We start from the raw sequence: 228,988 nt of genomic DNA, 5'->3' as shown, positions 1-228,988 counted from the left end.
TGTAGTCCATAACGCTATGAACACGCGCGTTTTGATAGTCGATGACCGGCCAACGAACCTGAGGATTTATGCTCAGTTTGTTACGTTGATGGGGGAGAAATATTCCGCCATCACTTATGCTGACCCTGTGGAGGCGCTGCATTGGTTGCGTGACAACCAAGCGGATTTGATGGTGGTTGACTACCGTATGCCGCAAATGAACGGTGCGGAATTTATCCGGAAAGTCCGGATGATGCCCGGTGTCAGCGAAATTCCGGCCATTGTCATCACCGCTCATCAGGATCGCGAATGCCGGCTTGCTGCCCTCGATGCGGGCGCGACGGACTTTTTGCAAAGCCCCGTTTCCCATGTCGAATTCTGCAGTCGCGCCCTGTCCCTGCTGACGAAGAGCAAGAAAAGTGTTACGCTGCGTCAGCGTGCATCGGAAATTGAACGCAAGCATGCTGCTGTCGGTGAAACAACGTCAAATGACGGCCCATCGGGCAAAAGTATGCTCGAGCAGATTATCGACACGATCCCGATCATGATCAACGCGACAGATCGTTCGGGCAATTGCCTGTTCACAAATGCCTATCAAGCAGCCTTGTTCGACAAGGATCCGGATGAAATGGTTGGCGCGGATTTCGCGGCGTTTTTCGAACCAACTCTGGCCGCCAATTCCCGTCGCAGAAATGAACTTGTGCTGAAATCCGGCCTTGCCATTCCCCATTATGAAGAAAAGATCACCAGTGATGGTGTCGATCTGATTTTTCACTGCAACAAATCTCCTCTGCTCAACCACAAGGGGGAAGCGATTGGCGTTCTGACAACCGCGGTTGACATAACGGCCCGGAAATTTGCCGAGGAGCACAGGACCCACTTGGCATTGCATGACATGCTGACCGGCCTGCCCAACCGGGTACTGCTTGCCGAGAATGTGAAGTCCACCATTGATCACTGCAAAAAAGCGAATAGCGAGGCGGCATTATTGCTGCTTGATCTCGACCGTTTCAAGGTCATCAATGATACGCGCGGCCATCATAGTGGTGATGCCCTGTTGCGGGAAGTCGCAGATCGGATTTCCAAGGTCATTGGCCCCGACGATTTTGCAGCACGGATCGGCGGTGATGAATTCGCCATTATATTCAGCAAGTTCGAAAGCATTGATTCGATCAACTCACGCTGCGCCAAAATTCTCAATTCTATCAACGAACCATATGCAATCAGCGGCGTCGGCCAGGTTATCAGCGCATCTATCGGCGTAAGCCTCATCCCCGGCGACGGGGATGAATATGAAGAAGTTCTGCGCATGGCCGACCTCGCCATGTATGATGCCAAGGCCAATGGCCGGAACTGTCATCGCTTCTTCTCGGAAGATATGAACGAAATTGCGCAAGCCGATGCCGCACTCGAGAGTGAATTGCGTGACGCGCTCGTCAAGAACCAGTTTTCACTCGAATATCAACCCATCGTGGACGCCCAAACGCTCGAATATGTCGGCCTGGAAGCCCTCATCAGATGGGATCATCCCGTTCGGGGACGATTGCTTCCGATCCAGTTTATCCGCGTGGCCGATGACAGCGGCCTCATGGATCTGCTGGGCAACTGGGTGATTGGCGAAGTATGTCGCGAAATCAAGGCCCATGCGGTCCAGGGCATTGATCTGCCACGCGTCGCAATCAACGTGTCACCGAGACAATTTCAAAATAACAATCTTTGCGATGAATTGCTGGCCAGTATCAAAGCCAATGGCATTGAACCTTCCAAAATCACCATCGAAATCACCGAAGAGCTGCTGATCGACAATAATGAAGAAGTCAGGGCAACGCTTCAACGTATTCGCAGCCATGGCGTTGGAATCTCGATTGATGATTTCGGGACCGGCTATTCCTCCCTGCAATATCTGCGGGATCTGCCCGCCAATTGCCTCAAAATTGATCGCACATTTATATCGCGCATCGAACATAGTGCGGCTGACCGGGCGATTATCGGAACCATCGCCCATCTGGCCCACGCATTGGGTATGCGGGTGGTCGCGGAAGGCGTTGAAAACGATGCCCAATTGGAATTGTTGCGGGTGTCCGGCTGCGATGAGATCCAGGGGTTCCAGATTGCCCGCCCGCAACGGGCCGAAGATCTCCGCAAATTGTTTGACGGACGGAAGAGCCATCTACCGATTCGATCGGCCGAAGGCTAACCAACATGTTATCCCGAACATCGCGCGGGTCGCCGAACTCGCATAATCATCCCATAGACCCGCATTTTGGCATGGATGGCCAGGTCCGTGATCGGGAACATGAAATGATCAAGAACCGGATCATATTGGTTGTTCTGGCATGGTCGGCTTGCGCAATCTTGAGCGCACCTACCGGATTGATCATTGGTTTCGGCGTCTATTTCGCTGCCAGTGTGACGATCGCAATTGCCTATCACGTTCACCGGAAGCCTTCGAGCGTGCGGCGATTCATGGGACTCTGCACCGATTTTGGTGCAGCAGCCTTTCTATTCCAGATCGGCAGCGAGAGTGTTGCAGCCGTATACCCGCTAATGCTCTGGGTGATTCTCGGAAACGGCTTTCGTTTTGGGGTGTTTTGGTTGTTCCTCGCTTCAGCGATGGCGGCAATTGCATTCGGGTTGACCATCTATACCGTCGAATTCTGGCGCAATAGCCCATCATTATCGATCGGTCTTCTGGTCGGATTGCTGGTGATACCGGCATATTGCTCCACTTTAATCACCAAAATTTCCCAGGCCAAAGAGGAAGCTGAGGAGGCGAGCAAGGCGAAAAGCCTGTTCCTTGCCAGCATCAGTCATGAATTACGGACTCCGCTGAATGCCATCATCGGTTACGGCACCCATCTTCTGGACATGAAGCTGCCGGAAAAACAGCATCAGATGGTCGCGACCAGTGTATCTGCGGGACGACATTTGCTGCACCTGATCAATCAGTTGCTGAACTTCGCGCAATCCGATTCTCGCGATGAACTGCCCGAGCCAAAGTCATTCTCCCTTGTCGACGTGCTTTCCGAGGTTCGCGAGATCATGCAGATTGCCGCCGACGAGAAAAACCTCAAGATCGTGCTGCAAGCAGAGCCCCACAGCAATAAAATCATCAAGGGTCAACTCGATTATATTCGCAACATACTTATCAATCTGACCAGCAACGCAGTAAAATTCACCGAATCAGGGTCAATTACCATGAAATGTGGTTTCGGCCCGGAGAATGAGCCTGGGCAGATGTGGCTGTCGGTGACCGACACCGGTCCCGGCATTCCAAAGGAAGCCCATCAGAAAATTTTTGATGTTTTCCATCAGGCCGATGATACGATAGCGAGCGAGTTCGGCGGAACCGGGCTCGGATTGGCTATTTGCCATAAATTGGCCACGCAAATGGGCGGACATATTTCTGTCGAGAGCGAACTCGGCGAAGGCAGCACATTTACCCTGGTGTTTCCAGCCGAAACTCCGGAAACTGACAAGCAAAGCTCCGACGAGGATAGCGTCAGAATTCTAGCGCTAACCCGCGATGAACATGTACCGGTCATCTGCAATGCCGACCATCAGCCGATAATAATTGATCATATCCAGTGCCACGCGGCAGACGACATCACAAAAATTCTCGAAGAACTTGATAGCGGATTCTATGACATTGCCCTGCTGGATGATGCCATTGCGAGCGAACATGATGACGGATCGCCGATGTGGTCTGCGTTTCGAGAAGCCAAACTTCCGCCGGTTCTGCTCACCGAAGGCAAAAAGAAAAATCTGACAGACCTCCAATTACGGGCGGCCTTCGCGACGCTTCTCCCTGCGGGTTCAGATTTCAGCGCTATTCGCAGCGCAGTCCAGATCGGTTGTTCATTCGCCGATTCCGGGGGGCGACACCCTCCGTCGGAACCAAGTGCCGACACCAAATTTGGTCAGGGTCGACCCGTCCGGGTGCTGATAGCGGACGACAATCGGACGAACCAGATGGTACTCGAAACAATTCTGGCCAATGCGGGTCACGAAGTTACCATCGTTGCCGACGGCGAGAAAGCGCTCGAAGAGCTCGAAAAAGGGTCGTTCGAGATTGTGTTCCTGGATGTGAACATGCCCGTCATGGGCGGCATTGAATGTTGCAGGCTCTGGCGTCAGATCGAAGGACCGCGCAAGCATATTCCGATCATCGGGCTGACAGCGGATTCGACCGAGGATACGGAAAAGAAATGTCTTGATGCGGGTATGGATCTGCGAATGACAAAACCGATCGAGGCGAATGAATTGCTTGAAGTTATAGCTTCACAAACGGTCAATATTGCTGATCAGGTGCCAGACAACCCCCACTCCGATCCGTTGGAAGTGGTCACCAGTATTGACGGTCAGACAAGCAGATCCGGCGTTCCGGCCATCGATCCGGCTCAGCTGGATTATCTTCTCTCGATTGGAGACGAGGCTTTCGTCCAATCCATTATCGAAGCCTATTTGGAGGATGCCGCCGAGATCCTGATTGCATTCAGGAAATCGGTCGACGAGCAATCGGTCGATGACTTTCGTTTCCACGCCCATGCGTTCAAGAGTGGCGCCGCGAATGTCGGTGCGACCTATCTCGTCGAGTCCTGCTCAAAGCTTGAAGTGATCGGCGAACGAGATTTCAAGAATCGACGGTTTGAATATCTGGCAAAGATCGAACAGCAAGTTGCCGATATTGCTGATTGCCTGAACCGCATTTCGACAAATAGTCACAACGATCGGATTGCCGGAATCACAGCAGTCGATCCGGTTGATCGTCAGACCGCCCGCAACGACCGCTGAATCCGGCGGTCTTGCGCTGTTGCCAGACGCTCCATCTTCCTGACGTCCGCTTCTTCAAGATAAAGCGCGGTTTCGGCCCATGTATCGGTAATTTCCAGAAGCTCTTCAAGGCTCACCGGACTTGCAATTTTTCGGGCGCGATAGACAGCACGTTCAGCATGGTAGCGCCTGCGATTTTCCTTGGTATATTCGACGATCGCGGCCTCGCCCATGCCGTCCTCTGCCAATATGTCGACGACACCCATGTCATAAAGCTCGGTCGCGGTGAACAGCTTGCCCTCGAGGATGAACCGTTCGGTATCCTTGCGACCAAGCCGCTGACGCAGAAAACTGTAGGCGCCCATACCCGGGAAAAGATTGAACAATATTTCCGGAAGGCCCAATCGTGCGCTTTTTTCGGCAACCAATATGTCAAAAGCCAGCGCATGCTCGAAACCGCCACCCAGCGCATCCCCCTGCACCAGAGCCATGGTAATGATTGGCGCACCAAAGCCGGTGCTATTCTCATATTGCATATGGACGCAGGTGCGTGCGTATTTTTTCAGTGATCCGAGATCGCGGCGACGGATACAATCGGCAAAATGTTTCAAGTCGCCACCGAGATTATAGATACCCGGCGTACGGGATCCGCAGACAAAATAGCGCAACGGGTCTGATCTCTGTGATCCGTCCATCGCATAGTTGGAGTGTATCCAGTCCTGGACCTGCTGGATTTCCTCTCCCAATTCATAGGTGTAACTCGGTCGGGATGTCTGGTTCATGTAACACCAGAATATTTCGTCGGAACGATCAAAGCGCAGTTCGATTTCGTTGAACTGTTTGCTGAAAATATCTGGATTGGAAATGGATGCCGAATGGATTAGCAAATCCTCCGCCTCAACCGGCAGATTCTCTTTCGCATCATTGGCCGCGTGACTGCGAAACTCCATACTATACTCCCTGCGTGACAAAGGTGCCCGACGATACTCAGCCTAACAAAATCCCCTGCCTACGCTATCGAATTTTATGGGATGCCCCATTTCAAAGCAAGTAAAACCCAGAAGATTTCTTAACATGCTTAATTGACTCGGAAATTTTCTTATCTTTGAGTCATTTGAGTAGGAAAAAGACCGAGCAAAATAGTTAACGTCATCAAAAATGACACAGTTTTTTCACGCCATAATTATAGTTAACAATCATTTCGGGCGTTAACATCCCGATCAAAATCAATCGTCTCAACCCGCGTCTGACTCCGCCCCGGCCGATTGATTTACCAGTCCGCGAAACGCCCGCACAGCGGAACGATTACCTTTGGTAACTTCGAAAACATCCTCGGCGATCGGCATGGCGACACCATATTTCTTGGCCAGAGCAATGACCGTCGGCGCGCTTTTGACGCCTTCTGCCACCATGAGCATTTCATCGATGATTTCATCGATATGGCGCCCCTTGCCCAGCTCGACGCCAACATGACGGTTGCGGCTCAACGGACTGGTGCAGGTCGCAATCATATCGCCCATGCCGGTAAGACCGGAAAATGTTTCCGGCCTGCCGCCCATCGCCACCCCCAATCGGGTGATTTCGGCCAGCCCTCTGGTGATCAATGCGGACCGGGTATTGTCGCCGGCACCCAGACCATCGCCCATGCCGACTGCAATGGCGATGATATTCTTGAGCACACCACCCAGCTCGCAACCGAGCAGATCGGTGTTGGTATAAACGCGAAACAGGCCCGAGTGGAAAAGCTGCTGCAGCTGTTTCACGATAATCTCGTCTTCCATCGAGATCACGCTGGCGGCCGCCTGCCCCGCCATGATTTCACGGGCCAGATTGGGACCGGTCAAAACGCCAACCGGATGCCCGGGAAGGACCTCTTCAATGACCTGCGTCATTCGCTTGCTCGTTGCCAGTTCCAGTCCCTTGGTCAGGCTGATAACGGGCACCCATGGCCGGAGATATTGCTTTGCTTCTTCCAGCACGCTGCGAAAACTGCTCGAGGGTATTCCCATGACGAGCACATCGGCGCCGGACACAGCCTCGCCAATTTCCGACGTCGCGGTCACAGCCGGTGGCAATTTGACGCCCGGCAGATATTTGCTGTTGCAGTGATTGTCGTTGATATCGCTGACGGTTTCCGGATCTCGCGCCCAAAGCTTTATCGGCGCATTTCGTGAAACCAGAGACGCAACCGTCGTTCCCCACGACCCGCCACCCAGCAATCCGACTTTCAACTCCATAAACATCCCTTCGTTGGTGAATCCTCTAACGGAAATCCATCCGGACTAGACTGAAGGGATTTTCAGTGTTTTGCAAGAAACTCCAGATGATGCTTGGCGGTGCCCTTGGGATTTTCGATCATCGGGATGTGACCGACATCTTCAAAAACGACCGATTCTGAGTTGGGGATACCGTTTTCAAGTACGTCGACGCAACTGACATCGATCAACTGGTCATGCCGGCCCCATATGATGAGGGTCGGTGCCTTAACCTGATCAAGTTGATCGTTCAGCGGTTTGGCCGTGCCATCATCGACCAAAGTCCAGAAAATCTTGTCGAGCAACTCCCGATGCACGGCGAAATCTTCATAGAAAATTTTCCGGATTTGCCCGGGTAGCTTCATCGGCTTGTGCGCTACGAATGCGAGCATTCGCTTCACATCGTCGGGACTGTGGATCTCGAGCGGATTTTTGCCTTCTTGAGCCTCTTTCTGAAGCTTGCTCTCATTGGCTCCGATGACACCAGCATTGTTGAACAGGGTCATCGAGATCAGGCGTTCCGGATAATCCAGCGCAAAGCGCAGCGACACGAAACCGCCCATGCTGTTCCCGCCGATGTGACATTTCTCGATACCCATCGCATCCAGAAAGTCGCGCACGCGTGATGCTTGCGTAGCCATGTCATAATCCCGGTCAATATCCCGGATATTTTCTCCGAACCCCGGGAGGTCGGGAGCAATCAGCCGGTATTTTCCGACAATCTCGGGCGCATAAGCCGCCCAATTATCCTTGTCACCGCCAAAACCGTGCAGCAGCACCAGCGGTTCGGCGCCGGGGGAGCCGCCTTCAAGATAGGGCCAGAGCATATCGCCTACCTTGATCGACTTCACCGTCAACTTGCCCCGTCTGCGCAGGGCATCGCGGAAAAAGCCGAACAAGACACGCGGGAACAGAACATAGATGGCAATTAGCGCCACCATGATAATTCCCACGATTGTGATCAATATATTCATGGCTTGCTGTTACCCCTTGTTTGCCGACAAGCGCTTATCCAGCCAGTCGGTCATATCATTCAAGACTTCGTCTTTTTCCGGCTCGTTGAAAATCTCATGAAATAATTCCGGATAGATTTTGAGCGACTTGTCGATCGAGGCAATATGGCTATCCAGATATTTCGATCCTTCAGCCGCAGCCAGACTGTCCTTGCCACCGTGCAGCAGGAGCATCGGTAGTGAAATCTGCCATGAATTCTCCTGAATTCTGGTCATATTGCCGAGCATTTCAGCAGCCAGCCGGGCACCCATTTTGCCATTATAGACGAGCGGATCAGCGAGATAGTCGGCGACAACCTCGGGATCGCGGCTGACTCCATTCGGATCCAGTTCAAGCACACCCAGTTTGGGAAAGAAGCGGGACAATAAACCGCTTATGGCTTTCAGGAACGCGGAAGGCTCTTCCGCCGCTTTAACGGCAGGTCCGGACAGGACACAGGCGGCAAATTTGGATTGGTTCGACAGCAGATAGGTGGCGCTGATCAATCCGCCCATGCTGTGCCCCACGAGCATCACCGGTAAATCTGGAAAATCCTGCTCGGCTCTGGCCAACAGCTGGTCAACGCCGTCGTGGAATACCGAAAAGTCGGGTACAAAACCGGGAGTCCCATCGGATTTTCCATGGCCCCAATGGTCCATGGCATAGACAGCATAGCCCCTTTCGAGACAATGTTTTGCAAAATATTGGTATCGCCCCGAATGTTCTGCATAACCGTGAACAAGCAGGACCAGTGCCTTGGGTTTGCCGTCAGGCAGCCATTTCTTCCAATAAATTTGCGCACCCGCCGCCTTCGATTCCGGCGGAAGCAGGAGTTTCCCGTCTTCCTGTCTCAAGCAATTTTCCTCTTCACCACCAATTCGTGATCATGTGCCAGTTCATTTTCAAATTTGAACAAGATCCGGTCAAGCGTCTGGCTAATCTTGGTCTGGGTCCGCACCATCTCGATTTTCGGCCATGTCGTGCGCTCGCCAAGCTGGATCAATTCGGCAATATCCTCAACCGGCAGGTTGCTCAAAATTTTTGATGGCCCCCAGAACATGGTCGGGCGGATGATGTTGATATCGCCAGTATAGTCCTGGTTGATCACCGACAGCGCCATATTCGCCATGCTGTTCAGGCGCGGAAAATAGGATAGCGGTTTCTGCATCATTTCCACATTGGCGTTGAACCATGCTTTCATGGTGGCTGTCGACGCATTGCGGATCGAGGAGAGCGGGTTACGTTTCTGGCTGAAATCGGTCGCAAACGGCGTGACCAATGGATTTGCCTGACTGACAATATGGTGATTGACCCCGTAAAGCCTCGCGAGCCTTTTTACCGGCAGGTCATGCGTTACCGAACCGTCAACCCATTTGCGATTGGGCAGATAGGGAACCCGCTCGCCGCGATGGTTTTTTGCGGCCAATGTTACCGGCGGATAGATGCCCGGAACCGCGCAAGAAGCCAGAACCGCTTCGCGAATATAGACATTGGGCGATGCGATGGCGTTCAACAGGCGCGACGTCTGGTGTTTTTCAGCCGGAGCGATCGAAACGTTGAGATGGCGGCCGGTAAGCTCATAAGCCTCCTGAAATGTCAGGTCGGGTAGCAAGTCTGTCAGACGCTGCCGTATTTCATCTGCTCGCATACGACTGGGGCCGCCCAGAAAGCCGCCCTGCCCTTCGTCTTCGTGATCCGTACCGAGCGTCAGGTTTTCCGGTTTAAAAAATGGCGGTATTTCCTTGTCGGCATGCGTACTGATCAATGCGCCAACGACCGAGCCCCCGCTGGAACCGGACATGATATCGGGTAGCAATCCTTCTTCCCAAAGCGCCTTTGCAACGCCGACATGAAAATAGAGATAAGCACCCGAGCCACTCATCAGGAAAGCTGATCGTCCGTAGCAATGCTGCGCCCGGCGAAAGAAATCGAGCTTTTCTTCGAACGGGATGTCGGTCACCTTGTCACTGGCCAGATATTCCAGTGAATTTACAATCGCGTCGACATAATCCTGAATGAGCTGCTTGGTACCGAATTTTGCTTTCTGGTGGAGGCGGGCATGGCCCATTCCGTCCATATTACCGTGGATACCTTCGTTCAGGGCATACAGCAGACCTGCATTATCCTGCGCTTTCCAGAGTCGCGAGAGGCGTTTCAGACGGCGGCGGATCGACTTGTGATCAAAATGCTTACTCTCGTCAGATGACTTCCAAATGTCGATTCCAGTGGATTTATCGTGCGCTTTCGCTGCTTTCGACCATTCGGAATAGCTCTTGGCCTGTGCCATGGCTTTTTCCATCTTCAAAGTCGTGTTCAGGATCATCGTCGGTTCACTCTTCCACCAAAATTATGCATGGTATTTGCCGTCCCCCGGGAATCGGGCGTCGCGCAATCTATCCGCTCCCTATTTCACTTTCGGCTTGCCACCGCCGCTTGCTTTTGCAGCAACCGTTCTGGGTTTCCTGGCAACCCGTCGATACATTACCGAACCATCTCTGGGCGTTACCGGCTTTTTAACCGCTACCGTCGTCTTTTTGGTCTGACGAGCACCGGCATTAGGCTTGGCATCTCGCAGTTCGTTGAAGGCTCTTTGCAGGCATTCTCGGAAAAACTCAACGTCGGGCATCATTTTTCGATCCGAGATGATACTGAAAGAGATTGTTCCGTTGTAGCTCGGCGTAGCGATAAACAGGCCCATTCCGTGTGCCAGCGGCGCCAAGCCATATTGATGGGTCAGCTTCGCGCCGTTCATATATAGCTGAATCTGGGGCCCTGGGACGTTCGAAACCATCAAATTGCTCATTTTCGGAGCAAACCGTTCGTCGGTCAGAATGCGAGCCACGCCCGCCATGGTGACCCCGGGGATATGTTTGGTCAGATCGGTCATGATCCGCGCACTCAGCCCGGATTTTGCCGCCTTGGTTTCGCGCGTAGTATCCCTGATCGCTTCGAGGCGTTTGACAGGATCGGCGATATTCGACCAGATCTTGATCGTCATAGCCGATATATTATTGCCGGGATTGGTTTCATCACCCGAACGGCTGCGGGCGTTGACAGGCGCGACCGCGACAAGAGAATCTTTCGGAAGCTCCTTATGCTTGGCCAGATAATGGCGCAAGCCACCGCTGCAGATCGCCAGAACCACGTCATTTATGGTCGCATCGCTCACTTTGAGACGCATTTTTTTCAGTTCGTCGAGGTCGAAGGTGACCGCATCAAACATTTTATGGGGGGTAACCGGACCGTTGAAGCGGGTCTGCGGAACACCGGTTGCCGTTTCCTCGTTACCGCCGGTCATGGACTTTTGTGCCGATGACAGAAGTGCAGGCGCAAATTTCAGCAATGCCTGGGCCAATTTCACCGGTGACGTGACCGTACTGTTGATCGCGCGGCTCAATATCTCGGACGTTGTCGGCAGATCATTGGTTGCCGGTTCGCCTTCCGGCAACGGGATCGCAGGCGTTCCTTTCGGGTCCTTGTCCGAAACCGCCGCGAAGAAATGCGCGCCGGAGACACCGTCGATGGTGGAATGGTGGATCCGCGTCAATATGGTGTAGCTGCCCTTGGCATAGCCGGGAATATTATCGAGACCTTCCAGCACATACATGTCCCACAGTGGCCGGGTCATATCCAGAGGTTTGCTGTGATGGCGAGCGACGTGAATACAGAATTGCCGCCAGTCGCCCGGCTCCGGCAACCGGCCATGCGAAATATGCGCTTCCAGATCGAAATGTTCGTCTTTCACCCAATAAGGGTGATCGATATCCATCGGCAGCCGGTATAATTTTCGTTTGAACATCGGCGAGACATCCATGCGCTTGCGCATATGTTCGATAATGTCCTTGAACCTTACCTTCCCGCCAGGCGCAGTGGACGGATCATAGATATAGACCGCCATCACATGGGTAAGATTGGTGGCAGACTGGATATACAGGAACTGGGCGTCCTGTGCACTCAGCTGACTTATGTTGCTCTGCTCGGTCATTTATAATGTCCTTTCGGCGGCCGCGTCATTCGAATATCCTGTCGGCCAGTGTCAGCAATTCGAGCCGCGATTTTTCCATACGGCGCGAAAGCGCCCTGAACTTCCGCAACAATGCTTTTCGTTCGGCAACAATTTCGGGCGTGGTTTCGCCGGTCAGGCCGAGACCTGCAGCCATTTTAAAGCCGTTTTCAAACAGGATTTTACCAATCGAGGCCTCGCTGGTGATCCGGCGGAGCAGATAGGCCTGCCGCCCTTCTTTCAACGCCATTGCCACACAACTTTTCTTGTCTATCGCTTGGCCGGGTTCCAGCCGTGACAGGATATCCAGCACGATCGTATAAGCCTCGACGAACGGCAAGAATACCGCATGGCCGATTAGCGGCTGGAAGCGGTTGGTGAGACTGGCGAGTTTTACGCCCCCGTCCTCGAGCTTCGTCTGCCAATCCGGATCGGCCCGTTGCAATTCTGCTTTCAGATTTTCCCGATATTGTTGCTTTTCCGGGTAGAAAAACTCGAACTTGAACAAATCCCGAAGACGATCGGTCTCTTCCCAGAACACATCTGCTGCCTTTCGGTCATCAACTTCCCGCGCCTTCAAAATCGACAGCTCAATGATTGCCTTGTCGAGGAAATGGTGGATAATCGAGTTGCGATAATAGCTGGCAATCGGATGTTGATCGGGTTCGATCGCGTAAACCAGCGTTGGCCCCTTGTCATAGCGGACGAGCAACCCGTTATTGACCAATGTCTCTATAACGCGCTGGACACCTTCAAGATTCTTGTCCGTGAGATCGTCGCTCAACCGGATGTCTCGCTCGCGGGCCCAGCCGACGAGAAAGTTTATCACTGCGCGCAGTTCGACTTCGGTCATTGCTCTCGGCGCCGTGCCGAGCAGGCACAGACACATCAGCGAAGTCAGCGTCAGCGGCGTCGCCCGATTGGCCTGTACCGCGACCTCAAATGCCATTTTCGACAAGGCCAGCCGGTCATTCGGATTGGGTGCCTTTTTGATAACTACCGGTTCGCCAAAGTCGACATAGACTTTGCCCATCGGTTCCCGCAGGCTGCGAAGATAGCCGATGAACCAGCTCAAAGATTCCGGCTTCTTGATCCGGCCAGTCTGCTCGCTGGCATATTCCTCGACATCGCGGATCAGGTCGAAACTGGTGACGACGGGGATGATATGCACATTTTCGATATCGTTGCTGTGGGCGCTGTCCATTACATATTTGAGCAAACCGTAGCGTGGCGGCATCAGCTTGCCGAGCCGGGAGCGCGTGCCCTCAAAGGCCCAGGTCATCGGGAAACGTTTCTCGAGCAGATAGCTGACATAGTAGCGCAAGACGAGCTTGTAGACGGGATTATTCTCGAAGCTCCGCCGGATGAAGATAGTCCCGGCGCGGCGCAACATGAAGCCCAGACCGAAAAAATCCAGATTGATGCCGCCGAACAAATGGATGAGCGGCAAGTCGTTCTGATAGGCAAGATCGGTGGCGGTGACACCGTCGATATAGGTTTTGTGGGTAAACAGCAGCAAGGTCGGATGGTCCCGCATCGTCTGGCGCAACCGGGTCAGCTCCTTGCGATCAAAAACCACATTGTCCTCATAGCCCTGCGACAACATGAACCGGTCGAGTTTTGCCTTCATGTCGATGAACATGGGACTGGGCCGGGCGATCAGCTCCTTCATATATTTTGCGGCTTGTTCGTAGAGCTCCACTTCGCTCTTACCCAGATCAGTCGAAAGCTTTGTCATCGCGGCCCGGAAACGGGCATCGCTGCGCAAACCGTCTGCCACATGCCGGGGTACCTTGTAGCGCCGCCCCCGCAATTCGCGTTCGGAAATATCCAGCACCAGACCAGCCTGTCGCACGACAAAGGCTGACAATTCCGCATTGTCGGTCTGGTCATAATCCTTGCTGACCTCGGCAAAGCGCTGCTTGAGTTCGCCGATTGTCGCAGGTTGTCCGGTCAGGCAATGGGCGCGGCGCTTGTTACGCAAGAGAATGGACCGGGCACGAAAACTGCCCGGGTTTCGCGGATCCCCGAAAATGACATGACGCATTTTGACCGCACGGCTTTTTTCGAAATTGGGAATACGCCAGGCAATACGCACCGGGATCACCAGAGTATCCGGATTTTCCTTCAGCTTTTCACCCAAGGGTCCGAGGCGCAATTTGGCCCGTTCATCGGACAGGGGCAGCGAGACCCAGTTCAGTTTCTCGCCAGCCGCATCCTCGGCGACGGTTTTGCGGAGCCAGTCAAGCAGATAGCGCCGTTCGACACCATTGCGCGCGTCGATAACAAATAGCTTGGGACCTTTCGCCAACAAGGGCCCGGATTCTGCTATTTGCATTGTTTCTTTCATTCCGGCTCCCTGACTTCAGCTTATTCCGCCGCTTGAACTTTTTCCGGCTTTGCTGTGGTTGACTTCTTTGCCGAGATAGATCGACTTACGGGCTTTTTGGCAACGGATTTATTCGCCAGCGGCTTTTTGCTATCCGCTGGCTTCTTACCCGCAACCTTATTCTTGGCTACCGGCTTTTTTGCTACGGCATCTGGCGTCGCGGATCGCTTGGTACCGGCGGTCTTTTTTACCGGCGTCCGCTCCTCGTTGATCAGCGCTTCGAGTGCCTCCTCTTCTTCCCCCTGTCCAAGAGCCTCGAGGAACATGCCGCGCACTTCTGCAACATGTTCGCTGATCGTCCGTACCGACCAATTGCTAGTGTCTACCGCCGGCAGAACATCGACCCGGACCTTTGCCGGGCGCATCAGAAATTCGTTTTTCGGAGCAACATCGCCGGCATTGTGAATAACGATCGGAACCATCGGTACGCCGGCCTGGATCGCCATATGGAAGGCGCCCTTTTTGAACGGACCCAGTTTCGGCGAAAGGGTTCGCGTACCTTCCGGAGCGATAACGATCGATTTTCCGTCAATCTTGATCGCATCAATCAATGGCGCCATTGCCTTGATCGCGCTCCGTGCATTGGCACGGTCAATGAACACTGTTCCAGCCAGTTCCATCAGCTTGCCGATCACCGGCGTATCGCGAACCTCCTTCTTGGCCACCCCGCCCATATCCTTGCGGATCAATTTGGCGAGAATCATCACATCCGCCTTGCTCTGATGGTTGAAGACAAAAATACAGGGCCGCGACGTCCACAGATTCTCTTCGCCGGTCACTTCCAGCTCGCAGCCGGTCAATGCGGTCGCGATATCACCGAACAGGCCGGTCGAAAAATTCATCGCTTCACGCTGAGATCCCGTAAGCGCCCAGATCGGCAGCGACGCAATCGCCGAGCCGATCAGCGATCCTGTGGCATAGATAGTCCGCACATAGTCCACCGGCTTGCCCTGCCCCCGGCTCTCATATTTCTCCAGCGGCCAGTCATTTTCCCGCGCCACGTCGCGCAATTTTGCATTGGGGTTCAGCGGTCGCGGTTTGCCGACCCGTTCCAGCAATTCGATATCGTCATAGCTGTCGGAATAAAAATAGCTGTTGTCGAGATCCAGGCCATATTCCGCAGCAAGGCCTTCGGCTGCAATCACCTTGCCTTCGCCAAAGCATAGAGGCCGGATGATATTGCCGGTAAACTCGCCATTCTCGACTTCATATTGCGAGCAAAGCACATGCTCGATATCGAGATCGCGGGCGGTTGCTTCGATCTGGTAGATCGTCGCGGACGAGACGATGGCAATCGTATGGCCCTTGGCGCGATGGGCTTCAATCAGCGCCCGCGCTTCCGGATAGACTTTCCGCGCGATATATTTTGCGTAAAGCTCTTCGCCAAATTCGAAATAGCTTTCTTCGGTGACGCCCTTCATGAATTTCGCAGCGCCGGTCATCAGCCCAGAAAAGCCCATATTTCCGGTAGTATATTGTGCCATCACGTTGATCGTTTCGACGACTTCTTCGGCGGTCATTTCCCGCCGTTTGATTTTCTCCCACAGCATCGCGGTGGCCGAATAACCAGCGATGATCGTGCCATCAAAATCGAACAGGGCGGCGATATGCGCGCCTTCCGGAGCGTCCAGAACGTCTTGCAAATGGGATTGATAGTCGGCGATATTCTTCTTGGTCATTCAGATGTCCTTTGCCCGAAGTCCATCGTGGCAAAAAACGGAAGCTTTTCCCAGCGAATATTGGAGAAAACATCGTTTCATGATGCGATCGCCAACAAGGAAATGGCAACGCGATGGTGCTGGCACGGCGCAAAAAAGCGTGCCGGACAAATATCCGGCACGCTTCCTGCGCGAAATGGCTAGATGATCAGGGGTACGCGACTAGATCATCGCTACCATTTCCACGACCTGCTTATTGACTGGATTCGCTAGCCGATGCGGCATCCTGTGCTTTCGAAGCTTTTTTGACTTCACCCTTGCTCATCCCGGTGACCAGAACATCACCCGATCCGGCGAAGTTGGCGGCCGGCAATTCTGCGGTACGGTTGCCGGTTTCGACGATCACCGATTGCACGACACCCGCGCCCGATTGTTTAACCGATTGGACATAGCCGACAACCCGGCCCTTGGGATCTTCGATGGGCATGCCGGGTGCAACCGCGAACATACCGCCAGCATTTGCAGCCGAGCTGCCGGAAGCGGCCAGCTGGCCAAGATTACCCATTGCCATGCCGCTACCAGCCGCGCTGCCGGTCAGCGAACCGACACCCGATGCGCTATTGGCAGCATTTGAAGCAACGCCGCCGACAGCCGATTGTGCGCTTCCCGCTGCGTTGCGGGCGGTACCAACCACTTGCCCGGTAGTTGAGCGAACAGCGTCAGTCCCGATCAGGCTGGCGTTGGCACTGCCGTTCGCCGAGTTTGAAGCGGAGCCGCTAGCGGAACCGGTGACGGCATTGCTCGGCAAATCGGCAGCCCCGATCAGCGAACCATTCGCGCTGGAATTGCTCTGCGCATCCGTAGCGACTTGGCCCGACTGCGTATCAATCGTGCGATCAATACGGGTGGAATTTGTCACATCACCGCTACCGGCGATGGTGCCGGTCGTGCGGCCGATCGTGTCCGAACCCAGAGTGCTGCCAAGCGAACCGCCGAGGCCGCCACCCAGGCTGCCGCCCAATCCGCCGCTGCCGCCAAGCAACTGCGCCGAGGCTGGGGCTGCGGTCATCAATGCGATGGTCAATGTGCTGATAATAAGTTTCTTCATGTTCTTTCTCCTTGCAGGACGATGATATTTTCGCCGTCTGTATGGAGAACGATGCCGTTTTGCGTTTTAATCCATTAATTGCAAAAAAACTTGAAAAACTAGCGAACGCCACAGTTTCCGCAGACCAGACCATGGCCATAGATCTTGTCCGCGCCGTTTTTGCCGAGATCTTTGGCCTCGTTGATCAACCCGGTTACCGCCGACTCGATTTTGCTGATATTTGTCGCCGGATAATGCGCAAGCAGACGCGCTGCCACGAGCGGTGCCGCAAAGGAGGTTCCGCGCAGCGGCACGAGCGTACCATCAAGTGATGCCCCTTTGATCCCTGCACCGGGAGCGGCGAAATCTACAGGCGTTGCAATCCCTGCTTCAGGCAACGCACGTTCCCGTCGATCGACACCGGTGACCCCGATCACGCCCTTATAGGCTGCCGGATAACGCGCCGGGGCAGCTGGACCGTCATTGCCGACCGCGGCCACGACCAACATTCCTTTTTGCTGTGCAGCCCTGACGGCGCGACCGAGCAGAGCGTTGTCGGGTCCTACCAGACTGACGGCGACGACCGGGACGTTCCGTTGCGCCATCCAGCCCAAGGCCCGGGCAATAGCAGTCGCATTACCACCGGCAGGATCGCTGCCATATATATCAGCGGCCAGCAGACCGCGCGCATTGGCTTTGAGGCTGCTGGAGACAAGCGATGCAATCGCGGTGGCGTGACTGCTCGCAATCGGCGCGCCCCTGGCAAAGCCGCGTTGCTCGACCGGCATGGCAATCGCCCTATGACGCGCAACGCCGCCGTCTATCAGTCCCATCGCACCGGACCGGACCGCGCCACTGGCCAACGCACTGCTGGCCAGTGCCGATGCATTGACCGGAATCGCAACCGCACCGCTGGTGAAATAGATATTATCGGCGCTGACTTCCGCTTCGCGAGCAAGCTTTTGCAGCTGCTTCTGTTCCGATTTTAACGGCTTGTCCGGCCGCGTTGCAAATTTCACATAGCTGAGGTCGATGCCTTCGATTTCGGATCGCTCCAATATTTCAAAACCTTCTTTCTGCGCCCGTTCAAGAGAGGCGGGCGATATGCCAGTGACAATCAGCACGCCACGGACGGCGGGGTCGCCATTGCGGTCTGGCTCTACATAGTCATGATTCTGACGCAGGAACTGGTTAACCTGACCGATCCGTAACCGGTTCAACAATGTCCGGAGTTCCGATTTGCTCAAACGGTCCAGCACGCTGGCATCGACCATCCCGCTTACCGGATCCACCAGTGGTTCGGTTATGTTGCTCAGAGAACGGTCCGGAAGCGGCAAAACTGGCCCGACACCCGGCAGCGCAAGCTGCGGCAAGGCAGCAGCCGGCGTAAGCAGCAGCAATGTCGCGGCGATCCATTTGGCTATGGTTTTCATGTCTGCTTCCTTATGCGCCGGTTGCGGTTTGGCAATCCAAGTCGATTGCTTTTTTTTCGCATTCGTGGATTAAACGAAGCAAGTCCGTCGTTTCATCCATAGACAATGAATAAAGGATATCCGCGCTGAATGGCCTTTGAACAGGATCTGCTGGAGTTACTCCCGCGACTGCGGCGCTTTGCCCGCAGCCTGACGCGCGATATCAATGATGCAGATGACCTGTGTCAGATGGCCCTTGAGCGCGCCCTGAACAAGCGCGACCAGTGGCAGACCGGAACAAGACTGGATAGCTGGATGTACAGAATTACCCGTAATATTTGGATCGACACGGTGCGCGCGGCGGGCCGTCATAAACATGTCGCCAATGACGATAGCGCTATGGAGAATATCGCCGGCGACGATCATCAGCGGATGGAAAGCCGGATGGAGCTGAATGACGTCGACCGGGCGATGGATCGTCTGCCGATGGAACAGCGCGAGGCAGTGTCTCTCGTTCTGGTGGAAGGCTTTGCTTACAAGGAAGCCGCGGCCTTGCTCGACATCCCGATCGGGACATTAACATCTCGCTTGGTGCGCGGCCGCGAAGCCCTGCAACGCGAACTCGGAGAAGCAGCATGAGTTTTGATGAAGCAACGATCATGGCTTATGTAGATGGTGAATGCGATGAGGTGACCGTCAATCGTATCGAGAAGGCGATGGAAACCGATCCAGCGCTGGCCAGGCGGATTGAGCAGGCGCAATCACTCAGAAACAAGCTTTCCGCCCATTATGCTCCGGTAGCCGAAGAAGCGGTTCCCGATCGTCTGGCCGCGATGCTTAACGCTTCTGCGGCATCCAATATCGACAGCAGTTTCACCGCACGCAAAGCCGAACAGGAAGAAAGCAAGCAACGACGCCGCAGCATGGGCATCGCCCAATGGGGCGCAATGGCGGCGACTCTGGCCTTGGGTGTCGTGGTCGGCCAATATGGAATGGGCGGCGGCTCGGACGCTCCCTTTGCACAACAAGACGGCGCGCTGGTCGCCAGTGGTCCTCTTGAAGATGCGCTTGAGACCCAGCTTGCATCGGCGCAGCCCGACGACAGCGACTATCGCATCGGCCTGACCTTCCGCGCCAAGACCGGCAGCATCTGCCGCAGCTTCACCGGCGAGGCGGTGTCGGGCATCGGCTGCCGCGACGGGCAGCAATGGAAGATGGTCAGCACATTGCCCGGCGGCAACGAGAGCGACTATCGGCAGGCGTCGAGCAGCGCGGTCAATGCAATCGCCGCAGAGATGATGGCGGACGCGCCGGCAGATGCCGAGGCCGAACGCAAATTGCTGGAATCAGGCTGGGAATAATCCTCCCGCCGGAATCTGCCCACATAGCGGGCAAAAAAAAGGCGGGACCAAATCCCGCCTTTTTCCTTTATTAAGTTCCGACCTAGTTGCCGACGGTCACCCGGGCGACCCGATAGTTGCGATCGCGCATTTCCTCGACATAATCCTTGTCGGCGTCGACCAGTTCATGCTCATATTCTTCCCAGGCATCGCGCTTGTCTTCTTCGTCGGTTGCGCGGTTCAGATCGCTTTTCAGCTCCTTGTCGGCCTCGAGAATGTCGACGAGATAATTATACCAGAATTTATTGTAAACGCCGGCAATCGGTTCCGTCCGCACCACGGCGTGGCTTTCGTCGCCAGCATGGGCAAGAGCCGGTGCAGTTGTTGCGCCAACAAGAGCCAGACCTAAAAACATCGATGAAATACGCATTGTCACGCCTCCTTTTTTGAGTTGCTGGCAGGAGAACGACACAGCCCCGGATTTTCATCCATCCCGAAAAATTATTTGCCCCTCGATCAGGACGCTTGCATGGCGAAGGGCCACAGGACAGGATATACCTGCCCTGTGACCGCTTCGGCTCCCTATTTTGCTAAAGTCCAAGGTCCCACATCAAGTAGACCGCAAGTGCGACCAAACCCAGCACGATTGCCAGGCCAACCCAGTTTCGCGACGTGAAGCCAAGCTGCTTGCGGTTGTCATGTCTGAACGCCTTCAGTTTTTCCGCAATCGTCTCGTTGCAAGTCAGCAAGGCAGCATCAAGCGCCGACCCGTTTCCCAGAAACTCCAGTATCGCCAGATTCTCGTCGTCGGTTGTTGAAGGATATTTTGTGAGCAGCTTTTCAACATATAAGCGCCCGCTCTCTGCCGTCTGCACGACAGTGCCATTTTCGATTTCATTCATTTTATGCATTTCAATTTCAGTCACGATCAGCATTCTGCAAAGGCAGGCTGATCCATGATATTGCCGAAAGACTCCCGGGGAGCCTGGTTATTTTCTAGCCTGAAAAATGCGTAGGGGGCGCTCGGGTCGATATCGTGCGCGAACGGCTGCGAAATAATATATGCTCTGCAAAATAGCCGGCATGCGCGTTACGGGAAGCAAATCCGGCAACCGTACCGGACCCGGGAAAATGGCTCGCGACCAATATTCTGGATGCTTTGTCCGGGCCGCTGTCTTTTGCGATCTGCTTTCGGGCAAGCTGTATCGTCTGGGATGTCTTGCCCAGAATATAGGGCCCGGCCCCCGTGGAGATTGCGGTAGAAAACTGGTCGTGGCTTTGCTCGGCACCAAGGCCTTTCGACGCGGGCGGCTGCATTGCAAACGACAGGCTCGCAACGACCAGCAGGCCGCTCAGGAGCAGCCTTGTCACCCAATGGCGAGGACCTTGAAGATCAATGTCTGTGACCATCTTCGACAAAACCGGAAACTCTCACTCACACCGCCACAGGAATGGCGGTGAATTGGACCTGATCTGACGAAATTTCAAGTCAGATTCAGCAGAGCGTTGCGGAAGGATATCGAAAAAAAATGCACGAATCTCGTCTCCAATTCGAAGTTCGGACGGCGAGAGCGAAGCGCCTTGCTTTCCAAAACGAGCGAATGAAAGGACGAATATTCCCGACGTTCCGTTATGGGTTGCGGGGTCGCTCGATCATCGCTAGATGCTGCCCCGTCTATGAGGTGCGTTGGCTGAGTGGTCGAAAGCGCCGCACTCGAAATGCGGTATGCCAGCAATGGTATCTAGGGTTCGAATCCCTAACGCACCTCCACAGACAAAGCAGGCCCTGTGTCCAGCCGGACTCCGGCCTCATGGGCGTCTCGTCATCACCTGCCCCCCCATTGCCTGACGGCTGACCATATAGAGAGCTGTGACTGATCGTCGATCATTGCGCGACAATCGATTCACAGAGGTCGGCAAGTTTATCAATATCTATGCTGCGAAGCCCTTAGCTTATGCCGGGCTCACCTCGGGCTAGCAATTGCTTGTTTTCAAGCTTCGCCATGCACGATTGCAGATGCGGTGCTTGCATCTGACCCCGAAACGCCTAAATTGGGATCATGAATTCATTAGATCCATATAAGTCCGGCAATCCCTTGCCAGCCAACACGCCGGACATCCTCGCTGCCCGCTTCGCCATTGGTGATGTCGTACGCCACCGCATTTTTGATTTTCGCGGCGTGATCTATGATATCGATCCGGTGTTCGCGAATAGCGAAGAATGGTACGAAGCCATTCCGAAAGATCTGCAGCCGCCCAAAGACCAGCCTTTTTATCATCTTTTCGCGGAAAGCAATGACAGCAGCTATGTCGCTTATGTCAGCCAGCAGAATCTGTTGTCTGACGACAGTGGCGAGCCGATCGGGCATCCCGATGTCGCACGGCTGTTCCATGCGACGGAGAGCGGTCAATATAAGCTACATGGCATCCACCGGCACTAGGACCGGTGTGCGGCGGCTCAGGATTTGATTTTCCAGCCCGATTTCAACAGAAAATAGCATAATATCGTCAGCCCGATGTTGATCGCCAATAATATCAGCGCACCCGCAACGACCGGCGAATCCGCCACGCCGAGAAAGCCATAGCGGAACCCCGAGATTGCATAGAAAAACGGGTTGGCGTGACTGACGGCCTGAAACACCGGCGACAGACGGTCGATCGAATAAAATGTCCCGGACAGCAGTGCCAATGGCGCGACCACGAAATTGGTAACCGCAGCGGCATGATCGAATTTTTCCGCCCAGATCGATGTCAGTACGCCGAGAAGCGACAACATCGCTGCGCCCATCAGGCCAAACCAGATCACGGCCCACCAATGGGCAATTCCGACGGCAACGCCGGGCCAGATGAACATCGCCAGCCAGACCGCGAAGCCGACCAGAGCGGCCCGTGTCATCGAGGCAGCGACCAGCGCCGCCAGCAATTCCCCGACCGACAATGGCGGAGTCAGATAGTCGATGATCGTTCCCTGAATCTTGCCGACCAGCATCGAAAAGCTGCTGTTGGCAAAGGCATTTTGCAGCATGCCCATGCAGATCAGGCCGGGCGCGATAAAGTCCGCAAACGGAACACCCATTACGCTACGGTCGCCGCGACCCATGGCAACGGTGAATATGACCAGAAACAATAATGTGGTGATCGAAGGCGCCCAGACCGTCTGCAGCTGAACCTTGAAGAACCGCCGCACCTCTTTCCCGTAAAGGGCTGAAAATCCAGCCCAATTGACCCCGCGAATGACGGGCACGCCCGGCTCGGCAAAGCGCATGGCATTGAACGGCAGGTCTGACGGGTGATCTTTTTCGGGTTGGTCGAGCATATTCTTTCCGCCTATCGGCTCCCAGTGCCAATCACAAGCCTATATTGTGCTGCGACCCGACCATTAACGTGGTTGTATATTAACCCCGGCAACCCTATATCGCCCCCGAACTCGAGATGATTAGGACTTTGCATGGCTTGGACGGATGAGCGGATCGATTCGCTGAAGAATATGTGGGAAAAAGGCCTGACAGCTAGCCAGATCGCTGAAGAACTGGGCGGCGTCAGTCGTAACGCTGTGATCGGCAAGGCCCATCGCCTTGGCCTGAAGTCACGCCCGTCTCCGGTAAAGGCCAAGCCCAAAGCCAAAAAAGATGCAAAACCGGCGGCCAAGCCGAAAAAGCCTCCGGCAAAGGCTGGCACCGTTGCCAAGCCGAAGGAAGAGCATGTCGCGCGTCGCGCCATGCCACCACCAACACCGGCAGCCCGTACCCACGCGGCCCAGCAGGCGCGTCAGCCCAAGCATGACGGACCGAAGATCGTATCCGTCGGCCCCGGCGGCTTCTTGCGCCAGGGTCCCGGCGACCAGCAGGCACCGATTCCGCCAGCACCGCCGCGCCGTCTGGTTCCGGCCAAGCCGAGCGAAGAAATTGCCGACAAGACCAGCCTGCTCGACCTGAATGACAAAATCTGTCGCTGGCCGATCAACCATCCCGGCGAACCCGACTTCCATTTCTGCGGCGAAGAAGTGAATCCGGGCTTTCCCTATTGCGTCGAACATTGCGGTCGCGCGTTCCAGGCCCAATTGCCTCGCGGTGCCCGTCGCGCACCGCCACCGCTGCCCTTCGGCGGTCCGCGAGTTCGCTGAACAAACCACCAAATCACAAGAATTTTCAATGTACTGGCAAGAGACCCAATAAGTCTCTTGCCAGTGTGACTCCTGCGCTCTTATAGGATCGAACATGTCTGATGATCTGTTCGGTTCCAACCCGCCAACCCAATCCAAAACCGGTGACTATGATGCTTCGGCAATCGAGGTTCTCGAAGGTCTCGAGCCTGTTCGCAAGCGACCGGGCATGTACATTGGCGGCGTCGACGAACGCGCGCTCCACCATCTCGCTGCCGAAGTTATCGACAATAGTATGGACGAAGCGGTCGCCGGCCATGCCAGCCGAATAGAAATCACGCTGGATTCCGAAAACCGCCTGACCGTTACCGATAATGGCCGCGGCATTCCGGTCGATCCCCATCCGAAATTCCCGGGCAAATCGGCGCTCGAAGTGATCATGACGACGCTCCACTCGGGCGGCAAATTCTCCGACAAGGCCTATGCGACATCGGGCGGTCTGCATGGCGTCGGCGTCTCCGTCGTCAACGCCCTGTCCTCCGACACGGTCGTCGAGGTAGCGCGGAACAAGACCATCTATCGCCAGACCTTTTCACAGGGGCTCGCAACTTCCAAACTCGAGGAGGTTGGCACAGCGCCCAATCGCCGCGGCACCAGCATATCCTTCGTTCCCGATATCGAGATTTTCGGTGAGGGCAACCTGTTCAAGGCTGCGCGACTGTTCAAACTGGCGCGCTCCAAGGCCTATCTTTACGCTGGCGTAGAAATCCGCTGGAAATGCGACGAAAGTCAGGCCAGCGACGATGTCCCGGCGGAAGCAACATTCCAGTTCCCCGGTGGCCTGTCGGATCACCTGCGCGAACAATTGTCCGGACGCGAGTGCGTCACCACGGATTTCTTTGCCGGCAATCAGGATTTTCCCGACAGTCAGGGTCGCGTCGAATGGGCGATCACCTGGCCGATCTGGACCGATGGCAGCTACAGCTGGTATTGTAATACTATTCCGACGCCCAATGGCGGCACCCACGAAACCGGTCTTCGTAACGCCCTTGTCAAAGGATTGCGCGCTTTCGGTGAACTGGTGCAGATCAAGAAGGCGTCACAGCTGACCGCAGACGATATCATCTCCGGCGGTGAAATGATGCTGTCCGTGTTCATCCGCGATCCGCAGTTCCAGAGCCAGACCAAGGACCGCCTGACCTCTCCGGAAGCAGCCAAATTTGTCGAAAACGCAGTGCGCGACCATTTCGACCATTTCCTCACCGACAACATGGATCGCGGCAAGGCTTTGCTCGGCTTTGTCATGGAGCGGATGGACGAGCGTCTGAAGCGCAAGGCCGAGCGCGAAGTCAAGCGCAAGACCGCGACATCGGGCCGCAAGGTCCGTCTCCCCGGCAAGCTGACCGATTGTTCGATCGGCGATCCCGAGGGCACCGAATTGTTCATCGTCGAAGGCGACAGCGCTGGCGGTTCTGCCAAACAGGCGCGGGAACGCAAGACCCAGGCTATTCTTCCAATCCGTGGTAAAATTCTCAACGTGGCATCGGCCAATAACGCAAAGATCATGGCCAACAGCGAAATTGCCGATCTGATTCTCGCTCTCGGCTGCGGCACCCGCAAGGATTGCGAGCCAGATAATCTGCGCTACGAGCGGGTGATCATCATGACCGACGCCGATGTCGACGGTGCCCATATCGCGACTTTGCTGATGACCTTTTTCTTCCAGGAAATGCCCGAAATGGTCCGGCGCGGACATCTCTATCTCGCGCGGCCGCCGCTCTACCGGATCAGTGCAGGGAGCAAGAGCCTCTATGCTCAGGATGACGCGGCCCGGACAAAAATCGAAAATGGTCCGTTCAAGGGCAAGAAGGTCGACGTCAGCCGCTTCAAGGGTCTCGGCGAAATGAACCCGTCCCAGCTGCGCGAAACGACGATGGACCCGAAAACCCGCTCGATGTTCAAGGTGACTTTGCCGCAGGAATATGAGCAGCGCGCGAGCGTCAAGGATCTGGTCGACCGGCTGATGGGCAAGAACCCCGAGCACCGGTTCAACTTCATACAGCAAAATGCTGCCAGCCTTGATGAAGATGTGATCGACGCCTAGTGGTTGGGGCCTGACTGAATAAGGTTACGGGAGATTATCGTGCGGTTCCTATATGTTTTCGCGCTTTGCCTTCTGCCTGTTTCTTTCGCGCTCAACGCAAGCCCTGCCAAAGCGCAGACACAATCCGGTATATCCAATCAGCTTTCGGCGCGCGCCAATGATGTGCTTCGGCTGCTTCAGGGCGAAGAAATCGAAGCGGAGGTTTTCGACGAGAATTTCCGCAACGCCGTACCGCCTGCCCGGTTCCGCACGCTCACCGCGCAAGTGCGGACGCAGCAAGGACAAGCTGTCGAAATTGCCTCAATCACCCCCCGCAACGCCAATTCGGCAATCCTCAAGGTCCGCTTCGAAAAGTCGATCGGCACGGTCAACATTGATCTCGAAACAGCCGCCCCGCATCGGATTTCCGGCCTTCTTCTGACCGGGTTCGAAGCCGATGCCGGCTCGCTCGATGACGTCATTGCCGCGATTGATGCCCTGCCCGGTCGGCAGGGACTATTGATCCAGCAACTGGATACAGCCGCCCTTCCGCCTGTTGCCGCGATTGATCCCGACGGCCGCTATGCCATCGCTTCCACATTCAAACTCTATATATTGGCTGAGCTCGACCGCGCTGTGCGAGCCGGTGAACGGCAATGGTCCGATGTCGTAGAACTGGGGCCCAAATCCCATCCGTCCGGCGTCAGCCAGAACTGGCCCGATCGGTCGCCGGTCACGCTGCATACGCTGGCGACGCTGATGATCTCGATCAGCGACAATAGCGCTACCGACACGTTGATCCGGGCCATCGGACAGAAAAAACTGGCCGGGATTGTGAGAGCCGCAGGCCATCACGATCCGGACGAGTTGCGCCCGATATTGATGACGCGCCAAGCCTCTGCCCTGAAAATGCCCGTGCATGAAATTCTGAGAGACAAATATCTCGCTGCTGATCCGGCGGAACGCGAGCGCCTGCTGACCGAATATGACCGCGCATTGACGCTCGACAGCATCGATCCACGCGTCCTGACCAACAAGCCCAATTTCATCAATCAACTGGAATGGTTTGCGACTCCAGCGGATATCGTGAGGCTGCTCGCCTATCTCCACCGGAACGCGAGCGCGGATACCCGGGCTATCCTGGCGATCAACCCCGGGATCGGACAGGACGCAGCCCGGAAATGGGCCTATTTCGGCTATAAGGGCGGATCAGAACCCGGGGTCTTGTCCTATAATTTCCTGCTGGGGTCCAAAACCGGCAAAAGCTACGCCGTCACCGTCAACTGGAATGACAGCTCGCAATCGCTTCAGGAGAGCGAACTGCTGGCGCTGACGACACGGTTGGTAAATCTGCTCGCGGAGCAATAGCTAAACAGCCGGGAGACCTATGCTCCGGCCAGAGCCTCGACCAGAGCCTTCACCTTCTGCTGACGCCATTGCGGGAGCGGCGCCATCAGCCAGTAACCGCGCGACGACACGCTGTCTTCGCCGATAATCTCGACCCGGCCCGCCGCCAGATCGCGCTGGACCAGCATCTTCGGGACCCAGGCATAGCCAAAGCCGTTGACCGCAGCCTCTATGGCAAGACCGCCATCGGCAACACGCATCAATGTTTCCTCGCCTTCGGAAATGGGGCAGCCCGGCCAGTCAATCTTGTTGCCGCCCTTCTGCCCCGGAGCAGAAACTTTCACAAACACGGTATCGCCGAGCATCTTGCCTTCATGCTGGCCCGGCCCGTCGCCCAGCCAGATCGCTACGTCGAGATTGGCTTCGGTGAAATCAATTTCATCATCTGCAGCGACCAGCGCGAAACTGGTATCGGGATGGTCGGCGGAGAAACCGGCCAGTCTCTCGTTCAGCCATTTCTGGGTGAAGTCGCGCGGCGCGGCGATCGTCAGCTTGTGCGAAGACTGGCCCGACTGCATCGCCCGAACCGCTTCCTCGAATTGCAAAAAGCCGGAACGCAGCGCGTCCAGCCCGGCAGAGGCCTCATCGGTCAGTTCCAGCCCTTTGGGTGTCCGCCGGAACATCACAACGCCCAGCATATCCTCAAGCGCGCGGATTTGCTGTCCGACAGCCGCTGGCGTTACCGCCAGTTCATCGGCAGCTTTGGTAAAGCTGAGGTGCCGGGCGGCGGCATCGAGCACACGCAGCCCGTTCAATGGCAAATGGGTGCGCTTCATTGCTCGACCGTCGGTTCAGAGAGAAGGAAACGGGGAATACGGACTTCAAAAGCCGGTGGCGTGTCGCCTACCATGACAAAATGACCTTCCATCGAGCCCCTGGGAGTGCTGAGCGGACAACCCGAAACATAATCGTGGGATTTGCCCGGCTGGATGATCGGCTGCTCGCCGATTACCCCGTCGCCATCGACCATTTGCAGGCCACCGCGCTGGTCATTTATCCGCCAATGTCGAGTCAACAACTGCACCGCAGTGTCGCGATGATTCTCGATCCGCACATGATAGGCCCAGAACCAGCGTTTGCTATCGATGTCGGATTGCTCCGGCAGGAATGTCACCGAGACGCGCACGGTGACGCCTTCGGTGGTTTCAGCAAACGGGAAGAATGATTCCATGGACATGATATAGAGTTAAAGCCCCACAGACGAAAGGGCCTGATCCAGATCTTTGAGCAAATCGGCCGGATCTTCCAGCCCGACATTGATCCGGATCATGTCTTCGGTAATCCCGATCTCGAGCCTGCCCTCTTCTCCCAGCCCGTGGTGGGTGGTCGTTGACGGATGGCACATCAGCGAACGACTGTCCCCGATATTATTGGAAATATCGATCAGGTTCAACCCGTTGAGCAGGCCGTGCGCACGGGCGCGTCCGCCACCGACATAGAGCGAGAAGATCGGCCCGGCGGCCTCCATCTGGCTCATCGCCAGATTGTGCTGCGGGTGGCTGGGCAGACCGGGGTGCAAGATTTTCTCGACCCGTTGCTCCAGAAACCTGCCAACTTCGAGCGCATTATCGCTCTGCCGGCGGATGCGCAGGTCCAGCGTCTCCAATCCCTTGAGCACAACCCATGCGTTGAATGCGCTGAGCGTGGGCCCGGTGTTGCGGATGAAAGCGAGCAACGGACCTTCGATAAATTCTTCCGTGCCGCAGACGGCGCCGGCCAATACACGCCCCTGGCCGTCCATCATCTTGGTCGCGCTATAGGCGACCACATCGGCGCCGAATTCCATCGGCCGCTGCAGTACATTGGTGGCAAAAGCATTGTCGACCACACTGGTGATACCTTTGGCCCGCGCCAGAGCACAGACGCTGCGGATATCGATCACTTCCATGGTCGGATTGGCGGGCGTCTCAAAGAAGAAAACCTTGGTGTTCGGCCTGATCGCCTGCTCCCAATTTTCAATCTCGCGGCCGTCTACGACGGTCGTCTCGATCCCGAATTTGGGGAGCAAACTGTCGGTCAGCCAGCGGCAGGATCCAAATAAAGCGCGACTGGCAACGACATGATCGCCAGCTTCCAGCTGGCAGAGCAATGCTGCTGTCATGGCAGCCATGCCCGATGCCATGGTGCGGCAGGCTTCCGCTCCTTCCATCATCGCGATCCGTTCTTCCAGCATCTGCACCGTCGGATTTTGCAGACGGCTGTAGGTCATGCCGTCCTGGTCGCCGCTAAAGCGGGCAGCAGCATCCTCTGCACAATCATAAGTATATCCGGAGGTCAGGAACAGGGCTTCGGATGTCTCGCCGAATTCGCTACGCATCGTGCCGCTACGGATCGCCTTGGTCGCCGGACGCCAGTTCTTGGTGATCTCGCGGTCTTGGCCAGTGTTTCTTTTCATATTTCTCCCCTAGCCGCCCGTCAGCTGCGCGACAATAGCATCGCCGATTTCCGTGGTCGAAGCCTCGCCGCCCAGATCATGGCCGAGAACCCCTTGAGCGAGCACGGCGGCAACCGCTGCCTCGACCCGGTCCGCCTCGGCGTCCATGCCGAAACTGTGCCGCAACATCATCGCTGCGGACAATATCATCGCCGAGGGATTGGCAATGCCCTGCCCTGCGATATCCGGCGCGCTGCCGTGGATCGGTTCGTAGAGGCCCTTGGTGCCTTCGCCGAGCGATGCCGACGCCAGCAGGCCGATCGAGCCGACGCACATGCTCGCCTGGTCGGAGAGAATATCGCCGAACAGATTGCCGGTGACGACCACATCAAACTGGCCCGGGTTGCGCACCAGCTGCATCGCCGCATTATCTACATACATGTGGCTGAGCTCAACCTCCGGATATTCGGCCGACGTCTCGATCATCACGTCGCGCCACAATTGCGATGTTTCCAGCACATTGGCCTTGTCGACCGAACAAAGCCTCTTGCCCCGCACCATGGCGGTCCGGAAAGCGACATGCGCGATGCGCCGGACTTCGCTCTCGTCATAGGACATGATGTCATAGCCTTCGCGCAGGCCGTCCGCCGTCTTGCGCATGCCCTTCTCGCCAAAATAGACATCGCCGTTGAGTTCGCGGACAATCACAACATCGATGGTGCATGCGATTTCGGGCTTGAGGCCGGAAGCATCTTCCATGCCCGGGAACATTTTGGCGGGTCGCAAATTGGCAAAAGTCTGCATTTCCTTGCGCAAGCCGAGCACCGCCTGTTCGGGGCGCAGGTGGCGTTCCAGATTGTCGCAGGACGGATCACCGACCGCGCCGAACAGGACCGCATCGGCCGATTTCGCCAGCGCGACCGTTTCCGGTGGCAGTGGATGGCCATGGTTACGATAGGCTATACCGCCGACATCGGCGTGCTCGAGCCGCAGGCCCGCCAATTCCATAGCTTCCAGAACGCGCAGCGCCTCGACCATGATTTCCTGACCAATACCGTCTCCGGCAAGCACCGCAATATGCATGATTTTTCCTTCTTGTGAATGCGCCGCTTCCTGCCGAGAATCGCGCGATTAGGCAACCACCCTTTTCAGCCGGTCGACCAGAACCGAGCGCGTCGCCATCACATCCTTGCGGCGGTCGTCGAAGAAATGGCGTTTCAGGAAAAAGCCGGTGACGCGCAATCCGTCAAATATCTCGTCCCACTCAGAGGTTACCGGCTCTTTCAGAAAGGCCGGGAGCGGCAAAAGGCGGTCCTTGTAGAGCGCTCCGGCTCCCGCGCTCACCGCCATCGCGCTTTTGGGACTAATATAGACGAGATCCTCCGCAGAGCCGGTTACTGCGCATTTGTCCAGCGCCAGCCCGAAGCCCAGTTCAGAGAGCAAAAGCAGTTCATAGCGCACCAGAGCCACCGCCCAGCCCTTGGCAGACGGAGCACCGCAAATCGCGTCGAGCAAGGCGGACAAAGCGGAATGGATTTGCGGATAGCTATGCTCTTCCGGAAGCACCGCAGCGGTCAGGGCAGTCACCCAGTCGAGCGCGGCGCTGGCCAGCGGCTCGCCCAGAAACGGCCCCCGGCTCTGCTGCAATTCCGCCGTCATCGACGCCAGCTGCTCCTCGGTCCGCGCCCGATAATCAGCCTGCACAATATTGGACGGAATCAGCACAGGCCGCATCGTCCGCGAATGCGCGCCGCGGACATAGCCGGACATGAGACCGTTTTCGGGTGTTAGCGAGCGCACGACCGCACCGTGTTCGCCGTGGGAACGGACCGAGCAGATTATTGCTGTGGTGCGGAGACTAGGCAAATCATTCTACCGTTGGATAGTTCCGACTGGTGTGCAAGATCGCATCAATCAGAATATTCTCAGGTTTACCGTTAAACCCAAGACGATATACCACAATATAAGGCAGCCCGCTCACGGACAATTCGAAAGTATTTTCAATTCTGCCAATCTTTCCCAGTTGAGGGAAGTCACCAAGAACTTCGATATTTTGCCGCAGGCGGCCGACAACCCTGAAGGCTGCGGCAGGACTGTCTCTCGCGATCCAGTCAAATATATCTTTAAGGTCTCTGACTGCGCCGGACGAGAATTCAATCATCTAGGCCGAGTGCATCCCAGACTTCTTTCGCTGGATAGATTTTCGCACCCTTGTCGGTATCATTGATCGACTTTTCGACTTTTGTCCGAAACCAGTCATCATATCCAGCATCCGGCTTTTCTCCGGTGATAGTGACCTTTACAGCATCGGTTTTGCGTTGCTCGTTCATGAGCAGATAATATCACGCTATGTCATTTGTGGCAACAAACTCGCTAGGCATGAAAATAATCGTAAATCTTCTGCGCCACCGTTGCCGATACGCCGGGTGCGCCCTGCAGATCATCAAGCGAGGCATTTTTTACCGCCCGGGCGGTCCCGAAGTGCAGCAATAGCGCCTTTTTCCGGGACGGCCCTATGCCCGGAACATCATCCAGTGAACTGTGCCCCACGGATTGCGCGCGTCTGGTCCGGTGCGCGCCAATGGCGAAACGGTGGGCTTCGTCGCGCAGGCGCTGGAGATAGAAAAGCACCGGGCTGTTCATCGGCAGGTTGATCTGGCGGCCGTCGGGAAGGTGGAATGTTTCCCTCCCGGCATTGCGGTCCGGTCCCTTGGAGACACCGATCATCACGACATCCTCGACCCCGATTTCGGCGAGCGCACCGCGTGCCGCGCTCATCTGTCCCTTGCCGCCATCGATCAGCACCAGATCGGGCCATTCGCCCTTGGCACGATCAGGGTCTTCCTTTTGCGCGCGCGAGAAACGCCTTTCGAGCACTTCGCGCATCATCGCGAAATCGTCGCCCGGTACGATATCGGGATTTTTGATATTGAACTTGCGATAGGCGTTCTTGCGAAAACCCTCGGGTCCGGCAACGACCATGCCGCCGACCATATTCGTCCCCTGAATATGACTGTTGTCATAGATTTCGATACGATCCGGCACCGCGTCCAGTTCCAGCAGTTCGACCATCTCGCGCATGATCTTCGCCTGGGTGGAGGTTTCCGCCAGACGCCGGTCGAGCGCGTCTTCGGCATTTCGGCTGGCCTGGGCCAGCAGTTTCCGGCGATCCCCGCGCTGGGGCATCGACACGCTGACCTTGTATTCGGCCTTGGTGCTCAGTGCTTCCGCCAGCAGCTCCGCGTCCGGCAATTCCCGGTCGAGCAGGACCAGCTTCGGCGGTGGCATCTGTTCGTAAAATTGCATCAGGAAGCTGGAGAACACCTCTTCAATCTCGACGCTGGTGGTGTGGGCCGGGAAGAAGCTGCGATGGCCCCAGTTCTGGCCACCGCGGATGAAGAAAGCCTGGATACAGACGGTCGAGCCCTTGGCCGCCAGCGCGAAAATATCGGAATCCGGCAATCCCTGCGCGTTGATCGCCTGACTGCCCTGAATGAAGGTCAGCGATCTCAGCCGGTCACGATAAACCGCCGCCATTTCGAAATCGAGACTCTCTGAGGCTTTCTCCATCGCGCCGCCGAGCTTGTGCTGCACCTCGGTCGACTTGCCGGAGAGAAAATCACGCGCATCCTTGACCAGCTCGGCATAATCTTCCTTGCCGATCCGGTCGACGCAAGGCGCGGAGCAGCGCTTGATTTGATAGAGCAAACAAGGCCGCGAGCGGTTGTTGAAAAAGCTGTCGGTACAACTGCGCAGCAAAAACAGTTTTTGCAACGCATTGATGGTCTGGTTGACCGAACCGGCGCTGGCGAACGGCCCGAAATATTGTCCCTTGATCCGCTGAGCGCCGCGATGTTTCGTAATCCGCGGAAAATCATGGTCGTCGCGAAGCAGAATGAATGGAAAGCTCTTATCATCGCGCAGCAACACATTGTAAGCGGGCCTGAATTTCTTGATCAGCTGCGCTTCGAGCAACAAGGCCTCGGCCTCACTGCCGGTGGTTACGATCGTCATTGAGCGGGTTTGTGCCACCATCCGCATCAATCGCTGCGGCAACCGGTTGATCTGGACATAGGCGCCGACGCGGGACTTTAGCGAGCGAGCCTTGCCGACATAGAGCACGTCGCCACGCTTGTCCTGCATACGGTAGACGCCCGGCCTTGTAGGCAGTGTATTCAATACCTCGCGGATCGCCGCCATCCCGGCTTCGAGATCGGGTGTATCGCCCTCCCCGCGCACCGCATAAGTCGCTTTATCCTCGTTGAAACGGGAAGCGGCATTGGGATGATCGGGACGGTCGGCTTTGGACATGGGATTGGTTTAAGTGAGGCTTAGATGCATTGCCAGAGCAATTACATCCTCTCCCGCAGGGAGAGGCAAGTATAGCTTGTCAGCTTGCTGACTAGCGAAACTCGGTGAGGGGTTCGAAAGTCGGGAGGGCAAAACCCCTCACCGACTGCGCCTAAGGCAATAAATTGCCGAGGCTTGTTGCCTCTCCCGATGGGAGAGGGTCCTGGTTCAGTTCAGCGTTTTGCCGATATCGCCAATGGCCTTGTCGATCAAAGCCTTGTCCGCAGCAGCGTCATGACGCGCAGCAATCAGCGCTTGCGCTGCCTGGGTAGCTGCTGTCGCTGCCTTGGCGCGAACTTCCGCGATCGCGGAACGTTCCGCCGCGCCGATCTTCTCTTCCGCCATTTTCTTGCGGCGGGCGACCAGCGCCTTGGTGTCGGCTTCTGCCTGTTTGACCAGAGTAGCCGCTTCTTTTTCGGCATTTTCCATCAGCGCTTCGGCTTCTGCCTGCGCGCCAGCGGTCTTGGCTTCATATTCGGCTTTCAGAGCCTCGGCTTCCTTGCGGAGATTAGCCGCTTCGTCGAGAGTCTTCTTGATCTCGGCGATCTGCTTGTCGAGCATAGCGCCAATGATCTTCGGAACCTTGGCCCACAGCATGATGCCGAATACGATCAGCATTCCCACGGCAACCCAACCGGTCGCATTCAGTCCGAGTGCGCTTGCTTCCGCGCTTTCTGCCAAAACTGTCAATAGCATCGTCTATCTCCTTCAGCAGGCGCTCAGAAAGCGGCCTTGACCGCTTTCTTTGCATCGGCTGCCGAAACCTTGGCACCGGAAACCGTCGCCACAATCGCTTGTGCTGCTTCGGCGGCTACGGCTTCGATTTCCTTGAGAGCGGACGTCTTCGCCGCTTTCAAAGCGGCATCCGCTTCGTCAGCCTTCTTGGCAAAGGCGGTATCGGCCCGTTTGACCGCAGCCTCGTTCTTCTTGGCTGCCTTCGCCTTGGCTTCGTTGATATTGCCAAGGGCATCGGCCCGCGCATCGTTGATGCTGGTGCGATAATCGGTCTCGATCTGCTCGGCCTTGTCTTGCGCAGCCTGAGCTGCAGCAAGATCATCCGTAATCCGCTTCTGGCGGTCGTCGACCGTCTTGCTGATCTTGGGCACCATATTCCGGGCTATGCCGAAATAGATGATTCCGATCACGATCAGCAGCCAGAAAAACTGGCTACCGTAGACTTCCAAGAGCTGACTAATTTGAGGCATTATTCACCTGTAAATTCAAGACGCAAAACCGATAATCTGGCCGAGCTGCGCAAGGCCAGCGCATTCAGCAGATTATTCTGCTGGTGCAGCTGCCGGTGCTTCTACAGCAGCAGGCGCTTCAACAGCGGCTGCTTCAACTGCAACGACATCTGCTGTTGTAACAGCTGGCGGAGCATAGAGAATGATCATTGCAACAGCGAAAGCGATCAGGCCGAGCAATTCAGCAGCAGCAAAGCCGATGAACAGACGTCCCTGCTGGCCGTCAGCCGCAGATGGGTTACGCAAAGCGCCTTCAAGGAAGGAACCGAAAACATTACCAACACCGGTAGCAGCAGCGCCAACGCCGATTGCAGCCAGGCCAGCGCCGATAACTTGTGCAGAAGAGAGATCCATTTTTTTTAACTCCGTATTGTAAGACTAGATTGAAAGTGACTTAGTGAAGATTTTCCGCATCGTTGATATACAACGATGTGAGAAGAGCGAAAACATAGGCCTGAATGGCGCAAACCAGCAATTCCAGCGCGCTGACAAAGGCGATGAAGACAATGCTGAGAACCGCGATACCCCAACTGGCGCCGCCCGCGTCAATCGCCTGGATGACGAAATTTGCGAACACCTTGATCAGGATATGGCCGGCGATCATCGCAACGAACAGTCGCAGCGCGAGGCTGAACGGACGCACGAGGAAGGACAACAGCTCGACCATGAAGATCAGCGGGATCATCGGCAGCGGCGTACCATGCGGGATGAACAGGCTGAAAAACTTGAAACCATGTTTCCAGAAACCGACAACCAGGACGATCGAGAAACTGATCGCTGCCAGCAGGCCGGTGACGGTAAACTGGCTGGTGACGGTGAACGGATGGATGCCGGGGATGATACCGAATGGCATCATGCCGAGCAGGTTCGAGAACAGGATGAACATGAACAGGGTGAACACCCAGGGCGTATATTTCTTGCCATTGGGGCCGATGCTGGTGGCGATAATATTATCGACAAAGCCGACTACGCCTTCGACCATGATCTGCCAGCGACCGGGAACCAGTTCGCGCTTCATTCCGCCCATCATGAACACATAGAGAAGCCCGAGGACGAGGAACATCCAGAGCGCGCTGTTCGTGAAACTGATCTGCTGTCCGAACAAAGTGAAGCCATCAAAGATGGGCTGCACTTCAAACTGGTGCATAGGATCAATTTTGCCTTCTGTAGCCACTAATCTAACCCCTGATCGTCAATCATCATCATCTGCTAATGCCGTCCCGATGTCAGCCACCGGTTGGCTCGAAATCTTGTAAATCCTCCAGAATGCCGTTCCAATCCCGAGGAAAAAGAACGACAGAAGGAACAATGGCGAAGTTCCAAACAGATTGTCAAAAAGCCAACCCAATCCGAAACCGACGACCACACCCCCGATCAGATAACTTAGCACGCGCATCCCGAGTTGCTGATTTGCATCAGGCTCCCGGTTCAGGTGCTTAGCTTTGATCCGCTCTCTATTCTGTGCTGTTTCCAGTCGCTCTTCCAGCGATGAAACCCGCACATCCTCTTCGAGGGGATCCCGATCAGATTCGCTTACTGCCATTATCGCTCCTATAAAAGCCCCGAAGAGCGCCAAAAAGAGCCATAGATAACAGCAGGCCGACCCGCCAAGGCGCGGTCCGTTTAGGAAAGCAGCGTTCCCAAGTCAACAGCAATGCTGCAATGCGGAAACTTGGCCGTTTTCGAGGCCGGATATTCGTCCGATCAGGATCGGAAAACCAATCTACAGCGGGCGCATTAACAGCTTCATTCCGGTCGCCGCCTTCGGTCCACATCACTGAAAATCCGCTGGAATATTGCCAGGGCGCGAATCCCTTTTCATGCTCCAACCAGCTTTTTTCGCCTTTCCGGCGGCGCTATATGCTAGCGCTGGCATGATGCAGACGCCGGGGAATATATGTGACTTTTGATCTGAAGAATCTCGACCTGTTCGTGCGCGTGGCAGCGCTCGGGGCGATCGGCAAGGCCGGCGCCGAATTCAATCTGTCGCCAACCAACGCGACCCAGCGAATCCAGGCGCTCGAGAGCGATCTCGGCGTCAAGCTGCTCAACCGGACCACGCGCTCGATATCGCTGACTCCCGACGGCGAGGTCTTTGTCGACCATGCCAAACGCATTCTCGACGCTGCCGAGGAAGCCCGGCAGGTGCTGTCCCAATCGACACATTCGGCATCCGGACTGCTCCGGGTCACCGCATCGGCAACATTCGGGCGGGCGCATATCGTGCCTTTTCTATCGGAATTTCTCGAACGGCATCCCGATGTCACGCTAGATCTCAATCTGACCGACGCGGTGATTGATATTGTGGAACAGGGCTATGAACTGGCTTTCCGGATCGGCGAACTGGCCCCTTCTTCCCTGCTGGCCCAGAAAATCGATGCCAATCCTGAATGGCTGGTCGCCTCGCCCGCCTATCTGGAGCGCGCGGGAAGACCGCAAAAACCCTCAGACCTGACTGAACACGCCTGCCTGCCGCTGGGCAATTTGCGCCACTGGCAGCTGACCGGACCGGACGGCCGTATCCATGACGTGCCGGCGACCGGGCCGGCGACAGTCAACCATGGCGAAGCGATGAGCGTGCTCGTCCGCGCAGGAGTCGGCATCGGCATGGCAGCTCTCTGGCATGTCGGCCCCGACATCCGGTCGGGCCGACTGGTCCACGTCCTGCCCGACTATAAGGTCACGCGCGAAACCAACATCTGGGCCGTACGTCCACCGGGCCGGGTGATGCCGGCCCGGGTTAAAGCCTTTCTCGATTTCATGCAGCGGCGGATAATCGAGACGAACCGGCAGCGCTATGGCGGGCTGGCCTGAGCCTTTATTTTGATTTCCAAAATAATCAATTTCATATTCAGGAGATAGAACCGATAATCGGAACCGTTATGTTATGCCCAACAGCAACGGAGCAAAATATCATGACCCAATTATCAGATAGCCAGGTTTCATTTACAGACACTGGCGATCAGGTGCCGGAAGAGCAGCACATCATTCCCGCCGATGGCGACCGCAACACGGCCGGACTGAACGCCGATCGCGATATCACCTATTTCGCAAAGCACCGGCATACGGTGAAGGCCTTTGACCCGAAGCGCAATATCGCCCCGGAATATGTCGAGAAAATCCGCGATCTTTTGCGCTTCAGCCCTTCGAGCACCAACGCCCAGCCGTGGAAGTTCATTCTGGCATCGACCGAAGAAGGCAAGGACCGGATCGCCAAGGCCACCGACACGCTCTATCCGTTCAACAGCCCAAGTATCCGTAACGCGTCGCATGTCGTCGTCTTCGCCAGCCGCCTTGCGATCGAGGAGGATTTTCTGTTGAAAGTCCTCGACCAGGAAGAAAAAGACGGCCGGTTCGAAGCCGACCCCGAAACCTTCCGCGCCCAGATGCACGGTGGCCGCAGCCTGTTCGTCAATCTGCACAAACAGGATATGAAGGACGCACAGCACTGGATGGACAAGCAGGTCTATCTGAACATCGGCCAGTTTCTGCTCGGCGTTGCGACGCTCGGTATCGACGCCACCCCGATGGAGGGAATCGACACCAAGGCACTGGACGAGGAATTCGGACTGCGTGACCAAGGCTATAACAGTCTCGTCGTGGTCGCTCTGGGCTATAGCGACGAAGAGGCGGACTATAATGCCAAATTGCCGAAATCGCGCCTGCCGCTCTCGGACATACTGACCGAAGTCTGAGCCCTGCCGCATTTTTCGATAACAGAAGGATATCCCATGACAAAAACGGTGCTGATAACCGGCTCGACCGACGGAATCGGTCTCGGAACCGCCAAGATACTGAGCCAGTCAGGGCAAAATATCCTGCTGCACGGGCGCAACGCGGCGAAGCTGGCTGACGCCAAGGCCATGCTCGAAGCCATTGCGGGCCATGGCACCGTCGAGACCTATGTCGCTGATCTGTCCGATATGGCTGCCGTCGAAGCCCTGGCCGGTGCGTTCATGGCGCGGCACGACCGGATCGATGTACTGATCAACAATGCCGGGGTGTTCGCGGTCCCCGATCCGCGGACAGCTGCGGGCCTGGATATCCGCTTTGCCGTCAACACGATCGCCCCCTATCTGCTAACCCGCCGCCTTCTTCCCATATTGGACAAGTCCGCCCGCGTGGTGAACCTGTCGTCGGCGGCCCAGTCACCTGTCGACATGGATGCCCTCGTCGGGAATGCGAGCCTGTCCGACAGCGCCGCCTACGGGCAGAGCAAGCTCGCCCTGACCATGTGGTCGCGCAGCCTGGCGCAGGAGCTGGCACCCGATGGCCCGATGATTGTCGCCGTAAATCCGGGCTCGTTTCTGGGCACAAAAATGGTGAGAGAGGCCTATGGGTCAAAAGGAAATGATGTCGGGATCGGGGTCGATATTCTGGTCCGTGCAGCCTTGTCCGAAGAGTTCGCCGAAGCCTCCGGCCTCTATTTCGACAATGACAGCGGCCAGTTTGCCCGCCCTCACCCCGACGCGCTCGATCCGCAAAAATGCGAGAGACTGATGCTCCGTCTCGACGCGATATTGCAGGATCTGGCCAACGAGACAGAAACATCATGAACCGTTCCCCCAACCCGAATCAACCGAGCCAAGGAAACACCCCATGACCATTGCCGTAACCGCAGCATCCGGACAATTGGGCAGCGCCATCATCCGCGCTCTGTCTCGGATGACGGATGAACCACTTGTCGGGCTGGCCCGGTCTCCCGATAAGGCCGCCGGGCTCGGCGTCGAGATCCGCCCCGGCGACTATGCCGATCGTGAACAAATGGAAAAATCGCTCGCCGGGGTCGACACATTGCTGCTGGTTTCCGGCATGGCCGCCCCCGATGAACGGATCGGGCAACATCGCAATGTCATCGAAGCAGCGCGCGCCAATGGTGTCCGGAAAATCGTCTATACCAGCATCCAGGGGGCCGAGACCGGTACCGCCTTTTCCCCGATCGTGCAAAGCAACCGCCAGACCGAAGCGGATATTCGCGCGAGCGGTCTCGACTGGGTGATCGGCCGCAACGGCATCTATATCGAGCCGGACATCGACTATCTCGACAATTACAAGGCGAGCGGCGAGATCGCCAATTGTACCGGTGACGGCAAATGCGGCTATACCACCCGCGACGAGCTTGCCTTCGCCTATGCCAGAATGTTGACGGAACCTGTCCATCACCGCCAGACTTACCGGCTCCATGGCGAGCCGATCAGCCAGACAGAACTGGCGGGCTTTTTCAACCGCGCCTTCGGTACCGATCTACGCTATCGCGCGATGAGCGTCGCGGACTATCGGGCCGAACGGATCGCTGCGCTCGGGGAATTCATGGGCACGATCATTGCCGGCATCTATGAGGGAATCCGGCTGGGTGCGCTTGATACGGAAAGCGAATTCGCGAAAGCGGCGGGCCGACCGCATCAAGGCTGGGACGATTATTTCGCATCCCTCAAGCAATAATATGGCACTGCGCCGATCGCGCGTCCGCAAGACATGAAAAAGGGGCATACCAGCCTGGCCGGCACGCCCCTTTTTCAATGTGATATTAAAATCTATATCACGGGCAGCGCGAATCCCGGACAGGATCGCTAGCATCCCGCGTATTCCAGGTGCCAGTCGGCGTCTGGTATTTCTCGCCAGCCGATGTCCGCATGATCAGGTTGCAGCCCGAGGTAAAGGCAAATTGCTCTACCGTCGAATTGGTTTCCTGCGCCTTGCGGGTGTAAGCAGCCTTGCGTTTGATATTGATATCCTCGACCAGCGCCTTGATCGCTGGTGACGGGGACGTCACATAACCGAGATAGCCGTCCGGCTTTTCGCCAATCTTTCCCGATGACCGCGCCGCTTCATAAGCGGGATCGCGTTGCGCCATCACGGGTGCGGCGACAACCGCCGTCAAAACCAGTCCGCCGATTACAGCCAAAGCCTTGTTTTTCTTTACATAGTCAAACATCAGAAAATATCCGCTTCCTCGTTGATTAAACTTTTTGCATCGCCGTCAAGGCGATAGACCACTTCCTGCTTGATGTTGATATTGAGGTTGATGACAATCGGCTTGTCCGGTGCAGTCACCTGCACGCAGGCAGAAAGCCCGATTGATGCCCCCAATATCAGGCCGGCAGTGGTTAAACTCCTCATATTGCGTCGAATCGCACCATATGGACGATCCGTCAATTGACTTGTCTGATAAAGCATCATCGCTTTCCCCTGGCTGAATGGACTATTCATCTTCTTCTAGAACCTTCACCGCGGCTTTGGCCCGGTTCTCCTGTGCCCGCAGCAGCGCCGGCAGATTTTGCCCGACCAGTATTTCCGGCTCATAATAGGATTTGGCGCTACTCATCAACTGCATGAAGGGCGCCTGGATCCGGACGTTAAACTGGATCGGGATACGGGCGAGCTGCTTGGTGATAAAATTGCGGCTCGCATCATCGCCTTGCTGGAGCCCGTCAAATTTCACCTCGGTGATGATTTCGCCGGCGATGTCGCCATCCATACCGATGGTGAGATTGCGATATTTGATCGATTTGAGCGCGTTGAAGGCAAAATTGGCCATCGTGCCCATGTCTTCATAGGTCAGCTCTCCAACGTAGGCGAGCGTACCGCCGCCTTCCCGCGCCACCAGATAGCCCCCGACTATCCGGCCGCCGTCCTGATCGAATACCATCGGCAGCTTGCCATCAAACACACCGGTCGCGGTCATATTCTCGAAATCGAACTGGGTCAGGAACTGCGCGGCATCAACGCCTTCGACGGTGAACTGCAGTCGCCTTTCGGCTTCCTCGCTCAGATCCAATATCGTCGGCTCGAGATATAGACGGCCGCCGGCAAAAGGCCATTCACCGCCTTCAACCTGCAATTTGAAGTCGGGGAGCAAACGATAGCGGATTTGCCCGTTGAAGACCGCGACGCCGGGATTTACCTCGGACAGACTGACTAGCTGTCCCGGCGCGGTTTCCAGCGCGAGCAGATCGGAGAAATTGATTTCGCCTGACAGGCCGGTGACCGGACCAAAAGCCGCCGCCAGGTTCAGGCCATTGGTACGGAAGGTCCCGGTACTTTTAATACCATTTTCGGAAGCATCCCAGTCGATCCGCCCGACGCCGGATATTTCACCCTGGACATTGGCGATCACACCCAGAGTCAGCGGAGTCAGCTGTTCCGGTTGCAGCTTTTCATTGAATACCAGCGACTGCACGTCGATCAACGCCCTGCCTTCACTATTCTTCAAAGCATGGACAATGTCGATGGCCGCAACTGCGGTCAGCGTTTCCGGTTCACGAAGCCAGCCGGTTGCCGTCAAGTCACTGCCGTCAAAGCCCAGCTTGACGTCGTTGCTGATCAGGGGCCGGAACCGTTCAACCGGCTGCTCGTCGCGGACCAGCAAACTGGCATCGGCGAGAAACTTGCCATTTTCATAGCGCCAGTCCCCTTCGACATTTTCCATCAGCAGCGGGACATTGGCGACCTTGCCGGAGGCACCTTCGATCCGGCCTGTAAGGCTGCGGCCAAAGGCTGCGCTCAGCACGGCCATGTCGAGGCGCGTCATATTGCCCGCCGTTCCCAGCCGGACGCCGACATTTTGCGCCTTCAAACCATTGGCCAGTGAGAAACCGAGTGCGCCGCTCGAAATCGCCAGCGGCGTGCCACCGACATCGCCATTCAGCTTGAGCGATGGCGCATTGGCCGCGATATTCACGCCCGATCCATTACCCGAAACGATCGCATCTCCCTGCGGACAAAGCCGCGCGCTGGTCGGCCCTGCGTTCAGGGATGCTGTGCGCAGGCTGGCAAATTGCAGATTGATACATTGGTGGAACAGCGCAAAACTGCCGTTTCCGGAGATAGAGCCACTGACCGGCACTTGCAGGCCGGTAATCTGTCCGTCACCCAGCGGTCCGGTCAATATTATCCGGCCGTCGACATTGGTCCCGCCCTGGCGCGTCGGTGAAAAGGCGAGCGCCGGAATTTTCAGCTGTGCCGAACCGGCCTGGTAGGTTGCCATTTCAAGCCGGCCGGAGAAGCCGCGTGAGAGGCTGCCGTCGTCGAGGATAAATTTGGCGCTGGGAAAACCGCCGCCTTCCAGGCGAATATTTCCGTCAGCCAGCATCCGGACATTCTTGTCGGTGAAAGCCAGTAGCAACGGATCACTCAGATCCAGCGTAGCGCCGGAGCGCGAGCGTGCGGTCAGCGCATTGAGCGATAGTGTTGTCCGCGCAGCCGCTTTCGAAAATTTGATATCGCTGGATATATCCAGCCGGTTCCCGGCCTGCTGAACGGCTTTTGCCAGCCGCGCGGCAATCGGACCGACCGGTGTTCCCGCGGTTGATGCCGACAGGCTGCCCGCCTGCCGCAACAGATTTTGCGCCACCTGAACCCCGCGAATTTCCGGCTGACCGGCATAGCTGGCGGTCATCGACCCATCGCCATAACCCAGCACGAACGGTCCCTCGATCCGCGAGCTATCGGCGCGACCATAAGGCGATTTCAGACCGCTTGCGGTCAGATCGACATCGCCTTTGCTCTGTTTGAAATCACCGGCAAAAGTCACCGAGGCCCTGATTTCCTGACCGCTATAATCGGCATAACGAAGCGGCCCGCCGAGCAGACCGACTTTACCCGACCAGCTGGCCAGATTCTCACCCAGATCAACCGAGACCTGCGCGGCGAAATCTTCCGCGCTCAGATCAAGGTCGCTACAGGCCACAACCGGCAGCCGCAACGGCCCCTGCAAATGCGGTTTCTTGCCGCGAATCGCGATCTGGCCGAAAAAGGTCGGCTTCGTCATCGCACAACCGCCAGCATCCAGATTCTGGCTGATCGCCGCGATTTCTCCGTTGAAGCCGTCGTGCAACTCGCCCTGACCGTTCAGCGCCAGCCCGATGACACCATATTCGCTGTCGATCCGCAGCTTTGCATCGCTCAGCCCCAGCCACATATCCGGCAGCGCCAGCGGGCTGTCATCTTCGGGATCGGTGAATTTGTCGAGTTCGCCAAAGCTGAGCTTGCCATTTTCCACCCGCCCGAACAGCTTCACGCCACTCGCCCGGATCCAGTTGATACCAACGCCGCCCATGGTCAGCGAATTGCCGACTTCGACCAGATCGGCGGTCATATCCGGCCGCTCGGGATCACCGATCACCAGATTGCGAATGACCTGTTTGCGAAGACCTATATCTTCAATCTCGTAGCTGGCGGTAACATCCATCTTGTCTAGTTCTGACTGGACAATATTATCGGCCAGCGTCGTCCGGCTGATCCACAGGACGACCAGCGCGAGCAGAATCAGAACAAGCAAAATCCCGCCGAACAGTCGAAACCGGGAGCGGCGACCGACAGGGTCATTTGCGATTTCTTCATCCATTGCGGCTGAAATGCATAAGTCTTCCTTAAGTTGCAATGTACAAGTGTCTGAAGAGACGAGTTTTCACAGCTTTATTCGAATATTGGACATATTCGGCCTGTTTTCTGCTTATCGAATAAGTTCTCGGTTTGTTCTGGCTATAAGTGGCTCATGACGCCTGAACATGACATGCATCCTCCCTCTTCGCAGCACCGAAGCGGCCATCGCGCACGGCTTCGTCAGCGGATATTGACCGGTCAGGGCAACGCATTGCACGATCACGAACTGGTCGAATATCTGCTCGCGCTCGCTATCCCGCGCCGCGACACCAAGCCGCTCGCGAAGCAATTGATCGAGGAATTTGGCGGATTTCCAGGCCTTCTTGTCGCTGACGCCGATGCGTTGGGAAATTTCCCCGGCATGGGCGAGACCAGCGTCGCGGCGCTGAAAATTGTCCAGCTCGCCGCATCACGCCTGATTTCCGCACCGGTGCGGGAACAACCGATATTGGCGAGCTGGCAGGCCTTGCTCGATTATCTGCGGGCCGACATGGCCCATCTCGCCCACGAGCGGGTGCGGGTGTTGCATCTCAACAGCAAGAACCGGTTGATCCGCGATGAGCTGGTCAGCGAAGGGTCGATCGATCAGGCGGCCATCTATACCCGCGAGGTCATAAAGCGCGCGCTGGATCTGGGGTCAGCTGCCATCATCCTTGTCCATAATCATCCAAGCGGCGACAGCACCCCCAGCCGGCAAGATATCGCGATTACCAATGACATTTGCGCCGCCGGCCGCACATTGGGTATCACCGTTCATGACCATATTGTCATCGGCCGGGATGGCCACACCTCCTTCCGGTCGAAGGGACTGATTTGACGGGCGCTCAGATCACGCCCCCGTTGACGCGCACTATCTGGCCATTGATCCAGCCGCCGTCCGGCCCGACCAGCACGGAAACGGCGCGGGCAATGTCATCGACTTCACCCAGCCGACCGAGCGGAATCATCTGCTCGAGCCGCTCAATCATTGCCGGGTCCTTGCCTTCGAGAAACAGCTCGGTCGCGACTGGCCCCGGTGCCACGGAATTGACCGTAATCGACCGGGGTCCAAGCTCCTTCGCCAGAATATGCGTCAGAGCCTCCACTGCCGCCTTGGTCGCCGCATACACCCCATAAGCAGGCAGATATAGTCCGACGACGCTGGTAGAAATATTTACAATACGACCACCATCTCGCAGCCGCTTCGCAGCCTCCCGAAGCCCGTTGAACGTGCCCTTGAGATTGACCGCCATCATTTCGTCGAAATCTGTGTCATCGACTTGCGCGACCGGCGCGAGCTTCATGATGCCGGCGTTGTTCACCAGCACATCGACACCGCCAAATTCCGCCTCAGCGGTATCGAAAAGATTCCTGACAGCCAGCGGATCGGCGACATCCGCCTGCGCAGAGATCGCGCGTCCCCCTGCATTTACGATTTCGTCGACCAGTTCGGCCGCGGCTTTTTCGCTGCCGGCATAGTTTACGACAACTGCCATGCCATCGCTTGCCAAACGATGGGCTATGGAAGCGCCGATGCCGCGGGACGCGCCCGTTATAATTGCGACGCGATCGGATGAAATGCTCATCATGTTGTTCCTGTTAAAGTAAAGTCGGTCCGGGCCAGACTATCGATGATTGCGGGTCGCCGATATCAGCCATTGGACCGACACCGTCGCCGATAGATAGCGGACCCCCTCATCTATATAGGAACGCCTTCAATAAAGAAACATCGGCATGCCTTCGACCTGAATCAGATTGGCGCGATACTGGTTGGCATCATAAAGGCCCGAGACATTCACCCCCTTGCTATCCTCGAGCAACGTGCCGATCGGCACCGAACTATAATTGCCGTCGGTCAGGCAGACCATATTGGCCATCCGGTCCTGCTCGATCAGCTGCACGGCCAGCGCGCCAAAGGCGAAGCCGACCATCCGGTCCATCGCGTCCGGTTCCCCGGCGCGCATCAGATAGGCCAGCTCCTGCACGATGGTTCGCTCGTCCGATCGCGCCTCGATTTCGCGCGCCAGCTGCGTGCCGATATTCAGACCGTCGCGGTTGGTGTTGGATTTGTTGATCTCGTCGGCATAATTGGTCCCGCCGGAAAGCCGGGCACCCTCGGACACCAGACAGATGGCGTAGGATTCCGGATTTGCTTCCTTGTCCTTCAGCAACAAAGGCAGCAGCACGTCCATATCCGCCGGCACTTCGGCGATCACCGTCCGGTCCGCCTGCGAAAGAAAGCCCGAGACCAGGGCGGTCTCCCCGGACTGCCGCCCGAACAATTCGATCACCGCTATCCGTTCGTGACTCGCCGCCGTGGTTCGAAGCGAATTGATCGCCTGCACCGATCGGGTGACGGCGGTGGAGAAACCGATACAATAGTCGGTACCATAGACATCATTGTCCATCGTCTTGGGGATCGAAATCACGTTGCGGCCGAGGCTCGCCAGATGGGCCGAAAAACGCAGCGTGCCATCGCCGCCCAAGGTGATCAGCGCATCAACCTTTAGCGCATCGAGCACGTCGAGCACCTTTTGTGTCTTGTCACCCTCTTTGGTGGTGCGCGGGTCGCAGCGGGAGCTGTGCAATATTGTCCCGCCTTGCCGGTCAATGCCGCGCACCCGATCCTTGTCGAGCATCATGACGCTGTTTCCGTTTGACCAGGGATCTGCAGGGTCAATTTCCAGCACCCCTTCCCAGCCCCGACGCAAACCAACCACATCCCAGCCGCGCTGCCAGGCCGAGGTCGCAATCGACTGAATGCAGGGATTGAGGCCCGGGACATCGCCACCGCCTGTGAGTATAGCCAGACGCATTTTATTCTCCCTGTTTTCGCCGCTGCATTGCCGACTCATTTCGTAGGTGCTAGCGGGGCCACAAATCAAGGCACTTCATTGCCGTAATCATCCTCTTTGTCCAAGGACCAAAAATGATTCCACGCTATTCCCGTCCCGAAATGGTTGCCCTCTGGGAGCCTGAATCGAAATTCCAGATCTGGTTCGAAATTGAAGCGCACGCCACCGATGCTCTTGCTGAACTCGGCGTTGTGCCCAAGGAAGCGGCGAAAGCAATCTGGGCCAAGGGCAAGTTCGACGTAGCGCGGATTGACGAGATCGAACGCGAAGTGAAGCATGACGTCATCGCCTTTCTGACCAATGTTGCCGAAAATGTCGGCGAAGAATCCCGCTTCATGCATCAGGGCATGACCTCCAGCGATGTCCTCGACACCTGCCTCGCGGTGCAGCTGGCCCGCGCTTCGGACATATTGCTGGCCGATATCGACGCCCTGCTCGCCGCGATCAAAAAGCGGGCCTATGAGCATAAATTCACCCCGACCATTGGCCGTAGCCACGGCATTCACGGCGAGCCCGTTACCTTCGGTCTGAAACTGGCACAGGCCTATGCCGAATTCGAACGCAACCGCGAACGGCTGGTTGCGGCGCGCAAGGAAATCGCGACCTGTGCCATTTCCGGCGCGGTCGGAACCTTCGCCAATATCGATCCCAAGGTCGAAGAGCATGTCGCTGCGAAGCTGGGGCTTACCGTGGAACCAATCTCCACCCAGGTCATCCCGCGCGACCGTCATGCACAGTTTTTCGCCACGCTCGGCGTCATCGCCTCGTCGGTGGAACGACTCGCCGTCGAAGTCCGCCATTTGCAGCGCACCGAAGTGCTCGAAGCGGAAGAATATTTCTCGCCGGGCCAAAAGGGCTCGAGCGCAATGCCGCACAAGCGCAACCCGATCCTGACCGAAAATCTGACTGGCCTCGCCCGCATGGTCCGCAGCTATGCGCTGCCAGCGATGGAAAATGTCGCGCTGTGGCACGAACGCGATATTTCACACAGTTCGGTGGAGCGGATGATCGGACCGGATGCGACGATCACCCTCGACTTCTCGCTGGTGCGCCTGACCGGCGTGATCGACAAATTGCTGATCTATCCCGAACGGATGCAGAAGAATCTCGACCGCATGGGCGGCCTGGTCCACTCGCAGCGGGTCTTGCTGGCGCTGACGCAAGCAGGCATCAGCCGCGAAGACAGCTATCGCATCGTCCAGCGCAACGCGATGAAGGTCTGGGAATCGGACGGGCAAGTTGCCTTGCTCGACCTGCTCAAGGCCGATCCCGATGTGTCGGCCAAATTGTCGGACGAAGAGCTCGAGGAACGGTTCAACCTCGATTATCACTTCAAGCATGTCGATACTATTTTTGACCGGGTATTCGGAGCGACAGCCTAGCATCCGGCCTATATCGTCTGGTCACCTGCCTGTTTTAGGGCTAGGATAGCCTCAGCACAGAGAAAAGGTTGAGTCATGCAATTTATCAAAATCCTGTTCTGGGTTCTTCTGCTGGTGGCAACCTTCATTTTCTGGTGGACCAACGAGGCACGTTCTTCGCTGGACCTCGGCGCTGCGGTTGTCGAAGCGCGGGTCTCGACCTTTGTCGTCGGCGCGTTCCTGCTTGGCTTCGTTCCGACATGGCTGCTGCTGAGGGGCTCCAAATGGAGACTCTCCCGCCGGATCAAGACGCTGGAAGACGCCGCAAGACCGGCCGTTACCCCCACACCCAGCCCGACACCGCCTGCTAGTCGTGCACCAACACCAACCGCTACGACAGAACCCGCCCCGGCTGTGTCTTCGGTCAGCACCGACAAAGCGACCGGCTTATGACCAATCCCATTTTTGTTGCGCTCGACACGCCCGATCTCGAACAGGCGATTGCGATTGCACAATCGGTAAAAGGACATGTCGGAGGATTGAAACTCGGGCTGGAATTTTTCTGCGCCCATGGCCATCATGGTGTGCACGAAATCCAGAAGTTCAATCTGCCGATCTTTCTCGATCTCAAGCTTCACGACATTCCCAATACCGTCGCCAAGGCGATGCAGGCGATCAACATGCTGGAACCGGCGATCGTGACGGTCCACGCTTCCGGCGGCCGCGCGATGATGGAAGATGCCAAGGCTGCGGCGAACGAACATACCAAGGTGGTCGGCGTCACATTGCTGACCTCGCTGGACGAGAATGATATGGGCCGGATTGGCTATGCCGGCACAACACATGACCAGGTCGAAAGACTGGCTGGTCTCGCCCGCGAAGCCGGACTGGATGGCATCGTCTGTTCCGGCAATGAGGTGGCTGCGGCGCACAAGATCTGGAAAGACGGCTTTTTCGTCGTCCCCGGCCTGCGTCCCAAGGGCGGCGCGATGGGCGACCAGAAACGCGCGGTGACCCCGCAGCAAGCCAGAGACAATGGTGCCAGCATATTGGTGATTGGACGGCCGATTACCGGAGCAGACAATCCCAACGCAGCAGCGCGGGCGATCGAGGCGACGCTTTAAGCACTCCCGTTATCTTCGCGTCATTCTGAACTTGTTTCAGGACCCCGGCAGATTGCGCATTGGCTTGGGAGGTCCTGAAACAAGTTCAGGATGACGAGCAGGCTTTGCCGCGCTACTAGCCCTCCCATGAAAACCCAAATCAAAATCTGCGGCCTCTCCACCGAAGCCTCCATCGACGCAGCCATCAGTGCTGGTGCCGACTATATCGGCCTTGTCCATTTCCCGAAAAGCCCGCGCCATGTATCGCTGGAACGTGCAGCCGAGCTTCGGACATATGCGGCGCAACGGGTCAAGACGGTGCTGCTGCTGGTCAACGCCGACCCGAAAGCCACCGGCCAGGCAATCAGCGTGGTCAAGCCGGACGTTATCCAGTTCCACGGCAGCGAGACCCCGGACTGGCTGAAACTGGTGCAGGACAACAGCGGTCTGGAAATCTGGAAAGCGCTCGGCGTGAAGGACAAGCCGACGCTGGCAAAGTCCGACCGCTATGTCGGCGCTGCCGACCGGTTGCTGTTCGATGCACCGGCCAAGGCTTTGCCCGGCGGCACCGGCACGTCCTTCGACTGGTCCCTGCTCGCCGGTCATGAGCACCAAATCGACTGGGGCCTCGCGGGCGGGCTTGATCCCGACAATGTCATCACCGCGCTCAATGCCACCCACGCCCCGCTGGTTGACGTGTCCTCGGGTGTCGAATCCGCGCCCGGCGTCAAACAAGTGGACAGAATCGCCGCCTTTTGCCAAGCGGTTCGGGAATATGACGCGTCCAAGTAGAACCGTTCGCCCTGAGCCTGTCGAAGGGTGATTGCCGCAAGGGTTCCTGCTTCGACAAGCTCAGCACGAACGGATATGATCGCACAATGAACGACACACCCCCAAACAGCTTCCGCAACATGCCGGACGACCGCGGCCATTTTGGCGAATTTGGCGGGCGCTATGTCGCCGAAACACTGATGCCGCTGATCCTCGATCTGGAGAAACATTATCGCGCAGCGCAGGCCGATCCGGCATTCGAGGAGCAGTTCAACGATCTGCTGCAAAATTATGTCGGTCGCCCTTCCCCGCTCTATTATGCCGAAAGCCTGACCGAGGAAGTCCGCAAGGATGCACCGGAAGGAAAAGGCGCGCAAATCTGGTTCAAGCGGGATGAGCTCAACCATACCGGCGCACACAAGATCAACAATTGCGTCGGCCAGATTTTGCTCGCCATGCGCATGGGCAAGACCCGGATCATCGCCGAAACCGGCGCCGGCCAGCATGGCGTGGCAACCGCAACCGTCTGCGCGCGTTTTGGCCTGCCCTGCACCATCTTCATGGGCGCCACCGATGTCGCGCGGCAGAAACCCAATCTGTTCCGGATGAAATTGCTCGGCGCGGAAGTGGTCCCGGTGACCAGCGGCGCCGCGACGCTGAAGGACGCGATGAACGAGGCGCTGCGCGACTGGGTCGCCAATGTCCACGACACGTTCTATATCATCGGCACCGCCGCCGGTCCCCATCCCTATCCCGAACTGGTGCGCGATTTTCAAAGCGTCATCGGCAAGGAAGCCCGCGCCCAGATGCTGGATCGCGTCGGGCGTTTGCCGGATATGCTGGTCGCGGCGATTGGCGGCGGCAGTAATGCCATCGGCCTGTTCCATCCATTCCTGGACGATCCGGATGTCAAGATGCTCGGCATCGAAGCGGCGGGACACGGCCTCGACAAGCAACATGCGGCGAGCCTCGCAGGCGGCGGGCCCGGCATCCTGCACGGCAACAAAACCTATCTGCTGCAGGACGAAGACGGCCAGATAACCGAAGCCCATTCGATCAGCGCCGGCCTCGACTATCCCGGCATCGGCCCCGAGCATAGCTGGCTCAAGGAATCCGGCCGCGTCGACTATGACAGCGCTACCGACACCGAGGCGCTCGATGCCTTCCAATTGCTCTGCCGCACCGAAGGCATCATTCCGGCGCTCGAGCCAAGCCATGCAATTGCCGCCGTGGTACGCGAAGCGGTGAAGATGGACCGGGACCAGATCATCCTGGCGAACCTGTGCGGGCGTGGCGACAAGGATATTTTCACCGTGGCCGAAGCTCTGGGGACGGAGATATGAATGCGGATGAGCAAACCTTCTCCCTTGAGGGAGAAGGATACGGAGCCTTACTGAGGAACGAAGCTAGGCGCAGTTGGATGAGGGTGCTCTGCAATCGAGAGTTGGCACACCCTCACCCAGCTACAACTAGGCAGCAAGCTGCCAAGTTTGCGCAACCCTCTCCCTTGAGGGAGAGGGAAGAATTATGGGGATCGAGATATGAGGCGTAAAGTGGCTGTATTTTTTGCAGCAGTTGTAATGGGAACGCTTTTAGGCTCATTGTTTGAAGGCATTATTGCGGAGCCCCTTTTGATGGTTTTGCCAGAGCCCCGACCAGAAGCCGTTGTGCATTTGATAGGAATGTTCATGACCGCTGCGACTGCGATCATCGCGTTTGTTACATATGAAGCGCGAGTGCCTAAATCATGACGCGTCTCTCCCAATCCTTCCCGTCCGACCGGGCAGCCCTCGTCGCCTTCGTCACCGCTGGTGATCCGACCCCTGCCGACACCGGCGCCATCCTCGACGCCCTCGTCGAAGGTGGAGCCGATGTGATCGAACTCGGCATGCCGTTTACCGATCCGATGGCCGATGGTCCCTCGATCCAGGCGGCGGATATCCGCAGTCTGGCCGCTGGCACCAAGACCGCCGATATCTTCAACATGGCGAAAGAATTTCGTCAGCGTCACCCGGATACGCCTTTGGTGCTGATGGGCTATGCCAATCCGATGACGATCCGGGGCTCCGAATGGTTCGCCAACGCTTGCGTTGACGCCGGTGTCGATGCCGTGATCTGCGTCGATATCCCAGTCGAGGAGGATGAAAGCCTCGGCGACGCGCTGCGCGCCAAGGATGTCGCGGTTATCCGCCTTGCGACGCCAACCACGGATGCCGAACGTCTGCCGACCATATTGAACAACGCCAGCGGCTTTCTCTATTATGTGTCGGTCGCCGGTATCACCGGCCAGCAACAGGCGGCACAGGCCAGCATCGAAGAAGCGGTCGCCCGGCTGAAAGCGGGCACCGACCTGCCCGTCGCGGTCGGCTTTGGTGTCCGCACGCCAGCACAAGCCGCCGAGATCGCCCGCGTCGCCGATGGCGTGGTCGTCGGCTCTGCGATAGTCGAAATCGTCGCCGAACATGGCAAAGACGCAGCCCCTCATGTCAGGGACTATGTTCAATCGCTTTCCGATGCTATCAGGGCGGCAAGACAGACTTGAATTCGAACACCGTTCGTGTCGAGCGAAGTCGAGACACAGGCCGCAAAACCGGCATCTCGACTTCGCTCGATGCGAACGGAATAGAGGAATATATCTATGAGTTGGCTAAGCAATGTCCGCAACAAGATCGCGTCGATCACCAAGCGCGAGACACCGGAAAATCTCTGGCATAAATGCAAAAAATGCGAAGCGATGGTGTTCCTCAAGGAATATGAGGAAAATATGCATATCTGTCCGAAATGCGAGCATCACGGCCGCATCGGACCGATGACCCGCTTCAACCAGATCATGGACGAGAATAGCTGGAAGATGATTCCCTGGGCCCCGGTGCAGGAAGACCCGCTCAAATTCAAAGACCAGAAGAAATATGCCGACCGGCTGAAAGACGCGCGGACCAAGACCGGCGAGCAGGATGCGCTGATCAACGTCAAGGGCACGATCAAGAACATAGCCTGCGTCGTCGGCGTTCAGGATTTCGCCTTCATGGGCGGCTCGATGGGGCTGGCCGTGGGTCAGGCCTTTGTCGATGGCGCCATGCGCGCGCTGAAGGACCAATGCCCCTATATCATCTTCACCGCCGCCGGTGGAGCGCGGATGCAGGAGGGCATATTGTCGCTGATGCAAATGCCCAAGACGACGGTGGCGATCTCGATGCTGCGCGAAGCGGGTATCCCGTTCATCGTCGTGCTGACCGACCCGACAACCGGCGGCGTCACCGCCAGCTATGCGATGCTCGGCGACGTCCATATTTCAGAGCCCGGCGCGATGATCGGCTTTGCCGGCCAGAGAGTGATCGAAAATACCATCCGCGAAAAACTGCCCGAGGGTTTCCAGACCGCGGAATATCTGCTCGAGCACGGCATGGTCGACATGGTCGTGCATCGCAAGGAATTGCGCGAAAAACTGGCGCAGGTCCTTGGATATCTCATGGCATGGAAAGAAGCGGCCTAAATCCCCCTCCCGCTTGCGGGAGGGGCTAGGGGTGGGAACATCATCCATGAGCAAAACAGCTTTTTCGAACATTGAGGCCCACCCCCGGCCCCTCCCGCGCGCGGGAAGGGAGTAGATGGCAGACGGCGCGAAGTCGGATCATCCGGCGGTCCAGAAACAGCTCGACCGGCTGGAAATGCTCTCGCCCGGACGCGACGTACTCGGGCTCGAACGGATCAGCGAACTGCTCGACCGTCTCGGCAACCCGCAGGATCGACTGCCCCCCGTTTTCCACGTCGCAGGCACCAATGGTAAAGGCTCGACCTGCGCTTTCCTGCGCGCCGCGATCGAAGCCGAGGGCCTGAAAGCCCATGTTTACACCAGCCCGCATCTGGTCCGGTTCAACGAACGGATCCGGCTGGCGGGCAAGCTGATCGAGGATGAATATCTCGCCGAACTGCTCGCCCGGGTTCTCGATATCAGCGAGGATATCAACCCGAGCTTCTTCGAAGCAACGACGGCAGCCGCCTTCCTCGCCTTCGCCGAAACACCCGCCGACGCCTGCATATTGGAAGTCGGCCTCGGCGGCCGGCTCGACGCGACCAATGTCATCTCCAGCCCCGTCGCGACCGGAATTGCGGCGCTCGGCATCGACCATGAAGGTTTTCTGCTTTCCCCCGAAGAGGGCACACCGGATGATCCGATGGTCCGTATCGCCTGGGAGAAAGCCGGCATCGCCAAGAAGAACGTGCCCTTGCTCACGCAAAAATATGCTGACGAAATGCTGCACGTGATCGCCGATCATGCTGCAAATATCGGTGCGCAGCATTTTCCGCGCGGCGATGAATGGGGTGCCGCCATTTACGAAGGCCAGCTCCACTACAAGGATCATAAAGGCAGGCTCAACCTGCCCCTGCCCGCCCTTGTCGGCGCACATCAGGCCGACAATGCCGCGCTCGCCATCGCCATGCTGCGCCATCAGGACAAGCTCGCCATTTCCGACGCCGCGCTCAAGGCCGCCATGGGCTGGGCGCAATGGCCCGGCCGGATGCATTTTCTGATCGCCGGACCGGTAACCCATTTGCTGCCATCCGACGCCGAAGTCTGGGTCGACGGCGGCCATAATGTCAGCGCCGGACTGGCGCTGGCCAAATATTTCGCCGACTATGAAGCGGGCTCGATCGATCTGGTGATCGGGATGCTGTCGAACAAGAATGCCGCCGCGATCATCACGCCGCTGCACGAGAAGCTGGCCAGCGTCACGGTGATCCCTGTACCCGGCCATGAATCGCACGCTCTGGCCGACTATCCGGATGCCGACGCTCCGATGACGGAAGCAAGCGACATTAAGAGCGCGCTAGAGTCCCTGTCGCTTGGCGCGGGCAAGTCCGTACTGATCGCGGGGTCGCTCTATCTGGCGGGCGACGTTCTGAAAGCGAACGAACAGGTACCGGATTAATCCGGCGTTTCATCCGCGTGCACCGAACCAGCCGTACCCAGCGACCGGTCAACCAGACCATAGCGGATCATCAGCCAGAACATGATAACGCCCGGCAAGGCCGCCACGGTGGTCAGCAGATAGAAGTTCACATAACCCATGCCCTCGATCAGCGAACCGGCGGTCGTTCCTGTCAGGAAGCGACCCAATATGCTGGCCGCCGCAGACAGCAGCGCGAACTGGGTTCCGGTAAACTGCAGATTGCATAGCGCCGACAGATAGGCGACGACCGCGACACCGCCGACACCGCTGGCGAAATTCTCGAAGCCGATTGCCCCTGCCATGCCCCAGTTGCTGTGGCCTGCAGCCGCAAGCGCGGCAAAGGACAGATTGCTGACCGCCATCAGGATCAGACTCAGCATGACCGCCTTTTTCATGCCGAGGCGCGAATAGACCATGCCGCCGACGAAAATACCGATCAGAAAGGCAAAGAAGCCCAGACTGACGTCGTAAAATGCAATCTCGTCATTGGTGAAGCCAAGGTCTTCGAACAACAGCCGGAAGGTCAGATTAGCCAGAGTGTCGCCGATCTTGTGAACCAGAATGAACAGCAAGACGAGCAACGCACCGGAACGATTGAAAAACTCGACCAGCGGGCTGACATAGGCTTTCGCCGCTTCCAGTGGCCCTTTCAGCGCCATCGGTTCCTGGCGGCGGCTCGGTTCGCGCATGATCAGGCCGACGATTACGGCAAATAAAGCAAATAGCGAACAGACATAATAAGCGATCGACCAGTTGGTCCGCGCCGCTACCACCAGCGCCACCGCGCCGGCTGTCGCGGCACCGATGCGCCAGCCATATTGCGACATGCCGGAACCGACGCCCAGTTGCTCGGGCTCCAGCAATTCGATCCGATAGGCATCGATCACGACGTCGAATGTCGCGCCCGCTACACCGACCATGATCGCGGCAACCGCGACCGCGGCTATATCCTTGGCCGGATCGAGCGAGCCGAGATAGATGATCGCTGCCATGGCCAGAGCCGCGGTGACGATCAACCAGGACAGTCTTTGCCCGACCCGACCGATGATCGGCAATTTCACCACATCGATGATCGGCGCCCACAGCCATTTGAAATTATAGGCGAGAAAGGTCAGCGCAAAGGCGGTGACGGTCGATTTTTCGATACCGGCCTGCGCTAAACGGGTGGTCAAAGTCGCCGCTATCATCGTCAGAGGTAAAGCCGACGAGACACCCAGAAAAAGCGCTGCCAAAGGGGCCGCTTCGCTATAGGGGCGCACTCCGGCCGGAAGATAACCGCGCCATCCCGATACTGCTGCTTGCTCACTCACGCCAAATTCTCCCTCGAACCGGAGGAATCTTTAGCGCCTATTCACCTGAATGCCAGCTTGATTTTATCGTGTCTCAGATATCGAGCAGCTTTGCCGCGACAATCGGCCCCGCGCCCGGACGCTGAACCACAATCGCATATTTGTCCGCGCCGTTTGTCCGGAAATTCTCCGGCGGCACGGTAATGCTCATCGTCTTGCCGCGCCAGCTGCCGAGATTGCGTTCGGCCTTGACGACATTCACATAATGCATCGTCCGTCCGCCATTTTCGCCGCGTCCGACGCGCACCGTTTCTGAGGAACTGAGCGCGATCAGCGAAACGCCCGCCATATAGTCGGACTTGCCGCTGATTTTGACGATCATCTGTCCTCTGGCATCGGTCGCAGCAGTAATCGAAGGACCGGACCGGTCAGCCCGCCGGACCAGCGAGCGTATATCATTTTCGCGGGAACCCACTGCGCCACCGCCGCCATTGACCACCATTTGCGGGGTATAGACCCCTGATCCTTCATGGCGCTTGGCGGCATAAGCGCGCTGCAGCGCGGTATTACTCTCTTTCGCCAGCGTATCTTTCCAGCCAAGCCGGTCCCAGTAGGTCACGGGCCGCGTGATCACCAGCAGGGAGTCGTCTTTTGCCAGCCGTCTGGCCAGCAAATCTGCGGGGGGACAGGACGAGCATCCCTGACTGGTGAAAAGCTCGATGACCACCGGATTGGAGCTTCCGGCAGCATCGGCGCGACTTGCGACTTTTGTCACCGGAACCGTGCTGGCGGCAGAGGTCGGTGCCAGTTGCGCGGCGATAAAGCCGGCAAAAGCCGATCCGCCAATCAACGCACATATGACAATCTTTCTCATTTCCAGCTCCGAACGGGTGACAATAGGCATTCGCAGCCACGACACCATAGGTTACAGATTGCAGCCGACGCATTTTTCCGCCATGCGTCTCGGCCATGACCGAAGAAAAACCAGCCAAGATATATCGCGCGAAACCGACCCCCGGAGCAAAGCCCGCGGCGAAGCCGGCAGCGCCGTCGAACGAAGTTCGTGAAGGGCAACGCATTGCCAAACTTCTCGCCCGCGCCGGCGTCGCATCGCGGCGCGAAATCGAGCGGATGATCGAGGCCGGACGAATTGAATTGAACGGCAATCTCGTCGAGCATCCCTCGCTGCTGCTCAAGAATCTGACCGGGATCACCGTGGACGGCAACCCGGTTGCCGAACCGGCCCCCGCAAAACTCTACCGTTTTCACAAGCCCAATGGTTATCTGACGGCGGAACGCGACTTTTCCGGCAAGAAGACGATTTACGATGTGCTGCCTGCCGACATGGAACGGGTGATGCCAATCGGCCGGCTCGACATGAACACCGAGGGCTTGTTGTTGATGACCACCGACGGCGAGTTCAAGCGCGAGATGGAATTGCCAAAAAATGGCATCGAACGCTCTTACCGCGCCCGCACGTTCGGCGATATCAGCCAGAATCAGCTCGAGGAACTTTATCGCGGGATCACCATCGAAGGCATGCATTACGGCCCGATTACCGCCAATCTTGAACGGCGCACCGGTCGCAACCAATGGATCGAAATGACCCTGACCGAGGGCAAGAACCGCGAAGTGCGGCGGGTTCTCGAACATTTCGGCCTGGAAGTTTCACGCCTGATCCGGACCCGCTACGGACCCTTCGTGCTCGGCGATCTGGACAAGGGCGAGATCGAGGTCGTGCGGCAGCATGATCTGGTCCAGTTCCGCAAGTCGTTGAAATAGACGCAAGCTCGGGACGAATGGATTGATATGCGGATAATTGCTGGCAAATGGCGGGGCAGAAACATTGTCGCGCCCAAGGGAGAGATAACCCGCCCGACCGCTGACCGCACCCGCGAACGGCTGTTTTCGATGCTGACCAGCCGGCTCGGCGATTTCGAAGATCTGCAAATTCTCGACCTGTTCTCCGGTTCCGGCGCGCTCGGCCTCGAAGCTTTGTCCCGCGGCGCGGCGCATTGCACCTTCGTCGAACAGGACCGCGACGCGATCAGGGCACTGGAAAAGAATATCGAAACACTCGACGCCGATGCCGATGTCCGGATCGGTTCGGTTCTGCATCTCGGTCAGGCCCGAAAACCCTATGATCTGATATTGATGGACCCGCCTTATGAATCGGGCGCTGGCGCGGTTGCTCTGGACAAGCTCGGCCGCCACGGCTGGTTTGCGCCTTCAAGCTGGATCGCGGTTGAGACCAGCAGGAATGAAGAGGTTGTCGTTAAAGGATTTGATCTGGATACTGTGCGTAACAGCAGCAAGGCGCGGATTCATCTCCTGCGCCCGGAAGGCATTTAGCCGCCCATCAGGACGGTCATCGATGCTGTTTCAACATGGCCTTGCTGCGCGATGCTGTAAAAGCTCGTAGCGGCCATCAACAGGGTAGCGACAATTGCGCTTGCGGTCAGTCTCTTGCTCATTTCATACTCCGTGGGGGATGCTTTGACGTCCATTAGTTAACAAATGGTGCGTTGCAATATATTTATCAACCTGTCCCTTGGTTCAGGGGTATGAATAAGGGCGGGGGCGCATCATCGGCTCCCCCGCCGGATATTATAGGCTATTCGTCGACCGGAGCATCACCATCAGCGGCTGGCATTTCTTCCGTTGCAGGACTCTTGTCGCTGGCGGGCTTTCCAGGCCAGTAATCCAGCGCCCGATTGCCCCAGTTCAGGCCGGCCTCGCGCGGGTTGATGCAGCTATCCAGCACATCCTTTGTGCAAACAGCGACCTCTTTGCCGTCAACCGTCACGGTCGGGCCCTCCTTGGCAGCGATAGGCTCCGTGGCCGGTGCGCCGTCTTCAGGCTGATTTGCATTGGCCGCGTTGCCGATCATCAATCCGGTTGCCGCAATAGCGGTCCATATCAATCGCTTGCTCATTTCAATCTCCTTCATTCTCGGTGGATCCGGTTATGTTACAATGATCCGGATCGGGAAAAGTTCCCGAACAGGCCCTAATCCACTTGCCGCCGTCGCCGATGTTCCCTAACTGTTCACGCGTGTCCGAACCTGTCAAACATCCGCAAGAATCCGATCCGCCTTATGTGAAAGGATTGAACGCGCCGCAGCGCGAAGCCGTTCTGACGACCGAAGGTCCCGTTCTGGTGCTGGCTGGCGCGGGCACAGGCAAGACCGCCGCCCTCACTCGCCGGCTGGCGCATATCGTCTTCTCGCGCAAGGCGTGGCCGAGCGAGATTCTCGCGGTGACCTTTACCAACAAGGCCGCCCGCGAAATGAAGGAGCGGATCGGCGCAATCGTTGGCGAGAGCTTTGAAGGCATGCCATGGCTCGGCACCTTCCACAGCATCGGCGCCAAAATGCTGCGCCGCCATGCCGAACTTGTCGGCCTGCAAAGCAATTTCACCATTCTCGATACCGATGACCAGTTGCGGCTGCTCAAGCAGCTGATCCGCGCGTCAGAAATTGACGAGAAACGCTGGCCCCCGCGGATGCTCGCCGGTCTGATCGATCAATGGAAGAACCGCGGGCTCAATCCGCAGGATCTCGATGCCAGTGAAAATGAACGCTACGCCAATGGCCGCGGACAGGAATTTTACGCCGCCTATCAGGCCCGGCTCAAAATCCTCAACGCATGCGACTTCGGCGACCTGCTGCTCCATATTCTCAACCTGCTGAAGACCAACCGCGAGATTTTGAAACTCTACCAGGAGCGGTTCAAATATATTCTCGTCGACGAATATCAGGACACCAACAGCTCGCAATATCTCTGGCTGCGGCTGCTCGCCCAGAGTCACCAGAATATCTGCTGCGTCGGCGATGACGACCAGTCGATCTATTCGTGGCGCGGCGCGGAAGTGGCCAATATCCTGCGCTTCGAGAAGGATTTTCCCGAAGCCAAGGTGGTCAAGCTGGAGCAGAATTACCGCTCGACCCCGCATATTCTGGCCGCCGCGTCCGGGCTGATCAACCACAATTCGGGTCGCCTCGGCAAGACCCTGTGGACCGAGGAAACCGAGGGCGACAAGGTGCAGGTCATCGGCGTCTGGGATGGCCCCGAGGAAGCCCGGCGCACAGGTGATGAAATCGAAGCGCTGCAGCAGATCAAGCAGGCATCGCTGAACGACGTCGCGATCCTCGTCCGCGCCCAGTTCCAGACCCGCGAGTTCGAGGACCGTTTCATCTCGATCGGCATGCCGTACAAGATTGTCGGCGGCTTCCGCTTTTACGAGCGTCAGGAAATCCGCGATGCCCTCGCCTATCTGCGGGTAATCGCCCAGCCCGCCGACGATCTCGCCTTCGAGCGGATCGTGAATATGCCCAAGCGCGGCCTTGGGGATAAAACTGTGGAAAAAGTCCACCGCCTCGCCCGCGCCCAGGGCATATCAATGCCCGCCGCTGCGCTCAGCATCTGCGATACCGACGAACTGCCAACCCGCGCACGCAGCACATTACTGGAGCTGATGCGCAATTTCGGTCGCTGGCGCGAACTGGCCGGCGTCACCGATCACGCCGAACTGACCCGTATCGTGCTCGACGAATGCGGCTATACCGCGATGCTGCAGGCCGACCGCTCGACCGAAGCCGCCGGCCGGCTGGAGAATCTGACCGAGCTCGCCCGCGCGATGGAAGAATATGAAACGCTCGGCGATTTTCTCGAACATGTCTCGCTGGTCATGGACAATGACGCGCGCGACGACGAGGCCAAGGTCACCATCCTGACCATGCACGGCGCCAAGGGCCTGGAATATGAATATGTGTTCTGCGCCGGCTGGGAAGAAGGCGTATTCCCGTCGCAGCGCAGCCTCGACGAGGGCGGCATCGCCAGCCTCGAGGAGGAACGCCGCCTCGCCTATGTCGCAATCACCCGCGCCCGCAAGAAATGCACGATCTTCCACGCCGCCAACCGGCGGATCTACGGCCAGTGGAACAGCGCGATTCCCTCGCGGTTCATCGGTGAATTGCCCGAAGACCATGTCGAACAGGAAAGCAGCATGAGCGGCGGCGAAAGCCTGTGGCGCGCCAACTGGAGCGAGAATAGCGACCCCTTCTCCCATCTCGCCGCGGCCAACGCCACCAGAGCCGGCAAACGCGGCCCCGGCTGGCAGCGCGCCGCCTCGTCGAACTTCGACAAAAACCCCCGCATCATAAAAGAAGCCCGCCGCAGCGCCGTCTCGCTAGGCAACAAGGGCCGTGACGACGTCAAGGTCGGCATGCGCGTCTTTCACACAAAATTCGGCTATGGCAAAGTGAAGGTGAAGGAAGGCAATAAACTGGAAATCTCGTTCGAGAAGAGCGGCGACAAGAGGGTGCTGGACAGTTTCGTCGAGGTGGCCTGAATAATGCGCGTTCGTGCCAAGCCGTCCCGTTCGTCCTGAGCTTGTCGAAGGACACCTATCGACGCAAGGCGCGGTTCGACAGGCTCACCGCTAACGGTCCTATCCCACCGGCGCGATGCCCGTGAGGGGCTTTGTCGCGCAAGCTCGGCTTCGCCTCGCCACCACCCCAACCCCTCCTCTGAAGAGGAGGGGCTTATTCTTGTCGCCAACTATGCTATAATCTCGATCTGGAGGATTATCATTGATGGCACTTAACATGCACCCTTCGCTGGCCATCCGTTTTGAGAAACTATTTGATGTAAAGGCTGATACCTTGTGCCGGATGCAGACGTCTTTTGATCTGGCCAATGCAAGAGCACGGGAGAAGGATATCAAGGTGGACAAGCGGCAGTTGGCGGCCTGAATCCGGCCTCAATACTCCCCGCGCTTCTTCTTGTTTTTCTTCCGTATGATGATCACGACCGTACTGAGGCCGCCAACCAGCAGCGCGATCAAAGCATAAGCTATTATCAGTCGAAGCTCCATATCAGGCATCGTCCTCGAGCGCGTCGGCTTCTGTTTCCTCGGCGAATTCCCGTGCAATTTCCGCGTCGACCTTGTCGCGCGGGCTCAGGTGGCCGGCTTCGCGCTTTTCGGCCTGGATCGCTTCGAGACCCCACGCCTTCGCCGCGGCCGCCGCAACTATGCGGCGGCTTTCCAGCGGATCATTGGCGGCGAGATCAAGCTGCCGCGCTTCTTGTTCGCGACATGTTGCGGCTTTTACGCGCATGGGTGCATTCCTTTCCTTCGCGCTATCAACCGCGATTGTTTTTCATATTTTCAAGGCCCGCTACAACGCCCGGCTTGGCCGAAGGATTGGACGCATTGGTCTTTTTCTTCTCGGCTTTGGGTTTGCGGACTTCGCGATTGGATTTTTTCTGTGATTTAGCCATGATATTTCCTTCCGGGGTGATGTTCGGGCGGCAGCTGGCTGGTCATCTCAAGGAGGCGAGCAACCGGATCGACTGTCGGCGAACAAACTCAAACGATAATAATGCGAATGATATCCTGCCTCAGGAAAGCCGATCAGAATCATTTCTGAGCGTGAAGAGGCAATGCCGGTCAAGACTGCAATCCTGCAATCACGAAGGCTTGTTCTATATATAGGAAGGGATGACGGCTATTGTAAGGCCAGTACAATGTTAAACGCGATCATTGGCGAGCGGCCAGCAATCTCACAAAATGGCGTCGCCAAGACCCATCATCTTGCCATTGGTCACGATTACCCGGTCGCCGAGCGTGGCCTGCTCAAACAACAGCCGCGCAAACTCGAGTGGCACACCGATGCAGCCGCGCGTGCCCCAGCCCCATTTGACGTCGGAAGCATGGATCGCAATCCCGTCGTTGGTCAGCCGCAGCATATAGGGCATTGGCGAACCGTAGATGTTCGAGACATGGTCCTTGCTCTTCTGGCTGATCGGAAAGACACCGGTCGGAGTCGGCTTTTCGGAATCGCCAAAGGTGATCACCGCCGCCCCGATTTCATAGCCGGCACGGAAAACTGAAATGCTCTCGGCCTTGAGATCGACGGTCACGACCAGCTCGCCCGCCGGCACGCCTTCGTCGTCCCATTTATAATAGCCGTGGACGAAAGGTTCGTTGATCTCGAGGATGCGTTTGACCACAAACTTGTCGCTCAACGGCAATTTGTCCGCAATTTCGACCGGATCCGCCACAATCGACTCGGTAACGGATATAGTCTGCTCAACCGGTTCGGGAGCAGCATTTTCGGTAACCACCGTCGACGGGACGGAAGAGGAACCGGCATCGGCGCGGGTCAGGCCCATCACCAGCATGGCGACAATCGCCAGGGCTGCCAGCAGCAAGATCGATGCGCTCACCCGATATGCAATTTTCTCGACCATCACCAATGCTCCATTCGTTAAGGAAGCATTTACCATGGATTTGCGAAGAAAAATCCCCGATTTTCGGGCCGTCCCGCTGCGGTACGGCACCAGCAGGAATGTTAAGGATCAGCGTTAACGGGCAACAAAGGGACACCCGCGCTGGCAGGCGCCCCTTGTTAAGTGTGTCGCTAGAAAACCGCTTTTGCTTCGGCTTCCTTCATCATCGCCTTGCGGACCATCGGAATCGGCGGGCCGCCATAGCTGAGGAACTCGTCGTGAAAAGCCTTCCATTTGCTGCGATCGCCGCCGGTCCAGTCTTCGCGCAGCTTGCGGATCATCAGCTTGCCCATCGTGTAATTGAGATAGGCCGGATCATAGGTTCCGCGCGCCGCCTGCTGGGTCGCGTTGCCGAGATCCTGATAACATTCCTTCTGGAACATATCGAGGCTCTGCTCGACCGTCATCCCGCGCGCGTGCAGGCCGATGGCCGACAGATAGCGGCAGTTGCGCAGCAGCGCGTTGGACAATTGCCCGATTTTGGTTTCCGGATCACCATCGTGCAGCCCCGCTTCGACCATCATTTCTTCGGTATAATGGGCCCAGCCCTCGGCAAAGGCATAGCCGACGAACAATTTGCCGAAGATCGATTCCGCGCGATTGGCGTGGAGGAAATTCAGGAAATGGCCCGGCCATACTTCGTGGATCGTGGTGCCGAGCAGGTCCATCTTGCCGGGGATATAGGCGGCGCGGGTGGCCTCGTCCCACGACGGGTCCGGCGGCGAGATATAATAAACGCTCGGCAGGCCTTTTTCATAAGGTCCCGGGATGTCGATATAGGCGCTATTCTGCCGGTTATAGGGCGGCGATTCCTCGACCTGCGCGACCTCGGTGCCGGGAATGCTCACAAGATCTTTCTCGATCAGAAATTCGCGCAAGGGCGGCAATTGATCGCGGGCTTCCTGCACAGGGCCTTTCTCGGGCTTGTTCGCCGCCATTTTCGCAAAACAGTCGACAATGCTCGCGCCCGGCGCAAAGGCAGCGCAAGCCTTGGCCAAGGCTGCCTGATTGCGTTTGAGATCAGCCTGACCGATGGCTTCAAGCTCGTCGAGCGAGACATTGACGCCTTCGGTCTTGCTGACCATCGCGGCAAATTTCTCGGCGCCCAGAGCATAGCCGTCCTTGGTCGCCGGGACCGATCCGATATGACCGGCCAGATCCTTCATCGCCGCCGCGGCCGCAGCCGCAGCCACATCAAACTCGCGCTGCAGCTCGGGGTCCTTTACCTCGGCAAAGGCCGCCTTCGCGTCGCCGGTAAAATAGTCGGCGAAACCGCCAAAGCCAGCCTGACCGAATTTGAGATAGGTTTCGGGCAGCGGCAGTTTCAGATTGTCCTTGATCTGCTGGGCAGCGGCCGGAACCGCATTGGCATATTTGATAAACGCCTTCATCCGCGTGGTCGCGTCGGCATAGGGTCGGGCGATATAGACATTGGGGTCGAGCGCACCGACATAATAAGCCGGATTGGTGTGCGGGGAGTCAGCGGTTTCCAGCCAGAAAAGCTCGCCCTCCATCACATTTACCAGATATTCCCGTTCAAATTTTTCAGCCTCGCTCAGGTCTGCAGCGTCAATCGCCATCGCGCCCGCAATCGCCTTTTTGCGGATGTCTACGGCCTTTTTGAGGCCTTCCGCGCTCCAGTCAGGAAGCTGGCCGTCAAATTCATGCTTGCCCTGATAGACAGCAAAGGTCGGATTGACGGGAAAATAGCCGTCGAGGAAGCCGGAAAGATAGCTACCCCAGGCCGTATCCTGATCAATCTCCATTGCCGCGACTGGCTCGTCCTCGATCTTCTTGCATCCGGTCACGGTCAAGGCGGCCAGCGACACCGCCAGCAATAGATTGCGCATCTTCATTTTCATCTCCCCGGGGAATATTCCATTCGATTATTTTCGTGGCTGTTGATTGGCATAGTCGCCGGTCGCTTGGCCAGCCCTATTCGACGAACTGCGGCGCGCCCAAATCTTTCCACCCGGCCATGAATTGATTGCAGCAAGTTGCGGGAATCGCTAGCAGTCACCCTGTGATCAGCACCGCACCCCATCCCTTTACAATAGCCAATTATCGCTACCTCTGGTTCTCGCGACTCGCATCGATGTTCGCGCTTTACGCAATGATGCTGATCCTCGGCTGGCAAGCCTATAATCTGGCCCGCGTCGACATGGGTATCAGCGCATCGGCGGGCATATTGGGCCTGCTCGGGCTGCTCCAGTTCGTGCCGCTCTTCATCCTGACACCGCTGGTCGGCTGGGTCGCCGACCATATGGACCGGCGATGGATTGCGCGTATCGTGCTGGCGGCTCAGGCGATGATTGCGCTGGCTCTGGGACTGTTGACAGCAACCGGCGGGATTACCCTCTGGACGATATATATCATCGCGGTGCTGCTGGGCATCTGCCGGGCGTTTCTCGGACCGGCGATCACCTCGCTCGCTCCCAATCTGGTGCCGAAAGCCTCGATTCCACGCGCCATCGCTCTTTCGACCATCGCCTGGCAGGTCGGTGTCATTGCCGGTCCGGGCATGGCCGGCCCGCTGTACAAGGTCGATGCGGCCCTGCCCTATTTTGTCTGCGCCGGACTTTACGCGCTGGCGACGCTGGCGGTCTTTCTGATCGGCCCGGTCCCGCGCGCGGCAGCCGACAAGACCAAGAGCCCGCTGCAACAGGTCGGCGACGGCATGGCCTATGTCTGGACCAACAAGCTCGTGCTCGGCGCGATCACGCTCGATCTGCTGGTCATGTTCCTCGCCGGTGCAACCGCGATGATCCCGGTTTTCGCCAAGGACATATTGCACGCCGGCGAAATCGGCCTGTCGCTGCTCGCCGCCTCCCCGGCCGTCGGCGCGGTGATTGTCGCGCTTATTTTCTCCTTTGCTCCGCTCAGCAAGAATGTCGGCAACAGCATGCTGGTGGCCATGGCCGTATTCGGTCTCGGCACGATCGGCTTCGGGCTCAGTACCAACCTGTATCTCTCGATGGCCTGCCTCGGAATTTGCGGTGCTGCCGACATGTTCGGCGTCTATGTCCGCAGCTCGCTGATCCAGCTACACACCCCGGACGCCAAGCGCGGACGCGTCGGCGCGGTCAGTCAGATGACCATCAGCGCATCAAATGAACTTGGCGATGCACTATCCGGAGGCCTCGCTGTTCTGGTCGGTCCAATCGCGGCCATTGTCGCGGGCGGAGCCGGTGCTATAGTGGTGACCGGACTCTGGTCGCGCCTTTTCCCTCAATTAGGTGCTGCCAAAACATTTGACCCGCCGGAAGATCTGGAAATGGCACCGGCAGCAAGAATGACAAAATGAACAGGAGTGCAGGATAATGATTGCTAACAATATTCTCGAAACCATCGGAAATACGCCGCATATCAAGATGCAGCGCCTGTTCGGCGATGCCAATGTGTGGATCAAATCGGAACGCTCCAACCCCGGCGGATCGATCAAGGACCGTATCGGCCTTGCAATGATCGAAGATGCCGAGAAATCCGGTGCCCTGAAGCCCGGCGGCACGATCATCGAACCGACATCGGGCAATACCGGAGTCGGACTGGCGATGGTGGCCGCGGTCAAGGGCTATAATCTGATACTGGTCATGCCCGAGTCGATGTCGCTCGAACGCCGCCGTCTGATGCTCGCTTATGGCGCAAGCTTTGACCTGAGCCCGAAAGAAAAGGGCATGAAGGGCGCGATCGAACGGGCGCAAGAGCTGGTCGACCAGACACCCGGATCATGGATGCCGCAGCAATTTGAAAATCCTGCCAATTTTGAAGTGCACAAGCGCACCACGGCCATCGAGATCCTCAATGATTTCAAAGATGATCCGCTCGACGCGATTATCACCGGCGTCGGCACCGGCGGCCATATCACGGGCGTCGCGGAGGTATTGAAAGAACATTGGAGCCATTTGAAAGTCTACGCCGTCGAACCGACAAATTCGCCGGTAATCAGCGGTGGCCAGCCCGGCCCCCACCCGATCCAGGGCATTGGTGCCGGCTTCATCCCGGGCAATCTGCACACACAAAGCATCGACGGCGCGATCCAGGTCGATCCCGCTGATGCCAAGGCAATGGCGCTGCGAGCCGCCAAGGAAGAAGGCATGCTCGTCGGCATATCATCCGGCGCCACTCTCGCCGCAATTGCCCAGAAGCTGCCTGAGCTGGGCAAAGGTGCGAAAGTCCTCGGTTTCAACTATGATACCGGCGAACGCTATCTGTCCGTCCCAGAGTTTTTGCCCGAAGAATGAGCTCGATAGAGGTCCAGCAGTTCACCTATCGGCATGGTGACGTAGATTTATTAGGCTATATGGCCCAACCCAGCCGCTATCCGCGCGCGGGTATCTTGATTGTTCCGACCATCATGGGTCCGAACAAGCAGATGTTCGACCGCGCCAGATGGCTTGCCTCTTTGGGCTATAGCGCGATGGTCTGTGACCTGTATGGAAAGGGTCCCGTCGAAAATATGCGCGAAGCGCGTCTGCTGGCGAACGAGTTGCGCGCGGACGCAGAATATTATCGGGAACGGTTCCGCTGCGCGCTGGAAGAATTGCGCAGGCGATCAAAGCTGGGCAACAGCCGGATCGGCGCGATCGGCTATTGCATGGGCGGTGAAATCGTCCTCGAAATGGCACGCGGCGGTGAAGATATCGCTCTGGTGGTCAGCTTCCACGGCCTGCTCGCGACACCGCTACCGGCCAAGCGCGGGACGATAAAATCACGCATCCTGGTTTGCCATGGCCGGGCCGATCCACTGGTTCCGCCCAAGCAGATGCGCGCCTTTCTCGAAGAAATGGATATCGCTGGGGCCGATTGTCATGTGCATATCTATTCCGGCGTTCTTCACGGATTCACCGATGCCAGCAGCACATCCGGATCACTGGATGCGGTGAAATATAATGCCTCGGCCGACCGGCAAAGCAAGGCCGCGATGCTCAGCATGTTTGCCGAAGTATTTGAAACCAGAAAAACACCGGACCAGCAATAGGCCCGGTGTTTCTCGCATTATCGATAAGCTGATCTAGTCCGGCTTGCCATCGCCGTCATTGTCGAGCGCGTCCGGCTGGCCGTCACCATCGGTATCCCAGGCATCGGGCTGACCGTCGCCGCTACGATCCCAGGCATCCATGATCCCGTCACCATCTGTATCGATGGTCGGGGCCGGGATTTCGGACGGCGTCTCGTCCGAAACTTCGGGTTGTGCAGCATTGGCTGGAACGGACAGGCCTAATCCGACGGTAATCAGATAGGGTGTCATCCGGCGCAGGCCGTTTAGGGCTATGTTGGAATGCATTGCATATACTCCTTATGCAGATCATTCCCCTGTCACAGCTGTTGTGAGCCAAGCCCGGACACGGGTCCAGCAACCATCGACTATATGGGCAAAATAGGCGCTAAGCTGCTGATTTTCGTAATCTATCTGCGAATATACACAGTCTGTCGCAACCGGTCATTGGCGCTGCCTTTGACAGATTGTTGGCCACAGTTTGTCGAAAAATGGTCACATTTCTCGATATAATCCGAAAAACGGGTCCGGGGCATTTCAACAGAAAGGTTGCGAGCGATGTCCGGAAACAAGGTTGCAGAAACATCTGCAACGCTGACAAAAACAAATAGCCGACCGCTGATCATAAGGGTCGGCAAACGGCTGCGCGGCGCGATGAACAGAATATCGACCGCCCATTCGAAAATCCCCAACGAACCGGTCCTTCCGGCCACGGCTTTCCCGTGGACCGAACGATTGACCGAGCGCTGGCAGGATATCGCGCAGGAGGCCGCTGCGATCTTGCGCCACCGTGACGCGGTGCCGCCGCTCAACGATATATCCCCCGACCACCAGCGGATTGCCGGCGACGGCAATTGGCGCTCGTTCTTTCTGTTCGGCTATGGCTATGAAGTGCCGGAAAATTGTTTACGGGCGCCGGTTACAGCGGAACTGGTCCGCCGGATACCCGATCTCAATTCCGCCTTTTTCTCGATCCTCGAACCCGGCGCCACGATTCCCCGCCATCGCGGAGTGACCCGTGGTCTGGTCACTTGCCATCTCGGGCTGATCATGCCCGATCAACCCGAACGATGCACAATGCAGGTCGAGGATGAGGACTATTTCTGGGAAGCGGGGAAGTGGCTGGTTTTCGATGACAGCTGTTATCACGAAGTGCACAACCGGACAGATCAGCGTCGGGTCATCCTGCTGGTGCAGGTGAAGCGCCCGATGCGCCTGCTTGGCCGATTTGCCAATGATCTGGCGCTGTGGGGCATTCGCCGGTCACCCTTTGTGCAGGATGCCCGGCGAAATCTGGCCCGTTGGGAAGAAGCTTATCAGCAGGCGGAACGGAACGAAGCCGCCTGACCAGATCATTCAGGCGACCGCGAACATTTCCGGATCGAGCGCCATGATCGAGTCGGCACCGCCTTCAATCTTGCGGCGGAGAGAGCCCGTGTCCGGCAGGAAACGTTCAGAGAAATATTGCGCCGTCACCAGCTTGGCTTCGTAATATTTCGGATTGTCCGTGCCTGCATCGAGAGTGGCCTGGGCCGCCTTGCTCATCCGCAGCCACATCAGTCCGAGCGATACGATGCCCATGATATGCATATAATGATAAGCGCCGGCGCCGGCATTGTTCGGATTGGCCATGCCGTGCTGCATGAACCACATCGTCGCTTTCTGCAGCTCGCCATTGGCTTTTTCCAGAGCTTCGGCAAATCCGGACAATTTCTCGTGGCCCTTTGCTTCGGCAATCTCGTCGGCAACCACCTTGAAAAAGGCCTGAACCGCACGGCCACCATTCTGGCCAAGCTTGCGACCAACCAGATCCATCGCCTGGATACCGTTGGTGCCTTCATAGATCATTGCAATCCGCGCATCGCGGACGAACTGTTCCATGCCCCATTCGCGGATATAACCATGTCCGCCGTAAACCTGCTGCGATTCCGTGGCGATCTGATAGCCCATATAGGTGCCATAGCCTTTGACCACCGGGGTCAGCAGGCTGACCAGATCATTGGCCAGTTGCCGCTCTTCTTCGGTTTCGGCCTTGTCAGCCAGATCAACCTGCAATGCGCCCCAGAGAACCAGCGCGCGCATCGACTCGGTAAATGCCTTGCCGTCCATCAGCATCCGGCGAACGTCCGGATGGACGAACAATGTATCCGCTTTTTCTTCCGGATCCTGTGCTCCGGTCAGCGCCCTGCCCTGACGCCGGTCCCCGGCATAGACGACCGCATTCTGATAAGCGATTTCGCCCTGCGCCAGACCCTGCAGGCCAACGCCCAGCCGTGCCGCGTTCATCATGATGAACATCGCGCGCAGGCCCTTATTTTCTTCCCCGACCATATAGCCGGTCGCGCCGTCATAGTTCATCACGCAGGTCGCATTGCCGTGGATGCCCATTTTTTCCTCGATCGAGCCGCAGCTTACGCCATTGCGTTCGCCGAGCGAGCCGTCTTCGTTGACCAGGAATTTCGGCACGATGAAGAGCGAGATGCCTTTGGAACTGTCGGGCGCGCCCGGGGTCTTGGCCAGTACCAGGTGGATGATATTTTCCGCCATGTCGTGCTCGCCGGCAGAGATGAAAATCTTCTGGCCGGTGATCGCATAGCTGCCACCCGGCATCGGCTCGGCCTTCGTGCGGATGAGCCCAAGATCGGTACCGCAATGCGCTTCGGTCAGATTCATCGTCCCGGTCCATTTACCGGAAATCATCTGGGTGGCGTAGGTGTGTTTCTGCTCTTCGCTGCCTTCGGTGAGGATCGAGGCAATCGCGCCCTGGGTCAGGCCGGTGTACATTTCCAGCGCCTGATTGGCCGAGACCATGAATTCCATGACCGCATTGCCGACCACGCGGGGCAGGCCCTGCCCACCAAATTCTTCGGGCGACGACAAGGTCGTCCAGCCGCCGTCGGTCAATTGCTGATAGGCTTCCTTGAAACCCTTTGGCGTGGTGACCGAGCCGTCTTCATGACGGGTGCAGCCCTCTTCATCGCCGGACTGGTTGAGCGGATGCAGAACCTCGGTGGAAAATTTCCCGGCCTCGGTCAGGATCGCGTCGACCATTTCCGGTGTCGCATTTTCAAAACCGGGGAGATTCAGATAATTCTCGAGATGGAGAACTTCGTTGAGAATGAACCGGACTTCGCCGATTGGTGCGGTATAACTGGGCATGATATATACTTTCTGCTCAAATGGGGGGTGCCGGACATTACCGGCGTCTATCCTCTATTGATGCTGCGCTTTCAGTCCGCCATCGCGTTCTGCACAGTCTTTATAAAACCGGTCAGTTCCTTGATCGAGCTGTCAATGTCGGCGCGCTGTTTCTTCAGCGTATCCACCTTTTCCTGACATTTCTCGACGGTAACCTGCATCTGCGTCTTCCGGCCGTCGCCAAGATCATAGAGATCGATCATATCGCGGATTTCGGTCAGGCTGAACCCGACATTCTTAGCCCGCATTATCCAGGCAAGCCGCGCCCGGTCGCGTTTATTATAGATGCGCGACAGGCCTTTGCGATTCGGGGCAATCAACCCCTCGTCCTCGTAGAATCGCAGCGCACGTGCGGTGACGCCAAATTCTGCCGACAGGTCGGATATTGTATAGGCTTCCCGGTTTTGCAGATCGGGCGTATCAATTTCGGCGTGGTTTGGCGATTGTGACATGCAGGCCTTATAGCTTACGCTAACGTAAACGTCAATCCTCACCGCCGGGACAAAGACTTTCAAAATCATGCCCGCGGGTGGAACGGGCGACCGCATCACCCTCGCCGACCAGATAAAAGCTGACCCCGTTAAAGCCGGCGCGCGGACTGCAATAGCTCGCGCAACCTTTCGGCATAGCGCCGGGCAGACTCAGTTCGACTCCGTCAAACCGGGCGGTAAAGCTGCATTTTTCTTCGCTATTGAGGATGATACGGACATTTTCGCCATCGCGTTCGGCTTCACCCATGCCTTCGCACTTGGTGTCCGGCCCGAACATCGCGATCATCCCGACCTGATAGCCGTTTTCGTCATTGCCGACCGCGCAAAACCTGTCTGTCCCCAGATCGCTCCGTCGTTCAAAGGCACCGGAAAGCGTGACATTGCGGACGTCGGGTATGACACCAGCGTCAATCGCGGCCTGTTCCAGTGACGAAAGTTCCGTGTCCGGCTTTTCGGGACCGGATTGCTCCTGGCCACAGCCCGCCAGAACCAGAGCCAAGATCAAGGGAAGGCAGCGACTCAAACGACCGGCTCCAGCTTGCCGTCGACGATTTTCCGGTAAAAGCAGCTTCTCTGACCGGTATGACAGGCGGGACCTGCCGGCACAGCCTTGATCCAGAGCGCGTCCTGATCGCAATCAATCCGCATCTCGGTGACTGTCAATATATTACCCGATGTTTCGCCCTTCTTCCAAAGACACTGGCGGCTGCGGGAAAAGAAATGCGCGACGCCACTGTCCTGCGTCAGTTGCAACGCCTCGGCGTTCATATGGGCCAGCATCAGCAGTTCGCCCGATGAATCATCGCTGACGACCGCCGTGATCAGCCCGTTCGAATCATATTTCGGCTGCAGCATATTGCCGGACTCTCGGTCATGTTCACTTTTTGTCATAGCATGGGATTAAGGCGCGATCCGTTCCCGTGCAACGGCTAATGGCGCAATTGGCGGAGCCCCTTTCTGCCCGATCACGCAATATTATGATTTTATGACATTGGGGGCAGACAAAGCCCCCTTTCCTACCTATATGGCAGGCATCCCGCGCCCGTCCAATAACATGCCAGGTGAGATATGCTGACAACCCACCCGTTTGATGACGATAAGCTGCGGGAAGAGTGTGGCGTGTTCGGGATCGCCGGCATCGACGACGCAGCAGCCATGGTTGCGCTCGGCCTCCACGCTCTCCAGCATCGCGGACAGGAAGCAGCCGGCATCACCTGCCGCAACGGCAAGGAATTTTACAGCCACCGTGCACTGGGCCCGGTCGCCGGCAATTTCGACAGTGAAGAGATAATCAACCGTCTGCGCGGCGATTCCGCTTGCGGCCATGTCCGCTATTCGACCACCGGTGCCGGCACCTTGCGCAACGTCCAGCCGCTCGAAGCCGATCTCGCATCCGGCGGCTTTGCCATCGCCCATAATGGCAATATTTCCAATGCCCTGGCATTGCGGGACGAACTGGTTCGCCATGGCTCGATCTTCCAGTCGACTAGCGATACCGAGGTCATCATCCATCTGGTTGCGACATCCAAATATCGCACATTGCTCGACAAGTTCATCGATGCCTTGCGACAGGTCGAAGGCGCTTATTCGCTGATCTGCATGACCGCCGAAGGCATGATTGCCTGCCGCGATCCGCTCGGCATCCGCCCGCTCGTCATGGGCCGGATCGGCGAGGCCTATGTTTTCGCGTCCGAAACCGTTGCACTTGATCTGGTCGGCGCAGAATATGTCCGCAGCGTCGAACCCGGCGAACTGATCGTGGTCACCAACGGTGAACTGCGCTCGCATCGCCCTTTTCCGAACAATCAGGCCAGACCCTGCATTTTCGAACATGTCTATTTCTCGCGGCCCGATTCGATTGTCGATGGCAATTCGGTCTACAGCGTCCGCAAGGGAATCGGCGCGCAGTTGGCGATCGAAAGCCCTGTTGTAGCGGATTATGTCATTCCGGTTCCGGACAGCGGCACCCCCGCGGCGCTCGGATTCTCCGAAGAATCGGGAATCCCCTTCGAACTCGGCATCATCCGCTCGCATTATGTCGGCCGCACCTTCATCCAGCCCGGTGACGGTGTCCGCCATCTCGGCGTCAAGCTGAAGCATAATGCCAACCGTCCACTGGTCAACGGCAAGAAGATCGTATTGGTCGACGACTCGATCGTGCGCGGTACCACCAGCCTGAAAATCGTCCAGATGATGCGCGAAGCCGGTGCAGCCGAGGTCCATATGCGGATCGCCAGCCCGCCGACGATGCACAGCTGCTTCTATGGCGTGAACACGCCGAAGCGGGAAAAACTGCTCGCGGCCCGCAAATCGATCGAGGAAATGCGGGAATTCATCCAGGCCGACAGTCTGGCGTTCGTATCGATCGACGGCCTCTACCGCGCTGCGGGTGAAGAAACCCGCCATGATATCCAGCCGCAATATTGCGATGCCTGTTTCACCGGCGCCTATCCGACCGTTCTCACTGACCGCGACGGCGAGGAAGAAACGGACCAGTTGACGATGCTCAACGAGCGTTCCGATTCATCCGGCACGGCGCGAGACCATGAACCATCCGGCGACCTGCCTCGCCTCAAGCAATCAGCGAACTGACCATGAAGTTTGAAGGTCAACTGGCGCTCGTTACGGGTGCAAGCCGCGGTATCGGTGCAGCAACCGCCTTGGCACTGGCCAAGGAAGGCGCCCATGTCGTCATCACAGCGCGCAACGCCGACGGGCTCGAGAAGCTCGAGGAACAGATCCATCTGGCAGGCGGCAACGCGACCATCGCGCCGCTAGATCTGACCGACGGCGACAGTATCGGCCGTCTTGCCACCGCGATTTCCGGTCGCTGGGACGGACTGGACATTCTCGTGCTCAACGCGGCGATGCTGGGCACTCTGACCCCGGTTCCGGCCATTGATGGCAAGGAATTCAACAAGATCCTGACGCTCAACCTGATCGCGCAACAGGCCCTGATCGCCGGCTTTGATCCGATGCTGCGCAAGAGCGAAAACGCCCGCCTGCTCGCCATCACCAGCAGTGTTGGACGCAAGCCGCGGGCATTTTGGGGCGCTTATGGTGCATCAAAGGCCGCGCTTGAGACGCTTGTGCTCAGCTATGGCGAAGAAATGCGTAATCTGGGCAAGATTCGCACGGCAATTATCGATCCCGGCAAGACCCGCACCGAAATGCGCGCCAATGCCTATCCGGGCGAAGATCCGGCCAGTGTCAAACTACCATCGGTCGTCGCCGACCGGCTGGTTGAAATACTCGCCAGCGATTTCGAAACCGGCGAGCATTTCCGGATCAGCTGACCGGCGGCTCTGCAGCCACATATTTTTTCACCGCTTCAAAAAACGCGATCCGCTGGTTCTTTTGCTCGTCGGGTGACGCGCTCGGCCAGTTGCCGTTGGTCGCGATAACCAGCTTGTGCGCCGGATCGATGAAGATTCCTTGGCCGAAAATACCCTGTCCGGCGAAACTGCCGTCGTCAAAAGTCCACCATTGATAACCATAGCCGCGCCCCGGCGCCCCGATGTCAGCCTGTTTTGTACCGGCCTTGTCAAACCAGCCATCCGGGACAACAGAGGTCTCGCCGATCTTGCCGCCATTCATCGCGAACTGCCCGAACAGCGCATAGTCACGCACCGTCGCCGAGATGCAGCAGCCGCCGATTTCCTTGCCGCCCTCGTTGAGCAACCATTCGGCATCCTGCCCCATTCCATAAGGTTTCCAGACCTTTTCGGATAAATATTCAGACAAGGTCTTACCCGTTGCCTTGGCTACCAGGACACCGATCAAATTGGTCTCGCCGGTATTATATTGCCAGCGTGTCCCCGGCGTCGCCTCGTTCTTCAGCGTCTTCATATAGACGATGATAGGATCCATCCCGTCGACAGGCTTGGTATTGTTGAACAGCGCGACATCGGATTTCGGATCGCCATAATCCTCGTTCCACTTCACACCCGACGTCATGGTCAACAGCTGCAACACGGTCACCCCGTCATAGCCACTGCCCTTCAGTTCGGGGATATAGGTGGTCAAGGGATCGTCGAGCGATTTGATATGTCCGTCCTTGATCGCCGCGCCGACCAGCGTCGAGACCAGCGACTTCGCGACCGAGAAAGAGGTCCAGCGTCCATCCTTGTCGAAATCGCGGCGATATTCTTCCTTGCGGATTTTTCCGTCCTGCAAAATGACCATCCCGGCCAGTCTTTGCTGTTCCATATATTCGTCGATCGACAGCGGCTTGCCGGCAACCTCGAAGCTGTCCGGCAATGCCGTGCCGGTTGCCAAAACCTTAGGATTTTCGCCAGCCTCGATGGTGTTGGATGGCACCAATGTGTCCATCATCCGGAACGCCTTGTCCCGCTGCGCATCGGTCCAGAACAGGATATTCTTGTCGGTCGGCAGGCCAACGGCATCCGCCGCTACTTTTTGCACCTGCTCGCACGCCGTCAGGCTCAGGCAGGTTGCGCCCAGCAGCGCCAGTGTCCCCAATAATTTCATCATTCACTCCCCCGTTTTTTCATTATTTTATCAATGTTACCTGTGCGACATCGATGCCGCCACCACGAAAACCACCCTCGCAATAAGCGAGATAATAGCGCCACAGCCGGACGAAATGCTCGTCGAAACCGGTCGGCAGGTCCCCGCGGTCGACCACCTCGTCAAAGCGCTCGCCCCAGATTTTCAGTGTCTCCGCATAATCGAGCCCAAAATTCGTCTGATCGGTCCATTGCAGGCCCCGGGCTTCGGCCAGCGCGCGAAAACGGCTCTCCGACAACAACATGCCGCCGGGGAAAATATAGGTCTGGATGAAGTCGGCGCTGGCTGCATATTGTTCGAAAATATCGTCCGCGATGCAGATATATTGCAGGGCCGCCCGGCCGCCGGGCTTCAGATTGCGCGCGATGCAGTCGAGGAAATCGGGCCAATATTGCTGACCGACCGCTTCGACCATCTCGACGCTGGCAATGGCATCAAACTGCCCCTCGACATCGCGGTAATCCTGGATCAGAAATTGCGGCTCCGGGTGATGATCCCGCGCCCATGCCGTCTGTTCGTCGGACAGCGATATGCCGGTCACTTCCAGACCATGGTCGCGCGCCAGACTGCCCGACAGCGAGCCCCAGCCACAGCCGATCTCCAGCACGCTGTCGCCGGACTTGGTCGCCAATCGCTGCGCTATCGCCTCGATCTTGTTACGCTGTGCCTGCTCCAGACTATCAGCCTCATTGGCAAAAATGGCGCTGGAATAGCTCATGCTCTCGTCCAGCCAGAGCTGGTAGAAATCATTGCCGAGATCATAATGATATTGAATATTCTGCCGCGCGCGCCTTTTGTCATTGCCGCGCTTCTGGTGCCGCCGCTTTACGACCCAGTTGAAGAAACCCGAAGCACGTCCGGTGCTTTTCAGCCCCTCGCGATTGCGGGTGAACAGATCGAACACCGACACCAGATCGGGGCTGTCCCATTCGCCCAGTTCCCAGGCCCGGTACCAGCCGACCGACCCGCCGTTGATCAGCCGCAGCAACGCGTTCCAGCTGTGCAGGTTGATCTCAGCCATCGGCCCCTCGCCGCGGCCGCCCAATATCCTGGTGGTTCCGTCGGGCAGCTTTCCCTCGAACGTGCCATGGTCCATGCCGGCATCGATCCGGTCGAGAATATGGTGAAAGCCGGGCGCGAACAGGCGCGCGAAAAACCCTCCGCCCGTGGCGAAGCGTTTGCGTGCATCGAGCAGATGCTGCCCGCGTTTGGGGTTTTCGACGTTCATGGGCCCAAATATGGACCAGCGCTAAGCGCTTGGCAACGTAGAACTATCCGCTGGTTCAGTTACCCGGAGCGGCAGCAGACCCGGCGAGAATGCCGCCGTCGATATTCAGTTCAGATCCAGTGATATAGCCCGCTTCATCGGATGCCAGCAGGACAGCGATAGCCGCCACTTCGCTGGCCTTGCCGAAGCGCCGCAACGGCGTGTCGCGCACCAGAGCGGCTTCCGACTCCGCCCGCGCGGTGCCCTCCCCCAGCATCGGTTCCCACATTGGAGTCATGATCGCGGCGGGATGGATCGAATTGCAACGGATTTGCCAGCCCTGCTGCGCGCAATAAAGCGCAACCGACTTGGTATGATTGCGAATGGCCGCCTTGGAGGCAGCATAGGCCGCAGCTCCCGGAATACCGACCAGACCCGATCGCGACGAGATATTGATGATCGAGCCGTTGCCCTTGGACTTCATCGCCCGGATCGCATAGCGGCACCCGAGAAAAGTCCCGTCAAGATTGACCCGGTGCACCGCGCGCCAGTCTTCGAGCGAGGCATTTTCCGGATCATGCGGACCGATGCCCTTCTCGAAACCGGTCACACCGGCATTGTTGACGACGACATCAGCGACCGGATGCAAGGCGGCGAGCCGCTTCCAATCCGCTTCCTGCTCCACGTCGAGCAGCAATGTGTCGCAGCCGAGTTCCTCGCCAGCAGCGGCCAATGTCGCGGGATCGCTATCGGTCAGAAGAACCGTCGCGCCTTCGTCGACAAAAGCCTTGGCAATAGCCTTGCCGATGCCGCGGGCGGCGCCGGTGATGATACAAAATTTTCCTGATAGTCTGTGCATAAGAGGTCCTGAATATAGGTGTCAAAATATCCGGCCCGAAGGACCGGAATGGGTGATTTTGATATTGCCTGACGGCGACCTACTTGTTCATCGACCCGATATCCTTTGATCTGCGCGCCATTAATATCGGCTCGCTGCGCGCATTTCAATCCCCGGGTTCATTTCACCTCGGCATAGGCGTCCAGCGCCCGCTCCCGCGCTTCCTTGTGCCCGATGATCTTGGCCGGATAATCTTTGGGCTTGCAACCGTGGTCTTCCGGATCGTGAATATAGGGATCGTCAATATCGGCCAGTTCCGGGACCCATTGCCGGATATAGTCGCCCGCGTCGAATTTCTCCGACTGGGTCAGTGGCGCCATGATCCGGACGAACATGTTGCTGTCGACGCCGGTGCCGGAAACCCATTGCCAGTTGACGCTGTTGGACGCGTAATCGGCGTCGACCAGCGTGTCCCAGAACCATTGCTCGCCCTCGCGCCAGTCGATCAGCAGATGCTTGATCAGAAAGCTCGCGGCGATCATCCGGACACGATTATGCATCCAGCCGGTGGCCCAGAGTTCGCGCATCCCGGCATCGACAATCGGATAGCCGGTCTTGCCCTGACACCAGGCCTTGAAGTCGGCTTTCACCCTATCGTCACTTATGTCCCGCCACGGCAGAGCGCGCATTTTCTCGCGATAGCTCTCGCCGCCATATTGCGGGAACTGGTCGATGACATTTTGCGCATAGTCGCGCCAGACGAGCTCCTTGAGATAGGTCTCGACCTTGCTCCCCTGTCCGGCCAGCCGGTTCCAGATCCTCGTCGGGCTGATCTCGCCAAAATGGAGATGCGGCGACAGGCGCGATACAAGCTCTTCCGAAGGCAGATTGCGACCCTCGTCATATTGCGCCGCCTTATCGGCAAATTCCTCCAGATTCTCCTCCGCGCCCGCTGCGCCGGGTTGCCAGTGATCGCCAAAGGCGGCAGCCCAGTCCGGCTTGGTCGGCAATAGCCCCCAGTCACCCAGAGCATCGCTATCCGGCCAGCTGTCCGGCGTATCGAGGCTTTCAGGTGCGGGAGCGGCTTCCCCCGGCGGCATATGCTGGCGCAGCGCCTTCCAGAACGGCGTGTAGATTTTATAGGGCGTGCCAGCCCCGGTCGTCACCGTCCCGGGCGGCAGCAGATAATTGCCGTCATGGAGGATCAGCCGCGCCTCATCGCCGAGGGATTTTTCCAACATTCGTTCGGCATTGCGCCACCAAGGCTCGTAATGATGCAGCGCATGCACTTCATCCGCTCCGGTGGATTTGACAATTTCGGCCAAATGCTCTGCAGCCGGCCCCCGGCGCAGGATCAGACGTGATCCCAAAGCCTGAAAACATGCTTCCAAATCTTCCAATGACCGGTGCAGCCACCAGCGCGAAGCCCCGCCCATAGAGCGGTGTCTGGATGTTTCATCGTCGAGAATATAGACCGGAATGACCGGACCGTTCGAAGCCGCCGCTATTACGGCAGCTTGATCGGCCAGGCGAAGGTCGCGGCGGAACCAGATGATGGTTGGTTTTGTCATATCCCTCCCATGTCTCAGGGAAGCGCTTGTTCCAACCTGTCCTTGTGGACATTGGCGCGGACGGTGAACCGGTCATCGACCAGCGGGTCCATGAAGCGCTGGTCTTTGATGGTTACACGGGCACCGACCGTCTTGATGATCGGCATCCGTGACCAGAAGAGAAACGCAGCAGCATTCTTGTCCGACCTTGTCATTTCCCTTGCGAGAAACTCGCTATTTCCGGGAATTCCATGCTTCTCGCCGAGTAGCAAACCTTCAAAAAGACTATAAGATCCAGACCCGTAAGCGGATTCATTGCGCCACAATATTTCCCTTTTCCAGAACTGGAGCGGAAGCGGATTGGCTACGACCATTTCCGGCTGGTCCGCAATCGGACCGGAGTTTCCTGTTTCAGCAACATCACTATCGAGCAGCGATTTCGTTTCCGCCTCCGCCTTGCCGGTGATCATCCCATTGGCAAAAATATAGGCGCAGACTATGGCAAAGCTGATCCAGGCCGGACGCTGCCAATTGCCACCGCCCTTTTTCTCCCGCCGCCGCGAGAGCCAGACACCGGCGATCAACGCTGCCCAGATCCAGATATCGATGATGAAGATACTGTCGCCATAGAACCATTGCGACGAGAAGGGCTCGAGCAGCCGGATGCCATAGCTGTTGAGCCAGTCCAGCGCCGGGTGGCTGAGACAGCCGATATAGGCCAGCGCCAGCAGCCAGCCCTTGTGGATCGGCAAGCGGTCCGCAGGCCGTTTCCCGCGCTTCGCCTGCCAACGGTCGAACCCGATCATGATCCCGGTCAGCAACAGCGGCAAAACCAGCATCGCAATCGGCCCATGGGTGATCCCGCGCCGGATCGCCAGATGCTGCACCCCGTCCAGCAAGGTCGCCACCGCATCGATATCGGGAATATTGGCGGCGATGATCAACGTCGCCATGCCGAGACCGGTTTTCTTTTTCAGGCCCATCTGGCCGAGAACGGCACCGGCTAGGCTGTGGGTTAGATTGTCCAAATTTTTTGCTCACACGAAGACACAAAGTCACAAAGGAAGTTCCGATCTAACCATCATAATATTGATTGGCTAGTCGCTTCACACCATCTTTGAAAGTGGCTGCATCTTAGTGCCTTCGTGTCTTCGTGCGAGCCAAAAATCTTTACAGTTCCGGCCCACCCTCGGTCACGGTCCAGGTCTGACCCTTGCTCAACAAAGCCTGCAAATCCGGCGTCTTACCCGCCGCTGCCGCTTCGTTCTGAGCAACCACAGCCGCCTCAAACGTCGGCCGCGGATCGTCATAGAGGACGCCCAGCGCCATCGGGAATTCGCCGAACTGCATTTCAATCAGCATATGCGCGACCGAACGGTTGGTAACGTCGTGAACGATCACGTCAGCCGCCTGCCAGTCACCGTCGACCACATCGACGACTTCCAGCTGCAGGGTCTTGCGATTGAGCGTGATACCCTTGGTGCCCTTGCCGAACAGCATGGGTTCGCCGTTCATCAGATGCAGCTGCGTATCGGCCGCGGTTTTCTTCGCCGCAAATTCCTCGAACACATCCTTGTTATAGACGATGCAATTCTGGAAAATCTCGATGAAGGACGTGCCTTTGTGGGCATGGGCCGCCTTGAGTACGTCGGGCAGTCCTTTGTGGATATCGATCCCCCGCGCAACGAACCGCGCACCGGCACCCAGCGCAAATGCACAAGGCGATGCGGGCCGGTCGACCGAACCATAAGGCGTCGAGGGACTTTGCGTACCCTGACGGCTGGTCGGCGAATATTGGCCCTTGGTCAGTCCGTAAATTTCATTGTTGAACAGCATCACCTGGCAATCGAGATTGCGGCGCAGCAAATGCATCGTGTGATTGCCACCGATCGACAGCGCGTCGCCGTCGCCGGTGATAATCCAGACGTCGAGTTCCGGATTGGCCAGTTTCACACCGGTCGCAACCGCAGGCGCACGACCGTGGATCGTATGGAAACCATAAGTCTCCATATAATAAGGAAAGCGCGAGGAGCAGCCGATACCGCTGACAAAAACCGTCTTGGACGGATCAGCACCCAGATCGGGCATAGTCCGCTGTACGGCCTTCAGAATGGCATAATCGCCACAGCCGGGGCACCAGCGTACTTCCTGGTCGGTTTCCCAGTCTTTCAGCGTGGTCGTGATTTTGGTCATCTCGTTCATGACAAATTCTCCTCAATCGCCGTCTCGATCTCGGCGATGGTAAATGGCTGGCCGGAAACCTTGTTTACCGGCTTGGCATCGACCAGATACTGGTCGCGCAACAGGGTTTTCAGCTGTCCCATATTCATTTCCGGTACGATCACGCGGTCGTAGCCCTTCAGCAGGTCGCCGAGATTTTTCGGCATCGGCCAGATATTCCGGATATGGATATGGGCGACATCCTTGCCTGCTTCGACAGCCCGGCGGACCGCCTGATGGATCGGCCCGAAGGTCGAACCCCAGCCGACAACCGCCAGCTTGCCGCCAGCCTTGCCCAGCGCGACATCCTGATCCGGGATGCTGTCCGCAACACCCAAAACCTTGTCACGGCGGATTTCGGTCATTTTCTGGTGGTTGGCCGCGCCATAATCGATATGCCCGGTATCAATGCCTTTTTCGATGCCGCCAATACGGTGCATCAAGCCCGGCGTGCCCGGTTTGATCCATGGCCGCGCCAGCTTCTCGTCGCGGGCATAAGGCTTCAATCCGCCTTCCGGCATCGTTTCCAGGAATGTGGTCGGGAATGGTTCGATACCGCTGACATCGGGGATCTTCCACGGCTCCGCCGCATTGGCAATATAGCCGTCGGTGAGCAGCATGACCGGAGTCATATATTGTACCGCAATCCGCACCGCCTCGATCGCGCATTCAAAGGCGTCGCTGGGCGAGCGCGCTGCAATGATCGGCATCGGCGCATCGCCGTTGCGGCCATAGACAGCCTGATAGAGATCCGATTGCTCGGTCTTGGTCGGCAGTCCGGTCGAAGGTCCGCCGCGCTGCGAATTGACGATGACCAAAGGTAGCTCGGTCATGATCGCCAGCCCCATGGCCTCGCCTTTCAGCGCAATGCCGGGACCGGATGACGAGGTAATACCGAGTTTACCGGCATAGCTTGCGCCAATCGCTGCTGCGATCGCGGCGATTTCGTCTTCCGCCTGAAATGTGGTCACGCCAAATTCTTTCAGCCGCGACAAATGGTGCAGGATCGCCGAGGCCGGGGTGATCGGATAGCCGCCAAAGAACATCGGCAAGCCGGCGAGCTGCGCGCCAGCGACCAGACCGAGCGACAGCGCTTCTGCGCCAGTCACCGTGCGATATTTGCCCGGTGCCGAGGGAGCGGCACCGACTGTGCGCGACGTAAGATGGCCGCTGCCAAGACCGTCACCGGACAGTTCAGCGGTTTCGCCATAAGCATGGCCGGCGTTGAGCGCCGCGATATTGGCTTCCGCAACATCCGGCAATTTCGCGAATTTGCCTTTCAGCCAGTCGACGATCGGCTGCCGGTCGCGCTCGAACATCCAGAGCGCGAGGCCCAGCGTCCACATATTCTTGCAGCGCAGGGCTTCCTTGTTGCCAAGGCCGAACGGCTTCACCGCTTCCAGCGTCAGCGCGGAAATATCCAGCTTGAGCAATTGCCATTTCGCCAGGGATCCGTCTTCCAGCGGATTATTCTCGTATTTCGCCTTGTCGAGATTCCGTTTCCCGAACTCGCCAGCGTCAGCGATGATCAGACCGCCAGCGCGCAGCGCATCGACATTGGTCTTCAGCGCTGCCGGGTTCATCGCGATCAGCACATCGGGCTGGTCACCGGCGGTTTCGATCGCGCGACTGCCGAAGTTGATCTGGAAAGCGGACACGCCGAATAAAGTGCCCTGCGGCGCCCGGATTTCAGCGGGGAAATCGGGGAAAGTCGCAAGATCGCTCCCCGCCAGCGCCGTCGACAGAGTGAACTGCCCTCCGGTCAGCTGCATCCCGTCGCCGCTATCGCCAGCAAAACGCACGACGACATTCTCGGCGCCTTCGGGATGGGGACTATTCGGTTCTTCCTGCTTCAATGCGGTGGCCATAATGGATTTTCCGTGCCTTTATAATTATTACGCAAACCGCCCTAGAGCAGCAATGCGCCCCGCTTCAAACCACAAAAACTAATAGGGATAAAGCATTTGTTTGGGACGCCCGTCCCGATTAGCGCTTGCCTAGTGATCATAGCCTGATCTAATCGATCAGTTAAACGCTAGGAGATGATCGATGACTGACGCTTATGTACGCCCCGATGTGCAGATGATTTTGACGATGATGGCCCAATCGGACCAGCCGCTCATGTCAGACGTCGAACCCGCCGTAGCCCGCGAAATGTATAATATGATGGGCGCAATGCTGGAGGCAGACGCAGTCGATCTGGCGCGGATAGAAGATATCGCCTGCCCGGGTCCAGCGGGTGACATAGCGCTCCGCCTATATGATAGCCAGGCCGAACGAAGCGCGGAAACACCCGTTATCATGTTTTACCATGGCGGCGGTTTTGTCATTGGCGACCTGGAATCCCATCATAGTTTCTGCACTTATATCGCGCGGGAAACGGGCATCCCGGTCGTAGCGGTCGATTATCGCATGGCCCCGGAAGCCCCCTTCCCAGCGGCACCGCAAGACAGTCTTGCCGCGACGCGCTGGGTTGCCGACAATCAGGCACAGCTCAAGCTCAAGATCAGCGGCCTGATCCCCTGCGGCGATAGCGCTGGCGGCAATCTTGCATTGGTCGTTGGACAAATATTCGCAACCGAGCCAGCATCGGTTCCCGTCATCGCCCAATTCCCCATCTATCCTGCAACCCGCATGGATGCAGAGGGTGGATCGATGGACGAATTTGCCGAAGGCTTTCTGCTCACCAAAGCAAGCATGGAATATTTTGACAGCCATTATGCCCCGAACGACGATGATATTCACGTATCACCCTATCTCGGCGACCTTGCCAAATCGCCGCCAACAGTACTGATCACCGCCGGCCTCGATCCACTGCGCGATCAGGGCCGCGATTATGCCGCCGATTTGATCCGCCACGGTGTGAACACGCATTTCATCGAAATGGCAGGCAATGTTCATGGCTTCATCAATCTCCGCAAGGCAGTGCCTTCGGCGCAACAGGATGTCGACAAGATGATTACAGCCTGGAAGACATTGCTCGCATCGCTGGAATCATAGAGCGTAACGCTTGCCGGAATTTGTTAGAATATCGGTAGCGTTTCCCTATTAATTATCCCGCACGCAAATGTTTGAAGCCTGAAGCAAGAGTAGCTTGGTTAGGCAGTGATAAATGCGCTATGAACGCCTCCAAAATTCTTGTCCTGTCGCGCCCCGGGGATTCGCCTGACTTATGTCAGGGATCCCGCGCAGCAGGACATTTTTGAAAGGCAGAATAAAATCGATTATAGCAATCTCCCATATCGGCCGTGCGCCGGTATCATGCTCGCCAACCGGGAGGGCCAGGTATTTGTCGGCCAGCGACTGGACGCCGCCGACAGCCAATATCCCGACGCATGGCAAATGCCGCAAGGCGGGATCGACAAGGGCGAAAAAGCCGAAGCAGCAGCCTTGCGCGAACTGCGCGAGGAAACCGGAGTTGTCACTGACCTTGTCCAGATCATTGGCCGCAGCACCGAAGAATATCTGTACGACCTTCCCGACGAGTTGCTCGGCAAGATCTGGAAAGGCAAATATCGCGGCCAGCGGCAAAGCTGGTTTCTGATGCGTTTCACCGGCGATGACGATCATATTGATATCCAGACCGAGCATCCGGAATTTAAAAACTGGAAATGGACAGACCCCCAAGGCTTGCCAGATATCATCGTTCCCTTCAAAAGGGATCTGTATCGGGCGGTATTGAAAGAGTTTTTACCGCTGATCTAGTTCGAGTAAGCGAGATTTTCTATGTCCAGACCAGCCTCCGCAGTCGCAATCATCATTGCGGCCAGCATTTCCACGCCTGCCAGTGCCGTACTACCGGCACCGGTTAAAGCAATGATCGACGCTGCCATTGCATCCGGCAACAAACAGGATGTGCAAGCTGTCGCAAAACTGGCCAAAGCCACCAATCCGGATGATCACGCCGAAATCGATGCCATCATGTCGAGCTATAATGCGCAACTGGCTGCGAAAGCCGAAGCCGAGCTGCGCGAGAAACAAGAGGCCGGTTTCTTCGAACGTTGGAAAGGCCAGGGGGAACTTGGAGGTTTTCGTTCAACCGGGAATACCAGCAATCTGGGCCTTTCCGGCGGCGTCAAACTGGCTAAGGACGCCATAAAGTGGCGGTTGAATTTTCAGGCGCGCGCCGACTATCAACGCAGTGCCGGCGTAACGACCCGCGATCAGTTGAGCGCGACGATCGAGCCCAATTACAAGTTCGACAAAAGCCTTTACGCTTACGGTCTGGCGCAATTTGAGCGGGACCGTTTTCAGGGATATTCTGCCCGCTACACCCTGTCGGGCGGATTGGGTTACGAATTGCTTAAAACCAATGACTTGCGGCTCGCAATCAAGGCTGGCCCGGCAATCCGGATAACCGACTTCGCCGACGGAGAGAGCAAAAGCAGCCTGGCCGCATTGGTCGGACTGGACTTTGACTGGAAGATTTCCGACCATCTGAAATTTTCCCAGGATGCCGGCGGCACTTATGCTAGCGATGCACAAGGCTTCACTTCGGCCATCGCCGTCATCGATAGCGACAACACAACGATCAATGCCACCTCAGCTCTCGACGCAAAGCTTCTCGGCTCACTTTCAGCACGATTATCCTATACGATAGAACATGAAACCAACCCTGCAGCGGGCAGTATCAAAACCGATACTCTTAGTCGCGCAACATTGGTCTATGACTTCTAAACGTCTGGAAAACCACGCCCGTCAGGGTGTTTCGGTATCCGGCTCTTCATCACCGATTTTCGGCTTTGGCGTAACCGCTTCAGCCGACAGAACCGGTTTCTTGTCTGCCAGTTTGATAGCCGACGCCAGCTGGTCATTCTGTGAGCAGCTCGACCGGCACAAGGTTTCAATCCGCGAAAGATTCACCCGGGCTTTTTCCAGCGCGCCCCGCTGGATGAGAGCCTCGCCCTGTCCGGCCAGTGCATCGAGATTGTTCGGATCCAGTATGAGAGCCTCGCGATACAGACGGATCGCCTTGCCAGGCAGCTGCTGAACGCGGGCAATTTGTGCCAAAGCGATGAAGGCCGAGCCATTGCGCGGATCGACGACCAGCGATGTTTCATAAAGGTCCGCTGCGAGATCAAGCTCGCCCCGTTTCTGCGCGGCTTCGCCCAAGTGCATATATTCGACCGAGCGCGGCTTGATTTCAATATCGGCCGCCTGGCCAAAGCTGGCGCTCGAAACAGTGACAAAAACAAGGGACAAGGCGACAACGGCCGGTGAAAAACGCATAATCAGCTCCAATAGACTCTCGCGACCATAGCCAGATTCATCTGCATGCTGGCTTAACATGATTTGCTATCACAATTTTTCGAGACAGGTAAAATAAAAGCCATCCGTTCCGTCATGATGCGGTGAGAGAAGTGCGCCTTTACGATATGGGCGGCCAACCGGCAAATCAATCGATATTTCCTGCCATTGCGGATGGTTCTCGAGAAACCTGTCCGTCTGGTCACCGCCTTCTGCGTCAAGAAGCGAGCAAACGGCGTAAACCAGCCGGCCGCCGGGTTTGACCATCTCGCTGCCCAGCTCCATCAGCCGCTGTTGCAATTCTGTCGTGTGATCCAGCCGCTTAGGCGTCATCCGCCAGCGCAGCTCCGGGTTGCGCCGCCAGGTTCCTGTTCCGCTGCAAGGAGCATCGATCAACACCAGATCGCAACTGGCTTTCAGATGGCCAAGCGCTTCCATTTCATTGCCCGGTGCGAGCAAAATGGTCTCGATATTGCGGGCACTCGCCCTGCGTTTGCGGGGCTCTATCCGGCTCAGCCGCCCACGATCCGTGTCCGCCGCGATAATCTTGCTTTCCGGAGGCAGCATGGCCGCCAATGCCAGGGTCTTTCCACCAGCCCCTGCACATAGGTCCAGAACAAGCTCCGGCTTGGCAGCAGCGCCTGCCATGGCAATCGCCTGGCTGCCGAGATCCTGAATCTCGATGGCGCCTTCACGAAAAAGCGCCTTGTCTTCCAGCTGGCTTCCGGCCGGAAGCTCATAGCCATGCGGCAAGGCCAATGCGACCGCTTCGGGCCATGCCGATTTGACTTCCATGTCCGTTGAACGATGCCCGTTGACCCGGACATGCAGCGGCGCACGATCGAACAATGCTGTCCGTTCGGTTTCGTCGATCAAACTGGCGAACCTGTCCGCCAGCCAGTCCGGAACCTGCGCGCCGCTGGCGACCCGTTCTCCTTCTGCAATCGCCGCAGGGCCATAGTTGGAACCGCTGAAAAGCTCGCGCAATTCCGGCTGCTCTGCCACCAAACCGAGCAAGGCCTGCCTGCCGCTTTCCGGCCGGTCGCCCCAGCGCCGGATGGCGGAATAGACCAGTTCGCGAATGGCGCGGCGATCGCCCGACCCGGCATAGCGCCGTTCCTTGAAAAATTTCTTCGCGATATTGTCGGCTGATGCACCATTGTCACGCGCTGCGGCAATGATCCAGTCGAGCATCTCTATCGCGGCTTGCAGCCGTGCCGAAGGGGTCACTGGTCCATGCGATCGTCAGCATCGAAACAATAATATACTATCCGCGCATCCGGTCCATATTCCGTCTCGACCATCGCCTTCCGCTCGGAAGCGCCATCTTCACAGCTGTCCAACGTCGAATAGACGTCATTCGTCCAAAGCGGAGTGTTGTCCGCCTGCCCCGCAGGCCAGACAAACATCAGCAGCAATATTTTCGCCTCGATTATGAGATCCATGCAAAGGTCCTAACGCGTGGGATAATTTGGCGCTTCTCTGGTGATCGCTACATCATGGACGTGGCTTTCCTGCAATCCGGCATTGGTGATCCGGATGAACTCGGCCCGTTCGCGCAGATCTTCGAGCGTCGCCGAACCTGTATAGCCCATGGCTGCTTTCACGCCGCCGACCAGCTGATGAATGACATCGCGCGCCGGCCCCTTGAACGGCACCTGCCCTTCGATACCTTCCGGCACCAGTTTCATCTGGTCCTTGATATCCTGCTGGAAATAGCGGTCCGCCGATCCACGCGCCATAGCACCGACCGAACCCATGCCGCGATAGCTCTTGTAAGCGCGGCCTTGATAGAGAAATGTCTCGCCCGGCGCTTCTTCGGTTCCGGCAAGCAATGATCCGATCATCACGGCTGATGCACCGGCGGCCAGCGCCTTGGCAACATCGCCCGAAGTCCGCAGTCCGCCATCGGCGATAACCGGAATACCGGACTTTTCCGCTTCTTCCGCACATTCCATGATCGCGGTCAGCTGCGGAACACCGACGCCGGCGACGACTCGAGTGGTACAGATTGAACCCGGTCCGATGCCGACCTTGATACCGTCTGCCCCTGCGTCGATCAGCGCGCGGGTCGCCGCTGCGGTCGCCACATTGCCGGCAATGATCTGGGTATTGTTCGAACGCTTTTTGATATCTTCCACTGCCCGCGCAACCATCGCGCTGTGACCATGGGCGGTGTCTACCACGATCAGATCACATTCCGCGTCGATCAGCGCCTGGGTCCGTTCGAGTCCGCTTTCGCCGACGGTCGACGCCGCCGCGACGCGCAAACGTCCGGTTTCGTCCTTGGTCGCGTTTGGATAAGTGACGGCTTTCTCGATATCCTTGACCGTGATCAGGCCGACGCAGCGATAGTCATTGTCGACCACGAGCAATTTTTCAATTCGCCGCTGGTGCAAGGTACGCCGCGCTTCTTCCTGACTCACGCCGGCCGGAACCGTCGCCAGATTGTCCTTGGTCATCAGCTCCGAGATCAGCTGTTTGGGGTTTTCGGCAAAGCGGACGTCGCGGTTGGTCAATATGCCGACAAGCTTGCCCGACTTCTCGACCACCGGAATACCGGATATCCGGTTCTGCTCCATGGTCGCCTGCGCTTCTGCCAGCGTTGCATCGGGTGCGATGGTGATCGGATTGACGACCATGCCGGACTCAAATCGCTTCACCTGCCGAACCGCGGCGGTTTGCTGTTCGAGCGTGAGATTGCGGTGCAAAACGCCGATGCCGCCCATTTGCGCCATGACGATCGCCATGTCCGACTCGGTAACCGTATCCATGGCGGAGGAAAGAACCGGAATATTGAGCCCGATCAGCTTGGTCAGCCGGGTCTTCGTATTGGCCTGGCTCGGCACGATCTCGGAAGCGGCGGGCCGCAACAGGACGTCGTCAAAAGTCAGTCCCAACCGAATTTCTTTATGTTTGCCTGACCTGCTCATTTTCGCCACTTTCCGATGTCTGAATGTGATTCTGTGGCGGCCCATGTAATCAGTAATCGGCTCCGCCGCTAGTGGCTAATCCGGGATAAGTGCCGGTCGAGGAAAAATATCGACCCAGCGCGACGTGGAAATTGGCATCTGCAGCCGCTCCCGCCAGCAACAAGTTGTCGTTCACCTCATCGCTAACATCATGATAGGGACCATTAATATAGGCCTGAAGCCGGTCCTCGTCGGCAAAGGCACTGGTAATCATATAGGACGGAATGCCGCGCTCCAGAAAAACATAGCCGTCCTGCCGTTTGAGATAAGGATCTGACGTGCCGCTGCGGTCAATCTCGCGCCCCTCCTGCGCGGCGACCGTCTCGATATCCTGGTCGAATCCGGACTGGCCCAGACCGACGACGGCAATCTTTTGCCCGTCGTCCGAAAGCGCGATGGTATCGGCGTTGAAAACCGCAACAAAATTTTCGAGCGCGATTGGCGGATCGCTTACAAAAGCCCGCGCGCCGAGCAGGCCCTTCTCCTCGGCAGTGGTCGCCAGGAAATAGATATCCCGGTCATGACCTTCGCCGGACAGGCCTTTAGCCGTTTCGATCAGCAAAGCTATACCGCTGGCATTGTCTATCGCGCCATTGCAGATCCGGTCTTGCTCGGGCGCGAGCGGATCTTCCACCCGGCATATTCCGAAATGGTCCCAGTGCCCCACGAACAGCACTGCGCCGCTCCCGGGACTGGTGCCGGGGATCTTCCCGATCACATTGTGTGACCCATAGGATCGGACCCGGGTCTTTGCCGTCGCGTCCGCGCTCAGACCAAGGTCAACCACCGAGATGGAGGCGCTATCATCCAGCAGCATGTCGGCATCAAGTCCGGATTGCTTGAGCAGTTTCCTAAACTGATCGACGCTGATCAACCCTTCGAGCGCCGCATGATTTTCCGGATCAGCCAATGTTGTCGATCCGCGCTGGTAGAAGCGCTGAAATCGCGCCCACCGGTCCTGATCTTCAAGGATCGAAATCACTCCGACCGCTCCGGCCTCGATCAACTGCATTTTTCGAGTTCGATAATCCGGCAACTCGTCCCTGTCTTCCGGTGGCGTGCTCGGCAGCAAGACCAGCTTTCCCGCAACCGACGGACTGCCCGCTCCCGCCTCCGCATAGCCGGCGAAGACAAGCGCCATATCGGCTTGACGGGAAGATGGTTCCCGGCCGCGCAAAACGATCTCCTCCGGCCGCAATCGTACCGCCCTGCCCGAAGCTGCGGCTGAAAAAACTATATGAAAACTCTCAGGCACACGCTCCACCAACGTCACTGGCTTGTACCAGCTGTCTTTTTCACCTGCGGGCTTCAGCCCGGCCTCCGCCCACTGCGTGGCGATATAGTTGACGGTCTTGTTTTCACCGATGGTGCCGGGACCCCGCCCTTCAAACGCGTCACTCGCCAATATCTCGATATGCTTGAGCAGGTCCGCTTCGCCAATCGCCTCTGCGCGCGCTGCGCCGGAGAAAATCAAACCCGATAAAACCAAAGCAACAATGAAACGCATTGCAACAACAACCCTTTTGTTAACCCAAATAATTTGCTTTTTCCTTGGCATTATCCCGCAAATAATCAATGATAATGAGACGGTTCGCAAGGGAGATTGGAAATGGGCGTTTCACTGTTATTATTGGTGCTATTGGTCACCATCATCTATCTTTTTGCGAGCATCAAGATCGTCCGGCAGGGCTATCACTACACGATCGAATATTTCGGCCGTTTCACAACGACCGCCCAGCCGGGGTTCAATTTCTATCCGGCATTTCTTTATCGCGTCGGCCGCAAGGTCAACATGATGGAACAGGTGCTGGATATTCCGGGCCAGGAAATCATCACCAAGGACAATGCGATGATCTCCACCGACGGCGTGGTGTTCTTCCAGGTGCTCGACGCTGCCAAGGCGGCATACGAGGTCAACGATCTCTATAACGCGATCCTCAACCTCGTCACTACCAACCTGCGCACGGTCATGGGTTCGATGGACCTTGATGAAACTCTCTCCAAGCGCGACGAGATCAACGGACGGCTGCTGACCGTGATTGACGATGCGACGACGCCGTGGGGGATCAAGATCACCCGGGTCGAGATCAAGGACATCCGTCCGCCTCAGGATATCATCAACGCGATGGCCCGGCAGATGAAGGCAGAGCGCGAGAAACGCGCCAATATCCTTGACGCAGAAGGCGCGCGCGCCTCCGAAATCCTGCGCTCAGAAGGCGAGAAGCAGGGGCAGATCTTGCAGGCTGAAGGCCGCAAGGAAGCCGCCTTCCTCGATGCCGAAGCCCGCGAACGCGAAGCCCAGGCCGAAGCGAAAGCAACCCAGATGGTGTCCGAAGCCATTGCCGGCGGCAATGCACAGGCAATCAACTATTTTGTCGCTCAGGATTATGTGAAGGCGGTCGAAAAATTCGCTACCTCACCGAATGCCAAAACCATATTATTCCCGATCGAAGCCACGCAGCTGATCGGAACATTGGGCGGCATTGGCGCTTTGGCGAAAGAAGCGCTGGGTGAAAACACGCAGATGTTTTCGCCACCAGCGCGCAAAGGTCCTTTCGACAACAAGGACTAAGCGAGGCAACGAGAAAGCAGAGCATAGGCAATGGATGACTTCACCATCAACAATCCGGAATATGTCTGGCTGGGCCTAGCCGCGCTGCTCGCGCTGGCGGAGCTGTTCGTGCCGGGCGTCTTCCTGATCTGGGTGGCTGCAGCAGCGGCGGTGACCGGAATCCTGTCGCTGTTCATCGACATGACCTTTGCCGGTCAGCTGACCGTATTTGGCCTGTCGACCATAGCCGCAGTGCTCGGTGGACGGCGCTGGTATCTGACCCACAATGTCGAAAGCGAAAGCCCTCTGCTCAACAACCGTTCGGCGCAGCTGGTCGGACGAACCGTAACCGTTGTGGAGACAATTTCTGCCACCAGCGGACGGGTGAAGGTCGCCGATGGCGAATGGAAAGCCAAAGGGCCGAACATGAAAAAAGGGACAATCGCAAAGGTCGCAGCGGTAGAAGGCGGTGTCCTCCGGCTGGAAGCGCTGGAAGACACCGCAATATCGGATTCCAAACCTATTTCTTGAAGAAACCCTTCGCCATATTGGTGATGTCGTTGATCGGATTGCCATCGCCATCGCGGTCCAGAAAGCTGGTCGCCTTGCCCAGCAAGCCTTCTTTGCCGGTCAGTTTGTCCATAAGACTGCCCTCGCCATCCAGACCGGCTTTTTCAGCCAGTGCCGGCAAGAGGCCTTTAAGTTTTTCAGCGTCAACACCCGCTTCAGCAGCCGCTTCCTTGATCGCGGTCATCTTGTCGGTGCTGCCGTCGCGCAATTTTGCGAACAGTGCCTCACCACCCTTTTTGGCTTCGTCGGCCGTCATCCCGGCTTTTTCCGCAATGTCGTCGATACTGAAATTTTCGGGCAACATATCCATGATTTTTTCGAGCATGCTCATAATCCATATCCTTCAATAGAGGTAAGTTTAGCGTACCAGCTTTCCGGCCATTCCAATAATGTCATCTAGCGGATTGCCGTCGCCATTCAGATCGAGCATCGAGGCGATACCGCCGAGGCCACCGGAAGATGCATTATTGCCTCCGCCCAGCAAACCGCCGATCAGGCCGCCCAGTCCGCCGCCGCTACCGGCGCTGCCCGAACTTTCCTTGGCCATATATCCGGCGACCATCATGGCAACGACCGGCAACATTTTCTTCAGCAGATCGCTGCTGATGCCGGTCTGCTGTTCTGCGCCCGCCGCGACGGTCCGGCTGACTTCCTTGGAACCGAAAATCTGGCCGAGCACATCATTGCCTTTTTCAACCGGAGTTGGTTGCGTACCGAGCACGCTGTCGAGCAGTCCGCCACCACCGAGTTGGCCCAGCAATCCGCCGAGCCCATCGAGACCGCTTGGCTGCGCCTGCGTCGTTTTCTTGAAGCCGCCCAATATGGCGGGCAGCAAAGCTGCTGCACCCGCTTGGGCGACGCTTTCGTTGACACCCAGTTCCTTGGCCATCGTGCCAATGCCGCCCGACTGCTGCAACATATCCATAATATTCATCGTCGCTCTCCTTCATTGCCGTGACGGCATGGTTGATTCTTTACTTGTCAGGACCTTAGCATATTTTCACGGCAGAAACCGGCCAATCCACAGATTTACGAGTGTTTACACCTTTGATGTGGCGGATAAGCGCCGTTGCGGGAGATGGGCAATTGACTCCGCAACGGCTAGCACCGAGATATCCATTCAAGGGCGCGGTCACGTGAGAGCGGAACCGCAAGGCCCCTAATATATAAAGGAACAAGACATGAGCATTTTCGGAAAAATCAAGAACGCGATTTTTGGCGGCGAAGCCAAGGCAGCAGAACCTGAAGTAGCGGCAACACCTGTTGCAGCAGCGCCGGCTCAACGCGCGGCGATCAGCGAAGTAGACGTTGCTTCGCGGCTCGACAGCATCCCGGGCTCGGACAAGCTCAACTGGCGCACTTCGATTGTCGACCTGATGAAGCTCGTCCAGATCGATGCCAGCTATGGCAATCGCAAGGAACTGGCGCAGGAACTCGGCAACAGCGATTATAGCGGTTCCGCCGAAGACAATATCCTGCTGCACAAGCAGGTCATGAACAAGATCGCTGCAGCGGGCGGTATCGTTCCGGCGGAACTGAAAGACTAATCATCTGGACGATATGTCCGTTTGAACTTAGGCGGGGGCTGTGAGCGATCATAGCCCCCTTCTTTTTGCCCCTCTTCCTGCTGCAGAAGCCCCGAAGGGTTGCCGCCGCTGTCCGAGACTGGTTGGCCTGAGAAAATCCTTGCGCAAGGATCATCCGGACTGGTGGAACGCGCCGGTTCCAGCCTTTGGTGACCCGAAGGCATGGCTGGCTGTCGTCGGCCTCGCTCCCGGCACGGAGGGCGCCAACCGGACCGGCAGACCGTTTACCGGCGACGCCTCGGGCGAGATGTTGTTTGCTACGTTGACGAAGTTCGGTTTTGTGAATGGGACATTCGCCAACGACCCGGCAGACAGGATTACCCTGAACGGAGCGATCATCCTCAACGCGGTCAAATGCCTGCCGCCGGAGAACAAGCCGACCGGCGCCGAAATCAACAATTGCCGTCCCTATCTCGCCAAAGCGCTGGACGGATTGCCGGAACTGGAAATCATTCTGGCGCTAGGCAGGATCGCCCACGAGAGCATCGTCCGTCTGTCCGGCGCAAAACTCGCCGATCACAAATTCGCCCACGGCGCACAGCACGAGCTACCAGATGGCCGCACCCTGATCGACAGCTATCACTGCAGCCGGTACAATATGAACACCCGGCGATTGACGGTGGAAATGTTTGAGGAAGTTTTCGAGCAGGCGGCCTATTTATCCTCGGCCAACCGCCCATAAAGCTCCGGACGCCGGTCCCTGAAAAATCCCATGCCGGCGCGGTGCTTGCGCGCCTGATCGAGATCGAATGATGCTGTCAGAACGCCGGTCTCCTGCGAGCTATATTCGGTCACCAGATCACCCCATTCATTGGTGATGAAACTGTGACCGTAAAAGGCCTGCTCCTCTTCGACCCCGATGCGATTGCTCGCGACCACCGGCATGCAGTTGCTCACCGCATGGCCCTGCATCGCCCGCCGCCACATGCGGCTGGTGTCGAGATCCGCGTCATAAGGTTCGGAACCGATCGCAGTCGGATAGAAGAGAATTTCCGCACCCATCAGCGCCATCGCCCGCGCGGTCTCGGGATACCATTGGTCCCAGCAGATGCCGACGCCGATCCGGGTGCCGCAGACATCCCAGACCTTGAAACCCGAATTGCCGGGGCGGAAATAGAATTTTTCCTCATAGCCGGGGCCATCGGGAATATGGCTTTTGCGATAGACGCCCATGATCTCGCCATCGGGACCGATCATCGCAAGACTGTTATAATAATGCTGCCCGTCGCGTTCGAAGAAACTGGCCGGAATAGCCACGCCATATTGTTTGGCGAGCTTCTGCATGGCGAGCACCGGCGTGCTTTCGCTTAGCGGCTGGGCCAGAGCGAAAAGCGCCTCGTCCTCGGTCTTGCAGAAATAGGGTCCGGCGAACAGCTCGGGCGGCAAGATGATCTGGGCCCCCTGTTCCGCCGCTTCGGCGATCAGGCCGCTGACGGCATAGATATTTGCCTGCTCATCGCCCCCCAGGGGCAGCTGCAGGGCTGCTACGGATATATTGGTCATAGCAGCCCCATTAGCGGCTTAAGGCCGCTTCTTAAACAATAATGTCATCCGGTCGGATTCACCGATCGCCTGATATTTTGCTTTATCCGCGTCGCCTAGTGCCAGCACCGGAGGTAATGTCCAGACGCCGCGCTCATAGTCGGACGTGTCGGCCGGATTGGCATTGATTTCGGAATCGCTGACCAGTTCAAAACCGTTCAGTTCGAACAATGCCACGACCGACGCCTGTTTCAGATAGCCCTTGGTACCATTGGACATGGCATAAGATGCGTCGTCTTTGGCCCGGTGCTGGACAATCCCGACCATCCCGTCATCGGCCAGCATATCACGCAAGGCGCGCAATTCGGAGTCCGCCCGGTTTCCGTTCAGCATGCCGTGCAAGGACCGGAATATCAAGATCCGGTCGACCTTGCCCTTCTTGTCATCGGGCAGCTCGTCGCTTTCAAAGGCGAGTATCTTGCCGGCATCAACGCCGGTCCACTTGGCTGCTGTCGCCGGGAAGCTTTCGGGCCAGCCCTTGGTCCGCGCCTCGCGGGCACGGTCGGGAAAGCTGCTGTCGGAACTGTCAGCGTTGATCGCGATATATTGCCCGCTAGCGGCGAGATAAGGCGCCAGCACGCGCGTGTACCAGCCGCCACCGGGGCCATATTCGACAACCGTCTGGCCGGGTTTGACGCCAAAGAAAGCAAGCGTCTGAGCAGGATGACGATAGGCATCGCGGGCCTTGTCGTCGGCGCGGCGCTCATGCGACAATACCGCCTGCAGGCCGGCGTCGGTCATCGCGGCTCCTTCTTCATGGTGCTTCGCAGCGCCGGGAACGGCCATTCCCAGCATTGCGAGCGCCGCGCTTGCCATCAGTAATTTTTTCATATGATTTTCCTCTCAAACAGTCGGGGGTTATTTTCTATGGCTGACACTAGCCCGTCCCCGCCGGGACACAATATGTAATAAAGGGCTAATCTATCCGCGGGATCTGCTGCGATATGCAGTGAAAGCTGCCGCCGCCGCGGAGCAGCGCCTGGCTGGACAGCCCGATCACCTTGTGGTCGGGGAACAGCGCCGCGATTTGATCCACGGCCTTGCTGTCATTTGCTGCCCCATATTGCGGAACCGTCACGACCCTGTTGCCGATATAGAAATTCATATAGCTGGCCGGCGCGATATCGCCGTCAACTTCATATCGCCCCGCCGACGGCAGGCGCACGACCTGCAAGCCCGATGCAGCGGCCCGCGTTGCGGCATCGTCAAAAATCTCGGCATTGGGGTCGTCAGCCGTATCGGCTTGCGGGATGGCGACCATGTTCGGGGCAACGAACCGCGCAAGATTGTCGACATGGCCATCGGTATGATCGGCGACAAGCCCGTCTCCGAGCCAGCAGATATCCTGCACCGCCAAAGCATCACGCAGCCGCTCGGCAACCTGTTCTTTGCCAAGCCCGTCATTGCGGTTGGCGTTTAGAACGCATTGCGCAGTCGTGATCAGCCGGCCAGCGCCATCGCCATCGATAGCGCCGCCTTCCAGTATCCAGTCCTGATCGCTGACCGGCAGGTCGAACCGCTTTGCCAGCCGCCGACCGACATCCTTATCACCGGCCATCTCATATTTGCCGCCCCAGCCATTGAAGCGAAAATTCCGGCCATCAGGGCCATTTGGCCCTGCAATGAAAACCGGCGCGCTATCACGCAGCCAGACATCACCAAAAGGTTCGACAACCACGTCCACGCAAGACTGGACCAGTCCGCGCGCGACATCCGCGTCCGCGACGTCCCGGCACACCAGAACAACGGTCTCGCCTGCGCCGTCATCGGCTATCGCATTGGCAAAGGCCGCCACTTCGCGTTGCGCCGCCTCCCGGCCCACCGGCCATTCCGCCGGATCGCCGGGAAAGCCGATCCAGACCGCCTGATGCGGTTCCCACTCTGCGGGCCATCTCGTCATGCGTAGCGTCCGGGATCAGTTGCCGGCGCGGCTCTTGTCCCGCGTTGCACGGAATTCGTCGCCATCATTCCAGTTCGGCCAGTCTTCGGTCATCGCCAACATCCGGGCCACGGTATAATAGACTTTCAGATCGCCCATCACGCCGTCCCAGTTCCAGTTCGGATCATATTCGTCCTTCGGACCGTGGTAGCGATTTTCGGTATAATCTTTCGAAATGGCTTCACCGGCTTCCCGGCCACCTTCGACAAGATCCTCTCCACCTTCGAAATAGATCATCGGCACGCCAAGCTTGGCAAAGCTGAAATGATCGGACCGGTAATAATAGCCCTTCTCCGGTGTCGGCTCGGCTTCGGCCACGCGGCCATCGCCGGTCAGCGCCGCTTCGAGATAGCGATCGAGACCGGATTTCCCTTTGCCGACCACAATCACGTTCTTGGCAGGGCCAGCCATGCCGAAGGCATCCATATTCACGCCACCAACAGTCTTGCTCAGCGGATAGATCGGGTTTTGCGCATAATAAGCCGAACCCAGCAGGCCCGACTCCTCGGCTGTCACGGCAAGGAAAATAATGCTGCGGTCCGGCGCGCCTGCCTTCACATGGGCCTCCGCCAGAGCGACCAGCGCGGCCGTTCCGGTAGCATTGTCGACCGCACCGTTGCAGATATCGTCACCATCCGGTGCCGGCTTGCAGCGACCGAGATGGTCCCAATGCGCGGTGTAGATCACATATTCGTCAGGGCGGGTCTTGCCCTTCAAAATGCCGACGACATTCTTGCTGTCGGTTTTCTTGATATCATTCTCGAGCGAAGCGGATGCTTTCAGCTTCAGGTCGACTGCCTTGAAGCCCTTTTTCTTCGCTGCCGCCATTTGCGCGGTCAGGTCCTGCCCCGCCGCCGCGAAAATCTTGGCCGCCGCATCCTTCTGGACCCAGCCGTTCAATTTGGTCTGGTCCGCGCCGCCGTTCGCCGACTGGGCGTAAAATTGTTCACCCGTCCAGCTCGATTCGACAACATTCCAGCCATAAGCTGCCGGATCGGTATCATGGATGATCAAAGCCGCCGCAGCGCCCTGCCGTGCCGCTTCTTCATATTTATAGGTCCAGCGCCCGTAATAGGTCATCGCCCGACCGCCAAAATCGCCTTCAAGGCTTTCGGTTCCGAAATCGGGATCATTCACCAATATGACGACGGTTTTGCCTTTGACATCTACGCCGGCATAATCGTTCCAGCCACGCTCGGGAGCGTTGATGCCATAGCCGACAAACACCATGTCGCTGCCGGCAACGTCAATTTTCGGCTGCTCCTGGTAGCTAGAGACGACATAGTCACTGCCAAAGGCAAAAGACAAATCACTCTTTCCACCGCTGATTTTCAGAGGCGACATATTCTTTGCGGTAATCCCGACCAGCGGCACATCCTGAAACCAGCTGTCGCCATTGCCGGGCGACAGGCCGGCTTCGGCAAATTTCTTGGTCAGCAGCGCAAGGGTTTTCTCCTCGCCTGGCGTGCCTGGTGCCCGGCCTTCATACGCGTCAGAGGAAAGCTCCTCTGTGATAGACTTCATTGTGTCGACCGACAATTCGGGTGCCGCAATTTCCGGCAACGCGACAGCGGCATCGCCTTCATCAATTTTCGTGCAACCGGCCAGTACCAGAGATGGCACCAGCAACGCCCAAAGCGATCGTTTCAACATATAGCTATCCTTCTGAAATTCTCTGTTTCGAAAAACCTTAGCCGCTCAATGCCAGACGCGTTTCAGCAAGGCAAGAAGCGTGACGGCTCAATCATTGGGTGCCAGCCATCACAGCACCGGACAGAAGTGGAATGCAAAAAAAAGGGCGGCCCGTTGGAGCCGCCCTTTTTCGTATATATCGTTGAAACAATCAGCGCGAATAGAATTCGACGACCAGATTGGGTTCCATTGTCACGGGATAAGGTACTTCGTCCAGTGTCGGGATGCGGACATAGGTTACCTTGTCCGTGCCGTCTGGCGTTACATATTCTGGAATGTCACGCTCTGGCAGGCTCTGTGCTTCGATAACCAGCAGCATTTCCTGTGCCTTGGAACTCAGCGAAATCACGTCGCCCGGTACAACCTTGCGCGAAGCAACATTACATTTGACGCCGTTCACCCGGATATGGCCGTGGCTCACGAGCTGACGGGCAGAAAAGATGGTCGGGGTGAATTTGGCGCGATAGACAACCATGTCGAGACGCTGCTCGAGCAGGCCGATCAGGTTCTGGCTGGTATCGCCTTTCATCGCTGCGGCTTCTTTATAAGCGCGGCGGAACTGCTTTTCCGTCACGTCGCCATAATAGCCTTTGAGCTTCTGCTTGGCGCGCAACTGGATACCGAAGTCGGACAGCTTGCCCTTGCGGCGCTGACCGTGCTGGCCCGGGCCATAGTCGCGACGATTGACGGGAGATTTGGGACGACCCCAGATATTCTCGCCCATGCGGCGATCGAGCTTATATTTTGAACTGGTACGTTTGGTCATATGAATGACTCCTCATTTGCTGTTTCTAAGTCTTCCCGGAACGCACCATCAAAACCTTGAGTCTTGATGCGGCCACCGCTTCACCGGGGTGCGGAGCCAATTGCAAGAGCGGGCCTATGGCGAGCAAACCCGCCATTGTCAACTGTCTTGGCCGGTGAAAATCTTGCGGATATGATAGTCAGGTATCGACTCTCTGACGAGTGACGATTATTGGGCTGGCATGAATGATCCCAAGCCACTGCCGCCCATGGAAACCATGATCGATGTCCGCGAACAAGTGGACCGCGTCGACGCGGAAATCATCGCCCTGATGGCCCAGCGTTTCGCCTGCATGGATGCCGCCGCGCGGATCAAACAGGATCGCAACGTCGTACGTGATGAAGCGCGCAAGGCCGCTGTTCTCCAGAATGTCAAACATCTGGCAGAACAAGCCGGAGTCCCCGTACCCACGATGGCCGCGATCTGGGAAATGCTGGTCGAAACGTCGATCAGTTACGAATTGCAGAAATGGGACCAGCTGCGCAAATAGCGCCTCCGATCAAGGCTTTTCGGCTTTATCCTTGCGGGGAGGCCGTTCCAGCGAAGAGATAACGCCGCGCCAGGTCTTTACCTCTTCATTCGTCCACGCCGGCTTGGTCAGCATATTGCGGAGCGTCACTTTCGTCGCTCCAGCCCGTTCCGCCGGGTAGAAATATCCGTTTTTATCCAGCGCCCGTTCGAGATGCTCATAGAACATGTCCAGTTCTCTCTGCGGAGCCGGTTCTGCCACTTTCTTTTCTAGCGTAGGCTGAACATTGCCGACGCTGTCCGTCTTGGATATTTCATAAGCCACAAGGATGACGGCCTGAGCCAGATTGAGCGATCCGAATTCCGGGTTGATCGGTACGGTTATGATCTTGCGCGCCAGTTCAACATCGACAATTTCCAGTCCGGCCCGCTCCGGCCCGAACAAAATCGCGCATTTTCCGCTCGCCTGCGCCATATCTTCGGCAGCTTCCCAAGGCGTAAGCACCGTCTTGGTCATGCCCCGTTTGCGGACGGTTGTTGCATAGACATGGGCGCAATCAGCCACAGCCTCAGCCGTCGTTTCAAAGACCTGCGCCTGTTCCAGCACTTGGTCTGCGCCCGAAGCCGATGGCCCGGCATCCGGATTTGGCCAGCCGTCCCGCGGTTTGACAATGCGCATTTCGGTCAGGCCGAAATTCAGCATCGCCCGCGCGGCCTTGCCGATATTTTGTCCGAGCTGCGGATTGACCAATATGATTGCGGGCTGGTTGCTCACGCGCCGCCGACATCTTTCAGAGTGCCGGCAAATTCCTTGAAATCCTTGGCCTCGGTAAAATCCTTATAGACCGATGCAAAGCGGATATAGGCAACGCTATCAAGCGCCTTCAGGCCATCCATTACCATCTCGCCGATTTTCTGCGACGGGATTTCGGTCTCGCCACTGGTTTCCAGCTGACGCTGGATGCCCGAGACCAGCTGATCCATCTGCTCCTGCGCTAGACCACGTTTACGGCAAGCGAGCGATACCGACAGATCGATCTTCGACCGGTCAAACGGTTCCTTGCGGTCCTCGCTTTTGACCACGGTTATTTCACGCAATTGCACACGTTCAAATGTCGTGAACCGCGCGCCACAGCCCTCGCACTGGCGACGGCGTCTGATCGTCGTGTTGTCCTCGGTCGGACGGCTGTCTTTGACCTGGCTGTCGTCATGGGCGCAAAAGGGGCAACGCATGTTATGCTTTTCCGATCAATCCTGGTAAATCGGGAAACGGTCGCAAAGCGCCTGTACCCGTTCGCGTACATCGGCTTCAATATCGGGATCCCCCGCATCGCCTTTCTGGCGTAAACCGTCGAGCACATCCGCGACCATATCGCCGATCATCTTGAACTCGGCAGGACCAAAGCCACGGGTGGTACCGGCGGGTGATCCAACGCGGATGCCGCTGGTCTTCATTGGTGGCTGCGGATCATTGGGGATGCTGTTCTTGTTGCAGGTAATGCCTGCCCGCTCGAGCGCTTCGTCGGCGTCACGCCCGGTGATGCCCAGTGGCGACAGATCGATCAGCGCGAGATGGGTGTCGGTGCCGCCGGCAACCACGTCGGCGCCGCGTTCCTTGAGCGTTGCAGCCAGAATTTTCGCATTTTCAATCACGGCAGCGCAATAGCTGGTGAATTCCGGACGGAGTGCTTCACCAAAGGCTACAGCCTTGGCCGCGATCACGTGCATCAAGGGACCACCCTGGAGGCCGGGGAAAACCGCAGAATTGATCTTCTTGGCAATGGCTTCGTCATTGGTCAATATCATCCCGCCACGCGGTCCGCGCAGGGTCTTGTGGGTCGTGGTGGTCACGACGTCTGCATAGCCAAGGGGACTTGGGTGCAATCCGGCGGCAACCAGTCCGGCGAAATGCGCCATGTCGACCATGAACAGGGCACCGACGGAATCGGCGATCGCGCGGAACTTGGCAAAATCAATCTGACGCGGATAGGCAGAGCCGCCCGCGATGATCAGTTTCGGCTGATGTTCCTTGGCGAGCGCTTCGACTTCTTCATAGTTGATCAGATGATCGTCGTCGTTGACTCCATATTGGATCGCGTTGAACCATTTGCCCGACTGGGCCGGTTTCGCGCCGTGGGTCAAATGCCCGCCGGCATCGAGCGACATGCCGAGAATGGTATCGCCCGGCTTGACCAGCGCGAGCATCACCGCGCCGTTTGCCTGCGCTCCGGAATGCGGCTGGACATTGGCAAAGCCGCAGTCAAACAGCTGCTTGGCGCGTTCGATCGCCAGCGTCTCGACCGCATCCGATGGCGCGCAGCCCTGATAATAGCGGCGTCCGGGATAGCCCTCGGCATATTTGTTGGTGAAGACCGAGCCCTGCGCCTGCAGCACCGCCCTGGAAACAATATTTTCCGAGGCGATCAGCTCGATCTGGTTCTGCTGGCGTGCCAGTTCGGAGTTGATCGCGCCGGCAACCGCCGGATCACTTTCATCGACCGAAAAGTCGAAGAAACCGGTCTGTCTGACATCCTGAATATCGGCAGTGTTGCTCATGCGCTTGTTCCTTCAACTTGGGGGGCGGACAATTTATCGACCCGGCGCTGATGCCGGTCGCCGCCAAATGGGGTTTTCAAAAAGATGTCGAGACAGTCTTTCGCGATTTCGATGCCGACCAGCCTTGCGCCCATGGCGATCACATTCGCGTCATTATGTTCCCGCGATAGCCTGGCTGACAGGCCTTCGGAAACCAGCGCACAGCGACAGGCGGGATTGCGGTTGACCGCCATCGAAATGCCGATACCCGAACCGCAGAGCGCTACCCCCCGCTCCGCGCGGCCCGATGCCACTTCGGCGGCAAGCTTATAGCCATAATCGGGATAGTCGACACTGTCGCCGGTCATCGGCCCGAGATCGGTAAGATCATGGCCTGCGTCGTTCAGCCAGTCGACCAGAGCGGCCTTCATATCCAGAGCGGCATGATCAGAGGCAATAGCGATGCGCATGGGCATTTCCTGTAGCGAGAATCGGATGGCCGCTATTTAGTAGACAGTGCCCCGATAGGCCACCAAATATTTGGCGCGGCACAAAGCCGTCAAAGGCCAGTTGGTGACGCCGTCAGATTTCCATCTGGCTGCCGAGCTCCACCACCCGGTTGGTGGGAAGCTTGAAAAACTCCATCGCGGTCGCCGCGTTGCGCAACATCCATGCAAAGAGCTTCTCTCGCCAGACCATCATCTCCGGTTTTTTCGACGGCAGCAAGGTCTGGCGCGACAGGAAGAAGCTGGTGGTCATCATGTCGAATTCCATGCCACAGCCCTTCACCGCTTTCAGAGCCTCGGGCACATCGGTTTCCTGCATGAAGCCAAAATGGAGAATCAGCCGGTAGAAACCGTTACCAAGATCCTTCACTTCGCAGCGTTTGTCGGCATCGACCGTCGGAACATCGTTGATGTTGACGGTCAGAATGACCACCCGTTCGTGGATGACCTTGTTATGCTTGATATTGTGCAGCAGCGCCGATGGTACGCCAGCGGACGAGGACGCCATGAAAATGGCCGTTCCGGGGACCCGGGTGGCGCTATTGGCTGCAGATTTCGTGAATATCTCGATCGGCATGGCCGCTTCCGCCATGTTTTTCCGCATGATCTGGCGCCCTTTGGCCCATGTCGTCAGGATAACGAAAGCGACACCACCAACGGCCAGCGGGAACCAGCCGCCATCGGGAACCTTGGTCAGGTTCGCCGCGAAATAAGCACCGTCAACGATGAAGAAAACGGCCAGCAGCGGAATGGTGATCCACAATTTCCATTTCCACAATACCACCATCACTATGGCCAGCAAGCAGGTGTCGATGAACATCGCGCCGGTAACCGCAATCCCGTAAGCCGAGGCCAGATTGCTTGAGCTCTGGAAGGTCAGCACCAGCAGGATGACTGCAATCATGATCGCCCAGTTGACGAATGGGATATAGATTTGCCCCGCTTCCGACGCGCTGGTGTGCTTGATTGTCAGACGGGGAATGAAGCCGAGCTGGATCGCCTGATGGGTCACCGAGAAAGAGCCGGAAATAACCGCCTGGCTGGCGATGAATGTCGCCATGGTTGCGAGGATAACCAGCGGCAGACGAAGCACTTCCGGCGCCATGATGAAGAACGGACTTTCGATCGCTGCAGCCGCGCCAGCTGCATCGAGAGAGAGGATCATCGCGCCCTGACCGAAATAATTGCACAACAAAGCCGGCATCACGAAACCATACCAGGCAATTCGCATCGGCTTCTTGCCGAAATGGCCCATGTCGGCAAATAGCGCCTCGGAACCGGTAACCGCCAGCACTACCGAACCCAGCGCCAGAAACGCCTTGACCCCGTCGGTTATGAAAAATTGTACGGCATACCATGGGTTGAAAGCATATAGGACCGAAGGATGACCGATAATCTGGATGATACCGAGCGTCCCGATAACGGTGAAATAGACAAACATCACCGGCGCAAACAATGCGCCTATTTTCGCGGTGCCACGAGACTGGATCAGGAACAGAAATACCAGCAGGGTCAGCGCGATAGGGATTACCAGATGGCCCAGTCCGGGCTGGACAACGGTCAATCCTTCGACCGCCGAAAGCACCGAAATCGCGGGCGTAATCATGCTGTCGCCATAGAAGAGCGCGGTGGCGAATACACCGAGCAATATCGCCAGCCAGCCATATTTTGATCGTCGCATGGCGCCGGAAATCAGCGCCACAAGTGCCAGGCTACCGCCCTGCCCCTTGTTGTCCGCGCGCATGGTGATGCTGACATATTGGATCGTCACCACCAGCGTCATCGACCAGAAAATCAGGCTGACCACGCCGAGAACATGGATACGGTCGAGTTCCAGCGGATGGGCACCGATAAACGTCTCGCGAAACGCGTATAGTGGGCTGGTACCGATGTCGCCGAACACGATCCCGATCGCGCCTGCGGCGAGCTTGGCTATGGCGCTGTTACGTTGTGGCGAACCGTGCGTTTGCACTGTGCTGCCTGACGATTCTGCACTTTCGGTTTGTTCTGCGGACATTGGTTAGCCGTTAAGGCGATACCCCGATCAATTTGGACACAACAAGTTATTTACTGGCAATCGTGTCAGCAAGCGCGCGCGACTAGCACGGGCCATTAGCGGGTGCAACAAAGCGACGAACAGCTAATATCAACTCATTCATAACAAAAGGCTTTTTACTGCCCAGTCGGTAATTCTGGTTTGACCGGCAGCGAAGGTTGTATCTTTTCCATCGTCGCCAGTCGCGACTCGAGATCAGCTCGCCAGGGCGCATCCTCGCTGCTCCGGGCCAATAATTCGGTCCAGATCGCCCGCGCCTGATCAATCTTGCCCGACTGTGCATAGGCAAGTCCCAGAAAAAACGGTGGTCCGGGGTGTTCGGGTGACAGATCGGCGGCTTTCTGAAAGGCGAATTGCGCAGCCGGCGTGATCACGCCATCGGCATGTACGACCAGCGCATTGCCCAATCCGACCCACAGATCGGGGTCATCGGGATGTTCTCTCACGCCGTTGCGCAAATAATTGGCGGCAGCACCATGCTTGCCTGTACGGTTAAGGGAGTCGGAAAAAACCAGCCATTCCCGCGCGGTTCCGAAACGTTCGCCCATCTCGTTACGTGCGTCAATTGTATCATCGTCAAAGCTATTGGGCTTTTCGGTCGGCTCGATCGAGACCCCGGCCATGCCGGGATGTCCCTGCCAGGCGTAACCGGCAATACCCAGCAACAGCGCGGCAGCGGTAATTTCATATGTGGGTCGAGGCATTTTACCCACGAAGATCAGCGCAGCAGCACAAGCCAGTACAAAAAGAAAAATTATGATCCAGCCCATCATTCATCATCCTTGGGTTTGCGGAAACGTCCACGCGCCAGCCACAAGGCGGCAAGCAACAGGATGATCGGCGCAATCCACAGCGGCCATGTGACCGCCGAAGCTATCGGCGGATTGTAGGACACCCAATTTCCATAGCGTTCAACGAGCCAGCTTCTGACCTGCTCCGGCGTTTCACCCGCGGCGATTCTCTCCCGCACCTGGCTGCGCATATCGCCCGCCATCGGCGCGTTGCTGTCGGCAATCGACTGACTCTGGCATTTGAGACAGCGCAGTTCATCCATCAGGTCACGCGCAGCGGCTTCCTGTTGCGGGTCATCCAGTTGCCGGTTGGCATAAGGCGCGGGCGGCAGGCCGGTCTGCGCTACAACCGGGACCGCAAGACACATGGTGATCAGCAGAACAAGCAAACGCTTCATTTCGCGTCCTCCAGCAATTTCAGAAGCTCGGGAACATCTTCTTCACGGATATCTCCGATATGCTGATGGACGATGATGCCATTGCCATCGATCACAAAAGTCTCCGGAACGCCGGATGACCCCAGTTCAAGCTGGACCTTGCTGGTCGTGTCGGTACCGATCCGGGCATAAGGATTGCCCCAGCGGTTGAGAAAATTGGCAATATCTTCGGGCGTATCGCGGCTGGCGATCGCGTTGATCTCGACCCCGGCCTTTTGCAGCGCCAACAATTGCGGAGCTTCCGCAATGCACGGCACGCACCAACTAGCGAAGATATTGAGCAATGTCGGCTTGCCTTGTGCGAGATCGGCACTGCTTACAGCTGGCCGCTGTTCAACCGCAGCGGGCAAGGCAAATGCAGGCATCGGCTTGCCCACCATCTTGCTCTCGATGATATTATCCTTGGGCATGATCAGGCCGGTCGCCACTGCGGCAAAGAAGATGCCGAAAAGCACGAGCGGCAACCAGAGCAGCCAGCGATTCATATCATAGCCTCGGCATATTCGCGCTGCTTGCGCTGTTTATAGCCGCGCCGCAATCGACCGATCATCGCGAGCAATCCGCCCAGCGCGACCAATATTCCGCCAAACCAGATCAACGGAACAAATGGTTTCCACCAGACCCGTATCTGCCAGCGACCCTGGCTGTCGCCATCACCCAGCACCACATAGAGCTGCCCGTTCCAGCGGGTCAGCAGCGCGGCTTCGCTGGTCTGCGTCTGGGCGGCGGCAAACATCCGGTTTTGCGGTGCGATCTCACGGATGGTCCCGTCGCCATATTGCGCAGTGATCCGGCTTTCGAGCGCGGTCCAGTTGGGCCCCGCCATCGGTTCGATTGCGTCAAATTTCAATTTCCATTTGTTGATGGAAATTTCGTCGCCCGGCCTTGCCGCGACCAGATTTTCCTCGGTAAAGCTGCTTTCGCACGCCATGCCGACGAGAGCGACCGCGATACCGAAATGGGCGATGACCATGCCGTAAGTGTGCAGTGGCGTGCGCCGCAGGTTGCGTTTCCACAATGGCGCGAAACTGGCAACGGCGACCCCGGCGGCCAGGCCAAGGCCGAGCAATGCGAGGACCGACATGCCGGTGGTAAACAAAGCCAAAGCAAATAAAGCAGCGGCTGCGACCAGAATCGGGATCGAGATGCGGTTGAGCAACGCTTTGGAACTATCGCGTCGCCAGCGTAGCAGCGGGCCTGCGGCCATGACTGCTACCAGCATCAGGGCGAGCGGCCCGGTCGCGAGATTGAAATAGGGAGGTCCAACGGACAGCTTGTCCCCGGTCAACGCTTCGACCAGCAAGGGATAAAGCGTACCAATGAAGACCAGCGCCAATATCACCGAAAGCAGCAGATTGTTGGCAACCAGCGCGCCTTCCCGGCTGACCAGCTCGAACCGCGATCCTTCTTTCACAGTGCTGACGCGCAACGCAAACAGAGCCATGGCGCCACCAATATAGAGGGCGAGCAGAGCCAGAATGAAGCTGCCTCTTTCCGGATCGACGGCAAAGGCATGAACGCTGGTCAAAATGCCGGAGCGTACGAGGAATGTACCGATCATCGACATCGAGAAAGCGACCACAGCCAGCATCAGCGTCCACGCGCGCAATCCGTCGCGCGTCGCAAGGACGGTTACGGAATGAAGCAACGCTGTCGCCGCCAGCCATGGCATAAGCGACGCATTTTCAACCGGATCCCAGAACCACCAGCCACCCCAGCCCAGTTCATAATAAGCCCAATAGCTGCCCGCAGTGATACCGAGCGTCAGAAATATCCACGCGCCCAGCACCCATGGCCGCATCGCCTTGGCAAAATCGGCCCCGACGTCGCGGGTAATCATCGCGCCAACAGCGAAGGAGAAGGCCACCGAAAGGCCGACATAGCCGAAATAGAGTGTTGGCGGATGAAAGGCGAGACCGGGATCCTGGAGCAGAGGATTGAGCCCCTGCCCTTCAGCCGGGATTGGAAACATCCGTTCGAACGGGTTGGAGGAAATCAGCAGGAAGGCATAAAAGCCGATGCTGATAAAGGCTTGCGCTGCAAGAGTAGCGACCAGAGTCCTGGTTTTCAGCGAACGTTCGAATAATGCGATAAAGGCGCCAGCCAATCCCATCACCGTCACCCACAGCAGCATCGATCCTTCGTGATTGCCCCAGGTTCCGGCAAATTTATAAATGAACGGCTTTACCGAGGCGCTGTTCATTACCACCAGTCTGACCGACATGTCGGAACGCAGGAACAGCCAGATCAGGAGCAGGAACGACAACGCGACAAAGAGTCCCTGCGCAACCGCGACCGGCCGGATTGCCGCAAAATATTCCTGCCGGTCAGCGCGCAACCCAATCGCACCCAGAGCAAATTGCAGGAGCGCGAGCGCAGCGGCCAGCCAAAGCGCGATCAGTCCCGTTTCGGCGATCATTGGACCAGCGTCTCCGTTTTATGTTTGCCGGATGTCATATCAATGCCCTCCAGCTCGCGCGGAATATAATTTTCATCATGTTTGGCGAGCAAGGTCTCGGCGACAAACATGCCGTTGGCATCCAGCCGGCCGTCGGCGACCACACCGGAACCCTCGACAAATAGATCGGGCGTGATGCCGGTATAAGTAACTTTTTGCCGCGCGGTGCCGTCCTGCACGAAGAATTCCACCGTCACACCGTCAGCCGAGCGCTGGATCGAACCCTCTTCGACCATGCCGCCAAGGCGAATAGCCGAACCTGCTTCCGGTTTCTTTTCGGCAATATCTGACGGGGTGTAGAAATAGCTCGCCTGATCCTGCAGCGCATAGGCGGCCAGCGAACCGGCCCCGATCAGTGCAACCACCGCCAGCAGAACCAGAGTTAATCTTTGATGCTTTGCTTTCATTTCCGCTTACTCAACTGATCTGCCTTGCGTTCCGCCCTGCGCATCGTAACAAAACTGTTCACGATAACCGCTGCCGTGCCCATGAGTACTATGGCATAGGATGCAAAGACAAAAGGCCAGTGGTTCATTCGGCTGCCATCCTTTTTAGCCGGGCATCGACTTTGGTCTGCGCCAGACTGGCGCGCATCCGCATAAGCACAATCGCACCGAATAAGAGAGAGAAACCTATCGCCGAAACCAATAGAGGCCATAAATAGAGAGCATCTATCGTGGATTTTCCCATGATGCTGATGCTCGTACCCTGATGCTGGGTCTCCCACCATTCGACCGAAAAGCGGATGATCGGCAGATTGACGATACCGACGACACCGAAAATGGCGGCAATCCGGCTCTGGCCATTGGCCTTGCTGGTTTCGTTCGCCAGCACGATATAGGCGAGATAGAGAAAGAACAGCACCAGCATCGAGGTCAGACGACCGTCCCAGACCCACCATGTCCCCCATGCCGGACGCCCCCAGATCGATCCGGTGATCAGACATAAAAGAGAAAACAACGCCCCGGGCACCGCTATCGCACGCGCCGCGTGCGAGGCCAGCGGATGCCGCCAGATCAGCTCGGACACGCTAGCAATAGCAATGCCCGACCATCCGGCCATGCCGAGCCACGCCATCGGCACGTGAACGAAGATGATCTTTACCGTATCACCCTGCAACCGCTCGGCCGGTGTCGCCCACAGGCCCCATATGCATGCAGTCAATACCATGGCGATGCCGCCGAACAGCAGGAACGGCGTCAGCGGCCTGGCAAGGGACAGGAAATGGGCGGGATTGGCATATGCGTGCATGGGTAAAGCGATATTGCCTCGGTTGCGGATGATCAACATCAATCGCGGGTTTCGATGGCAGAAGCGGGGCGAGGCGACAAGTGCTTTTGCGATTTGCGATAGTTTGCAGCCTTGAAAATCCACAGACCGGCCGTTTCCCGACCACTATCCACGACCTTTATGCCCGTCCTGACTAGTGGACGGTTATCTTTGTCAATTCTTTGGCATGTTTCAGCGCGGCGGCATAATCGGCTTCGAAAAATATACTGGCCTTGTCATCGGACAAGCCGATACGCGCGAGCATTTTCTTCGGCTGTGGCTGTACGCCGGACAAGATGATCTTGGCGCCAGACACGCTGGCCTGTTCGATAAATTCCTCGATCATCGTCACCCCGCTCGCGTCAAGCATCGGCACAAGCCGCATCCGCAAGATGATCACCTTGGGCGTCCGTCCGATCTTGCGCATCGCATCGAGCAATTCGCCCGCCACGCCGAAAAACACCGGTCCGCTGATCCGGAACACTTCAACGCCTTTCGGAAGATCATCGCGCTGAGTCAGATCATCGCCATGAGATCCGTCATCATGGTCTGGTGCATTGCCGTTGTCGAACAGCACGGTCTCGCTCATCCGCGCCATGAACAGCAGCGACGCCAGGGTCACCCCGACACCGATCGCCACCGTCAGATCGACCAATATGGTCAGCCCGAAGGTCAGCAACAGCACGGCCCGGTCACTGTTGGGCATGCGCAGCAAGGCGATGAACCGGTCGATTTCGCACATGCCCCATGCGACGACGAAGAGGATAGCGGCCAGTGCCGCCATCGGCACATAAGCCATCAGATCGCTGCCGAACAAGATGAACACCAATATGAACAGCGCGTGCATCATGCCGGCCACCGGGGTTTTCGCTCCCGCCTTGATATTCGTCGCCGTCCGCGCAATCGCGCCGGTTGCAGGCAGACCGCCGAACGCCACCGAGCCGAGATTGGCAATCCCCTGCCCGATCAGCTCCTGGTTGGAACGGTGGCGGGTGCCGGTCATGCCGTCAGCGACGACCGCCGACAGCAGCGCCTCGATCCCGGCGAGAAAGGCAATGGTAAATGCCGAGGGCAGCAATTCAACTATTCGTGCCCAGGACAGCGCCGGCAGTGACGGCATCGGCATCGTCGTCGGCATGTCCGGGAAACGCGTACCGATGGTATCGACCGGAAGCTTGAGCAACGCGACTACCGCTGCCGCCACTATCAGGGCGATGAGGAAGCCGGGCAATCTGGGGGCAAATCTTCGCAGCGCGATAATCAGTGAAAAAGCGCCGAGGCCGACCAGCAAGGTCTCGAGATGCACCGTTGATATCGCCCCGAAATAGGCCTGCCATTTGGGCAGAAATTCCGAAGGTACATTTTCGAGCGAAAGGCCCAGAAAATCCTTCACCTGGCTGGAAGCTATGATCACGGCGATCCCGGCGGTAAAGCCGGTCACCACCGGATGGGGGATGAACTTGATCAGGCGCCCGATCTTGAACGCACCGGCGGCAATCAGGATCAGCCCGGCCATAAATGCAGCGACGAGCAGACCATCATAGCCGTGCTGGGCGATGACATTGAACACGACCACAACAAAGGCACCCGTGGGTCCTCCGACCTGAACCCGCGAACCGCCCAGAAAGGAAATCATGAATCCGGCAATGACAGCGGTGATCAGACCCTTGTCGGGCGATGCGCCGCTGGCGATGGCCAGCGCCATCGACAGTGGCAGCGCGACTATGGCAACTGTTAGCCCGGCAATGGCATCGGCTTTGAACAGGCCGGGAGTATAGCCTTCGCGCATGGTCGTGATGATCTTGGGAGTGAAGCTATGCACCGGACGAGCCTCTATTCGGCTTCTGCATCTGGCGTGGCCTTGTCGAACAGGATCGAACCGACTGGACTTGCTGCCTTGCCATCCATCGTCTCGCGCAAACGCACCCCGCGGCCGATCCCGATGCTCGATGCATTCTCGCCGATCAGTTCGATTCCGCTATTCTCCAGCGCGCCGATAACCTTGACCAACGTGTCGACGACGCCGCGCACCTGTCCGTCGGACGCCTCCATCCGCTGGATCGTCGGCAAGGAAAGCCCGGCCAGTTCCGCCAATTGCCTCTGATCGATACCCAGCATGGCTCGCGATGCCCGCATTTGTTGCGAAGTGATCATTTATCTATCCATTATCATATATTAAACATCAAATATCAGTATTAACAATTTATTCTGAGTCTGTATAGTGACCTTTCATCGTTTACGGTGACTCGGAAGCAGTGATCCGGACAAGAAAATAGACATGATGACGTTCACCTTGGCGATGCGGCCTGCACTTTGACTGACCCGCTCATCGCCATCACGGTCGCAGGAAGGACATCCTGCGACTGTCAAATGCAAGCGGCTGGCACGAAGCCGGCCCATATTTCCAATGACAATTGGACGGGATAAAATTGATGGCCGGATTTGAAACTTTGCTGGACAGAATCGTTGACGACATGCCGGGCGATGAAACTGCCGCCCTGGATAACGTGGACGAATATAGCGCCCCTGATTTACCAAAAACCACGCTTCAGGCAGCCGTCCGTGGCCTGCGTGGCCGCTGCCCCAGCTGCGGCAAGGGCCATATGTTTCCGCGACTGCTCAAACCGATGGACCGTTGCCCGATCTGCGGTCAGGACTGGACCGCTCAGCAGGCGGATGATTTCCCTGCCTATGTCGCCATCATCGTGACGGGACATATTCTGGCACCGGTCATCATCTTCATGATCAACGAAACCGATTTCTCCATGTGGACCAATCTGGCGATCATAATAATATTGGGGCTCATTCTGCTGGGTTCGTTGCTGCAACCAGCAAAAGGCGCGATCATTGCCATGCAATGGTGGATGGGATTGCACGGTTTTGAGAAGCCTCCCCGGCCAGCCCCGGCCGACGCGTCCGACAAGCTTCAGGATCACCGATAGCCGAAATTCCGGGAATGAACGCTCGTTCCCCCGCCCCGCTTTTGCCAATTTGCGGCCTGTAACGGAACCGTAATCAAAGATTCATCCCGGAGTCTTCAAAACGGTCATTTCCCTTCACAATTAGCGCCTAGAGGCCCGGTACATCAGATTTACCGGAGGGCATAATGGCTAGAATATCTAGATTTCGCAAAGAGTTACTAATCGGATCAGCCGGCATTTTGCTGACCCTTCCTGGGCTGGCATCGGCAGGTACAGTCAGCGGCGTGGTCAGCGATCCCAGCGACACCAGAGGATTGCAGTCGGCGCAGGTCCGTATTGTCGAACTGGACCGTGTCGTCACCACCAGCCGCGATGGCAGCTACAGATTTCCCGAAGTCCCCGCCGGCACCTATACGCTGGAAACGCGCTATGTCGGCGCGGACACCGGTCAAAGCAGCATAACGGTCACCGAAACCGGACCCACCGTCGCCAACATCCTGTTGCAGACCGGATCGGGAATGGAAATTCTGGTCATCGGCCAAAGCGCCAATCAGGCCAGTTCGCTCTCCCGCAAGCGCGAGGCGGACGGTGTAAGCTCGGTGATCACCCGCGATTCCATCGGCCAGTTTCCCGACCAGAATGTTGCTGAATCCCTCCGCCGGGTAGCCGGTGTCAACATCCTGAACGATCAGGGCGAAGGCCGGTTTGTCTCGGTACGCGGGCTTGATCCGAATTTGAACGCTTCCTCCCTGAACGGCGTCCGCATCCCCTCCCCTGAAAGCGATGTCCGGTCGGTCGCGCTCGATGTGATTTCGAGCGACCTCATTGAATCGATCGAAATCAAGAAATCGCTGACCCCCGACATGGATGCGGACACGATCGGCGCTTCGATCGAAATCAAGACCGTCAGCGCCTTCGACCGCAAGAAAGACCTGCTGACCGGCAAGATCGAGGGCAGCTACAATGACTATGCCGGCCATGTTTCACCAAAGGGCAGCATCGATTTCTCGACCCGTCTGACCGACAATATCGGCGTCGCCGGCGGCCTGTCTTATTACAAGCGCAAGTTTGAAACCGATAATATCGAAGCCGAAGGCTGGGACACCAATGACGATGGCGTCGTCTATGCCGAAGAGGTCCAGTATCGCGACTATGATGTCGAACGCGAACGGATCAGCGCTTCGCTCTCTTTCGATTTCCGCGCCAGCGACAGCACAGAATTATATGCCCGCGGTATCTACAGCCAGTTTGACGATCAGGAATATCGCACTCGGACAACCTTCAAGCTCGACGAACAAGCGAGCAGCGGCGACGCCGATAGCGCCCTGTTTGACGACGCCGATGGCGAGATCGAGATCGAACGCGATGTAAAAGACCGGTTCGAGACCCAGAAAATCCGGTCGGTCGTGCTCGGCGGCAAGACCGAAACCGGTCCCTGGAAAATCGAATATTCGGGTAGCTGGTCAAAATCGAGCGAATATGAAAATGGTTCGCTCGATCCCAGCACCTTTTCCAACAAATTCGAAGGCGACGGCGTTGGTGTATTGTTCGACTATAGCGACGCCCGGATGCCGCTTTACAGCATTGTTTCCGGAGCGGCTCTTGCCAATGACGCCAGCGTCTACGAGCTGGATGATGTTGAACTGACCACCTTGTCGGACGCGCAGGACGAAGAATATTCGGCCCGACTGGACGTCTCCCGTATTTTTGCAATGGATGGTGGCGACTTCACCGTTCAGGGCGGCTTCAAGGGGCGCTGGCGCGAGAAAAGCCACGACAATAATGTAGAATTCTATGAGGACAGCACCGGCAATTATACATTGGCCGACGTACTGGGCAAACAAACCTATCGCATCACCGACCTCGGTCCGGTCGCCAGCCACACAGGACCAACGGAATATTTCCGCGCCAATTTCGGAGATTTCGAGCTGCAGGAAATCGATAGCCAGTTTGATTCCGCTGTTTCCGACTATGTGAATCAGGAGGATATTTACGCCGGCTATCTTCTTGGTCGCTGGGACAGCGACAAGCTGCGGGTCATCGGCGGTCTCCGTTTCGAACGGACCGAAAATGTCATTTCCGCCAACACCGTGACATTGGTCGAGGAAGATGCGACCTTCGGTGGCGTACTGTTTACCGAGAATACGGTCGTTGTCGCTCCCAACAGCTTCTCGCGTAGCTATGATGACTGGTTGCCAAGCCTGAATATCCGCTTCGAACCGCAGCGCAATCTGGTGCTGCGCGCTGCTGGCTATCGCAGCATCGTTCGCCCCAACCTGTCCGATCTCGCTCCCCGCTTCGCGGTCGAGCAGAATGATGACGACGAGCGCGAAGGTGAATTTGGCAATCCGGACCTCCAGCCCTATGAAGCCTGGAACTTCGACGCTTCGGCCGAATATTATTTCAGTTCGAACGGCGCGCTGACGGCCAATGTCTTTTACAAGGACATCAAGAATTTCATCGTCGATTCGCTTGAGGAAAACGGCACCCGCTTCGGCATCGACTTTGACGAGGCAACCATCCCGATCAACGGTAGCAGCGCCGAAGTCTTCGGTATCGAACTGGGCTTTGCGCAAGCGCTCAATTTCCTGCCCGATCCACTCGACGGCTTTCTCGTCAACTTCAACTATACCTATACCGATGCGACCGGCACGGTGCCGACCGATGGCGACGTCACTGATCTGCGCAGCATCACTCTGCCGAGCAGCTCCAAGCATACGTTCAACGCGGTGCTGGGTTACGAGAAGGGTCCGTTCGATTTCCGGCTGGCAGGCACTTATCGAGATCGCTATCTCGACGAGCTCGGTGCGGAAGCCAGCGAGGACCGCTATGTCGACAATCATTTCCAGCTCGACGCCAGCGTGAAATTCAAGCTGAACAAGAATGTGCGGTTGTTTGCGGAATGGATCAACATCAACAATGCCAAATATTTCGCCTATCAGAATTTCGAATCGACCCAGAGACTGCTGCAATATGAAGAATATGGCTCGACATTCAAATTTGGCGCAAAGATAACAATGTGATGAAAAATGCTGCACTTTTGCTGCTTTTGAGCAGCGCCGCCCTTGCCGGATGTACGGCCCAAACCGGCTTGGCTTCATCCGCCACCTCAGCAGTACCGACGCTGGAACTGACCGCAGATGCGGAAACGGTTCCGGTCGGTACGGTCAACCGCGACGCTGCGGATGATCCGGCGATCTGGCGCAATGCCAAGGATCCGGCGAAAAGCTTGATCATCGGCACCGACAAGCGCGCCGGGCTTTATGTCTACGGGCTGGACGGATCGAAGAAATCCTTCCTCCCCGAAGGCGAGCTTAACAATGTCGATCTGCGCGAAGTCATGATTGACGGGAAAAAGACCGTGCTGATCGGCGCAAGCATCCGCAATGACCCTGCCAATGCCCATGTCGGCCTCTACGAGCTCGACACTGAAACCGCTATATTGTCGCTTTTGGGCAAATATCCCGCGGGTACCGGCGAAGCTTATGGTTTTTGCTTTGGTCAGGATCACGGCGGTGAAGTCTTTGCCTATATGATCGAGAAAAGCGGCTTCGTCCGTGAACTGACCCTGTCCTTTGCCGGTGGCAAAGCGACATCAAAGATCACGCGGGAATATAAGCTGGCCACTCAGCCGGAAGGCTGCGTAGTCGATGACCGCACCGGACGCCTCTATGTCGGCGAGGAAAATGCCGGCATCTGGCTTTTCAATCTGGACGCAGACAATTTCGCGCCACAGCGCTTTGCCAATATCAACGGCCGTGAACTGGTCGCTGATGTCGAAGGCCTTGCACTGGCAGCCGAAGGTGAAAATGGTGGCTATCTGGTCGCCTCCAGCCAGGGCGACAATGCCTATGTGCTCTATGACCTGACCACAGGCGCCTATGTAAACCGCTTCCGTCTCGTCGACGGCGCCATCGACGGCACCTCTGAAACAGACGGTATCGAAGTCATATTGGGCGACTTTGGCCCGGCCTATCCAGAAGGTCTGATGGTGATGCAGGATGGTGCAAATGAAGGCGGCACGCAAAATTTCAAGCTGGTCAGCTGGTCCAAAATCAAGGCTGCGGTCACGCCATAATATCGAAGATCTGGACGGCAGGAAGCGCTTTTGCAGCGCTCTCTTCCGTCATTCCGTCCAAGCTTCTTTCCTACAGCCGACCCGATAAGCTATTCTCTGGCCTGTCCTTCGCGATGCGTCGGACAGGCTCTTTGACATTTGAACAAGATGATAGTCCTCGCCCATGAACAGCAACCCCGCTCGAATTGGCACAGGATTGAAAGATTACACTAGGCCGCGAATTGACAGTTAGAAAATGTCAGAAATTAGCGATTTTCGAGCAAAGATTACACAAAATAAAATGGTCAATTTGTGTCAGGTTCGCAATGCGCTTAGCCTCGGCCGATCAGGGCCATCGCCAAATTGTCCGCGACATCGGAATCCGGCAATTTCTGTGAATCGCTCTGTTCCCAGATTTCGGTAAGCCGCTCAGGAATCATCGCAACTCGGCGGTTCACTTCCTTGACATCGCCGTCGCCGAAATATTCGAGGCCAACGCTGATGATACCACCCGAGTTGATAACATAATCCGGCGCGAACAGGATGTTACGGTCAAAGATTCGCTGTCCGTCTTCGGGAGTCGCCAGCTGATTATTGGCGCCGCCTGCAACAATTGGAACATTGAGATGGGCAATAGAGACCTTGTCCAATATCGCGCCCAAGGCATTGGGACTGAACACATCCGCCTCGATCCGCATGACTTCATCGAGGCCGACGACCGTCGCGCCAATTTCCTTCGCCAGCGCTGCGGCATGGTCCTTGTTGATGTCGGCGATGCTCAATTTCGCGCCGTCTTTGGCGAGCAAACGGGCAAGACCGCCACCGACGCTGCCAACGCCCTGGATCGCGACATGAACGCCGTCCATCGTGTCACTGCCAAGCTTGTGCGCCACCGCGGCCTTGACGCCAAGATAGACGCCCATCGCCGTGAACGGCCCCGGGTCACCACCGGCTTCGCCGCTATTGCTGACCGGCAGGCCGGAGACATATTTGGTCTCTTTGGTCAGAGCGACCATGTCAGCAGCGGTGATTCCGACATCTTCCGCGGTCACATATTGTCCGCCAAGCGACTCGATCATCCGCCCGAAAGCGGCGAGCATTTCCGGTGTCTTGGTGCGATTTCGGTCGGCGAGAATGACGGCTTTGCCGCCACCCAGCGGCAAACCGGCCATCGCGTTCTTGAAGCTCATGCCGCGCGACAGGCGCAACACATCGGTTACTGCGGTTTCGCGATTCTCGTAATGCCAGAAACGGGTGCCACCGGCTCCGGGGCCGAGATGGGTGCTGTGCAAGGCGACAATCGCGCTGAGGCCGGTTTCTACATCATGGAAAAAATGGACCGCTTCATGGTCGTCAAAATCCGGCAAATCCCACATCACGCTCATGACGGTTATCCTTGGCAATTGGAGTAATTAAATATCCCATAGCTGTAATTTAATTACAAATAAAGAAAGACTTTGCCGCAAGGTCAGGTGGTGATGACCTTGTGCTTCATCTGCTTCTCTAGGGAAAAATGGGGCGATCGAGGGGTCTTGAACCCCCGACCTCCGGTACCACAAACCGGCGCTCTAACCAACTGAGCTACGATCGCCACAAGCCGCGCACTATATAGCCGCATTGCGGAGCGGTGCATAGGGATAGCAGATAGCAATCGTCAAGCATTTAGCGGGGCAATATTGAATTAAAGCGCATCGCCGCGCTGACGATGAACAAGGCGACCCGGTCGCCGTGCTGCATCGATCAACGCCCGCTCCTCGACCAGCGCACTTTGCATCTCGACGGTCAGGTCGGCCCGGAACCAGCGTGTGGTCAGCTTGACCTGGCTCTGGACTTCGGACGTTGCTCCCAGACTGGCCGGATAGGACTGCGCCCAAAAATCATTCAGGCTGCCATATCCCAGTTCCGGCCGCCGCCCGAGAAACTGCCGTGCTGGCGTCAGATCGGATGGAACCGCTCCCAGCATAGCCAGCAATATCGCCTGCTCGGGCCGCAGCGTATTGATATTGATCGGCGACAGATCAGTCGTCGGCAAGGCGCATGTCCACGGTGCCAAGCGAACAAAAATATCATCGGACACACCTTTGATCGTTCGCAACTCGCTGACATCGTCGATCAGCGCATTGGCCGTGCGATAGGGATTCTCCTGCTGCAGATAATATTGATCCTCTGCCCCGCGTGGTGCCGCCACCATATCGCTGTCGATCCAGTCGGCAACCGATTCCGCAATATCCGCCGCATCGCCGTCCAATATGCCAAGCATCACCATGAGCCGCGAAAATTGCGCCATCCCTTCCGGCCTTGCCGACAGAATATCCTGCTGCTGTGTCACGAGGCTGTTGATGTTGAAACAATTGCCACCGTCGGCAAGCGAGGCAGCGACAAGTCCTCCCGGCACCGGGAATTTCTGCTCCCGACCGTTCCAGCCGCCAACATTGATCGTCCGGCCGGGAGACGCGGATACAATCTCTTCGGCAGATTGAATCCCGATGGATTCGGCTGCGATCAGATAAGCCTTGGCCTGTGAGAGTTCCCGCGAGTTGGAGGCCAGCTTGGTGGCGCCGGCCAAGCGGTCAATCCCGTGTGCCGCCAGTATCGCGATCACCGCAACCAGCAGTAAAACCGTCAACAACGCCGCACCGCGTTCCTTTTCCGTCCCGATTTCCTGCAATTTTCTCACAAATAGCCCGTCCCGACCAGAAATAGGTGACGATAACGCCGCCCATCCTGCTCAAACTGCATTTCGATCGCACGCGGCAAGTCGGTCAGCCTCTCGGTTTCCCAGCCATTCGACCACTGCCCTCGCTTGTTGCGAAAACGCAACTCGAATGAACCCAAGTTCGAGATCAGAACCGCAGGCTGGTCGATGGATCCGCCATCGGTCATCCGGTAACGCCAGCGTTCGAGATTCCCGTCCTGCAGCCGATATTCTACCCGTTCCAGATTGGACCGGGCCTGGCCATTGATATTGCTCTGACCACCCCGGGTAAATTTCAGCAGTGCTTTCTCCGCCCCAGCGGTCTCGCTGGCGAAAGCCGGCATCCGATCACCGTGATCATCGCGATATGTGCGCGGCAACGTCTGGCTCAAATCGGCTTCCATCAAGGAAACGAAGCGCTGCATTTCTGCCATCTGGCCAAGCTTCCCGGCAGTTACCTCATCGCTGTCAACCGCGGACCGGAGCATGATCACCCCGGCCACCGACAACATGGCGAAAATGAACAGCGCGACCATCATCTCGACCAGAGTGAAGCCATTGCGATTGCGGGATTCGGCAGGATTTTTTTCCATCAACCTCCCTTATATTCAGATTGGCCCGAGCCGCAAACAGCGGTTGCGATCAACTGGGATTCATTTATCGTAACATGAGGTAGTTAGGAACAATTTTGGACGTTCATATGACAGATGCCAATGATACATCGGCTGACTATCTGGTCGCATTGGGAAAGGTACAGCGGTTTCCGCGCAAGGAAATCGAATTATGTATCGTCAAAAATTTCCTTAGCTCCGAAGAATGTAACAAACTTGTGACGCTGATCGACGACAGACGGCGCCCTTCGACCATTGCTGATCCGAACGGTGACGACTATTTTCGTACGAGCGAAACCTGCGACCTTGACCACGAGGACAGTTTCGTGGCGGAGATTGACGCGAAGATCTGCAGCTTTGCCAATATCGACAAGCAATTTGGCGAACCTTTACAGGGTCAACGCTATGCCGTTGGCCAGGAATTCAAGGCGCACACCGATTTTTTCGACCCCCATGGTCAGGATTTTCAGAAATATTGCTCAATCGCCGGGCAGCGCACCTGGACATTCATGCTCTATCTCAATGCACCAGACGCGGGGGGTGCCACACGCTTCACCCATTTCAAGAAGAGCTTTATCCCTGAGACCGGTACAATGCTGTGCTGGAATAACAGGAATTTCGATGGTAGCGTCAACAACTGGACACTGCATCACGGGATGAAAGTCCGTAGCGGCACAAAATATGTGATCACCAAATGGTATCGCGAAAAACCCTGGCCATGGAACGGTTGAATAAATTGCACCCAAAACCATGAAACTCAGCCGCTACCGGCCCGGCCCCGGCATGATGGTATCCGCCGCCTTCATCGGTCCGGGAACCGTCACCGCATGCACATTGGCAGGCGCAAATTTCGGTTTTGCGCTGCTCTGGGCTCTGGCATTTGCGACCGTCACCACCATCATTCTCCAGTCCTTTGCAGTCCGCATCGCGCTGGTTACTCAGCTTGGGCTGGCAGAGGCGATGCTCAAATCCGTCGCGTCGCCGATAATTCGTGGACTGGCCGCCCTGCTCCTGATTTCCGCGCTGGTACTAGGCAATGCAGCCTATGAGGCGGGCAATATGTCCGGCGCGGCGCTTGGCCTTGAAGCGATCAACGGCGGTCCATTATCCTTTGGTATTGCGCCAGTCATCATCACCATTGCCCTGTTCGCATCGGCCATGCTGATATTCTCGAAACCGAAATGGATAGAGAATATCCTGATCCTGCTGGTATTGTTAATGAGCGCTGCCTTTCTCCTGACCTTTCTGCTGATCAGGCCGGATCTCGGATCATTGTTGAAAGGCTTTGTCCCATCCATTCCGGAAGGGGGGCTGATGACCGCGATCGCGCTCATCGGCACGACCATCGTACCCTATAATCTGTTTCTCCATGCGGCGAGCGTGCGTGAGCGCTGGGATAAAGAGCAATTGCCCGAGGCACAGCTAGACACCACGGTTTCGATCGGTATCGGCGGACTGGTGTCGATGACAATATTGGCAACGGCAGCGGCCAGCCTGTTTGGCAGCGGCAAGACAATCGAAAATGCGGTCGACATGGCCGAGCAGCTCACTCCATTGTTCGGCAGCATGGCGACCGTCACGCTCGGCGCAGGCTTGTTTGCAGCCGGTTTGACTTCCGCCATCACCGCTCCATTGGCTACCGGTTATATCGTGCAGGAGATTTTCAAGTCTTCCAAGTCTCGCAAGCCGTTCCAGATCGGCGCGCTGATTGTGATCCTCTCGGGAACATTCGCAGCTCTGCTAGGCTATCGTCCGGTTGAACTGATATTCGTGGCCCAGATTGCCAACGGGCTTTTGCTGCCCATCGTTGCGGTTTTTCTACTCAAACTGGCCAACAACAAGAAACTGCTCGGACAATATGCCAATGGCCTCAAGGCCAATATCTTGGGGGCGGTCATTTTACTGATAACCACCGCTTTGGGTTTCCGGTTAATAGCACGCGCTCTGGGGTTCTGGCCATGACATCGGCGATCGATCTGAATGCTGACCTTGGCGAGGACGAGAGTCCTGCTGGTATCGCTCGCGATATCGCAATCATGGATATCGTCTCCAGCTGCAACATTGCCTGCGGCGGCCATGCCGGTTCGCCCGCAAGCATGCGGACCATGCTGGCGGCTGCCAAGTCGAGGCATATCGCGGCCGGAGCCCATCCCTCCTACCCCGATCGCAGCGGCTTCGGTCGCCAATCGATGAATATCACATTGGAAGATTTGGAAGCATGTTTGACCAGCCAGTTGCACGATATCACGACCATAGCGGAACAAGCCGGCATCCCGCTACGCCATCTCAAACCTCATGGTGCCTTGTATAACGACGCCCAGGATGATCCGGAGCTCGCCGGGCTCCTCGTCGAGCTGGCAAAAGGAAGCAATCTTGCGCTGGTTGGCATGCCACGATCCCTCATCCAGAAGAAGGCGATGGCGAGAAAAATATCATTCATTGCCGAAGCCTTTATCGATCGGCGATATACCGGAAACGGTCGGTTGACGCCTCGCAGCGAGGCCGGAGCCGTGCTCGCAGACGAGGACGAACGTCTCGGTCAGGGGCTGGCACTGGCACAAGGAACCGAACTGACTGCAAAGGATGGAAGCCTCCTGAAGATTGATGCACACAGCCTGTGTCTTCATTCGGATAGCGATGGTGCTCTGGAAACCGCAAAGAAAATGCGTCGGGCGCTGGAAAATGTCGGCCTAGTGATCAGGCCTGTCAGCTAGTGACGGACCGCGAACCGGCTATCCACGCGTGCGATGACTGGATCAGCATCACATTGCCCGACTGGAAAGCTGTTCTGGCCGCACAAATTGCCTTTTCTACAGAAGGTCATTGGATAGAAATTGTCCCCGGCCTCGACAGTATAGCCGTCCAGTTCGACCCTGCAGTTGTTTCGCCCGATGACGCTGTCAACATGGTTCGATATCAACTGGATCGTGCGGCACCCGTCTCCGAGGAATCACATAATTCATTAACGATTCCAGTATGTTATGATGAACAATTGGCTCCTGATCGCGACCATGTGGCGAGAAAGTTGGAGATAGCAGTGGAGGCATTGCCATCCTGGCATGCATCTCTCCTGCAACGCGTGGCCATGCTGGGCTTCATGCCCGGCTTTGCCTATCTTGAAAGCACGGAATCATGCCCCGGCATTGGCCGCCTGGAAAATCCCAGACAATTGGTAAAAGCCGGTTCCATTGGCATCATTGGCCGGCAAAGCTGCATCTATTCCTTCGATAGCCCTGGCGGCTGGCCGATTATCGGTCGCACACCGATCCGCCTGTTTGATCCCTCGAAAAACCAGCCAACCTTGCTTTCGCCCGGAGATTCTGTGCGCTTCGAGCCGATTTCGAAAGATGCTTTCGACAATTGGCCACGGGAAACGAACACATGAGCATCACCGTTTTAAAAGCCGGGCTGCAAACGACTTTACAGGGCGCACCTTTTGCCGGACACCGGCATCTCGGCATGCCCGCCGCCGGCGCAGCCGATTGCCTTTCCCTGGCATTGGCAAATTTTCTGGTCGGCAAGTCTTGCAATAAACTCGCGATCGAGATCACACTCACCGACGCGCTTTTTCAAATGGACGAGCCCTGCTCTATCTCTGTCGTCGGTGCCGCGGAATATGTCCGGATCAATGGCCGAGACCGCCCCCAGCACCAGTCTCTGAAAGTCATCGCAGGAGACCAGCTCGACATTGGTCCGAGCCGTCCGGGATGCCGGACCTATTTGTCCGTATCGGCGAATATTCATGCAGACCAATTGCTTGATGGGCAGTCAACCTGTCTCGCTGCGGGTCTCGGCGGATTTCACGGGCGAGCGCTCAGGAAAGACGATATCCTAGCCTTCACGCCGGATTCCCTAGTCGCGGCCGTGGAAAGAACCACGCCAGAAGGTCTCCGGCTACATTATAGCGATGACCGTGTGCTGCGAGTTATACGGGGTCCCGAGGCTGTTGATGCTCGTGCAAGGCTGCTGGATGATCTATGCCGGACCCAATATGTTGTAGGAGCACGCGCCAATCGGATGGGCTTGGCACTGGAAGGCGCGCCTCTAAGCGCTCGCGACTCGTCCAATATGTCTAGCGCAGCAGTTTTTCCCGGAACAATACAGTTGCCGCCGAGCGGTCAACCTTATCTGCTTGGTGCCGATGCGCAGACAACCGGAGGCTATCCCCGGATTGCGCAGGTTATCAAAGCCGACCGTCATTTGATCGGGCAACTGGGTGCGGGTGCACGGATTCAGTTTGTAGAAACCACGACTGACCGAGCCACAGAAATCTATCAGGAAAAGCTTTCCCTCCTGAAGTCATGGCTGGGCCAGATCAAATTGTGGTAATTTATCGAGGCTATCCTATAGCCTCGATAAAGATCAGCTCTTTTTGAGCGACAAACCACCAAAGCGCTTGTTGAAGCGAGCCACCTGGCCACCTTGATCGAGCAGGCGCTGGTTGCCGCCGGTCCATGCAGGGTGCGAGGAAGGATCAATATCCAGTTGCAACGTATCGCCTTCTTTGCCCCATGTTGAACGGGTTTCAAAAGTCGTGCCGTCGGTCATCTGAACGGTGATCATGTGATAGTCTGGATGCGTATCGGATTTCATTTTCGGCTCCTAAACAGGCTGGTTTCCGACCAGACCCAAAGCGAATAAATTTAACGGAAGCGGCGCATTAACCGCCGAATGGCAAAAGGGCAAGATTCTTTTGAAAAAGCTTAGCCTTCAGGAGGGTCAGCGATCATCGCGGTAAAGTTCGCCTCGGCGGCCAGCTTGTCCCCGATCATCGCCCGCCCCGAGAACTTGCAAACACGCGCGCGCTTTTGTTCAAATTTCACGTTCAAGGACAACAAGCAACCCGGTTCGACCGGTTGACGGAACTTCGCCCCGTCTATCGCCATAAAATAAACCAGCTTGCCCGACCCGACCATGTCAAAACTCTCCATCGCCAAAACGCCGGCGGCTTGCGCCAGCGCTTCGACAATCAAGACACCTGGCATGATCGGCCTGCCCGGAAAATGACCTTGAAAAAACCCCTCGTTCATCGTGACGGCCTTGATCGCACGAATGGATTCGTCCTTTACGAGCTCTTCCACCCGATCGACCAGAAGCATGGGATAACGGTGCGGTAGCACCGCCATCACTTTGGTTACATCATAATTGAGCGGTTCGGTCATAGACGATCAACTAGCGACTGGCTGGCTGAGCCGCAGGTGGCTGTTGCTGCTGCTGGGCAGCCTGGCTACGTGCGCTTGCTACCAGCAATTGCTGCAGCTGCTGATGCAGCGATACCGTGTTGCGCTGCGGTTGCCAATCTGCCGGCGGTGTTGTGCTTACAGTTGGAATTCTTGCATCCAAAGCAGCGGTGATGTCATCGGTGACATCGGCTTGGGCAGGCGCATAAATAAACGCATCCGGGCTCAAGATAACGCCGATTTTCTTGCTTGTAACAACCTGCTGCTGAGCATTGCCATATTCTTTGAAGATGCTCTCAACTGCAAACATCTGCGCTTTGATTGCGGGTGTTTGCAGCTTCTGGATCTCGGCCTCTTCCGTATCAATGCTCTGCAGAACGGGGTTTTTCGCCCGTACAGCCGCATCGAGTTCTTCCTGCGTCAGTTGCTTGTCGCTGTTCGTGTCCAGCTGCGCCCGCAATCCGTTTAGCGTTTTGTTGCGCGCATCAATCTGGTCGAAATAGGATTTATATTGCGTTCCAATCTGCGAATAGGCGGCTGAGAAAGCTTTTGTTTTCGCGATGGCAATCGTCGGGTTCACCGTGGCGATGCCGGAAACCTGAGCGCTCGCAACCGAGCCAAACGCCAAGGGCGCAGCAGTTACGGCGAGAACGGTGAGTGCAGTTTTGAAAAAACATGTCATCAGAATTGTGTTCCTACGTTAAATGTGAATAGTTTTGTATCATCACCCGGCTGCTTCAGCAGAGCTTTGGCGATGTCGATCCTGAATGGACCAAATGGCGAGTTCCAGTTGACACCGAAGCCTACAGAGAGGCGCGGACTGATTGAATCACCAAAGAAACGCTCCGTGAAGCTGGTGGCTATGCCATTGGCGACCCCGTTGGTGGTGGCATCGAACGTGGTCGCTACAGCTCCTGTTGCATCAGTGGTCAAATAGAGCGGTGCAGCGGCACCAGTGGGTGATGCATTGCCCTGACTGTCAACAAGCCCGGTTGATTGCGTTTGAAGATCGGTCAAAAGCAATGGTTGAACCACATTGAAAACGGCACCGACGTCAAGGAAAATGGAAGGCCTCAGACCCAGTTCACGGGCACCGGATCCAAGCGGAATTTCAAGCTCCGCCCGTCCCAGATAATAAGCGCGACCACCAATAGCGTCGTCGGTTTGGTTCCCGTTGGTCAATTCTACAATTTCGTTGATCGGATTGCCGTTTGTATCCAGTCCCGGGATGGTTGAGGAGCGCACAACGCGTGGGCCGACGCCGCGGATATCAAAGCCGCGAATCTGCGGTTCACCCAAGAAAAAGCGGTCTGTAAGGCGCACATCATCGATGCCATCTCCGGCAGCCGACGAACGGTTTTCCAGCGGGTGGATATACCCGCCTTCCGCACTTGCCGTAAAGATGAAGTCACCCAGAACACGCCAGTGCTTGGAAGCATTCAGACGGCCGCGGAGATATTTGACACTGCCACCCAGGCCGGCGAAATCGATGCTGCCGACGATGGATTGACCGCGGGTTGGGCGGACGCGATTGTCCCGGTCATCATAGATCAGTGAAGCGCCGACCGATGATGTCGTACGATTACCCAGAGCATCGCACAAGTAGCGTCCTGCGAGCAGAGGATCACAGACGTCTGCCGTGCTATTTCCGCGAATGCCGTCGCCATTGCTGTCCGTGAAGAACAGGCTTGGCTCCAGCGTCACATCGTCCTGACTGAGGCCATAACGGACCGACGCGGAGAGATATTCGGTAATCGGAACACCAGCCCGGACCTGGAAACCCGTTGTAAGTTGCTCGAAGGTGGTTTGGCGGTCACTGTTGACATAATTGAAACTGTTCAAATCACGCCGGAAGAGATCCACACCCACGGCTATATTCCGATCGAACAGATAGGGTTCCGTAAAACCAAGCTCGATCGACTGTGAATAGCTGGAGTAACTGACGCTGGCGCGCAGCTCCTGACCCTTGCCGCGGAAATTCCGCTGCCTCACCGAAGCCTGAAGAATGAAATTCTCGACGCTGGAGAAACCGGCCGAAAGCTGGAGTTCGCCAGTCGCCCTTTCTTCAACATTGGCTTCCAATATAATGCGGTCGGGCGCGCTGCCCTGCTTCTGTTCGATTTCCAGATCTTCCTGGAAAAATCCCAGCGATTTGATCCGGTTAGCAGACCGTTTGACCTGGAAGCTGTTAAACGCATCACCTTCGTTCAGGCGGAATTCCCGGCGCACAACCTTGTCCTGGGTCAAGGTGTTCCCGTTGATATCGATCCGTTCGACATACACACGATCACTTTCCGCGACCTGGAACAGGATATCCATGGTTAGCGTTTCTTTGTTCCGCGTGAATTGCGGACGGACATCAGCGAAAGCATATCCGAAAAGTCCGGCGGTTTCGGACAGGCGCTCGACCGTGTCTTCAACCTGCTTGGCGTCGTAAAAATCTCCGGCTTTCATCGGCAACTGAGGCGTCAAAAATTCGGGAGTGAAATCGCGAATATCGCTTTCCACCGTCACTTCACCAAACTGATAGCGCTCGCCTTCTTCAACCACATAAGTGATGATGAAGTCTTTCTTGTCCGGCGTAAGTTCCGCTACGGCCGAAATGACGCGGAAATCGGCATAGCCTTCCGTCAGATAGAACTGACGGAGTTTCTGCTGGTCAAATGCCAGGCGATCCGGATCATAAGTGTCGCTGGAACTGAAGAAGCGATAGAAGCGTGATTGCTTGGTGACCATTTCACCACGCAGCTGGCCGTCTGAAAATTCCTCATTGCCGATTATATTGATCTGCTGGACTTTGGACTTCGGGCCTTCGTTGATTTCGAAGACGATATCGACACGATTTTGGTCCAGCTGGACCATCTTGGGTTCGACATTGGCCGCAAAACGGCCTTTGCGTTTGTATAGCTCGACGATCCGAGCCACATCGGCCCGGACCTTCGAGCGCGTGAATATCTGACGCGGAGCCAGACGGATCTCGGGATAGATTTTATCTTCCTTGATCCGCTTATTGCCCTCGAGCAAGATCCGGTTGATTACCGGATTCTCGACCACCTCGATAATGACGGCACCATCGTTGTTGCGAATGCTGACGTCTTTGAACAATTCCGTCTCGAACAGGTCCTTCAGGGCCTGATCGGCAGATTCCTGAGTGTAGGACTGACCAACGCGCAATTTCATATAAGACAAGACCGTGGTCGGCTCCAGCCGCTGGGCACCATTGACCACGATAGACCGTATCGTGCCTTCAGCGGCAGCAGCAGGCACGACCGACGTCGTTTCCTGCGCTTGCGCCTGTAGGGGAACAGCTGTGCCACCCAAAATGGTACCACACATCAACAAGGGTAGAAGCCGCTTTTTATGATCCACAGACAAACTCGCTTTCACACCATAAACCAAAAATAAAAAGAAATTGGCCTCAATATACCAACTTCGCGAACCCCCTGCCCCAATGCAGCGAGTCAATCAATGGTCAATCAGCCGGAGACCGCCCGGAACAGACCAAAAGAGGACAAATCGTTGAACGTCACCACCAGCATGAACACCATGACCAGTGCAAATCCGGACCGGAACGCCCATTCCTGCACTTTTGCACTGGCCGGCTTTCGCCGAACCGCTTCAATTGCATAGAACATCAGATGCCCTCCATCGAGCATCGGGATTGGCAGCAGGTTGATGAACCCCAAGTTAATTGAGATCAGCGCCACAAAGAGAATGAAAGCCTCAAGCCCCAGCTTGAACTGTTCACCGGAAACTTGAGCAATTTTAAGCGGACCGCCCAGTTCCTTGACCGAACGCTTGCCGGTTATGACCTGGCCGAGGGTTGTCGTAATCTGGCTGACAATGCCAATGGTTTTCTCAACCGCTATGACAGGAGCCTCGATCGGACTGACTTCCCGCCATTCCACCTGGCTGGAGGACATTCCCAGCAAGCCAAGCCGGAATTCATTGCCGAATCTGTCCTTCAAAATATTGACGCCAATCTTGCCCTGTTTGGCGATTAGCTGGCCGTCTCGCTCGTAGATGATTTCTACATTCTGATCGGGTATCAACATGATTTTCTGCTGCAGGTCCTGGAACAGGTCAATTTTTTCACCATCGACCGAGATGACCCTGTCTCCAGGCTTCATCCCGATTGTGGCTGCAGTTGAATTTTCCGAAATATCCTGTGCAACAGGCAGGGTAGCACTCGTCCCGTAGGCGATCACAAAACCCATGATGATCAATATCGCAAAGATAAAATTGATTGCCGGCCCCGCAACAACAATCGCGGCGCGCTTCCAGAGTGATTTGGACTGGAAGGTTTGATTGCGTTCTGCAGCCGGCAGATTGAGCCATTCTTTGCTCTTCATCCCAGACGGATCCATATCACCGGCGAATTGGACATAACCGCCCAATGGCAACATGCAGACTTTCCAGCGGGTTCCCCGATTATCGGTCCACCCGGTGATCTCTTTGCCAAAGCCGATGGAAAAGGTTTCTGCCTTCACACCACACCAGCGACCGACCAGATAATGGCCCATCTCGTGCACAAATACGAGCACGCCAATGACAATAAGAAACGCCAGAAGCGTCAGCAAAATACCGGGGTTGTCCGTCAAACCTTCAATTCCTCGACCAGTTGCTCGGTCCGAACGCGCGCCTCTTTGTCGATTGCAAAGATATCCGCCAACTCGTTCGGTTCCGGCGGACTATAACTATCTAACAGCCGCGTTACAATCTCTGTGATGTCCAGAAACTGAACCGCGCCCTTGAGAAATGCAGCAACGGCAACTTCATTGGCCGCATTGAGCATCGCCGGTTTCGCGCCGCCCGCCGTGATTGCGGCTCTGGCAATTTTGGTCGCCGGGAAACGGTCTTCATCGGGTAGCTCAAAATCAAGTCTTCCGATGGCCGCCAGGTTGAGCGGCTCGCAATTGGTGGTCATCCGGTCCGGCCAGGCAAGAGCGCTGGCAATAGGTATCCGCATATCCGGAGAGCCAAGCTGTGCCAGCGTCGACCGGTCATGATATTCGACCATCGAATGGATCACCGACTGGGGGTGCACCAATATCTCGATATTCTCCAGACCGACCGGGAACAGATAATGGGCCTCGATCAGTTCCAGCCCCTTGTTCATCATCGTCGCACTATCGACCGATATCTTGGCGCCCATGTCCCAATTCGGATGCGCAACCGCCTGCTCCGGCGTGACGCTGGCCATCTGCGCGCGAGTCCATGTTCGAAACGGTCCGCCGCTGGCGGTCAGGGTGATCTTGCGGACCTGATCGATCCGTCCGCCCTGCAGCGTCTGGAATATCGCATTATGCTCTGAATCCACGGGTAACAATGTCGCCCCGGATTTTTGCGCCTCGGTGATCATCAATGCGCCAGCGGACACCAGCGCTTCCTTGTTGGCGAGTGCAACCGTCTTGCCACAGCGCAAGGCTTCGAGCGTTGGCGGCAGTCCGGCGCAGCCGACGATCGCTGCCATCGTCCAGTCTGCGCCCAAGGCAGCAGCGGCGACCAGTGCCTCCGCTCCGCTTGCCGCCTCGATAGACGTCCCTGCCAGTTCCTGCTTGAGTTCGTCATAGGCAGAATGTTCTGCGACGACCGCGATCTCTGCGGAAAATTCTTTGGCCAGAGCAGCAAGCTGGGAAGCATTGCCGTTGGCGGTCATGGCAATGATATTATATTGGTCCCGGTGCTGGCGAACAAGATCCAGAGTCGACAGACCTACTGATCCTGTCGCACCAAATATCGAGATGGATTTGGTCATGACAGGGTTGGCCAGTGCTCGACCAGCATGACCAGCGCGACAACCGGCGCGACCGGGATCAAGCCGTCGAGACGATCCATCACACCGCCATGGCCCGGGAAGATCGTCCCGCTATCCTTGGCGCCCGCTTTCCGCTTGAGCCAGCTTTCGAACAAGTCACCCATTTGCGCCAAAACCGCCAGTGGGATGCTGAGCAGCACCAGATAGAAAGGAAGCTCCCAATAGATATGCAGGACAAAGCTCACGGCCGCTGTCAAAATTACACCGCCAATCAAGCCGGCCCAGGTCTTGTTGGGACTATATTGCGGAGCCAATTTCGGCCCGCCGATCGCACGCCCTGAAAAATAGGCACCGATATCGGTGGCCCAGACCAGCGCCAGCGTCCAGAGCATGATCAATATGCCGTTGTCGATGTCGCGCAAATAGAGGATCGCAAGGGCCGGAAAACCGGCATAGATCATACCCGCAGCGAGTTTGAGCGAGCGGTCAAATATTGCAATGAACATCGCCGCGCCGAAGATCAGACCGAGCCCCAGAAATGATGCCCCGGCAGCCCATGGCGACATGATCGCCAAAGGCACCGACAGCGCATACATTGCCAGCTTGCGGTTTTCGTGACGTCCTGTCAGCCCCGCCCATTCACTCATGATGCCCAGCGCCATCAGCACAACGAGCAGCCACAGCAGCATCCCGCCAAAATATCCCGCCAGCAAAGCTGCTGCGATCAGCAGCACGCCTACGATAATACGTGTTTGCAGTTCATTCGACTTGCCGGGTTTCGGAGCAGAGGGTTCAGCCACGTTCAGCGTCCACCGAACCGTCGCTCGCGGTCTCCGAATGATTTCAGAGCTTGCACAAGCTCCTTCTTGTCGAAATCGGGCCATAGCGTGTCGGTAAAATAAAGTTCGGCATAGGCCGCCTGCCACAAAAGGAAATTGGACAGGCGCAATTCGCCCGATGTCCTGACCAGCAAATCGAGCGGCGGCAGATCGGCAGTATCCAAGCCGCTGGATATATGTTCGAGACCAATTTCTTCGGGTTGCAGGTCGCCTTGTTTCACAGCGGTCGCAATATGCTGGACCGCCCTGAGCATTTCGTCCTGCGCGCCATAGTTGAGCGCGACGGCCAGCGTCATCCTGTCATTCCGAGCCGTTTTTTCGATAGCACTGTCGATCATCGCGACAATGTCGGGTTCCAAGGCCTTGTAATTACCGATAACTTTCAACCGCACGCCATTTTCAACGAATTCGTTGATGTCCGACTGGATATACTGGCGCAGCAATCCCATGAGATCACTGATTTCATCCTCGGGCCGGTTCCAGTTTTCGGACGAAAAAGCATAGAGCGTCATGACCTCAATGCCCATTTTACCGGCTTCCCGGACGATATTGCGAACCGCCTCGACACCTTTCTTGTGGCCCAGCGCGCGCGGCAGATGCTTGCGCTTCGCCCAACGCCCGTTACCATCCATGATGATCGCGATGTGACGGACGCCAAATGTCGGGTCCGCTATACCGGTTGCGCTTTGCACCGGATCTCCAGAACCACCCTTGGAACGCGTGAGCTTCACTGGGTGAGGATTTCCTGCTCTTTTGCGTCCGCGAGCTTGTCGGCTTCGGCAATCATCTCGTCGGTCAGCTTCTGGACTTCGGTTTCAAGCCGCTTCCGGTCATCTTCGCTGATTTCCTTCTTGTTCTCGTCGGCTTTCAGGTCATCCATGCCGTCACGCCTGACATTGCGGATGGCAATGCGGGCCTTTTCGGCAAATTGGCCGGTCAGTTTAGCGAGGTCCTTGCGGCGCTCTTCGGTCAGATCGGGGATAGGAAGCCTGATATTGGGACCATCCGTCATTGGATTTAATCCCAGACCTGCCGATCGGATTGCTTTTTCCACCGGCTGGATATTGCCCTTGTCCCAAACCTGAACCGACAACATGCGTGACTCAGGCACCGATACGGTAGCGACCTGGTTGAGCGGCATTCTCGATCCGTAAACCTCGACCGTGATGGTATCCAGCAGCGCGACATTGGCGCGACCGGTACGCAGACCGCTCAAATCATGCTTGAGCGCTTCCAGCGTGCTATTCATCCTTTTTTGCAGATCGGCTTTGTCATATTTTGCCATTGCTGTTTCCCCTAAATATTATTCGGTTGTTCCGACCATGGTCGCAGTTCCACCGCCACTCAAGACCGTTGCCAGATTGCCCTGCTCGCGGATCGAGAATACGACGATCGGTATCTTGTTCTCGCGGCAAAGCGCCACGGCGCTGGCATCCATCACCTTCAGATTATCGCTCAGGACCTGGTCAAAGCTCAATTCGTTATAGCGTGTCGCGGCCGGGTCCTTTTTCGGATCGGCATTATAGACACCGTCAACGCTGGTGCCCTTGAAAAGTGCCTCACAGCCCATTTCTGCAGCGCGTAATGCCGCTGCGGTATCGGTTGTGAAATAGGGGTTGCCGGTTCCTGCTGCAAAAATAACGATCCGGCCCTTTTCAAGATGGCGCACAGCCTTGCGGCGGATATAAGGCTCGCACACGCTCGCCATCGGAATGGCAGACAAGACCCGCGTGTCACAACCCATCTGCTCGAGTGCATTCTGCACGGCGAGAGCATTCATCACGGTTGCGAGCATGCCCATATAATCGGCGCTGGTCCGTTCAAAGCCCTTTGCAGCCGCAGCCAGCCCCCTGAAGATATTACCTCCGCCAACGACCAGACAAAGCTCGAAACCGGCTTCTTTGGCAGACTTCACTTCGGTCGCGATGCGGTTGACCGTCTCCGGGTCGATCCCGAATTCGCTCGACCCCATCAGGACTTCACCAGAGAGCTTCAGCAAAATACGCTTGAACGCCGGTCGTTTCATGCAAATCCTATCCCGCCGGAATCAATGCCCGGCCCCAAATACAACAATGGCGCAGACCATAGATAGTCCGCGCCATGCTGCCAAGCGTTACCGCCTGAAATATTCAAACTGTTGCTCGATTAGCCAGCAACCGCAGCAGCAACTTCCGCTGCAAAATCTTCTTCTTTCTTCTCGATGCCTTCGCCAAGCTGGAACCGGACATATTCGGTAAGCTTGATTTCAACACCGGCATCTTTACCGGCCTGCTCGACGACTTGAGCGATAGGAGTTTTATTATCCATCACGAAAGTCTGGCTGAGCAGCGCATTTTCCTTGGCAAATTTTGCCATCGCGCCGTCGACCATTTTCTCGACGATATTTTCAGGCTTGCCGGACTCAGCCGCCTTTTCGGTAGCAATTGCACGTTCGCGGGCAAGCATTTCAGGGTCGAGACCGTCTGCATTCAGCGCCAGCGGGAATGCAGCAGCGATATGCATCGCAATCTGCTTGCCGAGTGGTTCGAGAACGTCAGCGCCAGCGGTGCTTTCGAGTGCAACCAGTACGCCGATCTTGCCCATCGTCGGGGTAACCGCGTTGTGGATATAAGGAACGACCAGACCGCTGGAAACGGCAACCGTTTTCATCCGGCGGATAGCCTGGTTTTCGCCGATTGTCGCAATATTGTTGGTCAGAACGCCTTTTACGCTACCACCGGTAGGATAATCCGCAGCTGCAAGCGCCTCGACATCATCTTCATTCAAACCGAGCGCAACGGCTGTTACCTTGGCAACAAAATCCTGGAACTGGTCATTCTTGGCAACGAAATCGGTTTCGCTGTTCACTTCGACAGCAACGCCCTTGGTACCTTCGACGGAGACGCCGACAAGGCCTTCTGCTGCCGTGCGGCTTGATTTTTTCTGGGCTGCGGCAAGACCTTTGGTCCGCAACAGATCAACCGCTGCTTCAACGTCGCCATTGGTTTCGTTCAGCGCCTTTTTGCAATCCATCATGCCGGCGCCGGTACGCTCGCGCAGTTCTTTCACTGCTGCTGCTGTAATAGCCATAATTAGTTCCTCAATTTCGTGTTCAGGAAATGTGAAATTGGGGCGACATAAAATGTCGCCCCGCTTATTCTCATAGCGGTCAATATATGACCGCAGAAAGATGCTTCAAGTTCAGGCTTTTTCGTCTGCCTTTGTGTCATCTTTTTTCGCGGCAGCTTTTTTGGGAGCTGCTTCAGCCGGTGCCATTTCTGCTGCTATTTCAGCAATATCGGCAACCGCAGCTTCTTCGCCAGAAGCCATTGCACTTGCATTGGCTTCGCTCGAAACAATCTGTTCGACCGGAGGAGCAACAGCTGCCCCGAGATCGGCACCAGCTGCAACCATAGCGTCCTGGCCGCCCTTGGTGGCTGCTGCAGCAACGGATTCACAGTAGAGGCGAATTGCGCGCGCCGCATCGTCATTGCCCGGAACCGGGAAAGCGATGTTGCTTGGATCAACGTTCGAATCGAGAATTGCGACAACCGGAATACCCAGAACATTGGCTTCCTTGATTGCGAGTTCTTCCTTGTTGGCATCGATCACGAACATGACATCGGGAATGCCGCCCATGTCACGAATACCGCCAAGCGAAAGTTCCAGCTTGATGTGCTCGCGCGTCATCTGCAGAACTTCTTTCTTGGTAAAGCCGGCGGTGTCACCACCGAGCTGCTCTTCCAGGGTTTTCATCCGACGGATCGAATTGGAAATTGTTTTCCAGTTGGTCAGCATGCCGCCGAGCCAGCGATGGTTTACGAAATGCTGGCCGCTTGCGCGGGCTGCTTCAGCGATAGGCTCTTGCGCCTGACGCTTGGTACCGACGAAGAGAACCTTGCCGCCAGCGGAAGCCGCATTGGCGATAAAATCAAGCGCCCGTGCGAACAAGGGCACGCTCTGCGAAAGGTCAAGAATGTGGACGCTGTTGCGGGCGCCAAAGATGTATGGTTTCATCTTCGGGTTCCAGCGGTGGGTCTGGTGGCCGAAATGCGCTCCGGCTTCAATCAATTGCTGTAGGGTGACGACAGGGGCCGCCATAATATTTCTCCTTATCCGGTTATGCCTCTGGAAAGCTGAGAACCTCAAACGACCTGAAAGACCGCCATTGGCACCGGTATGAGTGCTTTCCATGTGGAATGAGCGTGCCGTTAAGGCGAAGCGGAGCAGAATGCAACCATAAACTGGGCCCAGCCTGGCTTGCCTGCGCTCTTCTGCTGCATTTGCCAGTTCTCCGGCAGGCATCGGTTGACCCTCTAGTTGCTACAGGGTTCATAAGGCCCGGCGAATCGAGACCACAGGAGGCCGACTGCATGGCGAAAATTTGCTGTAACAATTCCCGCCGGCGCGAGCAATATTAACAATCTCATGTCGAGCGTGGATTTGCTGCGAGTGCGTCTGTCCATGCCCGCCCCCTTCAAGGCGGTCCGATCGCCCGATCTGCTCTGTTCCAATCACCATATTCTCACGAAAGACTTCTCATGACATCCTGCTACCGCCCGTTCCTTCTTGCTTCGGCGAGCACATTGTTTTTCAACGCCCCCGTCCTTGCGCAGACTGTAGCAGAAGAAAACCCTGCTGAAGCGGCACATTCCGACGACCATCACGATGACGAAGCCGAAGAAGCCATTATTGTCCAGGGTACGCGCAACCTTCGCCGCGTACAGGACGAGCCTATCCGCGTCGAAGTGATCGCGGGTGAAGAGATTGAAGAAAAAGCGATCATGCGTCCGGGTAATATCGCAATGCTGGTCAGCGAAACCGGCGGGGTGCGTGTGCAGGTCACCTCTCCTGCCCTTGGCGCTGCCAATGTGCGCATTCAGGGCCTCGAGGGACGCTATACCCAGTTGCTGGCCGACGGCCTGCCGCTTTATGGCGGACAATCCGCGTCGCTCGGACTGCTGCAGATTCCTCCTACCGATCTTTCCCAGGTAGAAGTGATCAAGGGCGCCGCTTCCGCGCTTTACGGGTCATCGGCGCTCGGTGGGGTGATCAACCTGATCTCTCGACGTCCGGACGATCGGTTCGCGGCAGAGATGCTGATGAATGCCACTACCCGCAACGGCCAGGACATCACCGGCTATCTATCCACGCCGCTCGCCTCAGACCTCGGAGTGTCGCTAACCGCCGGTGCGCACCGTCAAAGTGGACAGGACATTGATGGCGATGGCTGGTATGATATCCCTGCCTACGACCGGTTGACCGCCCGTCCCCGCTTTCAGTGGGACGGTGAAGACGGCAGCTCCGTCTACCTCACCCTGGGCATGATGACCGAGGAGCGGATTGGCGGCACCCTGCCCGGTCGCCTGGTACCCGACGGCTCACCGTTCCAGCAGACACAGGACACCGATCGCCTCGACGCCGGTCTGGTGGCAGAAACGCCGTTAGGGTCCACGGCGACCTTGCATCTCCGCGCTTCTGCGATGCGGCAGGACCATCTGCACCGTTTCGGAACAACCATTGAGGATGACCGTCACGAAAACCTGTTTGCGGAAGCATCGATATCGGGCGGTATCGGTTCAACCGCTTGGGTCGGCGGCGTAGCCTTTCAGTCAGACCGCTTTCGTTCGAAGACATTCTCCGCATTCGACTATAACTACGACGTGCCGGGCATTTTCGGCCAGCTGGAGCATGAGGCAACCCGGGACCTGACTCTGGCGGCCAGCGCCCGTGTCGATTTTCACGACGAGTTTGGCACACAGTTCAGCCCCCGGCTTTCGGCGCTTTACCGGCCCGGCTTCTGGACGATCCGCGGATCACTTGGTGGCGGCTTCTTTGCGCCCACACCCTTCGTCGACGAAATCGAGGCAGCGGGACTGTCACGGCTGGAACCGCTTGGCGACCTTGCCGCTGAAAAAGCCCGCACCGCTTCGCTGGATATCGGTTACGCCCGTGGGCCCTTCGAAGCCAATGTCACCCTGTTCGGAGCCAATATCGAAAATGCGACCCGGCTTGTGGAGATCGCGCCAGACCGCGTACGCCTCGCCAACATCGACGGCACCTCGCGTGTGCGTGGATCCGAACTGCTCCTCCGGTTCAAGCGGAACGGATATACTTTGACCGGAAGCTATGTCTTCGTCGACAGCAGCGAGCCCGACCCCACAGGCCCCGGTCACCGCACCACGCCATTGACACCGCGCCACACTGCGGGACTTGTCGGGATGTGGGAAGAACATGACAAGGGCCGCATCGGCCTGGAAGCTTATTATACCGGCAAGCAGAAGCTTGAAGACAATCCCTATCGGCAAAGCAGCCGGGCTTACGTCCATCTCGGCATTCTGGGCGAAATCGTACTTGGTGGCATCAGCCTGTTCGTCAATGCCGAAAATCTGCTTAATATCCGCCAGACCCGTTACGATCCGTTATTGCTTCCGCAACGGGCTGCAAGCGGTCAATGGACAGTCGATGCCTGGGCACCCCTCGACGGATTCACTCTTAACGGCGGCATCAGGCTACGTTTCGGGGGAGAGTGACGCCACAGCCGTTCGCAGCCGATTATGACGGACTTGCCGATGCCGGAAGATGCAGTCGAGCGATCATGCAACCGTTCGGCTCCTGATTCGTATTCTCATCATGAATCATAAAGCGCTTGACAAAAAGAACATAAATGGAACATTAAGTGCTCATTGAAAGAACAGATGAGGTTATGTCATGCTTAGTATCGCTATCGCCAGTTTTTTTGCACTCGCCTTTTTTGCTGCCGTAATTGTCATTGCGATGATGTTTTTTCAATATCGCGGAAAAATCGCGAGTGTAATCCGGAGCGAATTTGCCGCCGAACACCCGTCAATAGCGCTACAACGAGCGACCTATCGTCACCGGTCAGTCAAAACGCCACAGCTTATGAACCAGTATCGCTCGCCGCAGCCCGTTCCGCTGCGCGTTGCCGCTTGACCCTGCCGTAGCTTCTGACGCTGAAAGGAATCAATATCAGATAGCCGATGCTGATTGCGCTGAGCATGATCCACGGGGAGTTGATCAAGGCAACACCAACCAGTGCAACCACGGCAATCCCTTCCAGCCTGATATTCTTGCGCAGGCGCAGCGATGACCAGCTGAATGTTGCGGTATTGGAAATCATCAGAAACGCGATCAGGACAATCCACGGCGACACCAGCGCATAATGGCGGAAAATTTCCTGGCCGGTGATCATCCACAGATAAAGTGGCAACATTGCCAGCCCGGCACCGACCGGGGCCGGAATACCGGTCAGAAATCCGGCCGATTTGTGGGGTTGGTCTTCGTCATCAATCAACGCGTTGAAGCGCGCCAGCCTGAGCGCGCAACCGACCGCCATGGTGAGCGCCAGCACCCAGCCAAATTGCGGCATATATTGGGTCGACCAGAGGAACATCACCAGCGCCGGAGAAACACCGAAAGCGATAACATCCGACAGCGAGTCCAGTTCGGCACCAAAGCGGCTCTGTGCATTTAACAGACGCGCGATCCGGCCATCCAGTCCATCCAATATCCCTGCCAGAACGATTGATCCTGCTGCCAGCACCCAATTGTCCAGATAGGCAAAGCGAACGCTACTCAGACCGACGCACAGCGCCAGCGCCGTGACCGCATTCGGGACAAAAGCGCGCAAAGGGATGCCTCTCTCGGGTCTTCTCATGGAGCCTTTGTCAGCCATCAATATTGCTTCGATCTGAGGGAGAATGGTCCGATTGTCATTGGCCGACACCTTCAATTTCTTTCATCTGCCCGATTACCGCGATCACGGTTTCACCGGCGATGGTCCGTTGCCCCAACACGACATTGGGTTCAGTCCCCTTGGGCAGATAGACATCGACACGACTGCCAAAACGAATCAACCCGATTCGCTGTCCGACGGCGACAAAATCACCTTCCTTGACAAAGGCCATGATCCGCCGTGCCACCAGACCCGCGATCTGGGTAAAACCGACCTTCAGCCCGTCATTGCGTTCGACCAGAAAATGTTGCCGTTCATTTTCTTCGCTCGCCTTATCAAGGTCCGCATTCAGAAATTTTCCGGAAATATAGGCCTGTCGCTTTACCGTTCCCTCGATCGGCGTCCGGTTCACGTGCACATCGAACACGCTCATAAAAATCGAAACCCGGATCAGCTCATCATCGCCAAGTCCTCCCTCGCCCTGCAGCTCAACGGGTGGCTTCACCGGCATGATCAGGTTCACCAAGCCATCGGCAGGTGCAACAATATATTTCTCGTCGAGTGGCGTAACCCGCCTGGGATCACGGAAAAACGCCAATACCCAAACGGTAATCCCCGCCATCGGCCATGCCAGGGTTTCCCAGGCCATGACTGCAAAAAACGCGGTGATGACACCGGCGATGACCGCAAATTTGCGACCTTCGGGATGGATCGGCGGAAAAGCCCATTTGGCTTCTCCCAGTCCTTTGTTTGAATATTTCTCGATTGCCATGGTTGCTACTTAGAGGCGGCCCATTGTTCTGACAACTCTCCCGTTGATTTATCGGGCATTCGCTGAGCGGATTTTGCACGGTCGTCAGCAACTCAAGGTTGAACAAATGACAATCTTTGCTAAGAGGCTCGCAACCTTAGCCCTCCCTTTTGCTCCCGTTTCAGGAAAGTCTACACGATATGTCGAAAATCAAGGTCAAAAATCCAGTCGTCGAACTTGACGGCGATGAAATGACACGCATCATCTGGCAATGGATTCGTGAACGGTTGATTGAACCTTATCTCGACATTGATTTGCATTATTATGATCTCGCGATCGAAGTGCGCGATGACACGAACGACAAAATTACCGTCGATGCAGCCAATGCGATCAAGAAGCATGGTGTTGGCGTAAAATGCGCGACGATCACACCTGACGAAGCCCGGGTAGAAGAATTTGGTTTGAAGCGGATGTGGAAATCCCCGAACGGCACCATCCGGAACATATTGGGCGGCGTTGTATTCCGCGAGCCCATCGTCATCGACAATGTTCCCCGTCTGGTACCAGGCTGGACCGATCCTATCGTTGTCGGCCGCCATGCTTTTGGCGATCAATATCGCGCGACCGACTTCAAGGTTCCCGGCCCCGGCAAGCTGCGGCTGATCTGGGAAGGCGACAATGGCGATAAAATCGACGAGGAAGTCTTCCAGTTCCCCTCCCCCGGCGTTGCCATGGCGATGTATAATCTCGACGATTCGATTCGTGATTTTGCCCGCGCATCAATGAACTATGGCCTCAACCGCCAATGGCCAGTCTATCTGTCGACCAAGAATACGATCATGAAAGCCTATGACGGGCGCTTCAAGGATCTGTTCGAAGAAATTTTCGAAGCCGAGTTCAAGGACAAGTTTGAAAAGGCCAACATCACTTACGAACATCGTCTGATCGATGACATGGTTGCTTCGGCGATGAAGTGGAGCGGCAAGTTCGTCTGGGCCTGCAAAAACTATGACGGTGATGTCCAGTCGGACACGGTCGCGCAGGGCTTCGGTTCGCTCGGCTTGATGACATCGGTATTGATGACACCAACCGGCGATTGCGTTGAAGCAGAAGCCGCGCACGGCACGGTCACCCGCCACTATCGCCAGCATCAGGAAGGCAAGGCGACATCGACCAATCCTATCGCCTCGATCTTTGCCTGGACACGCGGCCTGATCTATCGTGGCCAGTTCGACAATACGCCGGACGTCACGCGCTTTGCCGAGACTTTGGAGCGTGTCTGTATCCAGACCGTTGAAAATGGCGACATGACCAAGGATCTCGCGATCCTTATCGGACCAGACCAGTCGTGGATGACGACCGAACAGTTTTTCGAAGCGGTTCGCTCCAATCTCGAAAAAGAAATGGAAAACTGGAAATAGTCATTCCGGAATGATGGAGGCTTCGGGCGACAGGATATGCTGTCGCCCAAGCTCCAATCCGATGATCCCTTTAGGGATAGGCCGCAGCAACGAACAACCGTGAGCCAACTCGACGACATTCACAGGTTTTCCCCGATTATCGATCAATTGCGTGCTGCTGCACGTAACCTGCTGACAAATAGCATCGTTCGCGTATAGAGACGCACCATGCACAGTCCGCTCGAAAATCCAGCCTTCATAGATGCCATCGTGATTCTCGGTGCTGCAGGAATCATCATTCCCGCTTTTGCCCGTTTCAGGATCACGCCGATCATCGGATTCATTCTGGTCGGCATATTACTGGGGCCCTCGGGCCTCGGGTCGTTGCAGGGCCAATATTCATGGCTGCAATTTGTCACCATCAGCGATCGCGAGGCGATCGAGCCGTTCGCTGAGATGGGGATCATATTGCTGCTCTTCTCCATCGGGCTGGAATTATCGTTCAAGCGTCTCTGGTCGCTACGCCGCCTCGTCTTCGGTGTCGGTGCAGCCGAGCTGCTGGCTTCGGGCTTGATCATCGGGTCTGTTCTATATCTTCTGGGTCAGAATTCTGCCGGTGCCTTGGGCCTGGGACTGGCGTTGGCGCTTTCTTCGACCGCTTTGGTGCTACCAATGTCCGGCACAAAAAGCCCGGTCGGTCGTGCGGCTCTGGCCATGCTGTTGTTCGAAGATGTTGCCATCGTTCCGATCATTTTCCTGCTCGGTGCCATCTCTCCGGCGATAACCGCCGATGGCGGGTGGGATGACCTGGGTCGAACGCTTCTGCTGGGCGGCGCCGTCATCGTCGGCATGCTTGTCCTTGGGCGGCTGATACTCCCACGAATCTTCGCGCAGGCAGCGCGAACCAAAAGCCCCGAACTGTTTCTCGCGGTAAGTTTGCTGGTCATCATCCTCGCCAGCCTCGCGACAGCCGCCACCGGATTGTCTCCGATCGTCGGTGCGCTTCTCGCCGGTCTGCTGATCGCAGAAACCGAATATCATGGTGAAGTCGAGGTTATCACACAGCCGTTTAAGGGTCTCGCCCTCGGCGTGTTTCTGATCACCGTCGGGATGCAGGTCGATATTCGGGTTGTCCTTGAAAACTGGGCCAGCCTGATCACTGCCGTTGTCGGCGTGGTCCTCGTCAAGGCAGTAGTAACCGGCAGCCTGCTCCGCTTTGCCGGTGCCCGTGCCGGTACCGCCACCGAAGCTGGTGTATTGATGTCCAGCCCATCCGAAACCACGTTGATCGTTCTGGCCGCCGCGACACAGGCTCAGCTGATCCAGCCTCAGACCGCGGCATTCTGGCAGATTGTTACAGCCATCGGTCTGACTATCACGCCGCTACTGGCCCGGTTCGGCCACGACATTGCCCGACGCATGGAAATGCGCAGCGGTGGTGGCGCGGTTTCCGACGAATTGCCGGTTGAGGCACAGCAGACGATCATCATCGGTTTTGGCCGGGTCGGCAAGCTGATCGCCGATCTCCTGACAACCCATAATCAAAAATATCTCGCGGTGGAGACCAACATTGACACCGTCGCCAAAGCCCGCCGCGAAGGCTATCCGATCATGTTCGGCAATGTGTCGCGCAACGAAATGCTCGACCGCTTGCGGCTCGGCCATGCCAAGGCTCTGGTCCTGACGATGGACGAGCCGGTTCTGTCGGTGCAGATCGTCAAGAAGGTCCGTGCCTGGGTACCGGACCTGCCGATCATTGCCCGGGCGCGTGATATCGAGCATGCCGCGGAACTCTATCAGGCGGGCGCAACCAATGCCGTGCCCGAAGCGCTCGAGGGTTCTCTCCAATTGTCAGAAGCGGTGCTCGTCGAAAATGGTGTTGCGATGGGCCCTGTCATCGCCTCGATCCACGAACTGCGCGATATCTATCGCAAGCAGATCCAGGAAGACGGAGATCTCGAACAAGAGCCCAAATTAAAATCCCTGGCAAGTTCCAGGGGACAGGCGACAGCCGACGATTTGGTGCCGGACGGTCTTAGCCCGCAAGAACAGACCTGATAGCGGCAATCGCATCATCGGCCTTGGCCCCATCGGGACCGCCGCCTTGCGCCATGTCCGGACGACCGCCGCCGCCCTTGCCACCAACAGCCGCAACCCCGGCCTGAACCAGATCGACCGCGCTCAGGCGTTCGGTCAGGTCGTCGGTCACTCCGACCGCAACCGTTGCACGACCGTCGTTAACCGCAACCATCGCGCTGACACCGCTCGACAGTTCCTTTTTCGCCTGATCGACCAGACCGCGCAATTCCTTGGGATTCAGGCCCTGAATGACCTTGCCGCTAAACGCGACGCCGCCGATGGATTCCGTCTCGGTCGCTTGCTTGCTTCCGCCTTCGCCGGCCAATGCCAGCGCGGTTTTTGCTTCGGTCAGTTCCCGGTCCAGCTTCTTGCGCTCGTCCATCAGAATGGCGACGCGATCCGCTGCTTCTTCAGGAGAGGATTTGAGTGTCGCCGCAATAGACTTGAGCTTGGCATCACGGTCGGCAAACCACAGGCGCGCTGCTTCGCCGGTCAGCGCTTCTATCCGCCTGACACCGCTGGCAACCGCAGATTCCGAAATAATGACCATCAAGCCAATATCGCCAAGAGCCTGGACATGGGTTCCGCCGCATAATTCTACCGAATAATCGAGATCGGCTTCCCGGCCCATCGAAAGCACGCGCACTTCATCGCCGTATTTTTCGCCGAACAGCGCGAGCGCGCCTGCTTCTACGGCTTCATCGGGGCTCATCAGGCGAGTGGTAACCGGACTATTTCCGCGAATCTGCGCATTTACATCAGCCTCGACGGCCTTCAATTCTGCTTCGGTCAAAGCCGACAGATGGGAAAAATCGAACCGCAGGCGGTCAGCAGCGACCAGACTGCCCTTCTGGGTCACATGGTCACCAAGATGGTGCCGCAACGCCTTGTGCAGCAAATGGGTGGCGCTGTGATTGGCACGCAACGCGGTGCGCCGGCTACCATCTACTTCGAGGTGGACCATGTCTCCAACCGACACGGAGCCCGACTTGATTTCGATCTGATGGGCATGGAGCCGTCCCAGCGGTTTTCTGGTATCGGTCACGCTGGCGGCGAAACCGTCAGAGCCGGAGATCTTGCCGGCATCGCCCATCTGCCCGCCGCTTTCGCCGTAAAAAGGCGTCTGGTTGGTCAACAGGGTGACCGTGTCGCCTTCATTGGCAACTTCAATCTCTATGCCATCCTTGACCAGTGCGACAACGACGCCCTCGCCTTCTTCGGATGTATAGCCAGTGAATTCGGTACTGCCTTCCCGCTCTGCAATATCGAACCACACAGCATCGGAAGCCTGATCGCCGGATCCTTTCCAGGCGGCGCGGGCAGCGGCCTTTTGCTCCGCCATTGCCTTGTCAAAGCCGTCACGATCCACGCCAAGCGACTGGGCGCGCAAAGCGTCTTCGGTGAGGTCATAGGGGAAGCCGAAAGTATCATAGAGTTTGAACGCGGTTTCTCCTGGCAGGATATCCCCTTCGCCCATATCAGCGATTTCGGCATCGAGCAGCTTCAGGCCATTGGCCAATGTCCGGCGAAAATTATTTTCCTCGCGAAGCAATGTCTCTTCGATCAGCGGTTTGGCGCGGATCAGTTCGGGGAATGCGTTGCCCATTTCGCCGGTTAACGAACCGACCATCCGGTGCATCAACGGATCCTTGGCACCGAGCAAATGGGCATGGCGCATGGCCCGCCGCATGATCCGGCGGAGCACATAGCCGCGACCTTCGTTCGATGGCAGAACGCCGTCTGCGACAAGGAAGGAGGATGCCCGCAAATGGTCTGCAATCACGCGGTGGCTGGCCTGATTATCGCCAGTCGTGGCAGTCCCCGTCAGTGCCCCGGATTCAGCAATCAGCGCCTTGAACAGGTCGATGTCATAATTGTCGTGTACGCCCTGCATGACGGCAGCGACGCGCTCGAGTCCCATGCCGGTATCGATCGACGGCTTGGGCAGATCGACCCGATCGCCCTCGCCGCGCTGGTCATATTGCATGAACACCAGGTTCCAGATTTCGACAAAGCGATCGCCGTCTTCGTCCGGACTGCCCGGAGGACCACCGGCAATATGCTCGCCATGATCGTAGAATATCTCGCTGCAAGGGCCACAGGGTCCGGTATCGCCCATCGACCAGAAATTGTCATCGGTCGCGATGCGTATAATGCGCTCGTCCGGAAGGCCTGCAATTTTCTTCCAAAGATCAAAGGCTTCATCGTCAGTATGATAGACGGTAACGGTCAGCCGGTCCGGCGAAATGCCCCAGGTCTTTGTAATCAGGTCCCACGCATGGTGGATTGCCTGCTCCTTGAAATAGTCGCCGAAGGAGAAATTCCCGAGCATCTCGAAAAATGTATGGTGGCGCGCGGTATAGCCGACATTGTCGAGATCATTATGCTTGCCGCCAGCGCGAACGCATTTCTGGCTGGAGGTCGCTGTAGAATATGGACTTTTCTCCGCTCCGGTGAAGATATTCTTGAACGGGACCATGCCCGCATTGATGAACATCAGCGTCGGATCATTATAGGGAATGAGCGGCGAAGAAGGGACGATCTCGTGACCCTGAGCGGCGAAATAGTCTAGGAAAGACCGTCTGATATCATTGGTGGTTTGCATCCATTCGACTTAGGCGAGCGATCTGCCGTTGACAATCCCGAGAATGGATCGAAAATCACGCATAGGCATAAGGCCCGCCCTTTTCGAGCGCGGTACGGTATTGTGGACGGCTATGGATACGCTCCAGCCAGGCCAGCAGGTTCGGATAGCGCTGATCGAGCCCGGCGCGGGACTGGCAGGCTTCGAGCGGGAAGCTCATCATGATATCCGCAGCAGTGAGATCATTGCCGGCGAAATAGTCGCGGTCCTCCAGCTCGGTCTCCAGCCAGACGAGCAGGTCGGTGACCATCTGGCCAACCGGCTTGCGTGCCGGAAAGCCGAGAATGCCGAGACGACCGACGACCAGCAGTCCGTAAAGCGGCGGCATCATCGAGCCTTCGGCGAAATGGAGATATTGGGTGTAGAGGCGAGCGCCTTTGGCTTCGCCGGGCGCGCCCAATTTGCCGCCGGCCTTGGCGACGAGATATTCGACGATCGCAGCCGTCTCGATAATGACGTCTCCGTCATCCTCGATCATCGGCGATTTGCCGAGCGGGTGGATGGCTTTCAGACTGGCCGGAGCTTTGCTGGTCTTGGGGTCGCGTTCGTAGCGCTTGATCTCATAATCGAGTCCGAGCTCCTCCAACAGCCAGATTATGCGTTGCGAGCGGCTGTTTTCGAGATGATGCAGGGTGATGGTCATTGCTATATTGGCCTTCCGGAGAGCTCAAAGTTTGTCAAAGTTAGGGCCAAGGAAGCGTTGAAAGCAGCCGAATGTCAATCTTTTCCAACATTTCGGCAGTCCGCTGCCGATAGAAAAGGCAAATAAAAATGGGCCGTCCTGCAGTCGGGGGACAGAAGGACGGCCCTATGCCAGGGATCGCCTCGGGGGAGAGTGATCCGGCAAAACTTGTCATGTTTTGATTTCCCGGTTTCGGCGCGAGCCGGATTACCGGAGTGGTCTTCGACCGACAGGCGAGACCGTCAAGGCGGTTACCCGCCCTGACGGTCCGATCATCTATTTACTCATCATCGTCATTGGCTTTGGGAACGGGGCCGTTCATCATTTCCTCGGCCACTTCTTCCTGCTTGCCGCGAATCTGGTTTTCCAGCTTCTCCATCATTTCCGGATGTTCGAGAAGGAAGCGCTTGGAATTTTCACGCCCCTGCCCGATGCGAACCGAGTCATAAGAGAACCAGGCACCCGATTTCTCGACCACGCCGGCTTTCACGCCAAGATCGATAACCTCGCCAACCTTGGAAATGCCCTGACCGTACATGATGTCGAATTCGACCTGCTTGAACGGCGGCGCGACCTTGTTCTTGACCACTTTTACGCGGGTGGTGTTGCCGACAATATCGTCGCGTTCCTTGATCTGTCCGGTGCGACGGATGTCGAGCCGGACCGAAGCATAGAATTTCAGCGCATTGCCGCCCGACGTGGTTTCCGGATTGCCGTACATCACACCGATTTTCATGCGGATCTGGTTGATGAAGATCACCATACATTTGGAACGGCTGATCGAACCGGTCAGCTTACGCAGCGCCTGGCTCATCAAACGAGCCTGCAGGCCGACATGGGTATCGCCCATTTCGCCTTCGATTTCCGCGCGCGGCACCAGAGCAGCGACCGAGTCGACAACCAAAATATCAATCGCATTGGAACGCACCAATGTATCGACAATTTCCAGTGCCTGCTCGCCGGTGTCAGGCTGGGAGATGATCAGCTCGTCGGTATTGACGCCCAATGCCTTGGCATAGACGGGGTCGAGCGCATGTTCCGCGTCGACAAAGGCAGCGGTGCCACCGTTTTTCTGTGCTTCGGCGATCACGTGCAAAGCGAGCGTCGTCTTGCCGGAGCTTTCCGGTCCGTAGACTTCAATCACGCGTCCTTTTGGTAATCCCCCGATTCCCAGCGCGATATCCAGTCCCAGGCTACCGGTGGAGATAGCTTCTATTTCCAGTGCCTTGCGCTGGCCCAGCTTCATGGCCGAACCTTTACCAAAGGCACGATCGATTTGCGCCAATGCGGCGTCTAACGCTTTTTGTCTGTCTGATGAGTTCAACTGATTATCCGATTCTACGACTTTTAAATTGCCGGCCATTTGCCTGTCCCCTTCGCTAAATGCTTAACCATCATCAATCAATGATTGTGATGATGTACCGCATTTGTTCTCATAGAACAAGAGGGGAACATAAATTTTTTATTGATAGGCTAGATTGTTGAAAATTAGTCGAAATACAACCGTTTTTCAGTCCTGTTTGGCATGTTCGGCCAGAGTCTCTCCTACCGCTTCTGCTATTTGCGCCACCGAAAACGGTTTCGGAAGGAAATTCACCTTGTCGAGATCAATCGATTTGCGCAATTGCTCCTCGGCATAGCCGGACATGAACAAAATAGGCAGATCGGGATGTTTTTTGCGGACATGTTTGGCCATGGTGGGACCATCCATTATCGGCATCACTACATCCGACACAATGATGTCGAACTTCTGCTCCTGGTCGACCTGAGCGGCCAGTAGCCCCAGGGCTTCCTCGCCTTCGCTGGCGGTCACAACCGTATAGCCCTGGCGGATCAGAGCCCGTTCCGCGACCGCACGGACCATGTCCTCATCCTCGACCAGCAGGATATGTCCGCTTCCCCACAATTCTTTTCTTGCGGTCGCCTTGACCGGCGGCGAGTTCAGGGTCGCCCGCGCGATATCTTCCTTCGTTGGAACGTGAACGGGAAAGTAGATAGAGAAAGTGGTTCCCTCGCCGGGCTTGGATTCTGCGAATATATAGCCACCGGATTGTTTGATGATCCCGTAAACCGTCGACAGCCCCAGACCGGTCCCCTTGCCGACCGCCTTGGTGGTAAAAAACGGCTCAAAAATCTTGCCGATGACATGCGGTGGAATACCGTTTCCGGAGTCGGTGAAGATCAGCGCGGTATATTCACCGACTGGCAGGATATCGCTTTTCAACGCGCGAACATCGGATGCCCCAACCGCCTGGGTCGAGATCGAGATCTTGCCGCCCTTTGGCATGGCATCGCGGGCGTTTACACCAAGATTGATGATCACCTGCTCAAGCTGGCCCGGATCCGCCCGGACCAGACCGAGGTTACGACCGTGGCGGACTTCGAGCTCGATTGTCTCGTCGAGCAGACGCTTGAGCAGATTCGACACGTCCGCCACCACGTCAGGCAGCTGAAGCACTTGCGGCCGCAGGGTTTGCTGGCGCGAGAAAGCGAGCAACTGGCGGGTCAGGCCGGCCGCCCGGTTGCTGTTATTCTTGACCTGCTGGATATCATCATAGTCGCTGTCGCCCGGTGAATGGCGCAGCAGCATCAGGTCGCAATGGCCGATGATCGCGGTGAGAATATTGTTGAAGTCATGGGCCACGCCTCCGGCGAGCTGACCGACAGCCTGCATTTTCGTCGCCTGCGCCACCTGACTCTTCAATTTCGATTCTTCGCTATTGTCCCGGATTGACAGCAACACCGCCGCTTCACCCAGGCCGCGAACACCAGCAATACCCAGCGCAACGGGCTCTTCACCACCATTACGGAGACGTACCGCCAGATCGCCTGCCAATGGCGGGCCGCTGGCGTAACGCCGGACCGCATCGGCAACCGCCGATTTATCGTCACGGATCATCAGGTCGCCGGGATAGAGCGGCTGTTCCTTTTCCGCGATACCCGCAGTTTTGGCGAAGGCTTCGTTCAAGAAGAGGAAGCGACCGTCACGGTCGGTCAGCGCCAGCCCCAATGGCAGCAGCGACAACATCGATTCGACCTGCTCCAGCGCCTTGCCGCGTTCGACCATTCCGCCATCGTCATCAATCAGCAGGATCAACGCGGGCGCCTTTTCCTTTTCCCGGTCTAGCGGAACATGAAACAGACGCACCGGCGTGCCATGCCGTCCTTCGCGTTCAAAAAAGATCGTGCCCTTGTCGTCGGAGCGCAGGAAATTTATAAAATTCCGACCCGAGATATTGGCATCAACCCGGCCGGTTGCACGCAAGGCAAAGGCCTGGTTCGAAGCCCGGATCCGTCCTTCACCGCCGATAACACTGGCCAATATACCGGATTCTGAAAATGCCCGGCCACCGCCGCCACTGACAAGACGGATCATATCGTCCAATATGTCCGCGTGGATTTGCGGTATCATCTGCCATAGAAGATACTCTTCGCCCTGCCCTGCGCGGACGACCTTCGCGCTATATTCTGCAACCCCGCGTTTCAGACCTTCCGCATAGCCACGGCCATCCCGCCAGGCCGTGCGGCCAGCCGTCGCGAGCAGCTCGTTGCCGCCCGCCTGTAATGGCAGTTCGGGAGGAACCGCCGGACCATTGAACCATTTGGTAAAAAGCTCGTTCGCGCAAACCAGTCGGCCAGCGCGGTCGGTAATCGCCAGACCGATTTCCGACTGATCGGCGACCATCCGCGTAACCGCCCAATCGCCGGGATCCGCATAATGCCGATCCGTCTCTTCCGCTCGTGGACGCAAAAAATAGGCGATGGCCGTCATGCTGACCACCAGAGCGACAAAGGCGCTGATCACGGCGATATTCTGCACTTGCCAATATAGCAGCCCGGCAGAAGCCAGGACGGCTACCACCAGCAACGCTGCCCTGATCCGAACACCAACCAGCGATTTTCGGGTACTGGGATTCAACAATCCGGTGCCATTTCGGGCTCTACTCGCCATCGCCCAACCGCTCCAAACGCCGTTTTGCCAGCGCCGACTTCCTTTTCCGACCGATCCACCAGCGCCAGCCAAAGCTGCTGATCAAATATCCTACCGCCGCGAAAACAACGCCCAACACGGCAAATCCAAAAAAGGTCACCGCCGCTTCTCGCCCAAGCCAGCCCAGCCATTGCGCGACCTGACCCAGAAATTGCGTGTCGACAACTTCGTGAACCGTCTGGCCGGATGCCCCCGGTTCAATCCGCAATATTTGCTTTCCGATCTGATAGGCAACGGCGATCCAGAACGGATAGGTAAACGGGTTGGTGATAAATGTGGTGACGGCCGCGATCGGTACGTTGGCGCGAATCGGCAATGCCAGAAACAATGCCACAAAAGTCTGGCCGCCCAAGGGAATCAGAAAGCCCGCCAACATACCAAGCGCCACTCCGCGCGGGACGGAACGACGATTAAAATGCCACAAATCTGATCGTAGAAACCGGTGCGCGATTGGCTTCAAATATCTATTCTTGGCCATGCTCGCCCGGGTCGGCATTTTTTTGTCCAGCCAAACCCCGAAGCGCTTGATTGTTCGCGCACCCCAATCTTTTGGTGGAGGATTGAAATCGGAATTATCCATGCTCGCGCATCAGCCGGCCCTGTTGCCGTTTCCAGTCACGATCTTTTTCGGTCTGACGTTTATCGGGTGCCTTCTTGCCCTTGGCGAGCGCCAGTTCAAGCTTTGCCTTGCCCTTGCTGTTGAAATAGATCGACAGCGGCACAACGGTCATCCCCTTGCGCATCACGGCCGCATATAATTTGTTGATCTCGCGGCGCTTGAGCAAAAGCTTGCGGGGACGGGTCGGCGTGTGGTTGTGACGGTTGCCATGGCTCCATTCGGGAATATTGGAGTTGATCAGCCAGGCTTCCTCATCCTTGACCTCGGCATAGCTCTCGGCGATCGCGCCCGAACCGAAGCGCAATGATTTGACTTCTGTTCCGGTCAGCATGATCCCGGCCTCGAAATGCTCCTCGAGAAAATAATCATAGCGCGCGCGCCGGTTCTCGGCGACGATCTTCTGCTTATCAAATTCTACCGGCCGCGGTTTTGCCATTAGATCAGACCGGCCCCTTCCAAGGCAATATCAACAGCTTTGCGGCTGGCTTCGGAAGGCGGTGTCATCGGCAAGCGCAGATCGGGCGAGAAATCCGGCAGGACCCGGGACAATGCATATTTGATCGGCCCCGGCGAAGCGTCGGAAAAGAGGGATTTGTGAAGCGGATAGAGCACATCGTTCAGCTCTCGTGCCTTGGCATAGTCGCCAGCCGCACAGGCCGCCTGGAACTCGGCGCATAATTTAGGGGCAACATTGGCAGTTACCGAAATACAGCCGACGCCACCGGCAGCGTTGAACGCCAGCGACAGTTCGTCGACCCCCGACAGCAGCACAAAGTCGTCGGCACAATTGAGCCGATGTTCGGTGACCCGGTCCAGTACGCCACTGGCATCCTTGATCGCCACGATGCCGGGCAAGTGGGACAGAGCCGCAACGGTCTCGGGCTGGATATCGGTGACGGTGCGCGCCGGTACATTATATAGCACCAGAGGCAGGTCTATGCTCTCGGTCAGAGTCGTGAAATGGGCGGTGATGCCTTCCTGATTAGGACGGTTGTAATATGGCGCCACTACGAGGCCGGCTGCCGCGCCGCATTTTTTCGAGAAGGTAAGATGCAACAGGGCATTGGTCGTATCATTGGAGCCACAGCCGGCGATGATCGGCACCCGGCCCGCTGCCTGCTCGATGCACACTTCGATGACCCGATGATGCTCGGCATTGGACAAGGTTGACGCTTCACCGGTGGTCCCGCAGGGCACAAGAGCGCTGCTGCCCTGGTCGATCTGCCAGTCCACAAGTGCGCGAAACTGGTCTTCGGCAAACGATCCGTCGCGAAAGGGCGTCGCCAGAGCCGGAATTGAGCCGGAAAACATGGAATAATCCTTTATATTTATCTTGGAAATGGGCAAAGCCGCAACCAAGTCAATTGCAATATTAACTGCGATATAGTTCGCCGTTCAGCGCCTGATAAGGAGCCTACCCCTAAAATGTCCAGCATGGTATCAAGAATTGTCATCGCGGCGCTGCTTTTATCCCCCGTAACATGCATGGCTGCCGAACAGCTGGGCTGGCAAGGGAACGACAGCGAACTATCCGATCCGACCGGCGGCAACGCCGTTCTCGGGCTTCAACGTTGGCGGGTGCTCACCCAGTCCGACAATTATTCCTTCGAGGATTATGCCGGGTTTCTGGTGACCTATCCCGGCTGGCCGGAAGACACGCGGATGCAGCGGAACGCCGAGCAGGCAATCAATATCAACAGTTTCTCGCCGAGCCGCGTGCTTGCCTATTTTGAAAAATTTCCGCCGACCACCAATGCCGGCGCCGCCAAATATGCGGTAGCGCTGCAGGCTTCGGGAATGAGCGACAAGGCCAAGGCCATGGCGAAACAGGCATGGCGTGGCGGAACGTTGACCGATGACGATGAAGCCGCCCTGATATCGCGGTTCAGCTCGGTGCTGAGCATCGATGATCATGATGCCCGGATGGATGCGCTCCTGTGGGCGCGAGCGACCCGCGATGCCGCCGGCCAGCTGTCCTTCACCTCTCCTGCCCGACGCGCGGTGTTCGCGGCCCGCCTGGCACAGCTCACCGAATCATCCGACGCCAATGCACAGGCCAGCGCGGTCGGCGCGATTGCCCGGGACGATGCGGGCTATCTGGCGGATCGCGCCCGCTATCTGCGCAACAGCGGCCAAAGCTATGCAGCACGTCAGTTGCTGGCCACCCGATTACCGTTGCGGGTCAAACCGGCCATGCCCGACACCTGGTTCGAAGCGATGCTGATCAACGCCGAAGCAGCAGCCAATGACCGGCAATGGACGCTGGCCTATGATATCGCCTCAAAAATCGACGACGCCTATGACACGCCGACCCGGATAGCCGACCAGAATAGCCGCGTGCGCGACAAATATTCCGATCTCGCGTGGATCGCAGGCACGTCCGCGCTGAACGGCATGCGCCAGCCTGCCAAAGCGATCCCGATGTTCGATCTCTATGCGCAATCCTATGATTCACCCAATATCACCTCGAAAGGCTATTATTGGGCCGGCCGCGCCGCCGCAGACGCAGGTCAGTCCGATCAGGCCAATGCCTATTTCGAAAAAGCAGCCAAATTCCCGGATTATTTCTACGGTCAATTGTCGCTGGAACGGCTGGGACGTCCTCTGCCGGAGTTCAACCGCAAACCGAATGTCGAGATTACCAATGCGGACCGTGCAGCCTATGACATAGATCCGCTGGTCGTCGCCGTAAAAGCTTCGGTGCGCACCGGTCCCTGGCGTGAACAGATCCGCTTTCATCGCGCGCTTGCTGCCAATGCAAAGACCGCGAAAGACTATATGCTGATCAGCGATCTCTCCACCCGCATCGGTGCACGCGATCTTGGCGTGATCAAGGGGATCAGCGCCCTCGGGTCCGGGGTTGGCGCGATTGATGAAACCGCCTTCCCGACCATGCCTGTTCCATTCGGCCATGAGAGCACCTGGACCCTGATCCACGCGATCACCCGCCAGGAAAGCCAGTTTGCCGAAGGAGCTATCAGCCATGCAGGCGCCCGCGGCCTGATGCAGCTTATGCCAGGCACCGCCCGCGAACAGTCGGGCAAGGCGAACCTGTCTTACAATCTCTCTTCGCTGACCGACGATCCGCAATATAATATAAAACTTGGCAGCGGTTATATTCAGCGGATGATGGACTATTATGGTGGCAGCTATCCGCTTGCTGTCGCGGCCTATAACGCTGGCCCCGGCAATGTGAACAAATGGATCCGCGCCAACGGCGACCCCCGCATGGGTGGCATCGACTGGATCCAATGGATCGAGGATATCCCGATTTCCGAAACGCGCAACTATGTCAAACGGGTGCTGGAAAACGCGGTCGTCTATGACACGAAAAACCCGCGCGGTCCGACAATCCGCAGCGAGACGCCGCTATCGCGCTATATCGGAAAAAACAGCCGAGGATAAACTAGGGCCAAACCAAGTTCCGAAGAGGTCAAGAGACGGACTCCTTGCTCAACAGCAGCGCGGAGAAGCTTGGCCAGTCCGGAAAGCCTCTGTCTTCGGGATCTTCGACCGCAAGCAGCTTTCTTGATCTTTCGAGACCGAGGTCGATATCTTTGGGGACAATGGGGAGATTCGAGTCCAGAGAATGAAAGCTTCGCACAATCGGCGCGGAATAGTTGGAGGGAGATTCTCCAATCACGATCGCCAGTTCATCGCGATTCAGGCGGACCAGCGTTCCGACTGGCAATATGCCCAGGCTATCGACAAAGTCGCAGAAGATGAGCTGGTCGAAGTGACCCGACCACGACATCATTTCTGCAAGCGCCTGTGACGCTGAAAGAGGAGCGTTATAGGGGCGCTGGGAAGTGATGGCGTCGTAGACATCGCAGATGCTCGACATGCGGGTAAAGATGCTGAGATTATCGGCTAATATCCCCCCCGGATACCCGGTTCCGTCCATTTTCTCGTGATGCCTCAAACAGACCTCGAGCACGATGTCGCTGACGCCTTCCGACTCTGACAATATATCGTAACCCTGCTTCGGGTGATTGCGGATGATGTCCCATTCGCTCTTGTCGAGCTTACCTGGCTTCGACAATATACTGTCCGGAATAGATGTCTTGCCGACATCATGCAAAAGCCCGGCCATCCCGATATCGTGCATCTGCCACTCTGGAAAACCCATTTTTCGGGCCAGATTGATCATCAGGGCGCATACCGAGACGGAATGCAAATAGGTATATTCATCCTTGGTTTTGATACGGGCGATATTGAGGATGATTGTCGGATCGATATTGACCGATCGGGAGATCTGCTTGACCAGAGGGGCCAATTTGCGCGCCTTGACCGGCTTGCCACAGCGCGCGTCGTCAAACAGAGCCATCACCGCCGCTCGCGACCGTTTTATCGTACCGGATGCTTTACGGAGCTCCGCTGTACGCTCGCGCGGAGTCAATCGATTGAAGACAGGCTCTGCAACATCCCGCAAATAGGACCGGGGCCGTTCGATGGCCGATTGTTCCAGCACCTTCGCCAATTTTGGCGAATAAACCTTGGCTTCTCCCGGTTCGAGAACCGCCAACGGCTTTGACGATGATGACAATTTCTTGCCCCGCGATTCGTCGATAGTAACCCGGGCCACGTCACTGGACACGATTTGCTCTATCTGCGCCTCGTCATTCAGCAGAAACCGCGATCGCCAAAACGGGTGGTCAAACCACGACCCTTCCATGGAATGAATGAACATTCCCAGCTCCAGTTGGCTGGTCTGGATTTTACGCAGCATCTACCAATTCCCCCAATCACCCTCCTCATCACCTTCGATTAACGGCAAAACCGGGTCTCACTTCAGTCCGCAATCCGCTTTTTTTATTCTCGCTTGTAACGAATTGGCCGATCCGCTTCGAACAGCCTTCGAACCATCGAGATTTCCGGAGAATTTATGCCACAGACGACGCGCAATATAGCGATATTTATATCGATCATGCTTCTGCTCACCGTAGCGACACAATTGCTATATCTGACGACCCTTAGCGGCGTCGGAATTGTTGATGGCTGGCCTCTGCGATCGACGATCTGGACCACGGAACTTCTATTATTTACCGGCATTACAATTGCTTCGCTCGTCGGTCTGGCCCGCTCTTCGGACATGCAATGGGGTTGGGCTGCATTGCTGGTATCCGGGCTGACTAACATGATTCAGTCGGGCATCGGTCTGTCGATGTTTCTGCCGGCCGCCAAGGCCGGTGCCGAATTTTCACCGCTGATGGGCACCCTGCTTGCGGGATCGTTTCTGTTCTACAATCTTGCCAAGGCCGTCCTGGGTTTGGTTGCATTGATTTTCGGACTATCGCTATTTCGCAACGACAAAACCATTGGCAGGTTCATCGGTCTGGTCAGCATGGTTGCCGGCGTGATTGCCATAGTCCTGAATATCGCAGCCGTCCGTTTGGGGCTCGGATCAGTACCATTCTCAGGCGCAAGCGGCTCGGTTGCTACATTATTTGCCGGTTGCGCAATCTGGCTTTCCGCTCGCCCAGCGAAATGAAATGCATCAGTCAAGCCAGAAGGCTTTGCTTAGTTCCGCGGGGATATAGAGATTGGGCCATCATGCTTGATGGTGGCGGATTTGAAACTTGCCCGTACCGCTACCCGGCAGAGTAAAGAATCAAGCCTTCGGCTCATAGCCAAATGCATTTTCTGCCAGTTTCACCAGTTCGGGATTGGCCTCCGGCAAATCCTTTGGCAATGCCGCTTCCAGCGTATCAGCGACATGAGTCAGCGCCGCGATACGTGCGGATTTCTTGTCATTGCCGTCGATCACCTTCCAAGGTGCCCAGCGTGTGTTGGTATTTTCGAACATGTCATGCATCGCGTCGAGATAGTCGTCGCGCTTTTCCCGGTTGCGGAAATCCTCGGCGGTGATTTTCCAGCGTTTGTGCGGCGTGTCGAGCCGTTTGGTGAGGCGTTTATCCTGCTCTTCTTGCGTCGTATGAAAAAAGAGTTTCACCAGATTGGTGCCGCCGTCGATCTGCTGCGCTTCAAACTCGTTGATCTCGTCATAGCCGCGCTTCCATTCCGTCGCAGTGCAGAAACTCTCGACCCGTTCGACCAGCACCCGGCCATACCAGCTGCGATCAAACACGCCAATTTCCCGGCTACCCGGCAGTTTCTGCCAGAAGCGCCAGAGGAAATGCCGATCTTTTTCTTCCTTGGTCGGGGCTCCAATCGGCCATACATCATAATAGCGCGGGTCCCATTCCCCGGTCATCCGGCGGATAGCACCGCCCTTGCCTGCCGCATCCCAGCCTTCGAACACAAGGATCGACCGGCTGCCATGGATGATATGCTTGAAATGAATATGGGCGAGCCGATCCTGCAGCGCTTTCAGTGCATCACCATAATCACCATCAAATTTGTCGCCGGATTCATAGTCGGACAGTTTTATGGTCATTTGTGCTCCATCGTCCCGCAATTGCCCCCGGGTTCCAGGGTTGGTAGCTGCATTCGTCGCTGCCCGATCCTCGGGGAACGCTCCCATGTAAGCTTCGCGATATACTATAATACATCGAAATGAACCAACCGGTTAACCCTGTTGGTGCGCTTTAGCTTTCGCGGTGCCCCGACTGCCGTAATTCCCATTCATCCAGCGCTCGCCGATGGGCGTTCGTGCGGTCTAGCGATTGGGTCACTTCAAGCTTTCCGGGCGATAGCCTGTCCGCCTCTTCATAGAGATCCAATGCCGAATCGAGATCGCCGCGCTGTTCCGCGCAAAGAGCCCGATTGAACGCCAGCGAGATATGAACCTGCCCGTTCTGGGCTGCTTCGTCCCACATCCGGCAAGCCTCTGTGGCATCGCTCTTGGTCATCTTGATCGCCGCCTTGAAGAAATCTCCTTCGACTTTGGTCATCCCCTTGCGACTTTCCAGGATTCTAACTTCTACACGATATTCTCTCGGAGCCAGATCATCGCGGATAGCGCTGGCAGTCTCGGATATCATAGACCGGATCACGGACTCGCTGCTCGCAAAATCCTCGTCATCGCCGAGACATACGGTCTGTTCCCTATTATCCGGAAAGCTCTCCGTATAAATGCTACGGCCATCGCTATATCGCGTGGCCCTGACCTGCGCCCGGAAATCGATCTTGCGGGTCAGGCAATCAACCTTGATATCTTTATAGGTGAGACATTTGTCCTTTTCACCGCGCTTTACACAACGCCGCCGCTTCGCGACGGTATCATATTGCTCGACGCCTGCGGTAACATTACCCGAAAGGCTTGCATCTGAGTCCACCGCAGACGGTCCACCGATAACATCAAAATAGGGCTGACCAAAAATTGAGACCGCCGAAAGACTGTCTTCCAGTTCAAACGCTAGCGCACGACCGTCCGGGCCACCAAAACGCCCGATTGAAATGGACTGAATTTCAGCGAATTCCGAAGAGCTGGCCGGCGTCATCCCTTCGATCATCAGAACCTCTGCCTGCGCGGCGGTAGAAAGGCCGGTGAAGGCCATCGTGGCCGTGATCGCTGCAGTCAATAATCTGTTCATGTCCATCCCCCCGAAAGTTGGTCGTTCACAAATATCGATATAAATATGAACGGAACATTAGCCGCTAATGATCAGTTCCGCAATCCGCTTTGGATCCTGCATCGGCATGAAATGGGTAAGATCGGGTAGATAGATGTCGGTACCATGCGCAAAATCTTCAGCCAGACCGGGCGGCGTCGGCGAGCCGGCAAAGTCAAAAGCGCCATTCCGCTCGATCTGCGGCGCCCGCAAGACAGTGACCGGCTGTGTGATTTCGTCGATCAAAGGCCAAGGATCAACGGTGGCGCTGGTCGCATAGACCGACGCTTCGGTCTGTGGCGGACAGGCCAGTCGATAGTCGCCCTGCCCGTCCGGCAGCAGGCCATATTCGCAATAATCGCGCAGCACCGCCGGGTCCCAAAGCTTGTACGGATGCCGGTCCCTGAAACGTTCGAACATGGCATCCGGACCGGTCCAGCTGTTGCGGCGCTTGGCAACCATCTCGTTGGTCGCGCTATAATCAGGAGGATTTTGATAGACTTCCCGTTCCATGATCACCGGATCGATCAGGACAAGCCGGTCCAGCAGATCAGGATGGCTGGCCGCGACCTGCACCAGACAATGACCGCCCATGCTGTGTCCCGCTCCGGCCGCAAATCGGATCCCGAGCGATTGCACCAGTTCGGCAGTCGCGCCCGCGACATCGGTCCAGTCGGTGATGATCGGTGCGGCGCTGCGTCCGTGGCCCAGTTGATCGACCGCGATAACATGCGTCCCGTCCGGAAATGCCGCGACGACCTGGTCCCAGCAACGGGCATGAAAACCGGTTGCGTGGAGCAGCAGGATCGATGGACCATCGGCCGGCTTACCCCATTCGAAATAACAGATATCGCCGTGGGAAGACGCGAAATGATGTTGTTCCGGATTGATACTGGTCAATTTATAACTCCGTTCGTCTCGAGCGAAGTCGAGAGACATGGCCTGCTTCCCAGCGTGTCTCGACTACGCTCGACACGATCGGAACTGGCTATAGTGTTGAGGCTAGCCCTCCTTGGGTGGCTCGACCACGCGGATATGCAATTCGCGCAGCTGCTTGGAGGACACCGGACTCGGCGCGCTCATCATCAGGTCTTCGGCCTTTTGGTTCATCGGGAACAATACGACCTCACGAATATTCGGTTCGTTCGCCAGCATCATCACGATCCGGTCGACCCCGGGAGCCGAACCACCATGCGGCGGCGCGCCATATTTCAGCGCGTTGATCATGCCGGAAAATTCGGTGTCGACCTGATCCTTGGTGTAACCGGCAATCTCGAACGCCTTGTACATGATGTCGGGACGGTGGTTCCGGATCGCGCCGGAGGACAGTTCGATGCCGTTGCAGACAATATCATATTGCCAGGCAAGAATATCGAGCGGGTCCTGGTTTTCCAGCGCTTCCAGCTCACCCTGCGGCATCGAGAAGGGATTGTGCGAAAAGTCCATTTTCTTCAGCTCGTCATCATATTCGAACATCGGATAGTCGACGATCCAGCAGAATTTGAATGCATTCTTGTCGATCAAGTCAAGCTGTTCCGCTGCGCGCGTCCGTGCCAGACCGGCTAGCTTCGCGGCTTCGGCTTCCTTGCCCGCAGCAAAGAACACACCGTCATCAGGACCACAGCCGAGATCAGCGAGCAGTTTCGTCGTGCCTTCTTCACCATGGTTCTTGGCAATCGGCCCGCCAGCCGCGCCTTCCTTCATGTTGATATAGCCGAGGCCAGCGAAACCTTCACCGCGCGCCCAGTCATTCATCGAGTCAAAGAATTTGCGGCTGTTCTTGCCCGCTTCCGGCGCGACAAAAGCGCGCACGGTGCCGCCGGTCGAGGTGATCTTGTCGAACAGACCGAAACCGGAGCCCTTGAAATGCTCGCTGACATCCTGGATGATGATCGGGTTGCGCAGGTCCGGCTTGTCATTGCCATATTTCAGCATCGATTCCTTGTAGGGAATGCGCGGAAATTCACCCGCCGGGGTGACCGAGCGGCCATTGGCAAATTCTTCGAACACGCCAGCAAGAACCGGCTCCAGCGTCTGGAACACATCTTCCTGGGTGACAAAGCTCATTTCGAAATCGAGCTGGTAAAATTCGCCCGGAGAACGATCGGCGCGGGCGTCTTCGTCGCGGAAGCAAGGCGCGATCTGGAAATAGCGGTCGAAACCGGCAACCATCAGCATCTGCTTGAACATCTGCGGGGCCTGCGGCAGCGCGTAGAATTTTCCGGGATGAACGCGGCTCGGGACGAGATAGTCGCGCGCGCCTTCCGGGGACGAAGCGGTCAGGATCGGGGTCTGGAATTCGGTAAAGCCCTGTTCGGTCATCCGGTTGCGCAGACTGGCGATCACCTTGGAGCGCAGCATCATATTGGCGTGAACAGATTCGCGCCGCAGGTCGAGGAAACGATAGCGCAGGCGGATATCCTCAGGATATTCCTGTTCGCCAAACACCGGCATCGGCAATTCGTCGGCAGGGCCCTGCATACTGACCGTATCGGCCACCAATTCGACATCGCCGGTCGGCAGATTCTTGTTCACCGTTTCATCATCGCGGGCCACAACCTTGCCGGTTACCGTGACCACCGACTCAACCCGTGCGCCGTCGAGCGTCTTGAACGCCTCGCTGCCGGTTTCGCTGACGATCTGGGTCAGGCCGAAATGGTCACGCAGATCGACGAACAGCAGATTGCCGTGATCGCGCTTGCGGTGGATCCAGCCGGACAGACGGACTTCCTCGCCGACGTGCGAAGAGCGGAGCGCGGAACAATTGTGGGTGCGATATGCGTGCATGATGGACCTTCGGAATTGGGTGCTTTCCTAAATGGAAAGATTGGAGGCGTAACACAGGTCTACGGGCCATTTGTCAAGGCTTGAGATTGCCCTGACAGGCTGTGCGCCGCACTGGATGGGGAGTTTTGGGAGAGACAGGGCCATCGTCATAGAAAGTTCCCAATCACGGACCGGGAATTCGTGGTGCGGCAGATCCTTCATCAAACGCAATATATGGATATACACTATTATCTATATTCGCCTCAAATATAGAAATTTCCGTTGCCTCGGCAACATCCAGTAGGCGGGCACGGGCTTTGATCGCTTTTGCCGGCACGATATTGGCTGGAGTGAAGTTGAATGTCCGCAAAGTTGGTGCGTTTCGCAAATACTCGCTACAGCAACGGACAAACGAACCGAAAAAGGACATAGATATGCGTGCATGGGCCCTGAAGAGTCGTCCCGCCGGTACCCCGGTGGCTGATAATTTCCAGATGGTAGAGTCAGCGGATGCTCCGCTTGCCGAAGGCGAATTTCGCATCACAAATAGCTGGCTGTCGGTTGATCCCTATATGCGCGGACGGATGAATGACGTGAAGAGCTATGCGCCCCCGTTCGGTATCGGCGAGCCGATGACCGGCGGCGCGGTCGGCACGGTGACAGAAAGCAACAACGCCGATTATCCGGTCGGATGCAAAGTGCTGCATATGGCGGGTTGGCGCGACACGGCTGTCGCTGGCGGCAGCAATCCTCCCGAAGGCGGAATGCCGCCGGTGAAACTTCCCGATCTCGGTGTTCCCGATCAACATTGGCTGTCCATCATCGGCATGCCCGGAGGCACGGCCTGGTTCGGCTTGCTGAATGTCGGCGCTGCCAAGGAAGGCGAAACCGTCTTTGTGTCCGCTGCGGCTGGCGCGGTTGGGTCCACCGTGACCCAGATAGCCAAAGCCAAGGGCATGACCGTAATCGGGTCAGCCGGTGGCGCGGACAAATGCGCATGGGTCAAAGAAATCGGCGCGGATGCCTGCATCGATTACAAGGCCGGCCCGGTATTGCCGCAATTGCGTGCAGCCCTAAAGGAACTCAGCAAATCCGGCGTTGATGTCTATTTTGACAATGTCGGTGGCGAACATCTCGATGCAGCGCTGGCCTGCGCCAACGAACGCGCCCGTGTGGCGATTTGCGGGATGATCGACGTCTACAACGATCAACAGCCGCAATCGATGCAATATCTGACCATGATCATCGGTCTGCGCATAAAGATCGAGGGCTTCCTCTATCCCGATTTTGCCGCGCAAGTGCCTGAATTCAATGCCGATATGGCTCAACTGATTGCATCGGGCGCTGTGAAGGGCCGCGAGACGGTGATGGAGGGGCTGGAAAAAGCGCCGGACGCGTTCATCGGGCTGTTTACCGGCGCGAACACGGGGAAGATGCTGGTCAAGGTATAGGGGCGCCGGCGAACGGAGGTTTGATTGACCGCAACTATGTCTATATCTTTCGCATCAGGTGCGTCGAATAAAGCCTAGATCAAGCCGAGTTTCACAAGTTCGTCATTGGCAAAAACCTGCCGGTCGGCCGGGTCCGGCATCACTTGCGCCTGCGCCCATTTCCAGTTGGCGAAATTCTGCTCGTAATCCCGCTTCACCCGCCGTTCGTCGAGATTGTTGGTTTTCCCCCAGTGGCGGGTGAAGGCAATCCCCGCATCATCGAGCGCCTCGACGACTTTCTTGTAGCCGTTGTGGCTGGATTTGACATTCGGTCCGTCGAAGTCGATCACGACATTATCCGGCCAGTGCGCCGGCGCGAGCAGGCCCTGGGCTTGGCGCACGAAACGCAGGGTGACGACTGTGCCCCCTCCCCCTCGCCGGAAACTATCGATAATTAAATCAAAGGCTTCGCTAAGCTTACTACGGTCCATTGTTACTGAACCGTTGAACAGGCTGGCAATCGGAGCATGTTCCTCGGTCGTACGCCCCCAGGTGGCGATAGCCGGCGGATCATCGACATCGCGATTGTCGGGATAGGCCTGCTCCATCGCCAGCTGCAATATCTCTCCTTTGAACCAGTCACTTTCCGCCATAGCCTTGCCAAGCAGGGTCAGGGCGTCATAGCCGGCGCCCATGTCCCCCGGCGGTGGCGGCGGGATGCTGGCGTCATAAGGGCGCTTATACAGAAAACGCAGCAGGCTCTTTTTGTCGAAAGGATCAAAAGGGTTCAGTATAAGCTGTTGGAAATAGGGCTCTTCCTCCAATCCAAATTCGCAGGAAAATTTCGTGAATTCGCCACGGCATAGCCAGTCGATATGCTCGCGCTTTATCTTCGCTGCCTTCTGGATATTCTGCACCATATAGATCGGATCGGTCTCGATCAACATCGCGGTGACAAAGCCCATCGCACCGACATGAATCTGGGCGGCGGCAAATATCCGGTCATCGCGGATGATCTCCGAACCGGTCTGCGCGATGAACGCATCCGAAAGCACGGCTCTGCTGGGGGATATCCACAATATCCGGTCAGGTGTCACCAATTGCACCGCCCTGACATGATCCTGTATACCGCCCGCCTGCCAGACGCTGCCGTGCGTTCCGGTGGCACAGGCCCCGGCAAAGCTCTGGCCATTGCTGGCCCCGCCTGTCCGCAACGACCGACCTATCTCCTCCGCACTTTCATAGACTTCATCGACCGTCGCACCGGCCTGCACCAGCAGCAGAGCTTCGGCGCCGAGATCGCAATCTTCATGCAGATCTCTGGCCGACAATTTATAAGTCCGGTTGAGCCGCAAAGTCTCGACCAGCCAGCCGTCTTCAACCACATTGATCGGCGACGGCGACCAGCCCGCTCCGATCGGTCGCACCGGGATCTGACAGCGTTTTGCTTCCTTGAGCAGAGCCAATACCGTTTCTGCCACGCCCTTCAGATGCGCCCGGCCATTTACCTCTTCGCCGTTCGCCAGTTCAATCCGGTCCTTCAGATTGCACGCTGCAGTTTGATGATAGTTGGTCCATATTTGCTGACCGAGATGAATGACCCGCGCCATCAGGCTTCTCCCACGTCATGGTCGCCCGCGTAACAACGATAGGCGATACTCACTTGCCGGACGAAACCGAAAGTTACCAGGCAGATCAATATCGCCTTGCGGGTCATGAAAAAGCGCATGTCGTTGATACCAAGCTGCGAACAATCATCGACTTGCAAAGATCGTCCGCGCCGCGAGGCAAAGCCCCAGGCTAATATGGTAATTTCTATAGTCTTTCCGCCGATCGGCCGTGGATCAGCGACGGCCAGACAGGCGTCACCGCAAAGCGACATTGCCTGTCCAAGCACCAGCGCTACCAATATCGCTATTAGAATCAGCGACCAAAATGCCATGGTTTCCCCCTCATTTTTATCCTGCGTCCACGAATTGTTTGCGCGATGACCCGCCCGCTGTATAGGACAAAAATGCACATCCATAATTTGCTGACCGACAATCAGGACATCGCCGATATCTGTACCCGCTTCGCGACTGCAGATTTCGTGACAGTTGATACCGAGTTCATGCGCGAGAATACCTATTGGCCCATTCTCTGCCTCATCCAGATTTCTGACGGCAAGGAAGCCGCCGCAATTGATCCGCTCGCCAAGGGCGTTGATCTCGGGCCGCTGATGGAATTGCTGGTCAACAATGAGAATGTGCTCAAGATTTTCCACGCCGGCGGACAGGATGTCGAGATCATCCATAATATTACCGGCAAGACCCCACATCCGATTTTCGACACCCAGATTGCGGCGATGGCGATCGGCCAGAGCGAACAGATCGGCTATGCCAATCTGGTCGACAGCTGGCTTGGCATCACCCTCGACAAAGGCGCCCGTTTCACCGACTGGTCGCGCCGTCCGCTCAATGCGAGGCAGCTCGAATATGCAATTGCCGACGTCACCCATCTCGCCGAAATTTTCCCGAGGATGCTGGAAAAATTGCGCGAAACCGGTCGCGGCATGTGGATCAACGCCGAGATGGAAAAGCTCGCTGACCCGGACAATTATGTCAATGATCCGGAGAAATCCTGGTTACGAGTCAAGTCGCAAGGACGAAATCTCGACATGCTCGGCAGGCTGAAAGCTCTTGCCGCTTGGCGGGAGCGCGAAGCCCAGTCGAAGGACCTGCCGCGCGGACGGATCATGCGCGATGAAACTTTGGCGGATATTGCCGCACACCCTCCCAAGGATCAGAACAAATTGGGACAAGTCCGCGGTCTTTCCGCTGGCTGGAAAAACAACGATATCGGTGCCCGTTTGATGGATATTATCGAACAGGCAGAGCCGCTGTCCAAGGACGATCTGCCGCTTAAAATCGGCCGTCGCCCCAAAAATGGCAAATCCAATGCGCTAGTCACTGATCTGCTCAAATTATTACTCAAAATTCGTTCGGCCGAGATGAACGTCGCATCCCGCCTGCTGGCCCGCGCAGACGATCTTGACCGCATCGTCGCCGGAGAACGCGACGGTGTCGGGCTTCTCGAAGGCTGGCGCTATGAAGAATTCGGTCGCGATGCATTGGATCTGGTCGAAGGCCGGGTGAGCTTCACGGTCAAGGATGGGAAATTGAAAATGACCCACCATCAAGAGGGTGACGCACCTATAAGCGAATAGCTGCGGCGGCGAACTAGACTCCGGTCATCACCGGTTCCAGCCCCATCATATTCGCCAGATTTGCGTGCCGCTTGGCTACCGCATCGCCGTAAAGATCGATCAAATCACTGGCAACCGTAAGCTCCAGTTTCTTGCCCGATTTCCGGATTTCCGTCTGTTCGAGCGGATTGCGAGTCCCGCCACTGAGCCGCTGCCCCAATCGCATGGCCAGCCCCCAACATATCGCCCGCTTCGTTGCCTGTTCGTCGGCAAGCTGCCCGCCACCGGGGAAGATATAATTGCCGCCGCCAAAACTGGTAAACAGCGCCTGCCCCAGCATCTCACGTTCCGAGCCGGTGATACCGACCCAGTTGCCATGCAATCCAATCTCCAGCCCGCGCTCAGCCCGAAAATTGGGGTTCGCGCGCCAGGCAACATCGCCCAGATTGCAGGCAGCCTGACGAATACGATGCCACTCGGCCGGATCGTCACAAAAAATCTCGCTAATCCACTCTCCCAGCAATTTGCTGTTCGCCGGGAAACGGGCTTGCGCCGCTCCGGCGTCTTCAGTCGCCAGCAACAACGGGTCATGCGCCGCTTCATGCTTGGTGATGTTCTGGAACAACAGACCTTCGCGCACGCCATATGCGGAAACAACCATCTTGCTGCTGTTCAGATAACGCACGAGCATGGACAGCAGCCATGCGGCATCATTGAGCGTCGGGATGCGGGATGCCGAAAGACCTGGCACGCTCTTAAGCTTATCCCTGTTCAATTGAGCCAGCCGCCTGACCAGCCGCTGCGCGCGCCGAGGTTCCATCTCGTAATTGTGGATGACCGGGAGCGGGTAATTGCTGTCGAACATATCGAGCCGGGCCAGCGAACGCCAGGATCCGCCGACGAGATAGAAAGGCAGTTGCTGCGCCTGTTTCTCCCAACCGGTCTTTTTGAGCATTTTTCGTATCTGCGCCTTCAAACCATCCGTATTCTTGGCTCGCAAATCCGCAACCCTGAACACCCCGAGCGGGAAGGAATAACGGTCGAGCACTTTGCCCTGCCTGATCATCGCCAGTTCCAGGCTTCCGCCACCAAGATCTCCCACGATACCGGTTGCGTCGGGCATGCCCGAAACAACGCCCAGCGCTGCCAGTTCCGCTTCTTCCTCACCCTTTAGTACCGCCACGTCGTAGCCGATCTTCCGCGCGGCCTTCAGCAGGTCATCACCGTTGCTGGCATCGCGCACAGCAGCCGTCGCGAAGGTCAATATACTATCGACTTCCATATCCGTGCACAGGCGATGGAAACGCTTCAGTCCGCGCACCGCAAGCGCCATCGAATCCTCGCCAATCGCACCGGTTGTCGACAATTCCCGCCCCAGCCCGGCCATGACCTTTTCGTTAAACAGAGTAGCGGGAACCCTTGCAGGCCCTTGATACACTACTAGACGGATAGAGTTGGAACCGATATCCACAATAGCGGTACGCCGGTTGGATTGCCTTTTTTTCGTCTGCGCGGAAGTGGCAATTGATCCTTTTTTTCCAGGGACGTCGGTCACGCTTTATCCTTGCGGCGACGCAAGCTGAGCCGGGGAACAGCATTGCTTTTCTTAAGCGCCTTGCCGCGTCCGGAGAGAGATGGGTTGGTCATAAAATAGCGATGCAGGTTGAACGGCTTGTCGGAAGGTTTCACTCTTGTGTAGCTGCCGTCGGCATTTAATTCCCAACTCTGTTCGTCATCGATCAAATTCGCCACCATGACCTGATCCAATATCTGGTCATGAACGGTCCTGTTGGTGATCGGCATCATATATTCCACGCGCCTGTCCAGGTTACGCGGCATCCAGTCGGCCGATGAAATATAGAGTTTTGCTCCGTCATTTGGCAACTCCCTGCCATTGCCGAAAGCCCATATGCGACTGTGTTCCAGAAAACGGCCTACCACCGATTTTACCCGGATATGGTCCGACATGCCCGGCACATCGGGCCGCAGGCAACATATGCCCCGAACGACCAGATCAATTTCGACCCCGGCATTGCTCGCCTGATATAATTTCTCGATCAGCGCCGGATCGACGAGGGAATTCATCTTCGCCCAGACCATGCCCGGCTTGCCGGAACGAACATTGTCGATTTCCTTGTCGATCAATCCCATCAGGTCTTTGCGCATATTCCGCGGCGACATGGAGATCAGCTCCAGCTCCTTGGGTTCGACATAGCCGGTGATATAATTGAACAATTGAGCCGCATCCCGCGCGGCCCGGGGATCTGCTGTAAAAAAGCTGAGATCGGTATAGATTTTTGCAGTAATCGGGTGATAATTTCCGGTACCAAAATGGCAATAGGTACGATAGCCGTCCTGTTCCTTGCGCACGACCATCGATATTTTCGCGTGGGTTTTCCATTCGATAAACCCGTAAACGACCTGCACGCCGGCCCGCTCCAGCGCGCTCGCCCAGAGCAGATTCTGCTCTTCATCAAAGCGCGCTTTGAGTTCAACGATCGCGGTTACCGATTTACCTGCTTCCGCCGCGTCAATCAGCGCCCGGATGATGGCCGATTGCTTCCCAGCGCGATAGAGGGTCTGCTTGATCGCCACGACGTCCGGGTCGGCAGCGGCCTGCCGCAAGAATTCGATTACCACCTCGAAGGATTCATAAGGATGGTGGACCAATATGTCCTTGTCGCGAATGGCGGCAAAACAATCACCGCCATGATCGCGGATACGCTCCGGAAAGCGCGGGCTATAAGGAGTGAATTTCAGATCCGGACGGTCTTCGTCAACCAATATGTCAAGATCGCCGACACCGACCAGACCGTTGATGCGGCTTTCGGTGGCACCCTCGTGCAGCAAATGTTCGCGTAGCATTGCGACCACTGGCTCGGCGAGTTTAGGTCCCATTTCCAACCGGATCACGTCGCCGCGACGACGGCGTTTGATCGCGCTGCGGAAATAGCGCACGAGATCCTCGGCCTCCTCCTCAACTTCGATATCGCTGTCGCGAATGATCCGGAACAGACCGCTGCTTTTTACGGCATAGCCTGGAAATAGAATATCCGAAAATTCCTGGATCGCGGTCTCGACCGAGACATAGATTGCCGATTCGCCCGGCAAACGAATGAAGCGAGGGAGACCGGAAGGGATCATCACCAGTTCCCTTATGCCCTGATTATCCGACTCCCTGACCAGATCGAAAACCAGGCTCAACCCCTTGTTGGGAATGAACGGAAAAGGGTGGGCCGGATCAAGCGCCTGCGGGGTCAGAACCGGGAATATCTGGTCCAGAAAATGCTGCCTGAGCCAGGCCCTGGAATCGTCCGTCAGTGCGTCGACGGTAGAAACAAATATATCTTCTTCCGCCAAGGTTTTAGACAAAGCTGACCACACGCGCTGCTGATGTTCGAGCAAAGCGTCCGCACGGATCGCTATGGCATCCAACTGTTGCGTTGGGGTCAGACCATCGGCCGAACGCTCCTCGATTTTCTGGCGATATTGCCCCACCAATCCGGCAAAGCGAACCATGAAAAACTCGTCGAGATTGTTACCGGAAATGGACAGGAAACGCAGCCGTTCGAGCAATGGATGAGCACTATTTTCGGCCTCTTCGATGACCCGCTCGTTAAAGCCCAGCCAGCTTATTTCGCGATTAAAATAGCGCTGACTGGCATCTTCCGAGAGATTACCAGTGCCGCCGAGCAACATATCCTCATTGAGCGTCTCTGCAACCGGATCATCCATCGCTTATCCATCAACCTTTTCATCACCGGTGTCAAAAAAGGCCAGCGCGGATTTCGCGATAGCCAAGTTTATCGGTTTTTTCGTCTCAATCGCAAGCGCATCCATTTTTTGTGCCAGCTTCCGGACCATTTCGTAGGACCGGATCATTCGCTTTTCCAGATAGCGTAGAGCGTCTTCGGATATCGTTAATCCGCGCGTGGTGAAATATTTTTGAAAGAGTCCATCGATCATTGCCTGATCGGGCGCCCCAATTTCCAGATGCAGCGATGCCGCGAGACGGGATTTCAGGTCGGGAAGCAAAATCCCCCATTCCGCAACTGGCTCAGCAGACAATAATAGCAGCGGCCTTTTCTCGTTATTTGCCCGATTCCACAGATGGAATATCTCGGTGTCCTCGCATTCAGAGGCATCCTCTAGACATAGCCCGCCGCTTTCCGCCTTGAATGCGGCCGCCATCGTCGTTTTGCCGGATGCTTCGGGTCCGGTCAAAATCATCGTATGATGGGTCCAGTCCCGCCAATTCTGCAGTTGCTGGTGAACTTCGGCATTGGCGGCGGTCACCAGATATCCGTCCTGTTCCGGCGACATGCCCTGTTCAAGCGGTAAGGCTATCTGGCTCACGGTCTCGTTTCCTTATTGTCCGGAACGACTGATACGCAATGTGCCTGCTCCCTGTTGAACTTGCCAGCCCTGCGATCGAAGCGCCTGGGCCAGGGCCGCGATATCACCCCTATAAGTCACGCTCATGACCGAAACGCCGCCAAGCGCGAGGCTCGATGTCGAAGCAGATGCAACGCCGGAGATCGCCCGCACAGAGGATTCGCCGCGACTGACCGCACCAACGTCCGGTGTATCAAACTGCAGGGAAATGCTGGTCGTCGCAGACGGACCTGCAACAGGCGATTCGCCAACCGTTTCTGATGTACTATTAGTTGCTTCGCTTGTCGCAGTTTCGCTACCACCAACCTCGACCGCCGTATCATCACCGAGATCAAAATCGGCAAGATCCAGATCATCAAGATTAAAGGGATCTTCTACAATCAGCGATTTGTCGGTCTTCAATATGCCACGCGCCAGTGCGCTCGCATACATATTATCCAGTTTTACGATACCCTGATCCAACATGTTGGGAATATCTTCGCTACGGTCCACTTTCAGCGAAAAACTGCCGATATATTTGTTGTCGGGTCCATAACGTGCGGTAAATCGCGCTTTAACTGGCCCACCGGGATACATATAGGTCAACCGAACGATAGGTATTACAACATCGGCTGCGCCGAACTGATCCAATATATTCCGCCACCACCGCCGACCCGGGCGATTGGCCTGCCCGGCGGTCAGTACAAGCGATTCGCTATCCGATCCATAAGGACGGACATAATCAATCGCGCTTTCACCGGAGCGGAAACGTGCCCAGGCTTTTTGCCATTCGGTGCGGTTTTCGAACACCTGGGGTGATCCGCCGCTCCACATGATCGGCAGGACCAGCATCGGCGGAGACCGCAAACGTCGGCCGCTGACCCCCAGAATCGAGCCAGCTCTAGCCCGATCGAACATCACGCCCAGCGTTGCGATATAGCGTTTTGGTCCGATCTGCTCTTGCTCGACGACGATCGCGGAGACGATCGTATTAAGCGTCCCGTCAGGCAGGCCTGCGCTTTCGCCGCCCTGTGTGCTTTTATACAACATCTTCCAGGCCAGGCGCTGCGCTTCTTCCCATCCCTTTTTCCGGGCATCAACGGCATTGTCCCCATGGACATCGACTTTTACGCCCATGACCTCGAAGTCGCCAGTGCTGGCAAGCGGTGCAACTCCGCGTTCTGTGCCCTCGAGCTGCGCATAGACGACCGCCACGGCGAGCATCATTACAGCCGCGATGGTGGCAGCAATCTTGATCCTGAAGTCAGTCAAAATACTCATTTGCGCCCTTTTGACGATTATGGCGTGGAAATCCAGCCGCGAGTTGTCTAATCGCTCAAGTTATGAGTGAAAAGCAAAATGAGCCGGATTCTTACACCTATGCGAAAGCCGGTGTGTCCATCGACGCGGGCAATGCCCTTATCAAGGCGATTGCGCCGCTGGCCAAGGCCACGGCACGCGCAGGTGCCAATGCGGAACTTGGCGGCTTTGGAGGCTTTTTTGATCTGAAGGCTGCCGGTTATGAAGACCCGCTGCTTGTCGCCGCCAATGATGGCGTAGGGACGAAGCTAAAGCTGGCGATCGATTACGACCGGCATGATACGGTGGGAATCGATCTTGTCGCGATGTGCGTCAATGATCTGATCGTCCAAGGCGCAGAACCCCTGTTCTTCCTCGACTATTTTGCCACCGGCAAGCTTGAGAACGGCATTGCCGAGCGGGTCGTAGCCGGAATCGCCGAAGGCTGCAAAATGTCAGGATGTGCGCTTATCGGCGGCGAAACCGCAGAAATGCCCGGCATGTATGCCGAAGGCGACTATGATCTAGCTGGTTTCTGCGTCGGCGCGGTCGAGCGCGACAAAGTCGTAACCGGAGCCAATGTCGCGGCGGGTGATGTCCTGCTGGGTCTCGAATCCTCCGGTGTTCATTCCAATGGCTTCTCACTGGTGCGCCGACTCGCCGCGGACAAGGGCTGGAAAATGGATCGCCCTGCCCTGTTCAACCCTGACATATTATTGGTCGAGGCGCTGATCGCGCCGACCAGAATCTATGTAAAATCGCTATTGCCCCTGATGCAATCCGGCCGGATCAAGGCCCTCGCCCATATCACCGGCGGCGGTTTGCTGGAGAATATCCCGCGGGTACTGCCCGACGGACTGCACGCCCATGTTGATGCCGCAAGCTGGGAACAGCCACGATTGATGGCTTTCCTGCAAGCCCAGGGCAATATCGAGCCAGAGGAAATGGCGCGGACGTTCAACTGCGGAATTGGAATGATATTGGCGGTGTCGCCCGATGAAGCGGAGGCGATTACTTCAGATCTCGAAGCCGCTGGTGAGAAAGTCCACCGGGTCGGCGATGTCCGTGCCGGTACCAAGGGCTGCTCGGTAACGGGCAATCGCGGGACATGGTCGGCTACCGATGACTGGACCGCTACCCACAATGGCTGAAAAGGCCAAAATCGCGATACTAATTTCCGGTCGCGGCTCCAATATGGCGGCCTTTGTCTATGCCGCCAAATCGGCGGACTGTCCCTATGACATCGTGCTGGTGGCATCCAATGATCCCGAGGCGGCGGGCTTGCGGCTGGCCGAGGCAGAGAGCATCGCAACTTTCGCCCATCCCCACAAAGGCATGGCGCGCGAAGACCATGATGACATCATGCACGACGCAATCGTCCGCTCCGGCGCCGAATATGTCGTGCTGGCTGGTTATATGCGGATTTTGAGCGACGGCTTCGTCAAGAAATGGACGGAGAGGATGCTCAATATCCATCCTAGCCTGTTGCCCAAATATAAGGGCCTCGACACTTATCAACGCGCGATCGATGCTGGCGACAAAGTTGCCGGTTGCAGCGTCCATCTGGTCACGCCGGAGCTCGACGACGGGCCGGTGCTCGCCCAGACCGAGGTCGCGATTTTGCCGGATGATGATGATGCGGATAGCCTTGCTAGCCGGACCCTGATTGCCGAGCATCAACTCTATCCGGCAACACTCGCCCAATATGTCACCCGCGAATCCGACCCCGACTGGATATTGCAGCAGATCCGCGACCGCGCACTGGCGCTCGACGAAAGCTCCGAGCGATTGAGCTTTGGATCACCCGGCTGGCGCGTCGGCGGCGAGAAGACCGGCAAATATTTCGCCTATTTCACCCAGAGATTATATGGCGAGGAAAGCATCGGATTGCTGGTCAAAACATCCGGACTGGACGAACAGATGGCACTGATCGATGCCGATCCCGACCTTTATTATTCGCCGAAATTCTTGGGAAAATCAGGCTGGATTGCGATCCGCCTGGATACCGGCAACACGGATTGGGACCATATTGCCGACTGGCTCCGCAAAAGCTGGCAACGGGTAGCGCCCAAAAGACTCACCAGAATGATCGCAATCGCGGATCAATTTTAAGAAGGAAGCGCATCACGGGCTGGAAACCTTCGGACAACAAGGAGGAGGGATTAGAAGCTGCCCAAAAATATCTGCGGCCCTATGTGGGCAAGATGCTCCAACTCGCGATGCTGACCAACCATTAGAATGGCACCATCCGGAAATCGATACGGCCTATAGGCCGTATATCAGACAATCCTACATTCCCGCTTCTACCGCCAGCCGGACCATGTCGGCTGCGCTGGGCACGTCCAGCCGCTGCATCAGGATCGAACGATGCATCTTGATCGTCCGCTCGCTAAGCCCCAATTCATAGGCGATCTGCTTGTTGAGCAGGCCCTTGGCGATAAATTGCAGCACTTCCCGCTGCCGCTTCGACAGGTCTTTGACAATCCCGACTGCCCGCATCCGGCGCGCTTTCGCCAAGCTCGGGGCTTCGGCATCAATTTCGACCTGAGATCCCAGAAAATATTCCAGTTCACCTTCTTCATCAAACAAGGGCGCCACGAGCACAGCATTCTGAAAAGGCGTGCCGTCCTTCTTGTAATTCAATATCTCGACGAGAACAGATTTTCGTTGCTGCACACCGCGCCGGATTTCTTCGGTCAACCACGGCTCGGTCGCCTTCCCTGCCAAAAATCGACAGTTTCGGCCGACAATGAATGACCGGTCATAGCCGGTCAGCTCCTCAAAAGCATCGTTGACGGCGACAATCGGATTATCGGGTAATCGTGGGTTGCTCACCACCGAGGCGATGGGGCTTTTTTCGATCAAGGCCATAACCGAAGCTTTCGGCATGCCCGATTCTCCGATTACAAGCTGTTCTGTGCTATTCTGATTTTGCTCACGCTCCATATCCTCAGGCTACCCGACATTTATGGTTGAAGGCAAGCAATCGCGTGAAACGGCCCTCGCCGGCAATGGAGCAAGCGCGCTCGCGCACAGGATGGCGTATTTCAGAAATCGCATGATGTACCCTCACAAATATCGATTGTGAAAGTCCAGCCCCGGCGCGATATTGAAATCGCGAGGACGCGGGCCGGTCACCCTTTGCAGGTATCTTCCCCGGCGCGGCGCCAGCGATAGAATGTCTTTTCCGAAACGCCGATCTCGCGGCAACTTTCGCAAACACCCTGCCCCTGCTCGATCCGCTTCTGGATCGCCCGGCATTTTTCTTCTTTATTCTCGATCAAAGCCATCACTTGCCCTTGCATCTGCCGTTCAAATTGGGATCGGTCGTGCGACCCGGCCGGTCGGCGAGACGCTGTCCCGACAAACGGAACAGGCCTCGCCGGGCTGGAGTCGACGCGACGATCAGTCGCTCACATCGGTTGTCCGCAGATATGGGCGATGCTCGGTCCATCCCTGCGGAAACAGACCCTTTGCTTCTTCGTTGCTAATCGAAGGCGGGATGATCACATCCTTGCCAACCTGCCAGTCGGCCGGCGTGGCAATATGCTTCTCATCACTCAATTGCAGCGCATCGATAACCCGCAAAATTTCATCGAAATTGCGCCCCACACTCATCGGGTAGGTCATCGTCAGGCGAATCTTCTTGTCGGGATCGATAATGAACACCGAGCGGACCGCAGCGGTCTTGCTCTCGTCGGGGTGGATCATGTCGTATAATTTGGCAATCGACAGATCGGCATCGGCAACGATCGGGAATTTGAGATCGGTATTCTGCGTGTCGTTGACATCCTCGATCCATTTCCGGTGCTCTTCCGCCGTATCGGTCGACAGGCCGAGCGGCTTGGTATTGCGCTTGGCAAATTCGCCGGCAAGCTGGGCCGTGCGGCCCATTTCCGTGGTGCAAACCGGGGTAAAATCGGCCGGATGGCTGAAAAAGAATACCCAGCTGTCACCGGCCCATTCGTGCAGGCTGATTTCTCCGTTCTGGGTATCGACGGTGAAGTCGGGGGCGATGTCTCCAATATGCAAGCTCATGATGTTTCCTTTCTGATTGTCAGGAACATCTAGCTTAAAAACGACACTTACACAAATTCAATTATACACTTACACTAATCGTGTTATTGACTGACAGAGCAATTGCACCCGCCGCCGCGGCTTCAGCTGCTCTACGTCGCAGAGGTCAGGGAACAACGCCCTCTACCACCGACTTCGCATTGTCGACGCGGATTGCCGCACCATTGATGAACTTGCTTTCGTCCGATGCCAGAAACAGCACGGTGTTGGCGATATCGTCCGGAGCACCCAGCGCACTGGGTGCCGGTCCGTCGCTTGCCGGGCGCAAATCATCGCGCCCCATAACTTTCGGTCCGATGTCCATGACCATCGGAGTCAGGATACCGGCAGGATGCACGCTGTTGCAGCGAATATTATATTTATTGTTCGCGCAGTGCACGGCGACGCTGCGAGTCAGGCTTTCGATCGCCCCCTTTGCCATGGCATAGGCAACCACAATCGGCTCGCCGATGATCGACGCGATCGAACACATGTTGATAATCGCTCCGCCGCCCGACGCTTTCATCGCGGGAACCGCATATTTGCAGCCAAAAAATGCACCGTCAGCGCTCACCGACATGACGAAGCGATATTCCTCAGCTGTCTGCGTTTCGATCGTTCCGGGTTCGACAACACCGGCGTTATTGACCAATATGTCGAGCTTTCCGTGACGGGAGACGACATCGGCAATCAAATCCTCCCATCCCTGTTCATCAGCGACGTCCTGGAGCTGGAATTCCGCGGCACCGCCAATTTCTCCCGCGACGCGATTGCCATTTTCGGCATCCATGTCAGTCAGGATGACTGTTGCACCTTCACGTGCGAACATCCGGGCATCCGCTTCACCCAAACCTTTGGCTGCACCTGTTATTATTGCCACTTTGCCTTGCAGTCTGCCCATGCTTTATCTCCTCATCAGATATTGATTTCAGGCTAGGACCGGAGTCAAATAATAACGACTGGCAAAATTGGGAGATATCAAGGATGTACACTTTGGAGCAACTGTCGGCGCGCGAGGAAATTCGCGATATCCTGCATCGTTATTGCAAGGGAATCGATCGCCGCGACTGGCAGCTGGTCCGCTCCTGCTTCGCTGATGACCATATCCACAAACATGCCGAATATGAAGGGCCGCCGGATGAATTCATCGGCTTTGCCAGTCAGGTATTGGAGCATATCCCGGGCACTCACCATTCGATCTCCAACGTCCATATCGCGCTGTCGGACGACGGCAACAGCGCCACCACCGAGGCCAATTTTGTCGCTTATCACTATATCGAAGCGGGCAACCCCGATTTCGCGCCGTGCCAGACTCGCGGCAAGGCCACCGACTGGATCGTCGCCGGCCGCTATTGTGACAGGCTGGAAAAGCGGGCCGGTGCGTGGATCATTGTCCGCCGCGAAGCGTTTCACGACTGGGAGCGCTCCGAGGAGGCGACGGGATCGGCGGTGACTGTTGGGCATCATGTAGGGCATGGTTCGTGACCCTCATCCGATTACAGTGCCTATGGTCACTGCCCGGGAATCCGGCGAAAATATGGGTTCCAGAGAAATGCCTCGCGAACAAATGAGTTTATTTAGTAGAACTGCGAAATAAGCATTTTCGCGTGAAGAGAATTCACATATTATATTGTTGGCGCCTGTGCCGAGTCGTGGAGACTCTCAATGATGCTGGCTTCTGTAAATCTACCCAAAGAACAATGGCTTGAGGGCAAAGGAGGCCTGCGAATATTCACCCGCCATTGGCGTCCGCAGGAGATGACCAAGGCAGCCTTGGTGATCTGCCATGGGGTCAATTCCCATAGCGGTCAATATATCAGGGCCGCAGAGGAATTTGCAGCCGAAGGCTATGCGGTCACGGCTCTTGATTTGCGGGGACGCGGCAAGTCGGAAGGCGAGCGCTTTTATACCGAAAGCATCGATGATTATGTGTCCGACCTGTCGCAGACGGTTGAGTTGGCAAAATCCCTCGACCCCGATACACCGCTGTTCCTGCTCGGCCATAGTGCGGGCGGTGTTATAGCGGCATCCTATGCTCTCGATTATCAGGAGCGCATTAACGGCCTCATCTGTGAAAGTTTCGCCTTCCGCGTATATGCTCCTGACGTCGCATTGAGCCTGCTGAAGGGCGCGAGCCACATCGCGCCGCACCTGCATGTGCTGAAACTCAGGATGGAAGACTTTTCGCGCGATCCAGACTGGGTCGCTCAACTTCTCGCGGACCCGCTTACCAGAGATGAGGTCCAGCCGGTTCAGACCGTCGCGGCTCTTGCCCGCGCGGGAGACAGGTTCGAGCGGGAGTTTGATCACATCACTCTGGCGATCTTGATTCTCCACGGAACGGCGGACAAAGCCACTCGTCCCGATGGCAGCCAGCAATTTTTCGACGAGGCCGGCAGCACGGACAAGCAATTGATTCTCTACGAAGATCATTATCACGACCTGCTCAACGATATCGGACGGGCACAGGTGATGACGGACATCACCGGATGGATGGATGCCCGTCTCGCAACGGTGCCCGGCGTGGATGCGAAGATCGACCGTGCCGCTACCAAACCGGTAATTACGACATAGGCTGCCTGCGCGATAAGAATTTTAAGGCCTGTCGTTTGGAGTTTTTTTTAGGAGAATTGCACCGTGGGATATTTAAAAGTCAAAGACGGCACCGAAATTTTTTACAAGGACTGGGGTCCGAAAGACGCTCCGCCAATCATGTTCCACCATGGCTGGCCACTGAGCGCGGACGACTGGGACAACCAGATGATGTATTTCCTGGCGAAAGGTTTTCGCGTCATCGCCCATGACCGGCGGGGCCACGGGCGCTCGACCCAAACCGACACCGGCAATGAAATGGACACTTACGCCGCCGACGTGATTGAGCTGGCGACAGCGCTCGATCTCCGAAACGCCGTCCATATCGGTCATTCGACCGGAGGCGGTGAAGTCGCCCGCTATGTCGCACGGTCAGAGACTGGCCGGGTTGCAAAAGCCGTGCTGGTTGCTGCGGTTCCGCCGATCATGGTGAAAACGCACGATAATCCCGGAGGTTTGCCCAAGGATGTGTTCGATGGCTTTCGCTCAGCGTTGGTTGCCAACCGCGCCCAATTCTATCGCGACGTGCCCGAGGGGCCCTTTTACGGATTTAATCAGGACTGCGTGGACGTTATTGAGGGCACCGTCGATAACTGGTGGCGTCAGGGCATGATGGGGGGAGCGAAGGCCCATTATGATTGCATCGAAGCTTTTTCGGAGACCGATTTCACCGAAGACCTGAAGGCGATTTCCGTGCCGACACTGGTGATGCACAGCAGGAACGACCAGATCGTGCCGTATGATGATAGCGCTCCACTGGCGGTCAAGCTTCTCCCGCACGGGACGCTCAAGACTTATGAGGGCTTGCCGCACGGAATGTGCACTACACATCCAGAGATCATAAATCCCGATCTGTTGGCGTTCATTCAAGAAGAAGAAGCGATCACAGCCGAAACAACCACGAGCGAAGCAGGCATTCTCCTGAGCGCCGAAGTCACCTGATTCCGCATGCCGAAAAGCTGCAACCATGTTTCCAGTGTCAGCAAGGTGACACCGAGCGCGCGAGGGTGCGAAGACTGTCTGAAAATCGGCAGCCCCTGGGTTCATTTGCGTTTGTGCCGAACATGCGGGCATGTCGGCTGCTGCGATGATTCCCCCAATCGTCACGCATCCGCGCATTATCGCAATACGGGCCATCCGATCATTGAAGGTTATGACCCGCCAGAGGGCTGGGGTTGGTGTTACCTGGACAATATCTTCGTGACGCTTCCTGACCGGACGCCGCAGCTCGGGCCCATTCCCAAATTTGACTAGATATTTTCCCCGCGGCTTCAATATCAGGAAACAGCTCATGCCGAAGATTATTCAGACCGTTATCGAACAGCGCGGCGACCAGATGTTTCCCACGCTTGAAGCTGCGGACATGGACCGGCTCGAACGATTTGGCGAACGTTGCGAATTTGCTGAAGGCCAGCCACTCGTACGAACGGGGGAAAGCGGGCATGGCCTGATCCTGATATTGTCCGGCGAAGTCGACGTCACGCAACGCGATGAAGGTGAAGAAAATGCACTTATCGTCACGCATGGCGCCGGATCATTCATGGGCGAACTTGCGCAACTATCGGGGCGCCCATCGCTTGTCGACGGCTATGCGTGCACCCCCGTCGAAGCGCTGATCATTCCTCCTGATCGGCTCCGCGCCTTGCTGGTCGCCGAAGCGGAGCTGGGCGAGCGGATCATGCGGGCGCTGATCCTTCGCCGGGTAGGGCTGATCGAGACGGGTGGCGGGGGACCTGTGATCATCGGAGAAGCCAGCAACCGCTCTGTTCTGCAGCTTGAGGGATTTTTGCGCCGCAACGGTCACCCCCATCAGCAACTCGACCCGGATAAGGATGCTGGAGCCAGGGCGCTGGTCGAACGGTTCAAAATCGCGACGGAAGAATTACCAATCATATTGTGCCCGGACGGCCAGCTCCTCCGCAATCCCAGCGAAAGAGACCTCGCACAATGCATCGGTCTCGTAAGCGCGATCGACCAGAAAAAGGTCTTCGATGTGGTGGTGGTTGGTGCTGGGCCCGCTGGACTGGCCACGGCGGTTTACGCCGGTTCGGAGGGTCTATCCGTGCTTGTGCTGGATTGCCGCTCTTTCGGTGGTCAGGCGGGGGCTTCCGCGCGGATCGAGAATTACCTTGGCTTTCCCACTGGTATCTCGGGCATGGCGCTGATGGCCCGGGCGTATAACCAGGCCCAGAAATTCGGGGTAGAAATGGTCATCCCGGATGAAGCCATAAATCTGGAATGCAGCACCAGCCCGCTGCGGTTAAGGCTTGATTCGGAAGAGACGGTGCAGGCACGAGCAGCAGTAATCGCGACGGGCGCGAAATACCGACGGCTTGGCCTCGATCGGCTCGAGAATTTTGAGGGTGCTTCCGTCCACTATTGGGCTTCGCCCCTAGAGGCCGCCTTGGTGCAGAATGAGGATGTTGCCTTGGTTGGAGGCGGAAATTCCGCTGGTCAGGCCGTGGTTTTTCTGGCCGGCCATGCCCGAAAAGTGACGCTCATTGTCAGGCGCCCGCTCAGTGAGACGATGTCGAGCTATCTGGTGGAACGTATCGAGGGCCTGCGGAATGTCGAAATTCTCGTCGGTGCCGAAGTCACTGCCCTCGAAGGTACGGGCGACAGGCTTGCGGTAATTACCTTGCACGATCGAGAATCAGCGACCGAAACCCGGGTGGAAATCTCGCATCTTTTTTCGTTTATCGGGGCGGATCCGAATACCGGCTGGCTTGCCGCGTCCGGTCTCAAGGTGGACCAACGGAACTTCCTGTGCACCGGTGACGCAGCCGGAGAAGATCGCCACGCACTCGAAACCAGCCGGCGCGGCGTCTATGCCGTCGGTGATGTCCGTTCCGGTTCGGTCAAGCGTGTTGCCTCAGCAGTAGGGGACGGCGCGCAGGTGGTCGCTGCCATGCACGCAATGTTTGCGTCACAGGACCTTGAGGAAGCTTCGACCAGGACAGCTACGATTTGAACGCTGCCCCCTCAGAACGACCGATCCAGAGGCAGGCAGCACACCGATACCGCCAGCGCTAGACTAGCAGATACCCGCCATCGACCGTGATGATTTCACCGGTCATGAATGCCCCTGCACTGCTTGCCAGCAAGAGTGCCGGTCCCATTATATCCTCGTCATGACCCCAGCGGTGCAGCGGTATCATTTTGATTTCCCGCTCATATTGTTCCTTGTCTTGCTCGACCAGGCTGGTCATTTTGGAATGGAATCGTCCGGGCGCAATCGCGTTTACCCGGATATGATCATCGGCCAGCAGGCTGGCGAGATTGCGGGTCAGCTGGTGGATCGCTGCTTTCGACGTACCGTAGCTGATGCCGCTTCCGGCGCTTCCCATAATTCCGGCGATGGAACCAATGTTGATGACGGAGGCGCTTTTCTCTGCCGTCGCATTTGCTTTCAACAGCGGCAAAAGCTGCTGGGTGAGGAAGAAAGGCGTTTTTACATTAAGATCCATGACCTTGTCCCAGCCTATTTCGGGAAATTCTTCTACCGAGGCCGTCCAGCCAGTGCCGGCATTATTCACCAGCACATCGATATGATCCTCCCGCTCGGCAAGCGCCTTGGCAAAGGCTCCAATAGCTTCTCCGCTACTAATGTCGCCGGGAAGCGCGATGCATTCGCCGTTATCGGAGAGACCGGACAGCTCTTGAGCGGTCTCGTCGCATTCTTCGGCTTTACGCGCGGTGATATAGACCCGTTTCGCTCCAGCTTCCAGAAAGGCACGTGCCATCGCTTTTCCCAAACCCCTGGAACCTCCCGTGATAACGCAGACTTTGTCGTGCATCGAAAACAGATTGTTTTGCATCAAAAAAACTTCCTTCAGAGTGGGTGTAGATTCACAGGTACGCTACTCGCAAATTCTGTCAATTGTCAGGAAGTTCCGGATAAACATCCCAGCGAAATTTTCCGCGCGAGCAGATCGGCTTTGCCCCACCTAGCTTGCTCGATAACCAAAAAAAACGCCCGGTCGCAAAATTTGCAACCGGGCGTCTACAACCGCTTAAGTCTACAACCGCTTAAATAGCGTGAGGCCTAGCCGACGATTTCGTCTTCATTGAAGAAGTAGGCGATTTCGATCGCTGCATTTTCATCGCTGTCGGAACCATGGACCGTGTTCGCTTCGAGACTTTCGGCCAGTTCCTTGCGGATCGTGCCCGGAGCAGCATCAGCAGGATTGGTCGCGCCCATGATGTCACGGTTGGCCTGCATTGCATTTTCGCCTTCGAGGACTTGCACAACGCAAGGGCCGCTGATCATGAAGTCAACCAGCTCGCCGAAGAAAGGACGTTCGCTGTGCACTGCATAAAAGCCTTCGGCTTGTTCTTTGCTCATGTGAATACGCTTGGAAGCGACGACGCGCAGTCCTGCCTCTTCCAGCATCTTGGTAACAGCACCAGTGATATTGCGACGGGTAGCGTCAGGTTTGATGATTGAAAATGTCCGTGTCACGGCCATGATAATGCTCCATAAATGTAGGGATAATCAAAAGTTGGGCCGCCCTTAGCCGCTGCATCGGGGCAAGGCAAGGTTTCGATTGAAAGCTAGCTGGCGCTGCTGGCTACAATCGTCGCAATCGTCCTACCATCGGGCGATTTCGTTACGGAGACATGGACCCCCTCACCGCTCGTCCGTTCACCGCTGATCGTCAGCTTGTCGCCGGATCTGATCTCTTTTTTGAAACCGATACCCTTGCTTTCCAATTCCTTGCGATAGAAGTCTATCACATCTTCTGCGCTATCGCTGGTCGTAAAAACCACCATCGCGCCGGATTTTCGTTCGCCAACGCCCGCCATGCTGGTCTGGATATCCGCCCCGGGATAGAGTTTGATATCCATCGGCAAATGCGCGACTGCCTTGTCTCCCATTGCGATCCGAACAACACCTTCGTCGGCCTTAACGACCGCTTGGCTATTCGCTTCCTCTCCGGTTGCGGAATAGCTGCCCTTTCCAACTTCGCCGTTGTTGAACGGTCCTGCAGCCATCTCTTCGTCGCCGCTCCCGCAGGCAGCAATCGCTAGACTCAGGGGCAGGACAATATATTTGTGCATCGGGAAAGCTCCGAAAATGGTGACGCGACCGGTCGGCGATATACGGGACAATCCGGACCAGTGCAAACCCGACGATGCAAATCGCGGTGCGTCAAGCTAGCCGGATCAGGGACCCTCTACCCAACGTCCACCATCCTGCTTCCAATAGCGCGGGGTGACGGCATCATTCGCGGTCAATTCCCGCCAGACGGTGCGCGCATGATCGATTTGGTCGGCGGTGAACAGAAAGAAAGCGCGCTCGAAATCCACAGCCTCTTCTCGCCACAAGCCATCGGAAAGGATGATATAGGGCGCTCCGTTCACCGGCTGACACTGATCGGAAATCAGGATAGGCTGATCCGCCTGCCGTTCTGATCCGCTAAAATCATGGGCAAGAAAGCTGGCCGGCTCATCGCGCCACAAGGCGTTACTGAGCGCGACACAGCTGGCCTCGTCCCGCGACAGCAGAAAAACCCGTTTTCCAGCTTCCAGCGACTTGCTCGCCAGCATCGGCACCAGTTTCTCCGCCGGATCGCGAGTCAGATGGTAAAAATCAACCCGCACCGCACGACTTTCGAGTTAGACTTCGCCGCATTGTTACAGCCGAATCAATCTTCGAAATGGTCGGCAACATATTGGTTGAGCAGGCGCACGCCATAGCCGGTCGCACCCTTGTCCCACACCGGGCTGGGCTTGTCGGCCCAGACCATGCCGGCGATATCGAGATGCGCCCATTTCACGCCATCCTTGACAAAACGCTTGAGAAATTGCGCTGCAGTAATCGACCCTGCCCCGCGCGGTCCCACATTTTTCATGTCGGCAATCGGCGAATTGATCAGCTTGTCATAGGCAGGACCAACGGGAAGCCGCCATAGCGGATCACCGGACTCCTTGCCCGCATCAATCAGATCTTCGGCGAGATCATCGTCATTGCTGAAGCAACCGGCATGTTCATTGCCGAGCGCGATAATCATCGCACCGGTAAGAGTTGCCAGATCGATTAGAACTTCCGGTTTGAACGTTTCCTGCGTCCAGTGCATCGCGTCGCACAATACCAGTCGTCCTTCGGCGTCGGTGTTGATCACTTCGATGGTCTGGCCGTTCATGCTGGTCACCACGTCGCCAGGGCGCTGCGCCTTGCCGTCCGGCATATTTTCGACCAGCCCGCAAACGCCGACAACATGCGCCTTGGCCTTGCGGCCGGCGAGCGCTTTCATGGTTCCGGCAACGGCTCCAGCGCCGCCCATGTCCCATTTCATCTCTTCCATACCGGCACCCGGTTTCAATGAAATTCCGCCGGTGTCGAACGTGACGCCTTTGCCGACCAGAGCGAGCGGTGTCTTCTGCGCACCATTGGTGCCGTCCCAGCGCATCGCGAGCAACCGTGGAGGACGCTCGGAACCCTGGGATACGCCAAGCAGCGCGCCCATGCCGAGTTTTTCCATTTCATCCCAGCCGAGAACTGTAAATTCAACACCGAGCTCTTTCAATTCTTCGCAACGGGCGACAAAGCTTTCCGGATAGATCGCGTTTGCAGGTTCCGCGACCAGTTCGCGAGTCAGGGCAACCCCGTCCGCCACAGCAGAAAGATCCTGCCAAGCTTTGGCGCTTGCCATATCTTGGTCAAGTACCGTGATTTTGTTCAATGTTACCTTCTGCTTTTCAGGCATGGTCGTCCGATATTTATCATGCCGCCAGCTGCGCAATTTTGCACCGAAGAGCAATCGGGACAGATGTTTCTCGTCCAGACCTGATGGTTCGATAACCGCGTGCTTGGCACCGGACGCAAGAATTTTGGCTATGGCTGAACCACCAGCAGATTCGGCATCCTTCGCCTTGCCTTTGCCCAAGCCTGTCAACACTATCCGCAAAACCTTGCCGGCTTCGGTCACGAAAATTTCACAAACTTCGCCAAGTTTTCCTTCAAACCGGGCAGCTTCTGCGGCCGCTTTCACGGTGCTTGCTTGCTCCAGTTTAAGTTCGATATCATTCAAGCCGTTTTTGTTGATCGCAAATATGATCGTATCAGCATCCGCAGGCCGCTCATTGGCAAAGTTAAAATTCATCGGGAAACTGTCCTTATTTTTGTGTTTTGAAGAGTGAAAAGCCTTATGGGTTCACTCGTCGAACCGACTCATTCCTGATCCGGCCGACATTCATCCTATCGTGGGGCGTTGCTGCACCGTCTTGGTTTTTGGGTCAAGCATCTGTTCATCAGAATCTGGCAAAGAAAATTTGCAGACCAAGCAAACTGGTGCAATAGGCGTTCAGAAGATGGACAGCACGATATTTAATACTGTCCGAAATGGGGCCAAAAGCAGGTTGAGCCAGTCGATGAAATCTTCACCCGCCCTTTTCACTCTAATCTTGGCTACTATAGCGCCGACTTCGGCGATCGGTCAGACGCCGATCGACGCGACCACGACCGCTAATCAACAAAAAGACGAGATCGAATTCAAGGCCGACACGCTTGATTACGATTTCACCAATGATGTCGTTACCGCTCAGGGCAACGTAATACTCAATCGCGACGGCTATAAGCTGCGTGCTGATCAGGTTGTGTGGAACCGGAAAACGGGAGTCGTTGTCGCCGAGGGCAACATCCGGTCAACCAGTCCCGATGGTGACGTGGCCTATGGCGACAGGATTGAATTGACCGATAGCCTGCGAGACGGGGCGATCGACAATCTTCTGCTTGTTCTGGATGATGGCAGCAGATTGGCAGCGCAACGAAGCGAACGTTTTGCAGATGGTACGCTTTCGCTCCACAATGCAGCCTATACTGCATGCGCCGTGACGACCGAGGAGGGATGCCCGAAAAACCCTAGCTGGCAGATCAAGGCGGTTCAGGTCAATTATGACCCGATTAAAAAGCGAGTAAAATATGAAGGCGCTCGTATCGAGATTTTTGGGTTGCCCGTCATACCATTGCCCGGCCTCTCGCACCCCATAAGCGACGAAAACCGCAGCGGTATTCTGGTTCCGGATGTCAAATTCGACTCGGTGAACGGCGTTGGCGTAACAGTGCCTTATTATTTCAGTATAGCTCCCAATCAGGATGCCACCGTCACAGCGCAGCTATTTACCGACGTTGCACCGCTTGTCAGCGGGACGTTCCGCAGCCTCGATGAGAAAGGCGCATTCCAGATTACCGGCTATGCGACATATGGTTCACGCATTCCGACAGGTGCATCGGCGCTAACGCCCGACGCCGAAAATGATTTTCGCGGCTATTTTGCGACCAACGGACGGTTCCGGCTCGACGACAAATGGACGGTTTCCCAATCGGCCCGCATTGTGTCAGATCGCACATTCCTGCGGCGCTACGACATTAGTGACGACGACAGCCTCCGTTCAACAATCAATCTAGAACGGATAAGCAACAGCAGCTATTTTTCGTTTGCTGGCTGGGCGTTTCAGACACTACGCGTGGACGATCCGCAAAACCGGGTTCCCGTTGCTCTGCCTGTCATTGATTATCGGAAGCGTTTCGATGATCCGATTCTGGGTGGCCGGCTGCAGCTACAGGCAAATAGCCTGGCAATAGGGCGCAGCGAGGGTCAGGATACGCAACGCGCCTTTGGTTCTGCCCGCTGGGATTTGAGAAAACTCACCGATTGGGGACAAGAAATCACCTTCACCGGCTTTATGCGTGGTGATGTATACCATAGTGACGACAATGCGCTCAACGAAACTGCTATCTATCGTGGTAACGGCGGTTGGCAGACAAGGGCAATTGCGACAGCTGCTATTGATGTGAAATGGCCGCTCATCGGCGAGGCTTTTGGTGGCACCCAGACGATCACACCGCGTTTCCAGATTGTCGCGACACCGGGCTTGGCCAATCTCTCGCTTCCCAATGAAGATTCCCGTGCCGTGGACCTGGAAGACAGCAACCTTTTCGCTCTCAACCGCTTTCCCGGTTATGATCGTTATGAGGATAATGTCCGGGCGACCTATGGAGCGGAATGGGAAATCAATCGTCCCAACTTGCAACTGAACATGATCGTCGGCCAGAGCTATCGGCTCGAAAATAACGATAATATTGTCCCGGATGGCACAGGCCTGTCCGATCGATTCTCCGATATTGTTGGCCGGACCAATGTCAGGTTCAAGGATATCGTGAAATTCACACACCGCTTTCGGCTGGACAAGGACAATCTTGCTGTGCGGCGTAACGAGATCGACGCGACTGTCGGTTCGAAAAGCACTTACGCTCAAATCGGATATCTGCGCCTTAACCGCAATATCGGATCGGAACTTGAAGACCTTAGAGACCGCGAAGAAATCCGAATCGGCGGCCGCTATCAGATCGACAAATATTGGTCCGTCTTCGGCTCGGCCATCATCGATCTGACGGATCATAGCGAAGACCCTCTTTCGATAGCAGATGGCTATGATCCAGTGAGACATCGTCTTGGCGTCGCTTATGACGACGGTTGTCTCTCGATGGGCGTGACATGGCGCTATGACTATGAGGATACCGGAGATGCCCAGCGCGGCAGTACTTTTCTGTTCCGGCTGGCCTTGCGCAATCTGGGCGTGTAAAGGACTTTCAAACGGGGTAACCCGCTCATATTGGGTTCAGCAGACAATTGGTATTTGCCGCATGAAAATAACTCTTAGTAGTTGAGAAGATACAAAAAATGAATTTATTGAATATGAAAATTCAGGGTTTTAAAACCAAGGCGACTTTGATTGCTGCTCTTGCCATTGCAGGCGCCTCTCCATCCGTAAGTCAGACCGTTGCAGATGCTTCGCTGCCGCAAACCGGCTTGGACATTCCCGATGAATTGACAATATTCGGTAAGAATGACCCGAATGTTCGCCGCGCTACAGCGATAGTCAACGGCGATATCATAACCGGAACCGACGTCGGCCAACGGCTGGCACTGATTGTCGCAGCCAATGGCGGCGAAGTTTCTGATGAAGAGATGCAACGCTTGCGACTTCAAGTGTTGAGAAATCTGATCGATGAAACGCTGCAAATTCAGGAAGCTGAGGCCAATGAAATCAACATCGCCCCGGAGGAGGTTGAGGCCACCTTCCGCCAAGTTGCCCAACAGAATTTCAAACAGGACATTGGAGCTTTCGATCAGTATCTGCGGACACAAGGTTCTTCGACCGATACGCTGAAACGCCAAATCAAGGGTGAACTGGCCTGGAGCCGCCTGCTCAGGCGCAACATTCAGCCGTTTATCAATGTCGGTGACGAAGAGGTCAACGCCATCATCGAGCGTTTAAACGCTTCGAAGGGCACAAGCGAGTTTCGTATTGGCGAGATTTATATGTCGGCATCCCAGGAAACTGCCGAACAGGTCGTCGAAAATATGCAGAAAATCCTGGAGCAGATCCGCTCCGGTGGTTCCTTTGTTGCCTACGCACGACAGTTTTCAGAAGCTTCGACCGCAGCAACCGGTGGCGATCTGGGTTGGGTCCGTCCCGCTCAATTGCCGCAGACGCTTGCTGATGCGGCCGAACAAATGCAGGTCGGACAGGTTGTCGGACCGATCCAAGTACCCGGCGGGTTTTCGATCCTCTATCTGATCGACTCACGCCAGGTGCTAACTGCTGATCCCCGCAATGCTTTGCTCAGTCTCAAGCAATTGGCGATTAGCTTTCCGGCCGGGATCACCGAATCAGAAGCTGCGGCCCAGGCCGAAAAATTTGCTACGTCGACACAAAGCATCAAGGGCTGCGGAGCGGCCAATGAAGTTGCTGCGCGACTGGGTGCCAGCGTGGTTGACAACGACCAGGTGAGACTTCGTGACCTGCCCGCCGCCTTGCAAGGAACGATCGCGGAGCTGCAAATTGGTCAGGCAAGTCAGCCTTTTGGTTCAGTCGAAGACGGCGTTCGGGTGCTTATCCTGTGCGGACGCGATGATCCGCAGAGCGCGTCGGCACCATCCTTTGATGACATCATGTCTCGTTTGGAAAATGACCGCATCAACAAACGAGCCCAGATTTATTTGCGCGATCTGAGACGCGACGCGATTATCGAATATAATTAATGGCAGACTGGAATGCCAAGCCGTTTGCAGTCTCTTGCGGCGATCCTGCTGGTGTCGGACCGGAAATCATTGGCAAGAGCTGGAAACAGCGAAAAGAAGCCGGTCTGAAACCGTTTTTTGCTATCGGAAATTTTGCTGATTTCGAGAATCTCTCCGGTGTTCCGGCCCGGAAAATTGAACAGCCGATGCAGGCTGGCGAGATGTTCGACGACGCATTGCCGGTCTTCCACATCCATGAAGCGGCCGCCGCCGTGCCGGGAGAGGCATCGCTCGATGGCGCACAATGCTCGCTTCACGCACTCGAGATCGCCTGCGGACTGGCGCGCTCCGGAGATGCAGGAGCGGTCATCACCGCCCCGATATCAAAGTCGCAGCTCTACAAGATCGGCTTTCACTATCCCGGCCAGACAGAATTTGTATCGGAGCGCTGTGGTATAGCACGGGAGAATGCGCTGATGATGCTGGCTGGACCATCATTGCGCGTTGTTCCCATGACTGTTCATATTGCGCTTAAGGATGTCCCCGAGCATATCACCGGACGACTGATCCTCGCTCGCGCCCGCGCTGCCGAAAAAGCGTTGATCCGCAATTTCGGCATAGAAAAACCCCGCATCGCAATAGCGGGGCTCAACCCGCATGCCGGCGAGAATGGCAATCTTGGTGATGAAGAACAGCGGATCATGCAACCGGCTATCGATGAACTCCGTCAGGAGGGCATGGACATCACCGATCCGCTTCCTGCCGATACGATGTTCCACGAGGAAGCGCGGATCAAATATGATGTAGCTCTGTGTCCCTATCATGATCAGGCCTTAATCGCTTTGAAAACCCTGCATTTCTTTGATGGAGTCAACATTACCTTGGGATTGCCTATCGTCCGGACTTCACCCGATCATGGAACCGCATTCAATATCGCCGGACAAGATATCGCTGATCCACGATCGATGATTGCCGCGATCCAGATGGCCGCGACTGCGGTCACCAACCGACAGATTCACGGCCATTGAGCCGGCATATCCTCCTGCCCCCGCTCCGGGAGGTGATCAAGAAACACGGCCTGACCGCGAGCAAAGCTCTGGGCCAGAATTTCCTGTTCGATATGCAGCTTCTCGACAAGATTGCTGCGGTACCCGGTAAACTCGACGGGCAATCGGTCTTCGAAGTGGGGCCCGGGCCCGGCGGATTGACCCGCGCCTTGCTCCAGGCAGGCGCGTCGGTAACCGCTGTTGAACGCGACGAGCGCTGTCTGCCAGCGTTGGCGGAATTGTCCGACTTCTTCCCGGAACGGCTGACGCTAATCAACGACGATGCGCTTGCACTGGATCATGGCAGCCTGTTCGATGGCCCGTTTCATATCGTCTCCAACCTGCCCTATAATGTCGGCTCGGCGCTCTTGATCCAGTGGCTGTCTGCACCGCAATGGCCGCCGCAATGGGCATCTCTGACCTTGATGTTCCAGCGCGAAGTCGCCGACCGTATCGTCGCAGCGCCCGGGTCGAGCGCTTATGGCCGCCTCTCGATCCTCGCCCAGTGGCGCAGCACGGCCAAGCTGGCGATGACGGTCCACCGTTCGGCCTTCACGCCCCCGCCGAAGGTCATGTCAGCGGTGGTCCATCTTGTCCCCAAGGCACAGCCCGAAGGCGTTGATTTCGCCAAGCTGGAGATTTTGACGCAGACCGCCTTCAGCCAGCGACGCAAAATGCTGCGCCAAAGCCTCAAGAAGCTTCCCGGTGGCCTCGAGGCGTTGGAACAAGCCGGTATTGACAGTCAACGCCGGCCCGAGACCCTCACCGTTTCCGAATTTGTCGAACTGGCCAGACTACTTTCCTAGCCAGCCGCTTTCAGCTTCCGGCGATAAGCGTGCAACAATGGCTCTGTGTAGCCGCTTGGCTGCTCGACACCCTTGAACACCAGATCGCGAGCCGCCTGAAACGCCAGACTAGCGTCCGGATCGGATGCCATTGCCTGATATAGTGGATCGCCTTCATTCTGTCCGTCAACCTTGGCGGCCATGCGCAACAAGGCGGCGTCGACCTGCTCAGCCGAACAGACCCCGTGCAGCATCCAGTTGGCCATATGCTGGGATGAAATCCGCAAGGTCGCACGGTCTTCCATCAACCCGACATCATTGATATCCGGAACCTTGGAACAGCCGATGCCCTGATCAATCCAGCGCACGACATAGCCCAATATGCCCTGCGCATTATTGTCCAGTTCGCGCTCGATTTCGGCATCCGACCAGTTGTGGCCATCTGCCAACGGGATGGTCAGCAATTTGTCGAGCGGTGCAATTCCGTCAGCCGCCACTTCTTTCTGCCGGTCAAATACATTGACTCGGTGATAATGGATCGCGTGCAATGTCGCAGCCGTCGGGCTCGGCACCCAGGCGGTATTGGCACCAGTCATCGGATGACCGATTTTCTGCTCCATCATGTCGGCCATCATATCGGGCGCGGCCCACATGCCCTTGCCGATCTGCGCCTTGCCGGACATGCCGCAAGCCAGACCGATGGCGACATTGCGCTGTTCATAAGCGGTGATCCAGTCGCTCTTCTTGATATCGCCTTTGGCCAGCATCGCACCAGCCTGCATCGATGTGTGGATCTCGTCGCCGGTCCGGTCGAGGAAACCGGTATTGATGAAAACGACCCGGTCCTTCACCGCATGGATACAGGCAGCCAGGTTTGCCGACGTGCGGCGTTCTTCGTCCATCACGCCGACCTTGATCGTGTGACGGTCAAGCCCGAGCAAATCTTCGACCGCATCGAACAGGTCATTGGTAAAACCGCATTCTTCCGGCCCGTGCATCTTCGGCTTCACGATATAGATGGATCCGGCGCGGCTGTTGCGCAATGCGTCAAGTCCCTTGATATCGTGCATCGCGATCAGGCTGGTGAACACGCCGTCGAGCAGACCCTCTGGCGCTTCCGAACCATCGGCGAGCAACACCGCCGGATTGCTCATCAGATGGCCGACATTGCGGACAAACATCAGACTGCGTCCCGGCAGGGTGAAAGCGCTGCCGTCCAAATCGACATAGTCGCGATCCGGATTCGCCTTGCGTTCGATGGTCTTGCCGCCCTTTTCAAAGGATGCATCGAGATCGCCGCGCATCAGGCCGAGCCAGTTGGTATAGGCCAGCACCTTGTCTTCTGCGTCCACCGCTGCCACAGAATCTTCCATGTCGATGATCGTGGTCAATGCGGCTTCCATCAGAACATCGGCGATATTGGCGGGGTCATCCTTGCCGATGGGGTGGGCAGGATCGATCACGACTTCGACGTGCAGTCCGTTATGTTTGAGCAGCAGAGACTGGCCATTGCGGCCAACCAGTTGCGAGGGATCAGTAAGGGCTGGTTCACCGCCCGTATAATCGGTCCATGATCCCGTCGACAGAGGGAATGCTTCGTCGAGAAAGGCCTTCGCCGCCTTGATAACCGCAGCCCCGCGCAGCGGATCATAGCCGCCCGGTTTCGCTGGCGGCGCATCCAGCGCATCCGTACCATAGAAAGCATCGTAAAGGCTGCCCCAACGCGCGTTCGCGGCGTTCAGAACGAAACGGTCATTGAGCGATGGTACCACCAGTTGCGGCCCGGCCATCGTCGCGATCTCGGGGTCGACATTAACAGTGGTTATCGAAAAAACCACTGGTTCTTCAACCAGATAGCCGATGCTTCTCAGAAATTCTTGATATTCAATCTGATCAATAGGTTGACCCTTGTGGTCGATATGCCACGCATCAATCTGCGCTTGCAGTGTCTCGCGCTTGGCCAGCAGCTCAGCATTTCGCGGAGCAAAATTGCCTAACAATTCCGCCAATCCGGCCCAGAACCTGGCGCCATCTAGGCCGGTTCCCGGCAGAGCACGATGATTCACAAAATCAAACAGTTCCCGCGCGATCTGGATACCGTTCTGGCTGACATATTCGGACATGGAATTTCCTCTTCGATGGTTAGGCACTTCTCGATGCTGAAAGCGAGTATCGGTGCCGATTTGCAGATAGTCCGGGGAGGAATTACGGCGGGATATGACGTTGTGTATTCATTTTGTAAATGGCAGAATTGAGTCATTGCAGATGCAACCGCATAGGTTCAAGTATCAAGGCATATGCAAACGAAACGAAAAAATGATCTTCTCGAAGCCAGTCTTGATCGGGCGGCTGCAGTTTTGGGTGATGTGACAGAGCCTGTCATGGCAAAATATTATGCCCGACATCCCGAGGCAAAAATTTCGTTTCAGGAACATGGTCTTGGCAACAACGTCAAGCTTGAGGCCGAAATGGTCGAAAGCGTGGTTTACTGTTTGATGAACTGGTATGATAGACCTGAGGAAATCCGGATTATGTTCGGAAGCACAGTCCCGCATCACAAACATGCATTAAATGTTTCAAGCGAATGGTTTGCGGGATTAATCGACGCGGCGATTACGGTCATTTCGGGCACAGTCCCGGAAACAAGCAAGGAAGAACTTGTGATCTGGGCCGAAATACGCACCGGCTTCCAGACGCTTGTCAAGGAAGCGCAAAACGACTGACCTGAGCAGCAGGAGAGCCGTGAGAAACAGGTTACGATTAGCGTTCTGAAATGCTATCAAATTCAAATGAAAGCAGATTCCTTCCCCGAACAAGAGATGCTGGAAAAAGCAGTTAGCTTGCCACTTCTGCCGCGCACACTTGAATGGGCAAAAATCAACAGCGGCACGACCAATCTTGATGGCTTGGGAGCCGTTGCCGGGATGTTGGCGGATGCTTTTTCCGCGTTGCCCGGTGATACCAACCTGATCGATCCCGAACCGGTCGAGGCTGTGCGGCCTGACGGTGCGGTTGATCAGATCCAGCGTGGACAACATCTGGTAACATCGGTACGCTCGGAAGCGCCCGTTCGTATCCTGCTGACCGGCCATATGGATACCGTATTTGCAGCCGACCATCCTTTTCAAAAGATCGTCGAACTGGAAAGCGGTGTTTTGAATGGCCCGGGCCTCGCCGACATGAAAGGCGGCCTGTCGGTCATGCTTGGGGCGTTACAATTGCTCGAGCAAAGCGAATATGCCGGCCGGATCGGCTATGACGTGATGATCAACAGCGACGAGGAAGTCGGTTCCGGATCATCCGCGTCCCTGATCAAGCAACTGGCCAAGGGCAAAACCGCTGCCCTGACCTATGAACCCGCCCTGCCCGACGGCACGCTAGCCGGAGAGCGCGGCGGCAGCGGGAATTTCTCGATCATATTTAGCGGCAAGAGCGCGCATGCCGGCCGTAACCCGGATGAAGGCCGTAACGCGCTGATCGCGGCAGCAGACATGGCTTTGCGGCTCAAAGCATTACATCGCGACGGTCTCAGCGTAAATCCGGCCAAAATAGATGGCGGTGGCCCGAATAATGCTGTTCCAGATCATGCCATCCTGCGCGTCAATTTCCGGCCCAAAACACTGGAAGATCAGGCATTGGCGCAACACGCGCTGGATCAGATAGTTGCGGATATGGCGAAGCTGCACGATCTTGGCGTAGATTGCCACGGCAGCTTTGGCCGTCCACCCAAGCCAATTGATCCGCAGGCAGAGAAGCTTTTTGGCCTTGTGAAGCAATGTGGCACCGAACTTGGCCTCGATATCAACTGGCGCGGTACCGGCGGTGTTTGCGACGGCAATAATATCGCGGCCTGTGGCATTCCGGTGGTGGATACTATGGGGGTTCGCGGTGGAGCCATTCACAGTTCGGATGAATTTTTGATAACGGAAAGTCTGGTTGAACGGACGCAATTATCGGCGCTGACCATCATGCGGATTGCCGAAAAGGGAGGATTATGAGTTTCCGGATACGCGCAGCGCGGGTCGACGACCTGCAGCATCTTTACGAAATGGCGAAACTGACCGGCGGCGGCTTTACCAATCTGCCGGCCGACCGGGACTCGCTGACCCAGAAGCTGGAGCGATCCGAGCGCGCCTATCAGAGCGACAGCAATGCACATGGCGACGATCTGTTTGTCATGGTGCTGGAAAATGTCGAAACCGGAGCGGTGCGGGGCACATCACAATTGTTCACCAAAGTGGGCCAGACATGGCCCTTCTATTCCTATCGCCTGAGCACCCTGTCGCAAACCAGCAAGGAACTGGACCGGACGTTCAGCGCCCAGATGCTGGGCCTGGTAACCGACCTTGAAGGCGCAAGCGAAGTCGGCGGCCTTTTTCTCCACCCCGGCGAACGCGCCGGTGGTCTCGGCATGTTGTTGGCCCGCAGCCGCTACCTGTTCATCAAGGAACATCGCGACCGGTTCGGCGACAAGATTTTTGCCGAACTGCGCGGCATCATCGACGAGGCCGGAGGTTCTCCCTTCTGGGATGGTCTGGCCGGGCGTTTCTTCGGCATGAGTTTTCAGGAAGCGGACTATTTCAATGCCATTCATGGCAACCAGTTCATCGCCGATCTGATGCCCAAACATCCTATCTATACCGCCATGCTCAGCGAATCCGCGCGGGCCGCCATTGGCATCCCCCATCCCAATGGCCGTGCCGCGATGCGGATGCTGGAGAATGAGAATTTCTCCTATGACGGCTATGTCGATATATTTGACGGCGGTCCGACGATGATCGCCAAGACCGATGACGTAACCAGCATACGCAATGCAAAGTCGGCAAAAATCACCGCGCTTGCCGAAGGCAAAACGAAAGTGATCATTTCGCACGGCAATCTGGCCAGCTTTCAGGCGACCTATGCGATGCTCGACGAAAATGATGACGGCGTGACGATTGACGAACAAGCGGCGACCAATATCGGCCTCTCGGTCGGTGACGAAATCCGGTATATTCCGAGATGAGCACGCTGGTTGAAATCAATTTTGACGGCATTATCGGGCCGAGCCACAATTATGCTGGCCTCAGCGTCGGCAATATCGCTTCTTCGACCAATGCCGGAGAAACCGCCTATCCGCGCGAGGCGGCTTTGCAGGGCATAACCAAGATGCGCCACAATCTCGATCTTGGGCTGGCGCAGGGTTTCTTCATGCCGCTGGATCGGCCGAATACCGGCTGGCTGGAGAGCCTGGGTACGACGGTCGATGATGCAGAGGCGCATATCCGTGCGGCATCCTTTTCCGCATCCTCGATGTGGGCCGCCAATGCCGCGACCATTTCTCCCGCACCCAACGCGCCGGATGGCAAATGCCATCTCACCGTCGCCAATCTGCAGACCATGCCACACCGCAGCCATGAATGGCCGGGAACGCTGGCACAGTTGAAACTGGCTTTTGCCAACGGAGAATATTTCTCGGTTCATGCTCCGGTGCCGTCGCCATTTGGTGACGAAGGAGCCGCCAATCATATGCGGCTATGCTCCACCCATGATGCTGCCGGCGTCGAGATATTTGTCTATGGCAAAAGCGGCGGCCCTTTTCCCGCTCGCCAGCATATCGAGGCGAGCAAGGCTGTGGCGCGGATACACGGCCTGAACACGGAGCGCGTGATCTTCGCGCAGCAGGCGGAGATCGCAATTGCTGCGGGCGCGTTCCACAATGATGTCGTGGCAGTGGCCAACGAACGGGTTTTATTCACCCATGAACTGGCCTTCGAACAACCCGAGGCGCTCTATGACGCGATACGGAGCACAATGCCGGACGCTGAGATTATCATCGTTCCCGCCGACAAGGTCAGTCTGGAAGACGCGATTAAATCCTATCTTTTCAATGCCCAATTGGTGACACTTCCCGACGCTGCTGGCATGGCGCTGATACTGCCCACCGAAGCGCGCGAGAATGAGGCCGTCTGGAACTATCTGACCGAGCTCGTGTCAGGCAACGGCCCCATCCGCAGGCTCTGCCCGGTCGACGTCCGGCAATCGATGGCCAATGGCGGTGGTCCGGCGTGTTTGCGCTTGCGTGTCGTGGCATCCCCCGAGACGGTGGACCAGCGCTTCATGGCAACGCCGCAGAAGCTGGATCGGATTGAAAAAGTGGTAGCAGAATATTGGCCGGAAGCTATCCATCCGGATCAGCTGTCCGGTCCGGACCTCACCGCTGCCATTGGCAAGGCAAGACGCCGACTGCTCGAGATTTGCGGATTATCCGAACTGGCTGGCTAGCCGCTGTTCAAATGTCGGATTAACTTACAGTTTACCATATTTCTCCACAAGAAACGTCGCATTTCTGGGATTGGCACAGCGCTTGCTACTAGAAGTGCATGTGGAGAAAAATCAAACGCCTGTTCATTATCAAGACCAAGTTCGAGGCTTTCCTCATCACCTATGCGCTTGCCACCGGTGCAGTCGCGCGCGGTCAGGTCTATCTGGCCCAATATCCCGGATGGGGTGGGAAAATGCTGTTTCTGGCAACGACCGGCGCGGTTTTCATGGCCGGCGCCAAGATGATCGAGGCGATCGAGCTGCACAGAACTTACGGGTCCGAATATTAGATCATCCAGTCGGCCATTGCCGCACCAAATCCGCTGCCCTGCTTCGGACAAAGACGCAGATATCCAGCGACCTCCGCTAATCGACGAGACCGTAGTTTATGCTGTCATATTAGGTAAAGTGGAAGGCTTCTGTTGCCCGGTGCCTTCCAAACCGCTGAATTCCCTTCTGTTGCCCGGTGGGTTCAACCGCGCGTAGCTTTCTAACTTATGACCGTGAGGTCAATGGGTTAGGCAGCGATAGCGAGTGCTTCATTATCATTTGCACTTATAGGTTTTGAGCAATCACGGCATACTCAGGCCGGGCAAAAATAACGTTTTTGAACACCCGTCGATCCTAATTCGGCCCCATCAACAAAGGCGTCCTGCATCGCTGCAAATCGCCTGAAATGGTGGAGCCGCCGGGTACTGCCCCCGGGTCCGTAGTGTCTATTACACGCCATCATTTATCACCATAGTCCGCCGAAACGGACAGTGCCTATATAGGGATATAATTCTGAATGAACAGTGCACAGACAAGAAAAAGGGCCAACCGGTCTCCCGGTTGACCCTCCTCTAGTTCCCCAAAGGGAATTCGTAATTACTGGGCGAGAACGCCTTCTTCAGCATCGGCCTTGTCTTCCAGGGCATCAGCCTTGTCTTCCATAGCTTCCGCTTTGTTTTCGAGCGATTCTTCAGAAGCATCGGTTGCCGCGTTGTCAGCAGCTTCGTCGAGACGGTCTGCTTCCATTTCGGCTTCCTGCGCCTGCATTTCAGTTTCAGTTTCCGCGCCGCTCGTGTCTTCCTGTGCACAGGCGCTCAGCGCCAGAGCAGCAGCAGAAGCGGTCAAAATCATCATTTTACGCATAATAATCCCTCGTCAATTAGAAGGAGCAAAAATGGGCTCCTCGATGACTTCAACCTGCCCAGGAAAGATTGGTTCCCGAACATGCGAAAAAAAATCAAAAAAAAGGGCCAACCAGTTACCCGGTTGACCCTCCTCTAGTTCCCCCAAGGGAATTTCGGATAGTGTAAAGCTTACTCGGTAACGGCTGCGTCTGCAGGTGCAGCTTCAGCGTCGGCAGGAGCAGCTTCAGCGGTTGCTTCTTCAGCAACTGGAGCAACTTCTTCAGCAACCATAGCATCTTCAGCAGGTGCAACTTCTTCGGTTGCAACTTCGTCGGTTACTACAGCATCTTCAGCTGGAGCATTGCAGGCACTCAAAGCGAATACAGCTGCTGATGCAGCCAGAACAGCGAATTTACGCATAATAATTAGTCCCCTATAGTCGTTCAAATCGGCTGAGAATCAATCCAGCCGAGCGAGCCTATAGGATCGAAAAATCCGAATGTATCTCAAAAAATGAGGTCATCATTTATCTTGTTGTAAGATAAAGAATATTATTCATATTTCGCTGTGCTTTTATGGCACGCACCTTGAAAATCCGCAAGATTCAGAAACAAATATCGCCCCTTTTGCGATGCATGTTTTGCGTCACACAAACCACGCGGCAAAAGGGGCGATCTCGGCGATCCTGAATTGTTATTTTTTCAGGGCGTCCCGGATTTCGGTCAGCAGGTCAATTTCACTCGGTCCCGGATCGGCCGCTTCCTCCTCTGCCTTCTTCATAATCTTGTTGGCATAGCGGACGATCATGAAGATGATGAACGCCAGGATGACGAAGTTGATCACCACGGTCAGGAACTGGCCCCAGCCGAGCATCGGCACGCCGGCTTCCTTCAATGCCGCATAGTCGGTCATCGCACCGGCATAATCGGCAGATGGCGAGCCGAGCAGGATGAACATGCCAGAGAAATCGGGTACGCCGAATAGGGCGCTGACAATCGGCATGATGACATCTTCGGTCAACGATGTGGTAATCGTCGCAAAAGCCGCGCCGATAATGACGGCGACCGCCAGATCGAGCACATTGCCCTTCATAATAAAGGCCTTAAACTCGTTTAACATATGACTTACCTTCCAATTTCCAAAGACGTGTAAATGTATGAAAAATCCAAAATAGTCGAGGGAAGTCGTTGCAAAAGTGGCGGTTGATACCTATTTTTACAAAGTGGTGCGGCCTATCGCCGCGTGGATGGAGGGATTTCAAACATGCTGAATAAACTGATCAAAATTCTGGTGGTTCCGGCCGTGGCCTTGTCGCTAAGCGCCTGCGGAATCAACAGCGTGCCGACAGCGGAAGAAAATGCAAAAGCCAAATGGGCCGATGTCGAAAGCACCTATCAACGCCGCGCCGACCTCATTCCGAATCTGGTCGAAACGGTGAAAGGCTTCGCGACCCAGGAACAGGACACGCTGACAGCCGTGGTTGAAGCCCGGGCGAAAGCGACTTCCATTCAGCTCAGCGCCGATGATCTTGGCGATGCCGCGAAAGTCCAGGAATTTGCCGCAGCACAAGGCGCGCTTTCACAAGGACTGGGACGCCTGATGGCAACCGTCGAAGCTTATCCCGATCTCAAATCCAACCAGAATTTCCTAGCGCTGCAAAGCCAGCTCGAAGGCACGGAAAACCGGATCAATGTTGCCCGCCGCGATTATAACGAAGCGGTTCGGGAATATAATACAACCATCCGCACCTTCCCCGATATTATCGGCGCGAAGATCATCCACGGAGCGGAACCCATGGAACCATTTGCAGCCACAAGTGAAGGCGCCGACGAAGCACCTGCAGTCAGCTTTTAAGGGTGATTGCACTTCGGTCCATTCTGCCGCTCAAGGGCGTCTTTGGCTTGGTGGTCGTCTTGCTGGCGATCACCAGCCCGGCTTTTGCCCAAAGCTTTCCTGAACTTACCGGCCGTGTTGTCGATCAGGCCGATCTGCTTGATCCTGCACAGGAAGCTGAACTCACGGCAAAACTGGCTGCACTGGAAACCCAGTCCAATCGCCAGCTCGTTGTCGCCACGGTCAACAGTCTCGAAGGCTACGACATCGCCGACTATGGCTATCAGCTGGGCCGGACGTGGGGTATCGGTCAGGATGGCGAAGGCGAGACCGAAAAGGACAATGGTCTGGTTCTGCTGGTCGCACCCAATGAACGCAAGGTGCGGGTCGAAGTGGGCTATGGCCTCGAAGGCATCATGACCGACGCACTGTCGAGCATGATAATCCAGAATGATATTCTGCCTCAGTTCCGCAACAACAATATGGCGGGCGGCATTATTGCCGGGGTGGACCGGATAGCAAACCAGCTGGTTCTGCCGGAGGAAGAGGCGCGCGCGGTGGCGCAGCAGGCCAGCCAGCAGGCAGATAAAGGCGATGGCGAGAATATCGGCCTGGCGATTTTCTGGATCTTCATTCTCATCTTCTTCGTGATCATTCCGATGTTCTCGAACCGCGGTGGCAAACGCTATCGTCACGGCGCTGGTCCGGTCGTCATCTGGGGCGGTGGTTCCAGCTGGGGCGGCGGCGGCAGTAGTGGCGGCGGTTTCGGTGGCGGCGGCTTTGGCGGAGGCGGCGGCAGCTTCGGCGGCGGCGGCGCGTCGGGGGGCTGGTGATGAGCAAAGTGAACCAGTTTACGCCCGACGATCACAAGATCGTTACGTCCGCCGTTTCGCTGGCCGAAAAAACTACTGATGGCGAAATAGTGACCATCGTGACCGGCGAATCCGATCATTATGGCGATGTTGCCTGGGCTATATCAGGACTGGTCGCGCTTACCGCATTGCTGGTGGTCAGCCTGTTCCCGGAAATCTATTTGAATATTATCGACTGGTTCACCGGCGGCTGGAGCGGAATTTCCGCCCTGCCCTATTGGGCTTTGTTCGCTTTCACCGCGCTGAAATTTCTCGGTACGCGCCTTATCCTGATCTGGAAGCCGTTGCTGTTCATCATGATCCCGGCTCCGATCAAAAAAGCGCGTGTACGCAAACGGGCGATATCCCTGTTCCGTGTTTCGACCGATCACCGGACGGTCGGTAGAACCGGCATATTGCTATATCTTTCAATGCACGAACATCGCGCGGAAATTGTGGCTGACGAAGCCATTGTCGCAAAGGTGGAACCGGCTGTCTGGGGCGATGCGATGGTAGCGATGATCGATCTGGTACGCGCCGGAACGCCTGGCAAAGGCATGGCGGAAGCAGTGCGCCAGATGGGTATCGTTCTGGCTGAACATTTCCCCAAAACCGACCAGAACCCGAATGAACTGCCCGACAGGTTGATCGAACTTTGAGCACCGATAACGGCGCGAAAACCGAGATCATGTGGGAAGGCCGGTTCATCACGGCCAAGCGCGAAGGCAAATGGGAATATGTGTCGCGCAGCCGCGGCATACGCGCCGCCGTGATATTAGCAATTGACGAAGGCCATGTCCTCCTCGTCGAGCAATATCGCGTACCACTGGGAAAATCCTGTATCGAACTTCCTGCCGGACTGGTTGGCGATCATGATGATAATAGAGATGAAGACAGGTCCATAGCGGCGATCCGCGAACTGGAAGAAGAAACCGGCTATCACGCCGAAACTATTCAGGATTGCGGCGAATTTTATTCCTCGCCGGGTATGGTGTCGGAGAGCTTTTCGCTGTTCAAGGCGAGCGGATTGACCAAAGTCAGCGACGGCGGTGGAGTGGACGGAGAGAATATCACCGTCCACCGGGTCGCGCTGACCGCGCTGAATGATTTTATTGAAACAAAACGCCAAGCCGGCCTTGCGATCGACGTCAAACTCTTGCTGTTCTTCCCATTCTCTTAGGGAGAACCGGGCGAGACAATGCGCGGGCTACCGAAAATTATCGGCGTAAGCCTGAATTTTCAGAGTCTTGTGCGGTGTCGGAATCACTACATAATCTATCGCATGTTTGTCGGCATAGGCTTTGGCGGCGTCGCAGCTATCAAAACTCAACTCTACCTGCCGCTGGGTATCGCCCGACCCCGCCCAACCAGTCAAAGGATCAGGTTTGCGCGCTTCTGCCGGTTCAAATTCCAACATCCATTTGTCGGTCAGCGCCCTGCCCGACTGCATCGCGTTTCTGGGGATTTGATAAATTCGTGCGGCCATGTTTCGTTCCTGTCCTGAACCGGCTCAATAAGCGCGGGAAATGGCAAATTCAACTGCTTCGGTCATTGCTTCCCGGGCTTTTCCGGAGGTAAATATGCCAAGTGCATCAATTGCGCGCTGACCATAATGGCGTGCGCGCGACATCGTATCGTCAATCGCGCCGGTCGAGCGCAGCAGACCGGTCGCGCGAGCGAGATCCTCATCGGAAGATTTATGGCCGATGATCGCGTCTTTCCAGAATTTGCGATCTTCTTCGCTGCCCCGCGCATAAGCCAATATGACCGGCAAAGTCACCTTGCCTTCGCGGAAATCATCACCAGCGTCCTTGCCCATGGTTTCGCGATCAGAACTATAGTCGATCGCGTCATCGACGAGCTGGAATGCAATGCCGAGATTGCGACCATAGCTGTCGAGCGCCAGTTCGGCTTCTTCGTCACATTCGGCCACAACCGCAGATATCCGGCTGGCAGCGGCAAATAATGCGGCCGTTTTTGCGCCGATGATATCGAGATAGCGATCTTCGCTGGTATCAATCTTGCGCTGGGCGGTCAGCTGATTGACCTCGCCTTCGGCGATAACCGCCGAGGCGTTGGAAAGAATCTTGAGAACCTTCAGCGAGCCGTCTTCAACCATCAGTTCAAAAGCCCGGCTGAACAGGAAATCGCCGACCAATACGGTGGCAGGATTGCCAAAGATCAGATTTGCGGCAGCTTTACCGCGCCGCAGGTCGGAACCATCGACAACATCATCATGAAGCAGCGTGGCGGTATGGATAAACTCGACCGCTGCCGCCAGTTTGAAATGGCGGTCACCCGGATACCCGATCAGCTTTGCCGCCGCGAGGGTCAGCATGGGCCGCATGCGTTTGCCGCCACCGGCGATCAGATGTCCGGCAAGTTTCGGAATAAGGGGTATTTCGGACTGCATCCGATCTAGAATCACGCTGTTGACCTGATTCATATCGCTGGCGACCAGTGACATGAGGGGTTCAAGCGATGGTGCGGAGTCCCGCCCGAGATGATGGACCGTTGCTGACATGTTGCACCGGATGTGGCAAGTCACTAGGGATAAGGCAAGTGAAATCAGGACCGGTTCGGTTGCGCTCCGCACATGTGGGGCGAAATCTGCAGCTGGTGATAATCAGGCGACGAAACATGGACGAAAAGCTGCAACAATTCCGCGAAAGCATCAACAATATCGACGCGGCGCTGGTGTTCATGCTCGCCGAACGGTTCAAGGTGACCCAGGCGGTCGGCGAATATAAAGCCAAGAATGATTTGCCACCGGCGGATGCAAGTAGAGAGCAGGAACAAATTGCAAGGCTGCGACAGCTGGCCAGCGACGCCAATCTTGATCCCGAATTTTCGGAAAAATTCCTGCGTTTCATCATTGATGAAGTGATTCGCCATCACGAACGGATCCGCAGCGAAACCGACTAAATCTCGACGATCTCGCTCTTCGGCAATCGCAAGCGTACCAGCAGCCCACCGAGATCTTCGCTTTCTTCCAGCGATACCGATCCGTCATAAATTTCCGCAACATCCCGGACAATGGCCAGACCCAGCCCTGTGCCGGGCTTGCCGCTGTCGAGCCGGGCACCGCGATCGAATATGCGCTGGCGGTCCTTCTCGGGAATCCCGCGCCCATCGTCCTCGATCAGCAGTTCGACAAATTTATCGGTGGTTTCGACGGTGATAAACACGCTGCCGCCGCCATATTTGGCAGCATTCTCGACGAGATTGCCGATCATTTCATCAAGATCCTGGCGCTCGACCGATGCGACCGCATCCTTGTCGCCATCAATATCGATCCGGACATGCGGGTAGAGCCGTCCGACCGCGCGTTCGACGGCTTGCAGGCTTTGCCAGACCTTGGCCCGACTGTGGGCATGGCCTCGCCTGCCCACTGCTCGCGCGCGCGCCAGATGATGGTCGACCTGCCGCCGCATCACGCCAGCTTCGCGGATCACTGTATCGGCCAGATCATCGGCTTTGGCCGTCGCGCTGTTCATGATCACAGTCAGCGGGGTTTTCAGCGCGTGGGCCAGATTACCGGCGTGCCGCCGCGCCTCCTCTGCCTGTTTTTCATTATGGTCGAGCAAAGCGTTGAGTTCATCGACCATCGGCGTGACTTCGTTCGGCATCGGTTCTACCACCCGGCGCTGTTGGCCGGTTCGCATCGCCGCAATGGCAATGCGGATCTTGCGCAGCGGCCACAGGCCGTAGAGCGTCTGCAGCGCCGCCATGCCGATCAATCCAAGCGCGAGAATCAGGAAACTGTTGACCAGAATCGAGCGGATATTGGCGATCTGGCTGTCCAGACCATCGCGGCTTTGCGCCACCTGGAACAGCCATTTTGTCTCGGAGTCCGGCAGGATAATCGTGCGTTCGAGCATCCGCAGCGGCTCATCCGGAAATTGCCTGCTGTCGTAGATATGGGTTTCACGGTCGTCATGACTATTGTTAAACTCGAGCGTGCGATCCCAGAGGGAGCGGGAGGGAAAGTCGTCATGGCCATCGCCGCTGATCTGCCAATAAAGACCGCTATTGGGCTCAAGGAAGCGCTGGTCTCCCAGCGGCCGGTTCAGAAAAACTTCGCCATCGGGACCGATTTCGGCCGAAGCGATCATCGCCGTCAGCACATATTCCAGCTGATTGTCGAAATTGCGGGTCACCGCATCGTTCAACACGCGGTCCAGCGCGAAACCGCCACCGAACAGCAGGATGACAATCCATGCCGCAGCGATCCCGATCATCCGGCGCCCGAGGGAACCAGTGGTCTGGGTGCCTAGCCGATTATGGGTTGACGGTGCCTTTTCATCGACCGGAATATCTATCTGGGCTGGTTCATTCAGGCTTCGGGATCCTCTAGACTATAGCCAAGCCCCCGAATCGTCGAAATAACTTCCGCGCCCAGTTTCTTGCGGATACGGGTGACGAAGACTTCAATCGTGTTCGAATCCCGATCAAAATCCTGATCGTAAATATGCTCGATCAGTTCGGTACGGGATACGACCTTGCCTTTGTGGTGCATAAGATAGGACAGAAGCTTATATTCCTGCGCCGTCAGCTTGACAGGACTGCCGTCCAGAGTCACTTTTCCGGACCGCGTGTCTAGCCGTACGGCGCCTGCAGTAAGTTCGGACGAAGCATTGCCCGAGGCGCGGCGGATGAGCGCTCTGAGCCTGGCGATCAGTTCTTCGGTCTGGAACGGCTTCGCCAGATAATCATCGGCACCGGCATCCAGTCCCGCGACCTTGTCCGACCAGCTGTCACGGGCAGTAAGAACCAACACGGGGAAATTGCGTTCTTCCTTGCGCCAGCGATCGAGCACGGTCAGGCCGTCAACCTCGGGCAGACCCAGATCGAGGATCACCGCGTCATAGTCTTCGGTCGAACCCATGAAATGGCCGTCCTCGCCGTCTGTCGACAGATCAATGGCATAGCCATTGGCCTCCAGTGTCGATTTCAGCTGTTGCCCCAGCGTGGGTTCGTCTTCAACGATCAAGACGCGCATGCTTGTCCTCCGAAATAATGCCTGTTTCTGTGGGATAGCCTATATCACCATCCCGAAAACGCACAATGATATTAGAAAATACGGGATTCAGAAAATCTGGGAATAGCCAGTCTTGCTCAGCGCGTCTGACGCAGAATCGCGCCGGTCCGGCCATCGACATCAACGAACACGACGCGCCCGTCACGAATGAACTTCAGCCGGTAGACTTGGGCGCCCGGATCAAACTCCGGCCCGATATATTCGCTACCTGCCATTCTCGGCAAAATCTGGTTCTCGATCGAGCGGATCGACTTCACCTTGCCGGCCATCATTTGTGCGCGTGCCTCGTTCTGCTCGCTGCGGCGTTCCTTGGACGAAGCCACTTGCGGCGCAGCCGCAGCCACGCCGAGCACGAGAAGGGACAAAAAGGTGGTTTTCTTTAACATCGTCACCTTCCTAGGCTCGGCGGTTTTAACATCAGGTGAATGGCGGGTTCAGGCTAGAGCCGGTTCCATTAACGGGTCATTTCAACGGGTCATTTCATATGTTATGTTTAGCGAAACGACCGTTCCCACCTGCCCGGGAGCAATAGGCGGAGCAGATTTCGACGCAGAAGCTTCCATCCGCATCATTGGTGCCTCGGACTGGTGTGACATCCCCTCGCTGATAGACAACACCCTGACACCGGAATATCCTTCGGCGCGTGCGTAGCTCATCGCCCGCGATTTTGCATTGGCAAGCGCCCGCTCCCGAGCGATGTCCTTTAATTTGCTGTCATCGCTGATCGAGAAAGACGGGCCGTTTAAATTGGTGGCACCGCTGCTGACAATCGCATCGAGAATCTTGCCGAGCTTGGAAATATCTTTGACCGTTGCAGAAACTTGGTTGGAAACGACATAACCGACAAAGCGGTTCTCACGGCTTTCCTGGTCATAGTCATAGTCCGCCCGCAGATTGATTCCCGTGGTCTGAATGTCCTTTTCAGCAATGCCGAGAGATTTGAGACGGTCAATCACTGCACGCGCCTGCGCCGAATTGTCGCGCAGGGCCTGCGTTGCGGTTGGCGCTTTGGTTTCAACACCGGTGCTGAACATTGCGGTGTCCGGTGCACTATCAACCTGTTCTGACACGCTGAGTTCTATGACCGGATTTTGAGCGACGATCTCGACATTTGCAGCTTGCGCGACATTCATCGGGGTAAATACCAAGGCCGCTCCCGCCAGCAAGATTGAAAATTTCATATTTATCTCCATTGATTCAATTCGTTCTAGACGAAGCTCTCTGAACGGCAGCTAAATAGTTTTGCCGGATTTTTCCTGTTCGTTCACCCGGCTGTCCATCGCCAATCTTGTGACCGTCAATCTCGACGACCGGCATGACCAGCAATGTCGACGACGTAACAAACGCTTCCGCCGCGCTTTTCGCTTCGTCGATTGAGAAAGCGCGTTCCTCGACCGTTAGTTCCATAGATTTTGCCTGTGCGAGCATTTCAATCCGGGTGACGCCGGGCAGGATACGGCGGTCAAGCTGATGCGAAATCAGGACGCCGTCCTGGTTGATGATATGCGCATTCTGGGAAGTCCCTTCGGTGACCATATCATCCTGCGTCATCCAGACATCATCGACCCCTGCGGCCACCGCCTCCATCTTCATCAGCGATGCATAGAGTAGCTGCGTCGTCTTGATATCGCATCTTTGCCAGCGCAGATCGGGCCGGGTAATGATCCGCATCCCGCGATTGGCCAGAGGGTTTTCCAGCAGCGCCCGTTTCTGGGCAAAGGCGAATATGGTAGGAGCCGTATCCGGCGCCGGCCAGCGATATTCCCGCTCGTCCATCACCCCGCGCGAGACCTGCAAATAGATCAGGCCTTCCTGCAGGTCATTTTCAGCAACCAGATTTCGGGATATTGCTGCCCAATCGGCAAAAGCATTGATCGACAACTCGCCTAGTGATCGTTCCAGCCGGGCGATATGACGCTCGATATCGATCAAGCCGCCGCCAATGACCGAGATCACTTCATAAACCGCATCGGAAAACAGCAGCCCTCGGTCAAATATCGAGATTTTGGCGGATATTTTCGGAACATAATCGCCGTTCAGATAAACTGTTTGCAAACCCCGTACCTGTCACCAAAATTGCCGATTTCGCTGCTAACAATCCGATATAACACGGCAGGTCAATGGCCTTTGTTTAAAAGAGAAGGCTTGAGCGAAAGCCCGCTTGCCCCTAACGCGCGGGAACCATGTCACAACCACCCATTTTCTCGTACGAAAATCTCTCCCTCCATCAGGGCGAAGGATGGCTGTTCCGCGATCTCGACCTGCACGTCGGACCGCGTGACCGGCTGGCGCTGATCGGGCGTAACGGCGCGGGCAAGACAACGTTGCTGCGATTGATCACCGACGAGATTGAAGCGGATAAGGGTAAACGGGTGATCCAGCCGGGCGTCAATATAGTGATGCTCGAGCAGGAACCTGATCTGACGCCCTTCGAGACATTGCGCGACTTTGCCCTGTCCGGGAATATGGGACCGGCTCTGCATGAAGTCGAAGCCATTGCCGATCAGCTAGGGACCGACCTGTCCATCCGCGCAGACAAGGCGAGCGGCGGCGAGAAACGACGCGCTGCAATTTGCCGGGCTTTGGCCTCGGAGCCGGATCTGCTGTTGCTTGACGAACCGACCAACCACCTTGATCTTGGTGCAATCGACTGGCTGGAAGAATGGCTCGGTCGTTACAAGGGCGCGTTTATAACCATCTCTCATGACCGGACGTTTCTGACCCGATTAACCAAGCAGACATTGTGGCTCGATCGCGGTGCTATCCGGCGGCTGGAAGTCGGCTTTGGCGGCTATGATGCCTGGATGGAAAAAATCTATGCGGACGAAACCCGTTCGGCGGAGAAGCTCGACGCGAAGCTGAAACTCGAAGCCCATTGGCTCGAGCGCGGTGTCACGGCGCGCCGCAAGCGCAATCAGGGAAGGCTCGAGAAGCTCTGGGAAATGCGAGCCCAGCGCGCTGCGATGATCGGACCAGCGGGCGCGGCCAAGCTGCAGGCGGAAAGCGACGACAGCCGAACCAAATCGGTTATCACTGCTACCAATATATCCAAATCTTTCGGTGAAGGTGATGCCAAACGCGTGATCATTCGCGACTTCTCCCTACGTATCCAGCGCGGCGACCGGATCGGCATCGTCGGGGCCAATGGCGCGGGAAAGACCACGCTTCTGAAAATGCTGACGGGCGAACTGGAATCGGACACCGGCAGCGTCGCACTAGCCAAGACATTGAACGGTGTCTTCATCGATCAACAACGCAGCTTGCTGACACCGGACAAACGGGTCCGCGACATCCTGGCCGATGGTAGCGACTGGATCGATGTGCGCGGTACCAAGAAGCATGTTCAGGGCTATCTGAAGGACTTTCTTTTCGCGCCCACTCTGATCGACGCGAGAGTCGGAACATTATCGGGCGGTGAACAGTCGCGGCTTCTGCTGGCACGTGAATTTGCCCGCATGTCGAATCTGCTGGTGCTTGACGAACCGACCAACGACCTCGATCTGGAAACGCTCGATCTTTTGCAGGAAGTAATCGCCGATTATGAAGGCACTGTGCTGCTGGTCAGCCATGATCGTGATTTTCTAGATCGCACGGTGACCGTCACCTTGGGACTGGACGGCAGCGGCAAGGTGGATGTCATTGCTGGCGGCTATGCCGAATGGGAAGCCAAGCGCAAACAGGACGATTCGGACCAGAAAACCACGTCCAAACCGGCCCCGTCTTCCGGCAAACCAGCCTCCCGTTCGAGCAGCCCGAGTAAGAAACTGAGCTACAAGGACCAGCGCGATTATGACCAGTTGCCGGACCGGATCGAAGCAATCGACCAGCGGATGACCGAAATTGAACAGGCGCTCGCCGATCCCAAACTCTACGTACAGGATTTCGCGAAGTTCGAGCAATTGACCAAAGAGAATAGCGCGCTGATCGACGAGAAAGATGCCGCCGAAATGCGCTGGCTGGAGCTGGCGGAAGAGGTAGAGCAGCTGGCCAATAGCTGATCAGCCCGGCAACCGGTAGAAATTCGCCAGCCGGTCCAGTGCGATCTTCAACACCAGTTTTCCGGACCGCGCAGGCCAACCGAGATTCTTTTCCGCAACCGGCGTCCCCTCCCCGCCGCAAATAATCCGCCAGGCGATATCTGACAGGTCACTCCCCAAATATTCGATGGCAGTTTCAAAGCGGAGTTTGGCCGCCAGTTGCACTTCGGACTCGTTCAACATCGCGGACGCACCGCGTTTTCCGCCTGTGACTGGCGCTGCATCCCAGCGCATCGTGACGCGCGGTGCCAGATTGGCTCTTTCCCAGTCGGCCCGTAGTTTTTCGCCGGCATCAAATTGCCGGTCGGACAAATGGCCTCTGGCATGAAGCCAGCCCAATGGCGATTCCGCCAGATTGACCGTAACGCTCCGCGCACGTTTCCGATTTGGTTCGCGGCTGTTCCGCTCTTCCCCGTCCTGCGGAAGCGCACGCTCTGCAAGTAAACGGAGGCCTGACTGTGTTTTGGTGGATTTCATTGGTATGACCTCTCCTAATTGGTAATTTTATGCCCTTGCCATTTTACCCATATTGTAGGAAAGAATAAAACCATATAGGTTTGGAGATGGATATGATCAGCCGCATCAGGGACGTTCGCAAGGCCAAGGGATTGACGCTGGACGAAGTAGCGGGACGATGCAAACCCCCGACGACCGCGCAAACCATCGGGCGACTGGAGACCGGCACGCGGACCTTGTCGCTCGGCTGGCTCAACCGGATCGCCGATGCCCTGAGCGTAGACAGCACAGCTCTCCTCTCCTTGCCGGATCAGGAAGAGCTGCCGGTTGCAGCTATCCTGGACCACAAGGGGGCACACGCCCTGGGCAAGACCGAAAATATCTATCAGCCCACGATCGAACCGGCGATGGTCGCGTTGCGGGTCAAGAGCAGCGTCGGTGATTATCGCGCGGGGGACGATGTCTGGCTATCAAGGCGTACCGCAGATCAATTTAGCGGCGCGCTCAATCGAGATGTGCTGGTCCCTCGCCCCGCCGGCCGCTATCTGTTTGGGCGGCTCATCGGACGCCAGGACAACAAGCTGCAAATACTCCCCTTGGGCAGCGGAGCACGACAACAGATTGTCAGCGATCCGGAATGGATCGGGGTCGCGGTCCGGCTGGTAAGGGAGCTTTAGGGCCTCTGTGCTAGGAAGCCTGCCATGACCCGACCGCTCCGCATCCTCACCTTGTCGACATTGTTCCCAAATGCGGCAGCTCCCAATTTCGGGATATTTGTCGAGCGGCAAACCGCAGAACTGGCGGCACGTCCGGCAACCGAGGTAACCGTCATCAATCCGGTCGGGATACCGCCCTGGCCGTTGAGCAAGCTTGGGCAATATCAGGCGCTAAAAGCTTTGCCCGAGCATGAACAATGGCGCGGACTCAATGTTTACCGGCCCCGCTTCAGGTTAATCCCGAAGATCGGTGGCGGCAGTAATCCAAGGCGGATCGCCGAAGCATTACTGCCGTTGGTAAGCAAGCTCCATGAGCAGCATCCGTTCGACGTGATTGATGCCGAGTTTTTCTATCCCGACGGCCCTGCCGCGATGCGGCTGGCGACAGCGCTCGACATCCCCTTCACGATAAAGGCGCGCGGTGCTGACATCCATCATTGGAGCGTTGATCCGAAATGCCGCTTTCAGATATTGCACGCGGCGCAGAAGGCGAGCGCCCTGCTGGCAGTCTCCGAAGCGCTGAAACAGGACATGGCGGCACTGGGTATGGATGGAGCCAAAATATCGGTTCATTATACCGGGCTCGACCAAGACAAGTTCCGGCCCGTCGATCGAGTGGCTGCAAAGCAAGCACTGGGCGTCAGAGGGCCGTTGTTCATCACCACCGGGGCGTTGATCGCGCGCAAGAACCAGGACCTGGTTATCCGGGCCCTGACGCAGCTTCCCGACGCCACGCTGATGCTCGCCGGTCAAGGGGAGCAAGAGCAAGCTTACCGTGCGCTCGCCAAGCAATTGGGCGTTGCCGACCGCGTCCGCTTCCTTGGTAGCGTGCCGCATGATCAACTGCCGCATCTGACGGCGGCGGCCGATATCGCGATTCTCGTATCCAAGTCCGAAGGGCTGGCCAATGCCTGGGTCGAGGCGCTTGCCTGCGGCACGCCGGTGATCATCAGCGAAGCAGGCGGTGCGCGGGAACTGGTGACCAGTGCGTCTGCCGGAAGGGTCGTCGATCAGGCGGAAGAAGCGATTGTCGAGGCCGCCAAGTCGATCCTGGCCGAATCGCCAGCGCAGGAGCTGGTGCGATCATCGGTCAGCAAGTTCAGCTGGAAAAGCAACGGTGACCAGTTGCAGGCAATATTGCGTCGGGCCGCCGGAAAGAGCTAGGCCAGCGGAAGAAACGCGCCGATTATCCAGCGTTCTTCGGCCCGCAACACCCCCCAGGTCCGCGCCGCAGCCCGGCTGTCCATGACTTCCAGTCCCATCCCTGCCGCTTCCACTTCCCGCCGGAAGGCGGCCGGCGGTTGCAGCATTGACGGGCCGCTGCCCAGCAGCAGGAATTCCGGTTTGGGAGTCAGATTCAGACCAGACAATATCTCCGAAAGATTCAGCTGGCCTAGCCCCGAGCCAGCCCAGCCCACGGCCTGTTCGGGTGAAATCAAAAGGCCTTGCTCGAACCTTTGGTCCCCGATTTTGAAACCCTCAACCGTAAAGCCGGTGATGACCGGTCCGGTAAACTCGACGTCTTTGCGCAGCTCTACCAATGGTCAGCCAATCTGCTCCGGTCCGTCCATTCTCTCTGCCTTGTCATTGCCTGACTCCGCCGGCACAAATGTGTCGGTGCCGACTTTCAGCCAGATCAGGATCGGCGCGGCCATATAGACCGAACTGTAGGTGCCGACAAAGACGCCGAAGAACATCGCTACGGAGAAACCGAAAATCACATCGGGGCCCCATATGATCAAGCCACCAAGTGCGATCAGCATGGTCAGGCTGGTCATCACCGTCCGCGCCAGCGTCTCGTTTACCGAGAGGTCGAGCAAGGCGATGATATCCATCTTGCGATATTTTTTCAGATTCTCGCGAACCCGGTCAAACACGACGATAGTGTCGTTGAGCGAATAACCGATAATAGTCAGCAAAGCCGCGACGGTGTTGAGATTGAACTCCATCTGCGTGAGCGCGAACAGGCCGAATGTCAGTGCGACATCGTGGAACAGCGCAAACAGCGCGCCGATACCGAACTGCCACTCGAAGCGTATCCAGATATAGATGGAGATTGCAATCATCGCGAACAGAAGTGAATAGGCACCGGTTTCGAAAAGTTCAGACGACACTTTTCCGGAGACCGACTCCACGCCATCGATACGGACATCGGGATGGTCAGCCTTTAATGTCGATACGATCTTTTCGGTCATTTCATTGGCCGCTTCGGGGCGCGATTCTGCATCGGCCGGCAACCGCATCCGGATCGACACCTCGTTATCGTCACCAAAGCGCTGGATCGTTGCATCGCCGTAGCCGAGTGCGCCGATACGGTCACGCAATTCGGGAATCGGCGCGGTTTCGGTCTCGGTAAATGTCGCCTGGATCATCTGGCCACCGATAAAATCGACGCCGAAATTAAGACCCTTGGCAGCGACCAGACCGATCGACGCTATGATCGTCAATATGCTGAACGCCATGGCGATATTGCGCCATTTCAGGAAGCCGATATTGGTGTCGTCCGGGACAAGTTTGAGTAATCTCATATCACCAACTCCTGCGGACGGGCTCGTCTTACCCAGAGCACCACAAGCATCCGGGTGACGACGACGGCGGTAAATACGGAAGAAACGATACCGATCATCAGAACAACCGCGAAACCTTTGACCGGTCCGGAGCCGAACATGAAGAGCAACACGCCGGCAATGACATTGGTGACATTGGCATCAAGAATGGCGCGCGAGGCTTCCTTGTAGCCGACTTCGATCGCCTGGATCACCCGTCGCCCTCGCCTGCGCTCTTCGCGTATTCGCTCGTTGATCAGCACATTGGCATCAACCGCCGATCCGACGGTCAAAACGAACCCCGCGATCCCCGGCAATGTCAGCGTCGCGTTGAACATCGCCATGACACCGACAATGATGAACAGGTTCAGCGCCAGCGCGATATTGGCATACACGCCAAAGCGTCCATAAGTCACAACCATGAAGGTCAGCACCGCGACCGTCGCGATAATCGCGGCAATCATGCCCTTGTCGATCGAATCCTTGCCCAGGTCGGGACCGACGGTGCGTTCTTCAACAATCTTCAGCTCGACCGGCAGTGCACCGGATCTCAGCGCAATCGCCAGCTGGTTGGCACCTTCGACCGTGAAATTACCGGATATCTGGGCCGATCCACCAAGGATCGGTTCGTTGATATTAGGTGCGGAAAGCACTTTGCCATCAAGAATGATCGCGAAGGGCCGTCCGACATTATTCTGGGTCAGACGGGCAAATTTCGAACCGCCTTCGCTATCAAAGGTAATATTGACGACCGCAGCATTGGTTTGCTGGTCAAAGCCCTGCCCGGCGTCGGTCAGCTTGTCGCCGCTGATACCGCCGAGACGTTTAACCGCGATATTCGGTAATCCGGTCGGATTGTCAGGATAGGGGAAAATCTGGCTGCCGACCGGTGCCCGTCCTGCGGCCACGGCATTGGGATCGGCTTCAAAATCGACCAGCTTGAATTCCAGCTTTGCGGTCTGTCCGAGCAAGGCTTTCAGCGCCTCGGGGTCGTCGAGTCCCGGTACCTGTACGACAATCCGGTTATCGCCCTGGCGGATGATCGTCGGTTCGCGCGTACCCATTTCATCGATCCGGCGGCGGATCACGTCGGTTGCCGTTTCCATTGCATTTTCGACGGCATTTTCCAGACCCGCAGCGGTCGGGGTCAGGACAAAGCGCGTATCATCGCGCACTTCAATATCCCAGTCGCGCTGACCGGTCAGGCCGGCGCCGCTGGTCAACGGAAGGATTGCCTCGCGCGCGGCATCAACCTGCGTGCTGTCGCGAACCATGAAGCTCAACACGCCGTTTTTGCGGGAAATATCACCAATGCCGATCCGCGGATTGGCGCGGCGCATTTCCGCCCGCACCGATTCTTCCATTGTCTCTAGACGGGTCGTCGCGACGTCAGCCGGATCTGCCTCGAGCAGGATATGGCTACCGCCCTGAAGATCGAGCCCCAGATTGATTGTTTCGTTCGGCAAAAAGCTTGGCCAGTATTTCTGGCCGTTCGCGCCAAGCAGACTGGGCAGTGACATCATCACGCCAAAAGCCAGCAGCAGGGAAATGGAAATGACTTTCCAGCGCGGGAAATCGAGCATTGAAACTAACTTTCTATATCACCGCGTTCAATCGTTCGCAGGTTTGGCACCACCGCGTGGCATGACATCCGACAAAGTGGCCTTGACCGCTTTGACGCGGACGCCGCTGGCGATCTCGATTTCGACAAATTCGTCGTCAACCTTGACGGCCTTGCCGACAAGTCCGCCGCCGGTCACGACTTCGTCATTTTTCTTGACCGCACCGATCTTGCCCTGATGTTCTTTCATCTTCTTTTGCTGCGGACGGATCAGCAGAAAATAGAAAACCGCAAAGATCAGCACCAGCGGCATGATCGACATCAGAAAACTTCCGGCACCGCCAGCGCCAGCTGCTGCAGATAATATAGAAATACTTGTCATGAATCCGTCCCGATAATTGTAAATTGTGATGTGTGCTGGCCCGGCTGATATTTCAAGCCCCCGAACAGCCAATTCAAATGATCCGCGCGCCTATCACGCACTTGCCGAGCGTGCAATGAAATCCGTATTCGCGAAAGGATTGGAATCCGGACGCAAACGACTTGCCAAGCCCCATCGACCTCCATATATGCGCAGCCTCGGTCGGGACGTAGCGCAGCCTGGTAGCGCATCACACTGGGGGTGTGGGGGTCGGAGGTTCGAATCCTCTCGTCCCGACCAGTTTTCAGCCATTTTTTAAAATGCTGAATTCTTATATCACTGCTGTAAGTGCAATGTAAGTGCAGATTTTCTGTTTTTGTTCTCCAAAGCATCACCATCATCCCGGGGATCATCATCGGAGGAATATTTGCGCCAACCAGATAGGTTCTTCAAATATGAGATCGCCTGAATTGGAATAGTGCCAAACATCACCATCCGGACACTTGCCGCAAATACTAACTTTTAATCAGTAGGTCGCTGGTTCGAACCCAGCAGGGCTCACCATAATACGTTGAAGATAAACGATTTTCTGACAGAATGATATTCGAAGTTGCAATATTTGCAACTTGGGTAGCATTTTGGGTAGCAAATGGAAGAAATTCCAATATTCGAAGAACTGATGATGGACCAGTTCTTTCAAAGGTAGGGAATACAACAGCGTTGATTGCTAAACCAACGAACCATCCAACCCAAAACAGTGATAAATGTAAAAACGATTTCCGGTAGCGGCGCCTGCTACCATTTCTCGTCGCGAGTAAACTCGACTGCGGTCGCGTCAAGATCTTTCGCCAATTGATTGAACTCACGATATGCTCCAAGGCGCTCTAGACCATCAAGTCGCTGATCGCCGGAAAGGCGGTCCATGCGGGTTCGAATTAGCGCCGCCACAATTTTCAATGTTGCTGGATCTGGCTTGGTCATAGTTGCGTTGTATCACGATTCAAATTGCGATGCGAACAAGAGCTTTAGGTGTTCAGCGAAACAACACCAGAGGGCAGACGAATAAGATGTGTCATGGTAATCTTTTTTTCTGACAAAAATAAACACTGATTGAACAATCCTGGCTAAAGATGATCGCGTTATCCTGAGCAGTCGATGCTGGGGGGGATCGGAGGTTCGAATCCTCTCGTCCCGGCCAGTTTTCAGCCATTTTTTCAAAATGCTGAATTCTTATATCACCGCTGTAAGTGCAATGTAAGTGCGGATACTCTCTTTTTGTTCTCATCGCACCCTATGGATTTCACGCTCATTCTAGAACATGGTCAAAAAGATCAACCAAATAGGTTCAATTGAAAACAATTTCAATTGAGCGATCTTGGCATGACAAATCAGGCTTTCCTATACTATTTTCAGAAAGTGGCAGTCGCACGTCAGGCTTGAACGACCTGCTGGTCGATCACACCACATGGGGATGAGCCGTCAATTCCGCGCCCTTCGATGCGAATAGGGTCACCAAAAGACAGGAACGGCGTTGTGGCTAGGCCCTTGTCGCGGATCACCTCGATCGCACGAACCTCTGAAATACAGCTTGATCCGACTTCTGTATAGTTTGAATCGGAAACGGTACCCGACTCAATAATCGTTGCCGCTACCAGATCGCGCGTCAATGCAGCATGAGCAACCAGTCCCTGGAAACCAAAATCCATGGCTGCACCAAAACGTTCACCGTACAAGTCAATTTATAAGTCGTGTCAAACACGCCATCTTTCTAGACTTCACCCAGTTCATCGGGTGTCACCGCAAAGGGCACCATCGAACAGGCCGGTTTTGCCTGCACCCAACCAAAGCCGGTTGCCATTTCTATCGGAGCAATCGCGCGCAAAGAGCAGTCGTTGATTTTGACGATTAGTCTGATGTGTTTCGTTGCGTCCGTAGCGCATGTTCCCATTGGAACATGATCTACAATAACACCGAACTCGCCTTCAAAATCAATACCATGTTCGATAGTCGGCAACGACACATCTTCGGTCGGGCCGAAAAACCGATCCGAACACCCTGATACATGAGCGGTTTGTCGGTATTGATTGGATCCAGACCAAACGCGACTTGCATAAGGTCTCCATGAGTTGAAAAGGCAGAGCCGTCGAGCCATTGCCAGCTGCGCGGCATCAGCGCAGCACAGTCGGTGGTCGCAAACTCTTCACCTTCCCCCGAAAAAAGGCGATCAAGTGCTTTGGCAACGCTCGGCTGAACCACTTGCCAGTCACCGAAAACAGCGAGCAAATTGGTTGCCGGACCATCGACCCGAAAAACAGCGCCTCCTGCATCACCGTCCGCTCGCCCATCATCGCAGCATCTCCCGCCTCTACAGGAATGCTGAATCGCATCTCTACAATGCTGACAAGACCGAGTTTTTCAACACAACCCGCCCTCTTGTCGGTCGGTCGACCACCTCTTCGGTATTCTTACAAGCAAACACAATCCGCGCTGGGAGATTCTCGGTAGTCTCGGGCGCTATGCCGTCCAACGGCTACATGGCGCAGTGTAGATCATATCCGCTGTATATAAGGATGAGGATATCTACTCTATCCACGTCGTACATCCCGTTAAGCAACTTCTAGCCGCGGATGACTGCCTGATTTATGCTCCGGCAGGAGTCGATCGCTAGCAACGCCAATAACTGGCTTATACCAAAAAAGGGAGCGAGTGGCCCCAGCCACTCGCTCCAGCTGATCCTATGGGAGAGAAGGATCAGAACCAGTTAGATTTTGGGATCTGACGTGTTCAGCACACCCTTAGATTCCCAACCATTTTTTCCATCGCGGTTCGTATGATGGTCAAGTCTGCTTTGGAAATGCCTTTGAACATCTTCTGATAAACGGCGTTGGCTTCTTTCCGAAGTTCCGGAATAATGTCGATTGCCTTTGGACGCAGGAATATCCGCCAGACACGCCGGTCATCTTCTGCGGACCGACGTTCGACAAATTCCAGTTTTTCAAGATGATCAATCGTCAATCCGATCGTAGCTCGTTCCAGTTCTAGGCAAACTGCCAGCTCGGTTTGCGTCATTCCCTCGGTCTTGATCAGATAGGCCAATGTTCTCCACTGGGTGCGGGACAAGCCGAACTGGGCAATCGATTCATCAAATGACTTGCGCAGGACTCGCGGTACTTCCTCCAGCAAAAACGCAAACTCATCGGTCTCATTCAGGAAGCCGTCTTGCGCGTTTGCGCTCATTGTAGCTGTTTCGGTTGTCATGATAGTGACCATATCATAAATTCAATATAATATAAAGCCCTTTACTGCATAAATGCCGTCAAGGCGACACGCTCCCGCGATTACTCCATGTAGGTTCACGGGTTGGGGCTGAAGCCAGCTTTGTTTGGGTTAGTATGCTTGTCGAGATAATTGAGGATCACGTCGTCGGTGATATTGCCTGAGGTGGTCGAGAAATAGCCTCGTTGCCAGAAGCGCTGGCCCCAGTAGCGTTTGCGAATATGCTCGAACTCCTGCTGTATCTTGCGCGATGATCGCCCTTTTGCCCGGCGCACGAAGTCGCTGACCGCAATGTGAGGCGGGATCTCTACAAACATATGGACATGATCACGCGACAGAGCGCCATGAATGATCTTCACACCCAGTTCGCTGCAAACCTGCCGGATGACCTCTCGCACCCGCAGGCGAACCTCCCCATGCAGCACCTTGAAGCGGTATTTTGGTGCCCAGACTATGTGATAACGGTGATGAAAAGCGGTGTGGCATCCGCGTGAATATGGCATAAGCACTATCCTCCAGAAAATGACTTCGCCTGCGAGCCGGTCATTTTCTGGAGGATAGTGCGGGGCAAACCAAAACGGCTGAAGCCTGCTACCAGCTATAAGCTGGTGGGTTTACTCCAAAGGTGAGACACTAAAATCCGGCTGTCGGGCTGAGGATGCACGGCTCCGGACTGCCGAACGACTTGTCAATCTGATCGCAATATTCTGCATCCTGTCTTGGCGCATCTTCTGGATGACCATGATCAATCGCGCCGCGCCTTCCGCATCACCCAGGCTCGCGCTGACCGATGACAAAATCGTCCTGATCGATCATCTTGTGGCTTCCAGAAAGAAGGTGCCCAGGCTCATAACCATATCCGATTACCTGTACGAAATCGCGCGGCTCGGCGGCTATCTCGCTCGCGCCCATGACCCGCCTCCAGGTAACATTGTGATCTGGCGAGGATGGACCCGCCTCATGGACATCAAAATCGGTGCCAACGCCATCCGTAAGACTTGTGGGTAATTGGAAGGTCCTCGCCACGCTTACGTGGGTGTGGCCCCTCAATACGTATCAATGTTGGGCAAGTGCACGCGGCCTCACATGGGCCGTCGGCATCCCGTACAAGCAGAAAGTCTATCCCGCCGACGTGGCGATGATTTTTCCCGTCGCCGGGCGTGGTCGCCCCCGCAAGCGGCACATTCCCGACGCTACATCCGTATCGGCGAAGGCGATGTTGGAGGTAGCAAAGTGGCGCAAGGTCAGTTGGCGGCGCGGAACCAAGGGGCTGCTCTCGGCACGCTTCGCCGCCGTTCGCGTGCGAGTTGCCGATGGCCCGCCTCAACGCATCCGGAACAGTGGCGCGCAACATCTGCCCGGCGAGGAAGTGTGGCTGGTCGGCGAACATCGCTCAACCGGCGAGCGCAAATACTACCTCCCCAACCTGTCCTCCGACACGCCGATCAAGCCGCTTGCCGGAGCCATCAAGGCCCGTTGGGTCTGCGAACAGGGACATCAGCAACTCAAGGAAGAGCTCGGCCTCGATCACTTCGAAGGCCGATCATGGAAGGGGCTTCACCGACATGCGCTGATGTCGATGATTGCCTTGGCCTTCCTGCAATCCCGCCTCCTCAAGCAGGCCAAGGGGGAAAAAAGAATCGCCGGGTCGCCACCACAGCCGAGCCTGCCGACGATCAGGCAGGCCATCATTGAACGCCTCGCCAAACCTCCTGATCTGACGTGTCCACAGTGCGGACACTGCATCTCTCATCGCTCGCTCACAAATCTGCCAAAGTAGTGTTAGAACTGGCCACGCAATGTGATGCCATAGGTTCTTGGTTCCGCAAGGAAAGCCGAATAGGTCTGCTGCGATGCGACAAATGGCGTGTTGAACGCAACCTGCGAATAACCAACATTGAAGACATTTTGTGCCCAGCCTTCGATCGCCCATAGATCATCCGGACCACGGATACCGATACGCGCATTCACCAGCGTGAACCCGTCCTGTTCCTTGCCATACAGCAAATCCGAACCGGTGTTATAGTCGCTGGTCGTACGAGCGTTCACATAGAATAGACCGGTCAGCCCGCTATTTCCGATTGGCGGGGTATAGGACAATGACGCCGTAGCAGTGATTTCAGGCGCGTTGGACAGATTGTCGCCTGGCAGCAGGCGCAAAGCCGGATCGAGTGGAGAGCCAGTATCACGGCCAACCAGATTATTTTCATAGCTGGTATCGGTATAAATCAGGCCCATCGAGATATTCACGTCTCTGATCGGGTTGATCGACGCTTCCAGTTCGACACCCTGCGCGACAACGCCATATTTGACGTTATCCGGGGTACAATTGCCCGTTGCGCCGCTGGCATCGCGATCCGCACCACCGAGATCATCGCTACACGCGTTTACATTCTGAACCACATAAGCGGAGCCATTGAACGTATTCAGCTGGAAATTGTCAAACTGCTGACGGAATGCCGCCACGCTCAGCGAAAATTCACGGGTCGAATATTTTGCACCGATTTCAAATGCATCTACCGTTTCCTGGTCAAACTGGAGATTGGCGGTGCTGCCCGTCACTGCCGGATTGCCCAAAGTTGAACTGGTCAGCGCAGACCGGTCCAGGTTGAAACCACCAGCTTTATAACCGCGCGAGTAGCTACCATAAATCAGCAGGTCGTCGGTTGGCTTGTAGGACAAAATGGCTGTGCCGGTAAATTCGCTCTCGCTCCGGCTATCGGCCAGCGATACGCCATCCAGTTCAGAGGTTGAGTTGCCCTGACAGGACAGACCGATCAGACCGCCTGCCAATGCACCAAGTCCTCCGCTAAGTAAGGGAGTGAACAATGCCCGCTGGATCGGACACATCGTATTGTCGTTGGTGAAGGCTGCGTTAAAATCCTTGGTTTCATTGGTATAGCGCAGTCCCAAAGTCAGATCGAGCTTGTCGGTAACGTGGAAGATATTGTGGGTGAAAAAAGCAAAATTTTCGCTTTTCTGATTATATGTGTCGAGCACCGTTCCCTTGTCATTGATCTGAGCCAGATTGTCCAGACCGGCAAAAATCAACGGTGTCGCTGCACCGAATGCGCCAGCACCTCCATTTGCGGCTTGCAATGCAGCCCTGCCGCCAGCGCTTAGACAGCCTGTGCTGGTTGGAGATGCAAGGGCCGGGTTAACGGCATTGACGACACGGCATGGTGCGAAGGCACCATATTGCGAACCAAAGCGCAGATTATCTCGTACCTCAAGCTTTTCGTTGGCGTAAAAACCGCCGACCAACCAATCCAGCTTGTCGTCGAACGCCGAACCCTGCAGTCGCAGTTCTTGCGTAAAGGTTTTAAACTCACGAGCACCGGCATTTTCATTCGGCTCGCGATAAAGGATATCTACCTGTGTGTAATCGGTATCACTACCCTGAAAGTTGGAATATTCACGATATCCGGTGATCGACGTGAAGTTCATCTCACCCAGTTCGGCATTGAGTTCAACCGAAGCGCCAAAATCCTCGGTTTCACCGGCATATGAACGACCGGGTGTGACATAGATATCCCGGTTGAACGTACTTTGCGTAAGCGCGTTGCTGTTTTGACCGAGCGCCAACAGCACCGGTATGATCGGATTCGCCGTGTCGGTAAGAGCGGGCGCACCAGGCTGTGGAAGAGCGAAAGGATCAAGTCCCGGGCTTACTCTTGCCCGCTGCGCAAATTCAGGCTGGACGAACGTCGCTGCACAGCAGGATTCGTCTTTCTTTGAATAGTCACCAATCACCCGGACCGTCAGTCCATCCTTTGGCTCAAACAACAGCTGGCCACGCACAAGAAACCGGTCTTTGTTATTGACGTCGGTTCCGTTTACAACATCATTGTAAAAGCCGTCGCGCTTCAAATAAACGCCGTCGACGCGCGCAGCAATCGTATCGCTCAACGGGCCATTAATGCCCCCTTCCAGACGTATCTGGTTGTAATTGCCGTAGGATGCTGCGGCATGTCCTGAGAATGTAAATTCAGGGGCGGCAGTGGTAATGCTGATCATACCGGCAGAAGAGTTGCGGCCACCCAATGTTCCTTGCGGACCCCGCAGAACTTCGATCCGATCAATCGGGCCAAGTTCGCTGAGCGCATTACCACTACGCGAACGATAGACACCATCGATGAACACGGCCACGGAGCTTTCCAGTCCGGGGTTGTCACCCACGGTACCGATACCGCGAATACGGGCAGAGCCATTGGCTTCGTTTCCGGTCGATGACACAAGCAATGAAGGCGCAAGCTGGTTGAGCTCACGAATGTCGGTTGCCCCACTCTTCTGCAATTGTTCCGCGTTAATGGCCGAAACAGCAATAGGAACATCGGACAAAGCTTGCGACCGGCCCTGTGCGGTCACCACGATCACATTATTATCGACGGCACCCTCATCACTTCCGTCAACTTGGTCGGCGGCATCCGATTGCGTCTGTGCATAAACGGGGGCGGTGGTGATTGCTGCAAGTGCAAATGCGCACGCAGATAGATTCAACGCTAATTTCATAACATGCTCTCCTGAAAATTTATTTTTTATCCTCATTAATGTATAGCCTAGCCCGTCACATTTGATAGCCAAATCTCGCATCAATGCACCGTTTTCTGCAAACTGTGGCTTTATTGTCAGCCTATGCGGCACTTTTGGCGCAACAAATGAGCAGCCGATTTGCTTCCAACATCCAATGGCCCGCATCTTCTGGAAACAGAGAATAATTAATAAGAGCAGGATGACGTAGCGTCATAGCTGGCGCGGCCTGATCTCCCCGCATTTTGGATGGTTTCCAGGCAAATTTTTGGCCGTCCCAAACACTGCTTGGACCGAAACCGGGTCAATCACTATTTATCGGCCGTCGAGAGCGCAACGCCTGCGCCAGAGTCCCCTCATCGAGATAGTCCAGCTCACCGCCCACCGGTATCCCGTGCGACAGCTGACTGAGTCTCACGGGATAATTTTCCAATCGCTCGGCGATATAATGGGCCGTCGTCTGACCCTCCAAAGTGGCATTCATCGCCAGAACGACTTCGTCAATCCCGCCCTGCTCGACGCGCTTGATCAGCTTGTCGATCGCAATGTCTTCGGGCCGCACGCCGTCCAGTGCTGACAACCGCCCGCCAAGCACATGGAATTTTCCGGGAAACAGCCGCGGTGGGGCATAATGGGTAAAAGGAGTCCCACTATGTGACGACGCAAAGAGCCGACGATCCCGGCAGAGTTACTGGATCAACTATTGGCATGATCGGATGCAGCTTCTGCGCTGGATCAGGGAGGGTTGCTGGATTCGTTGAAGAAGGCGCTCGCCGAACGGGCGTTGAATGCCGAGATGGATCATCATCTGGGTGGCGATGAACAGGTAGGCAACAGCCGCAATGGCTATGGCCGCAAGCGCGTCATCACCGATAGCAGCAAAATCGAGATCGAGGTGCCGCGCGACCGCGAGGGCAGCTTTGATCCGCAGTTGATTGCTAAATACCAGCGCCGGTTCCCTGGTTTTGATGAGAAGATTATCTCAATGAATGCGCGCGGGATGAGCACACGAGAGATCACCGGGCATCTGCGCGCCCTGTACGGCATCGACGTATCGCCTGACCTGATCTCGACTGTCACCGACGGCGAGCATCGCGCCGTGCCGGGGGCACGGGAAGACGCGCAGCGCTGGAAGAAGTTACTGCCTGGCAGCAGCGGCCGCTTGATCCGGCCTATCCACTGGTGTTTTTCGACGCCATTCGCGTCAAGATCCGCGATGAAGGCATGGTTCGCAGCAAAGCTATTCATATCGCGCTTGGCGTCCGCGCTGATGGCCGCAAAGAGGTTCTCGGCCTGTGGATTGAACAAAATGAAGGTGCCAAATTCTGGTTGCGCGTTATGAACGAGCTTAAAAACCGGGGCACCGAGGATATCATGCTGGCAGTCGTTGATGGTCTCAAGGGCTTTCCCGATGCGATAACGGCGGTATTTCCCGAAGCCGTCGTGCAGTGAGAACGGCGGTGCAAAAGTCGGCCACGGTAGCGGCGGGATG

General features: G+C 56.5%; 224 protein-coding genes, 3 tRNA genes, 1 other RNA gene and 4 pseudogenes. 84 read left to right on the top strand and 148 right to left on the bottom strand.

Annotation, left to right across the window (positions count from 1 at the left end; genetic code table 11):
- The first annotated feature begins 16 nt into the window (after nt 1-16).
- Nucleotides 17-2,176, top strand: a complete 2,160-nt coding sequence (locus AACZ86_RS04695) for an EAL domain-containing protein (RefSeq protein ID WP_339689782.1) — start codon at nt 17-19, stop codon at nt 2,174-2,176.
- A 5-nt stretch (nt 2,177-2,181) separates the two neighbouring features.
- Nucleotides 2,182-4,773: an ATP-binding protein gene (locus tag AACZ86_RS04690; RefSeq protein ID WP_339689779.1), complete on the top strand. Its 2,592-nt coding sequence runs from the start codon at nt 2,182-2,184 to the stop codon at nt 4,771-4,773.
- Here AACZ86_RS04690 and AACZ86_RS04685 read toward each other — a convergent pair.
- The 10 genes from AACZ86_RS04685 to AACZ86_RS04640 all read right to left on the bottom strand — a co-directional run bounded on the left by AACZ86_RS04685 (nt 4,749) and on the right by AACZ86_RS04640 (nt 18,570).
- The gene (locus AACZ86_RS04685) at nt 4,749-5,702 is read right to left on the bottom strand and encodes a crotonase/enoyl-CoA hydratase family protein (RefSeq protein ID WP_339689777.1); all 954 of its coding nucleotides are present in this window, start codon (nt 5,700-5,702) and stop codon (nt 4,749-4,751) included. The genes AACZ86_RS04690 and AACZ86_RS04685 overlap by 25 nt on opposite strands.
- A 285-nt stretch (nt 5,703-5,987) precedes the next feature.
- Nucleotides 5,988-6,989, bottom strand: a complete 1,002-nt coding sequence (locus AACZ86_RS04680; protein ID WP_339689775.1) for an NAD(P)H-dependent glycerol-3-phosphate dehydrogenase — start codon at nt 6,987-6,989, stop codon at nt 5,988-5,990.
- A gap of 62 nt (nt 6,990-7,051) precedes the next feature.
- On the bottom strand, nt 7,052-7,981 hold the full coding sequence (locus AACZ86_RS04675; RefSeq protein ID WP_339689772.1) for an alpha/beta fold hydrolase: 930 nt from the start codon (nt 7,979-7,981) through the stop codon (nt 7,052-7,054).
- A 9-nt stretch (nt 7,982-7,990) separates the two neighbouring features.
- Entirely contained in the window at nt 7,991-8,854 is an 864-nt protein-coding gene (locus AACZ86_RS04670) for a lysophospholipase (protein WP_339689769.1), read from the bottom strand.
- Complete coding sequence (locus AACZ86_RS04665; RefSeq protein ID WP_339689767.1) at nt 8,851-10,323, bottom strand: DUF3336 domain-containing protein; 1,473 nt, start codon at nt 10,321-10,323, stop codon at nt 8,851-8,853. The genes AACZ86_RS04670 and AACZ86_RS04665 overlap by 4 nt, the downstream gene beginning before the upstream one ends.
- A gap of 81 nt (nt 10,324-10,404) precedes the next feature.
- Nucleotides 10,405-11,985, bottom strand: coding sequence for a wax ester/triacylglycerol synthase family O-acyltransferase (locus AACZ86_RS04660; protein WP_339689764.1), 1,581 nt, complete (start codon nt 11,983-11,985; stop codon nt 10,405-10,407).
- Between the two features lie 25 nt (nt 11,986-12,010).
- The gene (locus AACZ86_RS04655) at nt 12,011-14,341 is read right to left on the bottom strand and encodes a glycerol-3-phosphate 1-O-acyltransferase (protein ID WP_339689762.1); all 2,331 of its coding nucleotides are present in this window, start codon (nt 14,339-14,341) and stop codon (nt 12,011-12,013) included.
- Between the two features lie 32 nt (nt 14,342-14,373).
- Nucleotides 14,374-16,071, bottom strand: coding sequence for an HAD-IB family hydrolase (locus AACZ86_RS04650; protein WP_339689760.1), 1,698 nt, complete (start codon nt 16,069-16,071; stop codon nt 14,374-14,376).
- Nucleotides 16,072-16,303: 232 nt separating this feature from the next.
- A complete protein-coding gene (locus tag AACZ86_RS04645; RefSeq protein ID WP_339689758.1) occupies nt 16,304-17,158 on the bottom strand; it encodes a hypothetical protein in 855 nt (284 codons plus the stop codon).
- Nucleotides 17,159-17,256: 98 nt separating this feature from the next.
- The gene (locus tag AACZ86_RS04640) at nt 17,257-18,570 is read right to left on the bottom strand and encodes a S8 family serine peptidase (RefSeq protein ID WP_339689756.1); all 1,314 of its coding nucleotides are present in this window, start codon (nt 18,568-18,570) and stop codon (nt 17,257-17,259) included.
- Nucleotides 18,571-18,699: 129 nt separating this feature from the next.
- On the opposite strand from AACZ86_RS04640, the gene AACZ86_RS04635 reads away from it, so the two are divergent.
- Complete coding sequence (locus AACZ86_RS04635) at nt 18,700-19,188, top strand: RNA polymerase sigma factor (RefSeq protein ID WP_339689754.1); 489 nt, start codon at nt 18,700-18,702, stop codon at nt 19,186-19,188.
- Nucleotides 19,185-19,910: an anti-sigma factor gene (locus AACZ86_RS04630; RefSeq protein WP_339689752.1), complete on the top strand. Its 726-nt coding sequence runs from the start codon at nt 19,185-19,187 to the stop codon at nt 19,908-19,910. Before AACZ86_RS04635 ends, AACZ86_RS04630 begins: the two co-directional genes overlap by 4 nt.
- Nucleotides 19,911-19,992: 82 nt before the next feature.
- Here AACZ86_RS04630 and AACZ86_RS04625 read toward each other — a convergent pair whose 3' ends face one another.
- From AACZ86_RS04625 to AACZ86_RS04615, 3 genes are all read right to left on the bottom strand, one after another.
- Complete coding sequence (locus tag AACZ86_RS04625; protein WP_339689751.1) at nt 19,993-20,319, bottom strand: hypothetical protein; 327 nt, start codon at nt 20,317-20,319, stop codon at nt 19,993-19,995.
- A gap of 160 nt (nt 20,320-20,479) precedes the next feature.
- Nucleotides 20,480-20,791 carry a hypothetical protein gene (locus AACZ86_RS04620; RefSeq protein ID WP_339689750.1) on the bottom strand — a complete coding sequence of 104 codons (312 nt, stop codon included), beginning with the start codon at nt 20,789-20,791 and terminating at the stop codon, nt 20,480-20,482.
- Nucleotides 20,792-20,885: 94 nt separating this feature from the next.
- Nucleotides 20,886-21,260 (bottom strand): hypothetical protein, encoded by a 375-nt coding sequence (locus AACZ86_RS04615; RefSeq protein ID WP_339689749.1) that lies wholly within the window; start codon nt 21,258-21,260, stop codon nt 20,886-20,888.
- A gap of 310 nt (nt 21,261-21,570) precedes the next feature.
- On the opposite strand from AACZ86_RS04615, the gene AACZ86_RS04610 reads away from it, so the two are divergent.
- Both AACZ86_RS04610 and hspQ read left to right on the top strand, forming a co-directional pair.
- Nucleotides 21,571-21,660: transfer RNA gene (locus AACZ86_RS04610), tRNA-Ser, on the top strand.
- A 289-nt stretch (nt 21,661-21,949) separates the two neighbouring features.
- Nucleotides 21,950-22,330 carry a heat shock protein HspQ gene (hspQ, locus tag AACZ86_RS04605; protein WP_339689747.1) on the top strand — a complete coding sequence of 127 codons (381 nt, stop codon included), beginning with the start codon at nt 21,950-21,952 and terminating at the stop codon, nt 22,328-22,330.
- A gap of 17 nt (nt 22,331-22,347) precedes the next feature.
- Here hspQ and AACZ86_RS04600 read toward each other — a convergent pair whose 3' ends face one another.
- Entirely contained in the window at nt 22,348-23,205 is an 858-nt protein-coding gene (locus tag AACZ86_RS04600; RefSeq protein WP_339689744.1) for an ABC transporter permease, read from the bottom strand.
- Nucleotides 23,206-23,337: 132 nt separating this feature from the next.
- Here AACZ86_RS04600 and AACZ86_RS04595 point away from each other — a divergent pair, with 132 nt between their 5' ends.
- The 3 genes from AACZ86_RS04595 to AACZ86_RS04585 all read left to right on the top strand — a co-directional run bounded on the left by AACZ86_RS04595 (nt 23,338) and on the right by AACZ86_RS04585 (nt 27,442).
- On the top strand, nt 23,338-24,012 hold the full coding sequence (locus AACZ86_RS04595) for a GcrA family cell cycle regulator (protein WP_339689741.1): 675 nt from the start codon (nt 23,338-23,340) through the stop codon (nt 24,010-24,012).
- A gap of 94 nt (nt 24,013-24,106) precedes the next feature.
- On the top strand, nt 24,107-26,095 hold the full coding sequence (parE, locus tag AACZ86_RS04590; RefSeq protein WP_339689738.1) for a DNA topoisomerase IV subunit B: 1,989 nt from the start codon (nt 24,107-24,109) through the stop codon (nt 26,093-26,095).
- Nucleotides 26,096-26,134: 39 nt separating this feature from the next.
- Nucleotides 26,135-27,442, top strand: coding sequence for a serine hydrolase (locus AACZ86_RS04585; protein ID WP_339689736.1), 1,308 nt, complete (start codon nt 26,135-26,137; stop codon nt 27,440-27,442).
- Between the two features lie 17 nt (nt 27,443-27,459).
- Here the strand turns inward: AACZ86_RS04585 and AACZ86_RS04580 are convergent, their stop codons facing one another.
- From AACZ86_RS04580 to AACZ86_RS04520, 13 genes and pseudogenes are all read right to left on the bottom strand, one after another.
- Nucleotides 27,460-28,257: a LysR family transcriptional regulator gene (locus AACZ86_RS04580; protein WP_339689733.1), complete on the bottom strand. Its 798-nt coding sequence runs from the start codon at nt 28,255-28,257 to the stop codon at nt 27,460-27,462.
- The gene (gene apaG / locus AACZ86_RS04575) at nt 28,254-28,652 is read right to left on the bottom strand and encodes a Co2+/Mg2+ efflux protein ApaG (protein ID WP_339690244.1); all 399 of its coding nucleotides are present in this window, start codon (nt 28,650-28,652) and stop codon (nt 28,254-28,256) included. Before apaG ends, AACZ86_RS04580 begins: the two co-directional genes overlap by 4 nt.
- A gap of 15 nt (nt 28,653-28,667) precedes the next feature.
- Nucleotides 28,668-29,876 (bottom strand): aminotransferase class I/II-fold pyridoxal phosphate-dependent enzyme, encoded by a 1,209-nt coding sequence (locus tag AACZ86_RS04570; RefSeq protein WP_339689731.1) that lies wholly within the window; start codon nt 29,874-29,876, stop codon nt 28,668-28,670.
- Nucleotides 29,877-29,885: 9 nt separating this feature from the next.
- Entirely contained in the window at nt 29,886-30,938 is a 1,053-nt protein-coding gene (gene leuB / locus AACZ86_RS04565) for a 3-isopropylmalate dehydrogenase (RefSeq protein ID WP_339689729.1), read from the bottom strand.
- A gap of 48 nt (nt 30,939-30,986) precedes the next feature.
- Complete coding sequence (recO, locus tag AACZ86_RS04560; RefSeq protein WP_339689726.1) at nt 30,987-31,721, bottom strand: DNA repair protein RecO; 735 nt, start codon at nt 31,719-31,721, stop codon at nt 30,987-30,989.
- Between the two features lies 1 nt (nt 31,722).
- Nucleotides 31,723-32,016: a type II toxin-antitoxin system RelE/ParE family toxin gene (locus tag AACZ86_RS04555; RefSeq protein WP_339689724.1), complete on the bottom strand. Its 294-nt coding sequence runs from the start codon at nt 32,014-32,016 to the stop codon at nt 31,723-31,725.
- Complete coding sequence (locus tag AACZ86_RS04550; RefSeq protein ID WP_339689722.1) at nt 32,009-32,185, bottom strand: hypothetical protein; 177 nt, start codon at nt 32,183-32,185, stop codon at nt 32,009-32,011. The genes AACZ86_RS04555 and AACZ86_RS04550 overlap by 8 nt, the downstream gene beginning before the upstream one ends.
- A gap of 43 nt (nt 32,186-32,228) precedes the next feature.
- Entirely contained in the window at nt 32,229-34,166 is a 1,938-nt protein-coding gene (gene uvrC / locus AACZ86_RS04545) for an excinuclease ABC subunit UvrC (RefSeq protein WP_339689721.1), read from the bottom strand.
- A 207-nt stretch (nt 34,167-34,373) separates the two neighbouring features.
- Entirely contained in the window at nt 34,374-34,901 is a 528-nt protein-coding gene (locus AACZ86_RS04540) for a F0F1 ATP synthase subunit B (RefSeq protein WP_339689718.1), read from the bottom strand.
- A gap of 23 nt (nt 34,902-34,924) precedes the next feature.
- Entirely contained in the window at nt 34,925-35,410 is a 486-nt protein-coding gene (locus AACZ86_RS04535; RefSeq protein ID WP_339689716.1) for an ATPase, read from the bottom strand.
- 174 nt (nt 35,411-35,584) lie between these two features.
- Nucleotides 35,585-35,803 (bottom strand): annotated as a pseudogene (locus AACZ86_RS04530) (F0F1 ATP synthase subunit C); the annotation flags it as partial.
- Nucleotides 35,804-35,843: 40 nt separating this feature from the next.
- The gene (locus AACZ86_RS04525) at nt 35,844-36,596 is read right to left on the bottom strand and encodes a F0F1 ATP synthase subunit A (RefSeq protein WP_339689714.1); all 753 of its coding nucleotides are present in this window, start codon (nt 36,594-36,596) and stop codon (nt 35,844-35,846) included.
- 45 nt (nt 36,597-36,641) lie between these two features.
- Nucleotides 36,642-36,992 carry an AtpZ/AtpI family protein gene (locus tag AACZ86_RS04520; protein WP_339689711.1) on the bottom strand — a complete coding sequence of 117 codons (351 nt, stop codon included), beginning with the start codon at nt 36,990-36,992 and terminating at the stop codon, nt 36,642-36,644.
- 356 nt (nt 36,993-37,348) lie between these two features.
- Here AACZ86_RS04520 and AACZ86_RS04515 point away from each other — a divergent pair, with 356 nt between their 5' ends.
- From AACZ86_RS04515 to AACZ86_RS04500, 4 genes are all read left to right on the top strand, one after another.
- Nucleotides 37,349-38,263 carry a LysR substrate-binding domain-containing protein gene (locus tag AACZ86_RS04515; protein WP_339689709.1) on the top strand — a complete coding sequence of 305 codons (915 nt, stop codon included), beginning with the start codon at nt 37,349-37,351 and terminating at the stop codon, nt 38,261-38,263.
- Between the two features lie 101 nt (nt 38,264-38,364).
- The gene (gene nfsB / locus AACZ86_RS04510) at nt 38,365-39,144 is read left to right on the top strand and encodes an oxygen-insensitive NAD(P)H nitroreductase (RefSeq protein ID WP_339689707.1); all 780 of its coding nucleotides are present in this window, start codon (nt 38,365-38,367) and stop codon (nt 39,142-39,144) included.
- A gap of 36 nt (nt 39,145-39,180) precedes the next feature.
- Nucleotides 39,181-40,005, top strand: coding sequence for an SDR family NAD(P)-dependent oxidoreductase (locus AACZ86_RS04505; protein WP_339689705.1), 825 nt, complete (start codon nt 39,181-39,183; stop codon nt 40,003-40,005).
- 43 nt (nt 40,006-40,048) lie between these two features.
- Nucleotides 40,049-40,891 (top strand): SDR family oxidoreductase, encoded by an 843-nt coding sequence (locus AACZ86_RS04500; RefSeq protein ID WP_339689704.1) that lies wholly within the window; start codon nt 40,049-40,051, stop codon nt 40,889-40,891.
- Nucleotides 40,892-40,988: 97 nt separating this feature from the next.
- On the opposite strand, the gene AACZ86_RS04495 is transcribed toward AACZ86_RS04500, so the two are convergent.
- The 3 genes from AACZ86_RS04495 to AACZ86_RS04485 form a co-directional block, all read right to left on the bottom strand.
- Nucleotides 40,989-41,303, bottom strand: coding sequence for a YdbL family protein (locus AACZ86_RS04495; RefSeq protein ID WP_339690243.1), 315 nt, complete (start codon nt 41,301-41,303; stop codon nt 40,989-40,991).
- Between the two features lie 80 nt (nt 41,304-41,383).
- Nucleotides 41,384-41,569 (bottom strand): YnbE family lipoprotein, encoded by a 186-nt coding sequence (locus AACZ86_RS04490; RefSeq protein WP_339689702.1) that lies wholly within the window; start codon nt 41,567-41,569, stop codon nt 41,384-41,386.
- Nucleotides 41,570-41,651: 82 nt separating this feature from the next.
- Complete coding sequence (locus AACZ86_RS04485) at nt 41,652-44,795, bottom strand: YdbH domain-containing protein (protein ID WP_339689700.1); 3,144 nt, start codon at nt 44,793-44,795, stop codon at nt 41,652-41,654.
- A 150-nt stretch (nt 44,796-44,945) separates the two neighbouring features.
- Between AACZ86_RS04485 and radC the strand changes: the two genes are divergently transcribed.
- Nucleotides 44,946-45,650, top strand: a complete 705-nt coding sequence (gene radC, locus AACZ86_RS04480) for a DNA repair protein RadC (RefSeq protein ID WP_339689698.1) — start codon at nt 44,946-44,948, stop codon at nt 45,648-45,650.
- Nucleotides 45,651-45,657: 7 nt separating this feature from the next.
- On the opposite strand, the gene AACZ86_RS04475 is transcribed toward radC, so the two are convergent.
- Together AACZ86_RS04475 and AACZ86_RS04470 are read right to left on the bottom strand one after the other, a co-directional pair.
- Nucleotides 45,658-46,398 (bottom strand): SDR family oxidoreductase, encoded by a 741-nt coding sequence (locus AACZ86_RS04475; protein WP_339689696.1) that lies wholly within the window; start codon nt 46,396-46,398, stop codon nt 45,658-45,660.
- Between the two features lie 129 nt (nt 46,399-46,527).
- A complete protein-coding gene (locus AACZ86_RS04470; protein ID WP_339689693.1) occupies nt 46,528-47,628 on the bottom strand; it encodes an ATP-dependent 6-phosphofructokinase in 1,101 nt (366 codons plus the stop codon).
- Between the two features lie 113 nt (nt 47,629-47,741).
- Here AACZ86_RS04470 and purB point away from each other — a divergent pair, with 113 nt between their 5' ends.
- The 9 genes from purB to AACZ86_RS04425 all read left to right on the top strand — a co-directional run bounded on the left by purB (nt 47,742) and on the right by AACZ86_RS04425 (nt 55,833).
- Entirely contained in the window at nt 47,742-49,049 is a 1,308-nt protein-coding gene (gene purB / locus AACZ86_RS04465) for an adenylosuccinate lyase (RefSeq protein WP_339689692.1), read from the top strand.
- Nucleotides 49,050-49,124: 75 nt separating this feature from the next.
- The gene (locus tag AACZ86_RS04460; RefSeq protein WP_339689690.1) at nt 49,125-49,481 is read left to right on the top strand and encodes a LapA family protein; all 357 of its coding nucleotides are present in this window, start codon (nt 49,125-49,127) and stop codon (nt 49,479-49,481) included.
- A complete protein-coding gene (gene pyrF / locus AACZ86_RS04455; RefSeq protein WP_339689688.1) occupies nt 49,478-50,152 on the top strand; it encodes an orotidine-5'-phosphate decarboxylase in 675 nt (224 codons plus the stop codon). The genes AACZ86_RS04460 and pyrF overlap by 4 nt, the downstream gene beginning before the upstream one ends.
- A gap of 126 nt (nt 50,153-50,278) precedes the next feature.
- Entirely contained in the window at nt 50,279-50,923 is a 645-nt protein-coding gene (locus tag AACZ86_RS04450) for a phosphoribosylanthranilate isomerase (protein WP_339689686.1), read from the top strand.
- 86 nt (nt 50,924-51,009) lie between these two features.
- The gene (trpB, locus tag AACZ86_RS04445) at nt 51,010-52,245 is read left to right on the top strand and encodes a tryptophan synthase subunit beta (RefSeq protein WP_339689684.1); all 1,236 of its coding nucleotides are present in this window, start codon (nt 51,010-51,012) and stop codon (nt 52,243-52,245) included.
- 198 nt (nt 52,246-52,443) lie between these two features.
- Nucleotides 52,444-52,653: a hypothetical protein gene (locus AACZ86_RS04440; RefSeq protein ID WP_339689681.1), complete on the top strand. Its 210-nt coding sequence runs from the start codon at nt 52,444-52,446 to the stop codon at nt 52,651-52,653.
- Entirely contained in the window at nt 52,650-53,444 is a 795-nt protein-coding gene (gene trpA, locus AACZ86_RS04435) for a tryptophan synthase subunit alpha (RefSeq protein WP_339689679.1), read from the top strand. Before AACZ86_RS04440 ends, trpA begins: the two co-directional genes overlap by 4 nt.
- A 96-nt stretch (nt 53,445-53,540) precedes the next feature.
- Entirely contained in the window at nt 53,541-54,395 is an 855-nt protein-coding gene (accD, locus tag AACZ86_RS04430) for an acetyl-CoA carboxylase, carboxyltransferase subunit beta (protein ID WP_339689678.1), read from the top strand.
- A 115-nt stretch (nt 54,396-54,510) separates the two neighbouring features.
- The gene (locus AACZ86_RS04425; RefSeq protein ID WP_339689676.1) at nt 54,511-55,833 is read left to right on the top strand and encodes a bifunctional folylpolyglutamate synthase/dihydrofolate synthase; all 1,323 of its coding nucleotides are present in this window, start codon (nt 54,511-54,513) and stop codon (nt 55,831-55,833) included.
- Here the strand turns inward: AACZ86_RS04425 and AACZ86_RS04420 are convergent.
- Together AACZ86_RS04420 and AACZ86_RS04415 are read right to left on the bottom strand one after the other, a co-directional pair.
- Complete coding sequence (locus AACZ86_RS04420; protein ID WP_339689674.1) at nt 55,830-57,164, bottom strand: MFS transporter; 1,335 nt, start codon at nt 57,162-57,164, stop codon at nt 55,830-55,832. The genes AACZ86_RS04425 and AACZ86_RS04420 overlap by 4 nt on opposite strands.
- 73 nt (nt 57,165-57,237) lie before the next feature.
- Nucleotides 57,238-58,017: a DUF1223 domain-containing protein gene (locus AACZ86_RS04415; RefSeq protein WP_339689671.1), complete on the bottom strand. Its 780-nt coding sequence runs from the start codon at nt 58,015-58,017 to the stop codon at nt 57,238-57,240.
- Between the two features lie 95 nt (nt 58,018-58,112).
- Between AACZ86_RS04415 and AACZ86_RS04410 the strand changes: the two genes are divergently transcribed.
- Both AACZ86_RS04410 and rsmD read left to right on the top strand, forming a co-directional pair.
- A complete protein-coding gene (locus tag AACZ86_RS04410; protein WP_339689669.1) occupies nt 58,113-58,925 on the top strand; it encodes a pseudouridine synthase in 813 nt (270 codons plus the stop codon).
- Nucleotides 58,926-58,952: 27 nt separating this feature from the next.
- On the top strand, nt 58,953-59,495 hold the full coding sequence (rsmD, locus tag AACZ86_RS04405; protein WP_339689666.1) for a 16S rRNA (guanine(966)-N(2))-methyltransferase RsmD: 543 nt from the start codon (nt 58,953-58,955) through the stop codon (nt 59,493-59,495).
- Here the strand turns inward: rsmD and AACZ86_RS04400 are convergent.
- A complete protein-coding gene (locus AACZ86_RS04400; RefSeq protein WP_339689664.1) occupies nt 59,492-59,617 on the bottom strand; it encodes a hypothetical protein in 126 nt (41 codons plus the stop codon). The genes rsmD and AACZ86_RS04400 overlap by 4 nt on opposite strands.
- A 140-nt stretch (nt 59,618-59,757) precedes the next feature.
- Nucleotides 59,758-60,078, bottom strand: a complete 321-nt coding sequence (locus AACZ86_RS04395; protein WP_339689663.1) for a hypothetical protein — start codon at nt 60,076-60,078, stop codon at nt 59,758-59,760.
- A gap of 98 nt (nt 60,079-60,176) precedes the next feature.
- Here AACZ86_RS04395 and AACZ86_RS04390 point away from each other — a divergent pair, with 98 nt between their 5' ends.
- Both AACZ86_RS04390 and AACZ86_RS04385 read left to right on the top strand, forming a co-directional pair.
- A complete protein-coding gene (locus AACZ86_RS04390; protein ID WP_339689661.1) occupies nt 60,177-62,495 on the top strand; it encodes a UvrD-helicase domain-containing protein in 2,319 nt (772 codons plus the stop codon).
- Nucleotides 62,496-62,739: 244 nt separating this feature from the next.
- A complete protein-coding gene (locus tag AACZ86_RS04385; protein ID WP_339689659.1) occupies nt 62,740-62,898 on the top strand; it encodes a plasmid maintenance system antidote protein in 159 nt (52 codons plus the stop codon).
- A 123-nt stretch (nt 62,899-63,021) separates the two neighbouring features.
- Here the strand turns inward: AACZ86_RS04385 and AACZ86_RS04380 are convergent, their stop codons facing one another.
- The 4 genes from AACZ86_RS04380 to AACZ86_RS04365 all read right to left on the bottom strand — a co-directional run bounded on the left by AACZ86_RS04380 (nt 63,022) and on the right by AACZ86_RS04365 (nt 66,288).
- On the bottom strand, nt 63,022-63,264 hold the full coding sequence (locus AACZ86_RS04380) for a hypothetical protein (protein ID WP_339689657.1): 243 nt from the start codon (nt 63,262-63,264) through the stop codon (nt 63,022-63,024).
- A 25-nt stretch (nt 63,265-63,289) separates the two neighbouring features.
- Complete coding sequence (locus AACZ86_RS04375; protein WP_339689655.1) at nt 63,290-63,427, bottom strand: hypothetical protein; 138 nt, start codon at nt 63,425-63,427, stop codon at nt 63,290-63,292.
- Nucleotides 63,428-63,709: 282 nt separating this feature from the next.
- Nucleotides 63,710-64,435: a L,D-transpeptidase family protein gene (locus tag AACZ86_RS04370; RefSeq protein WP_339689654.1), complete on the bottom strand. Its 726-nt coding sequence runs from the start codon at nt 64,433-64,435 to the stop codon at nt 63,710-63,712.
- A 134-nt stretch (nt 64,436-64,569) separates the two neighbouring features.
- A complete protein-coding gene (locus AACZ86_RS04365) occupies nt 64,570-66,288 on the bottom strand; it encodes a DUF885 domain-containing protein (protein WP_339690241.1) in 1,719 nt (572 codons plus the stop codon).
- A gap of 173 nt (nt 66,289-66,461) precedes the next feature.
- Here AACZ86_RS04365 and AACZ86_RS04360 point away from each other — a divergent pair, with 173 nt between their 5' ends.
- From AACZ86_RS04360 to AACZ86_RS04350, 3 genes are read left to right on the top strand one after another with little or no spacing between them, the layout of a single operon-like run.
- The gene (locus tag AACZ86_RS04360) at nt 66,462-67,742 is read left to right on the top strand and encodes an MFS transporter (RefSeq protein WP_339689652.1); all 1,281 of its coding nucleotides are present in this window, start codon (nt 66,462-66,464) and stop codon (nt 67,740-67,742) included.
- A 16-nt stretch (nt 67,743-67,758) separates the two neighbouring features.
- Entirely contained in the window at nt 67,759-68,679 is a 921-nt protein-coding gene (gene cysK, locus AACZ86_RS04355) for a cysteine synthase A (protein ID WP_339689649.1), read from the top strand.
- Nucleotides 68,676-69,416, top strand: coding sequence for a dienelactone hydrolase family protein (locus tag AACZ86_RS04350; protein WP_339689647.1), 741 nt, complete (start codon nt 68,676-68,678; stop codon nt 69,414-69,416). Before cysK ends, AACZ86_RS04350 begins: the two co-directional genes overlap by 4 nt.
- Before the next feature lie 33 nt (nt 69,417-69,449).
- On the opposite strand, the gene AACZ86_RS04345 is transcribed toward AACZ86_RS04350, so the two are convergent.
- Entirely contained in the window at nt 69,450-69,722 is a 273-nt protein-coding gene (locus AACZ86_RS04345; RefSeq protein ID WP_339689644.1) for a hypothetical protein, read from the bottom strand.
- A 270-nt stretch (nt 69,723-69,992) separates the two neighbouring features.
- Here AACZ86_RS04345 and AACZ86_RS04340 point away from each other — a divergent pair, with 270 nt between their 5' ends.
- Nucleotides 69,993-70,781: an aspartyl/asparaginyl beta-hydroxylase domain-containing protein gene (locus tag AACZ86_RS04340; RefSeq protein ID WP_339689642.1), complete on the top strand. Its 789-nt coding sequence runs from the start codon at nt 69,993-69,995 to the stop codon at nt 70,779-70,781.
- A gap of 9 nt (nt 70,782-70,790) precedes the next feature.
- Here AACZ86_RS04340 and AACZ86_RS04335 read toward each other — a convergent pair whose 3' ends face one another.
- From AACZ86_RS04335 to hisI, 4 genes are all read right to left on the bottom strand, one after another.
- A complete protein-coding gene (locus AACZ86_RS04335) occupies nt 70,791-72,593 on the bottom strand; it encodes an acyl-CoA dehydrogenase C-terminal domain-containing protein (RefSeq protein ID WP_339689640.1) in 1,803 nt (600 codons plus the stop codon).
- 71 nt (nt 72,594-72,664) lie between these two features.
- Nucleotides 72,665-73,084 carry a MerR family DNA-binding transcriptional regulator gene (locus AACZ86_RS04330; RefSeq protein ID WP_339689638.1) on the bottom strand — a complete coding sequence of 140 codons (420 nt, stop codon included), beginning with the start codon at nt 73,082-73,084 and terminating at the stop codon, nt 72,665-72,667.
- A gap of 31 nt (nt 73,085-73,115) precedes the next feature.
- Nucleotides 73,116-73,646, bottom strand: a complete 531-nt coding sequence (locus tag AACZ86_RS04325) for a hypothetical protein (RefSeq protein WP_339689636.1) — start codon at nt 73,644-73,646, stop codon at nt 73,116-73,118.
- Nucleotides 73,643-74,014 carry a phosphoribosyl-AMP cyclohydrolase gene (gene hisI, locus AACZ86_RS04320; protein WP_339689634.1) on the bottom strand — a complete coding sequence of 124 codons (372 nt, stop codon included), beginning with the start codon at nt 74,012-74,014 and terminating at the stop codon, nt 73,643-73,645. The genes AACZ86_RS04325 and hisI overlap by 4 nt, the downstream gene beginning before the upstream one ends.
- A gap of 177 nt (nt 74,015-74,191) precedes the next feature.
- Here hisI and purF point away from each other — a divergent pair, with 177 nt between their 5' ends.
- Together purF and AACZ86_RS04310 are read left to right on the top strand one after the other, a co-directional pair.
- The gene (purF, locus tag AACZ86_RS04315) at nt 74,192-75,715 is read left to right on the top strand and encodes an amidophosphoribosyltransferase (RefSeq protein ID WP_339689632.1); all 1,524 of its coding nucleotides are present in this window, start codon (nt 74,192-74,194) and stop codon (nt 75,713-75,715) included.
- Between the two features lie 2 nt (nt 75,716-75,717).
- Entirely contained in the window at nt 75,718-76,419 is a 702-nt protein-coding gene (locus AACZ86_RS04310; RefSeq protein WP_339689631.1) for an SDR family NAD(P)-dependent oxidoreductase, read from the top strand.
- On the opposite strand, the gene AACZ86_RS04305 is transcribed toward AACZ86_RS04310, so the two are convergent.
- The 7 genes from AACZ86_RS04305 to AACZ86_RS04275 form a co-directional block, all read right to left on the bottom strand.
- Nucleotides 76,412-77,617, bottom strand: coding sequence for a serine hydrolase domain-containing protein (locus AACZ86_RS04305; protein WP_339689630.1), 1,206 nt, complete (start codon nt 77,615-77,617; stop codon nt 76,412-76,414). The two genes, AACZ86_RS04310 and AACZ86_RS04305, sit on opposite strands and share 8 nt — an antisense overlap.
- Nucleotides 77,618-77,636: 19 nt before the next feature.
- Nucleotides 77,637-78,881 (bottom strand): cyclopropane-fatty-acyl-phospholipid synthase family protein, encoded by a 1,245-nt coding sequence (locus tag AACZ86_RS04300; RefSeq protein ID WP_339689629.1) that lies wholly within the window; start codon nt 78,879-78,881, stop codon nt 77,637-77,639.
- A gap of 55 nt (nt 78,882-78,936) precedes the next feature.
- The gene (locus AACZ86_RS04295) at nt 78,937-79,719 is read right to left on the bottom strand and encodes an SDR family oxidoreductase (RefSeq protein ID WP_339689627.1); all 783 of its coding nucleotides are present in this window, start codon (nt 79,717-79,719) and stop codon (nt 78,937-78,939) included.
- A gap of 158 nt (nt 79,720-79,877) precedes the next feature.
- Nucleotides 79,878-81,269 carry a deoxyribodipyrimidine photo-lyase gene (locus tag AACZ86_RS04290; RefSeq protein WP_339689624.1) on the bottom strand — a complete coding sequence of 464 codons (1,392 nt, stop codon included), beginning with the start codon at nt 81,267-81,269 and terminating at the stop codon, nt 79,878-79,880.
- 14 nt (nt 81,270-81,283) lie between these two features.
- Nucleotides 81,284-82,276 carry a metal-dependent hydrolase gene (locus AACZ86_RS04285; protein WP_339689622.1) on the bottom strand — a complete coding sequence of 331 codons (993 nt, stop codon included), beginning with the start codon at nt 82,274-82,276 and terminating at the stop codon, nt 81,284-81,286.
- A 142-nt stretch (nt 82,277-82,418) separates the two neighbouring features.
- Nucleotides 82,419-83,450 (bottom strand): 2-oxoacid:ferredoxin oxidoreductase subunit beta, encoded by a 1,032-nt coding sequence (locus AACZ86_RS04280; protein WP_339689621.1) that lies wholly within the window; start codon nt 83,448-83,450, stop codon nt 82,419-82,421.
- Complete coding sequence (locus tag AACZ86_RS04275) at nt 83,447-85,336, bottom strand: 2-oxoacid:acceptor oxidoreductase subunit alpha (RefSeq protein ID WP_339689619.1); 1,890 nt, start codon at nt 85,334-85,336, stop codon at nt 83,447-83,449. Before AACZ86_RS04275 ends, AACZ86_RS04280 begins: the two co-directional genes overlap by 4 nt.
- A gap of 181 nt (nt 85,337-85,517) precedes the next feature.
- On the opposite strand from AACZ86_RS04275, the gene AACZ86_RS04270 reads away from it, so the two are divergent.
- The 3 genes from AACZ86_RS04270 (at nt 85,518) to AACZ86_RS04260 (ending at nt 88,145) form a co-directional block, all read left to right on the top strand.
- Nucleotides 85,518-86,468: an alpha/beta hydrolase gene (locus AACZ86_RS04270; RefSeq protein WP_339689616.1), complete on the top strand. Its 951-nt coding sequence runs from the start codon at nt 85,518-85,520 to the stop codon at nt 86,466-86,468.
- Nucleotides 86,469-86,666: 198 nt separating this feature from the next.
- On the top strand, nt 86,667-87,173 hold the full coding sequence (locus tag AACZ86_RS04265) for an RNA pyrophosphohydrolase (protein WP_339690240.1): 507 nt from the start codon (nt 86,667-86,669) through the stop codon (nt 87,171-87,173).
- 21 nt (nt 87,174-87,194) lie between these two features.
- Nucleotides 87,195-88,145, top strand: a complete 951-nt coding sequence (locus AACZ86_RS04260; RefSeq protein ID WP_339689613.1) for a DUF481 domain-containing protein — start codon at nt 87,195-87,197, stop codon at nt 88,143-88,145.
- Nucleotides 88,146-88,166: 21 nt separating this feature from the next.
- Here AACZ86_RS04260 and AACZ86_RS04255 read toward each other — a convergent pair whose 3' ends face one another.
- The 5 genes from AACZ86_RS04255 to AACZ86_RS04235 all read right to left on the bottom strand — a co-directional run bounded on the left by AACZ86_RS04255 (nt 88,167) and on the right by AACZ86_RS04235 (nt 93,194).
- Nucleotides 88,167-88,697, bottom strand: a complete 531-nt coding sequence (locus AACZ86_RS04255) for a tetratricopeptide repeat protein (RefSeq protein WP_339689610.1) — start codon at nt 88,695-88,697, stop codon at nt 88,167-88,169.
- Nucleotides 88,698-88,766: 69 nt separating this feature from the next.
- The gene (locus AACZ86_RS04250; RefSeq protein WP_339689608.1) at nt 88,767-89,945 is read right to left on the bottom strand and encodes an RsmB/NOP family class I SAM-dependent RNA methyltransferase; all 1,179 of its coding nucleotides are present in this window, start codon (nt 89,943-89,945) and stop codon (nt 88,767-88,769) included.
- Complete coding sequence (locus tag AACZ86_RS04245) at nt 89,942-90,160, bottom strand: hypothetical protein (RefSeq protein ID WP_339689605.1); 219 nt, start codon at nt 90,158-90,160, stop codon at nt 89,942-89,944. The genes AACZ86_RS04250 and AACZ86_RS04245 overlap by 4 nt, the downstream gene beginning before the upstream one ends.
- A gap of 9 nt (nt 90,161-90,169) precedes the next feature.
- Nucleotides 90,170-91,648 (bottom strand): IMP dehydrogenase, encoded by a 1,479-nt coding sequence (gene guaB, locus AACZ86_RS04240; RefSeq protein WP_339689604.1) that lies wholly within the window; start codon nt 91,646-91,648, stop codon nt 90,170-90,172.
- Nucleotides 91,649-91,697: 49 nt separating this feature from the next.
- On the bottom strand, nt 91,698-93,194 hold the full coding sequence (locus tag AACZ86_RS04235) for a M28 family peptidase (RefSeq protein ID WP_339689601.1): 1,497 nt from the start codon (nt 93,192-93,194) through the stop codon (nt 91,698-91,700).
- Nucleotides 93,195-93,296: 102 nt separating this feature from the next.
- Between AACZ86_RS04235 and AACZ86_RS04230 the strand changes: the two genes are divergently transcribed.
- A complete protein-coding gene (locus AACZ86_RS04230; protein WP_335653528.1) occupies nt 93,297-94,259 on the top strand; it encodes an SPFH domain-containing protein in 963 nt (320 codons plus the stop codon).
- A gap of 30 nt (nt 94,260-94,289) precedes the next feature.
- Entirely contained in the window at nt 94,290-94,769 is a 480-nt protein-coding gene (locus AACZ86_RS04225; RefSeq protein WP_339689599.1) for an NfeD family protein, read from the top strand.
- Here the strand turns inward: AACZ86_RS04225 and AACZ86_RS04220 are convergent.
- Both AACZ86_RS04220 and AACZ86_RS04215 read right to left on the bottom strand, forming a co-directional pair.
- On the bottom strand, nt 94,759-95,139 hold the full coding sequence (locus AACZ86_RS04220; RefSeq protein WP_339689596.1) for a hypothetical protein: 381 nt from the start codon (nt 95,137-95,139) through the stop codon (nt 94,759-94,761). The two genes, AACZ86_RS04225 and AACZ86_RS04220, sit on opposite strands and share 11 nt — an antisense overlap.
- Nucleotides 95,140-95,166: 27 nt before the next feature.
- Nucleotides 95,167-95,742, bottom strand: coding sequence for a DUF937 domain-containing protein (locus tag AACZ86_RS04215; protein ID WP_339689594.1), 576 nt, complete (start codon nt 95,740-95,742; stop codon nt 95,167-95,169).
- Between the two features lie 247 nt (nt 95,743-95,989).
- On the opposite strand from AACZ86_RS04215, the gene AACZ86_RS04210 reads away from it, so the two are divergent.
- Entirely contained in the window at nt 95,990-96,355 is a 366-nt protein-coding gene (locus AACZ86_RS04210; RefSeq protein WP_335653532.1) for a DUF3597 domain-containing protein, read from the top strand.
- 40 nt (nt 96,356-96,395) lie between these two features.
- On the top strand, nt 96,396-97,076 hold the full coding sequence (locus AACZ86_RS04205) for a uracil-DNA glycosylase (protein WP_339689592.1): 681 nt from the start codon (nt 96,396-96,398) through the stop codon (nt 97,074-97,076).
- Here the strand turns inward: AACZ86_RS04205 and aguB are convergent.
- The 5 genes from aguB to rpsD form a co-directional block, all read right to left on the bottom strand.
- Complete coding sequence (gene aguB, locus AACZ86_RS04200; protein WP_339689590.1) at nt 97,049-97,897, bottom strand: N-carbamoylputrescine amidase; 849 nt, start codon at nt 97,895-97,897, stop codon at nt 97,049-97,051. The two genes, AACZ86_RS04205 and aguB, sit on opposite strands and share 28 nt — an antisense overlap.
- 18 nt (nt 97,898-97,915) lie before the next feature.
- On the bottom strand, nt 97,916-98,767 hold the full coding sequence (locus tag AACZ86_RS04195; RefSeq protein WP_339689587.1) for a hypothetical protein: 852 nt from the start codon (nt 98,765-98,767) through the stop codon (nt 97,916-97,918).
- A gap of 85 nt (nt 98,768-98,852) precedes the next feature.
- Nucleotides 98,853-99,836, bottom strand: a complete 984-nt coding sequence (locus AACZ86_RS04190) for an agmatine deiminase family protein (RefSeq protein WP_339689585.1) — start codon at nt 99,834-99,836, stop codon at nt 98,853-98,855.
- Between the two features lie 15 nt (nt 99,837-99,851).
- Nucleotides 99,852-101,528, bottom strand: coding sequence for a M28 family metallopeptidase (locus tag AACZ86_RS04185; protein WP_339689583.1), 1,677 nt, complete (start codon nt 101,526-101,528; stop codon nt 99,852-99,854).
- A 190-nt stretch (nt 101,529-101,718) separates the two neighbouring features.
- A complete protein-coding gene (gene rpsD, locus AACZ86_RS04180; RefSeq protein ID WP_339689580.1) occupies nt 101,719-102,333 on the bottom strand; it encodes a 30S ribosomal protein S4 in 615 nt (204 codons plus the stop codon).
- A gap of 220 nt (nt 102,334-102,553) precedes the next feature.
- Between rpsD and AACZ86_RS04175 the strand changes: the two genes are divergently transcribed.
- Nucleotides 102,554-102,862 (top strand): chorismate mutase, encoded by a 309-nt coding sequence (locus AACZ86_RS04175; protein ID WP_339689579.1) that lies wholly within the window; start codon nt 102,554-102,556, stop codon nt 102,860-102,862.
- Nucleotides 102,863-102,871: 9 nt separating this feature from the next.
- Here AACZ86_RS04175 and AACZ86_RS04170 read toward each other — a convergent pair whose 3' ends face one another.
- The 14 genes from AACZ86_RS04170 to AACZ86_RS04105 form a co-directional block, all read right to left on the bottom strand.
- On the bottom strand, nt 102,872-103,615 hold the full coding sequence (locus AACZ86_RS04170; RefSeq protein ID WP_339689576.1) for an RNA methyltransferase: 744 nt from the start codon (nt 103,613-103,615) through the stop codon (nt 102,872-102,874).
- Nucleotides 103,612-104,073 (bottom strand): transcriptional regulator NrdR, encoded by a 462-nt coding sequence (gene nrdR / locus AACZ86_RS04165; RefSeq protein ID WP_339689574.1) that lies wholly within the window; start codon nt 104,071-104,073, stop codon nt 103,612-103,614. Before nrdR ends, AACZ86_RS04170 begins: the two co-directional genes overlap by 4 nt.
- A 15-nt stretch (nt 104,074-104,088) precedes the next feature.
- Entirely contained in the window at nt 104,089-105,396 is a 1,308-nt protein-coding gene (glyA, locus tag AACZ86_RS04160) for a serine hydroxymethyltransferase (protein WP_339689571.1), read from the bottom strand.
- Nucleotides 105,393-105,845 carry a ribose 5-phosphate isomerase B gene (gene rpiB, locus AACZ86_RS04155; protein WP_339689569.1) on the bottom strand — a complete coding sequence of 151 codons (453 nt, stop codon included), beginning with the start codon at nt 105,843-105,845 and terminating at the stop codon, nt 105,393-105,395. The genes glyA and rpiB overlap by 4 nt, the downstream gene beginning before the upstream one ends.
- A 112-nt stretch (nt 105,846-105,957) precedes the next feature.
- The gene (locus AACZ86_RS04150) at nt 105,958-107,898 is read right to left on the bottom strand and encodes a potassium transporter Kup (protein ID WP_339689568.1); all 1,941 of its coding nucleotides are present in this window, start codon (nt 107,896-107,898) and stop codon (nt 105,958-105,960) included.
- 155 nt (nt 107,899-108,053) lie between these two features.
- Nucleotides 108,054-108,710: a tetratricopeptide repeat protein gene (locus AACZ86_RS04145; protein WP_339689566.1), complete on the bottom strand. Its 657-nt coding sequence runs from the start codon at nt 108,708-108,710 to the stop codon at nt 108,054-108,056.
- A complete protein-coding gene (locus tag AACZ86_RS04140; protein WP_339689564.1) occupies nt 108,707-109,126 on the bottom strand; it encodes a cytochrome c-type biogenesis protein in 420 nt (139 codons plus the stop codon). The genes AACZ86_RS04145 and AACZ86_RS04140 overlap by 4 nt, the downstream gene beginning before the upstream one ends.
- The gene (locus AACZ86_RS04135) at nt 109,123-109,650 is read right to left on the bottom strand and encodes a DsbE family thiol:disulfide interchange protein (RefSeq protein WP_339689562.1); all 528 of its coding nucleotides are present in this window, start codon (nt 109,648-109,650) and stop codon (nt 109,123-109,125) included. The genes AACZ86_RS04140 and AACZ86_RS04135 overlap by 4 nt, the downstream gene beginning before the upstream one ends.
- Nucleotides 109,647-111,584, bottom strand: coding sequence for a heme lyase CcmF/NrfE family subunit (locus AACZ86_RS04130; protein WP_339689561.1), 1,938 nt, complete (start codon nt 111,582-111,584; stop codon nt 109,647-109,649). The genes AACZ86_RS04135 and AACZ86_RS04130 overlap by 4 nt, the downstream gene beginning before the upstream one ends.
- Entirely contained in the window at nt 111,581-112,030 is a 450-nt protein-coding gene (gene ccmE / locus AACZ86_RS04125; RefSeq protein WP_339689560.1) for a cytochrome c maturation protein CcmE, read from the bottom strand. The genes AACZ86_RS04130 and ccmE overlap by 4 nt, the downstream gene beginning before the upstream one ends.
- Nucleotides 112,027-112,158 (bottom strand): hypothetical protein, encoded by a 132-nt coding sequence (locus AACZ86_RS04120; RefSeq protein WP_339689558.1) that lies wholly within the window; start codon nt 112,156-112,158, stop codon nt 112,027-112,029. Before AACZ86_RS04120 ends, ccmE begins: the two co-directional genes overlap by 4 nt.
- The gene (ccmC, locus tag AACZ86_RS04115; protein ID WP_339689557.1) at nt 112,155-112,874 is read right to left on the bottom strand and encodes a heme ABC transporter permease CcmC; all 720 of its coding nucleotides are present in this window, start codon (nt 112,872-112,874) and stop codon (nt 112,155-112,157) included. The genes AACZ86_RS04120 and ccmC overlap by 4 nt, the downstream gene beginning before the upstream one ends.
- A gap of 172 nt (nt 112,875-113,046) precedes the next feature.
- Nucleotides 113,047-114,714: a SulP family inorganic anion transporter gene (locus AACZ86_RS04110; RefSeq protein ID WP_339689554.1), complete on the bottom strand. Its 1,668-nt coding sequence runs from the start codon at nt 114,712-114,714 to the stop codon at nt 113,047-113,049.
- An 11-nt stretch (nt 114,715-114,725) separates the two neighbouring features.
- On the bottom strand, nt 114,726-115,046 hold the full coding sequence (locus AACZ86_RS04105) for a helix-turn-helix transcriptional regulator (RefSeq protein WP_339689552.1): 321 nt from the start codon (nt 115,044-115,046) through the stop codon (nt 114,726-114,728).
- A 278-nt stretch (nt 115,047-115,324) separates the two neighbouring features.
- On the opposite strand from AACZ86_RS04105, the gene AACZ86_RS04100 reads away from it, so the two are divergent.
- The 3 genes from AACZ86_RS04100 (at nt 115,325) to AACZ86_RS04090 (ending at nt 119,891) form a co-directional block, all read left to right on the top strand.
- Nucleotides 115,325-115,834 carry a DUF983 domain-containing protein gene (locus tag AACZ86_RS04100; RefSeq protein ID WP_339689549.1) on the top strand — a complete coding sequence of 170 codons (510 nt, stop codon included), beginning with the start codon at nt 115,325-115,327 and terminating at the stop codon, nt 115,832-115,834.
- Nucleotides 115,835-115,998: 164 nt separating this feature from the next.
- Entirely contained in the window at nt 115,999-118,836 is a 2,838-nt protein-coding gene (locus AACZ86_RS04095) for a TonB-dependent receptor (RefSeq protein ID WP_339689546.1), read from the top strand.
- A complete protein-coding gene (locus tag AACZ86_RS04090) occupies nt 118,836-119,891 on the top strand; it encodes a phytase (protein ID WP_339689545.1) in 1,056 nt (351 codons plus the stop codon). Before AACZ86_RS04095 ends, AACZ86_RS04090 begins: the two co-directional genes overlap by 1 nt.
- 311 nt (nt 119,892-120,202) lie before the next feature.
- Here AACZ86_RS04090 and AACZ86_RS04085 read toward each other — a convergent pair whose 3' ends face one another.
- The 4 genes from AACZ86_RS04085 to gspJ form a co-directional block, all read right to left on the bottom strand.
- Complete coding sequence (locus AACZ86_RS04085; RefSeq protein WP_339689542.1) at nt 120,203-121,255, bottom strand: Glu/Leu/Phe/Val dehydrogenase dimerization domain-containing protein; 1,053 nt, start codon at nt 121,253-121,255, stop codon at nt 120,203-120,205.
- Nucleotides 121,256-121,384: 129 nt separating this feature from the next.
- A tRNA-His gene (locus tag AACZ86_RS04080) sits at nt 121,385-121,461 on the bottom strand.
- 90 nt (nt 121,462-121,551) lie between these two features.
- Nucleotides 121,552-122,547, bottom strand: coding sequence for a type II secretion system minor pseudopilin GspK (gene gspK, locus AACZ86_RS04075; protein WP_339689539.1), 996 nt, complete (start codon nt 122,545-122,547; stop codon nt 121,552-121,554).
- Nucleotides 122,544-123,158, bottom strand: a complete 615-nt coding sequence (gspJ, locus tag AACZ86_RS04070; protein ID WP_339689538.1) for a type II secretion system minor pseudopilin GspJ — start codon at nt 123,156-123,158, stop codon at nt 122,544-122,546. Before gspJ ends, gspK begins: the two co-directional genes overlap by 4 nt.
- 107 nt (nt 123,159-123,265) lie before the next feature.
- On the opposite strand from gspJ, the gene AACZ86_RS04065 reads away from it, so the two are divergent.
- The 5 genes from AACZ86_RS04065 to AACZ86_RS04045 are packed head-to-tail and all read left to right on the top strand — an operon-like array spanning nt 123,266 to nt 127,505.
- Nucleotides 123,266-123,907, top strand: a complete 642-nt coding sequence (locus tag AACZ86_RS04065; protein WP_339689536.1) for a 2OG-Fe(II) oxygenase — start codon at nt 123,266-123,268, stop codon at nt 123,905-123,907.
- Nucleotides 123,908-123,926: 19 nt separating this feature from the next.
- Nucleotides 123,927-125,138 (top strand): Nramp family divalent metal transporter, encoded by a 1,212-nt coding sequence (locus AACZ86_RS04060; RefSeq protein WP_339689534.1) that lies wholly within the window; start codon nt 123,927-123,929, stop codon nt 125,136-125,138.
- Entirely contained in the window at nt 125,135-125,890 is a 756-nt protein-coding gene (gene pxpA / locus AACZ86_RS04055) for a 5-oxoprolinase subunit PxpA (protein ID WP_339689532.1), read from the top strand. Before AACZ86_RS04060 ends, pxpA begins: the two co-directional genes overlap by 4 nt.
- A gap of 53 nt (nt 125,891-125,943) precedes the next feature.
- Entirely contained in the window at nt 125,944-126,561 is a 618-nt protein-coding gene (locus tag AACZ86_RS04050; protein WP_339689530.1) for a carboxyltransferase domain-containing protein, read from the top strand.
- Entirely contained in the window at nt 126,558-127,505 is a 948-nt protein-coding gene (locus tag AACZ86_RS04045) for a biotin-dependent carboxyltransferase family protein (RefSeq protein WP_339689527.1), read from the top strand. Before AACZ86_RS04050 ends, AACZ86_RS04045 begins: the two co-directional genes overlap by 4 nt.
- Nucleotides 127,506-127,538: 33 nt before the next feature.
- Here AACZ86_RS04045 and rpmE read toward each other — a convergent pair whose 3' ends face one another.
- The 12 genes from rpmE to rpsB all read right to left on the bottom strand — a co-directional run bounded on the left by rpmE (nt 127,539) and on the right by rpsB (nt 139,033).
- Complete coding sequence (rpmE, locus tag AACZ86_RS04040) at nt 127,539-127,769, bottom strand: 50S ribosomal protein L31 (RefSeq protein WP_067198668.1); 231 nt, start codon at nt 127,767-127,769, stop codon at nt 127,539-127,541.
- Between the two features lie 110 nt (nt 127,770-127,879).
- Nucleotides 127,880-128,338 carry a 3-hydroxyacyl-ACP dehydratase FabZ gene (gene fabZ, locus AACZ86_RS04035; RefSeq protein ID WP_339689522.1) on the bottom strand — a complete coding sequence of 153 codons (459 nt, stop codon included), beginning with the start codon at nt 128,336-128,338 and terminating at the stop codon, nt 127,880-127,882.
- Nucleotides 128,339-128,348: 10 nt separating this feature from the next.
- The gene (locus tag AACZ86_RS04030; RefSeq protein WP_339689520.1) at nt 128,349-129,038 is read right to left on the bottom strand and encodes an OmpH family outer membrane protein; all 690 of its coding nucleotides are present in this window, start codon (nt 129,036-129,038) and stop codon (nt 128,349-128,351) included.
- Entirely contained in the window at nt 129,038-131,692 is a 2,655-nt protein-coding gene (gene bamA / locus AACZ86_RS04025; RefSeq protein ID WP_339690238.1) for an outer membrane protein assembly factor BamA, read from the bottom strand. Before bamA ends, AACZ86_RS04030 begins: the two co-directional genes overlap by 1 nt.
- A 140-nt stretch (nt 131,693-131,832) precedes the next feature.
- A complete protein-coding gene (gene rseP, locus AACZ86_RS04020) occupies nt 131,833-132,957 on the bottom strand; it encodes an RIP metalloprotease RseP (protein ID WP_339689517.1) in 1,125 nt (374 codons plus the stop codon).
- Nucleotides 132,954-134,114 carry a 1-deoxy-D-xylulose-5-phosphate reductoisomerase gene (locus AACZ86_RS04015; protein WP_339689515.1) on the bottom strand — a complete coding sequence of 387 codons (1,161 nt, stop codon included), beginning with the start codon at nt 134,112-134,114 and terminating at the stop codon, nt 132,954-132,956. The genes rseP and AACZ86_RS04015 overlap by 4 nt, the downstream gene beginning before the upstream one ends.
- Entirely contained in the window at nt 134,111-134,914 is an 804-nt protein-coding gene (locus AACZ86_RS04010) for a phosphatidate cytidylyltransferase (protein ID WP_339689514.1), read from the bottom strand. The genes AACZ86_RS04015 and AACZ86_RS04010 overlap by 4 nt, the downstream gene beginning before the upstream one ends.
- A 2-nt stretch (nt 134,915-134,916) precedes the next feature.
- Nucleotides 134,917-135,627 (bottom strand): isoprenyl transferase, encoded by a 711-nt coding sequence (locus AACZ86_RS04005; protein WP_339690236.1) that lies wholly within the window; start codon nt 135,625-135,627, stop codon nt 134,917-134,919.
- Between the two features lie 53 nt (nt 135,628-135,680).
- The gene (frr, locus tag AACZ86_RS04000) at nt 135,681-136,238 is read right to left on the bottom strand and encodes a ribosome recycling factor (protein WP_339689512.1); all 558 of its coding nucleotides are present in this window, start codon (nt 136,236-136,238) and stop codon (nt 135,681-135,683) included.
- Nucleotides 136,239-136,256: 18 nt separating this feature from the next.
- Entirely contained in the window at nt 136,257-136,979 is a 723-nt protein-coding gene (gene pyrH / locus AACZ86_RS03995; protein WP_339689509.1) for a UMP kinase, read from the bottom strand.
- Between the two features lie 119 nt (nt 136,980-137,098).
- Complete coding sequence (gene tsf / locus AACZ86_RS03990) at nt 137,099-138,022, bottom strand: translation elongation factor Ts (RefSeq protein WP_339689507.1); 924 nt, start codon at nt 138,020-138,022, stop codon at nt 137,099-137,101.
- A 111-nt stretch (nt 138,023-138,133) separates the two neighbouring features.
- Nucleotides 138,134-139,033, bottom strand: coding sequence for a 30S ribosomal protein S2 (gene rpsB / locus AACZ86_RS03985; protein WP_339689506.1), 900 nt, complete (start codon nt 139,031-139,033; stop codon nt 138,134-138,136).
- Nucleotides 139,034-139,473: 440 nt separating this feature from the next.
- Between rpsB and AACZ86_RS03980 the strand changes: the two genes are divergently transcribed.
- A complete protein-coding gene (locus AACZ86_RS03980; RefSeq protein WP_339689504.1) occupies nt 139,474-141,465 on the top strand; it encodes a TonB-dependent receptor in 1,992 nt (663 codons plus the stop codon).
- A gap of 368 nt (nt 141,466-141,833) precedes the next feature.
- Here AACZ86_RS03980 and AACZ86_RS03975 read toward each other — a convergent pair whose 3' ends face one another.
- Together AACZ86_RS03975 and AACZ86_RS03970 are read right to left on the bottom strand one after the other, a co-directional pair.
- Complete coding sequence (locus tag AACZ86_RS03975) at nt 141,834-142,610, bottom strand: phosphatidylcholine/phosphatidylserine synthase (RefSeq protein ID WP_339689502.1); 777 nt, start codon at nt 142,608-142,610, stop codon at nt 141,834-141,836.
- Between the two features lie 55 nt (nt 142,611-142,665).
- Complete coding sequence (locus tag AACZ86_RS03970; protein WP_339689500.1) at nt 142,666-143,400, bottom strand: phosphatidylserine decarboxylase; 735 nt, start codon at nt 143,398-143,400, stop codon at nt 142,666-142,668.
- A 179-nt stretch (nt 143,401-143,579) separates the two neighbouring features.
- Between AACZ86_RS03970 and AACZ86_RS03965 the strand changes: the two genes are divergently transcribed.
- Nucleotides 143,580-144,800: an NADP-dependent isocitrate dehydrogenase gene (locus tag AACZ86_RS03965; protein WP_339689499.1), complete on the top strand. Its 1,221-nt coding sequence runs from the start codon at nt 143,580-143,582 to the stop codon at nt 144,798-144,800.
- A 207-nt stretch (nt 144,801-145,007) separates the two neighbouring features.
- Nucleotides 145,008-146,837 (top strand): cation:proton antiporter, encoded by a 1,830-nt coding sequence (locus tag AACZ86_RS03960; RefSeq protein WP_339689497.1) that lies wholly within the window; start codon nt 145,008-145,010, stop codon nt 146,835-146,837.
- On the opposite strand, the gene alaS is transcribed toward AACZ86_RS03960, so the two are convergent.
- The 7 genes from alaS to dapA all read right to left on the bottom strand — a co-directional run bounded on the left by alaS (nt 146,815) and on the right by dapA (nt 156,105).
- The gene (gene alaS / locus AACZ86_RS03955) at nt 146,815-149,463 is read right to left on the bottom strand and encodes an alanine--tRNA ligase (RefSeq protein WP_339689495.1); all 2,649 of its coding nucleotides are present in this window, start codon (nt 149,461-149,463) and stop codon (nt 146,815-146,817) included. The two genes, AACZ86_RS03960 and alaS, sit on opposite strands and share 23 nt — an antisense overlap.
- A 55-nt stretch (nt 149,464-149,518) precedes the next feature.
- Nucleotides 149,519-150,145, bottom strand: a complete 627-nt coding sequence (locus tag AACZ86_RS03950) for a glutathione S-transferase (RefSeq protein ID WP_339689494.1) — start codon at nt 150,143-150,145, stop codon at nt 149,519-149,521.
- A gap of 319 nt (nt 150,146-150,464) precedes the next feature.
- Nucleotides 150,465-151,547 (bottom strand): recombinase RecA, encoded by a 1,083-nt coding sequence (gene recA, locus AACZ86_RS03945; RefSeq protein WP_339689493.1) that lies wholly within the window; start codon nt 151,545-151,547, stop codon nt 150,465-150,467.
- Nucleotides 151,548-151,694: 147 nt separating this feature from the next.
- On the bottom strand, nt 151,695-154,136 hold the full coding sequence (locus tag AACZ86_RS03940; RefSeq protein ID WP_339689492.1) for a response regulator: 2,442 nt from the start codon (nt 154,134-154,136) through the stop codon (nt 151,695-151,697).
- Complete coding sequence (locus AACZ86_RS03935) at nt 154,126-154,653, bottom strand: DUF2062 domain-containing protein (RefSeq protein ID WP_339689490.1); 528 nt, start codon at nt 154,651-154,653, stop codon at nt 154,126-154,128. The genes AACZ86_RS03940 and AACZ86_RS03935 overlap by 11 nt, the downstream gene beginning before the upstream one ends.
- Nucleotides 154,654-154,747: 94 nt before the next feature.
- Entirely contained in the window at nt 154,748-155,230 is a 483-nt protein-coding gene (gene smpB, locus AACZ86_RS03930; RefSeq protein WP_339689488.1) for an SsrA-binding protein SmpB, read from the bottom strand.
- Nucleotides 155,230-156,105: a 4-hydroxy-tetrahydrodipicolinate synthase gene (gene dapA, locus AACZ86_RS03925; RefSeq protein WP_339689486.1), complete on the bottom strand. Its 876-nt coding sequence runs from the start codon at nt 156,103-156,105 to the stop codon at nt 155,230-155,232. Before dapA ends, smpB begins: the two co-directional genes overlap by 1 nt.
- Before the next feature lie 114 nt (nt 156,106-156,219).
- On the opposite strand from dapA, the gene AACZ86_RS03920 reads away from it, so the two are divergent.
- Nucleotides 156,220-158,199: a lytic transglycosylase domain-containing protein gene (locus tag AACZ86_RS03920; RefSeq protein ID WP_339689484.1), complete on the top strand. Its 1,980-nt coding sequence runs from the start codon at nt 156,220-156,222 to the stop codon at nt 158,197-158,199.
- A 28-nt stretch (nt 158,200-158,227) separates the two neighbouring features.
- On the opposite strand, the gene AACZ86_RS03915 is transcribed toward AACZ86_RS03920, so the two are convergent.
- Nucleotides 158,228-159,523, bottom strand: coding sequence for an HD-GYP domain-containing protein (locus AACZ86_RS03915; RefSeq protein ID WP_339689482.1), 1,296 nt, complete (start codon nt 159,521-159,523; stop codon nt 158,228-158,230).
- Nucleotides 159,524-159,679: 156 nt separating this feature from the next.
- Here AACZ86_RS03915 and AACZ86_RS03910 point away from each other — a divergent pair, with 156 nt between their 5' ends.
- Nucleotides 159,680-160,285: a hypothetical protein gene (locus AACZ86_RS03910; protein WP_339689479.1), complete on the top strand. Its 606-nt coding sequence runs from the start codon at nt 159,680-159,682 to the stop codon at nt 160,283-160,285.
- A 120-nt stretch (nt 160,286-160,405) separates the two neighbouring features.
- Here AACZ86_RS03910 and AACZ86_RS03905 read toward each other — a convergent pair whose 3' ends face one another.
- The 4 genes from AACZ86_RS03905 to aspS form a co-directional block, all read right to left on the bottom strand.
- A complete protein-coding gene (locus AACZ86_RS03905) occupies nt 160,406-161,191 on the bottom strand; it encodes a polyphosphate kinase (RefSeq protein WP_339689476.1) in 786 nt (261 codons plus the stop codon).
- 151 nt (nt 161,192-161,342) lie between these two features.
- Nucleotides 161,343-162,290: a hypothetical protein gene (locus AACZ86_RS03900; protein ID WP_339689473.1), complete on the bottom strand. Its 948-nt coding sequence runs from the start codon at nt 162,288-162,290 to the stop codon at nt 161,343-161,345.
- 57 nt (nt 162,291-162,347) lie between these two features.
- Nucleotides 162,348-163,208: an alpha/beta hydrolase gene (locus AACZ86_RS03895; RefSeq protein ID WP_339689471.1), complete on the bottom strand. Its 861-nt coding sequence runs from the start codon at nt 163,206-163,208 to the stop codon at nt 162,348-162,350.
- Nucleotides 163,209-163,310: 102 nt separating this feature from the next.
- The gene (aspS, locus tag AACZ86_RS03890; protein ID WP_339689470.1) at nt 163,311-165,095 is read right to left on the bottom strand and encodes an aspartate--tRNA ligase; all 1,785 of its coding nucleotides are present in this window, start codon (nt 165,093-165,095) and stop codon (nt 163,311-163,313) included.
- Nucleotides 165,096-165,508: 413 nt separating this feature from the next.
- Between aspS and AACZ86_RS03885 the strand changes: the two genes are divergently transcribed.
- On the top strand, nt 165,509-166,525 hold the full coding sequence (locus AACZ86_RS03885) for an NADP-dependent oxidoreductase (RefSeq protein WP_339689469.1): 1,017 nt from the start codon (nt 165,509-165,511) through the stop codon (nt 166,523-166,525).
- A 74-nt stretch (nt 166,526-166,599) separates the two neighbouring features.
- Here the strand turns inward: AACZ86_RS03885 and AACZ86_RS03880 are convergent, their stop codons facing one another.
- The gene (locus AACZ86_RS03880) at nt 166,600-168,114 is read right to left on the bottom strand and encodes an FAD-binding protein (RefSeq protein WP_339689468.1); all 1,515 of its coding nucleotides are present in this window, start codon (nt 168,112-168,114) and stop codon (nt 166,600-166,602) included.
- On the bottom strand, nt 168,114-168,446 hold the full coding sequence (locus AACZ86_RS03875; protein ID WP_339689467.1) for a hypothetical protein: 333 nt from the start codon (nt 168,444-168,446) through the stop codon (nt 168,114-168,116). Before AACZ86_RS03875 ends, AACZ86_RS03880 begins: the two co-directional genes overlap by 1 nt.
- Nucleotides 168,447-168,518: 72 nt before the next feature.
- Here AACZ86_RS03875 and rnd point away from each other — a divergent pair, with 72 nt between their 5' ends.
- Nucleotides 168,519-169,709: a ribonuclease D gene (gene rnd / locus AACZ86_RS03870; RefSeq protein WP_339689465.1), complete on the top strand. Its 1,191-nt coding sequence runs from the start codon at nt 168,519-168,521 to the stop codon at nt 169,707-169,709.
- 13 nt (nt 169,710-169,722) lie between these two features.
- Here rnd and AACZ86_RS03865 read toward each other — a convergent pair whose 3' ends face one another.
- Genes AACZ86_RS03865 through AACZ86_RS03850 form a run of 4 tightly spaced genes read right to left on the bottom strand, consistent with a single transcriptional unit; the run spans nt 169,723 to nt 175,343 of the window.
- Nucleotides 169,723-171,243: a Ppx/GppA family phosphatase gene (locus AACZ86_RS03865; protein WP_339689464.1), complete on the bottom strand. Its 1,521-nt coding sequence runs from the start codon at nt 171,241-171,243 to the stop codon at nt 169,723-169,725.
- Nucleotides 171,240-173,387 carry an RNA degradosome polyphosphate kinase gene (locus tag AACZ86_RS03860; RefSeq protein WP_339690235.1) on the bottom strand — a complete coding sequence of 716 codons (2,148 nt, stop codon included), beginning with the start codon at nt 173,385-173,387 and terminating at the stop codon, nt 171,240-171,242. The genes AACZ86_RS03865 and AACZ86_RS03860 overlap by 4 nt, the downstream gene beginning before the upstream one ends.
- A 39-nt stretch (nt 173,388-173,426) precedes the next feature.
- The gene (locus AACZ86_RS03855) at nt 173,427-174,044 is read right to left on the bottom strand and encodes a chromosomal replication initiator DnaA (protein WP_339689463.1); all 618 of its coding nucleotides are present in this window, start codon (nt 174,042-174,044) and stop codon (nt 173,427-173,429) included.
- A 12-nt stretch (nt 174,045-174,056) separates the two neighbouring features.
- A complete protein-coding gene (locus tag AACZ86_RS03850; protein ID WP_339689461.1) occupies nt 174,057-175,343 on the bottom strand; it encodes a heavy-metal-associated domain-containing protein in 1,287 nt (428 codons plus the stop codon).
- A gap of 62 nt (nt 175,344-175,405) precedes the next feature.
- Here AACZ86_RS03850 and purM point away from each other — a divergent pair, with 62 nt between their 5' ends.
- Nucleotides 175,406-176,512, top strand: coding sequence for a phosphoribosylformylglycinamidine cyclo-ligase (gene purM / locus AACZ86_RS03845; protein ID WP_339689460.1), 1,107 nt, complete (start codon nt 175,406-175,408; stop codon nt 176,510-176,512).
- Entirely contained in the window at nt 176,505-177,473 is a 969-nt protein-coding gene (gene purN / locus AACZ86_RS03840; protein WP_339689459.1) for a phosphoribosylglycinamide formyltransferase, read from the top strand. Before purM ends, purN begins: the two co-directional genes overlap by 8 nt.
- Nucleotides 177,474-177,650: 177 nt before the next feature.
- Here purN and AACZ86_RS03835 read toward each other — a convergent pair whose 3' ends face one another.
- From AACZ86_RS03835 to AACZ86_RS03820, 4 genes are all read right to left on the bottom strand, one after another.
- On the bottom strand, nt 177,651-178,307 hold the full coding sequence (locus AACZ86_RS03835; protein WP_339689458.1) for a LuxR C-terminal-related transcriptional regulator: 657 nt from the start codon (nt 178,305-178,307) through the stop codon (nt 177,651-177,653).
- 188 nt (nt 178,308-178,495) lie between these two features.
- Complete coding sequence (locus tag AACZ86_RS03830; RefSeq protein ID WP_339689456.1) at nt 178,496-178,666, bottom strand: transposase; 171 nt, start codon at nt 178,664-178,666, stop codon at nt 178,496-178,498.
- Between the two features lie 100 nt (nt 178,667-178,766).
- On the bottom strand, nt 178,767-179,399 hold the full coding sequence (locus AACZ86_RS03825) for a peroxiredoxin (RefSeq protein ID WP_339689454.1): 633 nt from the start codon (nt 179,397-179,399) through the stop codon (nt 178,767-178,769).
- Between the two features lie 145 nt (nt 179,400-179,544).
- The gene (locus AACZ86_RS03820; protein WP_339689453.1) at nt 179,545-180,318 is read right to left on the bottom strand and encodes an SDR family oxidoreductase; all 774 of its coding nucleotides are present in this window, start codon (nt 180,316-180,318) and stop codon (nt 179,545-179,547) included.
- Nucleotides 180,319-180,401: 83 nt separating this feature from the next.
- Between AACZ86_RS03820 and AACZ86_RS03815 the strand changes: the two genes are divergently transcribed.
- The 5 genes from AACZ86_RS03815 to AACZ86_RS03795 all read left to right on the top strand — a co-directional run bounded on the left by AACZ86_RS03815 (nt 180,402) and on the right by AACZ86_RS03795 (nt 184,980).
- A complete protein-coding gene (locus AACZ86_RS03815) occupies nt 180,402-180,902 on the top strand; it encodes a nuclear transport factor 2 family protein (protein WP_339689451.1) in 501 nt (166 codons plus the stop codon).
- 180 nt (nt 180,903-181,082) lie between these two features.
- On the top strand, nt 181,083-181,991 hold the full coding sequence (locus AACZ86_RS03810) for a lysophospholipase (RefSeq protein ID WP_339689449.1): 909 nt from the start codon (nt 181,083-181,085) through the stop codon (nt 181,989-181,991).
- A gap of 63 nt (nt 181,992-182,054) precedes the next feature.
- Entirely contained in the window at nt 182,055-182,951 is an 897-nt protein-coding gene (locus AACZ86_RS03805) for an alpha/beta hydrolase (protein ID WP_339689448.1), read from the top strand.
- A 6-nt stretch (nt 182,952-182,957) separates the two neighbouring features.
- Nucleotides 182,958-183,263, top strand: a complete 306-nt coding sequence (locus AACZ86_RS03800) for a UBP-type zinc finger domain-containing protein (RefSeq protein WP_339689446.1) — start codon at nt 182,958-182,960, stop codon at nt 183,261-183,263.
- A 37-nt stretch (nt 183,264-183,300) separates the two neighbouring features.
- Entirely contained in the window at nt 183,301-184,980 is a 1,680-nt protein-coding gene (locus AACZ86_RS03795) for an FAD-dependent oxidoreductase (protein ID WP_339689445.1), read from the top strand.
- Between the two features lie 58 nt (nt 184,981-185,038).
- Here the strand turns inward: AACZ86_RS03795 and AACZ86_RS03790 are convergent, their stop codons facing one another.
- From AACZ86_RS03790 to AACZ86_RS03770, 5 genes are all read right to left on the bottom strand, one after another.
- A complete protein-coding gene (locus AACZ86_RS03790; RefSeq protein WP_339690234.1) occupies nt 185,039-185,806 on the bottom strand; it encodes an SDR family oxidoreductase in 768 nt (255 codons plus the stop codon).
- Between the two features lie 248 nt (nt 185,807-186,054).
- The gene (gene ndk / locus AACZ86_RS03785; RefSeq protein WP_335651935.1) at nt 186,055-186,477 is read right to left on the bottom strand and encodes a nucleoside-diphosphate kinase; all 423 of its coding nucleotides are present in this window, start codon (nt 186,475-186,477) and stop codon (nt 186,055-186,057) included.
- 86 nt (nt 186,478-186,563) lie between these two features.
- On the bottom strand, nt 186,564-187,070 hold the full coding sequence (locus AACZ86_RS03780) for a hypothetical protein (RefSeq protein ID WP_339689444.1): 507 nt from the start codon (nt 187,068-187,070) through the stop codon (nt 186,564-186,566).
- A 105-nt stretch (nt 187,071-187,175) separates the two neighbouring features.
- A complete protein-coding gene (locus AACZ86_RS03775) occupies nt 187,176-187,613 on the bottom strand; it encodes a DNA polymerase III subunit chi (protein ID WP_339689443.1) in 438 nt (145 codons plus the stop codon).
- Nucleotides 187,614-187,657: 44 nt separating this feature from the next.
- Complete coding sequence (locus AACZ86_RS03770; RefSeq protein ID WP_339689442.1) at nt 187,658-189,115, bottom strand: leucyl aminopeptidase; 1,458 nt, start codon at nt 189,113-189,115, stop codon at nt 187,658-187,660.
- A 268-nt stretch (nt 189,116-189,383) separates the two neighbouring features.
- Between AACZ86_RS03770 and lptD the strand changes: the two genes are divergently transcribed.
- From lptD to rsmA, 4 genes are all read left to right on the top strand, one after another.
- Nucleotides 189,384-191,597 carry an LPS assembly protein LptD gene (gene lptD, locus AACZ86_RS03765; RefSeq protein WP_339689441.1) on the top strand — a complete coding sequence of 738 codons (2,214 nt, stop codon included), beginning with the start codon at nt 189,384-189,386 and terminating at the stop codon, nt 191,595-191,597.
- A gap of 98 nt (nt 191,598-191,695) precedes the next feature.
- Nucleotides 191,696-193,060: a peptidylprolyl isomerase gene (locus AACZ86_RS03760; RefSeq protein ID WP_339689439.1), complete on the top strand. Its 1,365-nt coding sequence runs from the start codon at nt 191,696-191,698 to the stop codon at nt 193,058-193,060.
- Complete coding sequence (gene pdxA / locus AACZ86_RS03755) at nt 193,060-194,067, top strand: 4-hydroxythreonine-4-phosphate dehydrogenase PdxA (protein WP_339689438.1); 1,008 nt, start codon at nt 193,060-193,062, stop codon at nt 194,065-194,067. The genes AACZ86_RS03760 and pdxA overlap by 1 nt, the downstream gene beginning before the upstream one ends.
- A complete protein-coding gene (gene rsmA / locus AACZ86_RS03750) occupies nt 194,064-194,891 on the top strand; it encodes a 16S rRNA (adenine(1518)-N(6)/adenine(1519)-N(6))-dimethyltransferase RsmA (RefSeq protein ID WP_339689437.1) in 828 nt (275 codons plus the stop codon). Before pdxA ends, rsmA begins: the two co-directional genes overlap by 4 nt.
- On the opposite strand, the gene AACZ86_RS03745 is transcribed toward rsmA, so the two are convergent.
- Complete coding sequence (locus AACZ86_RS03745) at nt 194,888-196,993, bottom strand: malate synthase G (protein WP_339689435.1); 2,106 nt, start codon at nt 196,991-196,993, stop codon at nt 194,888-194,890. The genes rsmA and AACZ86_RS03745 overlap by 4 nt on opposite strands.
- 174 nt (nt 196,994-197,167) lie before the next feature.
- Between AACZ86_RS03745 and AACZ86_RS03740 the strand changes: the two genes are divergently transcribed.
- The 5 genes from AACZ86_RS03740 (at nt 197,168) to AACZ86_RS03720 (ending at nt 201,463) form a co-directional block, all read left to right on the top strand.
- Complete coding sequence (locus AACZ86_RS03740) at nt 197,168-197,593, top strand: hypothetical protein (RefSeq protein ID WP_339689434.1); 426 nt, start codon at nt 197,168-197,170, stop codon at nt 197,591-197,593.
- A gap of 66 nt (nt 197,594-197,659) precedes the next feature.
- Nucleotides 197,660-198,868, top strand: coding sequence for a hydrolase (locus AACZ86_RS03735; protein ID WP_339689433.1), 1,209 nt, complete (start codon nt 197,660-197,662; stop codon nt 198,866-198,868).
- Nucleotides 198,865-199,875 (top strand): arginine N-succinyltransferase, encoded by a 1,011-nt coding sequence (locus tag AACZ86_RS03730; RefSeq protein ID WP_339689431.1) that lies wholly within the window; start codon nt 198,865-198,867, stop codon nt 199,873-199,875. The genes AACZ86_RS03735 and AACZ86_RS03730 overlap by 4 nt, the downstream gene beginning before the upstream one ends.
- On the top strand, nt 199,872-201,134 hold the full coding sequence (locus AACZ86_RS03725; protein WP_339689430.1) for an N-succinylarginine dihydrolase: 1,263 nt from the start codon (nt 199,872-199,874) through the stop codon (nt 201,132-201,134). Before AACZ86_RS03730 ends, AACZ86_RS03725 begins: the two co-directional genes overlap by 4 nt.
- A gap of 98 nt (nt 201,135-201,232) precedes the next feature.
- Nucleotides 201,233-201,463, top strand: a complete 231-nt coding sequence (locus tag AACZ86_RS03720) for a hypothetical protein (protein ID WP_339689429.1) — start codon at nt 201,233-201,235, stop codon at nt 201,461-201,463.
- A 117-nt stretch (nt 201,464-201,580) separates the two neighbouring features.
- Here the strand turns inward: AACZ86_RS03720 and ssrA are convergent.
- The 4 genes from ssrA to mscL form a co-directional block, all read right to left on the bottom strand.
- Nucleotides 201,581-201,971, bottom strand: a transfer-messenger RNA (tmRNA) gene (gene ssrA / locus AACZ86_RS03715).
- Between the two features lie 69 nt (nt 201,972-202,040).
- Entirely contained in the window at nt 202,041-202,307 is a 267-nt protein-coding gene (locus AACZ86_RS03710; RefSeq protein ID WP_339689428.1) for a hypothetical protein, read from the bottom strand.
- A 170-nt stretch (nt 202,308-202,477) separates the two neighbouring features.
- Entirely contained in the window at nt 202,478-202,708 is a 231-nt protein-coding gene (locus tag AACZ86_RS03705) for a hypothetical protein (protein WP_339689427.1), read from the bottom strand.
- A gap of 273 nt (nt 202,709-202,981) precedes the next feature.
- The gene (gene mscL / locus AACZ86_RS03700) at nt 202,982-203,407 is read right to left on the bottom strand and encodes a large conductance mechanosensitive channel protein MscL (RefSeq protein WP_339689426.1); all 426 of its coding nucleotides are present in this window, start codon (nt 203,405-203,407) and stop codon (nt 202,982-202,984) included.
- Between the two features lie 144 nt (nt 203,408-203,551).
- Here mscL and AACZ86_RS03695 point away from each other — a divergent pair, with 144 nt between their 5' ends.
- Genes AACZ86_RS03695 through AACZ86_RS03680 form a run of 4 tightly spaced genes read left to right on the top strand, consistent with a single transcriptional unit; the run spans nt 203,552 to nt 206,152 of the window.
- A complete protein-coding gene (locus AACZ86_RS03695; protein WP_339689425.1) occupies nt 203,552-204,142 on the top strand; it encodes a LemA family protein in 591 nt (196 codons plus the stop codon).
- Nucleotides 204,143-204,165: 23 nt separating this feature from the next.
- A complete protein-coding gene (locus AACZ86_RS03690; protein ID WP_339690232.1) occupies nt 204,166-204,954 on the top strand; it encodes a TPM domain-containing protein in 789 nt (262 codons plus the stop codon).
- Nucleotides 204,954-205,631 carry a hypothetical protein gene (locus AACZ86_RS03685; protein WP_339689424.1) on the top strand — a complete coding sequence of 226 codons (678 nt, stop codon included), beginning with the start codon at nt 204,954-204,956 and terminating at the stop codon, nt 205,629-205,631. The genes AACZ86_RS03690 and AACZ86_RS03685 overlap by 1 nt, the downstream gene beginning before the upstream one ends.
- Nucleotides 205,632-205,660: 29 nt before the next feature.
- Nucleotides 205,661-206,152 (top strand): NUDIX hydrolase, encoded by a 492-nt coding sequence (locus tag AACZ86_RS03680; protein ID WP_339690229.1) that lies wholly within the window; start codon nt 205,661-205,663, stop codon nt 206,150-206,152.
- A gap of 27 nt (nt 206,153-206,179) precedes the next feature.
- Here AACZ86_RS03680 and AACZ86_RS03675 read toward each other — a convergent pair whose 3' ends face one another.
- Nucleotides 206,180-206,458: an ETC complex I subunit gene (locus tag AACZ86_RS03675; protein ID WP_339689423.1), complete on the bottom strand. Its 279-nt coding sequence runs from the start codon at nt 206,456-206,458 to the stop codon at nt 206,180-206,182.
- Nucleotides 206,459-206,482: 24 nt separating this feature from the next.
- Nucleotides 206,483-207,496, bottom strand: a complete 1,014-nt coding sequence (locus tag AACZ86_RS03670) for a polyprenyl synthetase family protein (RefSeq protein WP_339689422.1) — start codon at nt 207,494-207,496, stop codon at nt 206,483-206,485.
- A 116-nt stretch (nt 207,497-207,612) separates the two neighbouring features.
- Here AACZ86_RS03670 and AACZ86_RS03665 point away from each other — a divergent pair, with 116 nt between their 5' ends.
- Complete coding sequence (locus AACZ86_RS03665) at nt 207,613-207,897, top strand: chorismate mutase (protein WP_339689421.1); 285 nt, start codon at nt 207,613-207,615, stop codon at nt 207,895-207,897.
- Here AACZ86_RS03665 and AACZ86_RS03660 read toward each other — a convergent pair.
- The 5 genes from AACZ86_RS03660 to AACZ86_RS03640 all read right to left on the bottom strand — a co-directional run bounded on the left by AACZ86_RS03660 (nt 207,894) and on the right by AACZ86_RS03640 (nt 212,068).
- Nucleotides 207,894-209,213 carry a HAMP domain-containing sensor histidine kinase gene (locus tag AACZ86_RS03660; RefSeq protein ID WP_339689420.1) on the bottom strand — a complete coding sequence of 440 codons (1,320 nt, stop codon included), beginning with the start codon at nt 209,211-209,213 and terminating at the stop codon, nt 207,894-207,896. The genes AACZ86_RS03665 and AACZ86_RS03660 overlap by 4 nt on opposite strands.
- A gap of 95 nt (nt 209,214-209,308) precedes the next feature.
- Nucleotides 209,309-209,974, bottom strand: coding sequence for a response regulator transcription factor (locus AACZ86_RS03655; protein WP_339689419.1), 666 nt, complete (start codon nt 209,972-209,974; stop codon nt 209,309-209,311).
- A gap of 116 nt (nt 209,975-210,090) precedes the next feature.
- Nucleotides 210,091-210,399, bottom strand: coding sequence for a PepSY domain-containing protein (locus AACZ86_RS03650; RefSeq protein WP_339689418.1), 309 nt, complete (start codon nt 210,397-210,399; stop codon nt 210,091-210,093).
- Nucleotides 210,400-210,480: 81 nt separating this feature from the next.
- Complete coding sequence (locus AACZ86_RS03645) at nt 210,481-211,194, bottom strand: SIMPL domain-containing protein (protein ID WP_339689417.1); 714 nt, start codon at nt 211,192-211,194, stop codon at nt 210,481-210,483.
- 16 nt (nt 211,195-211,210) lie between these two features.
- Nucleotides 211,211-212,068, bottom strand: a complete 858-nt coding sequence (locus AACZ86_RS03640; protein ID WP_339689416.1) for an aminotransferase class IV — start codon at nt 212,066-212,068, stop codon at nt 211,211-211,213.
- Between the two features lie 128 nt (nt 212,069-212,196).
- Here AACZ86_RS03640 and AACZ86_RS03635 point away from each other — a divergent pair, with 128 nt between their 5' ends.
- Nucleotides 212,197-214,011, top strand: a complete 1,815-nt coding sequence (locus AACZ86_RS03635; RefSeq protein WP_339689414.1) for an ABC-F family ATP-binding cassette domain-containing protein — start codon at nt 212,197-212,199, stop codon at nt 214,009-214,011.
- On the opposite strand, the gene AACZ86_RS03630 is transcribed toward AACZ86_RS03635, so the two are convergent.
- A complete protein-coding gene (locus AACZ86_RS03630) occupies nt 214,012-214,527 on the bottom strand; it encodes a DUF6456 domain-containing protein (protein ID WP_339689412.1) in 516 nt (171 codons plus the stop codon). It abuts the gene before it with no gap.
- Nucleotides 214,528-214,619: 92 nt separating this feature from the next.
- On the opposite strand from AACZ86_RS03630, the gene AACZ86_RS03625 reads away from it, so the two are divergent.
- Together AACZ86_RS03625 and AACZ86_RS03620 are read left to right on the top strand one after the other, a co-directional pair.
- Nucleotides 214,620-215,183, top strand: a complete 564-nt coding sequence (locus tag AACZ86_RS03625) for a helix-turn-helix transcriptional regulator (RefSeq protein WP_339689411.1) — start codon at nt 214,620-214,622, stop codon at nt 215,181-215,183.
- Nucleotides 215,184-215,207: 24 nt separating this feature from the next.
- Nucleotides 215,208-216,386 carry a glycosyltransferase gene (locus AACZ86_RS03620; RefSeq protein WP_339689410.1) on the top strand — a complete coding sequence of 393 codons (1,179 nt, stop codon included), beginning with the start codon at nt 215,208-215,210 and terminating at the stop codon, nt 216,384-216,386.
- On the opposite strand, the gene AACZ86_RS03615 is transcribed toward AACZ86_RS03620, so the two are convergent.
- The 4 genes from AACZ86_RS03615 to yajC are packed head-to-tail and all read right to left on the bottom strand — an operon-like array spanning nt 216,383 to nt 219,711.
- Nucleotides 216,383-216,763 carry an MTH938/NDUFAF3 family protein gene (locus AACZ86_RS03615; protein WP_339689409.1) on the bottom strand — a complete coding sequence of 127 codons (381 nt, stop codon included), beginning with the start codon at nt 216,761-216,763 and terminating at the stop codon, nt 216,383-216,385. The genes AACZ86_RS03620 and AACZ86_RS03615 overlap by 4 nt on opposite strands.
- Nucleotides 216,764-216,766: 3 nt before the next feature.
- Nucleotides 216,767-217,750 (bottom strand): protein translocase subunit SecF, encoded by a 984-nt coding sequence (gene secF, locus AACZ86_RS03610; RefSeq protein WP_339689408.1) that lies wholly within the window; start codon nt 217,748-217,750, stop codon nt 216,767-216,769.
- Nucleotides 217,747-219,351, bottom strand: a complete 1,605-nt coding sequence (gene secD, locus AACZ86_RS03605; protein WP_339689406.1) for a protein translocase subunit SecD — start codon at nt 219,349-219,351, stop codon at nt 217,747-217,749. The genes secF and secD overlap by 4 nt, the downstream gene beginning before the upstream one ends.
- A gap of 27 nt (nt 219,352-219,378) precedes the next feature.
- A complete protein-coding gene (yajC, locus tag AACZ86_RS03600) occupies nt 219,379-219,711 on the bottom strand; it encodes a preprotein translocase subunit YajC (protein WP_339689404.1) in 333 nt (110 codons plus the stop codon).
- A 202-nt stretch (nt 219,712-219,913) separates the two neighbouring features.
- Here yajC and AACZ86_RS03595 point away from each other — a divergent pair.
- Nucleotides 219,914-219,990, top strand: a tRNA-Pro gene (locus AACZ86_RS03595).
- A 495-nt stretch (nt 219,991-220,485) separates the two neighbouring features.
- Here the strand turns inward: AACZ86_RS03595 and AACZ86_RS03590 are convergent.
- The 6 genes from AACZ86_RS03590 to tnpA form a co-directional block, all read right to left on the bottom strand.
- On the bottom strand, nt 220,486-220,671 hold the full coding sequence (locus AACZ86_RS03590) for a hypothetical protein (protein ID WP_100092225.1): 186 nt from the start codon (nt 220,669-220,671) through the stop codon (nt 220,486-220,488).
- Between the two features lie 449 nt (nt 220,672-221,120).
- On the bottom strand, nt 221,121-221,423 hold the full coding sequence (locus AACZ86_RS03585; protein WP_339689400.1) for a hypothetical protein: 303 nt from the start codon (nt 221,421-221,423) through the stop codon (nt 221,121-221,123).
- 35 nt (nt 221,424-221,458) lie between these two features.
- Nucleotides 221,459-221,710, bottom strand: coding sequence for a fumarylacetoacetate hydrolase family protein (locus tag AACZ86_RS03580; RefSeq protein ID WP_339689398.1), 252 nt, complete (start codon nt 221,708-221,710; stop codon nt 221,459-221,461).
- Complete coding sequence (locus AACZ86_RS03575) at nt 221,650-221,973, bottom strand: hypothetical protein (protein WP_339690278.1); 324 nt, start codon at nt 221,971-221,973, stop codon at nt 221,650-221,652. The genes AACZ86_RS03580 and AACZ86_RS03575 overlap by 61 nt, the downstream gene beginning before the upstream one ends.
- A gap of 501 nt (nt 221,974-222,474) precedes the next feature.
- Nucleotides 222,475-222,948, bottom strand: coding sequence for a MarR family transcriptional regulator (locus AACZ86_RS03570; RefSeq protein ID WP_240616806.1), 474 nt, complete (start codon nt 222,946-222,948; stop codon nt 222,475-222,477).
- Between the two features lie 95 nt (nt 222,949-223,043).
- Entirely contained in the window at nt 223,044-223,469 is a 426-nt protein-coding gene (gene tnpA, locus AACZ86_RS03565) for an IS200/IS605 family transposase (RefSeq protein ID WP_339689394.1), read from the bottom strand.
- A gap of 232 nt (nt 223,470-223,701) precedes the next feature.
- On the opposite strand from tnpA, the gene AACZ86_RS03560 reads away from it, so the two are divergent.
- A complete protein-coding gene (locus AACZ86_RS03560; RefSeq protein WP_335647967.1) occupies nt 223,702-223,974 on the top strand; it encodes a hypothetical protein in 273 nt (90 codons plus the stop codon).
- Between the two features lie 61 nt (nt 223,975-224,035).
- Nucleotides 224,036-224,661: pseudogene (locus AACZ86_RS03555) on the top strand (transposase); the annotation flags it as partial.
- Between the two features lie 87 nt (nt 224,662-224,748).
- Here the strand turns inward: AACZ86_RS03555 and AACZ86_RS03550 are convergent.
- Both AACZ86_RS03550 and AACZ86_RS03545 read right to left on the bottom strand, forming a co-directional pair.
- A complete protein-coding gene (locus tag AACZ86_RS03550; protein WP_100092250.1) occupies nt 224,749-227,478 on the bottom strand; it encodes a TonB-dependent receptor in 2,730 nt (909 codons plus the stop codon).
- 322 nt (nt 227,479-227,800) lie between these two features.
- Nucleotides 227,801-228,115 (bottom strand): annotated as a pseudogene (locus AACZ86_RS03545) (toprim domain-containing protein); the annotation flags it as partial.
- Nucleotides 228,116-228,172: 57 nt separating this feature from the next.
- Here AACZ86_RS03545 and AACZ86_RS03540 point away from each other — a divergent pair.
- A pseudogene (locus tag AACZ86_RS03540) lies at nt 228,173-228,945 on the top strand (IS256 family transposase); the annotation flags it as partial.
- Nucleotides 228,946-228,988 lie beyond the last annotated feature (43 nt).

It is taken from the genome of uncultured Parasphingorhabdus sp. (assembly GCF_963975735.1).
GTDB lineage: Bacteria > Pseudomonadota > Alphaproteobacteria > Sphingomonadales > Sphingomonadaceae > Parasphingorhabdus.
Note: the sequence above shows the minus strand (reverse complement) of the source record. Positions and strands in the feature narration are given on the sequence as shown.

Coding starts and splice junctions, on each gene's coding strand:
- AACZ86_RS04235 (WP_339689601.1), bottom strand. CDS start 93,194: ATGCGTTTCATTGTTGCTTTGGTTTTATCGGGTTTGATTTTCTCCGGC.
- AACZ86_RS04330 (WP_339689638.1), bottom strand. CDS start 73,084: ATGTCACAATCGCCAAACCACGCCGAAATTGATACGCCCGATCTGCAA.
- trpA (WP_339689679.1), top strand. CDS start 52,650: ATGACGCGTCTCTCCCAATCCTTCCCGTCCGACCGGGCAGCCCTCGTC.
- AACZ86_RS04275 (WP_339689619.1), bottom strand. CDS start 85,336: ATGGCCACCGCATTGAAGCAGGAAGAACCGAATAGTCCCCATCCCGAA.
- AACZ86_RS04385 (WP_339689659.1), top strand. CDS start 62,740: ATGGCACTTAACATGCACCCTTCGCTGGCCATCCGTTTTGAGAAACTA.
- rpsD (WP_339689580.1), bottom strand. CDS start 102,333: ATGACCAAACGTACCAGTTCAAAATATAAGCTCGATCGCCGCATGGGC.
- purM (WP_339689460.1), top strand. CDS start 175,406: ATGAGTGAAAAGCAAAATGAGCCGGATTCTTACACCTATGCGAAAGCC.
- AACZ86_RS03590 (WP_100092225.1), bottom strand. CDS start 220,671: ATGACCAAGCCAGATCCAGCAACATTGAAAATTGTGGCGGCGCTAATT.
- AACZ86_RS03905 (WP_339689476.1), bottom strand. CDS start 161,191: ATGACCATAAAACTGTCCGACTATGAATCCGGCGACAAATTTGATGGT.
- AACZ86_RS03645 (WP_339689417.1), bottom strand. CDS start 211,194: ATGAAATTTTCAATCTTGCTGGCGGGAGCGGCCTTGGTATTTACCCCG.
- AACZ86_RS03655 (WP_339689419.1), bottom strand. CDS start 209,974: ATGCGCGTCTTGATCGTTGAAGACGAACCCACGCTGGGGCAACAGCTG.
- AACZ86_RS03770 (WP_339689442.1), bottom strand. CDS start 189,115: ATGAATTTTAACTTTGCCAATGAGCGGCCTGCGGATGCTGATACGATC.
- AACZ86_RS04270 (WP_339689616.1), top strand. CDS start 85,518: ATGACTGACGCTTATGTACGCCCCGATGTGCAGATGATTTTGACGATG.
- glyA (WP_339689571.1), bottom strand. CDS start 105,396: ATGAGCAACACTGCCGATATTCAGGATGTCAGACAGACCGGTTTCTTC.
- ccmC (WP_339689557.1), bottom strand. CDS start 112,874: ATGCACGCATATGCCAATCCCGCCCATTTCCTGTCCCTTGCCAGGCCG.
- AACZ86_RS03560 (WP_335647967.1), top strand. CDS start 223,702: ATGACCATGATCAATCGCGCCGCGCCTTCCGCATCACCCAGGCTCGCG.
- AACZ86_RS04485 (WP_339689700.1), bottom strand. CDS start 44,795: ATGGATGAAGAAATCGCAAATGACCCTGTCGGTCGCCGCTCCCGGTTT.
- rpsB (WP_339689506.1), bottom strand. CDS start 139,033: ATGGCGGCCCCTGTCGTCACCCTACAGCAATTGATTGAAGCCGGAGCG.
- yajC (WP_339689404.1), bottom strand. CDS start 219,711: ATGACAAGTATTTCTATATTATCTGCAGCAGCTGGCGCTGGCGGTGCC.
- AACZ86_RS04635 (WP_339689754.1), top strand. CDS start 18,700: ATGGCCTTTGAACAGGATCTGCTGGAGTTACTCCCGCGACTGCGGCGC.
- AACZ86_RS03820 (WP_339689453.1), bottom strand. CDS start 180,318: ATGGGCAGACTGCAAGGCAAAGTGGCAATAATAACAGGTGCAGCCAAA.
- AACZ86_RS04555 (WP_339689724.1), bottom strand. CDS start 32,016: ATGATTGAATTCTCGTCCGGCGCAGTCAGAGACCTTAAAGATATATTT.
- AACZ86_RS04495 (WP_339690243.1), bottom strand. CDS start 41,303: ATGGCGCAACGCGATCCCGCTTATGAAGCGGCGCGGTCATCGGGAAAG.
- smpB (WP_339689488.1), bottom strand. CDS start 155,230: ATGGCAAAACCGCGGCCGGTAGAATTTGATAAGCAGAAGATCGTCGCC.
- AACZ86_RS04625 (WP_339689751.1), bottom strand. CDS start 20,319: ATGCGTATTTCATCGATGTTTTTAGGTCTGGCTCTTGTTGGCGCAACA.
- AACZ86_RS04190 (WP_339689585.1), bottom strand. CDS start 99,836: ATGACGAGATGGCCCGCAGAGTGGGAACCGCATCAGGCGGTCTGGATC.
- AACZ86_RS04680 (WP_339689775.1), bottom strand. CDS start 6,989: ATGGAGTTGAAAGTCGGATTGCTGGGTGGCGGGTCGTGGGGAACGACG.
- AACZ86_RS03760 (WP_339689439.1), top strand. CDS start 191,696: ATGAATTTATTGAATATGAAAATTCAGGGTTTTAAAACCAAGGCGACT.
- AACZ86_RS03810 (WP_339689449.1), top strand. CDS start 181,083: ATGATGCTGGCTTCTGTAAATCTACCCAAAGAACAATGGCTTGAGGGC.
- AACZ86_RS04060 (WP_339689534.1), top strand. CDS start 123,927: ATGAAACTCAGCCGCTACCGGCCCGGCCCCGGCATGATGGTATCCGCC.
- secD (WP_339689406.1), bottom strand. CDS start 219,351: ATGCTCGATTTCCCGCGCTGGAAAGTCATTTCCATTTCCCTGCTGCTG.
- AACZ86_RS04675 (WP_339689772.1), bottom strand. CDS start 7,981: ATGAATATATTGATCACAATCGTGGGAATTATCATGGTGGCGCTAATT.
- AACZ86_RS04415 (WP_339689671.1), bottom strand. CDS start 58,017: ATGAGAAAGATTGTCATATGTGCGTTGATTGGCGGATCGGCTTTTGCC.
- pyrF (WP_339689688.1), top strand. CDS start 49,478: ATGACCAATCCCATTTTTGTTGCGCTCGACACGCCCGATCTCGAACAG.
- AACZ86_RS04290 (WP_339689624.1), bottom strand. CDS start 81,269: ATGACAAAACCAACCATCATCTGGTTCCGCCGCGACCTTCGCCTGGCC.
- AACZ86_RS04440 (WP_339689681.1), top strand. CDS start 52,444: ATGAGGCGTAAAGTGGCTGTATTTTTTGCAGCAGTTGTAATGGGAACG.
- AACZ86_RS03685 (WP_339689424.1), top strand. CDS start 204,954: ATGAGCAAAGTGAACCAGTTTACGCCCGACGATCACAAGATCGTTACG.
- AACZ86_RS04345 (WP_339689644.1), bottom strand. CDS start 69,722: ATGCATTCCAACATAGCCCTAAACGGCCTGCGCCGGATGACACCCTAT.
- guaB (WP_339689604.1), bottom strand. CDS start 91,648: ATGAGCAGGTCAGGCAAACATAAAGAAATTCGGTTGGGACTGACTTTT.
- AACZ86_RS04690 (WP_339689779.1), top strand. CDS start 2,182: ATGTTATCCCGAACATCGCGCGGGTCGCCGAACTCGCATAATCATCCC.
- AACZ86_RS04295 (WP_339689627.1), bottom strand. CDS start 79,719: ATGCACAGACTATCAGGAAAATTTTGTATCATCACCGGCGCCGCCCGC.
- AACZ86_RS03825 (WP_339689454.1), bottom strand. CDS start 179,399: ATGAGCTTGCATATTGGAGACATCGCCCCCGACTTCACCGTCGATACC.
- tnpA (WP_339689394.1), bottom strand. CDS start 223,469: ATGCCATATTCACGCGGATGCCACACCGCTTTTCATCACCGTTATCAC.
- AACZ86_RS04300 (WP_339689629.1), bottom strand. CDS start 78,881: ATGAACGTCGAAAACCCCAAACGCGGGCAGCATCTGCTCGATGCACGC.
- AACZ86_RS03920 (WP_339689484.1), top strand. CDS start 156,220: ATGTCCAGCATGGTATCAAGAATTGTCATCGCGGCGCTGCTTTTATCC.
- AACZ86_RS04015 (WP_339689515.1), bottom strand. CDS start 134,114: ATGACCAAATCCATCTCGATATTTGGTGCGACAGGATCAGTAGGTCTG.
- trpB (WP_339689684.1), top strand. CDS start 51,010: ATGAACGACACACCCCCAAACAGCTTCCGCAACATGCCGGACGACCGC.
- AACZ86_RS04570 (WP_339689731.1), bottom strand. CDS start 29,876: ATGAAAAGAAACACTGGCCAAGACCGCGAGATCACCAAGAACTGGCGT.
- AACZ86_RS04140 (WP_339689564.1), bottom strand. CDS start 109,126: ATGAAGCGTTTGCTTGTTCTGCTGATCACCATGTGTCTTGCGGTCCCG.
- AACZ86_RS03950 (WP_339689494.1), bottom strand. CDS start 150,145: ATGACCATCACCCTGCATCATCTCGAAAACAGCCGCTCGCAACGCATA.
- pyrH (WP_339689509.1), bottom strand. CDS start 136,979: ATGAAACGACCGGCGTTCAAGCGTATTTTGCTGAAGCTCTCTGGTGAA.
- AACZ86_RS04695 (WP_339689782.1), top strand. CDS start 17: ATGAACACGCGCGTTTTGATAGTCGATGACCGGCCAACGAACCTGAGG.
- AACZ86_RS03670 (WP_339689422.1), bottom strand. CDS start 207,496: ATGTCAGCAACGGTCCATCATCTCGGGCGGGACTCCGCACCATCGCTT.
- pxpA (WP_339689532.1), top strand. CDS start 125,135: ATGACATCGGCGATCGATCTGAATGCTGACCTTGGCGAGGACGAGAGT.
- rsmD (WP_339689666.1), top strand. CDS start 58,953: ATGCGGATAATTGCTGGCAAATGGCGGGGCAGAAACATTGTCGCGCCC.
- AACZ86_RS03720 (WP_339689429.1), top strand. CDS start 201,233: ATGTGGAGAAAAATCAAACGCCTGTTCATTATCAAGACCAAGTTCGAG.
- AACZ86_RS03665 (WP_339689421.1), top strand. CDS start 207,613: ATGGACGAAAAGCTGCAACAATTCCGCGAAAGCATCAACAATATCGAC.
- aguB (WP_339689590.1), bottom strand. CDS start 97,897: ATGACCAATATATCCGTAGCAGCCCTGCAGCTGCCCCTGGGGGGCGAT.
- AACZ86_RS04470 (WP_339689693.1), bottom strand. CDS start 47,628: ATGCGTCTGGCTATACTCACAGGCGGTGGCGATGTCCCGGGCCTCAAT.
- AACZ86_RS04655 (WP_339689762.1), bottom strand. CDS start 14,341: ATGCAAATAGCAGAATCCGGGCCCTTGTTGGCGAAAGGTCCCAAGCTA.
- AACZ86_RS04310 (WP_339689631.1), top strand. CDS start 75,718: ATGAAGTTTGAAGGTCAACTGGCGCTCGTTACGGGTGCAAGCCGCGGT.
- rpmE (WP_067198668.1), bottom strand. CDS start 127,769: ATGAAATCCGATACGCATCCAGACTATCACATGATCACCGTTCAGATG.
- AACZ86_RS03675 (WP_339689423.1), bottom strand. CDS start 206,458: ATGGCCGCACGAATTTATCAAATCCCCAGAAACGCGATGCAGTCGGGC.
- AACZ86_RS03860 (WP_339690235.1), bottom strand. CDS start 173,387: ATGTTGCTCGGCGGCACTGGTAATCTCTCGGAAGATGCCAGTCAGCGC.
- AACZ86_RS04090 (WP_339689545.1), top strand. CDS start 118,836: ATGAAAAATGCTGCACTTTTGCTGCTTTTGAGCAGCGCCGCCCTTGCC.
- AACZ86_RS03740 (WP_339689434.1), top strand. CDS start 197,168: ATGCAAACGAAACGAAAAAATGATCTTCTCGAAGCCAGTCTTGATCGG.
- AACZ86_RS03550 (WP_100092250.1), bottom strand. CDS start 227,478: ATGAAATTAGCGTTGAATCTATCTGCGTGCGCATTTGCACTTGCAGCA.
- AACZ86_RS04685 (WP_339689777.1), bottom strand. CDS start 5,702: ATGGAGTTTCGCAGTCACGCGGCCAATGATGCGAAAGAGAATCTGCCG.
- AACZ86_RS03830 (WP_339689456.1), bottom strand. CDS start 178,666: ATGCAAGGGCAAGTGATGGCTTTGATCGAGAATAAAGAAGAAAAATGC.
- purF (WP_339689632.1), top strand. CDS start 74,192: ATGCTGACAACCCACCCGTTTGATGACGATAAGCTGCGGGAAGAGTGT.
- accD (WP_339689678.1), top strand. CDS start 53,541: ATGAGTTGGCTAAGCAATGTCCGCAACAAGATCGCGTCGATCACCAAG.
- AACZ86_RS04335 (WP_339689640.1), bottom strand. CDS start 72,593: ATGCCCAGTTATACCGCACCAATCGGCGAAGTCCGGTTCATTCTCAAC.
- AACZ86_RS04490 (WP_339689702.1), bottom strand. CDS start 41,569: ATGAGGAGTTTAACCACTGCCGGCCTGATATTGGGGGCATCAATCGGG.
- AACZ86_RS04505 (WP_339689705.1), top strand. CDS start 39,181: ATGACAAAAACGGTGCTGATAACCGGCTCGACCGACGGAATCGGTCTC.
- AACZ86_RS03800 (WP_339689446.1), top strand. CDS start 182,958: ATGCCGAAAAGCTGCAACCATGTTTCCAGTGTCAGCAAGGTGACACCG.
- frr (WP_339689512.1), bottom strand. CDS start 136,238: ATGGCAAAATATGACAAAGCCGATCTGCAAAAAAGGATGAATAGCACG.
- AACZ86_RS04255 (WP_339689610.1), bottom strand. CDS start 88,697: ATGCGTTTTTCACCGGCCGTTGTCGCCTTGTCCCTTGTTTTTGTCACT.
- AACZ86_RS04370 (WP_339689654.1), bottom strand. CDS start 64,435: ATGGTAAATGCTTCCTTAACGAATGGAGCATTGGTGATGGTCGAGAAA.
- AACZ86_RS04105 (WP_339689552.1), bottom strand. CDS start 115,046: ATGATCACTTCGCAACAAATGCGGGCATCGCGAGCCATGCTGGGTATC.
- AACZ86_RS03885 (WP_339689469.1), top strand. CDS start 165,509: ATGCGTGCATGGGCCCTGAAGAGTCGTCCCGCCGGTACCCCGGTGGCT.
- apaG (WP_339690244.1), bottom strand. CDS start 28,652: ATGGAATCATTCTTCCCGTTTGCTGAAACCACCGAAGGCGTCACCGTG.
- rpiB (WP_339689569.1), bottom strand. CDS start 105,845: ATGCGCATCGCTATTGCCTCTGATCATGCCGCTCTGGATATGAAGGCC.
- AACZ86_RS03910 (WP_339689479.1), top strand. CDS start 159,680: ATGCCACAGACGACGCGCAATATAGCGATATTTATATCGATCATGCTT.
- AACZ86_RS04535 (WP_339689716.1), bottom strand. CDS start 35,410: ATGCCTCAAATTAGTCAGCTCTTGGAAGTCTACGGTAGCCAGTTTTTC.
- AACZ86_RS04550 (WP_339689722.1), bottom strand. CDS start 32,185: ATGAACGAGCAACGCAAAACCGATGCTGTAAAGGTCACTATCACCGGA.
- AACZ86_RS04220 (WP_339689596.1), bottom strand. CDS start 95,139: ATGAGCATGCTCGAAAAAATCATGGATATGTTGCCCGAAAATTTCAGT.
- AACZ86_RS04210 (WP_335653532.1), top strand. CDS start 95,990: ATGAGCATTTTCGGAAAAATCAAGAACGCGATTTTTGGCGGCGAAGCC.
- AACZ86_RS03915 (WP_339689482.1), bottom strand. CDS start 159,523: ATGCTGCGTAAAATCCAGACCAGCCAACTGGAGCTGGGAATGTTCATT.
- hspQ (WP_339689747.1), top strand. CDS start 21,950: ATGAATTCATTAGATCCATATAAGTCCGGCAATCCCTTGCCAGCCAAC.
- AACZ86_RS03790 (WP_339690234.1), bottom strand. CDS start 185,806: ATGCACGACAAAGTCTGCGTTATCACGGGAGGTTCCAGGGGTTTGGGA.
- AACZ86_RS04580 (WP_339689733.1), bottom strand. CDS start 28,257: ATGAAGCGCACCCATTTGCCATTGAACGGGCTGCGTGTGCTCGATGCC.
- nrdR (WP_339689574.1), bottom strand. CDS start 104,073: ATGCGTTGCCCCTTTTGCGCCCATGACGACAGCCAGGTCAAAGACAGC.
- AACZ86_RS04045 (WP_339689527.1), top strand. CDS start 126,558: ATGAGCATCACCGTTTTAAAAGCCGGGCTGCAAACGACTTTACAGGGC.
- AACZ86_RS03635 (WP_339689414.1), top strand. CDS start 212,197: ATGTCACAACCACCCATTTTCTCGTACGAAAATCTCTCCCTCCATCAG.
- secF (WP_339689408.1), bottom strand. CDS start 217,750: ATGAGATTACTCAAACTTGTCCCGGACGACACCAATATCGGCTTCCTG.
- purN (WP_339689459.1), top strand. CDS start 176,505: ATGGCTGAAAAGGCCAAAATCGCGATACTAATTTCCGGTCGCGGCTCC.
- AACZ86_RS03940 (WP_339689492.1), bottom strand. CDS start 154,136: ATGGCGAGTAGAGCCCGAAATGGCACCGGATTGTTGAATCCCAGTACC.
- AACZ86_RS04065 (WP_339689536.1), top strand. CDS start 123,266: ATGACAGATGCCAATGATACATCGGCTGACTATCTGGTCGCATTGGGA.
- AACZ86_RS04525 (WP_339689714.1), bottom strand. CDS start 36,596: ATGCACCAGTTTGAAGTGCAGCCCATCTTTGATGGCTTCACTTTGTTC.
- AACZ86_RS04350 (WP_339689647.1), top strand. CDS start 68,676: ATGAGCTCGATAGAGGTCCAGCAGTTCACCTATCGGCATGGTGACGTA.
- AACZ86_RS04600 (WP_339689744.1), bottom strand. CDS start 23,205: ATGCTCGACCAACCCGAAAAAGATCACCCGTCAGACCTGCCGTTCAAT.
- AACZ86_RS04100 (WP_339689549.1), top strand. CDS start 115,325: ATGGCCGGATTTGAAACTTTGCTGGACAGAATCGTTGACGACATGCCG.
- purB (WP_339689692.1), top strand. CDS start 47,742: ATGATTCCACGCTATTCCCGTCCCGAAATGGTTGCCCTCTGGGAGCCT.
- rnd (WP_339689465.1), top strand. CDS start 168,519: ATGCACATCCATAATTTGCTGACCGACAATCAGGACATCGCCGATATC.
- AACZ86_RS04195 (WP_339689587.1), bottom strand. CDS start 98,767: ATGAAAAAATTACTGATGGCAAGCGCGGCGCTCGCAATGCTGGGAATG.
- AACZ86_RS03650 (WP_339689418.1), bottom strand. CDS start 210,399: ATGTTAAAGAAAACCACCTTTTTGTCCCTTCTCGTGCTCGGCGTGGCT.
- AACZ86_RS03975 (WP_339689502.1), bottom strand. CDS start 142,610: ATGAGAAGACCCGAGAGAGGCATCCCTTTGCGCGCTTTTGTCCCGAAT.
- AACZ86_RS04130 (WP_339689561.1), bottom strand. CDS start 111,584: ATGATCGCCGAAACGGGACTGATCGCGCTTTGGCTGGCCGCTGCGCTC.
- AACZ86_RS03875 (WP_339689467.1), bottom strand. CDS start 168,446: ATGGCATTTTGGTCGCTGATTCTAATAGCGATATTGGTAGCGCTGGTG.
- AACZ86_RS04660 (WP_339689764.1), bottom strand. CDS start 11,985: ATGACCGAGCAGAGCAACATAAGTCAGCTGAGTGCACAGGACGCCCAG.
- leuB (WP_339689729.1), bottom strand. CDS start 30,938: ATGCATATTGCGGTGCTTGCCGGAGACGGTATTGGTCAGGAAATCATG.
- AACZ86_RS04500 (WP_339689704.1), top strand. CDS start 40,049: ATGACCATTGCCGTAACCGCAGCATCCGGACAATTGGGCAGCGCCATC.
- AACZ86_RS04120 (WP_339689558.1), bottom strand. CDS start 112,158: ATGAACCACTGGCCTTTTGTCTTTGCATCCTATGCCATAGTACTCATG.
- AACZ86_RS03745 (WP_339689435.1), bottom strand. CDS start 196,993: ATGTCCGAATATGTCAGCCAGAACGGTATCCAGATCGCGCGGGAACTG.
- AACZ86_RS04135 (WP_339689562.1), bottom strand. CDS start 109,650: ATGAATCGCTGGCTGCTCTGGTTGCCGCTCGTGCTTTTCGGCATCTTC.
- AACZ86_RS04225 (WP_339689599.1), top strand. CDS start 94,290: ATGGATGACTTCACCATCAACAATCCGGAATATGTCTGGCTGGGCCTA.
- AACZ86_RS03710 (WP_339689428.1), bottom strand. CDS start 202,307: ATGCGTAAAATGATGATTTTGACCGCTTCTGCTGCTGCTCTGGCGCTG.
- AACZ86_RS04475 (WP_339689696.1), bottom strand. CDS start 46,398: ATGAGCATTTCATCCGATCGCGTCGCAATTATAACGGGCGCGTCCCGC.
- AACZ86_RS03680 (WP_339690229.1), top strand. CDS start 205,661: ATGTGGGAAGGCCGGTTCATCACGGCCAAGCGCGAAGGCAAATGGGAA.
- ndk (WP_335651935.1), bottom strand. CDS start 186,477: ATGGCCGTGACACGGACATTTTCAATCATCAAACCTGACGCTACCCGT.
- AACZ86_RS04245 (WP_339689605.1), bottom strand. CDS start 90,160: ATGGATCTCATAATCGAGGCGAAAATATTGCTGCTGATGTTTGTCTGG.
- AACZ86_RS04520 (WP_339689711.1), bottom strand. CDS start 36,992: ATGGCAGTAAGCGAATCTGATCGGGATCCCCTCGAAGAGGATGTGCGG.
- recA (WP_339689493.1), bottom strand. CDS start 151,547: ATGGCCGGCAATTTAAAAGTCGTAGAATCGGATAATCAGTTGAACTCA.
- AACZ86_RS04365 (WP_339690241.1), bottom strand. CDS start 66,288: ATGCGCAATCTATTGCTGGCGGTGTCGCTGGCCGCCTTGACCGTGACC.
- AACZ86_RS04380 (WP_339689657.1), bottom strand. CDS start 63,264: ATGCGCGTAAAAGCCGCAACATGTCGCGAACAAGAAGCGCGGCAGCTT.
- nfsB (WP_339689707.1), top strand. CDS start 38,365: ATGACCCAATTATCAGATAGCCAGGTTTCATTTACAGACACTGGCGAT.
- AACZ86_RS03695 (WP_339689425.1), top strand. CDS start 203,552: ATGCTGAATAAACTGATCAAAATTCTGGTGGTTCCGGCCGTGGCCTTG.
- AACZ86_RS04390 (WP_339689661.1), top strand. CDS start 60,177: ATGTTCCCTAACTGTTCACGCGTGTCCGAACCTGTCAAACATCCGCAA.
- AACZ86_RS04640 (WP_339689756.1), bottom strand. CDS start 18,570: ATGAAAACCATAGCCAAATGGATCGCCGCGACATTGCTGCTGCTTACG.
- tsf (WP_339689507.1), bottom strand. CDS start 138,022: ATGGCTATTACAGCAGCAGCAGTGAAAGAACTGCGCGAGCGTACCGGC.
- AACZ86_RS03795 (WP_339689445.1), top strand. CDS start 183,301: ATGCCGAAGATTATTCAGACCGTTATCGAACAGCGCGGCGACCAGATG.
- AACZ86_RS03900 (WP_339689473.1), bottom strand. CDS start 162,290: ATGAACAGATTATTGACTGCAGCGATCACGGCCACGATGGCCTTCACC.
- AACZ86_RS04375 (WP_339689655.1), bottom strand. CDS start 63,427: ATGGCTAAATCACAGAAAAAATCCAATCGCGAAGTCCGCAAACCCAAA.
- alaS (WP_339689495.1), bottom strand. CDS start 149,463: ATGCAAACCACCAATGATATCAGACGGTCTTTCCTAGACTATTTCGCC.
- AACZ86_RS04450 (WP_339689686.1), top strand. CDS start 50,279: ATGAAAACCCAAATCAAAATCTGCGGCCTCTCCACCGAAGCCTCCATC.
- AACZ86_RS04030 (WP_339689520.1), bottom strand. CDS start 129,038: ATGACATGTTTTTTCAAAACTGCACTCACCGTTCTCGCCGTAACTGCT.
- AACZ86_RS03730 (WP_339689431.1), top strand. CDS start 198,865: ATGAGTTTCCGGATACGCGCAGCGCGGGTCGACGACCTGCAGCATCTT.
- AACZ86_RS04650 (WP_339689760.1), bottom strand. CDS start 16,071: ATGACCAAGAAGAATATCGCCGACTATCAATCCCATTTGCAAGACGTT.
- AACZ86_RS03625 (WP_339689411.1), top strand. CDS start 214,620: ATGATCAGCCGCATCAGGGACGTTCGCAAGGCCAAGGGATTGACGCTG.
- AACZ86_RS03850 (WP_339689461.1), bottom strand. CDS start 175,343: ATGAGTATTTTGACTGACTTCAGGATCAAGATTGCTGCCACCATCGCG.
- uvrC (WP_339689721.1), bottom strand. CDS start 34,166: ATGTCCAAAGCCGACCGTCCCGATCATCCCAATGCCGCTTCCCGTTTC.
- AACZ86_RS04425 (WP_339689676.1), top strand. CDS start 54,511: ATGGCAGACGGCGCGAAGTCGGATCATCCGGCGGTCCAGAAACAGCTC.
- AACZ86_RS04305 (WP_339689630.1), bottom strand. CDS start 77,617: ATGATGAAATTATTGGGGACACTGGCGCTGCTGGGCGCAACCTGCCTG.
- AACZ86_RS04175 (WP_339689579.1), top strand. CDS start 102,554: ATGAATGATCCCAAGCCACTGCCGCCCATGGAAACCATGATCGATGTC.
- AACZ86_RS03815 (WP_339689451.1), top strand. CDS start 180,402: ATGTACACTTTGGAGCAACTGTCGGCGCGCGAGGAAATTCGCGATATC.
- AACZ86_RS04340 (WP_339689642.1), top strand. CDS start 69,993: ATGTCCGGAAACAAGGTTGCAGAAACATCTGCAACGCTGACAAAAACA.
- AACZ86_RS04185 (WP_339689583.1), bottom strand. CDS start 101,528: ATGTTGAAACGATCGCTTTGGGCGTTGCTGGTGCCATCTCTGGTACTG.
- AACZ86_RS03705 (WP_339689427.1), bottom strand. CDS start 202,708: ATGCGTAAATTCGCTGTTCTGGCTGCATCAGCAGCTGTATTCGCTTTG.
- AACZ86_RS04540 (WP_339689718.1), bottom strand. CDS start 34,901: ATGCTATTGACAGTTTTGGCAGAAAGCGCGGAAGCAAGCGCACTCGGA.
- AACZ86_RS03970 (WP_339689500.1), bottom strand. CDS start 143,400: ATGGCAATCGAGAAATATTCAAACAAAGGACTGGGAGAAGCCAAATGG.
- AACZ86_RS04630 (WP_339689752.1), top strand. CDS start 19,185: ATGAGTTTTGATGAAGCAACGATCATGGCTTATGTAGATGGTGAATGC.
- gspJ (WP_339689538.1), bottom strand. CDS start 123,158: ATGGAAAAAAATCCTGCCGAATCCCGCAATCGCAATGGCTTCACTCTG.
- AACZ86_RS03780 (WP_339689444.1), bottom strand. CDS start 187,070: ATGCACAAATATATTGTCCTGCCCCTGAGTCTAGCGATTGCTGCCTGC.
- AACZ86_RS03980 (WP_339689504.1), top strand. CDS start 139,474: ATGACATCCTGCTACCGCCCGTTCCTTCTTGCTTCGGCGAGCACATTG.
- AACZ86_RS04280 (WP_339689621.1), bottom strand. CDS start 83,450: ATGAACGAGATGACCAAAATCACGACCACGCTGAAAGACTGGGAAACC.
- AACZ86_RS04400 (WP_339689664.1), bottom strand. CDS start 59,617: ATGAGCAAGAGACTGACCGCAAGCGCAATTGTCGCTACCCTGTTGATG.
- ccmE (WP_339689560.1), bottom strand. CDS start 112,030: ATGAAAGCAAAGCATCAAAGATTAACTCTGGTTCTGCTGGCGGTGGTT.
- fabZ (WP_339689522.1), bottom strand. CDS start 128,338: ATGACCGAACCGCTCAATTATGATGTAACCAAAGTGATGGCGGTGCTA.
- AACZ86_RS04145 (WP_339689566.1), bottom strand. CDS start 108,710: ATGATGGGCTGGATCATAATTTTTCTTTTTGTACTGGCTTGTGCTGCT.
- parE (WP_339689738.1), top strand. CDS start 24,107: ATGTCTGATGATCTGTTCGGTTCCAACCCGCCAACCCAATCCAAAACC.
- AACZ86_RS03570 (WP_240616806.1), bottom strand. CDS start 222,948: ATGACAACCGAAACAGCTACAATGAGCGCAAACGCGCAAGACGGCTTC.
- AACZ86_RS03965 (WP_339689499.1), top strand. CDS start 143,580: ATGTCGAAAATCAAGGTCAAAAATCCAGTCGTCGAACTTGACGGCGAT.
- AACZ86_RS04395 (WP_339689663.1), bottom strand. CDS start 60,078: ATGAGCAAGCGATTGATATGGACCGCTATTGCGGCAACCGGATTGATG.
- AACZ86_RS04230 (WP_335653528.1), top strand. CDS start 93,297: ATGGGCGTTTCACTGTTATTATTGGTGCTATTGGTCACCATCATCTAT.
- AACZ86_RS04410 (WP_339689669.1), top strand. CDS start 58,113: ATGACCGAAGAAAAACCAGCCAAGATATATCGCGCGAAACCGACCCCC.
- AACZ86_RS03620 (WP_339689410.1), top strand. CDS start 215,208: ATGACCCGACCGCTCCGCATCCTCACCTTGTCGACATTGTTCCCAAAT.
- lptD (WP_339689441.1), top strand. CDS start 189,384: ATGAAATCTTCACCCGCCCTTTTCACTCTAATCTTGGCTACTATAGCG.
- AACZ86_RS03880 (WP_339689468.1), bottom strand. CDS start 168,114: ATGGCGCGGGTCATTCATCTCGGTCAGCAAATATGGACCAACTATCAT.
- AACZ86_RS04665 (WP_339689767.1), bottom strand. CDS start 10,323: ATGATCCTGAACACGACTTTGAAGATGGAAAAAGCCATGGCACAGGCC.
- bamA (WP_339690238.1), bottom strand. CDS start 131,692: ATGTGTGGTACCATTTTGGGTGGCACAGCTGTTCCCCTACAGGCGCAA.
- AACZ86_RS03935 (WP_339689490.1), bottom strand. CDS start 154,653: ATGGCCAAGAATAGATATTTGAAGCCAATCGCGCACCGGTTTCTACGA.
- hisI (WP_339689634.1), bottom strand. CDS start 74,014: ATGACAAAAAGTGAACATGACCGAGAGTCCGGCAATATGCTGCAGCCG.
- AACZ86_RS04260 (WP_339689613.1), top strand. CDS start 87,195: ATGTCCAGACCAGCCTCCGCAGTCGCAATCATCATTGCGGCCAGCATT.
- AACZ86_RS03960 (WP_339689497.1), top strand. CDS start 145,008: ATGCACAGTCCGCTCGAAAATCCAGCCTTCATAGATGCCATCGTGATT.
- AACZ86_RS04215 (WP_339689594.1), bottom strand. CDS start 95,742: ATGAATATTATGGATATGTTGCAGCAGTCGGGCGGCATTGGCACGATG.
- AACZ86_RS04595 (WP_339689741.1), top strand. CDS start 23,338: ATGGCTTGGACGGATGAGCGGATCGATTCGCTGAAGAATATGTGGGAA.
- AACZ86_RS04150 (WP_339689568.1), bottom strand. CDS start 107,898: ATGTCCGCAGAACAAACCGAAAGTGCAGAATCGTCAGGCAGCACAGTG.
- AACZ86_RS03725 (WP_339689430.1), top strand. CDS start 199,872: ATGAGCACGCTGGTTGAAATCAATTTTGACGGCATTATCGGGCCGAGC.
- dapA (WP_339689486.1), bottom strand. CDS start 156,105: ATGTTTTCCGGCTCAATTCCGGCTCTGGCGACGCCCTTTCGCGACGGA.
- AACZ86_RS04095 (WP_339689546.1), top strand. CDS start 115,999: ATGGCTAGAATATCTAGATTTCGCAAAGAGTTACTAATCGGATCAGCC.
- AACZ86_RS04645 (WP_339689758.1), bottom strand. CDS start 17,158: ATGAAGAAACTTATTATCAGCACATTGACCATCGCATTGATGACCGCA.
- aspS (WP_339689470.1), bottom strand. CDS start 165,095: ATGCACGCATATCGCACCCACAATTGTTCCGCGCTCCGCTCTTCGCAC.
- radC (WP_339689698.1), top strand. CDS start 44,946: ATGACGCCTGAACATGACATGCATCCTCCCTCTTCGCAGCACCGAAGC.
- pdxA (WP_339689438.1), top strand. CDS start 193,060: ATGGCAGACTGGAATGCCAAGCCGTTTGCAGTCTCTTGCGGCGATCCT.
- cysK (WP_339689649.1), top strand. CDS start 67,759: ATGATTGCTAACAATATTCTCGAAACCATCGGAAATACGCCGCATATC.
- AACZ86_RS03630 (WP_339689412.1), bottom strand. CDS start 214,527: ATGAAATCCACCAAAACACAGTCAGGCCTCCGTTTACTTGCAGAGCGT.
- AACZ86_RS04460 (WP_339689690.1), top strand. CDS start 49,125: ATGCAATTTATCAAAATCCTGTTCTGGGTTCTTCTGCTGGTGGCAACC.
- AACZ86_RS03735 (WP_339689433.1), top strand. CDS start 197,660: ATGAAAGCAGATTCCTTCCCCGAACAAGAGATGCTGGAAAAAGCAGTT.
- mscL (WP_339689426.1), bottom strand. CDS start 203,407: ATGTTAAACGAGTTTAAGGCCTTTATTATGAAGGGCAATGTGCTCGAT.
- AACZ86_RS04085 (WP_339689542.1), bottom strand. CDS start 121,255: ATGAGCGTGATGTGGGATTTGCCGGATTTTGACGACCATGAAGCGGTC.
- AACZ86_RS03660 (WP_339689420.1), bottom strand. CDS start 209,213: ATGATCGGGATCGCTGCGGCATGGATTGTCATCCTGCTGTTCGGTGGC.
- AACZ86_RS03835 (WP_339689458.1), bottom strand. CDS start 178,307: ATGGAGCGTGAGCAAAATCAGAATAGCACAGAACAGCTTGTAATCGGA.
- AACZ86_RS04620 (WP_339689750.1), bottom strand. CDS start 20,791: ATGAATGAAATCGAAAATGGCACTGTCGTGCAGACGGCAGAGAGCGGG.